The 230,686-nt window shown below is 70.1% G+C and carries 191 protein-coding genes, 5 tRNA genes, 4 pseudogenes and 1 riboswitch (1 of these 201 cut by a window edge); of the genes and pseudogenes, 74 read left to right on the forward strand and 126 right to left on the reverse strand.

Annotated features, from left to right (window positions below; translation table 11 throughout):
• Nucleotides 1–280 precede the first annotated feature (280 nt).
• From IE97_RS0104145 to thyX, 3 genes are all read right to left on the reverse strand, one after another.
• The gene (locus tag IE97_RS0104145; protein ID WP_030231179.1) at nucleotides 281–1,966 is read right to left on the reverse strand and encodes a ribonuclease J; all 1,686 of its coding nucleotides are present in this window, start codon (nucleotides 1,964–1,966) and stop codon (nucleotides 281–283) included.
• 156 nt (nucleotides 1,967–2,122) lie between these two features.
• A complete protein-coding gene (gene dapA, locus IE97_RS0104150) occupies nucleotides 2,123–3,022 on the reverse strand; it encodes a 4-hydroxy-tetrahydrodipicolinate synthase (protein ID WP_030231180.1) in 900 nt (299 codons plus the stop codon).
• 210 nt (nucleotides 3,023–3,232) lie between these two features.
• A complete protein-coding gene (gene thyX, locus IE97_RS0104155) occupies nucleotides 3,233–3,973 on the reverse strand; it encodes an FAD-dependent thymidylate synthase (protein WP_030231181.1) in 741 nt (246 codons plus the stop codon).
• A gap of 177 nt (nucleotides 3,974–4,150) precedes the next feature.
• Between thyX and IE97_RS0104160 the strand changes: the two genes are divergently transcribed.
• Nucleotides 4,151–4,390 carry a hypothetical protein gene (locus tag IE97_RS0104160; RefSeq protein WP_030231182.1) on the forward strand — a complete coding sequence of 80 codons (240 nt, stop codon included), beginning with the start codon at nucleotides 4,151–4,153 and terminating at the stop codon, nucleotides 4,388–4,390.
• Between the two features lie 112 nt (nucleotides 4,391–4,502).
• Nucleotides 4,503–5,057 carry a hypothetical protein gene (locus IE97_RS0104165; RefSeq protein ID WP_030231186.1) on the forward strand — a complete coding sequence of 185 codons (555 nt, stop codon included), beginning with the start codon at nucleotides 4,503–4,505 and terminating at the stop codon, nucleotides 5,055–5,057.
• Nucleotides 5,058–5,125: 68 nt separating this feature from the next.
• Here IE97_RS0104165 and IE97_RS0104170 read toward each other — a convergent pair whose 3' ends face one another.
• The 6 genes from IE97_RS0104170 to eccD form a co-directional block, all read right to left on the reverse strand.
• On the reverse strand, nucleotides 5,126–5,581 hold the full coding sequence (locus IE97_RS0104170) for a hypothetical protein (protein WP_030231188.1): 456 nt from the start codon (nucleotides 5,579–5,581) through the stop codon (nucleotides 5,126–5,128).
• 13 nt (nucleotides 5,582–5,594) lie between these two features.
• On the reverse strand, nucleotides 5,595–6,347 hold the full coding sequence (gene dapB / locus IE97_RS0104175; protein ID WP_030231189.1) for a 4-hydroxy-tetrahydrodipicolinate reductase: 753 nt from the start codon (nucleotides 6,345–6,347) through the stop codon (nucleotides 5,595–5,597).
• Between the two features lie 28 nt (nucleotides 6,348–6,375).
• Nucleotides 6,376–7,755 carry a M16 family metallopeptidase gene (locus IE97_RS0104180; protein WP_030231190.1) on the reverse strand — a complete coding sequence of 460 codons (1,380 nt, stop codon included), beginning with the start codon at nucleotides 7,753–7,755 and terminating at the stop codon, nucleotides 6,376–6,378.
• Nucleotides 7,752–9,971: a polyribonucleotide nucleotidyltransferase gene (locus IE97_RS0104185; RefSeq protein ID WP_030231191.1), complete on the reverse strand. Its 2,220-nt coding sequence runs from the start codon at nucleotides 9,969–9,971 to the stop codon at nucleotides 7,752–7,754. The genes IE97_RS0104180 and IE97_RS0104185 overlap by 4 nt, the downstream gene beginning before the upstream one ends.
• Before the next feature lie 294 nt (nucleotides 9,972–10,265).
• Nucleotides 10,266–10,553, reverse strand: a complete 288-nt coding sequence (gene rpsO, locus IE97_RS0104190) for a 30S ribosomal protein S15 (protein ID WP_010042739.1) — start codon at nucleotides 10,551–10,553, stop codon at nucleotides 10,266–10,268.
• A gap of 208 nt (nucleotides 10,554–10,761) precedes the next feature.
• Nucleotides 10,762–12,219 carry a type VII secretion integral membrane protein EccD gene (gene eccD, locus IE97_RS0104195; protein WP_030231197.1) on the reverse strand — a complete coding sequence of 486 codons (1,458 nt, stop codon included), beginning with the start codon at nucleotides 12,217–12,219 and terminating at the stop codon, nucleotides 10,762–10,764.
• 270 nt (nucleotides 12,220–12,489) lie between these two features.
• On the opposite strand from eccD, the gene IE97_RS0104200 reads away from it, so the two are divergent.
• The 8 genes from IE97_RS0104200 to IE97_RS0104235 all read left to right on the forward strand — a co-directional run bounded on the left by IE97_RS0104200 (nucleotide 12,490) and on the right by IE97_RS0104235 (nucleotide 27,577).
• The gene (locus IE97_RS0104200) at nucleotides 12,490–16,434 is read left to right on the forward strand and encodes a type VII secretion protein EccC (protein WP_030231201.1); all 3,945 of its coding nucleotides are present in this window, start codon (nucleotides 12,490–12,492) and stop codon (nucleotides 16,432–16,434) included.
• Between the two features lie 174 nt (nucleotides 16,435–16,608).
• Complete coding sequence (locus IE97_RS38200) at nucleotides 16,609–16,995, forward strand: hypothetical protein (RefSeq protein WP_158708230.1); 387 nt, start codon at nucleotides 16,609–16,611, stop codon at nucleotides 16,993–16,995.
• Nucleotides 16,996–17,077: 82 nt separating this feature from the next.
• The gene (locus IE97_RS0104210; protein ID WP_030231209.1) at nucleotides 17,078–17,395 is read left to right on the forward strand and encodes a DUF397 domain-containing protein; all 318 of its coding nucleotides are present in this window, start codon (nucleotides 17,078–17,080) and stop codon (nucleotides 17,393–17,395) included.
• A gap of 261 nt (nucleotides 17,396–17,656) precedes the next feature.
• Nucleotides 17,657–22,753 carry a toxin glutamine deamidase domain-containing protein gene (locus IE97_RS39190; RefSeq protein ID WP_158708231.1) on the forward strand — a complete coding sequence of 1,699 codons (5,097 nt, stop codon included), beginning with the start codon at nucleotides 17,657–17,659 and terminating at the stop codon, nucleotides 22,751–22,753.
• Between the two features lie 71 nt (nucleotides 22,754–22,824).
• Entirely contained in the window at nucleotides 22,825–23,826 is a 1,002-nt protein-coding gene (locus IE97_RS0104220; RefSeq protein ID WP_234324026.1) for a hypothetical protein, read from the forward strand.
• Between the two features lie 34 nt (nucleotides 23,827–23,860).
• Nucleotides 23,861–25,804 (forward strand): hypothetical protein, encoded by a 1,944-nt coding sequence (locus tag IE97_RS0104225; RefSeq protein WP_030231224.1) that lies wholly within the window; start codon nucleotides 23,861–23,863, stop codon nucleotides 25,802–25,804.
• 70 nt (nucleotides 25,805–25,874) lie between these two features.
• Nucleotides 25,875–27,203, forward strand: coding sequence for an SUKH-4 family immunity protein (locus IE97_RS0104230; protein WP_030231228.1), 1,329 nt, complete (start codon nucleotides 25,875–25,877; stop codon nucleotides 27,201–27,203).
• Between the two features lie 59 nt (nucleotides 27,204–27,262).
• Entirely contained in the window at nucleotides 27,263–27,577 is a 315-nt protein-coding gene (locus IE97_RS0104235; protein WP_030231231.1) for a hypothetical protein, read from the forward strand.
• Nucleotides 27,578–27,611: 34 nt separating this feature from the next.
• Here the strand turns inward: IE97_RS0104235 and IE97_RS0104240 are convergent, their stop codons facing one another.
• Nucleotides 27,612–28,040, reverse strand: a complete 429-nt coding sequence (locus IE97_RS0104240; protein WP_030231235.1) for a hypothetical protein — start codon at nucleotides 28,038–28,040, stop codon at nucleotides 27,612–27,614.
• Between the two features lie 836 nt (nucleotides 28,041–28,876).
• Here IE97_RS0104240 and IE97_RS43560 point away from each other — a divergent pair.
• On the forward strand, nucleotides 28,877–30,820 hold the full coding sequence (locus IE97_RS43560; protein WP_030231237.1) for a hypothetical protein: 1,944 nt from the start codon (nucleotides 28,877–28,879) through the stop codon (nucleotides 30,818–30,820).
• On the opposite strand, the pseudogene IE97_RS43565 reads toward IE97_RS43560, so the two are convergent.
• Nucleotides 30,765–30,896, reverse strand: a pseudogene (locus IE97_RS43565) (DUF6228 family protein); the annotation flags it as partial. The gene IE97_RS43560 and the pseudogene IE97_RS43565 overlap by 56 nt on opposite strands.
• A gap of 405 nt (nucleotides 30,897–31,301) precedes the next feature.
• On the opposite strand from IE97_RS43565, the gene IE97_RS0104255 reads away from it, so the two are divergent.
• The 4 genes from IE97_RS0104255 to IE97_RS42775 all read left to right on the forward strand — a co-directional run bounded on the left by IE97_RS0104255 (nucleotide 31,302) and on the right by IE97_RS42775 (nucleotide 36,802).
• Nucleotides 31,302–33,320 carry an SUKH-4 family immunity protein gene (locus IE97_RS0104255; RefSeq protein WP_158708232.1) on the forward strand — a complete coding sequence of 673 codons (2,019 nt, stop codon included), beginning with the start codon at nucleotides 31,302–31,304 and terminating at the stop codon, nucleotides 33,318–33,320.
• A gap of 249 nt (nucleotides 33,321–33,569) precedes the next feature.
• The gene (locus IE97_RS0104260; RefSeq protein ID WP_030231241.1) at nucleotides 33,570–33,764 is read left to right on the forward strand and encodes a hypothetical protein; all 195 of its coding nucleotides are present in this window, start codon (nucleotides 33,570–33,572) and stop codon (nucleotides 33,762–33,764) included.
• A gap of 58 nt (nucleotides 33,765–33,822) precedes the next feature.
• Nucleotides 33,823–35,880 (forward strand): SUKH-4 family immunity protein, encoded by a 2,058-nt coding sequence (locus IE97_RS39810; protein WP_158708233.1) that lies wholly within the window; start codon nucleotides 33,823–33,825, stop codon nucleotides 35,878–35,880.
• A 472-nt stretch (nucleotides 35,881–36,352) separates the two neighbouring features.
• Entirely contained in the window at nucleotides 36,353–36,802 is a 450-nt protein-coding gene (locus IE97_RS42775; RefSeq protein ID WP_234310596.1) for a hypothetical protein, read from the forward strand.
• Nucleotides 36,803–36,896: 94 nt separating this feature from the next.
• Here IE97_RS42775 and IE97_RS0104285 read toward each other — a convergent pair whose 3' ends face one another.
• Complete coding sequence (locus tag IE97_RS0104285; RefSeq protein WP_234324024.1) at nucleotides 36,897–37,298, reverse strand: hypothetical protein; 402 nt, start codon at nucleotides 37,296–37,298, stop codon at nucleotides 36,897–36,899.
• A gap of 379 nt (nucleotides 37,299–37,677) precedes the next feature.
• Between IE97_RS0104285 and IE97_RS0104290 the strand changes: the two genes are divergently transcribed.
• Together IE97_RS0104290 and IE97_RS0104295 are read left to right on the forward strand one after the other, a co-directional pair.
• The gene (locus tag IE97_RS0104290; protein ID WP_030231253.1) at nucleotides 37,678–38,328 is read left to right on the forward strand and encodes a hypothetical protein; all 651 of its coding nucleotides are present in this window, start codon (nucleotides 37,678–37,680) and stop codon (nucleotides 38,326–38,328) included.
• Between the two features lie 449 nt (nucleotides 38,329–38,777).
• Nucleotides 38,778–39,128, forward strand: coding sequence for an LppU/SCO3897 family protein (locus tag IE97_RS0104295; protein WP_199920626.1), 351 nt, complete (start codon nucleotides 38,778–38,780; stop codon nucleotides 39,126–39,128).
• 321 nt (nucleotides 39,129–39,449) lie between these two features.
• Here IE97_RS0104295 and IE97_RS0104300 read toward each other — a convergent pair whose 3' ends face one another.
• Nucleotides 39,450–40,112, reverse strand: coding sequence for a hypothetical protein (locus IE97_RS0104300; protein WP_158708234.1), 663 nt, complete (start codon nucleotides 40,110–40,112; stop codon nucleotides 39,450–39,452).
• 604 nt (nucleotides 40,113–40,716) lie between these two features.
• Between IE97_RS0104300 and IE97_RS0104305 the strand changes: the two genes are divergently transcribed.
• The 6 genes and pseudogenes from IE97_RS0104305 to IE97_RS39820 all read left to right on the forward strand — a co-directional run.
• Nucleotides 40,717–40,944, forward strand: coding sequence for a hypothetical protein (locus tag IE97_RS0104305; RefSeq protein WP_234310599.1), 228 nt, complete (start codon nucleotides 40,717–40,719; stop codon nucleotides 40,942–40,944).
• Entirely contained in the window at nucleotides 40,941–42,311 is a 1,371-nt protein-coding gene (locus tag IE97_RS0104310; protein ID WP_030231262.1) for a putative T7SS-secreted protein, read from the forward strand. Before IE97_RS0104305 ends, IE97_RS0104310 begins: the two co-directional genes overlap by 4 nt.
• A gap of 2 nt (nucleotides 42,312–42,313) precedes the next feature.
• Complete coding sequence (locus tag IE97_RS0104315; protein WP_030231265.1) at nucleotides 42,314–43,420, forward strand: hypothetical protein; 1,107 nt, start codon at nucleotides 42,314–42,316, stop codon at nucleotides 43,418–43,420.
• Entirely contained in the window at nucleotides 43,417–44,094 is a 678-nt protein-coding gene (locus tag IE97_RS0104320) for a hypothetical protein (protein WP_030231269.1), read from the forward strand. Before IE97_RS0104315 ends, IE97_RS0104320 begins: the two co-directional genes overlap by 4 nt.
• 375 nt (nucleotides 44,095–44,469) lie before the next feature.
• Nucleotides 44,470–45,132 (forward strand): hypothetical protein, encoded by a 663-nt coding sequence (locus IE97_RS0104325; RefSeq protein WP_030231273.1) that lies wholly within the window; start codon nucleotides 44,470–44,472, stop codon nucleotides 45,130–45,132.
• Nucleotides 45,129–45,672: pseudogene (locus tag IE97_RS39820) on the forward strand (IS5 family transposase); the annotation flags it as partial. The gene IE97_RS0104325 and the pseudogene IE97_RS39820, both read left to right, overlap by 4 nt.
• A gap of 165 nt (nucleotides 45,673–45,837) precedes the next feature.
• Here the strand turns inward: IE97_RS39820 and IE97_RS0104335 are convergent.
• Nucleotides 45,838–47,088 carry a multidrug effflux MFS transporter gene (locus tag IE97_RS0104335; RefSeq protein WP_078603079.1) on the reverse strand — a complete coding sequence of 417 codons (1,251 nt, stop codon included), beginning with the start codon at nucleotides 47,086–47,088 and terminating at the stop codon, nucleotides 45,838–45,840.
• 35 nt (nucleotides 47,089–47,123) lie between these two features.
• Here IE97_RS0104335 and IE97_RS0104340 point away from each other — a divergent pair, with 35 nt between their 5' ends.
• Entirely contained in the window at nucleotides 47,124–47,594 is a 471-nt protein-coding gene (locus tag IE97_RS0104340) for a MarR family winged helix-turn-helix transcriptional regulator (RefSeq protein WP_030231285.1), read from the forward strand.
• 590 nt (nucleotides 47,595–48,184) lie between these two features.
• On the opposite strand, the gene IE97_RS0104350 is transcribed toward IE97_RS0104340, so the two are convergent.
• The 12 genes from IE97_RS0104350 to eccB all read right to left on the reverse strand — a co-directional run bounded on the left by IE97_RS0104350 (nucleotide 48,185) and on the right by eccB (nucleotide 63,054).
• Complete coding sequence (locus IE97_RS0104350; RefSeq protein WP_158708235.1) at nucleotides 48,185–48,508, reverse strand: hypothetical protein; 324 nt, start codon at nucleotides 48,506–48,508, stop codon at nucleotides 48,185–48,187.
• A gap of 444 nt (nucleotides 48,509–48,952) precedes the next feature.
• Complete coding sequence (locus tag IE97_RS0104355; RefSeq protein ID WP_158708236.1) at nucleotides 48,953–49,360, reverse strand: hypothetical protein; 408 nt, start codon at nucleotides 49,358–49,360, stop codon at nucleotides 48,953–48,955.
• 244 nt (nucleotides 49,361–49,604) lie between these two features.
• Nucleotides 49,605–50,801, reverse strand: coding sequence for a hypothetical protein (locus IE97_RS0104360; RefSeq protein WP_158708237.1), 1,197 nt, complete (start codon nucleotides 50,799–50,801; stop codon nucleotides 49,605–49,607).
• Between the two features lie 2,875 nt (nucleotides 50,802–53,676).
• Nucleotides 53,677–54,864 carry a WXG100 family type VII secretion target gene (locus tag IE97_RS39825; protein WP_158708238.1) on the reverse strand — a complete coding sequence of 396 codons (1,188 nt, stop codon included), beginning with the start codon at nucleotides 54,862–54,864 and terminating at the stop codon, nucleotides 53,677–53,679.
• On the reverse strand, nucleotides 54,864–55,199 hold the full coding sequence (locus IE97_RS0104370) for a hypothetical protein (RefSeq protein ID WP_030231307.1): 336 nt from the start codon (nucleotides 55,197–55,199) through the stop codon (nucleotides 54,864–54,866). The genes IE97_RS39825 and IE97_RS0104370 overlap by 1 nt, the downstream gene beginning before the upstream one ends.
• Before the next feature lie 53 nt (nucleotides 55,200–55,252).
• Nucleotides 55,253–56,608 (reverse strand): type VII secretion-associated serine protease mycosin, encoded by a 1,356-nt coding sequence (mycP, locus tag IE97_RS39830; RefSeq protein ID WP_234331785.1) that lies wholly within the window; start codon nucleotides 56,606–56,608, stop codon nucleotides 55,253–55,255.
• A gap of 87 nt (nucleotides 56,609–56,695) precedes the next feature.
• On the reverse strand, nucleotides 56,696–58,252 hold the full coding sequence (locus tag IE97_RS41925; RefSeq protein ID WP_158708239.1) for a hypothetical protein: 1,557 nt from the start codon (nucleotides 58,250–58,252) through the stop codon (nucleotides 56,696–56,698).
• A 36-nt stretch (nucleotides 58,253–58,288) separates the two neighbouring features.
• The gene (locus tag IE97_RS0104395) at nucleotides 58,289–58,657 is read right to left on the reverse strand and encodes a hypothetical protein (protein ID WP_051704849.1); all 369 of its coding nucleotides are present in this window, start codon (nucleotides 58,655–58,657) and stop codon (nucleotides 58,289–58,291) included.
• 73 nt (nucleotides 58,658–58,730) lie between these two features.
• The gene (gene mycP, locus IE97_RS0104400) at nucleotides 58,731–60,035 is read right to left on the reverse strand and encodes a type VII secretion-associated serine protease mycosin (protein WP_234331786.1); all 1,305 of its coding nucleotides are present in this window, start codon (nucleotides 60,033–60,035) and stop codon (nucleotides 58,731–58,733) included.
• A 342-nt stretch (nucleotides 60,036–60,377) separates the two neighbouring features.
• The gene (locus tag IE97_RS0104405; protein ID WP_030231327.1) at nucleotides 60,378–60,668 is read right to left on the reverse strand and encodes a WXG100 family type VII secretion target; all 291 of its coding nucleotides are present in this window, start codon (nucleotides 60,666–60,668) and stop codon (nucleotides 60,378–60,380) included.
• 167 nt (nucleotides 60,669–60,835) lie between these two features.
• Nucleotides 60,836–61,147 (reverse strand): WXG100 family type VII secretion target, encoded by a 312-nt coding sequence (locus IE97_RS0104410; protein WP_030231331.1) that lies wholly within the window; start codon nucleotides 61,145–61,147, stop codon nucleotides 60,836–60,838.
• Between the two features lie 311 nt (nucleotides 61,148–61,458).
• Complete coding sequence (gene eccB / locus IE97_RS0104415; RefSeq protein ID WP_030231333.1) at nucleotides 61,459–63,054, reverse strand: type VII secretion protein EccB; 1,596 nt, start codon at nucleotides 63,052–63,054, stop codon at nucleotides 61,459–61,461.
• 457 nt (nucleotides 63,055–63,511) lie between these two features.
• Here eccB and eccE point away from each other — a divergent pair, with 457 nt between their 5' ends.
• The 8 genes from eccE to IE97_RS0104455 all read left to right on the forward strand — a co-directional run bounded on the left by eccE (nucleotide 63,512) and on the right by IE97_RS0104455 (nucleotide 75,282).
• Nucleotides 63,512–64,831: a type VII secretion protein EccE gene (gene eccE, locus IE97_RS0104420; RefSeq protein WP_030231336.1), complete on the forward strand. Its 1,320-nt coding sequence runs from the start codon at nucleotides 63,512–63,514 to the stop codon at nucleotides 64,829–64,831.
• Nucleotides 64,831–65,673, forward strand: coding sequence for a hypothetical protein (locus IE97_RS0104425; RefSeq protein WP_030231338.1), 843 nt, complete (start codon nucleotides 64,831–64,833; stop codon nucleotides 65,671–65,673). The genes eccE and IE97_RS0104425 overlap by 1 nt, the downstream gene beginning before the upstream one ends.
• Before the next feature lie 215 nt (nucleotides 65,674–65,888).
• Nucleotides 65,889–69,017 carry an SCO5717 family growth-regulating ATPase gene (locus IE97_RS43410; RefSeq protein WP_078603082.1) on the forward strand — a complete coding sequence of 1,043 codons (3,129 nt, stop codon included), beginning with the start codon at nucleotides 65,889–65,891 and terminating at the stop codon, nucleotides 69,015–69,017.
• A 352-nt stretch (nucleotides 69,018–69,369) separates the two neighbouring features.
• Nucleotides 69,370–71,223 carry an ABC transporter substrate-binding protein gene (locus tag IE97_RS0104435; RefSeq protein WP_030231343.1) on the forward strand — a complete coding sequence of 618 codons (1,854 nt, stop codon included), beginning with the start codon at nucleotides 69,370–69,372 and terminating at the stop codon, nucleotides 71,221–71,223.
• An 18-nt stretch (nucleotides 71,224–71,241) separates the two neighbouring features.
• Nucleotides 71,242–72,291, forward strand: a complete 1,050-nt coding sequence (locus IE97_RS0104440; RefSeq protein ID WP_030231346.1) for an ABC transporter permease — start codon at nucleotides 71,242–71,244, stop codon at nucleotides 72,289–72,291.
• Entirely contained in the window at nucleotides 72,288–73,202 is a 915-nt protein-coding gene (locus tag IE97_RS0104445) for an ABC transporter permease (protein WP_030231348.1), read from the forward strand. Before IE97_RS0104440 ends, IE97_RS0104445 begins: the two co-directional genes overlap by 4 nt.
• Nucleotides 73,148–74,218 carry an ABC transporter ATP-binding protein gene (locus IE97_RS0104450; RefSeq protein WP_420706052.1) on the forward strand — a complete coding sequence of 357 codons (1,071 nt, stop codon included), beginning with the start codon at nucleotides 73,148–73,150 and terminating at the stop codon, nucleotides 74,216–74,218. Before IE97_RS0104445 ends, IE97_RS0104450 begins: the two co-directional genes overlap by 55 nt.
• A complete protein-coding gene (locus IE97_RS0104455; RefSeq protein ID WP_051704850.1) occupies nucleotides 74,215–75,282 on the forward strand; it encodes an ABC transporter ATP-binding protein in 1,068 nt (355 codons plus the stop codon). The genes IE97_RS0104450 and IE97_RS0104455 overlap by 4 nt, the downstream gene beginning before the upstream one ends.
• Nucleotides 75,283–75,285: 3 nt before the next feature.
• Here the strand turns inward: IE97_RS0104455 and IE97_RS0104460 are convergent, their stop codons facing one another.
• The 9 genes from IE97_RS0104460 to rimP all read right to left on the reverse strand — a co-directional run bounded on the left by IE97_RS0104460 (nucleotide 75,286) and on the right by rimP (nucleotide 87,580).
• Entirely contained in the window at nucleotides 75,286–76,239 is a 954-nt protein-coding gene (locus IE97_RS0104460; protein WP_030231355.1) for a bifunctional riboflavin kinase/FAD synthetase, read from the reverse strand.
• A 168-nt stretch (nucleotides 76,240–76,407) separates the two neighbouring features.
• Complete coding sequence (locus IE97_RS0104465) at nucleotides 76,408–80,331, reverse strand: trypsin-like peptidase domain-containing protein (protein WP_030231357.1); 3,924 nt, start codon at nucleotides 80,329–80,331, stop codon at nucleotides 76,408–76,410.
• A gap of 259 nt (nucleotides 80,332–80,590) precedes the next feature.
• Complete coding sequence (gene truB / locus IE97_RS0104470) at nucleotides 80,591–81,496, reverse strand: tRNA pseudouridine(55) synthase TruB (RefSeq protein WP_030231361.1); 906 nt, start codon at nucleotides 81,494–81,496, stop codon at nucleotides 80,591–80,593.
• Nucleotides 81,493–81,945, reverse strand: coding sequence for a 30S ribosome-binding factor RbfA (gene rbfA, locus IE97_RS0104475; protein WP_030231363.1), 453 nt, complete (start codon nucleotides 81,943–81,945; stop codon nucleotides 81,493–81,495). The genes truB and rbfA overlap by 4 nt, the downstream gene beginning before the upstream one ends.
• 44 nt (nucleotides 81,946–81,989) lie before the next feature.
• Nucleotides 81,990–82,283, reverse strand: coding sequence for a DUF503 domain-containing protein (locus IE97_RS0104480; RefSeq protein WP_030231365.1), 294 nt, complete (start codon nucleotides 82,281–82,283; stop codon nucleotides 81,990–81,992).
• A 186-nt stretch (nucleotides 82,284–82,469) separates the two neighbouring features.
• Entirely contained in the window at nucleotides 82,470–85,514 is a 3,045-nt protein-coding gene (gene infB / locus IE97_RS39835) for a translation initiation factor IF-2 (protein ID WP_078603083.1), read from the reverse strand.
• Nucleotides 85,515–85,658: 144 nt separating this feature from the next.
• Nucleotides 85,659–85,955, reverse strand: coding sequence for a YlxR family protein (locus IE97_RS39840; RefSeq protein WP_078603095.1), 297 nt, complete (start codon nucleotides 85,953–85,955; stop codon nucleotides 85,659–85,661).
• A 102-nt stretch (nucleotides 85,956–86,057) separates the two neighbouring features.
• Nucleotides 86,058–87,068 carry a transcription termination factor NusA gene (gene nusA / locus IE97_RS0104495; RefSeq protein ID WP_030231371.1) on the reverse strand — a complete coding sequence of 337 codons (1,011 nt, stop codon included), beginning with the start codon at nucleotides 87,066–87,068 and terminating at the stop codon, nucleotides 86,058–86,060.
• 2 nt (nucleotides 87,069–87,070) lie between these two features.
• Nucleotides 87,071–87,580: a ribosome maturation factor RimP gene (gene rimP / locus IE97_RS0104500; protein ID WP_030231373.1), complete on the reverse strand. Its 510-nt coding sequence runs from the start codon at nucleotides 87,578–87,580 to the stop codon at nucleotides 87,071–87,073.
• A 210-nt stretch (nucleotides 87,581–87,790) separates the two neighbouring features.
• Here rimP and IE97_RS0104505 point away from each other — a divergent pair, with 210 nt between their 5' ends.
• From IE97_RS0104505 to IE97_RS0104515, 3 genes are read left to right on the forward strand one after another with little or no spacing between them, the layout of a single operon-like run.
• The gene (locus IE97_RS0104505) at nucleotides 87,791–88,360 is read left to right on the forward strand and encodes a hypothetical protein (RefSeq protein ID WP_030231376.1); all 570 of its coding nucleotides are present in this window, start codon (nucleotides 87,791–87,793) and stop codon (nucleotides 88,358–88,360) included.
• A complete protein-coding gene (locus IE97_RS0104510; protein WP_030231380.1) occupies nucleotides 88,357–88,821 on the forward strand; it encodes a ferritin-like domain-containing protein in 465 nt (154 codons plus the stop codon). The genes IE97_RS0104505 and IE97_RS0104510 overlap by 4 nt, the downstream gene beginning before the upstream one ends.
• A gap of 51 nt (nucleotides 88,822–88,872) precedes the next feature.
• Complete coding sequence (locus IE97_RS0104515) at nucleotides 88,873–89,772, forward strand: aminoglycoside phosphotransferase family protein (protein ID WP_030231382.1); 900 nt, start codon at nucleotides 88,873–88,875, stop codon at nucleotides 89,770–89,772.
• A 265-nt stretch (nucleotides 89,773–90,037) separates the two neighbouring features.
• Here the strand turns inward: IE97_RS0104515 and IE97_RS0104520 are convergent, their stop codons facing one another.
• The 7 genes from IE97_RS0104520 to IE97_RS0104550 all read right to left on the reverse strand — a co-directional run bounded on the left by IE97_RS0104520 (nucleotide 90,038) and on the right by IE97_RS0104550 (nucleotide 99,428).
• Complete coding sequence (locus IE97_RS0104520; protein ID WP_030231384.1) at nucleotides 90,038–91,738, reverse strand: proline--tRNA ligase; 1,701 nt, start codon at nucleotides 91,736–91,738, stop codon at nucleotides 90,038–90,040.
• A 73-nt stretch (nucleotides 91,739–91,811) separates the two neighbouring features.
• Nucleotides 91,812–92,342, reverse strand: coding sequence for a GNAT family N-acetyltransferase (locus tag IE97_RS0104525; RefSeq protein ID WP_030231386.1), 531 nt, complete (start codon nucleotides 92,340–92,342; stop codon nucleotides 91,812–91,814).
• A 90-nt stretch (nucleotides 92,343–92,432) separates the two neighbouring features.
• Complete coding sequence (locus IE97_RS0104530; RefSeq protein WP_030231391.1) at nucleotides 92,433–93,281, reverse strand: GNAT family N-acetyltransferase; 849 nt, start codon at nucleotides 93,279–93,281, stop codon at nucleotides 92,433–92,435.
• 177 nt (nucleotides 93,282–93,458) lie between these two features.
• Nucleotides 93,459–94,616, reverse strand: coding sequence for a flavodoxin-dependent (E)-4-hydroxy-3-methylbut-2-enyl-diphosphate synthase (gene ispG, locus IE97_RS0104535; protein WP_030231394.1), 1,158 nt, complete (start codon nucleotides 94,614–94,616; stop codon nucleotides 93,459–93,461).
• 204 nt (nucleotides 94,617–94,820) lie between these two features.
• Nucleotides 94,821–96,113 (reverse strand): M50 family metallopeptidase, encoded by a 1,293-nt coding sequence (locus tag IE97_RS0104540; protein ID WP_106975296.1) that lies wholly within the window; start codon nucleotides 96,111–96,113, stop codon nucleotides 94,821–94,823.
• Nucleotides 96,114–96,121: 8 nt separating this feature from the next.
• A complete protein-coding gene (dxr, locus tag IE97_RS0104545) occupies nucleotides 96,122–97,378 on the reverse strand; it encodes a 1-deoxy-D-xylulose-5-phosphate reductoisomerase (RefSeq protein WP_030231400.1) in 1,257 nt (418 codons plus the stop codon).
• Nucleotides 97,379–97,490: 112 nt separating this feature from the next.
• Nucleotides 97,491–99,428, reverse strand: coding sequence for an acyl-CoA dehydrogenase family protein (locus IE97_RS0104550; protein ID WP_030231405.1), 1,938 nt, complete (start codon nucleotides 99,426–99,428; stop codon nucleotides 97,491–97,493).
• Between the two features lie 288 nt (nucleotides 99,429–99,716).
• Here IE97_RS0104550 and IE97_RS0104555 point away from each other — a divergent pair, with 288 nt between their 5' ends.
• Nucleotides 99,717–100,730 (forward strand): LacI family DNA-binding transcriptional regulator, encoded by a 1,014-nt coding sequence (locus tag IE97_RS0104555; protein ID WP_030231408.1) that lies wholly within the window; start codon nucleotides 99,717–99,719, stop codon nucleotides 100,728–100,730.
• Nucleotides 100,731–100,826: 96 nt separating this feature from the next.
• On the forward strand, nucleotides 100,827–102,869 hold the full coding sequence (locus IE97_RS0104560) for a TIM-barrel domain-containing protein (RefSeq protein ID WP_030231412.1): 2,043 nt from the start codon (nucleotides 100,827–100,829) through the stop codon (nucleotides 102,867–102,869).
• Between the two features lie 66 nt (nucleotides 102,870–102,935).
• Here IE97_RS0104560 and IE97_RS0104565 read toward each other — a convergent pair whose 3' ends face one another.
• From IE97_RS0104565 to IE97_RS0104595, 7 genes are all read right to left on the reverse strand, one after another.
• Entirely contained in the window at nucleotides 102,936–103,649 is a 714-nt protein-coding gene (locus IE97_RS0104565) for a glycoside hydrolase family 12 protein (protein ID WP_030231422.1), read from the reverse strand.
• 33 nt (nucleotides 103,650–103,682) lie between these two features.
• Nucleotides 103,683–105,872, reverse strand: coding sequence for a glycosyl hydrolase family 95 catalytic domain-containing protein (locus tag IE97_RS0104570; protein ID WP_030231426.1), 2,190 nt, complete (start codon nucleotides 105,870–105,872; stop codon nucleotides 103,683–103,685).
• On the reverse strand, nucleotides 105,869–107,836 hold the full coding sequence (locus IE97_RS0104575; RefSeq protein WP_030231428.1) for a beta-galactosidase: 1,968 nt from the start codon (nucleotides 107,834–107,836) through the stop codon (nucleotides 105,869–105,871). The genes IE97_RS0104570 and IE97_RS0104575 overlap by 4 nt, the downstream gene beginning before the upstream one ends.
• Nucleotides 107,836–110,040 (reverse strand): sialidase family protein, encoded by a 2,205-nt coding sequence (locus tag IE97_RS0104580; RefSeq protein WP_030231430.1) that lies wholly within the window; start codon nucleotides 110,038–110,040, stop codon nucleotides 107,836–107,838. The genes IE97_RS0104575 and IE97_RS0104580 overlap by 1 nt, the downstream gene beginning before the upstream one ends.
• 120 nt (nucleotides 110,041–110,160) lie before the next feature.
• Nucleotides 110,161–111,096, reverse strand: coding sequence for a carbohydrate ABC transporter permease (locus IE97_RS0104585; RefSeq protein WP_030231432.1), 936 nt, complete (start codon nucleotides 111,094–111,096; stop codon nucleotides 110,161–110,163).
• Entirely contained in the window at nucleotides 111,093–112,127 is a 1,035-nt protein-coding gene (locus tag IE97_RS0104590; protein WP_030231435.1) for an ABC transporter permease, read from the reverse strand. Before IE97_RS0104590 ends, IE97_RS0104585 begins: the two co-directional genes overlap by 4 nt.
• A gap of 27 nt (nucleotides 112,128–112,154) precedes the next feature.
• A complete protein-coding gene (locus IE97_RS0104595; protein WP_030231439.1) occupies nucleotides 112,155–113,840 on the reverse strand; it encodes an extracellular solute-binding protein in 1,686 nt (561 codons plus the stop codon).
• Nucleotides 113,841–114,167: 327 nt separating this feature from the next.
• On the opposite strand from IE97_RS0104595, the gene IE97_RS0104600 reads away from it, so the two are divergent.
• Nucleotides 114,168–117,005, forward strand: a complete 2,838-nt coding sequence (locus IE97_RS0104600) for a glycoside hydrolase family 3 C-terminal domain-containing protein (protein ID WP_030231443.1) — start codon at nucleotides 114,168–114,170, stop codon at nucleotides 117,003–117,005.
• Nucleotides 117,006–117,102: 97 nt separating this feature from the next.
• Here the strand turns inward: IE97_RS0104600 and IE97_RS0104605 are convergent, their stop codons facing one another.
• From IE97_RS0104605 to IE97_RS0104615, 3 genes are all read right to left on the reverse strand, one after another.
• Nucleotides 117,103–118,548 carry an aldehyde dehydrogenase family protein gene (locus IE97_RS0104605; protein ID WP_030231445.1) on the reverse strand — a complete coding sequence of 482 codons (1,446 nt, stop codon included), beginning with the start codon at nucleotides 118,546–118,548 and terminating at the stop codon, nucleotides 117,103–117,105.
• A gap of 122 nt (nucleotides 118,549–118,670) precedes the next feature.
• Nucleotides 118,671–120,344, reverse strand: coding sequence for a PucR family transcriptional regulator (locus IE97_RS0104610; RefSeq protein WP_030231446.1), 1,674 nt, complete (start codon nucleotides 120,342–120,344; stop codon nucleotides 118,671–118,673).
• 142 nt (nucleotides 120,345–120,486) lie between these two features.
• Nucleotides 120,487–122,616: a hypothetical protein gene (locus IE97_RS0104615; RefSeq protein ID WP_030231447.1), complete on the reverse strand. Its 2,130-nt coding sequence runs from the start codon at nucleotides 122,614–122,616 to the stop codon at nucleotides 120,487–120,489.
• Nucleotides 122,617–122,869: 253 nt separating this feature from the next.
• Here IE97_RS0104615 and gabT point away from each other — a divergent pair, with 253 nt between their 5' ends.
• The 3 genes and pseudogenes from gabT to IE97_RS0104625 all read left to right on the forward strand — a co-directional run bounded on the left by gabT (nucleotide 122,870) and on the right by IE97_RS0104625 (nucleotide 125,308).
• Complete coding sequence (gene gabT / locus IE97_RS0104620) at nucleotides 122,870–124,204, forward strand: 4-aminobutyrate--2-oxoglutarate transaminase (RefSeq protein WP_030231448.1); 1,335 nt, start codon at nucleotides 122,870–122,872, stop codon at nucleotides 124,202–124,204.
• 110 nt (nucleotides 124,205–124,314) lie between these two features.
• A pseudogene (locus IE97_RS43715) lies at nucleotides 124,315–124,531 on the forward strand (phosphoesterase); the annotation flags it as partial.
• 84 nt (nucleotides 124,532–124,615) lie between these two features.
• Nucleotides 124,616–125,308: a phosphatase PAP2 family protein gene (locus IE97_RS0104625; RefSeq protein ID WP_030231449.1), complete on the forward strand. Its 693-nt coding sequence runs from the start codon at nucleotides 124,616–124,618 to the stop codon at nucleotides 125,306–125,308.
• A gap of 4 nt (nucleotides 125,309–125,312) precedes the next feature.
• On the opposite strand, the gene IE97_RS0104630 is transcribed toward IE97_RS0104625, so the two are convergent.
• From IE97_RS0104630 to IE97_RS0104660, 7 genes are all read right to left on the reverse strand, one after another.
• A complete protein-coding gene (locus tag IE97_RS0104630; RefSeq protein WP_030231453.1) occupies nucleotides 125,313–125,768 on the reverse strand; it encodes a hypothetical protein in 456 nt (151 codons plus the stop codon).
• Between the two features lie 123 nt (nucleotides 125,769–125,891).
• The gene (locus IE97_RS0104635) at nucleotides 125,892–127,310 is read right to left on the reverse strand and encodes an NAD(P)/FAD-dependent oxidoreductase (RefSeq protein ID WP_030231456.1); all 1,419 of its coding nucleotides are present in this window, start codon (nucleotides 127,308–127,310) and stop codon (nucleotides 125,892–125,894) included.
• A 19-nt stretch (nucleotides 127,311–127,329) separates the two neighbouring features.
• A complete protein-coding gene (locus IE97_RS0104640) occupies nucleotides 127,330–128,130 on the reverse strand; it encodes an ABC transporter permease (RefSeq protein WP_030231459.1) in 801 nt (266 codons plus the stop codon).
• Entirely contained in the window at nucleotides 128,131–129,060 is a 930-nt protein-coding gene (locus tag IE97_RS0104645) for an ABC transporter permease (protein ID WP_030231462.1), read from the reverse strand.
• On the reverse strand, nucleotides 129,060–130,232 hold the full coding sequence (locus tag IE97_RS0104650; RefSeq protein WP_030231467.1) for an ABC transporter ATP-binding protein: 1,173 nt from the start codon (nucleotides 130,230–130,232) through the stop codon (nucleotides 129,060–129,062). Before IE97_RS0104650 ends, IE97_RS0104645 begins: the two co-directional genes overlap by 1 nt.
• The gene (locus IE97_RS0104655; RefSeq protein ID WP_030231470.1) at nucleotides 130,229–131,476 is read right to left on the reverse strand and encodes a polyamine ABC transporter substrate-binding protein; all 1,248 of its coding nucleotides are present in this window, start codon (nucleotides 131,474–131,476) and stop codon (nucleotides 130,229–130,231) included. Before IE97_RS0104655 ends, IE97_RS0104650 begins: the two co-directional genes overlap by 4 nt.
• A gap of 55 nt (nucleotides 131,477–131,531) precedes the next feature.
• Nucleotides 131,532–133,067 carry a gamma-aminobutyraldehyde dehydrogenase gene (locus tag IE97_RS0104660; protein WP_030231475.1) on the reverse strand — a complete coding sequence of 512 codons (1,536 nt, stop codon included), beginning with the start codon at nucleotides 133,065–133,067 and terminating at the stop codon, nucleotides 131,532–131,534.
• A gap of 201 nt (nucleotides 133,068–133,268) precedes the next feature.
• Between IE97_RS0104660 and IE97_RS0104665 the strand changes: the two genes are divergently transcribed.
• On the forward strand, nucleotides 133,269–133,838 hold the full coding sequence (locus tag IE97_RS0104665; RefSeq protein ID WP_037843989.1) for an NADAR family protein: 570 nt from the start codon (nucleotides 133,269–133,271) through the stop codon (nucleotides 133,836–133,838).
• Between the two features lie 81 nt (nucleotides 133,839–133,919).
• Here IE97_RS0104665 and IE97_RS0104670 read toward each other — a convergent pair whose 3' ends face one another.
• Nucleotides 133,920–134,531: a DUF4190 domain-containing protein gene (locus tag IE97_RS0104670; RefSeq protein ID WP_030231482.1), complete on the reverse strand. Its 612-nt coding sequence runs from the start codon at nucleotides 134,529–134,531 to the stop codon at nucleotides 133,920–133,922.
• Nucleotides 134,532–134,688: 157 nt separating this feature from the next.
• On the opposite strand from IE97_RS0104670, the gene IE97_RS0104675 reads away from it, so the two are divergent.
• Both IE97_RS0104675 and IE97_RS0104680 read left to right on the forward strand, forming a co-directional pair.
• Nucleotides 134,689–135,807, forward strand: coding sequence for an adenosine deaminase (locus tag IE97_RS0104675; RefSeq protein WP_106975297.1), 1,119 nt, complete (start codon nucleotides 134,689–134,691; stop codon nucleotides 135,805–135,807).
• A 5-nt stretch (nucleotides 135,808–135,812) separates the two neighbouring features.
• A complete protein-coding gene (locus tag IE97_RS0104680) occupies nucleotides 135,813–136,529 on the forward strand; it encodes a glycerophosphodiester phosphodiesterase (RefSeq protein ID WP_420706054.1) in 717 nt (238 codons plus the stop codon).
• Nucleotides 136,530–136,626: 97 nt separating this feature from the next.
• Here the strand turns inward: IE97_RS0104680 and IE97_RS0104685 are convergent, their stop codons facing one another.
• A complete protein-coding gene (locus IE97_RS0104685; RefSeq protein WP_030231496.1) occupies nucleotides 136,627–138,066 on the reverse strand; it encodes a gamma-aminobutyraldehyde dehydrogenase in 1,440 nt (479 codons plus the stop codon).
• Between the two features lie 164 nt (nucleotides 138,067–138,230).
• On the opposite strand from IE97_RS0104685, the gene IE97_RS0104690 reads away from it, so the two are divergent.
• From IE97_RS0104690 to IE97_RS0104720, 7 genes are all read left to right on the forward strand, one after another.
• A complete protein-coding gene (locus IE97_RS0104690) occupies nucleotides 138,231–138,746 on the forward strand; it encodes an Lrp/AsnC family transcriptional regulator (RefSeq protein ID WP_030231500.1) in 516 nt (171 codons plus the stop codon).
• A gap of 13 nt (nucleotides 138,747–138,759) precedes the next feature.
• Nucleotides 138,760–140,127: an aspartate aminotransferase family protein gene (locus IE97_RS0104695; RefSeq protein WP_030231514.1), complete on the forward strand. Its 1,368-nt coding sequence runs from the start codon at nucleotides 138,760–138,762 to the stop codon at nucleotides 140,125–140,127.
• 224 nt (nucleotides 140,128–140,351) lie between these two features.
• Nucleotides 140,352–141,101: an ABC transporter ATP-binding protein gene (locus tag IE97_RS0104700; protein ID WP_030231519.1), complete on the forward strand. Its 750-nt coding sequence runs from the start codon at nucleotides 140,352–140,354 to the stop codon at nucleotides 141,099–141,101.
• Nucleotides 141,083–142,657: a hypothetical protein gene (locus IE97_RS0104705; protein WP_030231522.1), complete on the forward strand. Its 1,575-nt coding sequence runs from the start codon at nucleotides 141,083–141,085 to the stop codon at nucleotides 142,655–142,657. The genes IE97_RS0104700 and IE97_RS0104705 overlap by 19 nt, the downstream gene beginning before the upstream one ends.
• A gap of 98 nt (nucleotides 142,658–142,755) precedes the next feature.
• Nucleotides 142,756–143,163, forward strand: coding sequence for a VOC family protein (locus IE97_RS0104710; protein ID WP_030231525.1), 408 nt, complete (start codon nucleotides 142,756–142,758; stop codon nucleotides 143,161–143,163).
• Nucleotides 143,164–143,188: 25 nt separating this feature from the next.
• A complete protein-coding gene (locus IE97_RS0104715; protein WP_030231530.1) occupies nucleotides 143,189–144,310 on the forward strand; it encodes an LOG family protein in 1,122 nt (373 codons plus the stop codon).
• A 145-nt stretch (nucleotides 144,311–144,455) separates the two neighbouring features.
• Nucleotides 144,456–145,193 (forward strand): LAETG motif-containing sortase-dependent surface protein, encoded by a 738-nt coding sequence (locus IE97_RS0104720; RefSeq protein WP_030231533.1) that lies wholly within the window; start codon nucleotides 144,456–144,458, stop codon nucleotides 145,191–145,193.
• A 71-nt stretch (nucleotides 145,194–145,264) separates the two neighbouring features.
• Here the strand turns inward: IE97_RS0104720 and IE97_RS0104725 are convergent, their stop codons facing one another.
• The 4 genes from IE97_RS0104725 to rlmN form a co-directional block, all read right to left on the reverse strand.
• Nucleotides 145,265–146,284, reverse strand: coding sequence for an ABC transporter ATP-binding protein (locus tag IE97_RS0104725; RefSeq protein WP_030231537.1), 1,020 nt, complete (start codon nucleotides 146,282–146,284; stop codon nucleotides 145,265–145,267).
• The gene (locus IE97_RS0104730; RefSeq protein WP_030231541.1) at nucleotides 146,285–147,949 is read right to left on the reverse strand and encodes an ABC transporter permease; all 1,665 of its coding nucleotides are present in this window, start codon (nucleotides 147,947–147,949) and stop codon (nucleotides 146,285–146,287) included. It lies immediately after the preceding gene.
• Nucleotides 147,925–149,046: a thiamine ABC transporter substrate-binding protein gene (locus tag IE97_RS0104735; RefSeq protein ID WP_030231545.1), complete on the reverse strand. Its 1,122-nt coding sequence runs from the start codon at nucleotides 149,044–149,046 to the stop codon at nucleotides 147,925–147,927. The genes IE97_RS0104730 and IE97_RS0104735 overlap by 25 nt, the downstream gene beginning before the upstream one ends.
• Nucleotides 149,047–149,122: 76 nt before the next feature.
• Nucleotides 149,123–149,229, reverse strand: a riboswitch (TPP riboswitch).
• 24 nt (nucleotides 149,230–149,253) lie between these two features.
• The gene (gene rlmN / locus IE97_RS0104740) at nucleotides 149,254–150,360 is read right to left on the reverse strand and encodes a 23S rRNA (adenine(2503)-C(2))-methyltransferase RlmN (RefSeq protein ID WP_030231548.1); all 1,107 of its coding nucleotides are present in this window, start codon (nucleotides 150,358–150,360) and stop codon (nucleotides 149,254–149,256) included.
• A gap of 365 nt (nucleotides 150,361–150,725) precedes the next feature.
• Here rlmN and IE97_RS0104745 point away from each other — a divergent pair, with 365 nt between their 5' ends.
• The 3 genes from IE97_RS0104745 to IE97_RS0104755 all read left to right on the forward strand — a co-directional run bounded on the left by IE97_RS0104745 (nucleotide 150,726) and on the right by IE97_RS0104755 (nucleotide 152,809).
• Nucleotides 150,726–152,093: a S8 family serine peptidase gene (locus IE97_RS0104745; protein ID WP_030231550.1), complete on the forward strand. Its 1,368-nt coding sequence runs from the start codon at nucleotides 150,726–150,728 to the stop codon at nucleotides 152,091–152,093.
• A gap of 25 nt (nucleotides 152,094–152,118) precedes the next feature.
• Nucleotides 152,119–152,385, forward strand: a complete 267-nt coding sequence (locus tag IE97_RS0104750; RefSeq protein ID WP_030231554.1) for a hypothetical protein — start codon at nucleotides 152,119–152,121, stop codon at nucleotides 152,383–152,385.
• A 70-nt stretch (nucleotides 152,386–152,455) separates the two neighbouring features.
• The gene (locus IE97_RS0104755; protein WP_030231557.1) at nucleotides 152,456–152,809 is read left to right on the forward strand and encodes a DUF6233 domain-containing protein; all 354 of its coding nucleotides are present in this window, start codon (nucleotides 152,456–152,458) and stop codon (nucleotides 152,807–152,809) included.
• A gap of 21 nt (nucleotides 152,810–152,830) precedes the next feature.
• On the opposite strand, the gene IE97_RS0104760 is transcribed toward IE97_RS0104755, so the two are convergent.
• The 6 genes from IE97_RS0104760 to rpsB form a co-directional block, all read right to left on the reverse strand.
• Entirely contained in the window at nucleotides 152,831–153,280 is a 450-nt protein-coding gene (locus IE97_RS0104760) for an SRPBCC family protein (protein ID WP_030231560.1), read from the reverse strand.
• Between the two features lie 117 nt (nucleotides 153,281–153,397).
• Nucleotides 153,398–154,525, reverse strand: coding sequence for a phosphatidate cytidylyltransferase (locus IE97_RS0104765; RefSeq protein WP_078603085.1), 1,128 nt, complete (start codon nucleotides 154,523–154,525; stop codon nucleotides 153,398–153,400).
• On the reverse strand, nucleotides 154,525–155,082 hold the full coding sequence (frr, locus tag IE97_RS0104770; protein ID WP_030231567.1) for a ribosome recycling factor: 558 nt from the start codon (nucleotides 155,080–155,082) through the stop codon (nucleotides 154,525–154,527). The genes IE97_RS0104765 and frr overlap by 1 nt, the downstream gene beginning before the upstream one ends.
• Before the next feature lie 161 nt (nucleotides 155,083–155,243).
• Nucleotides 155,244–156,002 (reverse strand): UMP kinase, encoded by a 759-nt coding sequence (gene pyrH / locus IE97_RS0104775; protein WP_010044452.1) that lies wholly within the window; start codon nucleotides 156,000–156,002, stop codon nucleotides 155,244–155,246.
• A gap of 184 nt (nucleotides 156,003–156,186) precedes the next feature.
• The gene (tsf, locus tag IE97_RS0104780; RefSeq protein ID WP_030231576.1) at nucleotides 156,187–157,023 is read right to left on the reverse strand and encodes a translation elongation factor Ts; all 837 of its coding nucleotides are present in this window, start codon (nucleotides 157,021–157,023) and stop codon (nucleotides 156,187–156,189) included.
• Nucleotides 157,024–157,199: 176 nt separating this feature from the next.
• Nucleotides 157,200–158,090 carry a 30S ribosomal protein S2 gene (rpsB, locus tag IE97_RS0104785; RefSeq protein WP_030231579.1) on the reverse strand — a complete coding sequence of 297 codons (891 nt, stop codon included), beginning with the start codon at nucleotides 158,088–158,090 and terminating at the stop codon, nucleotides 157,200–157,202.
• A gap of 273 nt (nucleotides 158,091–158,363) precedes the next feature.
• Between rpsB and IE97_RS0104790 the strand changes: the two genes are divergently transcribed.
• The gene (locus tag IE97_RS0104790) at nucleotides 158,364–158,942 is read left to right on the forward strand and encodes a M23 family metallopeptidase (RefSeq protein WP_030231583.1); all 579 of its coding nucleotides are present in this window, start codon (nucleotides 158,364–158,366) and stop codon (nucleotides 158,940–158,942) included.
• A 93-nt stretch (nucleotides 158,943–159,035) separates the two neighbouring features.
• Here IE97_RS0104790 and IE97_RS0104795 read toward each other — a convergent pair whose 3' ends face one another.
• The 18 genes from IE97_RS0104795 to proS form a co-directional block, all read right to left on the reverse strand.
• A complete protein-coding gene (locus tag IE97_RS0104795) occupies nucleotides 159,036–159,593 on the reverse strand; it encodes a TetR/AcrR family transcriptional regulator (protein WP_030231587.1) in 558 nt (185 codons plus the stop codon).
• A gap of 94 nt (nucleotides 159,594–159,687) precedes the next feature.
• Complete coding sequence (whiG, locus tag IE97_RS0104800; protein WP_030231592.1) at nucleotides 159,688–160,530, reverse strand: RNA polymerase sigma factor WhiG; 843 nt, start codon at nucleotides 160,528–160,530, stop codon at nucleotides 159,688–159,690.
• Between the two features lie 272 nt (nucleotides 160,531–160,802).
• Complete coding sequence (gene dprA, locus IE97_RS0104805; RefSeq protein ID WP_030231598.1) at nucleotides 160,803–161,963, reverse strand: DNA-processing protein DprA; 1,161 nt, start codon at nucleotides 161,961–161,963, stop codon at nucleotides 160,803–160,805.
• Nucleotides 161,960–163,588, reverse strand: coding sequence for a YifB family Mg chelatase-like AAA ATPase (locus IE97_RS0104810; protein ID WP_030231602.1), 1,629 nt, complete (start codon nucleotides 163,586–163,588; stop codon nucleotides 161,960–161,962). The genes dprA and IE97_RS0104810 overlap by 4 nt, the downstream gene beginning before the upstream one ends.
• Nucleotides 163,588–163,989 carry a YraN family protein gene (locus IE97_RS0104815; protein ID WP_030231605.1) on the reverse strand — a complete coding sequence of 134 codons (402 nt, stop codon included), beginning with the start codon at nucleotides 163,987–163,989 and terminating at the stop codon, nucleotides 163,588–163,590. Before IE97_RS0104815 ends, IE97_RS0104810 begins: the two co-directional genes overlap by 1 nt.
• Before the next feature lie 77 nt (nucleotides 163,990–164,066).
• Nucleotides 164,067–164,375, reverse strand: a complete 309-nt coding sequence (locus IE97_RS0104820) for a DUF2469 domain-containing protein (protein WP_003993268.1) — start codon at nucleotides 164,373–164,375, stop codon at nucleotides 164,067–164,069.
• A 56-nt stretch (nucleotides 164,376–164,431) separates the two neighbouring features.
• The gene (locus IE97_RS0104825; protein WP_030231610.1) at nucleotides 164,432–164,956 is read right to left on the reverse strand and encodes an NUDIX hydrolase; all 525 of its coding nucleotides are present in this window, start codon (nucleotides 164,954–164,956) and stop codon (nucleotides 164,432–164,434) included.
• Entirely contained in the window at nucleotides 164,946–165,725 is a 780-nt protein-coding gene (gene lepB, locus IE97_RS0104830) for a signal peptidase I (protein WP_030231614.1), read from the reverse strand. The genes IE97_RS0104825 and lepB (IE97_RS0104830) overlap by 11 nt, the downstream gene beginning before the upstream one ends.
• 51 nt (nucleotides 165,726–165,776) lie before the next feature.
• Nucleotides 165,777–166,739: a signal peptidase I gene (gene lepB, locus IE97_RS0104835; protein WP_037834653.1), complete on the reverse strand. Its 963-nt coding sequence runs from the start codon at nucleotides 166,737–166,739 to the stop codon at nucleotides 165,777–165,779.
• Entirely contained in the window at nucleotides 166,627–167,718 is a 1,092-nt protein-coding gene (lepB, locus tag IE97_RS0104840) for a signal peptidase I (protein ID WP_030231621.1), read from the reverse strand. The genes lepB (IE97_RS0104835) and lepB (IE97_RS0104840) overlap by 113 nt, the downstream gene beginning before the upstream one ends.
• A complete protein-coding gene (lepB, locus tag IE97_RS0104845; protein WP_030231626.1) occupies nucleotides 167,711–168,430 on the reverse strand; it encodes a signal peptidase I in 720 nt (239 codons plus the stop codon). Before lepB (IE97_RS0104845) ends, lepB (IE97_RS0104840) begins: the two co-directional genes overlap by 8 nt.
• Nucleotides 168,431–168,475: 45 nt before the next feature.
• Nucleotides 168,476–168,826: a 50S ribosomal protein L19 gene (rplS, locus tag IE97_RS0104850; protein ID WP_030231630.1), complete on the reverse strand. Its 351-nt coding sequence runs from the start codon at nucleotides 168,824–168,826 to the stop codon at nucleotides 168,476–168,478.
• Nucleotides 168,827–168,962: 136 nt separating this feature from the next.
• Nucleotides 168,963–169,796 (reverse strand): tRNA (guanosine(37)-N1)-methyltransferase TrmD, encoded by an 834-nt coding sequence (trmD, locus tag IE97_RS0104855; protein WP_030231634.1) that lies wholly within the window; start codon nucleotides 169,794–169,796, stop codon nucleotides 168,963–168,965.
• Nucleotides 169,796–170,338, reverse strand: coding sequence for a ribosome maturation factor RimM (gene rimM / locus IE97_RS0104860; protein WP_030231638.1), 543 nt, complete (start codon nucleotides 170,336–170,338; stop codon nucleotides 169,796–169,798). Before rimM ends, trmD begins: the two co-directional genes overlap by 1 nt.
• A 105-nt stretch (nucleotides 170,339–170,443) precedes the next feature.
• Complete coding sequence (locus IE97_RS0104865; protein ID WP_003973401.1) at nucleotides 170,444–170,683, reverse strand: RNA-binding protein; 240 nt, start codon at nucleotides 170,681–170,683, stop codon at nucleotides 170,444–170,446.
• A 2-nt stretch (nucleotides 170,684–170,685) separates the two neighbouring features.
• Complete coding sequence (rpsP, locus tag IE97_RS0104870; RefSeq protein ID WP_030231645.1) at nucleotides 170,686–171,114, reverse strand: 30S ribosomal protein S16; 429 nt, start codon at nucleotides 171,112–171,114, stop codon at nucleotides 170,686–170,688.
• Nucleotides 171,115–171,477: 363 nt separating this feature from the next.
• Nucleotides 171,478–172,086, reverse strand: coding sequence for a hypothetical protein (locus tag IE97_RS0104875; RefSeq protein WP_030231647.1), 609 nt, complete (start codon nucleotides 172,084–172,086; stop codon nucleotides 171,478–171,480).
• A 250-nt stretch (nucleotides 172,087–172,336) separates the two neighbouring features.
• Complete coding sequence (proS, locus tag IE97_RS0104880) at nucleotides 172,337–173,752, reverse strand: proline--tRNA ligase (protein WP_030231651.1); 1,416 nt, start codon at nucleotides 173,750–173,752, stop codon at nucleotides 172,337–172,339.
• A gap of 199 nt (nucleotides 173,753–173,951) precedes the next feature.
• On the opposite strand from proS, the gene IE97_RS0104885 reads away from it, so the two are divergent.
• Nucleotides 173,952–174,806 (forward strand): methyltransferase domain-containing protein, encoded by an 855-nt coding sequence (locus IE97_RS0104885; protein ID WP_030896660.1) that lies wholly within the window; start codon nucleotides 173,952–173,954, stop codon nucleotides 174,804–174,806.
• An 89-nt stretch (nucleotides 174,807–174,895) separates the two neighbouring features.
• Here IE97_RS0104885 and ffh read toward each other — a convergent pair whose 3' ends face one another.
• The 5 genes from ffh to IE97_RS0104910 all read right to left on the reverse strand — a co-directional run bounded on the left by ffh (nucleotide 174,896) and on the right by IE97_RS0104910 (nucleotide 182,567).
• Nucleotides 174,896–176,446 carry a signal recognition particle protein gene (gene ffh, locus IE97_RS0104890; RefSeq protein WP_030231655.1) on the reverse strand — a complete coding sequence of 517 codons (1,551 nt, stop codon included), beginning with the start codon at nucleotides 176,444–176,446 and terminating at the stop codon, nucleotides 174,896–174,898.
• 83 nt (nucleotides 176,447–176,529) lie between these two features.
• The gene (locus tag IE97_RS0104895; protein WP_030231658.1) at nucleotides 176,530–179,031 is read right to left on the reverse strand and encodes a [protein-PII] uridylyltransferase; all 2,502 of its coding nucleotides are present in this window, start codon (nucleotides 179,029–179,031) and stop codon (nucleotides 176,530–176,532) included.
• Nucleotides 179,032–179,054: 23 nt separating this feature from the next.
• Entirely contained in the window at nucleotides 179,055–179,393 is a 339-nt protein-coding gene (locus IE97_RS0104900; protein WP_030231663.1) for a P-II family nitrogen regulator, read from the reverse strand.
• On the reverse strand, nucleotides 179,390–180,733 hold the full coding sequence (locus IE97_RS0104905) for an ammonium transporter (protein ID WP_030231667.1): 1,344 nt from the start codon (nucleotides 180,731–180,733) through the stop codon (nucleotides 179,390–179,392). The genes IE97_RS0104900 and IE97_RS0104905 overlap by 4 nt, the downstream gene beginning before the upstream one ends.
• A 334-nt stretch (nucleotides 180,734–181,067) precedes the next feature.
• On the reverse strand, nucleotides 181,068–182,567 hold the full coding sequence (locus IE97_RS0104910; RefSeq protein WP_030231672.1) for a hypothetical protein: 1,500 nt from the start codon (nucleotides 182,565–182,567) through the stop codon (nucleotides 181,068–181,070).
• Between the two features lie 445 nt (nucleotides 182,568–183,012).
• Between IE97_RS0104910 and IE97_RS0104915 the strand changes: the two genes are divergently transcribed.
• The gene (locus IE97_RS0104915; protein ID WP_030231675.1) at nucleotides 183,013–183,678 is read left to right on the forward strand and encodes a bifunctional DNA primase/polymerase; all 666 of its coding nucleotides are present in this window, start codon (nucleotides 183,013–183,015) and stop codon (nucleotides 183,676–183,678) included.
• Between the two features lie 106 nt (nucleotides 183,679–183,784).
• On the opposite strand, the gene ftsY is transcribed toward IE97_RS0104915, so the two are convergent.
• A complete protein-coding gene (ftsY, locus tag IE97_RS0104920; protein ID WP_030231679.1) occupies nucleotides 183,785–184,984 on the reverse strand; it encodes a signal recognition particle-docking protein FtsY in 1,200 nt (399 codons plus the stop codon).
• A gap of 221 nt (nucleotides 184,985–185,205) precedes the next feature.
• On the opposite strand from ftsY, the gene IE97_RS0104925 reads away from it, so the two are divergent.
• Both IE97_RS0104925 and IE97_RS0104930 read left to right on the forward strand, forming a co-directional pair.
• Entirely contained in the window at nucleotides 185,206–186,177 is a 972-nt protein-coding gene (locus tag IE97_RS0104925) for an LLM class flavin-dependent oxidoreductase (RefSeq protein ID WP_030231682.1), read from the forward strand.
• A 52-nt stretch (nucleotides 186,178–186,229) separates the two neighbouring features.
• Nucleotides 186,230–186,610 (forward strand): hypothetical protein, encoded by a 381-nt coding sequence (locus IE97_RS0104930; RefSeq protein ID WP_030231685.1) that lies wholly within the window; start codon nucleotides 186,230–186,232, stop codon nucleotides 186,608–186,610.
• A gap of 112 nt (nucleotides 186,611–186,722) precedes the next feature.
• Here IE97_RS0104930 and IE97_RS0104935 read toward each other — a convergent pair whose 3' ends face one another.
• The 4 genes from IE97_RS0104935 to IE97_RS0104950 form a co-directional block, all read right to left on the reverse strand.
• On the reverse strand, nucleotides 186,723–188,141 hold the full coding sequence (locus IE97_RS0104935) for a sugar porter family MFS transporter (protein ID WP_030231688.1): 1,419 nt from the start codon (nucleotides 188,139–188,141) through the stop codon (nucleotides 186,723–186,725).
• 221 nt (nucleotides 188,142–188,362) lie between these two features.
• The gene (gene smc / locus IE97_RS0104940) at nucleotides 188,363–191,950 is read right to left on the reverse strand and encodes a chromosome segregation protein SMC (protein WP_030231691.1); all 3,588 of its coding nucleotides are present in this window, start codon (nucleotides 191,948–191,950) and stop codon (nucleotides 188,363–188,365) included.
• A 208-nt stretch (nucleotides 191,951–192,158) separates the two neighbouring features.
• Nucleotides 192,159–192,362, reverse strand: a complete 204-nt coding sequence (locus tag IE97_RS0104945; RefSeq protein ID WP_003993245.1) for a hypothetical protein — start codon at nucleotides 192,360–192,362, stop codon at nucleotides 192,159–192,161.
• A 375-nt stretch (nucleotides 192,363–192,737) separates the two neighbouring features.
• Nucleotides 192,738–193,019 carry an acylphosphatase gene (locus IE97_RS0104950; RefSeq protein ID WP_030231694.1) on the reverse strand — a complete coding sequence of 94 codons (282 nt, stop codon included), beginning with the start codon at nucleotides 193,017–193,019 and terminating at the stop codon, nucleotides 192,738–192,740.
• Between the two features lie 161 nt (nucleotides 193,020–193,180).
• Between IE97_RS0104950 and IE97_RS0104955 the strand changes: the two genes are divergently transcribed.
• Together IE97_RS0104955 and IE97_RS0104960 are read left to right on the forward strand one after the other, a co-directional pair.
• Entirely contained in the window at nucleotides 193,181–194,356 is a 1,176-nt protein-coding gene (locus IE97_RS0104955) for a CAP domain-containing protein (RefSeq protein ID WP_030231698.1), read from the forward strand.
• Nucleotides 194,357–194,426: 70 nt separating this feature from the next.
• On the forward strand, nucleotides 194,427–194,825 hold the full coding sequence (locus tag IE97_RS0104960) for a winged helix-turn-helix transcriptional regulator (RefSeq protein ID WP_030231702.1): 399 nt from the start codon (nucleotides 194,427–194,429) through the stop codon (nucleotides 194,823–194,825).
• On the opposite strand, the gene mutM is transcribed toward IE97_RS0104960, so the two are convergent.
• From mutM to IE97_RS0105005, 9 genes are all read right to left on the reverse strand, one after another.
• Entirely contained in the window at nucleotides 194,815–195,675 is an 861-nt protein-coding gene (gene mutM, locus IE97_RS0104965) for a bifunctional DNA-formamidopyrimidine glycosylase/DNA-(apurinic or apyrimidinic site) lyase (RefSeq protein ID WP_030231706.1), read from the reverse strand. The two genes, IE97_RS0104960 and mutM, sit on opposite strands and share 11 nt — an antisense overlap.
• Nucleotides 195,676–195,800: 125 nt before the next feature.
• On the reverse strand, nucleotides 195,801–196,613 hold the full coding sequence (gene rnc, locus IE97_RS0104970) for a ribonuclease III (RefSeq protein WP_030231709.1): 813 nt from the start codon (nucleotides 196,611–196,613) through the stop codon (nucleotides 195,801–195,803).
• Between the two features lie 19 nt (nucleotides 196,614–196,632).
• Nucleotides 196,633–196,806 (reverse strand): 50S ribosomal protein L32, encoded by a 174-nt coding sequence (gene rpmF, locus IE97_RS0104975; protein ID WP_003951102.1) that lies wholly within the window; start codon nucleotides 196,804–196,806, stop codon nucleotides 196,633–196,635.
• 2 nt (nucleotides 196,807–196,808) lie between these two features.
• Entirely contained in the window at nucleotides 196,809–197,453 is a 645-nt protein-coding gene (locus tag IE97_RS0104980) for a YceD family protein (RefSeq protein ID WP_030231712.1), read from the reverse strand.
• A gap of 128 nt (nucleotides 197,454–197,581) precedes the next feature.
• Entirely contained in the window at nucleotides 197,582–198,700 is a 1,119-nt protein-coding gene (locus IE97_RS0104985; RefSeq protein WP_030231716.1) for an ATP synthase F0 subunit B, read from the reverse strand.
• Nucleotides 198,701–198,821: 121 nt separating this feature from the next.
• Entirely contained in the window at nucleotides 198,822–199,301 is a 480-nt protein-coding gene (gene coaD / locus IE97_RS0104990; protein WP_030231719.1) for a pantetheine-phosphate adenylyltransferase, read from the reverse strand.
• Nucleotides 199,302–199,327: 26 nt separating this feature from the next.
• Nucleotides 199,328–199,915, reverse strand: a complete 588-nt coding sequence (gene rsmD, locus IE97_RS0104995) for a 16S rRNA (guanine(966)-N(2))-methyltransferase RsmD (RefSeq protein ID WP_030231723.1) — start codon at nucleotides 199,913–199,915, stop codon at nucleotides 199,328–199,330.
• 106 nt (nucleotides 199,916–200,021) lie between these two features.
• Nucleotides 200,022–202,250, reverse strand: coding sequence for an ATP-dependent DNA helicase RecG (gene recG / locus IE97_RS0105000; protein WP_030231727.1), 2,229 nt, complete (start codon nucleotides 202,248–202,250; stop codon nucleotides 200,022–200,024).
• Between the two features lie 283 nt (nucleotides 202,251–202,533).
• On the reverse strand, nucleotides 202,534–204,528 hold the full coding sequence (locus IE97_RS0105005; protein WP_030231731.1) for a DAK2 domain-containing protein: 1,995 nt from the start codon (nucleotides 204,526–204,528) through the stop codon (nucleotides 202,534–202,536).
• 262 nt (nucleotides 204,529–204,790) lie between these two features.
• On the opposite strand from IE97_RS0105005, the gene rpmB reads away from it, so the two are divergent.
• Nucleotides 204,791–204,976, forward strand: a complete 186-nt coding sequence (rpmB, locus tag IE97_RS0105010) for a 50S ribosomal protein L28 (protein WP_003993230.1) — start codon at nucleotides 204,791–204,793, stop codon at nucleotides 204,974–204,976.
• An 83-nt stretch (nucleotides 204,977–205,059) separates the two neighbouring features.
• Here rpmB and thiD read toward each other — a convergent pair whose 3' ends face one another.
• Together thiD and IE97_RS0105020 are read right to left on the reverse strand one after the other, a co-directional pair.
• Complete coding sequence (gene thiD / locus IE97_RS0105015) at nucleotides 205,060–205,851, reverse strand: bifunctional hydroxymethylpyrimidine kinase/phosphomethylpyrimidine kinase (protein WP_030231734.1); 792 nt, start codon at nucleotides 205,849–205,851, stop codon at nucleotides 205,060–205,062.
• Nucleotides 205,848–206,813 carry a thiamine-phosphate kinase gene (locus tag IE97_RS0105020; protein WP_030231740.1) on the reverse strand — a complete coding sequence of 322 codons (966 nt, stop codon included), beginning with the start codon at nucleotides 206,811–206,813 and terminating at the stop codon, nucleotides 205,848–205,850. Before IE97_RS0105020 ends, thiD begins: the two co-directional genes overlap by 4 nt.
• 206 nt (nucleotides 206,814–207,019) lie before the next feature.
• On the opposite strand from IE97_RS0105020, the gene IE97_RS0105025 reads away from it, so the two are divergent.
• Both IE97_RS0105025 and IE97_RS0105030 read left to right on the forward strand, forming a co-directional pair.
• Nucleotides 207,020–207,253: an Lrp/AsnC family transcriptional regulator gene (locus IE97_RS0105025; RefSeq protein WP_020138723.1), complete on the forward strand. Its 234-nt coding sequence runs from the start codon at nucleotides 207,020–207,022 to the stop codon at nucleotides 207,251–207,253.
• A gap of 20 nt (nucleotides 207,254–207,273) precedes the next feature.
• Nucleotides 207,274–207,792 (forward strand): DUF3515 domain-containing protein, encoded by a 519-nt coding sequence (locus IE97_RS0105030; protein WP_030231749.1) that lies wholly within the window; start codon nucleotides 207,274–207,276, stop codon nucleotides 207,790–207,792.
• Between the two features lie 16 nt (nucleotides 207,793–207,808).
• Here the strand turns inward: IE97_RS0105030 and IE97_RS0105035 are convergent, their stop codons facing one another.
• The 3 genes from IE97_RS0105035 to IE97_RS0105045 are packed head-to-tail and all read right to left on the reverse strand — an operon-like array spanning nucleotide 207,809 to nucleotide 210,818.
• Entirely contained in the window at nucleotides 207,809–208,966 is a 1,158-nt protein-coding gene (locus tag IE97_RS0105035) for a D-alanine--D-alanine ligase family protein (protein ID WP_030231751.1), read from the reverse strand.
• A 59-nt stretch (nucleotides 208,967–209,025) separates the two neighbouring features.
• Nucleotides 209,026–210,036 carry an NAD(P)H-dependent glycerol-3-phosphate dehydrogenase gene (locus IE97_RS0105040; RefSeq protein WP_030231755.1) on the reverse strand — a complete coding sequence of 337 codons (1,011 nt, stop codon included), beginning with the start codon at nucleotides 210,034–210,036 and terminating at the stop codon, nucleotides 209,026–209,028.
• Entirely contained in the window at nucleotides 210,033–210,818 is a 786-nt protein-coding gene (locus IE97_RS0105045) for a lysophospholipid acyltransferase family protein (protein WP_030231756.1), read from the reverse strand. The genes IE97_RS0105040 and IE97_RS0105045 overlap by 4 nt, the downstream gene beginning before the upstream one ends.
• Nucleotides 210,819–210,977: 159 nt before the next feature.
• On the opposite strand from IE97_RS0105045, the gene cofC reads away from it, so the two are divergent.
• Together cofC and IE97_RS0105055 are read left to right on the forward strand one after the other, a co-directional pair.
• Nucleotides 210,978–211,616: a 2-phospho-L-lactate guanylyltransferase gene (cofC, locus tag IE97_RS0105050; RefSeq protein ID WP_030231758.1), complete on the forward strand. Its 639-nt coding sequence runs from the start codon at nucleotides 210,978–210,980 to the stop codon at nucleotides 211,614–211,616.
• Nucleotides 211,617–211,625: 9 nt separating this feature from the next.
• Nucleotides 211,626–211,829: a hypothetical protein gene (locus IE97_RS0105055; RefSeq protein ID WP_030231765.1), complete on the forward strand. Its 204-nt coding sequence runs from the start codon at nucleotides 211,626–211,628 to the stop codon at nucleotides 211,827–211,829.
• A gap of 71 nt (nucleotides 211,830–211,900) precedes the next feature.
• Here the strand turns inward: IE97_RS0105055 and IE97_RS0105060 are convergent, their stop codons facing one another.
• From IE97_RS0105060 to leuC, 4 genes are all read right to left on the reverse strand, one after another.
• Complete coding sequence (locus IE97_RS0105060) at nucleotides 211,901–212,542, reverse strand: HU family DNA-binding protein (protein ID WP_030231767.1); 642 nt, start codon at nucleotides 212,540–212,542, stop codon at nucleotides 211,901–211,903.
• A 142-nt stretch (nucleotides 212,543–212,684) separates the two neighbouring features.
• The gene (locus IE97_RS0105065) at nucleotides 212,685–212,909 is read right to left on the reverse strand and encodes a hypothetical protein (protein ID WP_030231772.1); all 225 of its coding nucleotides are present in this window, start codon (nucleotides 212,907–212,909) and stop codon (nucleotides 212,685–212,687) included.
• A 276-nt stretch (nucleotides 212,910–213,185) separates the two neighbouring features.
• On the reverse strand, nucleotides 213,186–213,779 hold the full coding sequence (leuD, locus tag IE97_RS0105070; RefSeq protein WP_030231775.1) for a 3-isopropylmalate dehydratase small subunit: 594 nt from the start codon (nucleotides 213,777–213,779) through the stop codon (nucleotides 213,186–213,188).
• 5 nt (nucleotides 213,780–213,784) lie between these two features.
• Nucleotides 213,785–215,215 (reverse strand): 3-isopropylmalate dehydratase large subunit, encoded by a 1,431-nt coding sequence (gene leuC / locus IE97_RS0105075; protein WP_030231780.1) that lies wholly within the window; start codon nucleotides 215,213–215,215, stop codon nucleotides 213,785–213,787.
• A 197-nt stretch (nucleotides 215,216–215,412) separates the two neighbouring features.
• Between leuC and ndgR the strand changes: the two genes are divergently transcribed.
• Nucleotides 215,413–216,129 (forward strand): IclR family transcriptional regulator NdgR, encoded by a 717-nt coding sequence (gene ndgR, locus IE97_RS0105080; protein ID WP_030231787.1) that lies wholly within the window; start codon nucleotides 215,413–215,415, stop codon nucleotides 216,127–216,129.
• A gap of 187 nt (nucleotides 216,130–216,316) precedes the next feature.
• Here ndgR and IE97_RS0105085 read toward each other — a convergent pair.
• The 9 genes from IE97_RS0105085 to IE97_RS41935 form a co-directional block, all read right to left on the reverse strand.
• A tRNA-Glu gene (locus IE97_RS0105085) sits at nucleotides 216,317–216,389 on the reverse strand.
• Between the two features lie 28 nt (nucleotides 216,390–216,417).
• Nucleotides 216,418–216,489 (reverse strand) — tRNA-Gln (locus IE97_RS0105090).
• 20 nt (nucleotides 216,490–216,509) lie between these two features.
• A tRNA-Glu gene (locus IE97_RS0105095) sits at nucleotides 216,510–216,582 on the reverse strand.
• A gap of 40 nt (nucleotides 216,583–216,622) precedes the next feature.
• Nucleotides 216,623–216,695 (reverse strand) — tRNA-Glu (locus IE97_RS0105100).
• Between the two features lie 20 nt (nucleotides 216,696–216,715).
• A tRNA-Gln gene (locus IE97_RS0105105) sits at nucleotides 216,716–216,787 on the reverse strand.
• 90 nt (nucleotides 216,788–216,877) lie between these two features.
• Complete coding sequence (locus IE97_RS0105110) at nucleotides 216,878–217,609, reverse strand: HAD family hydrolase (protein WP_030231791.1); 732 nt, start codon at nucleotides 217,607–217,609, stop codon at nucleotides 216,878–216,880.
• Between the two features lie 145 nt (nucleotides 217,610–217,754).
• The gene (gene gltX / locus IE97_RS0105115; RefSeq protein WP_030231794.1) at nucleotides 217,755–219,239 is read right to left on the reverse strand and encodes a glutamate--tRNA ligase; all 1,485 of its coding nucleotides are present in this window, start codon (nucleotides 219,237–219,239) and stop codon (nucleotides 217,755–217,757) included.
• A complete protein-coding gene (locus IE97_RS0105120; RefSeq protein WP_030231795.1) occupies nucleotides 219,232–220,008 on the reverse strand; it encodes a fumarylacetoacetate hydrolase family protein in 777 nt (258 codons plus the stop codon). Before IE97_RS0105120 ends, gltX begins: the two co-directional genes overlap by 8 nt.
• Nucleotides 220,009–220,180: 172 nt before the next feature.
• Nucleotides 220,181–220,372 carry a hypothetical protein gene (locus IE97_RS41935; RefSeq protein ID WP_158708241.1) on the reverse strand — a complete coding sequence of 64 codons (192 nt, stop codon included), beginning with the start codon at nucleotides 220,370–220,372 and terminating at the stop codon, nucleotides 220,181–220,183.
• A 598-nt stretch (nucleotides 220,373–220,970) separates the two neighbouring features.
• Here IE97_RS41935 and IE97_RS0105130 point away from each other — a divergent pair.
• The 7 genes and pseudogenes from IE97_RS0105130 to IE97_RS0105160 all read left to right on the forward strand — a co-directional run.
• Nucleotides 220,971–224,759 carry a nitrate- and nitrite sensing domain-containing protein gene (locus tag IE97_RS0105130; protein ID WP_030231797.1) on the forward strand — a complete coding sequence of 1,263 codons (3,789 nt, stop codon included), beginning with the start codon at nucleotides 220,971–220,973 and terminating at the stop codon, nucleotides 224,757–224,759.
• Between the two features lie 9 nt (nucleotides 224,760–224,768).
• Nucleotides 224,769–225,182, forward strand: coding sequence for a roadblock/LC7 domain-containing protein (locus tag IE97_RS0105135; protein ID WP_030231800.1), 414 nt, complete (start codon nucleotides 224,769–224,771; stop codon nucleotides 225,180–225,182).
• Nucleotides 225,183–225,293: 111 nt separating this feature from the next.
• Nucleotides 225,294–225,689 carry a DUF742 domain-containing protein gene (locus IE97_RS0105140; protein WP_030231801.1) on the forward strand — a complete coding sequence of 132 codons (396 nt, stop codon included), beginning with the start codon at nucleotides 225,294–225,296 and terminating at the stop codon, nucleotides 225,687–225,689.
• Nucleotides 225,670–226,172 (forward strand): annotated as a pseudogene (locus IE97_RS38205) (GTP-binding protein). The gene IE97_RS0105140 and the pseudogene IE97_RS38205 overlap by 20 nt, the downstream one beginning before the upstream one ends.
• 378 nt (nucleotides 226,173–226,550) lie before the next feature.
• Nucleotides 226,551–229,856: a nitrate- and nitrite sensing domain-containing protein gene (locus IE97_RS0105150; RefSeq protein WP_030231802.1), complete on the forward strand. Its 3,306-nt coding sequence runs from the start codon at nucleotides 226,551–226,553 to the stop codon at nucleotides 229,854–229,856.
• Nucleotides 229,857–229,866: 10 nt separating this feature from the next.
• A complete protein-coding gene (locus tag IE97_RS0105155) occupies nucleotides 229,867–230,280 on the forward strand; it encodes a roadblock/LC7 domain-containing protein (RefSeq protein WP_004983065.1) in 414 nt (137 codons plus the stop codon).
• Between the two features lie 94 nt (nucleotides 230,281–230,374).
• Nucleotides 230,375–230,686: the 5' portion of a DUF742 domain-containing protein gene (locus IE97_RS0105160; protein ID WP_030231803.1), read on the forward strand. Its footprint extends 264 nt past the window's final position; 312 of the gene's 576 nt are visible here — the first part of the coding sequence; the start codon lies at nucleotides 230,375–230,377; its stop codon lies beyond the right edge, outside the window.

Below are 230,686 nucleotides of genomic sequence, written 5' to 3' on the forward strand. Positions count from 1 at the left end.
GCTTCCCTTCGGTCTTGCGTTTCCGACTCTATCAGATCTTTCCGATCCGATTTCCTCGGTGCTTTCCAGGTTCCCGCTTCCGCGTTTCCCTTTCCGGCGGTTCCGACTTTATCAGAGGATTCTGAGTCGGATTTCCCCGCCCGGCCGGGCATGGTCCCCGATGCCTGAGTTGGCCCGGGTGCCCCGTCGGGAGGAGTTGTAAACCTACTGGAGCGGGGCGCCCCGATGCAAATCGAGGCGCCCCGCTCCTAGTTGGCCCTTGCTTCGGCCCGACGGGCCGTCAGACCTCCACGACGACAGGCAGGATCATCGGGCGGCGTCGGTACGTGTCCGAGACCCACTTGCCCAGCGTGCGGCGAACGAGCTGCTGCATCTGGTGGGGTTCGACCACACCGTCCTGGGCGGAGCGCTCGAGAACCTCCGTGATCCTGGGGGTCACGTCGCCGAAGGCGGAGTCCTCGATGCCCGAGCCGCGGGCCTGGATGTGCGGGCCGCCGGTGATCTTCCCGGTGGACGAGTCGATGACGACGAAGACGGAGATGATGCCTTCGTCGCCGAGGATCTTGCGGTCCTTAAGGGCCGGCTCGCCCACGTCGCCGACCGAGAGTCCGTCGACGTAGACGTAGCCCGCCTTGACCTTGCCGGAGATCTTCGCCTTGCCCTCGACGAGGTCGACGACGACGCCGTCCTCGGCGATGACGATGCGGTCGTGCGGGACGCCGGTCAGGGCGCCCAGTTCGGCGTTGGCGCGAAGGTGGCGCCATTCGCCGTGCACCGGCATCAGGTTCTTCGGTCGGCAGATGTTGTAGAAGTACAGCAGCTCGCCCGCGGAGGCGTGGCCCGAGACGTGGACCTTGGCGTTGCCCTTGTGGACCACGTTGGCGCCCCAGCGGGTGAGGCCGTTGATCACTCGGTAGACCGCGTTCTCGTTGCCGGGGATCAGGGATGACGCCAGGATCACGGTGTCGCCCTGGACGATACGGATCTGGTGGTCCCTGTTGGCCATCCTGGAGAGCGCCGCCATGGGTTCGCCCTGGGAGCCCGTGCAGACGAGGACGACCTCACTGTCCGGGAGGTCGTCGAGCGTCTTGACGTCGACGACCAGGCCCGGGGGAACCTTCAGGTAGCCCAGGTCTCGCGCGATGCCCATGTTGCGCACCATGGAGCGGCCGACGAAGGCGACCCGGCGGCCGTACTCGTGCGCCGCGTCCAGAATCTGCTGGATGCGGTGGACGTGGCTGGCGAAGCTCGCGACGATGATGCGCTTGCGGGCGCCGGCGAAGACCTGGCGCAGGACGTTGCTGATCTCCCGCTCTGGCGGGACGAACCCCGGCACCTCGGCGTTCGTCGAGTCCGAGAGGAGGAGGTCGATGCCCTCCTCGCTCAGGCGGGCGAAGGCGTGGAGGTCCGTGAGGCGGCTGTCCAGCGGGAGCTGGTCCATCTTGAAGTCGCCGGTGTGGACCGCCATGCCCGCGGGGGTGCGGATGGCGACGGCCAGCGCGTCGGGGATGGAGTGGTTGACCGCGACGAACTCGCAGTCGAAGGGGCCGATGCGCTCGCGGTTCCCCTCCGCCACCTCGAGGGTGTACGGGCGGATGCGGTGCTCCTGGAGCTTGGCCTCGATGAGGGCGAGGGTCAGCTTGGAGCCGATCAGCGGGATGTCCGGCTTCTCGCGCAGGAGGAAGGGGACACCACCGATGTGGTCCTCGTGGCCGTGCGTGAGCACGATGCCCTCGATGTCGTCGAGACGGTCCCTGATGGACGAGAAGTCCGGCAGGATCAGATCGATTCCCGGCTGCTCCTCCTCGGGGAAAAGCACACCGCAGTCGACGATCAGCAGGCGGCCGCCGTACTCGAAGACCGTCATGTTCCGGCCGATCTCGCCGAGACCGCCGAGCGGGGTGACCCGCAGGCCGCCTTCGGGGAGCGGCGGGGGCGAGCCGAGTTCGGGATGCGGATGACTCAAAAGACTCTCCTCAACCACGCACGCCACGTACCGGTGGGGCACGTGGCGCTCGTGACGTTCGTGCAGAAGCAGTTGTCGTGTGGGGTCGGTGCGGGCACCGGTGGCCCGCTTATTCAGTTGTGAAGCACATGCGCGGGGGCCGCGCGAAGTCTGATGTCAGAGCTGTACCCCGCCGGCGGCAAGATCGATCTTGAGTTGCTCGATCTCCTCGGGCGCGCACTCGACCATGGGGGCGCGCAGGGGTCCGGCGGGCAGGCCCTTGAGGGCGAGCGCCGCCTTGGTCGTCATCACGCCCTGGGTGCGGAACATGCCCGTGTAGACCGGGAGCAGCTTCTGGTGAATCTCGGTGGCCTTCTGGACATCGCCCGAGGTGTACGCCTCGACCAGGGCGCGCAGCTCGGGGGTGACGACGTGGCCGACGACCGAGACGAAGCCGACCGCGCCCACGGAGAGCAGGGGCAGGTTCAGCATGTCGTCGCCGGAGTACCAGGCGAGGCCGGAGGTGGCGATGGCCCAGCTCGCGCGGCCGAGGTCGCCCTTGGCGTCCTTGTTGGCGACGATCCGGGGGTGCTCGGCGAGGCGGACGAGCGTCTCGGTGTTGATCGGGACGCCGCTGCGGCCGGGAATGTCGTAGAGCATGACCGGCAGCTCGGTGGCGTCGGCGATGGCAGTGAAGTGCCGGTACAGGCCCTCCTGCGGGGGCTTGTTGTAGTACGGCGTGACGACGAGCAGGCCGTGAGCGCCGGTGCGCTCCGCGGCGCGCGCGAGTTCGATGCTGTGGTGGGTGTCGTTGGTGCCGACCCCGGCCACGACGTGGGCGCGGTCGCCGACGGCCTCCAGGACCGCCCGCACGAGATCCGCTTTCTCCGCATTGCTGGTGGTCGGGGACTCGCCGGTGGTGCCGTTGATGATCAGGCCGTCGTTGCCTGCGTCCACCAGGTGGGTGGCGAGCCGCTGCGCGCCGTCGAGGTCGAGTGCGCCGTCCGCCTTGAAGGGCGTGACCATGGCGGTGAGGACCCGCCCGAAGGGGGTCTGCGGAGTCGAGGTCGGAGCCATGGGTTACACGCTACTCGTTGCTCAGGACCGGGTCTGCCCTAGGGGGAGGCGACAAGTCATGACAAAGGTGGAGCCCGGCACTGCCTGCTCGGGGGTTCAAGCAGTGCCGGACCCGTTTGATCAGGCTAGATGAACTTCTCGAAATGCCGCAATACGGACACTTCGCACGGCTGAACCGTACATCAGTACCTGATCGGGGACCGGGCCGCGCTAGGGCGCCACGCGTCCGTTGGCGTTGAAGGCGGCGTAGGTGAGCGGCATGAGCCGGGCCCACTCGGCCTCCATCTTCTCGCCGACCATCTCGATCTCGCGCTGTGGGAAGGACGGCACCTTGGCCAGCTCGTGCTGGGTGCGCAGGCCGAGGAAGTGCATCAGCGAGCGAGCGTTGCAGGTGGCGTACATCGAGGAGTACAGGCCGACGGGGAGCACGGAGCGGGCGACCTCGCGGGCGACGCCGGCGGCGAGCATCTCCTGGTAGGCCTCGTAGGCCTGGCGGTAGGAGTCCTCCATCACACGGCCGACGAGCTCCTGCTGGGCCTGGGTGCCCTCCACGAAGACGTACTTGCCGGGGCGGCCCTCCTGGACGAGCTTGCGGGACTCGTCGGGGACGTAGAAGACCGGCTGGAGCTCGCGGTAGCGGCCGCTCTCCTCGTTGTAGGACCAGCCGACGCGGTGCCGCATGAACTCGCGGAAGACGAAGATCGGGGCGCTGATGAGGAAGGTCATCGAGTTGTGCTCGAAGGGGCTGCCGTGCCGGTCCCGCATCAGGTAGTTGATCAGGCCCTTGGAGCGCTCGGGGTCCTTGTTCAGCTCGTCCAGGGACTGCTCGCCGAGGGTCGAGACGCGGGCGGCGAAGAGGACGTCCGCGTCGGACGCGGTGTGCTTGACCAGCTCGACGGTGACGTCGCTGCGGTAGCTGGGCTTGGGGTCGTCGGCGGGGGTGTCGGTCACGGTTGGCAGGGCCTTCCCATCTCGTCGTGTGGCGACGCCACTCTACGGGCCGAGGAAAACCGCGCGATCGGTGGCGTGCCGCAATGAAGTCGGTGAAACAGGGCACCTCTGAGGGAGTTCGTTCGTCTCTACGGATGACAGTGATCCGTTTCCACCCCAGAAGGAGAAGCACCCCTGATGTTCGGTCGGCGTGAACCCGTACCGTTTGCCTTCGTCGCCGAGGCCGACAGGTTCCGCAGCAATGTCACTCCCCCACCGCGTGAGCGGCTGTCCGTCGGCCAGATGGCCGGACGATGGCTGATGGGTCTGAGCATCGTGGCGGGGCTCGTGGGGTCCCTGGTGATCGGGACGCCCGCGCTGTCGACCGATCGCCAGGACTCGCAGCCGCAGCAGTCCCAGGCGTCGCAGAAGCACTGAGCCGCCGCCGGTCGGCGCTGACTCCATCCGGCCCCCCGCCAGTGGTGACCGGGGACACAGATCGGTAGCCTCACCGGGCACAGCCCACGCATGGATCGAGTGAGGACCCGCCGTGCCCCTGCCCTTCCTGACGGCCGACCGCGTATTCGAGGCGGCGGACGACGTTCCGCTGCCGTACGACGACCGTGACCGCTGGCGGCGGCCGTACCGGCCCGGGCCGTGGCGCGTCGCCGCGGCGGCGCTGGCGCTGCTGCTCGCCTCGTTCGTGCTGTTCGCGGCGGTCATCATCGCGGCGACGGCCGAACTGACCTCGGCCGGGGTCGTCTTCGGGCTCGCGTTGCTCGTCATCGCCGGGGCGCTGCGGTTGCTGCGCGTCGGCGTGTGGGTGAGTCCGCGCGGGCTGCGGCACGTGGGCTTCCTCACGACACGTACGGCGTCCTGGGACCAGGTCTCCTCCGTGCGCACGGTGCAGCAGCCGGTGCGCTGGCTGGGGCTCCCGCGGACCGTGCAGGGGCAGGCGCTGCTGCTGGTGCGGCAAGGGCAGTCGGCGGACGGTGCGCTGCCGCTGATGACCACGCACAACGCGGACTTCGTGGGCCGGGTGGAAGCCTTCGACCGGGCGGCCGACAAGGTGGAGGCGTGGGCCGAGGAGAACCGGGCGCACTGACGTCCTGATCTCATGACGGCGGGGCCGGACCGTGCGCGGTCCGGCCCCGCCGGTATGTGCGATGCGGTTCAGGCGGCTTCGGGCTGCTTGCCGTCGTGCAGGGCGATCGCGCGTTGCATGGCCTTGCGGGCGCGCGGGGTGTCACGGGCGTCGTGGTAGGCGACGGCGAGGCGGAACCAGGTGCGCCAGTCGTCGGGGGCGGCCTCCGTCTCGGCCTTGCGCCGGGCGAAGACCTCGTCGGCCGAGTCCCGGTCGATGCGCCCGCTGGGGGTGCGCTTCAACTCGTCGACGGGCAGGCCGCCCTCGGCGTCGAGTTCGGCGGCGAGGGCGTTGGCCCTGCGGACGAACTGGGTGTTCTTCCACAGGAACCACAGGCCGATGACCGGCAGGATCAGCACCGCGACACCGAAGGTGACGGTGAGGGGTGTGCCGGTCTCGATGAGCAGCACGCCACGGCTGCCGACCAGGACGAAGTAGACGACCAGGACGGCGGCCGTGAGGGCGTACGTGAGCTTCGCGCGCATGACGGTCAGCGGCTCAGTTCAGGTCCAGGAAGTGTTCCAGGCCGAAGGTCAGGCCCGGAACACTTCCCACGCGGCGGGCGCCGAGCAGGATGCCCGGCATGAAGCTGCTGTGGTGGAGCGAGTCGTGGCGGACCGTCAGGGTCTCGCCCTCGGCGCCGAGCAGGACCTCCTGATGGGCGAGCAGGCCGCGCAGCCGGACCGCGTGGACCGGGACGCCGTCGACGTCGGCGCCGCGGGCGCCGTCCAGGGCGGTCGTCGTGGCGTCGGGGGCCGGGGCGGTGCCGGCGGTGCGGCGGGCCTCGGCGATGAGCTGGGCGGTGCGCGTGGCGGTGCCGGAGGGAGCGTCCACCTTGTTCGGGTGGTGCAGCTCGACGACCTCGACCGACTCGAAGTACGGGGCGGCGATCTGCGCGAACTTCATGGTGAGGACGGCCCCGATGGAGAAGTTGGGCGCGATGAGCACGCCGGTCTCCGGGGACTTCTCCAGCCAGCCCTTCAGCTGCGCGAGGCGCTCGTCGGTCCAGCCGGTGGTGCCCACGACCGCGTGAATGCCGTGGCTCACGCAGTAGTCGAGGTTGGCCATGACCGAGTCGGGCGTGGTCAGCTCCACCGCGACCTGGGCGCCGGTCTCGGTCAGCGTCTCCAGCTTGTCGCCCCGGCCGAGGGCGGCGACCAGTTCCATGTCCTCGGCGGCCTCGACGGCCCGGACGGCTTCCGAGCCGATCCGGCCCTTGGCGCCGAGGATCGCCACGCGCAGCTTGCTCATCTCTTGTGCTTCCTTCACCAGGGGATTGTCAGGCGACGGCGTCGTGCAGGCGGGTCGCCTGTTTGTCCTTCAGCGGGCCGATGACCGACAGGGAGGGCCGACGTCCCAGGATCTCGCGGGCGACCGAGCGGATGTCGTCCGGGGTGACCGACGCTATGCGGGAGAGCATGTCGTCGACGGACATCTGCTCGCCCCAGCACAGCTCGCTCTTGCCGATCCGGTTCATCAGCGCGCCGGTGTCCTCCAGGCCGAGGACCGTGGAGCCCTGGAGCTGGCCGACGGCACGCCCTATCTCGTCGTCGGAGAGGCCGTGCTCGGCGACGTGGTCGAGCTCGTCGCGGCAGATCTTCAGCACGTCGTGCACCTGCGAGGGCCTGCATCCCGCGTACACGCCGAACAGGCCGCAGTCGGCGAAGCCGGAGGTGTACGAGTAGACGCTGTAGGCCAGGCCGCGCTTCTCCCGGACCTCCTGGAAGAGGCGGGAGGACATGCCGCCGCCGAGGGCGGTGTTCAGCACGCCGAGGGCCCAGCGGCGCTCGTCCGTGCGGGACAGGCCCGGCATGCCGAGCACGACGTGCGCCTGCTCGGTCTTGCGGTCGACCAGCTCGACGCGGCCGGCCGTGCGCAGGGCACGCTTGCCGCTGCGTGGGCCGACGGGGTCCGCGGCGAGGTCCCGGAAGGCGCCGGCCTTCTCGAAGGCGGCCCGGACCTGCCGCACGACCTTGGCGTGGTCGATGTTGCCGGCGCAGGCGACGACCAGGTGGGTCGGGTCGTAGTGCTTCTTGTAGAAGCGGCGGATGCGGTCGGCGGTGAGGGCGTTGACCGTGTCGACCGTGCCCAGCACCGGGCGGCCGAGGGGGTTGTCGCCGAACATGGTGTGCGCGAACAGGTCGTGCACGCAGTCGCCCGGGTCGTCCTCGGTCATGGCGATCTCTTCGAGGATGGCGCCGCGCTCGACGTCGACGTCCTCCTCGAGGATGAGCGAGCCGGTCAGCATGTCGCAGACGACGTCGATCGCCAGGGGCAGGTCGGTGTCGAGCACGCGTGCGTAGTAGCACGTGTACTCCTTCGCCGTGAACGCGTTCATCTCACCGCCGACCGCGTCGATGGCGGCGGAGATGTCCAGGGCTGACCTGCGGTTCGTGCCCTTGAAGAGCAGGTGCTCCAGATAGTGCGTGGCGCCGTTCAGGGCCGGGGTCTCGTCGCGGGAGCCGACGTGCGCCCAGATGCCGAACGTCGCGGAGCGGACCGAGGGCAGGGTTTCGGTGACGATACGCAGGCCGCCCGGGAGGGTGGTCTTGCGGACCGTGCCGATGCCGTTCTGGCCCTTGATCAGGGTTTGGGTACGGGCGACGGCCCGCCCCTCCGTGGAGGTGCGGGCCGTCGCCTTGAAGCTGCGCGACGTCACTTGTCGGCGTCGTCCTTCTGCGTCTCGTCAGCGTCCTCGCCCTCGATCACCGGGATGAGGGAGAGCTTACCGCGGGAGTCGATCTCGGCGATCTCGACCTGGACCTTGGCGCCCACACCGAGCACGTCCTCGACGTTCTCCACGCGCTTGCCGCCGGCCAGCTTGCGGATCTGCGAGATGTGCAGCAGACCGTCCTTGCCGGGCAGCAGGGAGACGAACGCACCGAAGGTGGTCGTCTTCACGACCGTACCGAGGTAGCGCTCGCCGACCTCGGGCATCGTCGGGTTGGCGATGCCGTTGATCGTGGTGCGGGCGGCCTCGGCGGAGGGGCCGTCGGCGGCACCGATGTAGATCGTGCCGTCGTCCTCGATGGTGATCTCGGCGCCGGTGTCCTCCTGGATCTGGTTGATCATCTTGCCCTTGGGGCCGATGACCTCGCCGATCTTGTCGACCGGGATCTTCACGGTGATGATCCGCGGCGCGTTCGGGGACATCTCGTCCGGCGTGTCGATCGCTTCCATCATCACGTCGAGGATGTGGAGGCGGGCGTCACGGGCCTGCTTGAGGGCAGCGGCCAGGACGGAGGCCGGGATGCCGTCCAGCTTGGTGTCGAGCTGGAGGGCGGTCACGAACTCCTTGGTGCCGGCGACCTTGAAGTCCATGTCGCCGAAGGCGTCCTCCGCACCGAGGATGTCGGTGAGGGTGACGTAGTGCGTCTCGCCCTCGATCTCCTGGGAGATCAGGCCCATGGCGATACCGGCGACCGGGGCCTTCAGCGGCACACCGGCGTTCAGCAGCGACATGGTGGAGGCGCAGACCGAGCCCATGGACGTCGAGCCGTTGGAGCTCAGCGCCTCGGAGACCTGGCGGATCGCGTAGGGGAACTCCTCGCGCGTCGGCAGGACCGGGATCAGGGCGCGCTCGGCGAGGGCGCCGTGGCCGATCTCGCGGCGCTTCGGGGAACCGACGCGGCCGGTCTCGCCGGTGGAGTACGGCGGGAAGTTGTAGTTGTGCATGTAGCGCTTGCGGGTCACCGGGGAGAGGGTGTCCAGCTGCTGCTCCATGCGGAGCATGTTGAGGGTGGTGACACCCAGGATCTGGGTCTCGCCACGCTCGAACACGGCGGAGCCGTGGACCCGCGGGATGGCCTCGACCTCGGCGGCGAGCGTACGGATGTCCGTGACACCGCGGCCGTCGATGCGCTTCTTCTCCTTGATCACGCGCTCGCGGACCAGGGTCTTGGTCAGCGAGCGGTAAGCGGCGGAGATCTCCTTCTCGCGGCCCTCGAACTCCGGCAGGAGCTTCTCGGCGGCGAGCTGCTTGACGCGGTCCAGCTCGGACTCGCGCTCCTGCTTGCCGGCGATGGTGAGCGCCTGGGCGAGCTCGGGCTTGACGGCGGCGGTGAGCGCCTCCAGGACGTCGTCCTGGTAGTCCAGGAAGATCGGGAACTCGCCGGTCGGCTTGGCGGCCTTGGCGGCGAGGTCCGACTGGGCCTTGCAGAGCACCTTGATGAAGGGCTTCGCGGCCTCGAGACCGGCGGCGACGACCTCCTCGGTCGGCGCCTCGGCGCCGCCCTCGACCAGCTTGATGGTCTTCTCGGTGGCCTCGGCCTCGACCATCATGATCGCGACGTCGCCGTCCTCCAGGACACGGCCCGCGACGACCATGTCGAAGACGGCGTCCTCGAGCTCGGTGTGCGTCGGGAAGGCCACCCACTGGCCGCGGATCAGCGCGACGCGGACGCCGCCGATCGGGCCGGAGAAGGGCAGGCCGGCCAGCTGCGTGGACGCGGAGGCCGCGTTGATCGCGACGACGTCGTACAGGTGGTCGGGGTTGAGAGCCATGATCGTGGCGACCACCTGGATCTCGTTGCGCAGGCCCTTCTTGAAGGACGGACGCAGCGGGCGGTCGATCAGGCGGCAGGTGAGGATGGCGTCCTCGGAGGGACGGCCCTCACGGCGGAAGAAGCTGCCGGGGATCTTGCCGGCGGCGTACATCCGCTCCTCGACGTCCACCGTGAGCGGGAAGAAGTCGAGCTGGTCCTTGGGGTTCTTGGAGGCGGTGGTGGCCGACAGCACCATGGTGTCGTCGTCCAGGTACGCCACGGCGGAACCGGCGGCCTGCTTGGCCAGGCGGCCGGTCTCGAAGCGGATGGTGCGGGTGCCGAAGGCGCCGTTGTCGATGACGGCCTCGGCGTAGTGGGTCTCGTTCTCCACTAGCGATATCTCCTCGTCTTCGTCCCGTCGCTGCCCGTGTGGCAGGGGGACGGTTGTGGAGAAGCGCTCCGGGCTGTGCGGGCCGGTCTTCGATCGAAGCACCCGGGGCTCGCATTCCCCCGGGGGCCACTACCGAGGACCGGCGGCGGCTGGGTGCGCCTCTCCTCTTCTTGTCGTGCTGTGTCGTCCGTATTGCGTTGTGCTACCCACACTACAAAGCCGTGGTGACACTCCGCACGTACAGCAAAGGGAGCGGTCCCGTTTTCCTCCGGGAACCGCTCCCCTCACGGCGTCTTACTTGGCGCCCGCCGCACCGCGGCGGATGCCGAGGCGGTCGACCAGCGCACGGAAGCGCTGGATGTCCTTCTTCGCCAGGTACTGGAGAAGGCGGCGACGCTGACCCACCAGGATCAGCAGGCCACGGCGGGAGTGGTGGTCGTGCTTGTGGGTCTTGAGGTGCTCGGTCAGGTCGGAGATCCGACGGGACAGCAGAGCGACCTGGACCTCGGGGGAGCCGGTGTCACCCTCCTTGGTACCGAACTCGGACATGATCTGCTTCTTCGTAGCGGCGTCGAGCGACACGCGTACTCCTCATTGGTCTGTGGATGCCACCGAGTGCCCCCGGTCTGCTTCTCGGGGGAGCTTCCGTGACTCGGAAGGCGGGGATCCGCTGGGCGCGGCCTCCAGGGCGCTGGGCTCCGGAGGTGCGTACACAAACGGCCGTCACTCAGGGTACCAGCCCGCACATGGCGTGATGTCCGCCCGGTACCGGCGTCCTGCGGCCGGGACGTCAGACGCCGCCGCGGACCTTCGCGTAGACGTCGAGGACGGCCAGGCAGATCGGCACGAGCGACAGCAGCACCATCGAGTCCGCGAGGTCCAGCATGCGGCCCCAGAAGGGGGAGAGCCCCTTCTGCGGCACGATCAGGGCGATCGCGATCAGCAGCAGCACACCGGCTGCGACCGAGGCGCCGAGCCACAGGGTGCGTACGTCGACCGGTCCGGAATTGCCCTGCAGCAGCTCCATGACGATGTCGGCGGGCGGCGAGATCGCGAGGCCGAGGATCAGCAGGCCCAGAGTGACGACACCGGCGACGAACAGGCACGTGACCTGGGCGGTGTAGCGGAACAGGCGGGCCCGCAGCATCGCGGCGAGGCCGGTGACCAGGGCCAGCAGCTGGGCCCAGCCGTTGTCGCTGAAACCGAGCACCGCGCCACCGGCGCCGATGATGACGACGGCGCAGCCGCCCACCAGGCCGAGCAGCAGCTCGTGGCCCCGGCTGGTCTGGGCGACGATGCGCTGGACGTCGACGGCCTCCATGTCGCCCTCGCGGCCCTCGCGGCGGGCGCGGGCCAGGTCCTCGGGGTTGCGGAAGCCGATCGGGAGCTTGGCGAAGCGGGCCGACCAGCCGGGCAGGAAGCCGACGACCGCCAGGGCGACGACCGCGGTGCCGGCCGCGATCTCGCGCGGCTCCGCCTCGGTGAGTACCCCGCAGAACACGGCGAGGGTGCCGATCGCGGCGGCCAGCGCGGCGGCCACGAAGGGGGCGTCGCCCTGCGGCAGCAGCATGATCAGGACGACGGAGAACAGCAGTACGGCGACGCAGCCGACGAGGAACTGGAGCTTCCCCGGCCCTTCACCCGCGTCCTGGGGAATGACGCCCGAGCCGGCGATGAGTGCGTGCGGCAGCGCCGAGATGCCGAGCGCTACGGCGGAGTGGCGGTCGTCGTACACCCGGGCCCGTACGCCGGAGAGTGCCGTCAGGGCGACTGCGGTCACTCCGGCGAGGATGCCCTGGAGGCCGTTCATGTCGTGCCGGACCGGATCCGCGAACCAGAAGACGAAGCCGAGCATGACCAGCAGCAGCGCACCAGCGACGAGACCGGCCACCCGCATCAGGTTGTCGTTCCAGCTGCGGATGTCCTGCTTGACCGCGGCGGCGATCGCGTCCACCACGTCGTCGTGAACGGCGGGCGGCAGGGAGTCGGCGAAGGTTCGCAGCAGCAGTACGTCGCCGTCCCTGACCCGGTGCTCGAGCAACGAACGGCTCGCGTCGAGCACTTGGCCCTCACGGCTCACGAGGTGGTAGCCGGCGGGGCTGGTGTCCGACTGGACCAGGCCCGAGAGTCTGATGATCTCAGGAAAGAGGTCCTGAATCGGCAGATCCTCCGGCAGCGCCACATCGACACGGCTGTCCGGCGCTGCGATGGTGATTCGGCAGAAACCTGTCGAAGTCCCCGTGCTCACCTGGTGTTTCCCCCTGCTAGACAAGGCTGCTTCACGCCGCTCGTACGACGCGAAGCGCCACCTTATCCGTTGCCCTGCAAGGCGCAGGGCCTGCCTCCCTCAATCCTCCCCGTACCCCCTCCGCATCTCCATCGTCCTGGCTCTCCTGGGCACTGGGCGCATCAGTAGGATCGACGCCTACGCGGACGACGCCTACGCGGACGGGAACACGTCGCGGTACACGGGGGCGTCGGTGCCAGGACGTATCAATCGCGAAGGATGAGTGCATCGGTGAGCGTCGTCATCATCAAACGGCCACCGCGGATAGTGCCCCCGGTCGTCCCGGACGGCGAGGTCAAACTCGAGACGCCGCCCGAGATCCCGCGCGAGGGCGACGAGAGCATGCTGATGAACCTGCTGCCCATGATGGGCATGCTGGGTTCCGTGGGCTTCTTCTTCATGCCCAACCTGCCCTCCTACATGAGAGTCGTCGGCGGGCTGATGCTGGCCTCGACCCTCGCCATGGCCATCGCCCAGTTCGCCAAGTCCCGGCAGGGCGGCGGGGCCGGGATGGCCCAGGACCGGCGTGACTACTTCCGCTATCTCGAGCAGGTCCGCAAGGACGTGCACAAGACTGCTGAACTGCAGCGGCAGAGCCAGCTCTTCCAGCATCCCGACCCGGAGCAGCTGTGGGCGGTGGCGGCCGACAGCAAGCGGCTGTGGGAGCGGCGCCCGACCGACGCGGACTTCGCGTCCGTACGGATCGGCCGTGGCGTCCAGCAGCTGAACACTCCGCTCGTCGCGCCGGAGACGGCTCCCAAGGACGAGCTGGAGCCGCTGACCGCGGCGGCCATGAAGGCGTTCCTCGACGCACACGGCAGCCTGTCCGACCTGCCCGTCGCCGTCTCGTTGCGCGCCTTCTACCACGTGACGGTGTGCGGAGACACCGACACGGTCTACGGCAACGCCCGTGCGTCGCTGTCCCAGCTGGCGACGCTGCACTCGCCCGAGGATCTGATGATCGCCGTGGTGGCGCACCCCTCGGCGACGGCGGACTGGGACTGGATCAAGTGGCTGCCGCACAGCCAGCACCCGAAGGCCAAGGACGGAGCGGGGTCGACCCGGCTCCTGTTCGACGACCTCGGTGAGCTGGAGGAGGCGCTGGCCGACCAGTTGGACGACAGGCCCCGCTGGAACCGCGAGGCCAACCCCGTCTACGACCAGCCGCACCTGATCGTGGTGCTCGACGGCGGCACGGTGCCGCCGGACTCCGAACTCGCCAGTTCCGAAGGGCTCCAGGGCGTCACCTTCCTCGAGATCGCCCCCGGCGAACTGGAGGAGGAGCTGCGCGCCGGCCTGACGATCTACGTGAAGCAGGACCGGATGCGGCTGTTCGTCGGCCACGAGTCCGCGTACTCCGGCAAGCCGGACGTACTGAACGTGGCACAGGCCGAGTCGCTGGCGCGGCAGCTCGCCCCCTTCCGGGTCGGCTCCGCGGAGGAGGGCGAACCCCTCCTGTCCAACCTGGACTTCACGGACCTCATGGGCATCGGCGACGCGGGGACCGTGGACGTCTCGCGCACCTGGCGGCCGCGCACGCTGCACGAGCGCCTGCGGGTGCCGATCGGTGTCGGCGAGAACGGCGAGCCGGTCATGCTGGACCTCAAGGAGGCCTCGCAGGAGGGCATGGGCCCGCACGGCCTGTGCGTCGGCGCCACCGGTTCCGGCAAGTCCGAGGTACTGCGTACGCTGGTGCTCGGCCTCGCGGTGACGCACTCCTCGGAGACGCTGAACTTCATCCTCGCGGACTTCAAGGGCGGTGCGACCTTCGCCGGCATGGCGGACATGCCGCACACCGCGGCCGTGATCACCAACCTCGCGGACGACCTCACCCTCGTCGACCGCATGCGTGACTCCATCATGGGTGAGACGCAGCGCCGTCAGGAACTGCTGCGCTCGGCCGGCAACTACGCCAACCTGCACGACTACGAGAAGGCCCGGGCGGCGGGCGCCGCGCTGGAGCCGATGGCCTCGCTGGTGATCGTGCTCGACGAGTTCTCCGAACTCCTCACCGCCAAGCCCGACTTCATCGACATGTTCATCCAGATCGGCCGCATCGGCCGTTCGCTGGGTATCCACCTGCTGCTGGCCTCGCAGCGCCTGGAGGAGGGCAAGCTGCGCGGCCTGGACACCTACCTGTCGTACCGGATCGGTCTGCGGACCTTCTCCGCGGCCGAGTCCCGTACGGCGATCGGTGTCCCGGACGCCTACCACCTGCCGTCGATCCCCGGCTCCGGCTATCTGCGGTACGACACCGACACCATGGTCCGTTTCAAGGCGGCGTACGTGTCGGGGCCGTACCACGGCGAGGGCCCGTCCCGGGTGCACCGTTCGACCCAGCTGCGGCCCGCGCTGTTCACGGCGGAGCAGGTGGCGCTGCCCCCGCAGCCGGTGGTCGAGGAGCCGGAGCCCGACAACAGGGTGGACGACGCGCTCGCCGACACCGTCCTGGACGTCCTCGTCGGCCGGATGGTCAACCAGGGCCCGCCCGCCCACCAGGTGTGGCTGCCCCCGCTCGAGGAGGCACCGTCGCTGGAGCAGCTCCTCCCGCAGCTCGCCGTCACCCAGGACCGCGGTCTCACCGCGCCCGACTACACGGCCCTCGGCCGGCTCAACGTGCCGGTCGGCCTGGTGGACAAGCCGTTCGAGCAGCGGCGTGACGTGCTGTACCGGGACTTCTCGGGCGGTGCGGGCCACGGTCTGTTCGTCGGTGGCCCGCAGTCCGGCAAGTCGACTCTGCTCCGCTCGCTCGTCTCGTCGTTCGCGCTCACCCACACGCCCAGTGAAGTGCAGTTCTACTGCCTGGACTTCGGTGGTGGCAGTCTGATCGCGATGGAGGAGCTCGCACACGTCGGCGGGGTCGCCAACCGTCTCGACGCCGAGAAGGTGCGTCGCACGGTCAGCGAGGTGGAGGGCATCCTCAACACGCGCGAGGAGTACTTCCGCGCCAACAACGTCGACTCGATCCAGACCTACCGGCAGCGCAGGGCCGCAGGGCACCTGCCCGACCAGCCCTGGGGCGACGTCTTCCTCGTCATCGACGGCTGGGCCACCTTCAAGACCGACTACGAGATGCTCGAGCCCACCGTCACCGAGATCGCGACGCGCGGCCTCGGCTTCGGTGTGCACGTGATCCTGACCGCGAGCCGCTACACCGAAGTGCGCCCCGCGCTGAAGGACATGCTGCAGAACCGCGTCGAGCTGCGGCTCGGTGACCCGACCGAGTCGGAGATCGACCGCAAGGTCGCGCAGAACGTGCCGGCCACCATGCCGGGCCGCGGTCTGACCCCGGACAAGCTCCACTTCATGGCCGCACTGCCCAGGGTCGACGGCTCCTCGGAGACGGAGGACCTGTCCGAGGCGACCTCGATCCTCATCCGCGGCATCAACGACAACTGGCAGGGCAACCACGCCCCCGCGGTGCGCCTGCTGCCCACGATGCTGCCGGTGGACCGGCTGCCCAAGGGCTTCGAGCACCCGGACCGCGGTGTCGCCTTCGGCATCGACGAGTCCTCGCTCTCGCCGGTCTTCGTCGACTTCGAGACCGACCCGCTGTTCATCGTGTTCGGTGAGAGCGAGTCCGGTAAGTCCGCGCTGCTCAGGCTGCTGGTCAAGCAGATCACCGAGCGGTACACGCCGGACCAGGCGAAGATCGTCATGGGTGACTACCGTCGCGCCCACCTTGAGGGCGTGCCCGACTCGCACCTCTCGCGGTACTGCGCGTCGGCGCCCGCTCTGACGGAGACGCTGGAGGGCCTGGCCGGTTCGATGAGCCGCCGTATGCCGGGCCCGGACGTCACGCCGGAGCAGCTGCGCAACCGCAGCTGGTACAGCAGCCCGGACGCGTTCGTCATCGTCGACGACTACGACCTGGTGGCGACGGGCGTGAACCCGCTGGCGCCGCTCCTGGAGTACCTGCCGTTCGCTCGTGACATCGGCCTGCGCATCATCATCGCGCGCGCCTCGGGCGGTGCGAGCCGGTCGCTGTACGAGCCGGTCATGCAGCGGATGCGCGAGCTCGGCGCCCAGGGTGTCGTGCTCTCCGGCGACCGTTCCGAGGGCGCGCTGCTGGGCAACATCACGGCGACGCAACTTCCGCCGGGGCGTGGGTACTTCCACACGCGTCGGCGTGGTGGGCAGCTGGTTCAGACGGGGTGGCTGCCGAGCCGGTTCTGAGGTCGGTTGGTTTGGAAGGGGCGGTACCCGGGTGGGTGCCGTCCCTTCTTGCTTGTTTTCGGAGGAGCCGGACCTCGTATGGCCGTGCGGGCTAGGTCTCGTTCGGGTGACGCCGCTAAGGTGGAGCCGCGACTGAAACGGCGAGCTACGGGGGCAGTTGTGTCGTCGGACTACATGGACTCCGATCCTCAGGTCCTCAAGACCGAGGGCTTTCACATGTTCAACGTCGGGGTGGACTTCGCCAAGGCCGTGACCGCACTGCAGACCGGACTGACTGCCCTGGAGAAGGGTGACACCCCGCCGTGGGGTGACGACGACATCGGCGAGAAGTTCGGAGTCGTCTACGAGGGCCTGCGCGACGGCATGTACGAGTCGATGGCGAGCCTGGCGGAGCGCTTGGCCGGGATGGGTGTCGCCTTCACGAAGATGGGCGTGAAGCACGAGCTGAACGAGGCCGAGCAGGAAGCCGTCTGGCAGCGGACGATGTCCGAGTACGACGGTCAGGTGCAGGTGCCGTCCCGATCCGTGCAGGCCACGCTGCGGCCCCGCCAGGACCTCTGATCCGTAACGGACGCATGGGGCCGACTGACGCAATAGGGTGAGACCCACACCACGTTCGCACGTCAGGAAGAGGCCCAGCCGCATGACCGAGGCACGCAACAGCGAGGTCGCAACTCAAGCCGAGGACATCAAGGCGCGCAAGGAGCGGGAGCGGGACGAGCTCTACGCCCTCGACATCTCGGGCGTCGAGTGGCACTGCGCGCCGGGTACCGAGGAGCACGAGGAGCGGGTCGAGATCGCGTACCTGCCCGAGGGTGCGGTGGCCATGCGGTCCTCTCTGGATCCCGACACCGTGCTGCGGTACACCGAGGCGGAGTGGCGGGCGTTCGTGCTGGGGGCGCGGGACGGGGAGTTCGATCTGGAGCCGGCTCCGGAGGGCGGGGGCGTGGCGGGCGAGTAGGTCCGCTCCTCGTCGCACTCGGGGGTTTCGGCCGCCGTCCGCCAGAAGCGGGCGGCGGTCGCTGTTCTCGTGGCGGACGGTCAGAAAAGTGCTCGGATCAACAGTCCTGCCCTGCAACGAATTTGTGACAGCAACCCTCTGAAGTTGTCTTCCGGTGAGTCCGTAAGCTGTGGGCAGGGCTGTACATCTGTGTGGTTTCCCTTGACGGGTGAGGGAGTTGTACGGCCGCAACGGGTGACGGGGGTGCCTTCCGCTGTGGCGATGATGTTGCCGGACGAGCTCGAGTGGGTTCTCGAGATGCTGGGCTACAAGTGGCCGACGGCGAACGAGGACAAGCTCAGAGACTGCGCCGTCATGTGGCGGCAGTTCGGCGAGAAGGTCACCGAGCTCCACACCAAGGCCAACAACAGCGCCCGCACGGTGACGGCACACAACGCCGGCGAATCGATCGACAAGTTCACCAAGACGTACGAGAAGTTCGACGGCGGGGGCGGCCAGGACGGATACCTCCGCAATGCCGCCGAGGCCGCCTTCCTCATCGCGAACGTCCTGGAGTCCTGCGCATACCTCGTCGAGTTCGCCAAGTGGGCGGTGATCGCCCAGCTCATCGCCCTGGCCATCCAGATCGCCGCCGCCGCTGCCGCCGCACCCGTCACCTTCGGCCTGTCCTCGGCAGCGGGCCTCGGCGCCACCCAGGTCGCCCGCATGATCGTCCGGCGCATTCTCGACGAACTCAAACAAGCCATGATCGAGGCGCTCATCGAGACGATGAAGGAGCCCGCGATCTCCGCGGTCGAGGCGATGATCAGCGACCTCGTCCGGCAGACCGTGAACGTCGGCTTCGGCGCCCAGGAGGGCTACGACGTCGGCGCCACCATGAAGGCCGGCGGCGAAGCAGGCCTCGACGCCCTCAGGCAGAGCCCGCAGACCTTCGCCGAAGGCGTCCGCGACAGCCTGGGGCACAAAGCCGGCAGCCGGACTCGGGACGCGATCGACGGCCGTGTCGACGGGTATGACGGGCCGTCGGGGTTGTCGGGGAGCGACAATGACAGCGGAGGCGGCGGTGGCAAGGACAGCGGCAGCGTCTCCGGGGCGGAGAGTTCCAGCTCCTCCTCCGACTCCTCGTCCTCCGGCCCCTCGTCCACCGACTCCTCGTCCTCCGGCTCCAGTTCTTCGGGCTCCGATTCCTCCACCTCGACACGCAATGGCAGTGGACCTGGTGCGGGCATAGGCGGCGGGATATCCGCCGACACCGGCGACAACGGCATCGGCGCCCCGGATGTGGGTGCAGGTCCCAACTCCGACTCCGACCCCGGGTCCAATTCCGGGGGCCCGTCATCCTCGGACAGTCCGTACTCGAGGCCGGTCCCCTCTGCCGGGCCGTCCCTGTCGGACTTCGACGACCCGGCGCCAGGCGGAACCTCGCCTGGTCGTGCGGACTCCGACGGCTCGTCCGGCACTCCGAGCACGCCCGGGCCCTCGCACTCCGGCGGCGGCTCCCCGGTGTCCGGCCTGTCGTCCCCGACAGCGCAGTCCGCGCCCCCGTCCGCGTCGTCCGGCGGTACGGCGTCCTCACCCGGGGGCGGCTCGATCGGCACCCAGATCGACGGGCTGGCGGCGAGTACGCCCACGCAGTCCAACGCGGCGCCGACACCGACGGCGGCCGACTCGTCGCCCGCCGGCACCGGCGGCCGTTCGGACGGCGGCTCGGCCATGCCGACGTCACCCACGGCACCTTCGACCGGGGGCGCGACTCCGGGCACGCACCACGGCCCGAGCGGCTCCGGCGGAACCTCCTCCACGACGAGCCCGACGCCCGGTTCCGGCCCGGCGAGGAACCCTTCCGCCGGCACACCCGGCACGCAGTCGGCCACCGCTGCCACGAGCCCGACCAGCCCGAACACCTCCAACGCCGGTCCGGCGAGGAATCCATCCGCCGCACCGCCGGGCACCACCGCGTCCGCCGCGGGAACGGGACCTGCCTCGACACCGAGTCCCACCACGTCTTCGGCGACGCCCCGGACAGCACCGTCGTCGACGCCTTCGCAGACGCCGGATCCCCGAATACCCGGTTCCGACGGCCGGACCCCCGGTACGGCGGGCAGTCGCGTCCCGAACCAGAACACTCCAGACACGACGCCGGGCGACCACATACCGCCTCGCAACACCCCCGGCACGGCACCGGGCGACCGGGCCCCATCCCGGGACACCCCAGGTACGACACCAGGGGATCGCACGCCCAACCGGGACAACGCCGGCACTACGCCCGGCGACCGCACCGCGCCGCGTAACAACGCGGACCCGGCCGGCGCCCGTACGCCCGGCCAGAACCCGAACCAGCCCACCGCGAACCAGAACCCGGCCCAGTCGTCGCCCTCCAGGACGCCGTCCGCGTCCACCAACACCCCGACGACCACGCCGTCGAGCTCCCCCAACAACGGCCCTGACCGAGCCTCGACGCCGAGCAACAGCACCCAGGGCCCGTCGATACAGCCCGGCCGCGCTCACACGCCCGGCACGCCGCCCACCCCCGGCACTTCGAACCAGCCGAGCCCCGGCACCGGCTCCACCCCGCCGCGACCTCACCAGCCCGCCGGCCACACGCCCAACACCCCGCCAAACCCGAACCCGACCCCGAGCCCCCACAGCCCGCAGCAGCCGGCCGCACAGCCCCACAAGCCGGAGAACACACCGCCCGACCGGGATCGGCAGCACCAGCAACAGCAAGTGACGGCCGTCCCGATCCACACGGTCGTCACGACCCCGGCTTCCTCGCAGTCCCCGTCACACGCGGACCCTGCCACGCCCCAGCAGCCGGGTTCACCCCAGGCCACCCCCAACGACTCCAACAACCAGAAACACCCGCAGCAGGACAGCCTGGACGACATCCGCGCCGACCTGGACCAAGCCCCCGGCGGCCTGTCCCAGCCCGACCCCGCCGATCAGCAAGCCCTGGTCGACACCGTCCCGCACAACGAGGACGGCACCCCGGAGCGCTTCCCCGACCCCTTCGGCCCCTGGACACAACTCCAGAACGACGGCGGCAACACGGTCCCCGGACGCAGCAACAACTGCGCCGACTGCTCCCGCTCCTTCCTGGAGACCTGGTACGGCAACCCCCAGGTCTCAGCCCCCCGAACCGTCGACCTCGACGAGAACGGCAAGCACAACCCGTTCACCCCCGAGAACAACGCGAACGACAACCAGATCCGCTGGACCGGCGCCGCCCACACCTACGCCGGCCCCGGCGGCGACCCCAGCACGGCCAACAGCATCGCCTCCACCCTCCAGCAGGCCGGCCCCGGCTCAGCGGCCATCGTCCAGGTCGACTGGCCCGGCGGAGGCGGCCACGCCTTCAACGTCGTCAACCACAACGGCAAGATCGTCTGGATCGACACCCAGAGCGGGGAGGTCAGCGACCAGCCCCTCCACATCGACAAGGCCACACACGTCTGGCACATCCCGCTGGACGCCGACCGCAACCCCATCGACACCAGCCAGTCCGACGACAAGGACTCCGAGGACTCCGACAGCAAGAGCGACGAGTCGCAGGACCAGAACGGCGTCGCGGTCCACCAGGAGGACTCCGAGAACGGGCCGGCCGACCAGGCGGATCCCTCGGGCGAGAAACGAGCACACACTCCCGACGCCGCATCGGAGTCGGCCTCCAGCCCCGCAGACGGTGACAGGGAGCACAAGAGCGGAAGCGACCGGCTCACACCATCGGGCCGAGACGACACCTCGCCCGCCGGAAACGACACTCGCACCAACGAGACTGCTGCGCCCGGTTCGGACAGCACCACCGCCGCAACGCCCGAGTCGCACGCGCCCTCGCAGAGCGACCGCTCGGACGAGCCGCGCGGGCAGGACCGGTCCAGCGCGAAACCGAGCGCGGACGAACGGACGGATGCCAAGGGCGACACCCGGGCGCGCTCCGACCGGCAAGCGGAGACGACTCGCGACAACGTGCCCCGAGGCCCCCGGAACCCCGCCGGACAAGACGCTGTCCAGCACGGCGCCCCCTCGGACCCGGCCGGCGACAAGGGCAACACCAAGGATCCCGACGACCGCCCTTACACCGATCCTCACGACCGAGGTACCAGCGACACCTCGGCCGAAAGCCGCCGTGTCACCGAAGGCGGGCCGGACAGCGATGTCTCACGCACCCATGAAACACCGGAGAGCGACAAGGCCAAGGAGTACGGCATCGAGCCCGACGAACTGCAGCAAGGGCTGCGTCGGGGGCAGAACGTCCACAGGGTCGAACTCGACCGGGTCCACACCCAGCTCGACCGCTGGGCGGAATCGGGCGCCCTCGCCGACGTCATGCGGGCGACGACCGGCAACGGTCCGCAGGCCCATCCTGACGGGTCGCGCAGCTTTACCCGGGACCAACTCATCAACAGTCTTCCCGGCTTCGGTGGCCTTTCACGTGGCGAGCAGCACGCCGTTGTGGCGTCCCTTGCCCGGCTCAGCCTTTCCTTCCACCAGGAACACGCGGTGGGCCGCAGCCCGGAACGGATCCCATATCCGTACAGGAACGACGGCGAAAGCGCCCCGGACAAGGACACTCCGGACCGGGGCGCAAAGCTGTCCAAGGAATCGCTCGGAGTGCGGCTGCATCGCATGGCGATGAACGCACTGTTCAAGAAGGCGGAATTCAAGGCACTCGAGCCTGACAAGCTCAAGGAAGTCAAACGTCACGGACCTGATTTCAGTGGAAAGAACTATGCAGTCCTCGAGGTGAAGGGCCCTCCGCCGAAGAACGACGTTCATTACATCGTGGACTCCTCTGTCCCAGCGAACAAGGAGCTGAAAGGCGTACAACCGCGTCACTCGGAAAGGCACCTGCTCGACTGGCTCAAGCGTATGGATCCGGACGGATCGACGTACACACCTCTCGGTCTGTATACCGAACGAGAACCATGTGGAGAGGGCCAGGGCCACGCGAAATGCTCCGATACCCTCCAGGATGAACGACTGAAGGGGATACCGATCCACTACAGCACCACTTATCGTGACGACCCTGTGGGCGTGGCCACACGCGGAGAAATGTCAGACGACAAGAGGGACGCGCTCAAGCAGATGAAGGGCAGGTCCGACCAGGAGTGCAGAGAGATCGCCGAAGAAATATGGCGAGAGCACTACAAGGACGACCAAGCGGGCCTCGATAAGGCATTGAAGAAGCTGGAGGACAAGAGCGGCGACGCCCTGCGTAAGGCCATACGAGGCGAGTTTGACGCTCAGCGTAAGGCGACCACGACACACAAGGAGGCGGCCATCAAGGCGGAATTTGATCGGCACATCAACGCCTTGCAAGGAACTTGGAAGAAGCTCCGTGCCGACATTCAGGGCTGATCGAGCACCTGGAGTTTCCGTTCATCGGCGCCCTCACTCACTCTCCACACACCACAACTAGGCTGTGCACCATGCCAGACAACATCGACGCTCTTGTACGTGACCTCTCCGACGATGATCGGAGCGTGTGGCAGGCCGCCGAGGACCGTCTGGTCGCCCTCGGCGCACAGGTGGTCGACCATCTGCTGCCCCATATCGCAGAGGGCGGGGGGTCACGGCTGAAACGAAGTGCCGAGGCCGTCCTGCAGAGGCTGGGCGACGAGGCACTGCCACGCCTGCGGGAGATTCGACGACAGGGCCCCGGGCGTCTGCGCAGCAATGCCCTGAAAGCCCTGGTCGACCTGGAGGGCGCCGAGAACCTGGACGAGGGTGACCGGCGTGCCTTGGAACGCCTCGTGCGGATCAAGCTCATCGACGAACGCCCGGTGAGGCTGCCGTCGGAGGCCGGCCGCTGGCTGGCCTTCCCGGCCGACCGGCTCGACGACGCCGTAACCGCTCTCGGTCTGCACGACCTTCGACCGGCCACCGCCGTCATGGGCGTGGCCGCTGCCACCAAGGCCACCGACTCCCTCGAGTTCCCGGACTCGCTGGGGAAGACTCGGACCGCCTACCGGGTGTTCATCACACCGGCGTTCGAGACCTGGCTCGAAGAATTGCCGATCCAGAACTGGCGCCTGGTGTGGGGAAATTCGTTCATCGACCAGCTCGACGGCTTCACGCTGGCCGACAAACTCAGCGAGCGATGCGGTGAGGCGCACTTCTACGTCGTCGACCCCTACAACTCCGCTGAGAACTGGTACGTCGCCCGCGAGGGCCACGGGGTGCGGAGCTTCGGCAGTTACGACCACCCGCGGTTCCAGGGAGAACCCCTGCCGTTCGAGGTGGAGTACCGAGAAGACGCCGACGAGGACGAGGAATACGCCGAGGGCGTTCCGTACGCTCGCACGGCAGCCGACCTCATCTCCGTCGAACCGGGCCGCATGCCCGCCTCCGGTACCGACGGCCATGGTTGGCTCGCCACCACCCACCCCGACATACCGAACTCCCGCTTCAAGGGCGCCCTGCCCATCTGAGGCCCACGCTCCCGCCAGCGGAGGACGGCAATCCATGACCGATTCAACCGACAGCTACGCGCCACACCCCCACATAGGCGGCCGCACCAACGCCTTGCGTGCGCTCACGGCCTGGCGCATGGCATGCCCGGGGGCGCCTCGTGTGATCGCGCTGACCGGAAACTCCGGCAGTGGGCGCTCACGGTTGCTCACCGGGTTTCTGATGCTCTGCGACGCCGAGTCCCGCAAGGAACTGGAGCTCGACCGGCTCGACCCGTCCTGCGTGCCTCCGGAGTTGCCCGCCCCCGCCGCGGCGAATGCGCGTGGACTGACAGCCCAGCAATTCCTCTGGTCCCTTGCCGATCACTACGAGCTGGCCGTGGCCCGCAGTGAGGACGTTTACACGGAGCTGGCGGCCCTCGGCGAGCCCGTGTCACTCGTAGTGCTGGATGCGGATGAGGCAGGTCCGGTCCGGCACACGGACGAGCCATCCGAACTCGTGCGTCATGTACTCAGGCCCCTCGCCGCCCTCGACTCGGTCCGCCTGGTGGCGGAACTGCCGCGGCATCTCGTCTCCGAACTGGCCGAGGGCCTTCCAGCGGGCGTGGTGCAGATCATCGATCTCGACGAGCCGCAGTGGGCCGACCCCGAAGGGCTGGTACGGCACGCCGAAGCGGCACTGAGACCTTCGTTCGCCGGAGTGAACTTGCCGTTCACCGTGGACCCGGAGATCCGGCACGCCCTCGCCGCGGCCATCGGGCGCCGTGCGGGCACCAGCCCGCTCGTCGTGCAGTTGGCCGTCCAGAGCATCCTCATCGCCCCCGAAGGTGTCGACGATCCGACAGACGATGGCCGGTTGCCGACCTCTGTCGGCGACGCACTCGATCTGCACGCCGGACGGCTCGGCGCCGACCCGCAGACGCTGCGGCTGATGCTGGCTCCGCTCGCCCTTGCCGAGGCAGACGGTATGCCCGCCCGTCTGTGGGCTCGACTGGTGAGCGCGGTCGCCGGAAAGGACATGAGCCAGGCCCTCGCGGAGGGCATGCCGCTCGTCGCCCCCTTCGTACAGCCCGTGGAGCGGAAAGCGGACGGAGGCGGAAGCGGAGCCGAGAACAGCGGACAGACCCTGCTACGCCTCCTGCATCCCGCCATTGGCGACACGATCCGGGCCGACCTGCCGAACGTCCGAGCCGCTCAGACGCAGATCGCCATGGCACTGCTGGAGGCCGTGCCGGAGCAGGACTGGAGCAAGGCCGAGCCGTACGTACGCGACCACATCGCCGGCCACACGCTGGCGGCGGGCCTGTTGCCGCAACTCCTCACGGATCCAGGGCTGTTCGTCCATGCCGATCCGGTGCCGCTGCGCGCCGCCATCGAGGCGGTACCGGTGGAAGAGCTGGGCGCTCCCGCCCGTACGTATCTGCGGACTGCCCCCTTGCTGACCCGTAACGAGGTCTCCGAGCCGTGGCGTGCCGCTCTCCTGGAGACGGCGTTCGTCGAGGACGGGCTGCCCGAGTATGCCCGCGCCCTGCACCGACTCGGCTTCGAGCTGCCCTGGCAGACCTTGTGGAGTCTGCCCGTCTCCGGCATCAGTGAGGTGACGGTCGGCAGCCTGCCCGATACCGAGAGCTCTGGGGTCCCCGTGGCGGTGCTCGTCGTACCACCGGGCACTCCCGGCGCGAGTCCCACGGAAGAAGGTGGAAAATCAGCGGTGCTCATTCACAGCCTGCTGTCATCGGATGATGTTCCGCACGCGGACCCCGGGGAGATCCTGCGCCCGTCCGAGGAGGAGCGTGGCGCCGCTCCGCTGGGGTTGAGCCGCGGCACTGATTACCTCCGCATCTGGGACCGCGCGAGCGAGGAGGTTGTGGCCGCGTTGATCTCCGACGTCCCGTTCATCTCCGCCGACCTGTCCCCCGACGGCATCCTGGTCGTCGCGACCGAACGCGGGGCGAAGGCCCTCCGCATGCGCGCAGCGGAGGCGGCGATAGCCTCGTAGGCACGCAGGGCAGGCCCGCCCCGTCACCCCTCTTCACCCCTCGACCGACCATTTCCGAAGGAGCCTCCCCGTGACCAGCCAGGAGCAGGCACTCGCCATCGCCGACCGTTGGCTCAACCCGGAAGGATCGGCGGAGCCGCGGCGCGAGGTGCGGATGCAGGAGTTCGACCTGGGCTGGGTCGTGTGGGCCGCGCCCGCGGAGCCCGAGCGTGATCCGGTGACCGGGGAGCGACGGCCGCCCGCCGAGATCGGCAACGCGTGCGGGGTCGTGGACCGCCGTACCGGCGAGCTGACGGTCTGGCCCTCGGTGTCGGTCGACGAGGCCGTCCAGATGTACCGGCAGAAGCACGGCGCCGACGCACAGGGCGCAGGCTCCGCCGGAGGAGCCCGTCCGGTCACCGGCCCCGGAAACACCGCGGTCTTCACGTACATCGACCCGGCGAACGGCGAGGAGACCACCCTCTTCCGCACCTCCGGCCCCGGCCTGCCCCCCGCCGAGTACCAGGCGTGGGCCGAGCTCCGGCGGATGAACGTACCCGCCGACAACGTCGTGGCCATCCACACCGACCTGCGTCCCAGCCTGCTCCCCGGCGGTTACACGGCCGAACTCCTCAACTCCTTTCGCAACGCCCAGCTCTCCTGCTCACAGACCTACGGAGCCCGTCCCGAGGCCCGCGCGGAGGGCGTCGCGGCGCTGGTCGAGCAGGTCGAGACAATGCACCGCATCGCGGGGCAGCAGCCGCCGCCCCGCCCGCACCGGGTCCCGGTTCCCGCCCAGGTGACGCCTGCGGAGCCGATGCGGGACGTGGCCCTCGGCCGCCATCTCGTCGAGGTCTTCGGCCAGGACGGCGTACGCCGCTACGACGCCGACGACATCGCCGACAGCTCGCTGCCGGAGGCCACCAAGGCAACGCTCACGTGGGCGGGGCTCCCCGCCGACCTCCCCCTCTTCTTCACCGCCGACCGGCCTGACGCCCCTCCGGTCGGCGGCCTGTTCACCGACGTCGCCACGAATCTGCGCGAGCGGCGCAGCCCGGCCGGCGAGGAGAAGATCGGCGCCCTGTCGTATCTGGTGCGCATCGGTTTCGACGGGGTCGCGGTCGTGGCGGTGCAGTGCCGCCCGGGTCCCGGGCAGCCGGACGGCTTGGGCGCGGTCTGGGCGGTGGATCCGGTCACTGCCGAGGCGCGCTACGTCAATGTCTCGGCCGCCGCCTTCGCCCGTTCCCTGGCCCTGATCGCGGCGGTACGGCAGCGGATGCAGGGCTTGGACCCGGTCGCCGCGGGCGGAGAAGTGGCGGCCCTGCAGGAACAGTTGGTGGCCATCGACGCGTCGGCGCTTGGCAACGCAGACACCTGGTGGTCGCTGATCGTCGAGCAGATGTGGCACGGGCTGTTCTGACCGGAGCTGGAAGACCCCGATCGAGAGATCCTCATACCCGACAACAAGGAGAGCACCTCGTGACCCCGGGCAACCCGCTCGACCGCACACCACCGACCAGTCCTGACCAGGCCCTCGCCATCGTGCGCAGCCGGTATGCGGAGCCCAAGCTGCCGGACGGCACCCCTGCCGAGCTGCGCGTCGAGGAGTTCGACATCGGCTACCTGGTCTACGCGGTCTTCCCGCCCAGCGTCGACGCATCCGGCCGACCGCAGCCCGCCCCACCCGGCGGCAGCAAGATCGTCGTCTCGAAGGAGACCGGCGAGACCGTCACCGTCCCCAACTACCCTAGTGAGACGGCCATCGCGCTGTACCGCAAGCAGCGCCAGCCGTAGACTCTACGTCGAGCGCGTGATCAGTTGTCCGTGATCAGTACAGCGAGAACCCGCCGCTGTGGCGCCCCTGGTTCTTCTTCCCGGACGGCGAGGACTCGTCCTTGGAGGTGCTGGGGCCGGACTGCCCTGAGGGGGCGTCTCCGCTCGCCGGCGCCTCTCCGTGCCTGATCTGGTCGCGCTCCTCCTCGGAAAGCGACTCCCACTGGCCGCGCAGGGAGGCAAGGCCCCCGCCCAGGGCACGGGCAACCGCGGGGTCATCCATGGCATCGCGGAGGGCGAGGCGGCCGGAGAGCATCCTCTTGGCCGCCTCCTGCAGGTCCTTGCTGACGCCGTCGGTCTCGGACAGCTTGCGCAGGGCGGAGTTCAGGGAACGTATCTGCTCCGGTTCCAGTGCCTCGTCCAGCACGCCACGCTCCGGCGAAGCGCCGTGCGGATTCGGTGAGTTCTCGGGCTGCCTGGTCATGTCTCTTCTCCTAGCCTCTCGACACCGGAGTATCTCCCGTCACCCATGGGTGTCATGCTGGGCCCCACTGGCTGAAGAGAAGAAGGACCGCATCGTCGTGGCTCGGACGCAAGGGACAGGAAGCGGCACCGGAGCCGACGGTTCTCCCGCCGGGCTCGTCGACAGCACCTTCGGGCGATTCCCCGCGGCGTACGCCCCCTCGTGCGCGCCGAATCCGCTCAGCGTGAGCCCGGGAGCAGAAAGACCAGGCCACTGAGACAATCCTGCACGAGATGGAGAAGCGCGCACTCGGGAACGAGAAGAGCGCCAAGACCTACGACGAGCTGGAAGCCGCCAGGCAGAGCGGCGACTGGCAGGCGATCTCAGAAAGGCTCTGAACGCGAACCCGTCGCACGCCAAGTACACGATCACATCGCCAGCCACGCCCGGGAAGCCGGACCGCTCCCCCGACTCCTCACCGATCCCGCCCTGTTCGTCCGCGCCGACCCGGTTCCGCTGCGCACCACCGTCGAGGCCGTACCCGCTGAGAAACTGGGCCCACCGGCCCGTACGTACTCGCGCACCCCCCTGCTGCCCCGCACCCAGGCGCCCGTCCCCCTGCGCGCGGCCCTGCTGGAGACCGCGTTCGTCGAGGACGGCCTGCCCGAGTACGCCGAGGCCATCCTTCTCGGGCAGGAGAAGAGCGGTCTCACCGACCGCAGATCAGCAACAAGGTGGAGAAGATACGCACCATGAACGAACTGCACATGCAGGCCGAATGGTGACCACCTCTCAGCCATCGGATCCGTTTGGGCGAAACCTATGCTGCGTGTCGATCCGCCTCAGTAGGGAGCCCCATGTCCGAGTCTTCCCCAGGCCCCGAACGCTTCGCTCCGGCTCAGGCAGTCGCACAGGTACGTGACTGGTGGGGCGAGGGCGTCCCCGAGAAGAAGCGCTTGGATATCGTCAGTCTCACCGGCACCACGGGGGTCCTTGAGGAGGCCCACCGGCACATCACCCAAAGTGTGCTGCTCGATGCCACGGAAGCCGATGCGGAGGACGTGTTCCGAGACGCTCTCACGCTCATCGGGGTGCCCGAGGACAAGGCCCAGCACTGGGCCTGGCGCCAGGCCGCCCGCCGGCAAGGGGATGGCAAGCTGGTCCTGATCACGCATGCAGGCCGGGCCGGGCTCACCCGCAGGTCCGCCCAGCCGGCTCTCGTTCGCGACCATGCCGCGGAGACTCTCGCCCTCGCCGGACCGAGCGTTGTACTCGACACGCCGCCAACGGTTCTTGAGGCGTCGCCGTACAGCAGGCTCTCGCTCTGGCTGGACGACACATCGTCCGACAGCCCACAGCACGCACTCGCGGCCGCTGTCGCGACTGCCTCGCAGTTCCCTCAGTTGCGTGCGCTGGCCCTGTCCGAGCCGCGACGTGTGCCCTGGGAAGCGTGGAGCGAGTTGGCCCGGGCCGCCGGAGCCGCGGATTTCGACGAGATGGCCCTGCAAGAGCTTGCCGAGCATTTCTCCGAACTTGTCACGGTGACCGAGGCGGAGGTCTCGTTCGCCGACGAGGCAGTGGCCGAGGCACTGCGTCGTGAAACTCCGGCGGAGTTGAGTGAGCAGGTCAACAGGCACATGGTGCGGTGGCTGCGAGAGCTCGCTCCCCGGCTGCGGCACCCGGACGGCTGGGCCGCCTCCGGGCCGTTGGGTCGTTACGCCGCACGGGGTATGACCATGCACGCGGTGCAAGCGGGCGAGTTCGACGAGTTGCTGCGGGACGGCGGCGTACTGGCCAACGTCCCGCAGAAGGCCCTCTTGGACGCGGCTGACTGCGCGCATGGCGGTTCGGTGCCCGGTTCGAATGCAGCTGCTGACGCGGTGTACTTGTGGATGTACGGTGTGGCGCCGAGTGATCAGGGTGAGTGGGCGGCATGGCTGCACCTGATGGCCACGGCGCGTAACGACGGCGGGCTGTGCACCGGCATGGAACGATCCGGCGTACGTCTTCCTTGGAAGGCCCGTTGGACCCACTGGCGCCCCCCGGGCGGATACGACCCGAGTTACCTCGAACCCGGTCCGGTGGACGCTCTGTTCGAGGTGCGATGGCGCGATCGCCCGGCGGTGGCCGCGAAGGCCGGTGATGGCGGGGTACGTGTGTGGGACGCCGAAACCTCTGAGCTTGTGGCGGGCCCTTGGTTCGACGAGGACTTCCCCGACGACGCCGGGGATGCGCTGACTTGGCCGCCGGAGACAGGCTGGGCCGGGCCAACCGGTCGCAGCGAACTGTTGGACCACGACGACAGCGAGGAGGGGCCCGATGACGAACTCCTGCCTGTTGCACTGCGTCTTGGCAACCTGGCGGTGTTCGCCGGCCCGGGTGGCGTGCTTGCAGTGGAAGGCGTCGATACGAAGGCGGAACGCGTCCTCAGGCCACTGCGTGGGGCGCCGCTCCTCGGCTCACTGACTGCCGCAGGACCCACGCTGCCCAAGAATGCGCCCGTGGCGACCGCAGCCGACCTGGCGAAGCTTTTCCCCAGGGCTTCCGTTCTACGCAGCCGACCGGAAGTCCTACCGGCCGGATTGGCCAATGAAACCGCCCGCCGGACACTAACAGACATCGGACTTCCCGTCATGGACGAAAAGGGAATCAGGCTGGAACCCGACTACCGAAAATTCCTGTGGGAACTTCCCTGGCCCAAGGACGTTGAGCCACCGGCGGAGAACGGCCCACCACCCTCGTCTGCTACGTGCACCGTGGTCGTCGCGAAGTGCCATCCTCGGAGGGCGCCCGGTCGTTGATGCCCCAAGTGAGTTGGACGTGGCTACCGGGGCGGTGCTCCGCTGAGATGGTGAGGTCGTAGCAGAGGGAGTGCCAGGTATGTACTCCTTCCCTGCCCCGGAAGTCTTCGGCAAGCGAGGTGAGGAAGGTGCCGAGGCCGCAACTACACGATCACCGCCCTGTACACCGAGCGCGAGCCGTGTGGCGACAAGAAGGGCGGACTCGGGAGTTCCAACTGCTCAAGCCCTCTGGAAAGCGATCGCGCCGCAGCTAACGCAGCCCTTTGATCCGTCTCTGTGGAAACACACCGAAAGTCAGCAGATTCAACGATGAGCCGTCAGACACCCCCCTTCGCCTGTTGCACCCGAGCAAGCCCTGGCCAAGCTCCTGGAGTGGTCGGACAGCGGGTCCCAGCGAGTGGCCGAGTTGACCGGACCTCCTGGGTCCGGACGGACAGAGACACTGCTGCGACTGAGTCAGGCCCGCAGCGAAGCGGTGCTCGTGGATGCCACCGGACTGACCTGTGAGGACCTCATCGATCGGGTCATGACGGCTGCTGGGCTCACCGGTCTGCCGGAGAAGCGGGCGGACTGGGGGTTCGAACTTGAAGACTCGCCGCTGGGTGGCGGGTTGGTCATCATCGTCAACGCTCACCGTGCGGGCCGCACTCGGCGCTCCACGGAACCGGAGCGCATGGTGCACCGGTTCGCCGATGAACTGGCCGTTGGCGGCGGTCTCAAAGTCGCTATCGAACGGGGCTTGCCAGATGCCCGACTCGCACACGATCACTTGGTCGTGGCACTGCAGCCGGGCAGTTCCGAAAAGGCTGTGGGGCACCACCTGCCCGAGGGCACGGATATCGAAGCGTTGCGTGCGCTCGCACTGGCCGAGGTCCGTCGTGCTCCCTTGCCTGTGTGGACCGTCCTCGCCCAGGCGCTGGGGTCCCGTGCGGGACGTTCCCCGGATGTCGTCACAGCGCTGGAGGCTTCTGGCGAGCTGCTGGAGGTGGACGGCGACGGCTGGGTCCGCTTCCGCGACGAGCGGCATGCCGAGGCGCTGCGTCGAACCACCGATGCCGAGATTGCACGAGCCGTGAATGTGGAGCTGGTCGCATGGCTGCGCGATCAGCCCGCGGCAGGGGCGACCGGCCAGTACCTGACGCACGGACTGGCGATGCATGCCGTGCAGGCCGGCGAGTTCGATTCCGTTCAGCGCTCCGGCCGGCTCGTTGCCCATATCGATCAAGTGGCGCTGATTGACGCGGCGCATGCCGACGACTCGTATGTCGTGAACGGTGCCTCCCCGGCCGGGGACGCGGTCAACTTGTGGATGTGCGGCGTCGATTCCCTGTCCCAGGGTGAATGGGCATCGTGGCTCCATCTGATGAGTACCGTGCGTGGCGATACGGAGACCGCCGGCCACATCGCCTCGTCCGGGCAGCAGCTGCCGTGGCAGGTGCGCTGGGCCCATTGGCGGCCGCCGGGTGCCCTGAGCCCGGCATACGTTCGACCCGGTCCACTGGGAGACCCGGTCATCGCCCCTGAGGACTACCTCCCTGGCCGATACGCCGTTTCCGCTCCGGGGGAATGGGACGAGCGGTACCGAGTCTGGGACGCCGAAACCGGTGAGGAGCTGGCCGGCCCCTGGCCGGAGGCGATGCCGGCAGTGGGACGGCGCGAGCCGCTCTGGCCCACCGACACGGAACGCAACGTCACACCCGAGTGGGACGATCTGACCGTGTTCGACACTCTGGAACCCCCCTTCGTGTCGGGGCAGGTGCAGATCGGCGACCTCCTGCTCGTGACGGGGCTCGGCGGTATTTTCGCGGTCGAGTTCCACCGGTGCGCCGTGAATCTGCGCATCAGCAAGGTGCACGGGGAGCCGCTCTTCGACGACTCCGGTTCCCTCCCCGCACTGCACCGGAGGACAGCACGGCGCATGGGCTCCTACGACCCTGACCTCTTCGAACCTGGCGTCGTACGTCGCCTGCCCACCGGCCTGCTGCCCGAGGGGGTGACGGACGCCGAGGCACGCCGCGTTCTCACGGACGTCGGACTGCCCGCCTTCGAGGGCGCCGCAATCCGGCTCGAGGCTCTGGACGAAGTGGGCCTGCCCCGCCTCGCGCCGGAGGACCTGTCGGCAGACGCCGCCCCAGGCGCGTACTACAAGATCGGTACGTGGGGTGCCGGCGACCTGGTTGTGCACGGCGGAACGGGGCAGGTCGTCCTGTTCGGTGGCGCCGACCGGAGCAGCGCAGAAGACGACTTCGACGCCTACTTCGACGACGAGCCCGACGACGGCACAGAGCGGGAAAACAGAGCCGTGTTGATCGCCGGCAGCCTGGCTTCGTTCGTCGACCTGCTCCAGCACTACCTTGTAGCGCGGTGCATGCTGGCCGCGGCGGGAAGCCGCACCGAACGCGTCGCGATCCGAGACGAACTGGAGGACACTCTGCCCGATCTCGACGACGCAGACATAGACGTCACTTTCTGGACTGCAGCACTGCACACCACTGACTGAGACCGCCCTCAGACGACTTGCACAGAATGCGTTGCCCTCAAGCCTCTCGGGACCGCTGGCTGACCGAATCAGGTCTGAGTTCCCGTTCCGAGACTGAGACGCCATCCGCTCACCGTTATAGAGCGAGACCCTGGCGACTCTCGCGCCCGCACCAAGAAGGCGCGAGAGAATCGCCCTGAGGAGCAGCAGGAAAACCCCAGACAAAGCGATCTTCGCGTCTCCGACGGAAGCGGTTACCGTAAGGGCGACATGCGGAATGAAGCCGCGGCCAGGGTAGCCGAGTACGACAGTCCAGCGGAGCGGCGGGAAGCCATCAAGCAAGCCAAAGCCGAGGACATCGCCATGCGTCAACAGGTGAAGGCGATGACCGACGAGCAGATGGTGAGATATCGTGGCGAGTGGTTGCGGGCCTGGATGAAGGCGGCCGGCTCGGGCGCCGAGTGAACCGCTGAACTCATCGCATTTTGGCTACTAGGACACGAACCCTGAAGCGAGTCACCGAGTGGGATTGACACCTGAGCGGGCACTCGAGCAGGCCGAAGCCTGGCTGGCAGAGCCCCATCGCGTGTACCGAACCCTCGCCATCCGGGGCGTACCGGGAACCGGGAAGACTGCCCTGCTCCGCCAACTGGCAGACAGAATCCCTGGCGCCGTCCATCTCGATTGCCAAGGCAAGACCGCGGATGATATCGCACATCATCTCCTCCACGCCTGGGGAGTCGCCGACCCTCCGACTTCTCTCGTTGCGGGCGCCCAGCGCATACAAAGTGGCGGTGTCGCGCTGCTCGGCAACGTCCAATGGGCCGACGAATTCGTGACTTCGAGCGAAGCAGTTCGGATCAGCCAGCGCATGATCCGTACGCTCAAGCAGTTTTCGCGGCCAACCCTGCAGTTCGTGGTCGAGCGTTCCGCTGACAAACCCTGGGTGCCGGCACCCGCACGAAATGACATTGTTCTGACATCACCGGCCGACGGCGAGGCGCGGTCCCAGGAATGGCTGGACATCCTCACCCGGAACCCTGCTGTCCAGGCTCTGGCGGCAGCAGAACTCCGTACGATCCCTCTCCCTGTCTGGGTGGAGCTCTGTCGAGGCCTGGGCATTCCTATCTCGCCGGAGGAACTCGCCGAACTCGCGGAATCCCTTCCGGATCACCTGCTTGTCGCCGAAGTCCCGGGCGGAGGCTGGGAGTTCGGATTTCACGCCGAGTCGGATCGGCATCGGATCAGACTGCTCCGCCCCACCGATCACGGAAGCCTGCTCTCCGCACTCCTCGAGCCTCTGAAGGCACTGGGAGCGACAGCCTGGGAGAGCGTCGGCCCCACCGGTGCCTATGCGGCGCGAGCGGCCGCGCTCCATGCCGCCCATTCGGGCCTCCTGGAGACCCTGCTGACTGATGGCCAGGTCCTCGCGAATCTCGATGCCAAGGGGCTACTGCAGGGCATAGCCGCGACCTGGCCCCGCGGGATTCCGCAGGGTGGCATCGCCATCGACGCCCACTATCTTGAGCAACTCGGACTTGCGGCCGCACCGCATGCGGAATGGGTGGCTTGGTTGCATCATTCGGCACTCAACCGGGGGGATGCATCGCTGGCCCGGTCGATCGCCACCGAGTCCGGTGTCGAACTCCCGTGGAAAACCGTCTGGACCAGGTGCCGCCCGTTCGGCACCTTCGGACGATCGGACGAGTCCGAGGACGTTCTGGCGGACCAGCCGTCAGAGGACGCCCTTGGATCCCGAGACGTTCCGGAGCTCGAGGACAGCCTTTCCTGGCGTCTCCGTCGACTCGGACCACCGGTGCGCCACATCTTCGACAGGCCCCCTGGTGCATCTCGTCCCTTCAGGTCCAAGAGCAGGACGAATGGGGAGTGGCTGATCTCAGGTCCCACCGGTCCATTCCTCGTGGACGTGGCGATGCCCCCGGGGGAACAACGTCATCTGGAAGCGCTACCGGAACCGTTCGCCGGCCCCATCACCGAGGCGGCACTCTGGCGCTGTCCTGCTCAAGCCGTGGCACAGAACGCTCCCACTCGCTCATGGCTGGAGGGCTCGTTCGGGCTGGGTACGTGCCGCGTCCTATCAGAAGACGAACTGCCAACAGGTCTGATCGATTCGGACAGTAGGCAGTTCCTGACCAACGTCGGTTGGCCACACTTGACCGACCAGCTGCCCTTCGTACACACGGCCGACCTGGCGCAGACGGGGCTGGTGGAAGCAGCATGGCCGGATGACGTGGAACCTCCAGAAAGCGGGGGCCCCTTCTACTTCGTGGCCGAGTGGACCGGCGGTAGGGTGCTGCTTGATGGTGGTACCGGCGCTCTTGTCCAGGATTACAGCACGGGATACAGCTCGTTGGTCTTGTCCACGAGCCTTCGCCAGTTCTGCATACTTCTCCGCCTGTATCACGAGTTCCTGACAGGTCCTTTCCACACGCCCGCTGAACGCCGAGATGTCCGCCGCAGCCTGTGGCAGTGGGCGGAAGACATCGATGCTGCGACCGAGGACGCAGATCACTGGGAGCATGTCTTCGACGGGGATCTGGACTCTTGGGGCACTGAATAGGACGGGAAGTTGCAGCTGCTCGCCGCCCCGGAGCACCCCGATACGGGCCGGAAGGATGGGAGTGGTGCGGTCGGCGCCTTTCGCGAGACGCCTCCCGGTCCACGGGGCTCCCCAGCACGCTTCACCCCGCCCGCTCCGGCGCCGACGGCTCTCCTCCCGAACTCACTGATAGCTTGCTGCTCTTGCCATTTCACTCCGTGGGATATCGATGAGTCAGCCACCGTTCCAGCCGCCTCCACCCCCGTCGCAGCCGCCGCAGCCACCCCAACAACCGCCGCAGAGCGCCTACAACCCGTACAGCCAGCCCACCACACCGCAGCAACAGCCGCCGACCTTCGGACCAGCGCCCGTCCCCGGGCAGCCGCCGATGCAGGGCGGACCTGCGCAGAACCCTGGCCAGCCTCCCGTGTATGGCGCACCGGCCTACCCGGCGCCGGCCTTCGGGCAACAGCCTTCGCCCAGCGGTAGCCCAGTGGGCGCGGTACTCCTCGGGTTCTTCGTCTCGGTCATCGTCTCGCTGTTCTACAGCGGCCTGATCCTGCTGACGTGGAAGGATCAGACGGTTGCCGTGGCCAACACCCTCTACCTGGGTCACGCGCTGATCAACGGGGCCATCGTCGGGGCCTTGGTCGGCGCGGTGGGGCACCGCAACGGTGGCGCCTGGGCGTGCGGGGCCGTCGTGGCCGCGCTCGGGGCCCTGTTCGGTTATACCAACGGAAGCATGCTCATCTTCGCCGTGGAAGAATCACCCGTAGCTCTGATGCACCTGCTGGAGTACGAGCCGTTCTTCGCGTTCAAGGGCTGGTGGAACGACGAGGCCAATGGCGGGATGGACTGGTTCTCCCCGCTCGGACTCGTGCTCGCCGCAGCCGCCGCTTGGGGCATTGCCCGCCTCATCGGCGACAAGCGCCGCCCGGCCTGACGCCGCATCAGACGTCGGCCCGGCGGTCAATATCCTGGCGTCGGGTCGATGTCTGAACCCTGAATCTCCCTGGATGGCACGGTTCAGACCTGCCTCAGCGGAACGCCGGACTGTCGCCGATTCCCGCGAGCGCCCCCGCGATACAGGTCACCATCATCGCCCAACGCGTATGGCCCATCCGAGCGAGCACGAAACCCCAGCCACCGAGGGCCACACCCACGCCATACGTGGCGACCCAGACGCCGAGCGCATCGTCCTGCCCGAGGCGCACGCCCATCATGACCAGGCACACGACGGCGACCAGGCCGGCCAATGCCGCGTACATCGCTCTCGTCCGTCGCATCTCGCGCCGCCGCTGCTCCGCGAGTTCCGGTCTGCCCTGGCCCTGCAACTTCGTCCGCAGCTCGTCCGTGCTGGTCTCGAAGAACAGGGGACGCCCGCCCGGCCCTTCCGGCTCGACCGGCCCGTTCACCGCGTCACCGCCATGCGTAGTCATGTGAGCGGAGCTTAGCGGTCGTCGCCGCACCGCACGGGAGTCGGACAACGCGCAAACAAGCCAGTCCTGTTACGCGGCCTCGAGCGACGCCAGTACGAACGTCAACGGCAGCGCGACGGCTGCGAGGCCAAGCCCGGCCGCCGCCATCCCCGGACGGATTTCCTTGCTGCCCCGGACCCCGAGACAGGCGGCGAACAGACCGGCACCGACGCGAGGCCGGCGACCCGGGCACGCGAGAGGAAGAGTTCGAGATCATTGACCCGGTGCGCGTCGTGGGGACCTGGAGCGGTCGGCGGGCGGGCAAAGTGTGAACGCCTGCACGCGCAGGGCCGAAGGCGGCCCCGGCCGCACGTAGGTGAATTCGCTAAGCTCACGCACCATGCTGCCTTCGCACACGCCCTCCCCCGCACCGGACGCCACGGTCATGCGGACCGGCCGCCGCGGCGCCATGGTGGGACTGCCCTGTTCCGTCCTCCTCGTCGCGATGGGCGCCGTCGGAATCTACGGGGCTGTCGTGATTGCAACCGGGAACCAGAAGGCCGAATCCACCCCCGCGGGGTTTGCCGGCCTCGTCTTCATGCTGGCGCTGGGCGTGGTCGGTGTCTTGCTCTTCATCGCCAACTGGGCGAACCGCAAGACCAGGATCCTTTTCGACCACACCGGCCTGTGGATCGACTCCGGAAAGCTCCGGAACGTCATACCGTGGCAGACCCTCGCGGGAGTCGGCCTCTACTGGAGCAAGTACGGCCGTCAGAGGGTCTACTCCCTGGAGCTGTTCCCCACCGGCCCCATCGACCGGGACGACCCGGTCCTGTGGCCCCAGGTCCGCGACGAGGAACCACTGCACCCGAACCTGCCCCGTCTGCGCTACCGCGTTCCCCTTCCCGCCGGGTGCCGGCAGCAGGTGGTCGCGGCGGTCCAGCTCTACGTCCCGCACATCTGGCTCGGCGAGTCGGAGCGGGCGGAGGGGCACATCGGCCGACCCGACGTGAAGGGACACAAGGAGCGGACTCGGGGCCGTAGGCAGTGACGCGCCGTAGCGGTCGGCCCCGGAAAGAGACATTCCCGTCCGCCGGTGCCTCTTCGTCTCGCAGGGTCGTCCAGCGCGTCGCGCAGCGCAAGACGGCCGGACAGCATCCTCTTGGCCGCCTCCCGCACGTCCTGCCGTGTCCGGGGCGCACTTCGTTCTGGTCGGCTACCCCTCTGACCCAGCGCCCGGTGGCGGTCCCGTCGAAGCAGGCGGGTAGCCTGCACCGGTCAACTTCGTGTTGATCTTGTTCCACTCACACTCAACTACGGGGACTGCCGGGCATGTCGACGCCTCCGCCGCAATACCAGAACCAACCGCCGTACGGGCCGCCGCAGCAACCGTACGGTTACCCGCACCAGCCTCAGCCGCAGGCAGCGCACGGCTACCCGCAGCAGCCGCAGCCTCCACGCGAACCACAACGGCGACAGCCTGCCGGACTGTTGCGGGCTGTGAAGTCCGGCGTCGTCGTCCTGGCGGTGTTCGGCGCCGTGGGCTACTGGGTCTGGGACTACAACACCAGCCCGACCGGGGGCAAGGCGAAGGCTGAGGCTGCGGCGTCCGCAGCGGCAGACGAGGCCAAGAAGCACGAACCGGAGATCGGCGACTGCGTCAAGGTCAAGGATCCCGACGGCGAACCGGTGCCTACGGTCGTCGACTGTGACTCCGCCGAGGCGGAGTACAAGTTGGACGAGTGGATGCCTGGCAAATACCAGGAGTGCGGATCCGAGTACGACTACGGGATTCAGTTCCGCAACAGCGGCCACAGGGCCAGCTACACCATGTGCTTCACCAAGGTCTGACCAGCACCGACGGGGTTCGCGGCAGTGGAGGGCGTCCGGTGTCCGCCCAAGCTGGACGGGTTGATCGTCCTGACCGGCCTTGGCGCTCTCCCGGAATACCGCAGCCGCCCTCCTGCTGCGTCCGGCCTGTACGCGACCTCGCCGATGCCTTGTCACGGCAGCGGAGCTCAGGAACCGGGGGCACGTCGGCGCCGTCGCGCGCCCAGCCGATCGCGCTATGAGCTCTCGAGGTACGCCAGGGCAAGCGTGCGCCAACGGCAGTGCGAGCAGGGCGAGTCCGCCCGACGTGGCGGACATGCCCATATGGAGGTGCGACGTCACTCACCCTCGGTACGGAAGAGGGTCGAGATGGCTCAACCGGGCCGGGAACGCGTCCGACATCCGGCTCCAACCGTCACCCGAGAAGTGGACGGTGCACCATGAACCGTCGACGAAGCCGATCTCGTGGTCGCCGCCCACCACATCGCTGCGATCCCGGATCCAGGTCACGTTGCGAATGTCCGTGGCCCACCCCGCTTCGACCGGGCCAGGGTTGCCGGCGAGGGAACGCACGCGTGACACGTAGACGATTTGCAGGCGGCGGTCGGTCACCTGCATCACCCTGATCGCCTGGTTCGCCGGGTTCTTCGTCCGAGGCACCAGGCCGCGGGCCAGCTGGCCGGCCATGCTGTCCCAGCCGCCGTGAAACGGCTTGCCCGGCTTCTTCTTGTCCCGCTCCATGAACGCCTCGATCAGCCACTCGATCGGGTTCCACGAGGAGGCCGTAAGCACTCGCACGAGCCAGCCGATCGGGATCCACAGCCAGCCACCGAGCGTGCGGCGCTCTGATCGCAGAACGCGCGGGCGGCGAAAATAGCCGGGGGACGGTGCCCGTTCGGCCAAACCGACGCAGTGTTCAGCGCGCAGCACCTCACCTGTCGGTACCAACACCCTCGCCCGCTCGACCGTAGCGCGGAGGGTGTCAGCCTGCTTCTTCTTGCTCACCCGAAAGCGTCCTCACTGTCTTGCTCAGGTGTGGTCGAGGGTCTGCACGGCTGGTTGATCTCCGCCGGGAACGAGAACGACGTGGCGTAACGCAGAGCCCCCGCAGGGATGATCATCGCCGTGAATGTAACTCATGGGGTGAGTGCCACGGACTTCGGGCCCTTGCCCAGTGGGGGACGCTGATCCACCACAACCATCCGGCATGTGGCCGGAGTTGCGGCTTGAGGTGTCCACACGTCGATCGCGTTCGGTGTCAGCACCGACGGACACTGCGAGATCCCCGTACCTCGACGTCACCGCGGCCGAGGACAGCGACGACGACGGCGACGGCGACGGCGACGGCAACGCGAGGCGAAGTTCCCAAAAGCCGCAGAGGGTGCGGCGGTCAGCGGCACCCCGGCAGGCAGTGCGGACGTGCCATGAAGGTTCTGCGAACGAGAAGACCCCGGACCGGTCACCCGACTCCTGCTGCATATCGTGTTGCGGCAGCCAACGAACGCGCCGGGTGAGACAGGGGGATGCCAGCGCCATGGGGGCAGGCTTCAAGGTAGACATATCCGAGCTGGACACATTGGTCCGGGAACTTCACCGGAGCCAGGATGAGATGCGTGCGGCGCTGAACGCGCTGCGCGACACCGGCCCGAAGACCACCGGCAGCAAGGAACTCGACAACGCCTGCGACGAGTTCCACGACAGCTGGGACGACGCGATCACGAAGATCGCCGAGGGCACGCAGGCCATCGAGGACGGTCTGAAGAAGACCCGCGACACCTACCGGGACGTCGAGACGGCCCTGCGTGACGGCTTCGCCGGGAAGGGCGGCACGCGGTGAGCAGCGACTCGTACCCCGCGCTCGGCTTCGACCCGGCACCGGGCAATCCCGGCAACGTGGATTCACTGGCAGCCCGCACAAAGAAGGCGGCAACCGCACTCGACAACGCGCAGAACAGCATCAAGCGCCTCACAGGGAACGTCACTTGGGCTGGGGACGCCGCCTCCGCCTTCTCGAAGAAGGTCGGGGAGCTGCCCCGCTATCTGAAGGACAGCCAGGAGGCGATGAGCACAGCGTCGTCGGAGCTGTCGAAGTGGCGCGCGGCGCTGGCCGACTACCAGAGCACAGCCCGTACCTACGAAGCTCAGGCCAAGCAGGCCAAGGGCCATGTCGCCTCCGCGGACAAGGCCAAGGACGCCGCGACGAACCGCTACAACCAGGCGGCATCGGATCCCGCGTTCCGCCTCAGCCGCCAGTACTTCACCGGTCCCGCCCTGCAGGACGCTCAGGCGAAGATCGACGCCGCGAGTGCCCGGCTGCAGCAGGCCGACGGCGACCTGTCAGCAGCCTCAGCGCGGCTGAACCAGGCCGAGCGCGAACTCGAGGAGATCATCAAGCGCGCCGAGCATCTTCTGGAAGAGCACCAGGCCCAGGCCCGGGGGGTCGCGGGTCACCTGCGCAAGGCGACCGAGAACGCGCCCGATCCGGGATTCTGGGAGCGCCTGGGCGACCAGTTCCAGAAGCTCGGGCACGCCATCCAGGAATGGTGCGCCCGGCACAAGGACCTGCTGAAGACGATCGGCGACTGGCTGAGCAACATCTCCGCCGTCCTCGGCATTCTGGCGCTGCTGACTCTGTGGTGCCCGCCTCTGTCCGGGGCGCTCGCCCTGGCCGGCGCCGGGCTCTCGGCAGGGGCACTGCTCGCGCACGGCGCGGCCAAGCTCGGCGGGGCCGACATCGGTCTGACGGACCTCGCCGGTGACGCCCTCGGTGCCCTACCGGGCGTGGGGTTCGCCAAGACCGCCATCACGGGGACGACGAAGGTGGTGACGACGGTCGGGCGCACCGCCGACGAAGCGATGTATGCCGCGCGCATCGCCGACGCGGGCTTCGACTCGGTCAAGGGGCCTGCCACCAAACTCTTCAGCGGCGAGCGGATCGGCGACGTCATCGCGGCGGACGGCCACCGCTTCAAGCTCGCCTGGGAGCACACAGTGGCCAAGAACCTGGGATCGAGCATCGGCGAAAGGGGACTCCTCGAAGTCGTCGAGCGTGTCCCCGGCCTGCGGGACATCGACTCCTTCCGGTCCGCACTGCGCTACGACGGGACACTCGATCCGACCTCCTGGTGGTCGAAGGGACCGCTGCTCGCCGCCTCCGTGCCGGGAACCGTGACCGGCGTCCACGACAGCCTGACGGGAGAATGACCATGGCTGCCACCTCTCCCCTCGAGACGTCCGCCGCACCCGTTCTCCCTCACCGTTCAAGGATCGCGCTCCTGCTGTGGTTCGCCACCCAGTGGTTGCTCATTCCCCTGGGGTTCCTCTGCCAGGTCCTCATGTTGCTCACCGGGCAGTCCCACGTTTCCGAGGTGCTCGACCCGTTCAGAGCCTTCCTGTCGCCGTACAAACTCGTGCTCCGGCTGTCTCGGAGCAGGGCCTGGCACGAGAGGTATCTGGACCGCGAGTTCGCCCGTGTAGCGCGGGATATCGAGCAGCAGCGGTTCAGTCTGCGGACCAGGTTCCACCACGAGCTCGTCCCGCTGCCGGAACCGCCGGCCGGGCCCGGAAGGGAATCCGAGTCGAGCACGGACACCCGGACGGGAGTCGGCCTGAAGCCCAAGGGGCTGGGTGTCCGGCTGAAGCCCCGGCACTACCGCGGCGTTCCCCTCGACACCTTGCAACGTCTCGCCCACGCACACCACTTGGAGGTCGGCGCCGACACCGCACAACGCCTTTCCTTCGGAATCAGCCTGTTCCCCCGCGCCGGGGCACTTCGTATGACGCACACCGCGGCTGACGCGTCCCAGTGGGGCGCATCCGGCGAGCACCCGGTGCTGCCGGTACTTCCCCGGTCTGCGCTCTTCCTCTGGTTCGTGGTGCAGTGGGTCGTCATTCCCCTCGAAGTCGTGGGCCGGTGCCTGCTCCTGGCGTTCAAGCTGGTGGCAGACGCGGACGGCGGCAACGCCGACGGGATCGACCCCCGCCGCGCCATAGCGCGGTCGACCTCGCCGAGCAGCCTGGCGTTCCAGATGTCGCGCGACACGGCGAAGCGGCGCACGCACCTGGACAGGAAGGTCGCTGCGCTGGCCGAGCAGCTCCGCACCCAGCGGTTCTCTCTCGCCACCACGGTGTTCCACGCGCCCAGGTGGAAGGTGCGCAATGACAGCAGGGGGCTCACCCTGCGCCCCCGTGACTACCGGGGTCTGCCGGAGAACACGATCGAGGAGATCGTCTCCTCGCACGGCCTTCGTGTCTCGGGCGACGGAGCGTCGCTGCGCATCTGGGAAGGACAGCTGTGGACGGAACTCGTATGACCGCCGGTGCCGAACCAGAACTGCACCTCGACATCCCCGGAGGGTTCCACTCCCTGGGTCTCGATCTCGAACCCGAGGCGCAGCTTGAGCAGTTGTGGTCCACAGCGAAGCAGATCTGGCCCACCGGAAGTGACTTCCAGCGTGAGGTCGCCTTCCACTCCTACCGTGAGATGGCCGACCACGCTCTCGCCGAGAACTCCTTCTACGCCGGCTTCTGCCTCGACGAAACTCCCGACGGCCGCCTCACCACGGCCTCACTGCTGGCCCGCCTCGACCCGCTGGACGAACCTGACGCGGAGCTCTCGGCGCGCGGGCTCTTCGAGGCGTTGTCCGCCAACGACAACAACACCGTCGAAGAGATACGTGTCCCAGCAGGGCCAGGCGTCCTTGTCCTGTGTGGCATCGAGTGGCATGCCGATCCCGCAGATGACACGGCCCCCTCTCTGCCACTCGCCAGGGCGGACGTGTACCTCCCCCTCCCCCGTGTGCAACGACTCCTCGTCCTGAGCCTCACCACACCCTCGCTCCCCGACCTGCCCTTCTACGTCTCGCTGTTGTCGAAGACCGCCCACGACCTGACGTTTTCCAGCGAAGCAGCGCCCAGTCGGCATGCTGACAGCGGCGACGAGCGGAGGAGTTCTGTCACCGATCTCGTCAGGGCCGACTTCGGATAGCAAGCCGGATCGGGCGGCCCAGCAGCACTCGTGGGTCTGCTGAGCTGGATCGCCCAAGCCGCGGAGCCGTCGCCCTGACCAAGGATTGATCACAAACGCAGAAAGCCCTGCTGAACTGCGACGTTACGACTTGCCAAGTGGTCCGGTCTCTCCGTGCCTTCGGCCACACCTCGGCCCTTCACGCCTCGATCGCTCGCTCGCCCCACTCCAACCCCGCCGCACGGGACCCTGACCCCAACCCATTCCTGGCTCATGCACAAAGAACATGAGCTCGTCCCCCTACGGGAACCACGGCGCACTACGCATGTGTGAGACGCCGACCCAGCAGACGTCCGGCAGGCCGGTGTTGCAGGAACCCGCATAGACTCTCGGGTCATGTCGACGTTCACCCCCCATGGTCCCGCCCCCACGGCCACCGTCATTCACTACGGCCGGAGAAGCGCCCGGCAAGGGTTCACGCTCGGTGGGATCTTCATGGCGATGGGTGCATTCTTCGTCGTCTTGGCAGTGGTCATCACCGCCGGTCTGAACGGCAACAAGCCCCAACCGGTGGGCCTCGTTGCACTGGGCTTCGCGACCATCGGCTACTCGGGCTTCAAGATCTTCCGCTCGGCCCTGTCGTTCCATCACCTGGCCGTGAGCGTGGACGACACGGGGCTGTGGCTGCGGACCCGCACTCAGCAGAGCGTCATCCGCTGGGACGCCCTCGCCGGCGTTGCAGTCCACTGGAGCGAAACCGGCAACCGAGGTGAAAGGCGCTACTCGATCGAGTTGTGCCCCAACGGCCCGATCGACCGCGATGACCCAGTGCTGTGGGTCTTGGTCCGCGACGAGCAGCCCCTCCGACCTGGCCTCCCGCGTCTGCGCTATCGCTTCGTCATGAACGGCACAGCCGCGAGCTACCGGGAGCCCTTGGTCAAGGCGATCCGACAGTACGTCCCGCACCTTTGGCTCGGCGAGACGCAACGCGAGCCAGGCCACTGCGGCGTTCCCGACTACGAGGGACACCGGGAGCGGACCGCCGGCAGGGTGCTCTGAGGGGACGCCGCCAACGCTTCCGGTCCGTGGGCCGTGCCCCGCTCCTGCCGCCCGCTACCGAGCGGCGCCATCGCTACCCCGGGCGGTTGCGCATTCCCGACCGAGTGGCACTCGCTGGTGTGATGTATGTGCTGGCGACCGGGGTCGCATGGCGTGACGTCCCCGCGGAGACGGTGGGATGCTCCGGGGTGACGGCCGGGCGCCGGCTGCGGGACTGGACCGAGGCGGGTGTATGGCCGCGCCTGCACGCGGCCCTGCTGACCGAGCTGCGCCCTGCCGGCCTGCTGGACCTGGATGACTGCTCCGTAGACGGGTCGCACGTCCGGGCACTCAAAGGGGGGACCACATCAGCCCCTCACCCGTCGACCGCGCCCGCCCCGGCTCCAAGCACCACCTGATCGTCGACCGCCACGGAACCCCGCTTGCCGTCACGCTCACGGCGGCAACCGGCACGACATCACCCAGCTCCTGCCGCTGCTGGACGCCGTCCCGCCGATTCGGGGACTGCGGGGCCGACCCCGCCGCAGGCCCCGGCGCCTGTCTCATATGCCTGCGCCGCCTACGTGCCTCATCCTGAAATGATCAGTTGGCTGTCCGTGCTGATTCCGGCGGCACCGGAACTCACGAATGTCGAGATCAGCACGCGCTCGCTGGTCCCGAACGCACCGACATCTGGCCCCGGAACTCCGGAAATGAGCATGTGTTTCACGTACGGCGGAAATTGAGAACGGCCAGCGCGGCTGCGGCGCAGATGGCCATGGTGGTGCCCATGGCGACTGCGGTGACCTGGCCGGGCAGGCTCATGGCGGAGGCGGCGAGGCCGCCGACGAGGAATTGCAGTAGTCCTTGCAGGGAGGAGGCGGCTCCGGCGGCGGAGCCGTGGCCGCTCAGTGCCAGGGATGTGGCGTTGGCCAGCACGATGCCGAGCATGGACACCACCAGGAAAAGGCAGGTCAGCAGCAGCGGTAGCGGGAGGCCTAGCACGGCGCAGGTCAGGACGCCGGCGGAGCCGAGGGTTGCCACGGTCAGACTGACGCGCAGCAGGGTGTGCTCGTCGGCGGCGCGGCCGACGAGCCAGCCGCTGACCTGCCCGAGCAGCACGATGCCCAGACCGTTGAGGCCGAAGACGAGGCTGAACCGTTGGGCCGTGAGCCCGTAGGCGTCTTGCAGGACGAACGACGATCCGGAGATGTAAGCGAACACGGCGGCGAACATCAGTGCCGCGGCGAGCACGTACCGCAGGTAATGGAGGTCGGTGACCAGCGTCCGGAAGGTCCGCAGCGTCGCGCGCAGGTGGGCCGGTGCCCGCTTGGCGTCCGGAAGCGACTCGGGCAGCGCGAAGACGACCGCAAGCAGCAGGACGGCGCCGACGGCGGCGAGCACCAGGAACACCGCGCGCCAGGTGGTGAGCGCCAGCAGTTGGCCGCCGATGACGGGCGCCACGACCGGGGCGACGCCGTTGACGACCATGAGGGTGGAGAAGAACCGGGTCATGGCGGTGCCGGAGAACAGGTCCCGCACGATGGCCCGCGCCAGGACCGTGCCCGCGGCCGCACCCAGCGACTGCAGTATCCGGCCGGCGATCAGGTAGCCGACGGTGGGCGCCAGCGCGCACCACAGCGACCCCGCCAGGTACAGCGCCATACCGGCAAGCAGCGGGCGGCGCCGGCCCCATGCGTCCGACAGTGGACCGACGATTACTTGGAAGAGGGCCAGGCCGACGACGAACGCCGTGAGGGTCATCTGAACCAGCGGCGCGCTGGTGTGCAGCTGGTGAGCCATGCTCGGCATGGCGGGTAGGTACATGTCGATCGTGAGTGCACCGAAGGCGCTCAGCGAGCCGAGCAGCAGGGCCAGCCGCGCCCGGCGCCCCAGGTTCACCGGCTTCGGGACGTCGGTGCTCTCCGCCGTGGCGACCGTCTGCCGATCTTGCGCATCACCATGAGTTATGGACATATAATTATGGTGGCATAACTCAGTAGAGTGGTGCCATGCCCCGCGACACAAAAGACGCCGTCGGCACGGACGCCGGTGGCCCGCTCGCCGACCTCGCCGACCTGATCCTCAACGTCGGCCGACTGGTGCGTGCCCGGACTCCGGAAGGCCCGCAGGTGGTGACGCTGACCGAAACCGAGCGGCAGGTGATGCGGGTCGTCGACCTGTACCCCGGGGCCGCGCCGAGCGAGATCGCCCGCCGCACCCGGCTGCAGCGCACCAACGTCAGCACGGCGCTGCGCAGCCTCGAGGGCAAGGGGATGGTTTCCCGCGCCGCCACCAACGGCCGCGGCATCGCCGTGCGCCCGACGGAGCGCGCGGCGGCCAACCTCCGGGTGCTGCGCGCCGCCTGGGCACAGGAGCTCGCCGCTATCCTGGGCGACGACCTCGACACGGTCCGGCAATGCACCCACCTGCTCAGCCACCTGGAACAGCGGCTCACCGCCGACGACCAAGGCGGTCCATGACCACACGAGACCCACTGGGTCGTCGAGCATCAGTTATGGACGTCGGAGACAGCTTCGCGGGCTGCCCGAACACGAGCGGGAGAAGTTCAGGGGTTGCGCCACGGGCCGCGCCGCGGGACCGGGACCATCCGCATGAGTGGCGACTCGTGGCCCTCTGCGGTGTGCAGCGTGAGCGTCATGCTCTTCGGGCGGCCCTTGGTCGCCTCGGCGCCGTCCACCTTGGTGGTTCGTGGGCAGAACGTGGCCCTATAAGCACTGGCTGGTCGTTCCGTTCCGAGCCCCCGCGGGCCCGCAGCTCTACGGGAAACCGCCACAGGAGCGCCACTGGATCGTCACTGCGAGCCGTATGTACCCATGCCTTGTGGGACTCGCCGCACTGGGTTCCGCGCCCACCGGCTACTCGGGCCTCAAGGTTTTCCGCTCGACCCTCTGGCCCCATCACCTCGTCGCGAGCGTCGACAGACACGGGTCCGTGGCTGCGAACCCGCACTCAGCAGAACGTCATCCGCTGGGACGCCCTCGCCAGAGTGTCCGTCCACTGGAGCGAAACCGGCGACCGGGGGTCAGGCGCTACTCGATCGAGTTGTGCCTCAGCTGGCCGATCGGCCGTGATGCCCCTGGGGTCCAGAGATGCCCACCTGTGCGGCGAACGGCTTCGCGTGCGTCGGGACCAATGCCACCAAGGCGATCCACGATTCGTCTACGAACACCAACTCGAATCGGCCTCGCTGGAACACACCCTTCGGATTCGCACGGACTTCCAGCACTCCCGATCGCGGGGCCTCCCAATGGAGTTCGTACGCTCGACCGCTGTTCCACAGCTTCGCGCGGTCGGCGAGGGCGAGCACCCGGCGGTCGGTGAACGCGACCACGAGCGTCGTAGCGGACAAACGTGCCGCCGTGTAGTGCGCCACCAGAAATTGCCCTGCCTGGCTCTCCCACCCCCCATGCATGCCCTTGCCAAGAGCCGCCTGTGTGAGGCCATGCTCCGCTGACTGGTGAACTCCTTCCATCGTCCGTTCAAAGCGTGTGACGGGCTTCGGTTCGCTAGGCCGCAGGAACCTCTGAACTGGCCCGGGGAGGCGGGACTTGATCCAGCGCTCCGGCTCTGACTCTTGAGGAGGCTGCCGTAGCCATAGCGGTCGCTCCGGCACCCCGGGAGCCAGTTCGCACTCGCAGACCGCAAGCAGCCGCTCGGCAGGCTGGAGGTGGGGCTGGACGTAATCACGGCAGTCTTCGTTCACCCTGCCTTTCCTTCTGATCACATGAGTCGTCAGCCGAAGGCATGGCCACGGCATCTAGGTTCTGCCGGCCGCCCATCACTGTCGGTTGCACCGACGATGCCAAGCACCGGCCATCTACGGCCGCTGGACAGTCCCCAACACATGACCGCCGGACATGGCGATGACGCCCCCGCGGTCCAGGTCGCCCGCGAACCAGGTAGCTTTCTCCAACCGTCCCGGCTTCGGCCGGCGTAGGCGCCAGGTCCGGGCAGCCATGGTCGCCGACCTGGGCTCCTCGGCTGTATGGGCAGCAAGCTGCACCCGTATTCCGGCTCCGTTGTTCACAGGGACGCCTTGATCACGAGCCACGACGCAGTACTGCCAGGGGCAGGACCGGAGCACAGCTTCGACGGTCCGCAGCCAGCGCAGCTTCTTGGCCGGCCCGGCCAGCAAGAAGGCAGTGGGGATCAGGAGGAACGAAGCCATCCCCTCAACAAGCTGCGCGTCGGTCTCGACGGTGCGCGCCGCGATCAGCAAGGCCATCCAGACCCCCGCTCGGACCGCGAGGTTGATGAGTGCCCTTCGGCGAGCACGCTCACATGTAAGCCGGGTCCCCGGGTCGTCAAACGCACGCTTGCCCATGGGGACGGGGGCATCCGTCTTCAAGTGCCCTACTCCTGGATGTCAGTTACGCGTGTGAGGGTGAACTCAAGCAACCGGTCCCTCGGGGCTCGGTGCCTGGCGATGGGGGGGGCGTCCGTGGATCACGCACCCCGCTGGTCAGCGATCAGGCTCCGGTCATCTTCCCAGGGCTCACGTCAAAGTCGGACGCAAGGCCCTCCAAATGCCGCTTCACTTGACGTCCTGCCCGCTTGCTCCCCATCAGAACTGCCAGCACGGACGCCACCGCGAGAGCAACCGTCGCTACAGTACCGACCCCAAAGGTGATCACGGCCAGGGTCACGATGCCGAGTATGAGCCCCTGCAGGACGGTGGCATTGGCGCTTGCCTCTAGAGGGGATACGGGGTGAAGGGCTCGGGTCTCGCCCGCTGCTGGGAGTTCCCAATCCGTCGAGACAAGCGCGGCGTGTGGCAGGTCGACTGAAGCGTCCGAAGACTCAAGCCATCCGGCGACATAACGCCCTCCGTCCAGAATCAGAACGGCGTAACCGACTGAACTCGCGTAAGGGAGCTGCCGAGTAGGCCGACGCCAATAGACGTGCCCCCGGACGCCCATGAGCGGTTCCCGCAGGGGCACAGGGTCGACGATGTCGTCCAGATACAGATACATCTCGCCGAACTCTGCATTCGTTATGCGAATACAAGGCTTCAGGTATTTTGTCGCAGACGTAGACGCCGGGCGCTCGTCAAGGGCCACACCCACCCCTGTGACACAGATGGACAGTGCGTGGAGTGATCCTTGTTGTCGCGAACGGTGAAGGCCAGCCACAGGATCCGAGCGCCAGCGACCAAAGAGGTTCATGAACCAGCAGAAGACAAGACACCCCAGAGCCGAGAAGACGGTCCACAAGTCTGCCCGGCCGCCGATCTTCTCCTCAAGCGACTGCCGATCCCCGATAAAAAAACCCAAGTGGGGTGACGACGGTGCAAAGAGAACCCAGACCTTCTCTCCTGCTCGCGGCTTGTTGCTTGACTTCATCTCCGCTTCAAGGATCTCGGGCCTTTGATCGAACGGCACAGATACCTGCACCGTGGAACTGTAATGCCCAGTGCGCTGACTGCGTACATACTCCGTGGACAAGACCTTGTCGATCGCGGTTGTGCGCATCGCGGAACCGGCGTCAACGATCTCCCACGCTGCGTGCGCTGGAGAGAGTACCGCGTAAGCCACCAGAAACGCGGCCACCACCCAGGACCAGGACGCGAATCCGACCCAGCCGTTGCGTTGCTCCACCCACCAGTGTTTGCCGCCCACGTCCAGGTCATTGGCGGAGCGCCGGCGGAGGAGGAGGGATCCGCCCATCGCAGCAACTGCAGCCGCCGCTAGACAGGCGAAGAGGTCCCACCTGGGTGGGCGAGTGGAGGGCTGAATCAGGACGGCGGCGACCGCAGCAGCAATGCTGAGTCCCAACAGAGCCAAGCAACGGGCCATGGTGCTGGACCTCGTCATCACCGAAATCTTCCTCAAAAATGGGCAGACGACTTTCCGTAGGCCAGTCTCGATGCTTACTCGATGGTTCGCGGAGCGTTGCGGTTGCGGTCTTCCTCCGAGAACCAGGTCTCTAACTCCTCGACCAAGTAGTCGGGACGGTTGCCCCTGGCCGTTTCTCATTCTCGGACCGCCGGCCACCGCGGCCGATCACGCCGCCAGCTCCACCTGTTATAGCGCCGCGTTGTGTTCCCCTGCGGCTACCGTGCAGGCCCGCGCCGCAGCAAGCGGGCTCCCTTCTACCACTCAGGCCTTCCCGGCCACCGGCTCCCTTACCCACCGCCCTCCTGGTGCCACAACCCTCATTACCGCAAATGCGCCACGAGAACGGCAGTACCTGGATGGTCACGCTGGGAAGCCCAAAGCCTCCAACGGAGGGCTGCGCCATGGTGCTGGGACTCGGCGACGGCCAGCGGACGCTTACTCAAATCGACAACAGGCGATTGGGACGACGAAATCACCTGCCTCGCCAAGTCATGCCGGTCACCGGCCGATAGGGTGCGCCACACGCATACCGATTCAGCCCGGATGACGGGGTTGCTGGGGGTAGGCGTTCGAGTGCGGCGGGAACTGTGCGGGGGAATCGGTATCACCCTGGTTGGGGGGTGACGGGTACGGCTGCTGGATGTTTGGATAGCTCGGCTGCTGAGGCGGGTAACCCAGGTGCTGGGGGTAAGCGCCCATTCCAGGGACGGTCTGGTCCCTACCAAAGTTGCGGCGACTGCGCAGCGCAGCGAAGACGGCGACGGCGCCAATCACGGCTCCTATGCCGATGACGCCAACCACAAGGACGACGAGGCCCATTGAGAAAACTCCCTTCACATTCTTGTCTGGTGGGTCTCAGGAGCCCCGGTTTCCCGCACTGGCACCACCCTCATATGGGCGGTGATCACACATGCTGGGGTCGGGGTGGTCTCCCCTGCTGTTTCCTTCTTCGGACCGCCGACCGTTACGGCCCCTGTGCCCGCGCCGCCTCGGCCAGCTCCGGTACCGCCCAAGCCGCCCATCACCTGTTCGGCTTCCACCGCTCGGACTTGCCGAACTGCCACCAGCAAGACCACCGCTACCGCCCGCGGGGCTGGCCGCTCCGCCAGGGGTGCAGATACGGCCATCGCTGCCTATGCCTCCGCCCGTACCCGTGACGGGACCAGTCCCCGTCCAGCCTGGAGAGATGCTGTCCACCTTCATCCCGGCCGTCGGGAGCTGCGAGCTCCTCCCCGTAATTCCACAATCATGAGGCGACGCAGGGGTTGGCTTAGTGCTGGTAGCGAGGCCCGCGCTCCAGGGTTTGGCGCGCTGCTTCTGTAACTCAGCCCCGTACTGCCAGACGCAAAAGCGTGCTGGCAGGGTCAGTTCGCGCCAGCAGATGGACCGACAGGCTCATCCTGAACCAGGAGTTCAGCCAGTTGTCGCGTGCGGCGGCTTGCGGTCACCATCCAGGCAACGGGGAGTGCCAGGACGGCAACTGAAGCCAGCAGCACAGCCCCCGTATTGCCCACACCCAGCGTCATTAGCATCAACGCCAGCAGCGCAACATGCAAGGCCACAAATCCAACGCCGTGCACTGCAGGGTCCCAAACCGGCAGTGTCCTAATTGCGCGCAGTTCACGTCCTCCGGGGAGTTCCTTCGACGCAGACACCGGCGCACCATCCGGAATTACAGAGCCAGGCGCAGCGTCAACCCATCCACGAACGTATCGGTTGCCCTGAAGAACAAGCACGGCTTGGCGCCTAGCAGGGGCTTGAGACCCACTTCGAGGTTGCGGAGCCCAATAAAGTTGAGCCTCCCCAGAGGCGTTTTCGGCGACAGAAACGGGATCAACAGCTCGGTCCATAAAGAGCCGCAACCGAACGCCGCCGGGTCCGTTGAGAAGCAGGCACGGATTCGGTCGGCCCGATTCCTGCCCATCCTGTGACTTCCGACCTCGGGCTGCCCCGCCTCCGACCACTGAGACTCCGAGGGATCGGACACGGCCGGCCTTCAGCGCAGGGAGTGAACTCCCGACCGTGCCGCATACCCACGCAAGGAGGGTCCACCAGGTTGTCCAGCCCGCTACCAAGAGAATCAGAGGCAGGCTGGCAGGTCCACCAGTCTTCTCCTCCAAGGCTCCCCGGTCGGTGTCAAGAATGGCTCCCAAAGATCCCGACGAAGGTGCGTACAGAGCCCAGACCTCATCACCAGCACGCATCGGCTCATCGGAGAATACCTTGCCTGAGACATCCCGACTGCCACTAGCGAACGGAATCGACACCTCGACCTCTGAGGAGTAAGTAGTGTTCCCCGTCCGCTGATTCCTGGAGTGCTCGGATGAGAGAACTCCGTGAACCTTGACCTCCGTGATGGTGTGGCCGGCCTCGGTGATCCGCCATGCGTCGGCAGAGTAAGAAAACGTTGCGTAAACCACAAGGAACACAGGCACTATGATGAGGAACAGACCAAACCCCATCCATGCGCTACGTTGCGCCGGCCACCAATACCGGCCTCCAGAAACAACGCCTGCTTCAGAGGGCCTGCTTCGGAGGAGAGTGATGAATCCACCGGTTGCACCTACAAGAGCGACCAGAATGCAAACGAGCAAGTCCCATCGGGGCGTTACCTCAGCAGGCGCTGCAAAAGCACGTACAACGACTGCGGCAATACCCAGAGCGACCAGCGCAAGGCAAACCCTCATGGTACGGAACATATGACTCACCCGAAGTCGTCCTTGATACTGCGCTGTCCCGCCGAGGGCTGCGATCGGGTCTCTGCCTTCGGTGAATCCTTCGGTTCGCCCCCATCGCTCTCGCCCCCTTTCATGGCTTCTTCAATGCGGCTGGTTGCCGCACCAGCCCCAGTGGCCCCCAGCCCTGCGGGAATTCCCTCAAAAGCTACGTCGGGACCGGTCCGTTGGGGGATGTCCGGAAAGTCATCCGGTTTTTGAACGCCATCACTTTGATGGGATGCATGATATCCCACACCACCCGCGACACCACCCCCCACGGTGCCACCGATTGCGTTTGCGAGGGCGTTGTAGCCCATCTCTTTCAAGCCATTACCGGTGGTCGGGAGGTCTCCGGTACCCATGCGAACTCCGTCTACGACGAGTCCACCTGTCACATTCCCGGTGGCGCCACCAACGGCGCCGGATACCATGGCATCCGCCACACCGTCGCCGAATCGCCCGGCGATTTTGCCCGCGACGAACAGGCCGGGCCCGGTTCCGGCTAGAGCGCCGAGGGAGGACTGCCAAGCCGCCTCTCCAAGTTCGCCAGGAGTAATACCACCCTCATCGACTGCTGCGCTACCAATCGAGCCAGCAAAATTGCCGATTGCGTTAATTCCGACGCTCGTCAGGAACTTATGAGTCTGTGCTAGCGTCCGGAGTGTGCGGAACGCAGTACCGATCCGGCTCAGAATCCCCCCGAGGCGTCCAGCAATGCTCACGGCCCGCGCCGCCAGACGAGCAGCGTTTGCCGCCGCTGCAGCACCGCCGAATCCGAATGTAACGAAGGAGAGGGCCACACCGACGCCGATTGAAATGCCTATCTCGGCATAGATCGCGTGGATCTCTTCGTTGCACTCCTCGATGGCATCGGCAGCCTCATCGAGCCCCTTGGCGATCTCGTTGTATTGCTCAGTAGCTTGCTCGACTGCTTTCCGAAACTCAATCCAGTGCTTCCTGAACGCATCAGCAGCAGGACCACGCCAGGTGTCCCCGACTGTCGCCTCGACATTCTTGTCCAACGCCTGGAGGATGCCCTCGGGTCCCGCGACGTCCGACGCGAGCTTCCGCCATGCTTTGGCAGCCTGCCTCAGCTCTTCTGGTCGACCACCAGGGCTGATGACTTCGAATCCGGCTTCGACAATCTCTTCTGCTGTCGACTCATTTCCGCTCATCACTTGCCCCCGTCGGCGCTCTTACCGAAGAGCGCCGCAACTTCCTCATCACCTATCTCTGTATTGTCATTGACCTGCTTCAGTGCATCCGCGATCTCGTCCAGGTGTCTGTGCACGAGCGCCATGGCGCGGAGCGCTTCTGCCGAGTACTCGAGATAGGCAGTGGTGACCTCTTCTGACTCAGTGAGGACCCCGAAGCCATCTGTGATGGCTTCTTCACCCGTTTCATTCTCGAACGACTTAAGGAAGGCGCGAAGATCATACGCCTGCAGCTCGAACTTGCGGGCCAGGTTCCTGCCCGCGTTGTCTGCGTAGTACGTCGTATCGTCGGCCACTCTCTATCCCTTGATTGTCGCTTCGGTGCCTTGGGCCCAGCGCGATGGCGTCCTCATCGGTCTTGCGAGGGCGGCTGTTGTGCGTAGGGGTTCGGCTGCTGCTGCGGGTACTGGGCTGGAGGAGTGGGGTAGCCCTGGTTGGATGCCGTGCTTGGGTACTGCTGATATCCCGTCGGGGACTGCGGCGGGTAGCCCGCACCTGCAGGGGGGGTTCCGCCGCCTGAACCGGGGCCACCGTTACCGCCGTTGCGGCGGCTTCGGATTACCGCAATGGCGATGCCGATGACGACTACAGCGGCTGCGATGCCGGCGATGAGGAGGAAGTTGCCCGAGGAGGACTTCTTCTTTTTCTTGGCTGCCTGACTCTTACTGTCGTTTTCGTCGGAAGCTGCACCGGAATCCGTGGACGTGGACGGCGAGGACTTGGCGAGCGGGCCCTGCTTGGGGCCTTTGGGAATGTCCATCGTCAATGCCGCGTACGGACGGATGATGCCGTAGCCGTACTCCTCGTCAGGTGTCTTCTTTACGTCGTGGTCGAGCAGCGTGGCTGACTTGATCAGGCGGTTGATGACCTGGCCTGCAGTAAGGTCGGGGTATTTGGCACGGACAAGTGCTGCTGTGGCGGAGACGTAGGCGGTTGCGTCTGAGGTGCCATCGGCTTCTCCGTAGCCATTTGATTGGCTCGTGTCCGCTCGGACAATATTCGCACCAGGAGCAGTCAGCGTCACTCCTTCACCGAAATTAGACTTGGCCCAAATCCTCAGTGATTCATCAACAGCGCCTACTGCTACTACACCGGGAAGCTTCGCTGGATATTCAAGCCCTGCGGCTCCATCATTTCCCGTCGAGGCTACGACGACAACGTCGTGTTGCTGCGCATACTGGATTGCATTAGCACCCTCAGAACCTGGCTGGGCAAGAGAATCAGCAAATGACATATTGATGACATCGGCACCCTGATCAACTGCGTATCGGACACCTTCTGCCCACTGCTTGTCATTGTACTCGTCGTTATCTGCAGCCTTGATCGGGAGGATCTTGGCCCTCGGTGCCAAGCCGATCACACCTGAAGCATTGTTTGGACCGTGTCCGTGACCAGCGATGAGACTTGCCATACCGGTGCCATGCCCGTCCGTGTCATTCTGGGCATCACCACCGCCGGTGACATCTTTGCCCTTCAATACCTGCCCAGTGAGATCCGGCTGGTTGCCGTCCACTCCGCTATCAACAACGGCAACTGTCGTGCCTTGGCCCTGGGACTCTGACCAGACCTTCTTGAAGTCCATAACGTCAATGACCCACTGCTTGTCACGAATGTAATCCGCAGAGGCAGTCGGGGCTGAAGTGAGGAGCAAGGCTCCTGTCAACGCCACGACACCTGTCGTGAGCCAGACTTGCTTGAAACCCAATTCCCTGCTCCTCACTCAGCGAAGGCTGGGAGCACCAGCCTTCATACATGGGCAGACGACACCTTTCCGCCCGGCCCGCCTGCGTACTTACTCGATGGTCCGCGGTACGTTCCGGTTTCGGTCCTCTTCCGAGATCCAGGTCTCTTCGTCCTCGACAAGGTAGTCGGGACGGTCTCCCCTGCTGTTCTCATCCTCGGACCGGCGGCCCCCGCGGCCGCCCATACCGCCAGCTCCGCCTGCGATACCGCCACGCTGCGTTCCTCCACGACTGCCGTGGAGTCCTGCGCCACCGCCAGCGCCCTGGCCGGTGACTCCCTTGGCCGCTCCGACTACGCCGCCGCGGGACTTGGCGAGAGCTCCACGCCCACTAGCTCCGGCACCGCCTCGGCCTGCCCCACCGGCTCCGGCGGCACCCATGCCACCCACACCGGCTCGACCCCCAGCACCGCGGCCTGCTGCCGCGCCGCCAGCCAAACCACCTCGAACGCCCGTTGCACCGACACCTCCGCGTGCGGCTGCGCTGCCCCCGAGACCGGGCACTCCGCCACCTACGACGCCTGCGCTCTGCGCTCCGCCGGTGCCGAGGCCGCCACCACCGCCGCTTACGCCGGCGGAGCCCGCGCCCGGGCTAGCCCCTGTCAGACCTGGGGAGATGCTGTCCACCTTCGTCCTGGTGGTCGGAAGCTGGGAACCTCCCGTGATACCCGCATCGCGGGGCCCCGCGGGAGCCGACTTGATGCTGCTAGTGGAACCTGCGCTCCAAGGCTTGTTGCCCGCCCTAGCTGCACCCGGACTTCCCGCCGAAGCACTCGGCATTGTGATCGGGGGAGGCATTGTCACATCGTTACTCGGAGGCGTAATGCCCGTTACGTCGTCTCGACCCCCGCCACTCTTGAGGTTCTGCCCATAGACCCTGTAGTTGGCGGCCAGCTGCTCCATCACTGCCATGGCCTGCAGGCGACGCTCCATCCCCAGCGACAGGTTCTTCTCATTCGCCTCGGCGACAGTGCCAGCGCTGACGCCTGCAGCCAGATCCTTGTGCGCCTGAGAGTCATCGCGATCAGAGTTGTCATTCATCTTGTCGCCCGCGCTCTCTAGCTTGGACGGTTCGTGAATGTCGGCCATCTTGGTCTTAGCGGCGTCGAGGTCCTTGCTGATCGCAAAGAGTTGCTCCGCTGTGAAGTTGGCGTGTGCAGCCCCGTTTCGGATCTGGACCGCGATGTTGTCCGCCCTACGCTTAAAGGCTTGGGCCGCTTCGCCTTCCCAGTGCTCGAGCACGGCGTCGACTGCGCTCTGCAACATACCCGCGACACTGTCCTTCGCGGAAACCTCGTCCACACCCCCGGTCGCGCCGTCGCCGTCGCCACCTGACAGGATGTTATGGACCATTTTCCAGTTGGATCCAACCTCCGCAATTTTTCCGGGATTGGAATCCATGATCATCTTGCGCAATCCGTTGACCGAGTACTCGACAAACGGCGTCTTTCCGTTCTCGGTCGCGCGGTTGAAGGCCACGTTATTACGCGCGACCTTGTCGGACTCAATGAGGCGGTCGTGATTGTTCTGCTGCTCTGCCGCCCTGGCCTTGTTCTGGTTGTCCTCTTGAATCTTGCTGGACGCCATTTCCTCGGCAGCGCCGGCCATGGTCCACTCTCCTCGTCAGTGTTTTCCGGGACTCAACTAGTTCGTCTGCGCCAGCTTGCCCTTGGTAGACCCGCCCGAGCCGCCCCCGACGCCCCTCTTGATCTCATGCTCCTCGTCGTTGTACCTGTCCCGGACCTTTGAGGTTTTTGTGCTGAAGTCGTCAATCAACCCGTGGAGCGTCTTGATGATGCCCTCGATCTTTGTCTTCATTTCGGTTTGAGCCGCATGGAGGTTCTTGGCCTCGTGGAACACAACTTCTCCAGAAGTCTGGCCGAAGGCATGCTCCGGAATGGTCGTGTCGTACTTCGACGTAGTTCCGGCCTTGTCCATGTCGTCAAGCAACCGCCAGAGCTTCCGGATCACCTCGTCCAGCGCGCTGAGATCAACCCGCATCCCGTTGCTCATACCCCGTTGTCCTCTCCCCTGTTGTCCAAGTCGTCAGCACCTCGCGGTGCCCAAGTCTTCGCTCTGTCCTGCATCAACCGGAAGACCGTCCGGACTCCCGAGCCCGCCGACTACGCCAGTCCCGCAAAGCAACCCCGCTCCCCGCAACCACCAGAGCCAGCGCAAGCCCCGTGCCCAGCACGTACATGGCCACCCGCTGCTCCCGCTCCGACTCGCTCTCGCCCATCGTCACGGCCATCGGGACGACGCCGCCCGAGCCGGCCGCGGCCGGCGGGTCCGGCTTCGGTGAGGTGCCCGGCTCGGAGTCGTCCGACAACGCGGCGACCGGGTCCACGACGCCCCATCCGATGTACGGGTTGGGGCCTCGCCCGGGTCGCTGCGCCGTTTCCTCGATGCGTGTGGCGATCTGGGCCGCGTTCCAGTCCGGGTGCTTGTCCTTCAGCAATGCCGCGACCCCGGCCACGTAGGGCGCCGCGAAGCTCGTGCCGTCGGCGGTGCACTGGCCCTTGTCGGGGACCGTGGAGACCATGCCGACGCCCGGTGCCGCGACGTCCACGAAGTCGCCGGACTGGGAGAAGACGGCGCGTTCGTCGTTGCGGTCGGAGGCCGCCACCGCCAGGACGCCGTCGTAGGCGGCGGGGTACGTCTCGTCGGTGCTGCCGTCCGCGCCGTCGTTGCCGGCGGCAGCGATGATGAGCGCGCCCTGGCCCACGGCTTCCGCGACGGCTCTCCGCAGCGGTCCGTTGTCCTTCTTGTTGGCGGTGTCCGACGAGATGTTGATGACGTCGGCGCCCTTGGCGACCGCGTCCCGGATCGCGGCGGACATCGTGCCCGAGTCGCCCTGCTTCTCCTGGCCGCCCGTGTAGCGGTAGGAGAGGATCTTGGCCTTCGGCGCGATGCCCACGAAGCCCGTGCCCTTGAGTGGGCGGGCCGCGATGATGCCGGCGACCCTGGTGCCGTGGCCTTCGATGTCCTTGGTGGCGGGGCCGTCGACGTAGGTGTCGCCACCGGCCACGGCGGAAGTCAGCTGAGGGTTGCTTTTGTCGACCCCGGTGTCGATCACCGCGACCGTGACGTCTTCGCCCTTCGCCTGCTCCCACAGCTGGTCCAGGAGGATCCGCTGCAGCGACCAGGGTGTGGACTTGATGACGTCACCGCCGAAGACGCACTCCGTGCTGTCCGACAGGCCGAAGTCCGTGCGGTCGGAGCCGCGGCCGGGAGTAGGAGCGTTCGCGGCGTCCGCGAGGTGGGCAGGTGCCGCCCCGACCGCCGGTGTCGCCGATGTCGCCCCAGATGTGGTCGTCGCTGTCGGTGCTTTCGACGCCGCCGCCTGGGCCAGCGGCAGGAACGGTGCCGATGCCAGGCAGATCCCGGTCACCGCGAGCGCGCCAAACGCCCGCTGCAGTCCGCGGGTTCCACTCGTGCGGCTGTCGCGGCTACGCGAACGGGCTGTCCGGCCCTCCACGTTCAGGCCCCTCATGTCCAGGCCCCCCAGGGCTTCCTTGCTGCCTTGCTTCCTGCGCAGCTGGGTCTTGTCTGTGGCACGGATGCGGTGAGGTCCGTGCATGTGTCCGGGATTTGCTGTGTACGGCTCCGTGGGAGCTGTCCGTGATCCCGTAGAAAGCGTGTGCGACCCCGAAGCAGAGGTCGGCCCAGCGGACGCCATGGCGTCCGCTGGGCCGATTCTCTTCATGTCATGTCCCTCGGGTCGCCGACGGGCTCAGCCCCAGGTCTGGGCGTTGCTCTTCTCAGTGGCCTGGTAGTTCTCGGCGGCGCTCTGCAGCGCCGTGGAGATCTTCAGCAGGGTGGAGTGCAGGTCGGCGGCGGTCTGGTCCCACTCGCGCTGCTTGCGCTGGTAGCCCTCCTGCGCCTCACCTTCCCAGGTGTTGGCGACGCGCTTGACCGCGGCCTCGAGGTCGTCCAGCTGCTGCTTGATGCGGCCGGCGGTCGTCTTCACGTCCGTGGACGCGTTGGTGATCGTTGCGTAATTGACGAGGATCGACATCGTCATCCCTTTCAGGAAGAAATCGAAGGAAGTCGGTGGAGATCAGGAAGAGTTGGAGTGCTTCGGCGGTGCCGTCGGCCTCGGCGGCCCGATGGGTCGACGGCCCGATGAGTCAGGCCGATGAGGCGATGACCCGGCCGCCGCTGGAGCACTTCCGCTCAAGAACGGCTCGATCAGCCGAAGTCGGACATGATCTTGCTGATCTCGGCGTTCTGCTGCTCCTCGGACGCGGAGTAGTTGCTCCGCGTGGAGTCCACGGCTTCCTTGATGTCATTGAGGATGTCGCTCATCCTCTTGGCGTCCGCGTTCCACCGCTCCTGCAGCTGGTGGTAGGACGTGGCCGCCTGGCCCTTCCAGCCACCCGCGATCTGGTCGATCACTCCGTTGAGACGGCGGATCTCGCTCTGCAGCTGACCGTTGACGGTGTTGATGTCACCGGAGAGCTTGGTGAGTTCGTCCTCTGTTACCCGGAACTGGCCGGCCATGATGAACCTTCCCCCATGTCGTCGTTGGTCCGGGAAACCTGTGCGGGCGCCCGGAAAAGCTTCGCACGCTTGAGCGTTGCAAACACTCTAGCGTCAGCCTGTCACTCAACCAGAGGCGCGGCCAAGCAGTTACACGGCTCACACACACTTGGGCAATCATCTTGTGACCCGCGTAGCGAGTTACCCACCGTTACCCCCGGCCGCTGCCCAAGTGTGCTTGCCTGTCTACCTGTTGGGCGCGCAGGGGCCGGTGACCGGTGGGCAGCCGGAGCCGGCCGGGGAGGGCCGGCGCAGGGCGGCGCCGGCCTCACTCACTGGCTCTGCGGCTGCGACGCGCTACCGGTGTCCAGCATCGGGCCCTTGGAGATGAACGCCGCCCAGGTCTGCGGCACGATGGCCGGCTTGGAGACGTCCTCGTAGCCCAGCCGCGTGCGCGCCTTGTCCGTCTCGGTCGGACCGCCTTGCGACGAGGACGAGGACGAAGAGGCTTCGCCGGCGCTCGGCCCCGCCGCGCTGTCGTTGTTCGACGGGAGCGAGTACCGCAGTCCCGTGTCCGTCAGCAGGTACCACGCACCGCCGCCCGCCGCCTTGCCGGTGACCTCCTGGAAGAGGAGGCCGGAGCCGGACGAGACGTAGGCGCTCTGCGTGTCGGTGATGACCTTCTTGGGGTAGCCCGTACCCGCCCAGGTGGCGAGCTGCGGCTTGTTGCCCTCGCCGATGGTGCCCTTGTAGACGCTGCACGAGGTGGTGAGGGCCTCGCCCGTCGCCGTGGCCGCGGGGTTGGCCTGCTTGGGAACGGCCTGCGGCCAGCCGCGGTCCGCGTAGAAGAAGTCCGCGTCGCCGTCGTTGGCGGCGATGATCTCCTGGGGGTTGACCTCGATGTCGGCGATCTCGTCGGTTCCGTACGCCTTGTCCGCGTCGGGCGACTGCTTGAGCAGGTTGGCGACGAACGGCGTGATGGCGGCGACCTCGTTCTTGAGGACGACGAAGTACTGATCGCCCTGCGCGTCCTTCGCCTTGAGCACGCGGCCCACCGTGCTCGCCTCGGGCGGGAGGCCCTGGACCGACGTGGGCTCGCCGATGGACGGGACGGTCGGAAAGGTGATGACGCCGCCTTCGTTGAAGGTGCGCAGCCACTCCCGGCTCACCGGCTGCGCTTGGGCCCTGCTGCCGACGACGGCGGCGCGCAGCTGCGCCATGGTGACCTGGTCGAGGCCCTCCTGGTCCCCGAGTAGGAAGAGGTTGCCCTTGCCGTCGACCAGGAACTCGCGTCCGGTCTCACGCTCGACGACATACAGGGCTTCGCGGTGGTTGACCTTTCCCGAGTTGGCCAGCGATGTGGCGTCCTCGGAGTCGAAGACGAAGACGGCGCGGTCGATGGTGCCCTTCGCTCCCGGAGCGGGGCGCTCGCAGACCGCCCAGGTCTTCGCCTTCGCCGCGTCCTCCTTGGAGGGCAGCCGGTCGGGGGCGTAGGGGATGCCGATCGTCGCGCCGTGCCGTATGCCGCTCTTGTCGATCTCCTTGCCGGGGACCTCGAGGACGCTGCCCTTGCCCTTGTCGAGCAGCAGCTTGGCGGAGGCGTAGTTGAGGACCGGGTGGAGCACCTTCTCCACCTTGTTGTCCTTCGGGTCCGGGTCCAGGACCACGTACCGCGTGGTCGAGTCGCTGTCCACGATGATGTGCTCACCCGGAGTGTCCCAGCCCTTGGGAGCCGTCGGCTTGATGACGCCCCACGCGATGAAGCCGATCACCAGGACGACGCCCACGCCGAGGCTGGGCATCACCGTACGGACGGGACGCGGTGCGCCTTCCTCCGAGCCGCCCGGTGACGGCGCCAGGAACGCCGCGACGGTGCGCTTGCGAGCGAACGTGTAGGCGGCGAGCTCATCCCGACGCTGCTTTGCCATGGTCCCCGTGTCTCCCGATGTGTACTGCTCGATCGCGTTCGTACCGCTCGATCGCCCAGTGCTGATCGTTGGCGTGTGCGGTGCTGGATCGTGCGCTGAAGCTCAACAGCTCAACACCGCTCCCTGAGCGCGGCTTCGTCGTGCTCGAAGGTCACGTCGGCCACGCAGGCCCCTACTATGCCTTGCGCCGCCGGGCGACGATTCATCAGGTGCGCGGCTGACCCCGCATCTTCACAGAGCTTCACCACAGCGCTCCACCACGCGGGGCGAGTCCGTGACAGTCTGGCCACCTGGGGTTTCGGTGTCCCCTGTGTCGCCTCAAGTTCCGCAGCGGGTACCGTGAGCCACTCGCATGGATGTCGTGGGCCGTCGGGCCCCTGGCCCGTCGCCGGAGTCCCGGACAGAGGACTCCGCCCCACGAGCGGGCCGATACTTCGCGAAAGGGATGTCCCGGGGGATGACCAGCGCTACGAGCACTCGGCGCGGACGCCGCGCACCGCAGCAACAGGGAGGGCCGAGCGGCAGACGTACGTCGAACGCCCCGGCCGCCCCCGCCGCGTCGCCGCGCACGCTGCCCCGTCCCGGCGGTCTGGGCCCGGTGCGGTTGCAGCAACTCATCCTGGTGGAGCTCTCGGCGGCGGTCATGCTCGCCGCCTGGGCCGTCGATGTGTCCTGGCTACTGGTTCCCGCCGGGGTCGTGGCGGCGCTGCTGCTGCTGCTCGCGGTGCTGCGCCGGGGTCGGCGTCCGCTGCCCGAGTGGTACGAGACGACACGCGCCCTCAGGCAGCGGCGGCGTGACGCCAAGGCGCCCGTCCCGCCGGGGACCGACGCGATGCTCGCCCCGGTCGTGGAGTGCGATCCGGCGCTGCGGACGTACTCCTTCGTCTCCCGTGACAACCGCTCGATCGGCATGATCGGCGACGGGACCTTCCTGACCGCCGTTCTCTTCGTGCAGCCGGGCGACCAGCCGCTGCGTCCGGGGGCCGCCGGACGGCAGTTGCCGCTGGGGTTGGTCCACGACGCCCTGGAGGTCGACGGGATCCGGCTGGCCTCCGTGCAGGTCGTGCAGCACACGCAGCCGGCGCCCGCGCCGCACCTGCCGCAGCAGTCGCTCGCCGCGCGTTCGTACGGCCCCCTCCAGGCGCAGTCCGGCTCTCCCGCGCTGCGGCTCACCTGGGTCGCCCTCAAGCTCGACCCGGAGCTGTGCCCGGAGGCGGTACAGGCGCGCGGGGACGGTGTTCCGGGCACGCAGCGGGCCCTGTTGCGCGTGGCCGACCAGCTGGTGAGCCGGTTGGCCGGTGCCGGTTTCAAGGCGACGATCCTGGACGAGACCGAGCTGGTGCAGGCGCTGGCGACGTCCAGCTGCCTGAACCCGCGCGCCAACGCGCAGCACGCTCAGGAGGGGCGGGCGCCGCAGCGCCGTACCGTCGAGTCGGTGCGGACCTGGCGGGTCGACGACCGCTACCACACGACGTACTGGGTCTCCCGCTGGCCGCAGTTGGGGAGCGGCGGTGCGACGCTGCCCGAGCTGGTCACGCGGTTCACCTCGCTGCCGGTGTTCGCCACCACGTTCAGCATGACCCTGAGCAAGGCCGGCAACCGGGGTGTCTCTCTCACCGGGCACATCCGCGTCACCGCCCGCGGTGACAGCGAACTCGGTGAGATCGGACGGGAGTTGGAGCGGACCGCGAGTGCCGGGAAGGTCGGTCTCGTCCGTCTCGACCGGGAGCAGGTTCCCGGAGCTCTCGCCACTCTGCCGCTCGGAGGTACGTACTGATGTCCCACCCCGCCCCGACGATGCCCCCGGGACAGCAGGGCCGCGCCCCCGGACGAGCGCCCGCGCACGTGGCCTCGCCCACGGACACCGGCATGATCCCGATCATCCGGCAGCCGGAGACACCGCAGGAGCAACGGCGCATCTTCAGCCCGGGTTTCGGGCTGCGCGGGCCGCGTCGCAACCGCCATGTCGTGACCGCCGACGAACTCGCGGCGGTGAGCATGCCGCTCGGCGACGACGGCGTGATCATCGGCACCGACCCGGAATCGCAGCCGGCCGTGCTCGGACTGTCCCGTCCGACCGCCTTCGACGTCGTGCTCGTGGGCGGTCTGTGGATGGCCCAGGTGCTGGCGCTGCGGGCCGCCGCGACGGGTGCGCGCGTGGGCGTGGAGACCGGCCGTCCCCAGGCCTGGCAGCAGTTGGCCCAGGCGGCGGGCGGCGGCCAGCAGTGCGTGACGGTCTATCCGGTGGGGCGGGTGCCCGCGCAGGGGCCCTCCGTCTCGAGTCCGGTGGTGCTGTTCCGGGACTGCGGCATCCGGCCGCCTCGCGGCCGGGTGACGTCCGTGCCGTGGCAGGCCGTGGTGACGGTGCTGCCCTTCGTCAGCGAGCACGCGCCGCGCTGGCTGGCCCAGGCCCACCTGGTCGGGATCCAGCGCGTCTCGCCGCAGGAGATCGAGGTCGTTCGGGACACCCTGGGTGTTCCGGACGAGCATCTCCAGCATCTGCCGACCCTCCACGACGGCGTGGCCCTGTGGTGCACCCGCAAGCATCACAAGTTCGTGATGACCGAACCCACCGAAGCGGAGACGGGCCTGCTCGGCACGGCTCGCCGAATGGACTGACGCGTCGTCGTCTCCGGGGCGGGGCGGGAGCAGGCCGCGCCGCGACCATGGGGCTGTTCCGTCCCCGCGCACGGGGGCTTTTCCGTCCCGCCATACGAGTGATTAGGCTTCTGGTGGCGCGGTGACGATCGCAGTCGCGTGGGACTCGCCACTCGGTCCGCCCGGGGGCGCGACGACGACCAGCTCAGCAGCAGTGGCTGACCAGGAGGCAAGCAGTGAACAGGGATCGGTCCGAGTACAACGGCGGGAGCCCTTCCTCGGACGGGGACGATCACGAGGTGGATCTCACCGGCGAGTTCGAAATCGTCTACACGCCTCCCGCCTGGTACGCCCAAAGCACGGGGAGCGGCTCCACAGCCGGCGGCCAGCAGAGCGCCGGGCCACCGCCGCCGCCGGCCGGCCCTCCCGTAGGGACCTCCGGCGGGCCTCCGGGTGGTCCCGCCGCACAGCGCCCCGCTTCGCCCCCTTCCGTACCGGCACAGCCGCCCGCACAGGCGGCACAGCCCGCACAGGGCGTACCGCAGCCGCCCGCACAGCCCCCACAGCCCCCACAGCCCTCGCCGCCCGCTCAGGCCCAGGGCTCGCCCGGCGCGCCCCAGCAGGGCTCGGCCACGGGTGGCTACGGATTTCCGCAGCAGCCCGCGCCGGACGCCGCCCCGGCGCCCGGCGGGTACGGCTACCCCCAGCAGCCGGGAGCCGCTGCGCCCCCGTCGAGCCAGGACACGTCGGGTGGTCAGCCGGCGCCCCAGCAGCACACGCCTGCCCAGCCGCCCGCCGCCCCGGGCTTCCCCGTGCTGCGCCCGGTCGGCGAGGACACCCAGGGCGGTACGTCCCAGACCGCCACCCCGGCGGCGGGCGTCCCGGCCGCGGAGGCCCCCGAACAGCGAGACCCTGAACAGCACGCCCCTGAACAGCACGCCCCCGTACGGCCGATGCCGGAGCAGCCGGAGGCCGAGGTCAACCATGCCGCCGCCGACGCCGAAGCGGCGCGGCTGTTCGGCGGTGACGACGACGTGGAGCCGGAGGCCGGACGGAGCGACGAGGCGGAGTCGGGTGACTCCGACGAACCCGTGTCCGGTACGGAGGGCGACGAGACGCCGGACGTCCCCGACGCGGACTCCCCCGCACAGACCGACACCGAGGCCGCGCCGGCGACGGCGGAAGCGGAGCCGGAGGCAGGGACGGAGCCGGCGCCCGCCGCTCCTGGGCCCGCGCCCGCGGCTCCTGAGCCCGCGGCTCAGGGGCAGCAGCCACAGGCGCAGCCCACCGGGGAGGCTCCCGCACCGCACCAGCCCGACCAGCAACTCCCCCCGCTGCCGCAGGGGTTCGTGCCCGCGCACCCGGGGCAGGGAGTACCGCCGCAGGGAGGACAGCCGGACCAGCAGGCCGCGGCCGGGCAGGCCGGCGGATACGGCTACCCTCAGCCTCCCTCCCCGCCGCAGCCCGGGCAGCCCGGGCACCAGGCCCCTCCGCAGGGCTCGTTCGGCCCGGCCCAGCAGCCTGGCCACCCGCCGCAGCAGCCTGGCTACCCGGCTCAGCCGCCCGGCTACCCGGCTCAGCAGCCCGCACAGCCGCCGCAGCAAGGCGGGCAGCCCGCACCGGTCGACCCGCGACAGGCTCCTCAGGCCCCCCAGCCCGCACAGCCGCATGCCGGACACCCTCAAGCCGCTGGTTACGGCTACCCGCAGCAGGCTCCCCAGCCAGGACAGCCGGGGCAGCCCGGACAGCCGCCGCAACCCCAGGCCGCCGGTTACGGCTACCCGCAGCAGGCCCCCCAGCCGGGACAGCCCGGACAGCCGGGGCAGCCCGGACAGCCGCCGCAGCCCCAGGCCGCCGGTTACGGCTACCCGCAGCAGGCCCCCCAGCCAGGACAGCCCGGCCAGCCCGGCCAGCCCGGCCAGCCCGGTGACGACTATCCGCCCCAGCAGGCGCCCCACCCCGCGCAGGCCGGTTACGGATATCCGCCCCAGCAGGCGGGCTACGGCTACCCGCAGCCCGCCCAGCCGCAGCAGCCCGCACCCAACCAGCAACAGCCGGCTCAGCCCCAGCCCCAGCCCCAGCAGTCCGCCACCCCGCCCGCCGCCTACGGCAACCAGGGCTGGACCGCCCCGCCCGGCCCGCAGCCCGGCGGGCCCGGTGCCCCCCAGCAGCAGGCCGCGCCCGGCACCCCGCTGGGTTACAACGCAGCCGTGGAGCTCACGTCCGACCGGCTGCTGCGCAACCAGCCCAAGGCCCGCAAGAACACCTCCGGCCCGTCCCGCTTCAAGTTCGGCGCCAAGAAGGAGGAGGCGGAACGGCAGCGGAAGCTGGGTCTGATCCGTACGCCGGTGATGTCGTGCTACCGGATCGCGGTCATCAGCCTCAAGGGCGGCGTCGGCAAGACCACGACGACCATGGCGCTCGGCGCCACGCTGGCCAGCGAGCGGCAGGACAAGATCCTGGCGATCGACGCCAACCCGGACGCCGGGACACTCGGCCGGCGGGTCCGGCGCGAGACGGGTGCCACCATCCGTGACCTGGTTCAGGCGATCCCGCAGCTGAACAGCTACATGGACATCCGCCGCTTCACCTCGCAGGCGCCCTCCGGGCTGGAGATCATCGCCAACGACGTGGACCCGGCGGTCTCCACCACCTTCAACGACCAGGACTACCGCAGCGCGCTCGAGGTGCTGGGCCGGCAGTACCCGATCATCCTGACGGACTCGGGTACGGGTCTGCTCTACAGCGCGATGCGCGGCGTCCTGGACCTCGCCGACCAGCTGATCATCATCTCCACCCCCTCGGTGGACGGTGCCAGCAGCGCCTCGACGACGCTCGACTGGCTGTCGGCGAACGGGTTCGCCGATCTCGTCCAGCGGTCGGTCACCGTGATCTCCGGTGTCCGCGAGACGGGCAAGATGATCAAGGTGGAGGACATCGTCGCGCACTTCGAGACCCGCTGCCGCGGCGTCGTCGTGGTGCCCTTCGACGAGCACCTCGCGGCGGGCGCCGAGGTGGACCTCGACATGATGCGTCCCAAGACCCGCGAGGCCTACTTCGATCTCGCCGCCCTCATCGCCGAGGACATCGCCCGCACGCAGCAGGGTTTCGGCAACCCGAACGTGCAGTTCCAGCACCCCCAGCAGGGATACGCCCACCCTCAGCAGGCCCACCCTCAGCAGCCGCACCCTCAGCAGCCGTATCCACAGCAGCCGTACGGCCAGCCCGGTGATGCCCCCCAGCCGGGTCAGGGATGGCAGCAGCCTCCGCAGCAGCCCGGGCCGGGTCAGGGATGGCAGCAGTCGGCGCCGCCGGCCCAGGATCCGCAGCAGGGGGTCGTACCGCCCGGCTGGACACAGCAGTAGCGGCGTGAGCCGGCCGGAGCCGGTGGCCGGCCCTCGCACCATCACCCGATCGGCCCCTTTCGAGGGGCCGATCCGGTTTTTCAGGCCCGTGCGGTTCCCCCTCGGCCCGTGCCGTTCCCCTTGGCGCGGGCCACGGCGCGTTCCGGGGTGAAATCCGTTGCCAGGCCCTGGCCAGGAGCGCGTCAGTGGTCTCTACCAATGGGCGCGAAAAGCTCACCAATTCGTTATTTCCGCAGGCCACAAGGGGTGAACGCGCCGTTGACGGTGGGAACGGCCGCTGATACACACTCAGCAACCACTGACAGCTGATCAACCCGTCCTTCCCGTCCGAGCGATGACGCGAGGTCCGACCATGGGCACGAACGATCAGACACGCAGCCTCCCGCGCGGCCTCAGGCTCGTCGCCGTGGCCGGGGCGGCCGCGCTCACTCTCACCGCCGGTCTCGCGACCCCGCTCGACCCGGCGCCCCGGCAGGCCCGGGCGGCCGACGACGGCAAGAAGGTGCTGACTGTCGCGGTGGCGCAGAGCGTGGACTCGCTCAGTCCGTTCCTGGCGGTCCGGCTGCTCAGCACGAGCATCCACCGGCTCATGTACGAGTACCTGACGAACTACGACCCCAAGGACAACCACGCCATCCCGGGCCTGGCCACCAAGTGGGAGCCGTCACCGGACAAGCTGACCTGGACGTACACGATCCGCTCGAACTCGAAGTGGTCGGACGGCAGGCAGGCCACCGCCGAGGACGCGGCGTGGACGTTCAACAAGATGATGACCGACGACGGCGCCGCGACGGCGAACGGCAGTTACGTCGGGAACTTCAGGAGCGTGACCGCCCCGAGCCCCACCAAGCTGGTCATCGAGCTGAAGAAGCCACAGGCCACCATGACCGCGCTCGACGTGCCGATCGTGCCGAAGCACGTCTGGGAGAAGGTCACGGACTTCTCCGAGTTCAACAACGACAAGAGCTTCCCGGTGGTCGGCAACGGGCCGTTCACGCTGACCGGGTACAAGGCCGACAGCTACGTGCGGCTCAAGGCCAACAAGGGCTTCTGGCGCGGGTCGCCGAAGTTCGACGAGCTGGTCTTCCGCTACTACAAGGACCAGGACGCGGCCGTGTCGGCGCTGCGCAAGGGCGAGGTGTCCTTCGTCGCCGGGTCGCCCTCCCTGACGCCCGCTCAGGCGGCGTCGCTGGAGGGCGCGGACGACATCGCGGTCAACGACGCCCCCGGCCGCCGTTTCTACGCCCTGGCCACGAACCCGGGCGCGAAGGCGAAGAACGGCGAGAAGTTCGGTGACGGCCACCCCTCCCTGCTGGACCGGCGGGTGCGGAACGCGCTGTTCATGGCCGTCGACCGCGAGGCCATCATCGACAAGGTGTTCCAGGGCCACGCCGTCGAGGGCGAGGGCTACATCCCGCCGCGCTTCCAGAACTACTTCTGGAAGCCGTCCGCGAGCCAGAAGCTGGCGTACGACCCGGCGAAGGCGGCACAGCTGCTCGACCAGGCGGGGTACCGGAAGAACGGTGCCGGCAAGCGCGTCGGCAAGGACGGCAAGCCCATCACCTACCGCGTCCTGTGTCACGCCACCGACCCGAACGACAAGGCCGTCGGCAAGTACCTGCAGGAGTGGTGGGGCGAGCTCGGCATCGGCGTCCGGCTCAACTGCCTGGACAACGTGACCGACCCCTGGCTGGCCGGCGAGTACGACCTGGCGTTCGACGGCTGGTCGGTCAACCCGGACCCGGACTTCGTCCTGTCCATCCACACCTGCGGGGCGCTCCCGGCGACCCCGGAGGACACGGGCGCGACGGACAACTTCATCTGCGACCGGAAGTACGACGAGCTCTACGCCCGGCAGCTCGCCGAGTACGACCCCGCCAAACGGGCGGACATCGTCAAGCAGATGGAGTCGCGGCTGTACGACCTCGGGTACATGAACGTCATGGCGTATCCCAACGCGGTCGAGGCCTACCGGACGGACCAGATCAAGTCGATCACGACCATGCCGGCGAAGGCGGGGAACATCTACGGTCAGGACGGCTACTGGAGCTGGTGGTCGGCGGTCCCGGCGGATTCGAGCGGCTCGTCGGACAACGCGTCCTCCACCGGGGTCGTGGTCGCGATCGTCGCGGGTGTGGTGATCCTCGGCGGGCTCGGGGCCTTCGCGGCGATGCGGCGGCGGGCCACCGCCGAGGACCGCGAGTAGACGGGCGATCGGGGACTGATGACCGCTGACGCGACTCCCGCGCTGGTCGAGGACAAGCAGCGGACGGCGGCCGGGCCGCGGGTGCACAAGGGCTCCGCGTACCCGCGGTACCTGGCCGGCAAGGTGGCGGGCGCGGCCGTGTCGCTGCTGGCCGTGCTCGTCACCAGCTTCTTCCTGTTCCGGCTGATTCCCGGCGACCCGGTGAAGACCATGACCGGCGGCCGTCAGGTGTCGGCCGAGCAGCTGGCCGCCTACCGCGAGGAGTTCGGGCTCGATCTGCCGCTGTGGCGGCAGTTCACGGACTACTGCGGCAAGGCGCTCACCGGCGACTTCGGTACGTCGTACCAGTTCCGCGCCCCCGTCGTCGACAAGATCACGGAAGCGGTGCCGAACACCCTGCTGCTCACCGGGACCGCCTTCGTCCTCTACACGGCGCTGGGCATCTTCCTCGGCACGCGCTCGGCGTGGCGGCGCGGCAAGCTCGGTGACCGGTTCAACACCGGCCTCGCGCTGACGCTGTACTCCGTCCCGTCGTTCTGGCTCGGACTGCTGCTGATCATCGTGCTGTCGGTGGGTGTCGGCCCGCTGCCCGGGATGTTCCCCACCGGCGGCATGGAGTCGGGCGGCGAGGAGGGCTTCGGGTACGTCCTGGATGTGGCTCACCATCTGGTGCTGCCGGTGGTGACGCTGGTGGCCGTGGAGTACGGGCAGACGCTGCTGGTCACCCGGTCGGCGCTGCTGGACGAGATGGGCAGCGACTATCTGACGACCGCGCGGGCCAAGGGGCTGCGCGACGATCTCGTCCGCCGCCGGCACGCCGTGCCGAACGCGCTGCTGCCGACCGTGACGCTGATCTTCATCAACCTCGGCCGGACGGTGGCGGGCGTGATCCTGGTGGAGACGGTGTTCTCCTGGCCGGGCCTCGGCGGGCTGTTCTACCAGGCGCTGAGCGTGCCCGACCTGCCGCTCGTGCAGGGGCTGTTCTTCGTGTTCGCCGCCGCGGTGATCGTGATGAACACTCTCGCCGACCTGGTCTATCCGCTGCTGGACCCCCGGGTGGCCCGATGACGACGACAACCGGCCCGTCCCTGAGCCCGCGCGCCCTCGCCCGGCAGCGGCGGCGGGCGTCCGTCGCGCGCTTCTGGCGGCAGTACCGCGCCGAGCGGGCGGGGCTGTACGGCCTGACCGTGCTCGCGTTGTGCACGCTGCTGGCGTTGTGCGCGCCGCTGTTCGTCGGCTCCGACGTGAGCAGTGTGACGCACGCGCCGGGGCGTCCGATGCAGAGCCCGAGTGCCGACTTCCCGCTCGGCACCGACCAGTTCGGCCGGGACCTGCTGGGCCTGGTGGTCTGGGGCTCGCGGGTGTCACTGCTGGTCGGGCTGCTCGCCGCCGTGCTGTCGGTCGCGATCGGCACGCTGATCGGCGTGACGGCCGGCCACTTCAAGGGCTGGTACGCGACGGTGATGATGCGGATCACCGACTGGTTCCTGGTCATGCCGACGCTGGTCCTGGCGATCGCCCTGGCCACGGTGATGTCCCGCTCGCTGACCACGACCGTCGTCGCGATCGGCGTCACCACCTGGCCGACCACGGCCCGGCTGGTGCGCGCGCAGACGCTGGCGGTGGAGACCCGCCCGTACATCGAGCGGGCGAAGGCGCTCGGGGGCGGCCACTGGCACATCATGTCCCGGCATGTGCTGCCCAATGTGATGCCGCTGGTGCTGGCCCAGACGACCCTGATCATCTCCAGCGCCATCCTCGCCGAGGCGACGCTCGCCTTCCTCGGCCTCGGTGACCCGACGACCGTGTCGTGGGGCGGGCTGCTCCAGGACGCGCGGGAGGCGGGCGCGGTCAGTGCCGGGGACTGGTGGTACCTGGTGCCGCCGGGCATCGCCATCGCCGTGGTGGCGCTGGCGTTCACGCTGTGCGGGCGGGCCGTGGAGTCCGTCCTCAACCCCAGGCTGGGGGTGTCGCGGTGAGTCTGCTGGAGGTCAGGGGCCTGACGGTGACGTACGCGGGCGGGTCGGCCGCCGTGCGCGGGGTGGACCTGCGGGTGGACGCGGGCCGGAAGCTGGGCCTGGCCGGTGAGTCCGGCTGCGGCAAGTCCACGCTGGCACTGGCCCTGCTGCGGCTGCTGCCGGCGGGCACCCGGATCACCGGGGAGGTCCTGCTCGACGGCGAGGACGTGCTGACCATGAAGTGGGGCCGGGTGCGGGCGGTCCGCTGGGCCGGCGCCTCCGTCGTCTTCCAGGGCGCGATGCACTCCCTCAACGCCGTGCACCGTGTCGGCGACCAGATCGCCGAACCGATCCTGCTGCACCGGAAGGCGACCCCGGCCGGGGCGAGGAAGAAGACCGGGGAGCTGCTGGAGCAGGTCGGTCTCCCGGCGGCCCGCGCGAACGCCTTTCCGCATGAGCTGTCCGGCGGGCAACGCCAGCGCGTCATGATCGCCATGGCCCTGGCCTGCGACCCGCGGCTGATCATCGCCGACGAGCCGACCACCGCGCTCGACGTGATGATCCAGGCCCAGATCCTCCGGCTCATCGAGCAGCTGGTCACGGACCAGGACCTCGGCCTCATCATGATCAGCCACGACCTGGCGGTCCTCGCCGACACCTGCGACCGGCTCGCGGTGATGTACGCGGGCCGGGTGGTCGAGGAGGGCCCGGCGGCGCTGGTGTACGAGGACGCCCGGCACCCGTACGCCAGGGCGCTGTCGGCCGCGTTCCCGCGCATCGGCGACCCGGCGTCCCGGTTCGCTCCGCGGGGACTCGCGGGCGACCCGCCCGACCCGGCGGCGCTGCCGTCCGGCTGCGCCTTCCATCCGAGGTGTCCCGCGGCGCTGGAGTCGTGCCCTGAGAACGATCCGGTGCTGCGGGCGGCAGGGCCGGAACGGCGGGCGGCGTGTGTGCTGGTCGGCCCGCCCGCGGGCGGGGCGGGCGAGGCCCGGGAGGAACTGGAGGCCCTGGAGGAAGCGAGGCCGCCCACGCCATGACCACGTCCCCCACACCCCCCGACGCCGTCACGACAACGCCTCTGCTGAGCGCCCAGGGCCTCTACGTCACGTTCCCCGGCCGGCACGGCGGACCCCGGGCCCGCGCGGTGGACGGGGTCGACCTCGACATCCGGCCCGGTGAGATCGTCGCGCTGGTCGGCGAGTCCGGCTGCGGGAAGACGACCCTGGCCCGCTCGCTGCTGGGCCTGGTCGAGCCGACCGCCGGCCGGGTCACCTTCGACGGCCGCCCGCTGGAGTACTCCGGCCGGTCCCTGAAGGCGTACCGCAAGCGCGTCCAGTTGGTCCTCCAGGACCCGAGCGGCTCCCTCAACCCCCGTCACACGGTGTATGACGCGGTCGCCGAGGGCCTGCGTATCCACGGCCACGGCGGCGACGAGCGCGCGGCCGTCGCCGAGGCCCTCTCCCGGGCCGGGCTACGGCCGCCGGAGCGCTTCTTCCTGCGCTACCCGCACGAGCTGTCGGGTGGGCAGCGTCAGCGTGTCGTCATCGCCGGCGCGCTGGTCCTGGAACCCGAACTCCTCGTCGCCGACGAGCCGGTGGCCTCCCTGGACGCGTCCGTCCGCGGTGAGATCCTCGCCCTGCTCCTGCGCCTGCGCACCGATCTGGGCCTGTCCGCCCTGGTCGTCACGCACGACCTGGGGCTGGCGTGGAACATCGCCGACCGGGTCGCCGTGATGTATCTGGGCCGGATCGTGGAGACGGGTCCGGTGGAGCAGGTGCTGACGGCACCGCGGCATCCCTATACCCAGGCGCTTCTGTCAGTGCTCCCGGAGGCTCCCGGGGCCCCGGTGGTCCTCACGGGCGAGCCCCCGGATCCGTCCCGTGTCCCGTCCGGCTGCCGTTTCCACGCGCGCTGCCAGATCCTGGCGAGCGGTGAGGCGGCGGCAGCGGGCGTGGCGGACGCGTGCAGAGGCCAGGACTTGGAGGTACTGAGCGGGGGCGGGGAGTCCCAGGTGGCATGCCATTGGGCAGTTTCGCCCGTGTCCCAGGGGCGCGGGGAACTGCGCGAAAAGCCACACCCCACCCGCGGACGGCACACATGAACCCTAGGCAGCCCCGTCAGCCGCCACCAGCTCCCTGCACTTCTGGACGTCCTGCCCCATCTGCTCCAGCAGCGCGTCGAGCGTGTCGAACTTGGCCTGCCCCCGCACGAACGCCAAGAAGTCGACCGCGACGTGCAACCCGTACAGATCCAGCCCGACCCGGTCGATGGCGTAGGCCTCCACCGTGCGCTCGGTCCCCTCGAACTGCGGATTCGTGCCGACGGAGATCGCCGCCGGCATCGCCTCGCCCTGGGCGTGCAGCCAGCCGGCGTACACACCGTCGGCCGGGATGGCCGTGTGCGGCAACGTCTCGACGTTGGCCGTCGGAAAGCCCAGTTCGCGACCTCGCTGCGCACCGCGCACGACCACGCCCTCGACCCGGTGCGGACGGCCCAGGATCTCCGCCGCGCCCTCGACGTCGCCCTCGGCGACCAGCCGCCGGGTCAGCGTCGAGGAGAACGGCTCCCCGCCGCCCGCCTCACCCCTCACGTACAGGTCGACGACCTCGACCTCGAAGTCGTAGGTCTTGCCCTGCGCGGTCAGGAATTCCACGTTGCCGGCGGCCTTGTGCCCGAAGCGGAAGTTGGGGCCCTCGACGACGGCCTTGGCGTGCAGCTTGTCGACGAGCACCTTGACGACGAAGTCGGCCGGGGAAAGCTTCGAGAACTCGCTCGTGAAGGGGAGGATGAGCACCGCGTCCACGCCCAGGTCGGCCATGAGTTCGGCGCGGCGGTGGTGCGGGGCGAGCAGTGGCGGGTGGCTGCCGGGGCGGACGACCTCGCTGGGGTGCGGGTCGAAGGTGACGACCACGGCGGGCACGCCCAGCTCCCGTGCGCGGTTCACGGCATGCCGGATGATCAGCTGGTGTCCGCGGTGCACTCCGTCGTAGGAGCCGATGGTGACGACGCTGCGCCCCCAGTCCTGGGGGATGTCCTCCAAGCCACGCCAGCGCTGCACTGTGCCTGCTCCTTGTCGAAAGCTCGTCGAACCCGTGTCCGTGGTTGTCCGTGGTTGCCTCGTGCGCAGGTCTAAGGGTGCCATGCCGGGTGCCCCCGGTCGGCATCGGCATGGGGCCTGTGACAGGGGGCACGGCCTCTGGCCCCGTCCGGCCTGCGCGGGAGCCGGTCAGGCGGGGACATGTACGCCCGCCAGGTTCTCGAGCACCCGGTGGGATCCGGGCCCGATCAGCGCCGCCCACTGCTCGGGCGCGTCCGCGAGCCAGGTCGCCACGCGGGCGGCGAAGCCGGGTACGTGCCGGCTGAGGTCGGCCAGGGCGCGGTCGAGGCGGCCGGCGCCCTCCGGGGTGCGGACGAGGAGCAGGCCGACGCGGTGGACGAGCTCGCGCGGGTCGTCGCCGCCGTTCCGGGCGACGGCGTGCAGCAGCGTGTCCAGGACGTCGGTGTCCTGCTCGCGGGCGAGGAGCACGTCGCGCAGTTCGCGGCGCAGCGGACGGGACGCGGGGGTGCCGGGCGGGGCGAGGACGGTGGCGAGGGCGCAGCGCAGCCGTACCGGGCCGCCTTCCAGCAGGCCGGTGACCAGCGGCAGCAGCACGGGCCGGGCGTCAGGGCCCCGGTCGAGCCGCTGGTCCACATGGGCGGCCGTCTGCCCGGCGAGTTCCGGCCGCCGCTCGGCCGCCTGCCGCAGCAGCGCGGCGACGCGCGGGGCCAGGCCGGGCGGGGTGGCGTCGGCGAGTGCCCGCAGCGCCTCCCCGCCGTCCGGCCGTTCCAGCCGCGCCGCGAAGGCCTCGAGGACCGGCTCGGGGTGGGTCAGGAGGGCACCGGCCAGCGCGTCCGGAGGGAGCTGCGGGTCGCCCGCCGCGAAGTGCTCAAGCGCCCGCGGGAGGTAGAGGACCCGTGTGTGCGGGTCCTGGACGAGGAGGGCGAGCGCGCCGCCGTGCCGGGCGCGGTCGGCGGGGGCGGCGAGCAGGGTGAGGGCCGCGTAACGCAGCAGGGCGCGGTCGCCGCCGGTGCGCACATGGGGTGCGGCCCGGAGGCCGTGGGTCACCGCTGCGGACCGCCGCGCCAGCTCTTCGTCGCGCGCCCACCGGTCGACGGCCCTGCACACGGCCGACGGCTCCTCCTCGGCCAGCACGGCCAGCAGTTCGTCGGCCCGCCGGTGCGCGCGGTCGACGAGTGTGTCCGTCAGTTCGTCCAGGGCCCGGTGGCGATGCGTGTGCAGCAACGCCTGCGCCGCCGTGGCCACGGTCGCGTGCGGGGTGGCGGGCAGCGGCTGCTCGTCGTCGAACCAGCGCACGAGCAGCGGTTGCACGACGGCGGGATCGGTGACGAGCAGCCGCGCGACGGCGTCCAGGAACCGGGGACCGGCCTCGCACGGCGGGCCGTCGGCGTGGACCAGCCGTCGCAGCAAGGTGAAGCGGGTGTCCTCCGGCAGCCGCAGGCCGGTCCAGAAGGCGGGTCCGACCTCCTCGGGCACGGGCCGCTCCTGCCGCCGCCAGCACACGATCCGGTCGGCGAGCAGCCGCAGCACCCCGGTGTACGGCGTGGCGTCGGGTACGGCCTCCAGGGTCCTGGCGAGCAGCCGGGCGGCCCACCAGGACCGGGTGTCGGCGTCCAGGGCGTGCACCAGGTCGGCCAGGCGGGAGGCCAGTTGGCCGGCGCCGTGCTGGCGGGCGAGGAAGAGCAGGGCCTGCACGACCGGTCCGATGCGGTGGTGCGGCACGGGGTCGGACAGCTGCTCCTGGCCGCCGTGGACGAGGGCGTGCAGGGCCTCGTCGAGGTCGAGGTGCATACCCTGGAGCCAGTCGGCGAGTTCCTCGTGGGCGAAGCGGTAGCCGGGCCCGGCGGGCACCAGCAGCCCCTCGGCGAGGACGGCCGACGCCCAGCCGGTGCCGCCGCCGAGCCGCACCGGGGCGGGTCCACACGGGAAGACCGTCTCGAACGTCTCCGGGTCCAGCTCCCCCGGCCCGGGACCGAGCGTGCGCCGGGCGGCCTCGTGCACCTGCCCGGCCACCTTGGCGGCCAGCCGGCGCACGGCGGTACCGCAGAGGCCGTTCCCGGCGGCCAGCCGCTGGGCGATGCGCAGGGACATCAGATCCAGGTAGGCCGCGAAGACGTCGTTCCGGTCGACGGTCACCGCGGGGACGACTGGGGCGTCAGGGTTTGGGGGAAGGACGGCCGGTCCCGGGGCGGCCGGGCCTGGAAGAGGGGCCGCGAACACTGGGACGAGGGGGTTGCTGAGAGGCACGGCGAGTCCTGCCACAACGGTGTCATCGACGGGCGCGGCGAGCTCCCGGACGACGGGGCGCCTGGAGGTGGCGGGGATCCCCGGGGCGTCGGCGCCAGGGAGAGGGACTGCGACCCCTGGGACGACGGAGCCTCTCAAGGTGGCGGGACTCCCCGGGGCGTCGGCGCCGGGGAGAGGGACTGCGCCCCCTGGGCTGACGGAGCCTCTCGAGGTGGCGGCGAAGCTGGGGGAATCGCTGCCTCCGGAGGTGACGGAGAACCCCGGAGCGTCGCTGCCTCCGAAGGTGATGAAAGATCCCGGGGCGTCGAAGCCATCGAGAACGGCGGCGGCTTCCCCGCCCTCGTAGGCACGGGGACCGTCGGTGAAGGCGGCCCGGATCTCGGCGAGCAGTCGGAGGGTGAGAGGGTGCCGGGCGTCCGTCCCGGCGAGGGCACCCTCCGGGAGGCCGTGCCGTAACCGGGCCTCCCTGGCCTCGTCCTCGGTGAGGTCGCCGAGCCGGACGCACGCCGGATGTCCGGAAGCTCCGGCGGGCCGGTGCAGCACCTCCGCAGGGAGTCCGGCGTCCTCCCAGTACTCCGCCCGGCACGCCATGACGAGCCGCACTCCCGTCTCCCGCAGCCACCGCACGGTCCCGCCCGCCCAGTCGGGCATCCGGCCGGCCAGCGCCGGCGGCATCTCCTCCGGGCCGTCGAGGAGGAGCAGCAGGGGACGGCCGAGGTCAGCGGCGAGGTGGGCGAGCCGCTCGGGTGTGGTGTCGCCCAGGCCGGCCGGGTGGAGAGAGGCGCGCGAGTCGGCCACGACAGGTGTGGCCCGGGTCAGCGCCCGGCGGGCGGCGTCCGCGATCGACACGTCGTCGTCCCGCAGGTCGGAGCCGCGCAGCCACAGCGTGGGATGCCCGCTCCGGCCCCGGCGCGCGGCGAGCGCCGCGAGTTCCGTCGTACGGCCGCTGCCGGGCGCCCCGACCAGGCCGAGGACAACCGCGGACCCAGCCGTGAACGCGTCGAACTCGGCCCTCACGGCCACCCGTTCGACCGGTTCCGGCAGACCGGTGCGGTCGGGCGGCCCGGCCTGCAGCACCGAGGGGCGGGTCAGCTCCAGCACCCCGGCCAGGTTGAGGTCGGCACCGTACGCGGGGACCGTCGCCGCGTTCTCGGCGAGCAGCTCGGCGAGCGGGCCGGCCGCCCCGGGCGTTCCTGGTCGAAGCGGTACGGCGAAGCCGACGTCGCGGTGCTCGGAGCTGAGCGCGGTGCCGAGGACACCGACGACGGCGCCGGTCTCCGGGTCGAGCACCGGGCCGCCGGCCGCTCCGCCACCGCGCCGCAGGGCGTCCCGCCCTGCCGTGCCGACCGCCAGCTCCAGTGCGCCGTCGAGACGGTGGCGGTGGTCCGTGGCCGTGTAGGTCACCGTGGTCGAGCCCAGAACGCGGGCCTCGCGCCAGCCGTCGGCGGCGATCCGGACGTAGGCGCCGGTCGCCTGGCCGTCCCGCACGGTGACGGGCAGCGGCGGCACGCCGAGCCCCTCGGCGCGCACGAGGGCCAGGCCGAGCGCGGGCAGCGGGGTGACGGCCTCGGCGGCCACCACCCGGCGACGGCCTCCGGCTCCGTGCAGCACGAGCCGGGGCAGGCCGTCGACGGCCTCGTGGCTGGTGACGAGGGTGCCGCGGTGGTCGGCCAGGAAGCCGGTGCCGCGGGGGCGGCCGGCGAGGTCGTGGATGCGGACGAGCACCTCGCCGGGGACCCGGTCGCCGGTACCCGCTGCCACCGTTGACCGGTCCGCTGTTCCGGGGCGGTCCTGGGAGCCTCCCGCGCTGCTGTCCCTCTCCCCTGACCGGTTCCGCGACATCATCGTCGAGCCTCCCGCCGTACACCTGTGCCCTCGGGTGCGACGGTAGGGGCGCGATGATCAGCGGGACAGATCGCTTTGCGAAAGCGCCCCCTTCCGCTCCCCCGGTTCACTCCGAGCGCCCGCACGGATGGGTGAACGAAACGGTACGGCTGGATAGACCTAGGGGTGGGGGAACCGAGGGGGACCGTGGAGCGGCGACGGTGGAGGTACTCCGTCGTCGCCGCTCCACGGGCGGACATCCGGTCCCCCGGCACGCCCGTCAGCCGAAGACGGCCAGGCTCTTGGCCTTGCCCCGCTGTGCCTCGACGAGGGCGAGGAGGCGGCCTTCCGGGCCGAAGACGGCGACCGGGCCCGAGCCCGCGTACTCGTCGGGCATGTCCAGTCGTACGCCGTTGGTGAGCAGCTTGGCCCGCCGGGCGTCGACGTCCCAGCGCGGGAAGGCGGCCGCCGCGGCCTCGGCGATCGGCATCACGGTCAGCTCCTGCTGGAGCTGGTCGAGAGTGCGGGCCGCGTCCAGCTTGTACGGGCCGACGCGGGTACGGCGCAGGGCGGTGAGGTGACCGCCGACGCCCAGGTCGGCGCCCAGGTCACGGGCCAGGGCCCGGATGTACGTGCCCGAGGAGCAGACGACCGAGACCACCAGGTCGAGCACGGCCGTGCCGTCCTCGGCGACGGCGTCCCTGACGTCGTACACGCCGAAGGAGGACACCGTGACCGGCCGGGCCGGAATCTCGAACTCCTCGCCCTCCCTGGCGCGCTTGTAGGACCGCACGCCGTTGATCTTGATGGCGCTGACCTTGGACGGCACTTGCATGATGTCGCCGGTCAGCTTGGCGATGCCGGCGTCGATGGCGTCGCGGGTGACCTTGGAGGCGTCCGTGGAGGAGGTGATCTCCCCCTCGGCGTCGTCCGTGAGGGTGTTCTGCCCGAGCCGGATGGTGCCCAGGTACTCCTTCTCGGTCAGCGCGAGGTGGCCGAGGAGCTTGGTGGCCTTCTCGAGGCCGAGGACGAGGACGCCCGTCGCCATCGGGTCGAGGGTTCCGGCGTGCCCGACGCGTCGTGTTCTGGCGATGCCGCGCATCTTGGCGACGACGTCGTGCGAAGTGAAGCCCGACGGCTTGTCGACGATGACGAGGCCGTCGGGCGTGGTGTGCTTCTGGGTCATTCGGCGGTGTCGTCCGTCTCGTCGTCCTCGTCCGGCTTCCGGTACGGGTCGGCGTCGCCGGCGTACTTCGCGCCCGCGGATGCCTCGCGCACCTTGGCGTCGGACTGGCGCGCCTTGTCGAGGAGGTCCTCGATGTTGCGGGCCGTGTCGGGGAGGGCGTCCATGACGAAGGTCAGGGTCGGCGTGAACTTCACACCGGCGGCACGGCCGACCTCGGAGCGCAGGATGCCCTTGGCGCTCTCCAGGCCCGCGGCGGCGGCCTCCCGCTCCTCGTCGTCCCCGTAGACGGTGTAGAAGACGGTCGCCTCCCTGAGGTCACCCGTGACCCGGGTGTCCGTGATGGTGACGTGCGAGCCGAGCCGCGGGTCCTTGATCCCGCGCTGCAGCTTCTGGGCCACCACCTCTCGGATGAGGTCCGCCAGCCTCTTAGCCCGCGCGTTGTCGGCCACTGGTCCGTCTCCCGTTCTTTCCTGTCTGGGTCGTTCTCGGTTCGTCAGTCGTCTTCGCCGTGGAAGCGCCGCCTGACGGACAGCAACTCCACCTCGGGGCGGCCGGCGACGAGCCGTTCGCACCGGTCGAGCACGTCGCTCAGGTGCCCCGCGTCGCCGGACACCAACGCGAGGCCGATGCGTGCCCTGCGATGGAGGTCCATGTGGTCCACCTCGGCCGCGCTCACCGCGTATTTGCGCTGGAGCTCGGCGACGATCGGGCGGACGACGGAGCGCTTCTCCTTCAGCGACCGTACGTCGCCGAGGAGAAGGTCGAAGGACAGCGTCCCCACGTACATGTGTGTATCCGGATGACCCGCCGGTACGGGATCGATGGCCCTGCGGTGTGGTCGGCAGGAACATCAGGAACGGTACCGCGAACCTGCCGGTGGCTCGACGGGGTTTTCGCCCGCACCGGCCGGCAGGCCAACGGCCAGCCGGCCGACGGGGCGGTGCCCCGTCGGCCGGTCAGGAACCCGTGGGTGTCACACCCGCGGCTTCTCGCGCATCTCGTACGTCGCGATGACGTCGTCGACCTTGATGTCGTTGAAGTTGCCGAGGTTGATACCGCCCTCGAACCCTTCGCGGATCTCGGTGACGTCGTCCTTGAAGCGACGCAGGCCCTCGATGTTGAGGTTCTCCGCGACGACCTTGCCGTCGCGCAGCAGGCGGGCCTTGGTGTTCCGCCTGACCTCGCCGGAGCGGATGAGAACACCCGCGATGTTGCCCAGCTTGGACGACTTGAAGACCTCGCGGATCTCCGCCGTACCGAGCTCGACCTCCTCGAACTCCGGCTTGAGCATGCCCTTGAGGGCCGCCTCGATCTCCTCGATCGCCTGGTAGATGACCGAGTAGTAGCGGACGTCCACGCCCTCGCGCTCCGCCATCTGCTGCGCACGTCCGGCGGCGCGGACGTTGAAGCCGATGACGATGGCGTCGGAGCCCATGGCCAGGTCGATGTCGGACTCCGTGACCGCACCGACGCCGCGGTGCAGGACGCGGATGTCGACCTCTTCGCCGACGTCCAGCTGGAGCAGCGAGGACTCGAGGGCCTCGACGGAACCGGAAGCGTCACCCTTGATGATCAGGTTCAGCTGCTGGACCTCGCCGGCCTTCAGCACCTTGTCCAGGTCCTCCAGCGACACGCGGCGCGTGCGCTTGGCGAAGGCCGCGTTGCGCTCGCGCGCCGCACGCTTCTCCGCGATCTGACGGGCCGTACGGTCCTCGTCGACGACGAGGAAGTTGTCGCCCGCACCCGGGACGTTGGTGAGGCCCAGGACCTGCACCGGCGTCGACGGGCCGGCCTCGGCCACGCTGTTGCCGTTGTCGTCGTGCATCGCCCGGACCCGGCCGTACGCGTCGCCGACCACCATGGTGTCGCCGACCCGCAGCGTGCCGCGCTGGACGAGGACCGTCGACACGGCACCACGGCCGCGGTCGAGACGGGACTCGATCGCGATGCCCTGCGCGTCCTGGTTCGGGTTGGCCCGCAGGTCGAGCGAGGCGTCGGCCGTGAGGACCACGGCCTCCAGCAGGGAGTCGATGTGCAGACCCTGCTTGGCGGAGATGTCGACGAACATCGTGTCGCCGCCGTACTCCTCGGCCACCAGCCCGTACTCGGTGAGCTGACCGCGCACCTTGGTCGGGTCGGCGCCCTCGACGTCGATCTTGTTGACCGCGACGACGATCGGGACCTCGGCCGCCTTGGCGTGGTTGAGCGCCTCGACCGTCTGCGGCATGACGCCGTCGTTGGCCGCGACGACCAGGATCGCGATGTCGGTCGACCTCGCACCACGGGCACGCATGGCGGTGAACGCCTCGTGACCCGGGGTGTCGATGAAGGTGATCTTGCGCTCTTCGTCGTTGACCTCGGTCGCGACCTGGTAGGCACCGATGTGCTGGGTGATGCCGCCGGCCTCGCCCGCGATGACGTTCGTCTTGCGGATGGCGTCGAGGAGCCGGGTCTTACCGTGGTCGACGTGACCCATGACGGTGACGACCGGCGGGCGGACCATGAGGTCCTCCTCGTCGCCCTCGTCCTCGCCGAACTCGATGTCGAAGGACTCGAGGAGCTCGCGGTCCTCCTCCTCGGGGCTGACGATCTGAACCGTGTAGTTCATCTCGTCGGCGAGGAGCTGCAGCGTCTCGTCCGAGACGGACTGCGTGGCCGTGACCATCTCACCGAGGTTCATCATGACCGCGACGAGCGACGCCGGGTTGGCGTTGATCTTCTCCGCGAAGTCGGTGAGCGAGGCACCGCGCGACAGGCGAACGGTCTCGCCGTTGCCGCGAGGCAGCATCACACCGCCGACCGACGGGGCCTGCATGGCCTCGTACTCCTGACGGCGCTGCCGCTTCGACTTGCGGCCACGACGCGCCGGACCGCCGGGACGGCCGAACGCACCCTGCGTGCCACCACGGCCACCGGGACCGCCGGGACGGCCGCCGAAGCCGGGACGGCCACCGCCGCCACCGAAGCCGCCGCCGCCACCGGGACGACCGGCGAAACCGCCGCCGCCACCCGGACGACCGCCACCGCCGCCGCCACCGGGACGACCGGCGAAGCCGCCGCCACCGCCGGGACGACCGGCACCACCGGGACGGCCCGCACCGCCCGGACCACGACCCCCACCGGGGCCGGGACGCGGGCCGGCAGCGGGACGCTGCGGCATCATGCCGGGGTTCGGACGGGGACCGGCGGGACCGCCGCCGGGACGCGGGCCACCGCCCTGCGGACGCGGCATCGAACCCGGGGTCGGGCGGTTACCGCCCGGAGCCTGGGGACGCGGGCCGCCGCCCTGGGCGCCGGGCGCCTGGGGACGGGGGCCGCCGCCGGGACCGCCGGGGCCGGGACGGCCACCCTGCGGACGGGGCGCCTGCGGGCGCGCCATACCGGTGGAGCCACCCGAGGTGAAGGGGTTGTTACCCGGACGCGGACCGGCCGGACGACCACCCTGACGCGGCGCCGGGGCGCCGGGACGCGGACCCTGGCCGCCGGGGCGCTGGCCCTGGCCGCCGCGGTCCTGGCCCGGACCGCCGGAGGGGCGGCCGCCGGGCTTGGGGGCACCGGGACGCGCGCCGGGCTTCGGCGCGGCCGGGGACGGCGTCGAGGGCGGCGCCTGGAACTCGGGCGCGGCCGGGGCCGGACGCGGCGCGGGCTTGGGACCCGGCGTCGGACGCGGACCGGGAGCCGGCGCGGGAGCCGACGGGCCCGACGGGGCCGACGGCTGCTGGGCCGCGGGCTTGGGGGTGGGGGCGGCCGGCGGCTTCGGGGCAGCCGGACGCGCCGCCTGCGCCGGAGAGGGCGCGGCGGGACGGGGGGCTGCCTTCTTGGGGGCCGCGGGCTTCGCGGCGGACCTGCCGTTGCCGCCGCCCTGCTGGAAGGCGTCAGTCAGCTTGCGTACTACGGGCGCTTCGATGGTCGAAGACGCCGAACGGACGAATTCACCGAGCTCCTGGAGCTTGGCCATGACGACCTTGCTCTCGACACCGAACTCCTTGGCGAGTTCGTAGACCCGGACCTTAGCCACTTCGCTCCTTTGAGGTCCGGGTGAAGCCGGACCGTCGCTAGTTCATGGGCGTACTCATCGCGTACTCATCGAGTGCTCATCGCAATCTCGACCTGCTTTCGACTCGCGAGGTACCTAGCCACACGGGGTTCCGTGCGGCACGTCTTACGGTGTTGCCTGCTCGGCAACTGTTGTCTGCTCGACGTATCGACGCAACGCCTTTGTGTCGAGCGCTCCTGGGGCGCGCAGTGCCCTGGTGAACGCCCGGCGGCGTACCGCCTGGTCGAGACAGACCGCGGCGGGGTGGATGTACGCACCCCGGCCGGGCAGCGTACCGCGTGGATCAGGGACACATGTGTCCTCGATCGCCACGATCCGCAACAGATCGGCCTTGGCCGCTCGCTCCCGACACCCCACACAGGTACGTTCAGGGCATGCGCGGGCGTGCGTCCGGCCAGACACAGCTAAGTCTACCTCCCCGTACACGCCTCACCCCTTTGGGGCAGGATTCGAACAGTTGCCGTGCACAAACCTGTCGTGATCTGAACGGCCTGCGGCTTGGATCTATTCCCCGGCCTGTTCTCGGGCCTGGTCCCCGGCCGGTTCCGTGTCCGGGCGGATGTCGATGCGCCAGCCGGTCAGCCGGGCGGCGAGCCGGGCGTTCTGCCCCTCCTTGCCGATGGCCAGGGACAGCTGGTAGTCGGGCACGGTCACCCGGGCCGACCGGGTCGCCATGTCCACGATCTCGACCTTCGAGACACGAGCCGGGGACAGTGCGTTCGCCACCATCTCGGCCGGGTCCTCCGACCAGTCGACGATGTCGATCTTCTCACCGTTGAGCTCGCCCATCACATTGCGCACCCGGCCGCCCATGGGGCCGATGCAGGCACCCTTGGCGTTCAGACCGGACCGGGTGGAACGGACGGCGATCTTCGTGCGGTGACCGGCCTCGCGGGCGATCGCGGAGATCTCCACGGACCCGTCGGCGATCTCCGGCACCTCCAGGGCGAAGAGCTTCTTCACCAGGTTGGGATGCGTACGGGACAGCGTCACGGAGGGGCCGCGGACGCCCTTGGCCACCCGGACGACGTACGACCGCAGCCGCATGCCGTGCGGGTAGGTCTCGCCCGGCACCTGCTCCTGCACGGGGAGGATGGCCTCGAGCTTGCCGATGTCCACGAGCACGTTCTTCGGGTCGCGGCCCTGCTGGACGACTCCGGTGACGATGTCGCCCTCGCGGCCGGCGTACTCGCCGAGTGTGGCGTCGTCCTCGGCGTCGCGCAGGCGCTGCAGGATGACCTGCTTGGCCGTGGTGGCGGCGATACGGCCGAAGCCGGACGGGGTGTCGTCGAACTCGCGGGGCTCCTGGCCCTCCTCGAGGTCGTCGGGTTCCTCCTTCGCCCACACGGTCACATGGCCGGTCTCCCGGTTGAGCTCCACGCGCGCGTGGCGGCGGCTTCCCTCGGTGCGGTGGTAGGCGATGAGGAGGGCCGACTCGATCGCCTCGACCAGCAGGTCGAAGGAGATCTCCTTCTCCCGAACCAAGCCCCGCAGGGCACTCATGTCGATGTCCACGGCTACGCCTCCTCTTCCTTCTTGTTGTCCTTGTTGTCCTTGCGGCCGAACTCGACCTGGACGCGCGCCCGGACTATGTCGTCGAAGGCGATTCTGCGCGCCGTGGGCTTGCGGCCCTTCACCCCGGGCACCTCGGTGTCGACACCCTCCTCGTCGACCTTCAGGATCCTGGCGACCAGCTCACCGTCCTCGGCCAGCTGGAACTTCACCAGCCGGTCCGTGGCGCGGACGTAGTGCCGGTGTTCCGTGAGGGGGCGCTCCGCGCCAGGGGTTCCGACCTCGAGGGTGTACTCCCCCTCGCCCATCGCGTCGGTCTCGTCGAGCTTCGCCGAGAGCGCGCGGCTCACATCGGCGATCTGGTCCAGGTCCGCGCCCGTGTCCGAGTCGACGACGACGCGCAGCACACGCTTGCGCCCGACGGAGTCCACCGCGATCTCTTCGAGATCCAGGCCCTGGGAGTTGACGAGCGGCTCCAGCAGCTCTCGCAGCCTCTCGCTCTGGGTGGTGCTCATCCGGGTGACTCCTCGGCCGCGTGTGCTGTTGTGGGATGGGTCGCGTGTCTGGTCAAAGGGTATCCGGTCGCAGGGAGTGTTGCCGTCCACCCGGTGACGAACGGTGCCGCTGAGTGGTCCGGGGCCGGGGCCCGGGTACCGTGATCACGGGCGTGCAGCCCCGACTGAGAGTCGCTTCCTTCTCGTACGAGCCCCCTGAGGACGTCTGACGTGCCGTTCCCCTCATCGCCGCGCGCCCGCTCGGGGCCGCCCAGAAGGAGCCTGCTCGCCGTCGGCTCGACGGCCCTCGCCCTGGCGGGCTGCACCGCCGGCGCCGAGGACTCCGGTGACCGGCGCGACGGCCGGTCCACCGCCGAGCACCGGGCCCGCGCGCGTGCGGCGCGGGACAGCGAGCGGCTGGTGGAGCGGTACGACGCGGTGATCGCCGCGCGTCCGGCGCTGACGGAGCGGCTGTGGCCGTTGCGGGAGGAAACCGCACGGCACGTGCGCGCCTTAGGAGGAGGCGGCCGGAAGGCGTCTGCTTCTCCGACACCTTCTCCGACACATCCTCCGTCCTCCTCTTCCTCTGCTGCTTCCTCTGCCGCCCCCTCTTCCGCGGCTGTCACCGTGCCGGGGAACGACAAGGACGCGCTCGCCGCGCTGGCGGCGGCCGAGCGGGAGCTGGCGGACCGCCGGGCGAAGGCACTGCTCGACGTGCCGGGCGAGCTGGCGCGGCTGCTGGCCTCGGTGTCGGCGGCCGGGGCGGCGCACGTGTATCTGCTGACGGAAGGTGGCGCGTGAGCGGGGCGAGGGACGGGGAGCTGCGGGCCCTTCAGGCGGCGCTGGCGGCCGAGCACGCGGCGGTGTACGGGTACGGCGTCGTCGGTGGGCGGATCGGCGCCGGGCAGCGCGGCCAGGCTCGGATGGCGTACGACGCGCACCGGGCGCGCCGGGACGCGCTGGTGCGTGAGGTGAAGGACCTGGGGGGCAGGCCCGTGGCCGCGGCCGCCGGGTACGCGCTTCCGTTCCCGGTGCCGGACGCGGCGGCGGCCGTGCGGCTCGCCGCCGAGCTGGAGGACCGGGTGGCCGGGGTGTACTCGGACCTGGTGCGCGCGGCGGGCGGCGCGCGGCGGGCCCTGGCCGCCGAGGCGCTGCGGGAGGCGGCAGTGCGGGCGGTGCGCTGGCGCGGTGAGAGCGTAGCCTTCCCTGGGCTCACCGAGCGGGCGAGCACGGCTCCGCCCTCGGCGGCGCCCACGGCGTGACGCGCAGGGGCGGGCACGCACCGCGGACAGCATGAAGGGAACGACTCGCGCATGGTTTTCGAACCGCCGAAGCGTCTGGTCAGGGCGCTCGGTGAGACGGCACCGGACGGTGACGCCTGGCTGGAGAAGCTGCCCGAGGCGGCACAGCAGGCCGTCGCGCTGCGCGAGTTGACCGTGGAGCGGGTGCAGGTGCCCGGCGGGCGCAGCAGCCTGGTGGCGCTGGTCCGCAGGGCCGACGGGGCGCCCGCCGTGCTCAAGCTGGCGCCGGGCCGGGCCCGCCCGGAGGCGGAGCGGGCCGCGCTCGCGCACTGGGCCGGGCGGGGTGCCGTGCTGCTGCTCGAACCCTTCGTCACCGAGGGTGTGCTGCTGCTGGAGCGGCTGCATCCGGATGTGTCGGTGCGGTCGCTGCCGGAGGCGAAGGCGCTGCTGGAGGCCGCCGGGACGCTGCGGCGGCTGTGGGTGCAGCCGCCCGCCGACTTCGCCTTCGAGACGGTGGCCGAGCGGACCGGGCGGCAGGCCGAGGCAATGCGGGCGAGCGCCCAGGCCGATCCCGAGGTGGCGCCGCTGGTCGATCTGGCGCTCGGGGCGCGTGCGGAGCTGCTGGCCGCGCCGCCCGACCACCTGCTGCTGCACGGCACGTTCCGGCAGAGCAAGGTGCTCGCCGGGGAGCGGATGCCGTGGCTGGCCGTGGGTCCCGACCCGGTGGTCGGTGAGTGCGCGTTCGATCTGGCCCGGCTGGTCCGCGACCGGGTGGAGGATCTGATCGCCCAGCCGTCCGGTGCGGGCACGACCCGGCGCCGGGTGAAACGGCTCGCGGAGTCGCTCGACGTCGACCAGGAGCGGCTGCGGGGATGGACGCTGTTCCGGGCCGTGGAGTCGGGTGTGCGGGCACGGCGGGTGGGGCGGCAGCGGGACGCGGAGAACCTGCTGGAGTTCGCGAGCTGGCTGTGAGCGCTCCGACCGGCCCCGCGTTCACACGCGCACCGGAACGGGCCGGGCGCCCACGCGACCGTAGTCGCCGCCCCGGCTGCGCGCCCATGGTCGCCGCCCTAGCTGCGGGCAGTCGTGCCGCTGGGGCGGCACGGGTGGGCGCAGCGGCACCCCGCCACGCCGGGCTGCGGGCCCACCCGCCCCCAGCACCGACGCCGGATACCTGACAGTCAGGAGCGGGGCGGGCAGGCCCCACGGTCCAGGTCCCGGCCCCGACCCCGCAGGATCACGCCGTGAGGCGGGCCACCGCCTCCTCGACCGTGAGCTCCTCGCGCTCACCGGTGCGGCGGTCCTTCAGTTCCACCACGCCGTCGGCCGCGCGCCGGCCGGCCACCAGGATCTGCGGGACGCCGATCAGCTCGGAGTCCGTGAACTTGACGCCCGGGGAGACGCCGGCACGGTCGTCGACCAGGACGCGGACACCGGCCGCGGCGAGCTTCCCGGAGATGTCGAGGGCCAGTTCGGTCTGGAGGGCCTTGCCGGCGGCGACCACGTGGACGTCGGCCGGGGCGACCTCCTTGGGCCAGCACAGGCCCTTGTCGTCGGCGCTCTGCTCGGCGAGGGCCGCGACCGCGCGGGAGACGCCGATGCCGTAGGAGCCCATGGTGACGCGGACCGGCTTGCCGTTCTGGCCGAGGACGTCGAGCTTGAGGGCGTCGGCGTACTTGCGGCCGAGCTGGAAGATGTGGCCGATCTCGATGGCGCGGTCGAGGACGAGGCCGGTGCCGCACGTGGGGCAGGGGTCGCCCTCCTGCACGACCACGACGTCGACGTACTGGTCGACCTCGAAGTCGCGGCCCGCGACGACGTTCTTGGTGTGCGTGTCGGCCTTGTTGGCGCCGGTGATCCAGGCCGTGCCCGGGGCGACCCGGGGGTCGGCGATGTAGGTGACCTTGTCGAGGCCCTGCGGTCCGACGTAGCCGCGGACCAGGTCGGTGCGGGCCGCGAAGTCCGTCTCCGTGACCAGTTCGACTGCGGCCGGGGCGAAGTACGCCTCGACCTTGTCCATGTCCACCTCGCGGTCGCCGGGAACGCCGACGGCGACGATCTCACCGTCGACCTTGACGAGCAGGTTCTTCAGCGTGGCGGAGGCCGGGACGCCGAGGGAGGCGGCGAGGGTCTCGATGGTGGGGGTGTCGGGGGTCGGGATGTCCTCGGCGGCCGGCACGTCCGAGGCGTCGACGGGCTTCAGCTCGTACGTGATCGCCTCGGTGTTGGCCGCGAAGTCGCAGTTCGGGCAGTCGGCGAAGGTGTCCTCACCGGCTTCGGCCGGGGCGAGGAACTCCTCGGACTTGGAGCCGCCCATCGCGCCGGCGGTGGCGGCACAGATGCGGTAGTCGAGGCCGAGGCGCGCGAAGATCCGCTGGTAGGCCTCGCGGTGCAGGGCGTAGGAGCGGGCGAGGCCCTCGTCCTCGGTGTCGAAGGAGTAGGAGTCCTTCATCAGGAACTCGCGGCCGCGCAGGATGCCGGCGCGGGGCCGGGCCTCGTCGCGGTACTTGTTCTGGATCTGGTAGAGGATCACCGGCAGGTCCTTGTAGGACGACGCCTGGTCCTTCACCAGCAGGGTGAAGATCTCCTCGTGGGTGGGACCGAGGAGGTAGTCGCCGCCCTTGCGGTCCTGGAGGCGGAACAGCTCGGGGCCGTACTCGTCCCAGCGTCCGGTGGCGTCGTAGGGCTCGCGCGGCAGGATCGCGGGGAGCAGCACCTCCTGGGCGCCGATGGCGTCCATCTCCTCGCGGACGACGCGCTCCACGTTGGCAAGGACCCGCTTGCCGAGCGGCAGCCAGCTCCAGACGCCGGCGGCGGTACGGCGCACGTACCCGGCGCGGACGAGGAGCTTGTGGCTGAGGACCTCGGCGTCGGCCGGGTCGTCGCGCAGCGTCTTCGCCATCAACTGGGACATGCGCTGGACCGGTACGTTCGCCATGGCTCTTCTGCTCCTGCTGCCGAGTAGGTGATGGCAGGAGGTTATCCGGGGGGTGCGCGGCGGTGGAAATCGGTTAGCGGCGGAGCAGGGGGAGCGGGGCTCCCATCACCGCGTACGGCTTCGGGGCGCTCGGGAAGAGGACCTGGCGGGCCAGGTCCTGGTAGCCGAGGGAACGGTAGAGGGCGCGCGCGGGGCTCTCGGTGTCGATCGCGGAGAGGATCGAGCGGGGTTCGGTGGCGCCGTCGGTGATCGTGGTGATCAAGGAGCGGCCGATGCCGCGGTTCTGGTAGCCGGGGTGGACGTGCAGTTCCGTGATCACGAAGGAATCGTCGAGCCAGTGGTCGTTGTGGTTCGCTCTGAGGTAGGGCTGCACGACGGTGGACCACCAGTGGGTGCGGTCGTTGGGCATGCCGTAGACGAAGCCGACCAGGTTGCCGCCGGCGGTCGCGCCGAGGGCACGGGCGCCGGGGTAGGTCATGTGCCGCAGGACGATCTGGCGGCGCACGGCGACTTCGTCGGGGCCGAGGCCGAAGGCGACGGCTTGGACGGCCAGGGCCTCGTCCACGTGGGCGGAGAGGTCGAGTGGGCCGATCACGAGGTCCATGGCCGGGAGCCTACAGGGGAGTTCGCGGTCGTTGCCGGGCTCGGGTCGCATGGGGCTGCCGGCTCCGTTCCCCGCATGCCTCGGGCGTTTTCAGAACAGGACGCTCATGAAGGCGCCCACTTCCTGGAATCCCACCCTCTGGTACGCCCTGCGGGCCGCCGTGTTGAAGTCGTTGACGTAGAGGCTGACGACCGGGGCGACGTCAGCCAGGGCGTAGCGCAGGACCGCTGCCATGCCGGGGGCGGCCAGGCCGGTGCCCCGGTACTCGGGGGCCACCCATACGCCCTGGATCTGGCAGGCGCGGTCCGTCGCGGCGCCGATCTCGGCCTTGAAGACGACCTTGCCGTCCGCGTCGAAGCGGGCGAAGGCGCGTCCGGAGCCGACGAGTTCGGCGACGCGGGCCTGGTAGAGGAGGCCGCCGTCGCCGGCGAGCGGGGAGACGCCGACCTCCTCGGTGAACATCGCCACACACGCCGGCATGATCTTCTCCATCTCGTCTTTGCGGACTCGACGGACGTAGGGATCCGGGGCTGTGCCGTCCGGCAGGCGGTCGGTGACCATGAGGGGCTGGTGGCGGCGGACCTCACGGGCCGGACCCCATGAGGGTTCCAGCAGCCGCCACAGGTCGGACGTGGGTCCGGCGGGGCCGACTATGGAGGAACAGCGGCGGCCGGCCCGGCGGGCGCGGTCGGCGAAGGCGCGGACGGCCCGCGGGCCGGCGCAGATCGGGACCAGGTTGGCGCCCGCGTAGCACAGGGACGTCAGCATGCCGTCCTCGTACCAGCCCCACATCTCTCCGCCGAGCCGCCACGGGTCGAGACCGGCGATCTGTACCCGTGACGCCACGAAGGCGTTCGCGACCGGCTCACGGTCGAGTACGGCGAGCGCGGCGTCCAGGTCGCTCGGTTCGAGGACCCGGGAGGTGGTCTGCGTCAACACGTGCGGGGCCTCACACACTGGGGTCGGCTGATCCCCGCACTATAGCTGCGCTGCTTGGGCGGGGCGCCTTGGAGCTCGGGGCTTCTGGCCGGCGGGCGACTGCGGGTTGTCTGTGGCTGGTCGCGCAGTTCCCCGCGCCCCCAAGAAGGGGCGCGGGGCCAACCGGCGTCGACAGAGTCAGCCCGCGACCGCTACCGAAGGCTCGCCCGAGGTGATGCCGTCCTTCTCCATCTGCTCGGCCAGCTTCATGGCCTCTTCGATGAGAGTTTCCACGATCTTGGACTCGGGGACGGTCTTGATGACCTCGCCCTTGACGAAGATCTGGCCCTTGCCGTTGCCGGAGGCGACGCCGAGGTCGGCCTCGCGGGCCTCGCCGGGGCCGTTGACGACGCAGCCCATGACGGCGACGCGGAGCGGGACGTCCATACCGGTGAGGCCGGCCGTGACCTCTTCGGCCAGCTTGTAGACGTCGACCTGGGCGCGGCCGCAGGAGGGGCAGGAGACGATCTCGAGGCCGCGCTGGCGCAGGTTCAGCGACTCCAGGATCTGGATGCCGACCTTGACCTCCTCGGCCGGGGGCGCGCTGAGCGACACCCTGATCGTGTCGCCGATGCCCTGGCTGAGCAGCGCGCCGAAGGCGACCGCCGACTTGATGGTGCCCTGGAAGGCCGGGCCCGCCTCCGTCACGCCGAGGTGCAGCGGGTAGTCGCACTGCGCGGCGAGCTGCTTGTACGCCTCGATCATGATGACCGGGTCGTTGTGCTTGACGGAGATCTTGATGTCCCGGAAGTCGTGCTCCTCGAAGAGGGACGCCTCCCACAGGGCCGACTCGACCAGGGCCTCGGGGGTCGCCTTGCCGTACTTCTGCAGGAGGCGCTTGTCGAGGGAGCCGGCGTTGACGCCGATGCGGATCGGGGTGCCGTGGTCGCGGGCCGCCTTGGCGATCTCCTTGACCTTGTCGTCGAACTGCTTGATGTTGCCGGGGTTGACGCGGACCGCCGCGCAGCCGGCCTCGATCGCGGCGAAGACGTACTTGGGCTGGAAGTGGATGTCGGCGATGACCGGGATCTGCGACTTGCGGGCGATGGTGGCGAGGGCGTCGGCGTCGTCCTGGGTGGGGCAGGCGACGCGGACGATCTGGCAGCCGGAGGCGGTGAGTTCGGCGATCTGCTGGAGGGTCGCGCCGATGTCGGACGTCCGCGTGGTCGTCATCGACTGCACCGAGACGGGGGCGTCTCCGCCGACCGCCACGGGTCCGACCTGGATCTGCCGGCTCTTCCGGCGCTCGGCGAGCTTGGTCGGAACGGACGGCATGCCGAGAGAAATCGCAGTCATCTGCTGTGCAACCCCAAGTCGTGGATCAAGGTCCGGTCCCGTGAGCAGCGGGCTCCGAGCTTCGAGATTACGGCACATGCTGTGGCCCGGGCACATCCCACCCGCGTTGCCACTCAATGGGAGGCGGCCCGGCACTCCCCCACTCCCGGCTTCGCTCGAGCGTGGGGACCCCCATCGTGCCGGGCCGCCGTGAACTGCGCGTGACTAGGAGATTCGCACCGGGTTCACCACGTCCGCGATCAGGACCAGGATCGTGAAGCAGATGAAGATCCCGGCGACGACGTAGGCGACCGGCATGAGCTTCGCCACGTCGAAGGGGCCGGGGTCCGGCCGGCGCAGCACCTTGGCGATGTTGCGGCGCAGCGACTCCCACAGGGCGCCCGCGATGTGGCCGCCGTCGAGCGGCAGCAGCGGGAGCATGTTGAAGAGGAACAGGGAGAGGTTGAAGCCGGCGACCAGCATGAGGGCCATGGCCAGCTGCTGGGTGGGCGGGATGTCGAGGGTGAAGATCTCGCCGCCGACGCGGGCCGCGCCGACCACGCCCATCGGGGAGTCGGCCTCGCGCTCGGCGCCGTCGAAGGCGGCGTTCCACAGGGCCGGGATCTTGCCGGGCAGGGCGGCGAGGGAGTCGACGGCCTCCCCGATCCGGTCGCCCATCCAGGTCACGGAGTCGCCGAAGTCCTGCTTGACCACGCCGGTGGCGGCGCTGAAGCCGAGGAAGCCGGCCTGGACGTACTGCCCCTCGACGATCTGTCCGCTGGAGTCCTTCTTGGCGACCTGGTTGGTGGCGATCTTCGCCTGCAGGGTGACGTCCTGGCCCTTGCGCTCGACGACGATCGGCACCTCCTTGCCGGGGGCGGCGCGGATGAGGTCGGACAGCTTGTTCCAGTCCTCGGTCTTCACTCCGTTGAAGGAGACGATCTTGTCGCCCGCCTTGAGACCGGCCGCCGCGGCGGGGCTGGCCGGGTCGCCCTTCTCACACTTGTCGCGGTTCTCGCTCTGTGCGATGACGCACTGGGAGACCGAGCTGACCGTGTTGGTCTGCTGGGTGATGCCGAAGCCCATCAGGACGGTGAGGAACAGCGCCACCGCCAGGACCAGGTTCATGGCGGGGCCGGCGAACATCACGATCACGCGCTTCCAGGGGGCGCGCGTGTAGAACAGCCGGTTCTCGTCGCCCGGCCTGAGCTCCTCGTAGGCGGCGCTGCGGGCGTCCTCGATCATGCCGCGCCACGGTGAGGTGGAGCGGGCCTCCAGGCGGCCGTCGGGGCCGGGCGGGAACATGCCGATCATGCGGATGTAGCCGCCGAACGGGATGGCCTTGATGCCGTACTCGGTCTCGCCCTTGTGCCGTGACCAGAGCGTCGGGCCGAAGCCGACCATGTACTGCGGCACGCGGATCCCGAACAGCTTGGCGAACGACAGATGCCCCAGCTCGTGCCACGCGATCGAGAAGAGCAGGCCGATCACGAAGAGACCTATGCCGAGGATGAACATCAGGGTCGTCATGCACGGGCCTCCGCCGTCTGTGCCGCCAGTTCCCGGGCCCGGGTCCGCGCCCAGGTCTCCGCTTCGAGGACGTCCGACACGGTGAGTGAGGTTCCCGTACGCGGGGTGCCGTGCTCCTCGACGACCCGGGTGACGGTGTCCATGATCCCGTTGAAGGGCAGTGCGCCCTGGCGGAACGCCTCCACGCACTCCTCGTTGGCCGCATTGAACACCGCCGGGGCGGTGCCCGCGAGCTCGCCGACGTGCCGGGCGAGGTTCACCGAGGGGAAGGCCTCGTTGTCGAGCGGGAAGAACTCCCAGGTCGAGGCCTTGCTCCAGTCGAAGGTGGGCGCCGCGTCGGGGACGCGCTCGGGCCAGCCGATGCCGATGGCGATGGGCCCGCGCATGTCGGGCGGGGTCGCCTGGGCCAGTGTCGATCCATCCGTGAACTCAACCATCGAGTGGACATACGACTGGGGATGCACGACGACCTCAATGCGGTCGAAGGGAATGTCGTAGAGGAGGTGCGCCTCGATGACCTCCAGGCCCTTGTTGACGAGGGTCGCGGAGTTGATCGTGATGACCGGGCCCATGGCCCAGGTGGGGTGCGCGAGGGCGTCCTCGACGGTCACGCTCGCCAGATCGGCCTTCGTACGGCCGCGGAAGGGGCCCCCGGAGGCGGTGACGACCAGCTTGCGGACGTCGGCGCGGGTGCCGGCGGCCAGGGCCTGGAAGAGGGCGGCGTGCTCGGAGTCGACCGGGATGATCTGCCCCGGCTTGGCGAGGGCCTTGACCAGCGGGCCGCCCACGATGAGCGACTCCTTGTTGGCGAGCGCGAGGGTGCGGCCCGCCTCCAGGGCGGCGAGGGTGGGGGCGAGGCCGATGGAGCCCGTGATGCCGTTCAGGACGGTGTGGCAGTCGGAGGCGGCCAGCTGGGTGGCGGCGTCCGGGCCGGCGAGGATCTCGGGGAGCGGCTCGCCGGTGCCGTACTGCGCGGTGAGCGCCTCGCGCAGGGCCGGTACGACGTCCTCGCGGGCCACGGCGACGGTGCGCGCCCGCAGCCGGTACGCCTGCTCGGCGAGGAGGGCGACCCGGCCGCCGTTGGCCGAGAGGCCGGTGACCCGGAACCGGCCGGGGTTGCGCAGCACGAGGTCGATGGCCTGCGTGCCGATGGACCCGGTGGAGCCGAGGATCACCACGTCCTTCGGGCCGTCGCCCGCCACCGGGTCGTAGACGAGGTGCGGGTCGGCGAGGGGGGCTGGACTGTCGCTCATTCCTCCATTGTTGCCGCAAGCATCGTGTGTGAGGACAGCGCGTCCCCTTCGGAGGACAGCGCGTCCCCTTCGCGGGGGGCGCGAGCCGCAGCGACCCGCGCCCCGTGAGGGTTCACCGGATCGGCCGGTGCACGTTCTCCCGCTGGGACGGTCCCGGTGTCGCGTCCGCGATCCACGGCCCGTCGGTCGACGGGTCGATGATGCCCTGCTCCAGCCACTCGTACGTGCCGGAGAGGACGCCCTTGACGACCTTCCGGTCGAGGTCGTCGGTGTTGGTCCACAGACGGTTGAAGAGTTCCTCGATCCGGATCCGGGACTGGCGGCAGAAGACATCGGCGAGCTGGTAGGCCTCGCGGCCGTGGTCGCCCTGGCTGCGCAGGAGTTCGGCGCGGACGCAGGCCGCGCTCATGGCGAACAGCTCGGCGCCGATGTCGACGATCCGGCCCAGGAAGCCCTGCTTGGACTCCATCCGGCCCTGCCAGCGGGACATGCCGTAGAAGGTGGAACGGGCCAGTTTGCGGGCGGTGCGCTCGACGTAGCGCAGGTGCCCGGAGAGGTCCACGCCGTGCTTGAACTCGCCGTAGGAGGTGGGGAGCCGGCCCGGTCCCGCGACCAGCCTGGGGAGCCACTTGGCGTAGAAGACGCCCGCGTTCGCGCCCGCCTTCGCCTTGTCTCCGAGGGACTTCTCGGGGTCGATGAGGTCACCGGCGACCGAGAGGTGGGCGTCGACGGCCTCGCGGGCGATCAGCAGGTGCATGATCTCGGTCGAGCCCTCGAAGATGCGATTGATGCGCAGGTCCCGCAGGAGTTGCTCGGCGGGGACGCCGCGCTCGCCGCGGGCCCTGAGGGACTCGGCCGTCTCGAAGCCGCGGCCGCCGCGGATCTGGACGAGCTCGTCGGCCATCGTCCAGGCCATCTCGGAGGCGTACAGCTTGGCGAGGGCACCTTCGATGCGGATGTCGTTGCGGTCCTCGTCGGCCATCTGGGAGGCCAGGTCCGTCACGGCCTCCAGGGCGAAGGTGGTGGCCGCGATGAAGGAGATCTTGGAGCCGACCGCCTCGTGGTGCGCGACCGGCTTGCCCCACTGCTCACGGGCCGCCGACCACTCCCGGGCGATCTTCAGGCACCACTTGCCGGCCGCCACGCAGGAGGCGGGCAGCGACAGCCGCCCCGTGTTCAGCGTGGTCAGGGCGATCTTCAGGCCCTGGCCCTCCTCGCCGACGCGGTTGGCGGCGGGCACGCGGACCTGGTGGAAGCGGGTGACGCCGTTCTCGATGCCCCGCAGGCCCATGAAGGCGTTGCGGTTCTCGACGGTGACGCCGGGCGAGTTGGTCTCCACGACGAAGGCGGTGATGCCGCCGCGGTGGCCCTCGCTCTTCGGCACCCGGGCCATCACGACCAGCAGGTCGGCGACGACGCCGTTGGTGGTCCACAGCTTCACGCCGTCGAGGACGTAGTCGTCGCCGTCCGGCACCGCGGTGGTGGCGAGGCGGGCCGGGTCGGAGCCGACGTCGGGCTCGGTCAGCAGGAAGGCGCTGATGTCCGTGCGGGCGCAGCGCGGCAGGAAGCGCTCCCGCTGCTCATCGGTGCCGAACAGCTTCAGCGGCTGGGGTACGCCGATCGACTGGTGCGCGGACAGCAGCACGCCGATCGCGGGGCTGGCGGAGCCGACCAGCGCGAGCGCCTTGTTGTAGTACACCTGCGTGAGGCCGAGACCGCCGTACTTGGTGGCGATCTTCATGCCGAAGGCGCCGAGTTCCTTCAGCCCGTCGATCACCTCGTCGGGGATCCGGGCCTCGCGCTCGATGAGGGCCCCGTCGACCTTCGTCTCGACGAAGTCGCGGAGCTTGGCGAGGAACTCCTCGCCGCGCTGGGCCGCCTCGTCGGCCGGCAGGGGGTGAGGATGGATGAGGTCGAGCCGGAAGCGGCCGAGGAACAGCTCCTTGGCGAAGCTGGGCTTGCGCCAGTGCTGTTCCCGGGCGGCCTCCGCCACCTCGCGGGCCTCCCGCTCGGTGACGGCGGGACGGGAAGAGGGAGTGGAAGCGGACATGAGGGGCACCTCGCCGCAACTAGGGATGTTGAGGACCGTACGTTACCGACCAGTGCTACTGGATCGTTGGTACCCGAATACGGACGCTCCCACCAGTCTTCGCGCGTCCGTTCAGCCGAAGGGGCGGGGCGCGGTCCGGGAGACCGGACCGCGCCCCCGAAATAGGTATCGAAGCGCTTCGACAGCCTATGGACACCCACTCGCGCTGGGGCTACTGTCGAACCACCCTCACTCGCCCACATCAACATGGCGCATCGTCGAAGCGCTTCACAAAGCTTGGAGAGCTGGATGGTCACCCTCGCCGAGGTCGCCCAGCACGCCGGAGTCTCGGCGAGCACGGTGAGCTATGTCCTCAGCGGCAAGCGGTCCATCTCCGCAAACACCCGGCAGCGGGTCGAGGAGAGCATCCGCGAGCTCGGGTACCACCCGAACGCCGGGGCCCGCGCCCTGGCCAGCAGCAGGTCGAACATCATCGCGCTGATGATCCCACTGCGCACGGACATGTACGTGCCGGTGATGATGGAGATCGCCATCGCGGTGGCGACCTCCGCCCGCACGCACGGGTACGACGTGCTGCTGCTCACCGGTGAGGAGGGGCCCGACGCGGTGCGCCGCGTCGCGGGCAGCGGGCTCGCCGACGGGATGATCCTGATGGACGTCGAACTCGACGACGAGCGGCTGCCGCTGCTGCGCGCGACGGACCAGCCGTCCGTACTGATCGGGCTGCCCGCCGACACCGCCGGCCTGACCTGCGTCGATCTGGACTTCAGGGCGACGGGCGTGCTGTGCGTGGAGCACCTGGCGGAGCAGGGGCACCAGGACATCGCCCTCATCGGTGAGGCCCCGGCGGTCTACGAACGGCACACCGGCTTCGCCGAGCGCACCCTGGACGGGCTCCGGTCCCGCTCGCGGGAGCTGGGCGTGCGGCTGCTGCACCGGCCGTGCGAGGGCGGGTACGACGCGATGGCCGTGACCCTCGCCCGGATCCTCGACGAACGCCCGGCCACCTCGGGAATCATCGTGCAGAACGAGTCGGCGGTCGAGCCGCTGCTCGCGCTCCTGCGGCAGCAGGGCCGGGCCGTGCCCGAGGACGTCTCGGTGGTCGCGATCTGCCCCGACCAGGTCGCGACGCAGGCTTCGGTGCGGCTGACGTCGGTCGCCATCCCCGCGCAGGAGATGGGCCGGCACGCCGTGGAACACCTGGTCGCCAAGCTGGAGGGGCGTGGCAGCGACGAGGTCGTGCTGATCGCGCCCGAGCTGACGGTCCGGGCGAGCACGGGGCCGGCGCCGAGCCGGCCGTAAACCCCTCCTCTCCTCATCAGGCCCTTTTTCCAGCACCGCCCTCCCCTCAAGGGCACCCCCATGTCCGCACTCCTTAAGGAACACAGGAGAGCCCGCGTGAACCAGCCTGCTGAAACCCAGCCCCAGGTGAGCCTGGCGCAGTCTTCCCCCACCGTCGGCACGTTCCGCGAGCGGGACGGCGCGCTGGAGTGGAGCGGTCGCCAGGAGACCGTACGGATCGAGCCGTGGGGTCCGGACGCGGTCCGGGTGCGGGCCCGGCTCGGTGGCCCGGTGCTCGACGGGCTCCCGGGCGCGCTCCTCGAGGAGGCTCCCGCCACGCCGTCCACCGTGAAGACCGAGGACGGGCGCGGCCGGCTGACCGTCGGCGCGCTCACCGTCGAGGTGAACGCCGAGGGCCTGGTCCGCTTCCTGCGGACGGAGGACTCGGCCGAACTGCTCGCCGAGGACCGCGCCCACTTCTGGTGGCCCGGCTCCCGCCTCTACACGGCCGTCGGCAACGGCCACCACCGCCTGGAGCAGCGCTTCGCCGCGTACGACGACGAGAAGCTGTACGGCCTGGGCCAGCACCAGCACGGGCGTCTCGACCAGAAGGGCCTGGTGCTGGACCTGGTCCAGCGCAACGCCGAGGTCGGCATCCCGGTGCTGACCTCCAGCCGCGGCTACACCCTGCTGTGGAACAACCCCGCGATCGGCCGCGTGGAGCTGGCGCACAACGGCACCCGGTGGGTCGCCGACTCGGCCCGGCAGATCGACTACTGGATCACGGCGGGTGACCCGGCCGCCGCCCAGCGCCGCTACAGCGCGGTGACCGGCCGCACCCCGATGCTGCCGGAGTGGGCGGCGGGCTTCTGGCAGTGCAAGCTGCGCTACCGCACCCAGGACGAACTGATGGAGGTCGCCCGGGAGTACAAGCGGCGGGGCCTGCCCATCTCGGCGATCGTGTGCGACTTCTTCCACTGGACGCACCTCGGGGAGTGGAAGTTCGACCCGGAGGAGTGGCCGGACCCGGCGGCGATGGTGCGCGAGCTGGCGGAACTCGGCATCAAGCTGGTGGTCAGCGTCTGGCCGTCCGTGTCGCCGCTGAGCGAGAACCATCCGGTCATGGAACAGCGCGGGTACTTCATCGGCACCCAGTACGGGCCGATGGCGCACGCCGACTGGCCGGACAAGGGGGTCGCGTCCACGGTCCAGGTGGCCTTCTACGACGCGACCAACCCGGACGCCCGCGCGTTCGTGTGGTCGAAGGTGAAGGAGAACTACCTCGACCCGTACGGCATCACCGCGTTCTGGCTGGACGCCTGCGAGCCGGAGCTGAAGCCGGGCTTCCAGGAGAACCTGCGGTACTGGGCGGGCCCGGGTCTGGAGGTCGGCAACATCTACCCGGCCGAGAACGCCCGCACCTTCTACGAGGGCCTGGTCGCCACCGGTGAGGAGGAGGTGGTCAGCCTCAACCGCTCGGCGTGGGCGGGCAGTCAGCGCTACGGGGCCGCCCTGTGGTCCGGCGACATCGGCACGGACTTCCCGACCCTGCGCCGGCAGATCGCGGCCGGGCTCAACACCGCCCTGTCGGGCATCCCGTGGTGGAACACCGACATCGGCGGCTTCCACGGCGGCGACCCGGACGACCCGGCGTACCGGGAGGTGATGGTCCGCTGGTTCCAGTTCGGCGCGCTGTCCCCGCTGATGCGTCTGCACGGCTTCCGCGATCCCGGGATGCCGCTGGGCCCGGAGATGACCGGCGGCCCGAACGAGGTGTGGTCCTACGGCGAGGAGGCCGCGGCCGTCCTGGAGAAGTACCTGCGGCTGCGCGAGCGGCTCAAGCCGTACGTGCTGGACGTCATGCACGCGGCCCACGAGGAGGGCCTGCCGGTGATGCGGCCGCTGTTCCTGGAGTTCCCGGACGACCAGGCCACCTGGTCGGTCGACGACTCCTACCTGTTCGGTCCGGACCTGCTGGTCGCCCCGGTGCTGACCGCCGGCGCCACCGCGCGCACGGCGTACCTGCCGGCGGGGGCCTCCTGGACGGACGCCTGGACGGGTGAGACGTACGAGGGCGGCCGGGCCGTGACGGTCGACGCCCCGCTGGACCGGATCCCGCTGTTCCTGCGGGACGGGGCGCGGCTGCCTGTAGCGGAGTAGCCGCGCGACGGGGCGGCCGGAGCGAACGGGCTCCGGCCGCCCCCGCGCGACTCGCCTGCTTCCAGGTCAGCCGCCGCTGACCGTCAGGTTGTTGGTGGTGAAGTTCAGGCCGCCGGAGGACGAGGTGATCTCGTAGCCGAACTGCACGTCACCGATGGTCTCGTTGCCCATCCACCTCTTCGTGTCCTTGATCCACTTCAGGATCGGCAGGATGTTGACGCTGCCGGAGCTGGAGTCGGACGTCCGCAGGAACGAAAAGACCTCGTTGGCCCCGTTGCTGCCCTTGTAGACGTTCCAGGTGTGGCCGCCGAGGGTGACGCTGCCCTGGGAGGTGCCGAGCGGTCCGACAGCGCCGTTGTGGTTGACCCAGAGCATGATCTCGTAGTCGTAGTCGGTGTCCCAGATGTCGTACGACGTGTTGTACGCGCCGGACGACGGGACCGTGACGTTGTAGTTGCTGGTCAGCGAGGAGAGGGAGGTGATCGTCTTGTTGATCACCTTCTTGGAGTTCGGGTAGGACTTGATGCCGCCGGTGTTGGGGTGGTCGGCCCAGACGCCCCAGTTGGTGCCGGAGTTGGCCCAGACGCACTGGCTGCCGGCACCGGAGCCCCAGATGTTGTTGTAGAGCGTGTAGCCGTTCAGGCTGGCGTTGCCCCACTGGTCGCAGGAGTTCCAGACGGCGGCGGAGGCGGGGGCGGAGGCGAGCCCGACGGTGGCGCCGAGTGCCAGGGCGGGGGCGAGCAGAACCTTGGTGATCCTGCTCAGGGTGCGTGATGCCATGGTGTCCCTTCCATGGGTGGGGGGATGGGCGGGCTACCACGTCCTCAGGGTGAGGACGTGGTCTTCTCCGGCGACGAGGTGGAGGGATTCCGAGCCGGAGGAAGTCCGCAGGTCGACGCGGTGGGTGCGGTCCGGCCGGATGACGGCGGTGGCGCCTTCCGGGGACCAGGTGAGGTCGATCCCGGCCCCGAACCGGGTCCGTACACCGCGCAGTGCGCCGCTGGGGTACGCCGCCGGCAGCGCGGGCAGCAGCACCAGCCGGTCGGGGGTGGACTGCACGAGCGTCTCGATCAGCACGGCGGGCAGGGTGTGCGCGGCGTCGGCGTTGTAGACGTCGCGCTTCGGGTAGTGGGCGCTCATCAGGGAGGCGTGGAAGAAGTCGCCGTCGAGGACCTGGCCGAGGGTGTGGGCGACGCGGTCGGCGTCCCTGAGCCGGGCCGCGACGAGGGCGTGGTGCAGATGGCCGTGCGCGGAGTCGTTCTCGGCGCCGCGCAGTTCGAGGGCGCGGTGGGCTGCGGCCGCCAGGCCGGGGGTGTCGTACGGGGTGATCTCGTCGAGCGGCCAGACGCCGTAGAGGTGGCTGAGGTGGCGGTGGTCGTAGGAGTCCTCGAGGCCCGGCCAGGCCCATTCGGCGAGGGCGCCGTCCTCGTTGACGCGGTGCGGCGGGAGCCGGTCGGCGAGGGCGTTCCAGCGGTCGGCGTCGGGGCCGGGGTGGTAGGCGGCGGCCGTGCGCAGGGCGTGGCGGGCCGCGGAGAGGTCCATGGCGGCGTTGAGGGTGCCCCAGCTCGCGTTCGCGGGCCGGTTCTCGGGTGAGTAGGAGGGGACGACGACGAGCTGCCCGTTCTCGTCGGTCCTGGTGAGGAAGTCCTCGTAGAACAGGGCGACTTCGGCGAGGGCGGCGGCGGTGCGGGGGTCGCGGGTGCCGTGGGTCTCGTCGTGGTCGACGAGCGGTTTGAGCAGCCAGTCGGCGCCGGCGGTCCACAGGTGCAGCGGGTACTCGCGGCTGTAGTGGTACGCGTGGCCCGACTCGCCGTCGGTGTGGGCGGGGGCGACCACGCCCCGGGCGCCGAAGACCGCGCGGGCGTTGTCGCGCCAGTCGGGGAGCTGGCGGTGGACGAGACGGGCGTGGGCCTCGGTGACCTCGGGGAGGGCGGCGGCAGCGGCCGAGGCGGTCTGGAGGTTGAGGTTGGCGTCGTTGGTGAAGGCGCCCGACCAGGCGGTGTTCCAGTCGCCGGTCCACAGTCCGGTCAGGCGGGGCGGGAAGAGGCCGCCGGCGGACAGCAGGTGGTAGCGGCCGGCCGCGAACAGCCGCTCCAGCAGGGCCGCGCTCCGGGGCCGTCGCAGCAGCTCCGTGCCCGGCAGGGCGCGTTCGGCGGGGTCGGCGGCCAGATCGAGGGTGACGCGCTGGTAGGCCGTGCGGTGGAGGGCGACGTGCCGGCCGAGGAGCTCGTCGAACCCGTGCGGCAGGTCGCTCAGCGCACGCCCCTCCTGGACGACGTCGAGTTCGCCGGTGTGCCGGTGGACCCGGGTGAGGAGCAGCACGGAGCGGGCTCCGGCCGCGTGCAGCCCCGGGGGCACGAGGGTCGTCGTGCCGCCCGTGACGACGACCAGGGTGACGCCGGTGCAGGCCCGGTCGCTGTCCGGGTAGCGGGCGCGCAGGCTCAGCAGGGCACCCTCGGGGGTGAGGACGGCTCCGTGGCCGACGCCCAGTCCGGCGGGGGCGCCGGGCAGCCGGTGGTCCAGGTCGATGACGAGGGTGAGGGCGGGACCGGTGACCTGCTGGACGATCACGTCGTCGGCGCGGGAGACGAAGACCCGGCTCTCCCATCCGGCGCAGGACGCCCGCACGACACCGGTGGTGAAGTCGACGTCACGCCGGTAGTCGTGACAGTCGCCCTGTGACCGTCGCAGCCGCACCTGGAACGCGGGGTGGAAGGGCTGCACCCACTGCAGCGGCCGGCCGTCCGTGAAGCCTTCGGCGGCGGTCGTGTCGCCGGCCAGGAGGCGGTCCTGGAGGGCGGGGAGGCCGGCGGCGAGCTGTGGGGGCCGGTCGTCCCTGCCGTTGGGGCGTACCAGGGTGTGATGGGTGACGATGACCCGCTCGATGTCCGGATCCCCGAACACCAGGGCGCCGTGGTGGCCGTTGCCGCTCAGGAAACCGTCCTCCCAGCGGAGGGCCGGGTGCGGCTCCCACGTGCCGTGGACGGGTGCCGAGCCGGTCACGGGCGCAGCACCGCCGTCCCGTAGCGGCCGAGAGTGATCCGGTCCGTGACGGTGTCCCCCGTGAGCAGGTCGTGGTGGGTACCGGGCACGTCGACGGCGACCGGCTCGCGGCCGTGGTTGAGCACGAACAGCAGCTCGCCCCGGCGTACGGCCTCGACCTGTTCGGGGAGGCCGTCGAGGACCGGCCGGACGCCCGCGCCGCCGGCGATCCGGGCCAGCAGGTCGCGCAGCGCCCCGGGTTCCGGGAGCGTGGAGACGTACCAGGCCCGGCCCTTGCGCAGGATCGCGGGCAGTCCGTCGAGTTCGCCGCCCTGGTACGCGACGGTCTCCTCGGCGGTGCCGTCGGGCTCCAGTTCCTCGGACCACAGCGTGCCGTGCAGGCCCTCGCAGGCGACGGTCTCCCCCGCGTCGAGCGGCCACCACTCGTGCAGGGTGCGGATGCCGAACAGCTCGCGCAGCCGGGCGTCCATGCCGCCGGGCCGCACCCGGTCGTCCTCGTCGGCGACGCCGGTCTGGAAGCCGCAGACGAGGGTGCCGCCCTGCCGTACATGGCCGAGGAGGTTGTCGACGGCCGCGTCGGTGAGCGCGTACAGCTGCGGCACGACGACCACCCGGTACGACGTCAGGTCGTGCTCCGGGTGGGCGAAGTCGGTGGTGAGGTGCGCCTGCCACAGGGCCCGGTGCCAGGCGCGCAGCACGTCCGGGTAGTCCACCCGGCTGGAGAGGCGGCCGTCCTGGGCGCCGGCCCACCAGGAGTGCCAGTCGTGCAGGACGGCGATGTCCGCGGTGATGGGCCGGCCGGTCACCTCCGGGGCGATCCGTGCCAGCTCCGCACCGAGGCGCTTGACCTCCTGGAAGGTGCGGCCCTCCTCCCCCGCGTGGCTGACCATGCCGGAGTGGAACTTCTCCGCGCCCTGCCGGGACTGCCGCCACTGGAAGTAGCAGACGGCGTCGGCGCCCCGGGCCACGGCCTGGAGGGACCAGAGCCGGTTGAGGCCGCGCGGCTTGGGGTGGTTCACGCCCCGCCAGTTGACCGGCCCGGCCGCCTGTTCCATGAGCATCCACGGCCCGCGGGCCTGGGAGCGGGTCATGTCCTGGACGAGGGCGCCGCTCTGGGCGCCGAGCGGGTCACGCGGGTCCGGGTAGAGGTCGACGGAGACGACGTCCTCCTCCCCCGCCCAGCGCCAGGCGTCCTGCCCGAACCACAGCGGCATGAAGTTGCTGGTGACCGGGAGGTGCGGGGTGTGCCGCCGGACGATGTCCCGTTCGGCGGCGTAGCACTCCAGGAGCATGTCGGAGGTGAAGCGCCGGAAGTCCAGCATCTGAGCGGGGTTGCGCATGTAGTGGGGCAGGCGGGGCGGCAGGATGCCGTCCCAGGTGTCATAGCCCTGGCTCCAGAAGGCGGTGCCCCAGGCCTCGTTGAGGGCGTCGAGCGTGCCGTACTTCTCCCGCAGCCAGCGGCGGAAGGCGGCCGCGGCCTCGTCGCCGTGGTCGAGGGTGCAGTACTCGTTGTTGATGTGCCACATGGTGAGGGACGGGTGGCCGCCGTAGCGGGCCGCCAGGTCCTCGGTGATGGCGGCTGCGTAGCGCCGGTAGGTGGCGCTGGAGTGGGAGAAGTGCTGGCGTCCGCCCCACCACTCGGTGCGGCCGTCCTCGGTGACGGGCAGGGTGTCGGGGTGCAGCCGCCCCATCCAGGGCGGGGGCGAGGACGTGGGCGTGGCCAGCACGACGCCGATGCCGTTGTCGTGCATCAGGTCCGTCAGCGTGTCCAGCCAGCCGAACTCGCGTGCCCCGGGCTCCGGTTCCAGCTTCGACCAGGAGAAGACCCCGAGGGTGACGGAGTTGACGCCGGCGTCCTTCATCAGCCGGACGTCCTCGTGCCAGGTCGCCTCCGGCCACTGCTCCGGGTTGTAGTCGCCACCGAAGAGGAGGCGGCCTCTGGTCGCATCACTCAGGTCGGGCATCAGACGGGCTCCCCGTACTGCACGCCGCGTCCGTTGGTGCCGAGGTAGACCCGGCCGTACACACGCGGATCGCCGCTGATGCACGCGCCGATCCAGCCCCACTGGTGCCGGTCGTCGTTGATCCGTGTCCAGGTCTTCGCCTCGTCGTCGGAGCGGTACACGGCGGTGATGCTCTCGGTGGAGCCGACCATGTAGACCGCCGGGTAGGAGGCGCCCTCGGCGGCCTTGCCGAAGCCGAGGGTGTAGGAGGCCCAGCAGCTCGCGACCTTGCTGAAGGTGGCACCGCCGTCCGTCGACCGGTACAGCCCGTTCGACTTCAGGCTGAGCCACAGGTCGCCGGAGCGCCCGGGCGCCACGGCCAGCTGGAACTCGCTGTCGCCCGAGCTGAGGCCGGTAGCCCGCGCGGTGAAGGTCAGGCCGCCGTCGGTGCTGGTGTGCAGGGTGCCGGTCGTGGTGTCGAAGGCGTAGAAGCGGGCCGGGTCCACGGGGTCCGCCACCGGGGTGGCCCCCTGCGGGAAGGAGGCGACCTCGGACCAGGTGGCGCCGTTGTCCGCGGAGCGGTAGCCCGGGTCGCCCGTTCCGAAGGACCACAGCAGCACGCTGCCGTCGGCGTTGGCGGCGATCGGCCCCGGCGCGGACTTGGCCACCTCCGGCTGGGCCTTGAAGGGCGCCCAGGTCTTGCCCCCGTCGTTCGACCAGGCGCCGTTGCCGTGGTCACCCCAGCCGGCCCGGACGACGTAGGACGGCCTGGCCGCGGCCAGCGCGAGCCCCGTCGCCGTGCCGAACACCGGGTTCGACGCCATGCCGCGCGACGGGGAGGCGGTGAGCCGCTCGTGGTACATGACCCCGATGTCCCCGGAGCCGCTGATCAGGTGCGCCTCCCCGGTCGGAGGCGAGATCAACCGGCGTACGGAGGCCTCCTCCAGACCGCGGATTTCCGGCGCCCAGTGCCTGAGGTCGCGGGTGCCGTACAGGGTCGCGCCGGTGCCGTAGACGATGTGTTCGGAGTCGTACGGGTCGAGGCCGACGGCCTGGATCCACCAGCCGAACTTGGGCTTGTCGGCGCCCCACTTGAGGTAGTGCGTCTCGGAGACGTCGAAGACGGCCTTGTCCTTCAGGGACGTCCAGGTGCGGCCGCCGTCGGTGGAGCGGTACACGGTGTCGACGTCGGCCCAGCGGTTGTTGGTCGAGACGACGAGCGTGCCGGGGCGGCGGGCGTCGACGGCGACACCGCCGTAGCCGAAGGTGTCGGCGGAACCGTCGGCCGTCGTGCCCCCCGGCTTCACCGGGGTGACCTCGGTCCACTTCCCGCCTACGGTGCGCATTTTGTGCACGCTGCCGTCGGACTGGCCGTTGGGTCCTGGAGCGTTGGCGTACGTCACGTACAGCTCGCGGGTGTGCCGGTCGTAGGCGGCCCGGATCGGTACCTTGGCGGCGGCACCGGCGGGCTGCCCGGGGACGGCCTCCCAGGTCGTGCCGTCCGAGGTCCTGTAGAGGTTCGCGGAGGTGCCGTCGGAGTCGCCCCAGCCGGCGTAGACCGTACGGCCGGCCGCGACCAGGAGGGTGACGCCCTGGCCGGTGGCGCCGGGCGCGGCCGGGAAGCTCACGGCCTTCCAAGTGGCACCCCGGTCGGATGACTTGAGCAGTCCGTCGTGCCGGGTGCCGAGCCACAGCGTGTCGCTGTCCCGGGGGTCGACGAGCAGCCGCTCGCCGCAGCCACGTCCGTCCTCGTTGGCCCCGAGCTTCACGCCGAGGTCGGTGCGTTTCCAGGTGGCTCCCCGGTCCTCGGACCGCAGCACGGCCCCGTTGCCGGCCCAGGACTGCGTGTACGTCCCGAGGGCGAGGTACAGCCGGTTCGGATGCGCCGGGTCGACGGCCATGGCCTCCACGCCGAGCAGGTTCCAGTCGTCCCAGCCGATGTGGTCGGTGAGCGGGACCCACCGGTCGGTCCGGTCGTCCCAGCGGTAGGCGCCGCCGATGTCGGTCCGGGCGTAGGCGAGTCCGCGGACGGAGGGGTGGAAGAGGACGCCGGTGATGAATCCGGTGCCGCCCTGGACGGCGTTGCGCCAGCGGTAGGCCTGGCCGGCGGAGGCAGCCGCTCCGGCGGCGTGTGCCCGCCCGGGCTGGACGGGGACGGCGGTGAGCGCGGCGGCGGCCGCGGTCCCGGCCAGGACGGTTCTTCTGCTGGGGCGGGACGCGTGCATGACATACCTCGTCTTTGCGAAGGGGGGAGGGGGAAAGAACCTGGGGCGCGGGGAAGTGCGCGATCAGCCACGGCGAGGCCGCACAGGGGAGACGACGGACAGCCCTTTCGGTGCGAGCCGTCAGCCCTTCACCGCGCCCGTCAGCATGCCCTTCTTGAAGTGCCGCTGGACGAAGGGCGACAGCACGGCGACCGGCAACAAGGCCATCACCATGACCGCCATCTGCACCGCCAGCCCCGACAACTGACCGGTCTTGATGGCCTGGCCCAGACCGACCGGCGCTTCCTGCTTCTGCACGAGCTGGATCATGACGTTCTGCAACGGCATCATGTCCTGGTCGTTCAGGTAGATCGACGCGTTGAACCAGGCACTCCAGTACCCGACGGCGTAGAACAGCGTGATCACCGCGAGGACGGCCCGCGACAGCGGCATGACGATCTGCCAGAGGATGCGGAAGTCCCCGGCGCCGTCGATGCGCGCACTGTCGATGAGTTCCTGCGAGATCCCCATGAAGAAGCCGCGCAGCACCAGGATGTTGAAGACGCTCACCGCGCTCGGCAGGATCAGCGCGAGGTAGCTGTCCATCAGGCCGAGGGACTGCACGAGCAGATAGGTGGGGATGAGGCCGGCACTGAAGAACATGGTCGCCAGCAGCGTCATCAGGATCCAGCGGTGGCCGAGGGACCCGCTGCGGGAGAGGCCGTAGGCGCACAGGACGGACACCGCCATGGAGAACAGTGTGCCGACCAGGGTGACGAGGACGCTGATGATCGCGGCGCGGGTGACCTGGCCGCCGCTGAGCAGTTCCTGGTACGCGATGAAGGTGATGCCCTTGGGCACCAGCACCAGGCCGCCCGCCTCGTCGATGGTCTTCCGCGAGGAGAGGCTGGTGACGACCACGATCCACAGCGGGAAGAGGATCGCCAGGCAGGCGAGGGACAGGGCGATGGCCTTGCCCGCGAGGCCCGCCCTGGAGGGCTCCTCCTCCCACGCCGGGCGGGGCGGAGCGGCCCACGGGCGCGGCGTGTTCGCCGGTTTCTCGATGACGGCGGTCACTTCTTGTACACCCCCTGCTCGCCCATGAGATGGGCCACCTTGTTCGCGGCGAGGACCAGGCCGATGCTGACCACGCCCTTGATGAGACCGGCGGCGGCCGCGTAGCTGAAGTCCTGGTTGCGCACGCCGTTCCACCACACGAAGGTGTCGAGGACCTCTCCCGCACCCGGTCCGACGGCGTCGCGTTGCAGCAGGATCTGCTCGAACCCGACGGTCAGGGCGTCGCCGACGCGCAGCACGAGGAGGAGGGCGATCACCGGGCGCAGGGCGGGCAGCGTGACGTGCCACATGCGCCGCCAGCGTCCGGCGCCGTCCATCGCGGCGGCCTCGTACAGGTCCGGGCTGACCGACGCCAGGGCGGCGAGGAAGACGATGATCCCCCACCCGGCGTCCTTCCACACGCTCTCCGCGGTGAGCAGGAAGGGGAAGGTGTCCGGGTTGGTCATGATGTCGATGCCGTCGTACCCGTTCTGCCGCAGCAGCTGAGAGAGCATCCCCGCGCCGCCGAACATCTGCTGGAAAACGGCGATGACCAGCACCCACGAGAAGAAGTGCGGCAGGTAGAGCACCGCCTGCGCGACGGCCCGCACGCGGGGCCGGACCACGCTGTTGATGAGCAGCGCGAGCAGGATCGGGATCGGGAAGAACAGCATGAGCTGGACGAGAAACAGCACCAGCGTGTTCTCGACGGCGTTCCAGAAGGCCGAGTCCTCGAAGATCCGCTGGAAGTTCTCCAGGCCCACGAAGGGGCTGTTCAGGATGGAGATGATGCCGTTGTCGCTGACGTAGGGATCGTAGTCCTGGAAGGCGACGACGTTGCCGAGGATGGGCAGGTAGTTGAAGACCAGCACCAGCAGGACGGTCGGCAGGGTCATGAGGACCAGGACGCGATCGCGTCGGAACCTGTGCCGGAGGCTCAGCTTGCCCGCAGGTGGCTTCTCCCGGGAACCGGTGGCGTCACCGGACGCCGCCGCGCTCTTCTCGGGCGGTGCGGCCTCGGCGCTGCTCCGAGGCACCGTGCTGTGCGACACGGCTGTTCTCCTTGCCTCAGAGCCTGGTCAGCTCGCCGCCGAGCCGTTCTCGTCGAGAAGCTTCTTGTACCAGTCGCGCAGCTTGTCGCCGCCCTTGTTCTTCCAGTCGGAGACGAACTGCTGCATGTCGCTGATCTTCTTCCGGCCGCGGACGATGTCGTCCTCGAGCTGCTCGGCGTCGTTGGAGAGGTTGGTGTACCGGGCGGGCTCGGTGATCTGCATGCCCCAGAAGGTGGACTTCTTGGCGAAGGCGCCCATGCGCTGCTGCCACTCGACCTGGCCCTTGGCGACCTCGGGGAAGTCGGGGTGCGCGAGGGTCGCGGCGGGGCTCGCGACCATGATGTAGGCGTTCATCACCTCGATGTTGCCCTTGTCGGTCTTGACGGGGACGCCGTCCTTGACGGTGTAGTGGGTGCCTTCGATGCCGTAGTTGGTCATCATGTACTCCTTGGTGCCGTACGGCGCCGCGGTGACGTTGGCGACGGCCAGCACGTCGCGGATGACCGACTCGGAGGCCTTCTTGTTGACGAAGGCGAAGATGCCGGCGGGCTGTTCGGCCCACAGGGTGGGGTTGCCGCCGTCGTGGCCCCAGACGTCCATGCCCCAGATCTTGAATTCCGGGTTCTGAGTGGCCTGTTCAGCGGTGCGGCCCCACCACTGGGAGATGTTGTTGGGGTAGATCAGGAACTCGCCCGCCGCGAACTTGGGGCCCGGATCCGGGGCGTTCTTGCCCATCTTGGAGTCGGGGTGGACGACCCCGGCGGCGAAGAGCTTGCGGGACCACTCCAGCGCCTCGAGGAACTCCTCGGTCTCGATGCGGTTGACGAGCTTGCCGTCGACGAGGTTCCAGCCGAGCGGCTTCTCCGTACCCGAGAGCACACCGAAGGCCTGGAAGGCGGTCCACTTCATGTCCAGGCAGGCCCACCGCCTGGCCCTGGCGTTGGTGATCTCCTTGGCCAGGGTCATGAACTCGTCGCAGGACTTCGGGACTTCGTAGCCCTCCTTCTCGAAGATGTCCTGCCGGTACAGGGGCACCATGGAGGGGGCGGACGGCGCCGGCATGGGCAGGCCGCGCAGCTTGCCGCCGAAGATGGCGCGCTGCCAGGCGTCGGTCGGGATCGCCGCGAGGTTCGGGTACTCCTTGACCTTGTCCCCGGACAGGTAGGGGCCGAGGTCGGCGAACTTGCTGATGATGGCGCTGGGTATCTTGCCGCCCATGTTCCACCCGGGGACGACCACCACGTCCGGTACGTCGCTGGAGGCGAGGACCGCGCCGAGCTTCTGGTCGTAGGTGTTGCCGTCCTGGTTCTGCCAGACGACGTCGACGCCTATCAGGTCGTTCATCGCCGTGTAGTAGGCGTTGTTCTGCTTCGGCGGCGAGCCCCAGAACGGCGACATGATGGTGACCTTGCCGCCCTTGCCGAGCTTCTTCGAGACCGAGGTCTTCAGGGTGGAGAGGTCCAGCTTGCTGGTGAATCCGATGGCCGAACCGTTCTTGGACGGGATGTCCGGCTTCACCACGTTGCCGGCCACATAGGCGGGCAGGATCTTCTTGGCGTCCTTGCCCGACGTGGTCCCCTCCCGCGACCCGCCGTCCGACCCGCCGCAGGCGGAGAGCAGCGGCACCCCACCGGCCACCGCTGCGGTGGCGACCGCGGTGGAGGCGAGGAACGATCTCCGGCTCGGTCCGGAGGAGGCGGCGTTCGGCGTCATTGCGTCAACCCTTCATGGCACACCAGGACACCCGGCGGAGAGCCGTCGGCTGCGGTGTCTCGAGTGGAACTGGCTGAGCCGAAGCGAGCCTTCGACCCACGTACCGGGGGTTGAGCAGTCGAAGCGCTTCGATGTTGCTGTGAGGTTAAGTGAACGCCCCAGGGTGCACAAGAGTCGTCCCCGAACTTCCTTCTGGGCACGAGAAGGGACTTTCGTCGTGCACCGCTTGAAGTGACAGCGCCGGTCCCTTGACACCCGACCCGTCGCCGAACCAGCATCGAAGCGCTTCGAAAGCGCCTCGCCGATCCATCGCAAGGGGATCCCCACGTGACCGCACACACGCCACCCACCGAACCGTTCCGCGATCCGCGGCTGCCGTTCGCGCAACGCGTCGACGACTTGCTGGGGCGGCTCACCCTCGACGAGAAGATCTCCTTCCTGCACCAGTACGCTCCCGCCGTCGAACGGCTCGGCATCGCCGCCTTCCGCACCGGCCAGGAGGCGCTGCACGGCGTGGCGTGGATGGGCCGGGCGACGGTCTTCCCGCAGGCGGTCGGTCTGGGCGCGACCTGGAACCCGGAGCTGGTGCGGCGCGTCGGTGACGCCGTCTCCAAGGAGATCCGCGCGATGCGCGCCCGGGACGACCGCGTCGGCCTCAACGTCTGGGCGCCGACGGTCAACCTGCTGCGCCACCCCCTGTGGGGCCGCAACGAGGAGGGTTACTCCGAGGACCCGAAGCTCACCTCGGCGATCGCCACCGCCTACACGTACGGCCTGCGGGGCGACCACCCGGCCTACTGGCGCACCGCGCCCGTGCTGAAGCACTGGCTGGCCCACAACAACGAGACCGACCGGTCGACGACGTCGAGCTCGGTGCGTCCGCGCGTGCTGCACGAGTACGACCTGCGGGCCTTCCGCGAGACCGTCGAGGCGGGCGCGGTGGCCGGGGTGATGCCGGCGTACAACCTGGTCAACGGCCGCCCCAACCACGTCTCGCCGTACCTGCGCGAGCACCTGCGGGCCTGGACCGACGAGGAGCTGCTGGTCTGCTCGGACGCGGGCGCGCCGAGCAACCTGGTCGACTCCGAGCACTACTTCGACACCCATGAGGAGGCCACCGCGGCCGCGCTGCTGGCGGGCGTCGACAGCTTCACCGACCACGGCACGGACTCCTCGCGGATCACCGGGCGTCTGCGCGGCGCCCTGGAGCGGGGGCTGCTGAAGGAGGCCGACCTCGACACGGCCGTACGACGTCAGCTGTCGGTCCGCTTCCGGCTCGGCGAGTTCGACCCGGAGTACGACCCGCACGGCGCCACCGGCGAGTTCGACACCCCGGCGCACCGGGACCTGGCGCGGGAGACGGCCGAGCAGGCGGTGGTGCTGCTGAAGAACGACGGGGTGCTGCCGCTCGCCCCGGACACCCGGGTCGCGGTGGTGGGGCCGCTCGCCGACGAGTGCAAGCTCGACTGGTACAGCGGCACGCTCATCCACCGCTCGACACCGCTGGAGGGCCTGTACGAGCGGTTCGGCACGGAGCGGGTGGAGTTCGCGGAGGGCGTGGACCGGGTCCGGCTGAAGACCTCCGTGGGCGTCTTCCTGCACGTGCCCGCGGCCGAGGACGCCGCCGAGCGGGTGCGCGGCGCCGAGGGCGCGCTCGACCCGGCGCTGCTCACGGGCCGCACCGACCTGCCGCCGCTGACCACCGACGCGGCCGGCACCGAGCTGGCGCTGGTCGACTGGGGCGAGGGCGTGCTGACCCTGCGCGCGCCCGACGGCCGCTACCTGTCGGTCGCCGACGACGGCCGCGTCCGCGCCGCCGCCGACCAGCCGGGCGGCTGGATCGTCCAGGAGACCTTCCGTCTGGAACCGCACGGGAACGGGCACCTCCTGAAGCACCTGGGAACCGGTCGCCACGTGTGTGTCTCCGCCGACGGCGTGAAGGTTGCCGACGAGGACCCCGAGGTGTTCGAGCTGGTCGTCGCCGAGCGCGGCGAGGAGGCGGTGGGGCGGGCCGCCGCCGCGGCCGACGTGGTCGTGGTGGTCGCGGGCAACGACCCGCACATCAACGGCCGCGAGACCGAGGACCGTACGACCCTGCGCCTGCCGGAGCACCAGGAGCGGCTGCTCAGGGCCGCCCGGGCGGCGAATCCGGCCACGGTGCTGGCGCTGGTCTCCGCCTACCCGTACGCGTTCGACCCGACCGGCCTCCCGGCCGTGCTGTGGACCGCGCACGGCGGCCAGGCGGCCGGCACCGCCCTGGCCCGCGTGCTGGCCGGCGACGTCTCCCCCGCCGGCCGCCTCCCGCAGACCTGGTACGCCGACGACGCCGACCTGCCCGGCCTTCTCGACTACGACGTGATCGGCGGCCGCCAGACGTACCTCTACTTCGAGGGCACGCCCCTGTTCCCCTTCGGGCACGGCCTGTCGTACGCGTCGTTCTCGTACGGCGAGCTGACGGCCCGGGCCGAGGGCGGCACGCTGCACGTCTCCTTCTCCGTCACCAACACCGGCGACGTCACCGCAGACGAGGTCGCCCAGCTCTACACCCGGGCCGTCGACCCGTCCGTGCCCCGTCCGCGCCGCGAGCTGCTGGATCACCGCCGCGTCACCCTCGCCCCGGGCGCGAGCGCCGCCCTGAGCTTCGAGGTCCCGGTGAGCGCCTTCGCGTTCTGGGACGTGGTCCAGGACCGGTGGCGGGTCCAGCCGGGCGGGTACGAGTTGCTGGCCGGCGCCTCCTGCGAGGACATCCGGCTGCGCACGACCGTCACGCTCGACGGCGAGCCCGCCATGGCCCGTCCGGTGGTCGCGGGCGGCCTGACCCCGGCCTGCTTCGACGAGCAGAGCGGCATCGAGATCGTCGACCGCACGAAGGTGTCGGGCGACGCGGTGACACCGGCGGACGGGACCCGGGGCGAACTGGTCTACCGCCGCTGCGACTTCGGGCACGGCATCACCGATGTGACGGTGGAGGTGGCCGGTGAGGGATCGGTCGAGCTGTCCCTCGACGGCGGCCCGGTCCTCGCGGTGCTGTCGCCCGCCGCGCCTACGGCAGGCACGTACGACTACGTCTCCGTGGGCGCGTCCTTGGTCGCGGCCGGCGAGCACGATCTGTACCTGAGACTGCGCGGCCCGCTGCGGCTCGCGCACGTCGGCTTCTCCGGTTGAGGGTCCGGAGCAGGCCGGCGCACAGAAGAGGCCCGGCACCGGAAGGCATCGGTGCCGGGCCTCTTCATGAAGGCTACCTGAAAATGGTTCCCATGTACTAGAGGGTGATGCCCGTGAGGACGAGCACGCGCTCGTAGGTGTAGTCCTCCATCGCGAACCGCACGCCCTCGCGGCCCACGCCGGACTGCTTGACGCCGCCGTAGGGCATCTGGTCGGCGCGGTAGGACGGCACGTCGCCGATGACCACACCGCCGACCTCGAGCGCCCGGTGGGCCCGGAAGGCGGTCTGCAGGTCGTGGGTGAACACGCCCGCCTGGAGGCCGTACTTGGAGTCGTTGACGGCTGCGAAGGCCTCGGCCTCGCCGTCCACCTTCTGCACGGTGAGGACGGGCCCGAAGACCTCCTCGCAGGAGATCGTCACGTCGGCCGGTACGCCGGCCAGGACGGTCGGCGCGTAGGAGGCACCGTCGCGCTTGCCGCCGGTGAGCAGCTGGGCGCCGGCGTCGACCGCCTCCTGGACCCAGGTCTCGACGCGCCGGGCGGCGTCCTCGCTGACCAGCGGGCCGACGTCGGTGGCGTCGTCGCTCGGGTCGCCGGTGACCTGGGCCTCGACGGCGGCGACGACGCGCGGCAGCAGGCGGTCGTACACGGAGGCGTCGGCGATGACCCGCTGGACGGAGATGCAGGACTGGCCGCCCTGGTAGTTGGAGAAGGTGGCGATGCGGTTCGCCGCCCAGTCCAGGTCCTGGTCGCTCGCCCAGTCCGCGAGGACGACGGCCGCGCCGTTGCCGCCCAGCTCCAGGGTGCAGTGCTTGCGCGGCACCGAGTCCATGATCGCGTAGCCGACCTTCTCGGAGCCGGTGAAGGAGATGACGGGCAGGCGCTCGTCCCGCACGAGGGCGGGCATCCTGTCGTTGGCGACCGGCAGGATGCTCCAGGAGCCCGCGGGCAGTTCGGTCTCGGCGAGCAGGTCACCGATGATCAGGCCGGACAGCGGGGTCGCCGGGGCCGGCTTCAGGATGATCGGGGCGCCGGCGGCGATGGCCGGGGCGACCTTGTGGGCGCAGAGGTTCAGCGGGAAGTTGAAGGGCGCGATGCCGAGGACGACGCCCTTCGGGAAGCGGCGGGTGAGGGCGAGCCGGCCCTGACCGCCGAGGTCGGTGTCGAGGCGCTGCGCCTCGCCCCCGTTGAACCGCCGGGCCTCCTCGGCCGCGAACCGGAACACGGACACCGCCCGGCCGACCTCGCCGCGCGCCCACTTCAGGGGCTTTCCGTTCTCGGCGGAGATCAGCCGCGCGATCTCCTCGGTGCGCTCGACGAGGCGCTTGCTGACGTGGTCGAGGGCGGCGGCCCGGACGTGTGCCGGCGTCGCGGCGAACTCGTCCCGCACGGCGTACGCGGCGGCCACGGCCTCCTCGACCTGCGCGTCCGTCGGCACGCTCACCTGACCGACGAGCCGCCCGTCCCACGGGGAGGTGACGTCGAAGGTGTCCTCGCCGGTGGCCTGGCGGCCGGCGAGCCAGAAGGCGTGGGTGGAGGTCATGTTCGTTCCGGCCCTTCGGCGTTGGGGGTGATCGTGTGCTACGTGGTCAACGGTAGGCGCGGGATGGCCGAAGGTCGTTTGTCCGGGGCGTAGCAACAGAGGGCGGGGACACTACATTTTGGCTACTCGGAGCTGGTCGCCTTGAGGGCCAGCCAGAGTTCCATCCGCGCGTCGGCGTCGTCCAGGGACCGGCCGAGGATCTCCTCGACGCGCCGCATGCGGTAGCGGAGCGTGTGGCGGTGCACGCCGAGGTCGGCCGCGGCCGCGTCCCACTGGCCGTGCCGGGACAGCCAGGCACGCAGGGAGGCGACGAGGTCGCCGCGGCCCGTGGCGTCGTGCTCGTACAGGGGCCGCAGCATGCCGTCGGCGAACGCCCGCACCGCGTCGTCCGCCAGCAGCGGCAGCACCGACCCGGCCGCCATCTGCTCGTGCTCCACGAGGACGCGCCCACGCCGCCGCGCCACCGACAGCGCCTGCTGGGCCTGCTTGTAGGCGGAGGACGCGGCGATGGGACCGGCCGGTGCCGACAGGCCCACGACCAGCCCGCTCTCCTCACCGCCCGGCCTCTTCTCGCGTATGCCCGCCCGGGCGGTCTCCAGGGCGGCCGCGTACTCCTCGCAGGCCGCCGCGGCGGCACCGCCGTCGGAGGCCAGCACCACCAGCCGCTCCCCCTCGGGCACGACCAGGAGGGCCTCACCGGTGCGGGCCGCGGCGGACTCCATGACGTCGGCGAGCGCCGCGAGGGGGTCCCCGCCGGTGTCGGCCGCGGCCAGCGCGGCGGCCGACGGCCGGTCGGCGGCCGGAGCGCCCGACCGGACCTCGGTAGGGGTCAGCGCGGCCGACGCCGACACCGGCACCCGCTCCGCCACCAGCATCCGGAAAGGCGCGTCCAGCAGCCCGCCGTACAGGTCCCCGGCGACCGCACGCGCGTGGTCCGGCTCCCCGGCCAGCAGCATGCGGAGCACCGCCGTGCCGACCCGCTGCTCGGCGGCCTGGAGGGACCGGGAGCGTTCCGTGGTCAGGGTCAGCAGCGCGATGGCCGAGTGCACGGCGTAGCGCTCGGCGGTGCCCGGGGCGGCGGCCGTGCCCACGGCCAGGGCCGCCCGGGGGCGCCTGCCGGTGCCGACGGTGTGCAACTCCACCCGGTCCTCGTTCTCCGGGCCGCTGACCACCGAGGAGGCGGGCGCGGGCCGCTCCCGCAGCCGCTGCACGTCGTCGGTGAGCCGCGCGGCCCGCCGTCCCGCCCATTCCGGTGCCGCGGCGACGACGGCGCCCGAGGCGTCGTACAGCGCCGCCCATCCGTCGATCTGTGAGGCCAGCGCGGCCAGCAGTCCCTCCGGTCCGCCCGTCTGCGCCTGCCTGGTCAGCTCGCGCTGGGCGGCGAACCCCGCCGTGACGGCCCGGTACTGGTCGGCGGCGATCGCGGCGGACACGGCCTTGCTTATGGCCAGGAAGGGAGTGCGGCGCGGCACCTCCAGCAGCGGCAGGCCCTCCTCCTCGGCCGCGTCGACGAGCGCCTTCGGGATCTCCTCGTAGTTGAGGCCCACGGCGAAGCCGAGCCCGACCACACCCGCTCCGACCAGCCGGCGGACGTAGCGGCGCATGGCCTCCGGGTCCTCGGCGTCCAGTTTGAGGGCGGTGACCAGCAGCAGTTCCCCGCCCTCCATGTAGGGGACGGGGTCGGCGAGCTCGCTGACGTGCGCCCAGCGGACCGGGACGTCGAGGCGGTCTTCGCCCGCCCGCACGGTCAGTTTCAGCGCGGAGTGATGGACGAGCGAGGCGAGCGTCGGGGGCATGAGGCCTTCATGTCTGCGTCAGGGCTGGGATGCCGTGTGAAGCTGTGTGATCTTTGTGCTCATTTGGCCGCCACGTATGAACGACCTGTGACGATTCTGCCTCACCGTACGGTCCCCGCGTACCCGCACCGGCCGGAAGCCGTCAGCTCCGCAGATCCACCAGCAGGGGCGGCGCGTGCTCGCCCTTCACATCGGTCAGCGACAGCACCGCGTGCCCGGCCGGCACCCCGTGCGCCAGCTCGGACGCGGACCAGCGCTCCCGCTCGACCTGCCGTACGGTCACCGCCCGCGCGGTCGCGTCCTTTCCGGTGATCACACGGCGCAGCATGTGCACGGCCTTGCCCGCGGGCGTCTCCGCGATGATCTGCCGGTCCGTGACGTCGCGGGCCTCGGTCCACTCCTTGCCCCACACCTCGGCGAAGTCCTGCCCGTCCCACGGGGTGAGCCCCGACAGGGCCATCCGGCAGCCGGTGGCGCCGAGCAGCGGACCGCGCAGCGGCCGGGCGACGTCGTCCAGCGTCCGCAGGGTGAGCACGACACCGGCGTTGCCGGACCGCAGCCGCTGGATGCCGCGGACCGCCTCGGGCGTCACCACACCGGTCGCGTCGTCGATCACCAGACAGGCGAACAGGGACCGGTCCTCACGCACCGCGACACTCGCCGTGAACTGGGCGAGCACCAGCCGCGCCAGCATCCGGGAGGCGTCGGCGTGCCCGCGCTCGGGCAGGTCGATCCGCACCCGCACGGGGTGGTCGAGGGCCTTGAGAGTGAAGGGCCGGCCGGCCCCGGAGGTGTCGAAGAAGGAGGCGAAGGCCGGCCGGTCCAGCAGCGCCACGCGGTCGGCGAGCACCCCGCCGACGTCGCCGGGCTGGCCCATCTGCCGCTCGCGGGCGTCGAGTTCACGCAGCAGCGACTCCTGCCCGGCGTCGTGCAGCCCCTGCCGCAGGGCGGCGAACGGCTGCGGCGCCCCGTCCAGCAGCTGCCGCAGCTCCGGTACGGACGGAAAACGCCCGTGCACGGCCCGGAACGGCCCGAGCAGCTGGGCCAGAACGGTCGTCGAACGCCTGCTGTCGCTTCCCGGGTGCGGATCGGCGAGATCCCCGACGAGCGCCTCGGCGAGCACGGCCGCGGCCTCGTCCGGGTCGGTGGTCCCGCCGTACAGATCGAGGTCGTACTCGGACTCCTGGTTCCCGATCCGCACGACGACGTCGTACGCGTCGGCCGGCCCGATCCCCGCCCCGGCGCCCCCGACGACGACCACGGCGGCGCGTCCGGCCAGGGCGTGCAGGCAGAGGGATTCGGCGATGGGCCGGACGACGGTGCCGGTCTTGCCGGAGCCGGCGGGGCCGACGGCCACGAGCGAGGTGCCGAGCAGGTCGGGGCCGAGGGCGAGCCCCGCGCCGCGGTAGGCGTACGGGTTGCGGGCGTCGTCCACGGTGGTCCCGAGCCGTACCTGCCCGGTGAGCAGGTCGTGCCGGGCCAGCCGGGCCGGCAGGTCGCGCTCCCCCGAGGGGTGGAGGCAGGCGGCGGCACCGTCCTTGAGCACGGCACCGCTGAAGGTGGCGAGGCTGTGCCGTCCGGTGCGCACGCCCTGCCAGGCGCGCAGGATCCGGGCGTGGTCGACGTCCCGCATCAGCCCGGCGTGCGCCTCGACGGCGAGCCGCTCGGCGGCGTCGACGGCTCCCGCCGCCCGCAGCTCGTTCCACTGGGCCGGGTCGTCCTGGGGGTCCGGCTGCGCGGCCTGGGGCTCCGCCCGGCGGAAGCGGGGAGTGACGAAACGGCGCCACACCTCTCCCCAGCGGCCGAGCCTGGCCACCCCGACCATGATCCCCAGGGCGACGAGCAGCTCGTACCCCCGGTACACCATGAACGTGCCGGTCTCGCCGAGATCGCTGTCGCCGCCGCGCCAGGCGTCGGGGACGATCAGGTCGAACGGCACCCACCACCAGTTGCCGAGGTACCCGTTCTGCAGCAGCGACCAGATCAGCCATCCCACCAGGAAGGCGATCAGCGCACCGCTCAGCAGTTGCCGGGTGGGGATCTCGTCGGGCTCCTCCGCGGGCCGCGGCCGGTGCCCGAACCGCCACACGCCGGGCGCGGCGTCGGGGCGCGGCGCGCGCAGCCAGGTGAGGAAGGCCGACCCGTCCGGCGGTGGCGCCACCGGCGCCCGGGGAGGCACGGGAGGCATCGCGGGCACCTCCGGAGGTCCCGCCGGACGCGGCACGGGATGCGCGTGCGTACCCCTGGCCTCCTGCGTCCCGTCGCTGTCCATCGCCCTTGCCCCCTGACCAGCCGCTCCGTCCACCATCAGCGAGCCAATCTAACGCCCTCTCCTGGGGAGTTCACCGCTTACACGGCCGGGTCGTGGGCAGCAGCCCCACGAGACCGCCATGTCCACCCCGGACAAGCCGCGCGGCCGACAACGCCCACATGGAGCATGCCCGCCCCCCTTCCCCCGCCCTAGCCTGCGAGAAAAGAAGCCAGGCGTTCGTTCGTCACCATCCGCACCACCCCAGGAGCCCCGCATGACCGCACTTCCGCAGGAGCGTCGCGTCGTCACCGCCATTCCCGGTCCGAAGTCGCAGGAACTGCAGGCCCGCCGTACCGCCGCCGTCGCCCAGGGTGTGGGGTCCGTGCTGCCGGTGTTCACGGCGCGTGCCGGTGGCGGGATCATCGAGGACGTCGACGGGAACCGGCTCATCGACTTCGGGTCGGGCATCGCCGTGACCTCCGTCGGTGCCTCCGCCGAGGCCGTCGTCCGGCGGGCGTCGGCGCAGCTGGCCGACTTCACCCACACCTGTTTCATGGTCACGCCGTACGAGGGGTACGTCGAGGTCGCCGAGGCGCTCGCCGAGCTGACCCCGGGTGACCACGCCAAGAAGAGCGCGCTGTTCAACTCGGGTGCCGAGGCCGTCGAGAACGCGGTGAAGATCGCGCGGGCGTACACCAAGCGGCAGGCCGTCGTGGTGTTCGACCACGGCTACCACGGGCGCACCAACCTGACGATGGCGCTGACCGCGAAGAACATGCCGTACAAGCACGGCTTCGGTCCGTTCGCGCCCGAGGTGTACCGCGTGCCGGTGGCGTACGGCTACCGCTGGCCGACCGGCGCCGAGAACGCGGGTCCGGAGGCCGCCGCGCAGGCCATCGACCAGATCAGCAAGCAGGTCGGCGCGGAGAACGTCGCCGCGGTCATCATCGAGCCGGTGCTCGGCGAGGGCGGTTTCATCGAGCCGGCCAAGGGCTTCCTGCCGGCCATCCGCCAGTTCGCCGCCGACCACGGCATCGTCTTCGTCGCCGACGAGATCCAGTCCGGCTTCTGCCGTACGGGGCAGTGGTTCGCGTGTGAGGACGAGGGGATCGTCCCCGATCTGATCACGACCGCCAAGGGCATCGCCGGTGGTCTGCCGCTCGCCGCCGTCACCGGGCGGGCCGAGATCATGGACGCGGCGCACGCCGGCGGTCTGGGCGGCACCTACGGCGGCAACCCGGTCGCCTGCGCCGGCGCGCTGGGGTCGATCGAGACGATGAAGGAGCTCGACCTCAACGGCAAGGCCAAGAACATCGAGGCCGTCATGAAGGCGCGCCTGACCGCTATGCAGGACAAGTTCGACATCATCGGCGACGTCCGCGGGCGCGGCGCGATGATCGCCATCGAGCTGGTCAAGGACCGCACGACGAAGGAGCCGAACCCGGAGGCGACCGCCGCGCTCGCCAAGGCCTGCCACGCCGAGGGCCTGCTGGTCCTGACCTGTGGCACCTACGGCAACGTGCTCCGCTTCCTGCCTCCGCTGGTGATCGGCGAGGACCTGCTGAACGAGGGCCTCGACATCATCGAGGAGGCATTCGCGCGCATTTGACGCCGCTGCCGCGCGCGAGCGGCAGAGCGTGTGAAGAAGGTGTGCGAGGTGGATGACAGGGGGCCCTGCGGCCTGTCCTCGGCGCATCCCCTGTCGTAGGTTCTACCCAGATGAGAGATACACCCCGCCCACAGGGGACTGTGGGTGACACCAGGCCGGGGCCTCCCCAGCTTCGACCTGGTCGTGCCCTCGCGCACACCGGAGCCTGAAGGGCTCTGGATCTCCTCACCGATCGGACGGTCGCCCGCCCCAAACCCCCCGGGGCGCGCGACGTTCCGGTCCTTTCGGCCGCCTCGGAACCTCCCCCCTGTTCCGGGGCGGCCGGCCTCCTTCTTCCTTCTCTTCGGGCGACCGCGCGGGACCGGCCGTCGCGCACCAGGGGATCTCCGCGCCCGTGCCAAGCTGTGTCCCATGCCGAACTCCGGGAACCAGGATCTCGCCGACTCCACCGAGCAGGACGGAAGAGCGTCGGCGTCCCCCACGTACCCGCGCCCCCTGGCCCTCCTGGTCGGCCTCCCGGCCCTCCTCTTCGCCCTGATCACCTGGCAGGTGGTCGTGGACGGTCCGCTCGTGGCGGCCGACGAGCGCCTCAGCCGCGTCCTGATCGAGCCCGATCGCTTCTCGGAACTCCTCGCCGACCTCGGCAACGTCCAGGTCGCCGTCCCGGTCCTCGCCGTCGCCCTCGGACACGTCGCGCTGCGGACCCGGCGTACGGCCCGCTGGTGGCTGCCCGTCGCCGCCGCGATCCTCCTCATCGCCCTGGTTCCGGCGCTGGTCATCCCGCTGAAGGACCTCACGGACCGCCCGGGAACTCCGGCCGTCCCGCCGGGCACCGGCTACTACCCCTCGGGCCACACCGCCACGGCCGCCGTCGCCTACGGCTGCGCGACCCTGCTCCTGCTCCCCCTCCTCCGCACGGCACTGGCCCGCCGCGCCCTCGTCGCCGGCTGCACCGCCCTGGTGCTCGGCACGAGCTTCGGCCTGGTCCGCCGCGGCTACCACTGGCCGCTGGACGTGGTGGCCAGCTGGTGTCTGTGTGCGGTGCTGCTCTCCGCCCTGTGGCTGTTCCTCGTACGGACGACGGCCACCGCGCCACCGAGGTAGCCGCCTAACGGTCGTTCTCCGTGGCCAGCCCTGCCGCCGCCTCGTGCATCGCCAGTTCCAGCAGGGCCGGGTCCGTCAGTGTGTCCGAACCGTCCGGGGGGACGAGCCAGCGGACGCCGCCGGGTGAGGAACGGCCGGGATACGGAACGACGATCCAGGTGCCGGGGCCCGCCGTGCGGATGCCCGTGCCGAGCCAGCGGGCCGCGGTGCCCGGCGGCACGAAGAACCCCATGCGCGCGTCGCCGAAGTCGACGAGCACGGGGCCCGGCCGGCCGAGGAAGCGGGTCAGCACGTCGAGCGTGGCGTAGCCGAGTTCGCTGGGCAGGATGAGCACGTCCCAGGCGCTGCCGGCCGGCAGCAGCGTGACCCCGAGCGGGTCGCGTTCCCACTCCCGGCGGCAGGCCTCGGGATCGGGTGCGACGGATGCGAGCCACTCGATCGCCGTCTTCGCCCCTGTCATGAGGAGGACCCCCTTCTTCTCTCTCGTCGACGCGGGCGCGTCACGAGGGAGAAGCAGGTCTCCCGGCGGCATTACGCGAGTTCGGACACCTCGTTGGAGTGAACCGGCTCACCCCCTGCTGGTTCAGCTGTCGAAGCCCAGCCCCAGCCGGTCCATCGTGCGCAGCCACAGGTTGCGGCGTCCGGCCCGGGCGTCCGCTCGGGCCAGGGACCACTTGGTCAGCGCGATGCCGGTCCAGGCGAAGGGCTCGGGCGGGAAGGGCAGGGGCTTCTTGCGGACCATCTCCAGTTCCGTCCGCTCCGTGCGCTCACCGGACAGCAGGTCCAGCATCACGTCGGCGCCGAATCGGGTGGCGCCGACCCCGAGCCCGGTGTACCCGGCCGCGTAGGCCACCTTGCCCTGGTGGGCGGTGCCGAAGAACGCCGAGAAGCGGGAGCAGGTGTCGATGGCGCCGCCCCAGGCGTGCGAGAAGCGGATGCCCTCCAGCTGCGGGAAGCAGGTGAAGAAGTGCCCGGCGAGCTTGGCGTAGGTCTCGGGCCGGTCGTCGTACTCGGCGCGGACGCGGCCGCCGTAGGGGTAGATGGCGTCGTAGCCGCCCCAGAGGACGCGATGGTCGGCGGACAGGCGGAAGTAGTGGAACTGGTTGGCGCTGTCGCCGAGGCCCTGGCGGTTCTTCCAGCCGATCGACTCCAGTTGCGCGGCGTTGAGCGGCTCGGTCATCAGGGCGTAGTCGTAGACCGGCACGGTGTAGGGGCGGACCCGTCTGACCAGGTTCGGGAAGATGTTCGTGCCGAGGGCGACCTGGCGGGCGCGGATCCGGCCGTAGGGGGTGCGTACGGCCATGCCCGCGCCGTACGGCTTCAGGGTCAGGGCGGGGGTGTGCTCGTAGACGCGGACGCCCAGTCGCACACATGCCCGCTTCAGGCCCCAGGCGAGCTTGGCGGGGTGCAGCATGGCGACGCCCCTGCGGTCCCACAGGCCGGCCTGGAAGGTGGGTGAGTTCACTTGCTCCCGTACCTGCTCGGCGTCCAGGTACTCGACGTCCTCGGCCAGGCCCCGGCGGGACATCTCCTCGTGCCAGTCGCGCAGTTCCCATGCCTGGTACGGCTCGGTGGCGACGTCGATCTCGCCGGTGCGTTCGAAGTCGCAGTCGATGGAGTGCCGGGCGACGGCGGCCTCGATCTCGTCGAGGTTGCGGACGCCCAGCCGCTGGAGCGTGTGGATCTCGTCCGGCCAGCGGGCGAGGCCGTTGGGCAGGCCGTGGGTGAGGGAGGCGGCGCAGAAGCCGCCGTTGCGGCCGGAGGCGGCCCAGCCCGCCTCGCGGCCCTCCACCAGCACCACGTCCCGCCCCGGATCGCGCTCCTTGGCGATCAGCGCCGTCCACAGTCCGCTGTAGCCGCCGCCGACGACCAGCAGGTCGCAGGTCTCGGAGGTGGTGAGGGCGGGTTCGGGACGGGGCCGGCCGGGGTCGTCCAGCCAGTACGGGACCGGCTGGGCGTCGGAGAGCGAACGGATCCACTGGTTCATGGCGCTCGGGGCCATGATTTCAACTCCCTACGGGTTATGCCTGCCGTCTGTTGCGGCGGTTGCCGACCGCCATGGAAACCAGGACGAGCAGTACGGCGACGACGAACATGATCGTGCCGATGACATTGATCTGAACGGGCGTTCCGCGCTGCGCCGAGCCCCAGACGAACATGGGGAAGGTGACGGTCGAGCCGGCGTTGAAGTTGGTGATGATGAAGTCGTCGAAGGAGAGGGCGAAGGCGAGCAGCGCGCCCGCCGCGATGCCGGGGGCCACGATCGGCAGGGTGACCCGGACGAAGGTCTGGAACGGGCCCGCGTACAGGTCCCGCGCCGCCTCCTCCAGTCTGGGGTCCATCGACATCACGCGCGCCTTGACGGCCGTGACCACGAAACTCAGGCAGAACATGATGTGCGCGATGAGGATCGTCCAGAAGCCCAGCTGGGCGCCCATGTTGAGGAACAGGGTGAGCAGCGAGGCGGCCATGACGACCTCCGGCATCGCCATCGGCAGGAAGATCAGCGAGTTGACGGCGCCGCGGGCGCGGAAGCGGTAGCGGACCAGCGCGAAGGCGATGAGCGTGCCGAGGAGGGTGGCGCCGAGGGTCGCCCAGACGGCGATCTGGAGGCTGACGGCCAGCGAGCCGCACAGGTCGGAGACGCCGCACGGGTCCTTCCAGGCGTCCAGGGAGAACCGCTGCCACTCGTAGTTGAAGCGCCCCTTCGGTTTGTTGAAGGAGAACACCGTGACGACGACGTTCGGCAGGAGCAGATAGCCGAGGGTCAGCAGTCCCGCGAGGACGACGAGATTTCTTTTCAGCCAGTTGACGAAGGGCATTTAGACCAGATCCTCCGTCCCGGACCTGCGGATGTAGAGGGTGACCATGAGGAGAATGGCCGCCATGAGGATGAAGGAGAGTGCCGCTGCCGTCGGGTAGTCGAGCACTCTGAGGAACTGCGTCTGGATGACGTTTCCGACCATGCGGGTGTCCGTGGAGCCGAGCAGGTCGGCGTTGACGTAGTCGCCGGCCGCCGGGATGAAGGTCAGCAGCGTGCCGGAGACGACACCCGGCATCGACAGCGGGAAGGTGACCTTGCGGAACGTCGTCCAGGGCCGGGCGTACAGGTCCCCCGCCGCCTCGTGGAGCCGGCCGTCGATGCGCTCCAGTGAGGTGTAGAGCGGCAGGATCATGAACGGCAGGAAGTTGTAGGTCAGGCCGCAGATGACCGCAAGCGGGGTGGCCAGCACGCGGTCACCGGCGGTCAGGCCCAGCCAGCTGGTCACGTCCAGGACGTGCAGCGTGTTGAGGGCGCCGACGACCGGGCCGCCGTCCGCGAGGATCGTCTTCCAGGCCAGGGTGCGGATCAGGAAGCTGGTGAAGAACGGCGCGATCACCAGGATCATGATCAGGTTCCGCCATCGGCCCGCGCGGAAGGCGATGAGGTACGCCAGCGGGTAGCCGAGCAGCAGGCACAGGATCGTGGCGGTGCCCGCGTAGAGCACCGACCGGACGAACTGCGGCCAGTAGGCGGACAGCGCGTCCCAGTAGGTGGCGAAGTGCCAGGTGACCTTGTAGCCCTCCTCCAGGGAGCCCGTCTGCACGGACGTGGAGGCCTGGTAGATCATCGGCAGCGCGAAGAAGACGAGCAGCCAGAGGATGCCCGGGAGCAGCAGCCAGTACGGCGTCCAGCGGCCCCTGCGTTTCGGGGGCTTCGGCTCGGGCGCTTCCGGCGCGAGCGGCGGTGGCGCCTCGGTGAGGGTCGTCATCAGGCCGCCTCTTCCACTCCGGCGGAGCCCTCTGTCCCATCAAACACGGACTGGGCGGCGTCGAGCCCGAAGGTGTGGGCCGGGTTCCAGTGCAGGACGACCTCGGCGCCGGGCACCAGGCGGGGGTCGCGGTCGATGTTCTGGGCGTAGACCTCGAAGTCGGAGCAGACCGGGCTGTCGACGACGTACTGCGTGGAGACGCCGATGAAGCTGGAGTCGGCGATCTTCCCGGTGATGCGGTTGCGGCCCGCCGGTATCTCGCCGGCGTCGTCCGCGTGGGTGAGGGAGATCTTCTCCGGGCGGACGCCGACCAGCACCCTGCCGCCGGTGCCGGCGGGGGCCGAACACCGCGACTCGGGCAGGACGAGCTTGCCGCCGCCCGCCTTCAGCACGATCTCGTCGCCGCTCCTCGAGTCGACCTCGGCCTCGATGAAGTTGGAGGTGCCGAGGAAGTTGGCGACGAAGGTGGTGCGCGGGTTCTCGTACAGGCCGGCCGGTGAGCCGAGCTGCTCGACGCGGCCCGCGTTCATCACGGCGACCGTGTCGGCCATGGTCATGGCCTCCTCCTGGTCGTGCGTGACGTGGATGAAGGTGATGCCGACCTCGGTCTGGATGCGCTTGAGCTCCAGCTGCATCTGGCGGCGCAGCTTGAGGTCGAGGGCGCCGAGCGGCTCGTCGAGGAGGAGCACCTTGGGGTGGTTGATCAGCGCCCGGGCCACGGCGACGCGCTGCTGCTGGCCGCCGGAGAGCTGGTGCGGCTTCTTGCGGGCCTGCTCACCGAGCTGGACCAGCTCCAGCATCTCCTCGACCTGCTTCTTCACCGACTTCAGTCCGCGCCTGCGCAGGCCGAAGGCGACGTTCTCGAAGATGTCGAGGTGCGGGAAGAGCGCGTAGGACTGGAAGACCGTGTTCACCGGCCGCTTGTAGGGCGGCAGCGCGGTCACGTCCTGGTCGCCGAGGTGGACCGTGCCCCGGGTGGGCTCCTCCAGCCCGGCGATCATGCGCAGGGTGGTGGTCTTGCCGCAGCCGGAGGCGCCGAGCAGGGCGAAGAAGGAGCCCTGCGGCACGGTCAGGTCGAGCGGGTGGACGGCGGTGAAGGCGCCGTAGGTCTTGGCTATGCCCGTGAGGCGGACGTCGCCGGACGGGTCTGTCTTGATCGTCATGGTGGTCACGCCCCGGTCAGCTTCGCGAACTTCTCTTCGAACTCGGTCTCTTCCTTCGAGCTCAGCGAGCGGAAGGCGTGCGACTTGGCGGCCATGGCCTTGTCGGGGATGATCAGCGGGTTGTTGGCCGCGTCTTCGTCGATCTTCTCCAGCTCGGCCTTCACGCCGTCCACCGGACACACGTAGTTGATGTACGCGGCGAGTTCGGCGGCGGGCTTCGGCTCGTAGTAGAAGTCGATGAGCCGCTCGGCGTTCGTCTTGTGCCGGGCCTTGTTGGGGATCAGCAGGTTGTCGGTCGAGGTCATGTAGCCGCTGTCCGGGATGAGGAAGTCGATGTCGGGGCTGTCCGCCTTGAGCTGGACGACGTCACCGGCCCAGGCGACACAGGCCGCGAAGTCGCCGCTGGTCAGGTCGGAGGTGTAGTCGTTGCCGGTGAAGCGGCGGATCTGGCCTTTGTCGACGGCCTTCTGGAGGCGCGCGATGGCCGCGTCGTAGTCGTCGGCGGTGAAGTCCGCCGGGTCCTTGCCCATGTCGAGCAGCGTCATGCCGACGCTGTCGCGCATCTCCGACAGGAAGCCGACGCGTCCCTTGAGCTTGGGGTTGTCGAGCAGGTCGGACACGGACTTCACCTCGACGCCGTCGAGGGCCTTCTTGTTGTACGCGATGACGGTGGAGATGCCCTGCCAGACGTACGAGTAGGCGCGGCCCGGGTCCCAGTCGGGGCTGCGGAACTGGGCCGACAGGTTGGCGTAGGCGTGCGGCAGGTTGCTCGGGTCGAGTTTCTGCACCCAGCCCAGGCGGATGAGCCGGCCGGCCAGCCAGTCGGTGAGGACGATCAGGTCGCGGCCGGTGTCCTGGCCCGCGGCGAGCTGCGGCTTGATCTTGCCGAAGAACTCGTTGTTGTCGTTGATGTCCTCGGTGTACTTGACCTTGATGCCGGTGCGTTTCGTGAACTGCTCCAGCGTCGGATGGTGCTTGCCGCTGTCGTCGACGTCCATGTACTCGGTCCAGTTGGAGAAGTTCACCGTCTTCTCCTTGGCCGAGCGGTCCTCGGCCGGGACGCCGCCCTGCGACTGTCCGGCCGCCGGGATGCCGCAGGCGCTCAGCGTCCCGAGTCCGCCGGCGGCGAGCGCCCCGCCCGCGGAGGCGCGCAGCAGGGACCGCCGCGTGAGGGCGGCCCTGCCGTTCTTGAAACTGCGCCGCATGGCGGCCACTTGGGCCGGGGAGAGGCGTTCGGGCTCGTACTGCTCCATGCGCGTGGTGCCCTTTCGGAGGGTGGGCGGCCGCTGGTCGGGCGGCCTGGTCCGGCTATCGGTCCCCGAAGACGGTGCGGTGCCAGTCCTTCGCGGCCACCGCGGTGTTGTCGAACATGACGTGCTTGATCTGGGTGTACTCCTCGAACGAGTACGCGGACATGTCCTTGCCGTAGCCGGAGGCCTGGTAGCCGCCGTGCGGCATCTCGCTGATGATCGGGATGTGGTCGTTGACCCACACACAGCCCGCCTTGATCTCCCGGGTGGCCCGGTTCGCCCGGTAGACGTCCCGGCTCCAGGCGGAGGCGGCGAGGCCGTACGGGGTGTCGTTGGCGAGCGCGAGGCCCTCGTCGTCGGTGTCGAAGGGCAGCACGACCAGGACCGGCCCGAAGATCTCCGACTGGACGACCTCGCTGTCCTGCGCCGCGTCGGCGATGAGCGTGGGCCGGTAGTAGGCGCCCTTGGCGAGTTCGCCTCCCGGTGCCTCGCCGCCGGTCACCACGCGCGCGTAGGAACGCGCCCGGTCGACGAAACCGGCGACCCGGTCGCGCTGCGCGTGCGAGATCAGCGGCCCGAGGTCGGTGCCCGCCGCGAAGGGGTCGCCGAGCCGGACGGTCTCCATGAGTGCGGCGGTCCGTGCGACGAATTCCTCGTACAACGGCCGCTGCACGTACGCGCGCGTGGCGGCCGTGCAGTCCTGCCCGGTGTTGATGAGCGCGCCGGCGACCGCGCCGTGGACGGCGGCCTCGAGGTCTGCGTCGTCGAAGACCACGAAGGGCGCCTTGCCGCCGAGCTCCAGGTGGAGCCGCTTGACGGTGGCGGTGGCGATCTCCGCGACGCGCCTGCCGACGGCGGTGGAGCCGGTGAAGGAGGTCATGGCCACGTCCGGGTGGCCGACGAGGTGCTCCCCGGCCTCCCTGCCCGTGCCGGTGACGATGTTGATGACACCGTCCGGGATCCCGGCGTCCGTGGCCGCCCGGGCGAAGAGCAGCGAGGTCAGCGGGGTGAGCTCGGCGGGCTTGAGGACGATGGTGTTGCCCGCCGCGATCGCCGGGAGGATCTTCCATGCGGCCATCTGGAGGGGGTAGTTCCAGGGCGCGATCGACCCGACGACGCCGATGGGCTCGCGCCGGATGTACGAGGTGTGGTCACCGGAGTACTCACCGGCGGACTGCCCCTGGAGATGCCGTGCGGCACCGGCGAAGAAGGCGATGTTGTCGATGGTGCCCGGCACGTCGAACTCACGGGACAGCTTCAGCGGCTTTCCGCACTGGAGCGACTCGGCGCGGGCGAAGTCCTCGGCCCGGTCGGCCAGGACCGCGGCGAACCGGTGCAGGGCGTCGGAACGCTCGCCGGGGGTGGTCGCCGCCCAGCCCGGGAAGGCCTCGCGGGCGGCGGCGACGGCGCGGTCGACGTCGGCCGTGCCCGCCAGCTCGTAGGTGAGGACCTCCTCGCCCGATGCCGGGTCGACGACCGCGTGCGTACGGCCGGAGGTGCCCCTGGTCGGATGGCCCGCGATGAACTGCGCGCCCTCCGCGAAGCGCTCCTGGGCCGGGAATCGGTCCGGGGTGGCGTTGCCCGGGTTGTGCATGTCGCTCTCCTCCGTGTCCCCGCGACGGGGCCCGGCGTGGCTGAGGCTCGATTTGAGTGCCGATCCTGACAGAGGGATGCCACTCCAACAAGGGATTCCGTTGTTGATTTTTGGTTACGCGACGGAATCTGTCGACCAGGTGTCGACTTCGCCGCGAAAAGGCAGGACGGTGTGTCAGTGGTGCGTGCCAGACTCGCGTGCATGGAGAAGATCACGGGGGCGGTCGGGTCCCGGGACGCTCTGATCAGGGCGGACCGGGCCGGCGCGAAGATCGATTATCTGCACTTCTGGGGGCACCGGCCGAGGCCGGACGGCCGGCTCGGGGCGAGCTGTCTGAGCCAGTGGTGGCCGGCGCCGTTCTCGGTGGACGGCGTGGAGTACGCGACGGCCGAGCACTGGATGATGGCCGGCAAGGCCAGGCTGTTCGAGGACGCGGCGGCGGAGCGTGCCGTCCTGGCCGCGACGCATCCCACCCAGGCCAAGCGGGCCGGGCGGCTGGTGCGCGGTTTCGACGAGGCGATATGGGAGCGGGAGCGGTTCCGGATCGTCGTGGAGGGCAGCCTCCACAAGTTCGCCGCGCATCCGGAGCTGCGGGAGTTCCTGCTGAACACGGGTGACCGGGTCCTGGTCGAGGCGAGCCCCCTGGACCGGGTGTGGGGCATCGGGCTGGCCGCTGACGACGAGGCGGCGTCGGATCCGGAGCGGTGGCGGGGGCAGAACCTGCTGGGGTTCGCGCTGATGGCGGCGCGGGAGCGGCTGCGCGCGACATGAGCGCGGGGCCGGTCGCCGGACCGGCCCCGCACCACGGGTTGCGTTCAGGAAGCCCAAGTCCGCTGCGTCGGGCCGGCTGTTTCAGTGGTGGGACGGAGCGACGGCGACGGGGCCCCGGGCGCCGTAGTACGAGTCGTCGTCCGACTGGTCGTTGTTGATCGCGGCCGTGATGCCGACGGCGATCAGGACGATCACCGCGACTCCGAGGAGTATCCCGATGACGCCCATGATCAGACCGGCCTGGGCCTGACCGTGGTTGGTGGCCACGCCGGCCTCGGCGCGCTTACGGCCCTTTATGCCGAAGATGACGGCGAGGATGCCGGTGACCAGGGAGATCACGCCGTACAGGCAGAACAGGGTGCAGGAGACGATGCCGAGCACCATGGCGGCGGTGCCCATGCCGTTCTGGGGGGCCGGGGGCATGCCGGGCCAGCCGTAGCCGCCTTGCGGGTAGCCGGGGTAACCGTAGCCGCCGGTCACTCCGGGGCCGGTGGGGGCGACAGGCGGAGGCGGGACGGCTCCGGGGCCGGTGGGCGGGGTGAAGCCCACGCTCGGCATCGACGTGACCGTGGCCTGGTCGTGGACGGAGGGGGGACCTTGAGTGGGGGGCTGGTGCTTCTCCAGTGACGGCTTGTTCTCCGGGGGTGCCCACGGGTCATGGCCCCCGCCGTCCGGATGTGTCGCGTCCGTCATGGTGTATCCCCCCTGGGTCGATCGTGCCGCCATGCTACGGGGCGGTTCGGTGCGTACCACAGGGCGGGTGCGCAGGGGGTGCCTGCGCCGTTCCTCGCACCCCTGGAAAAGGGCGTTGTACCACGGCATACGATGCATCGGAGTCATCGATCAGCCGATCACCCGCGCCCCGCCCGCCCTGTGCGGGCAGGGGCGCCGTTCCGGGGAGGAACCCTTGACCGAGCACCTCGTCGACCCCCACGCCTCACGCGGCCTGAAGGCCTTCGTCGCCGGACTGCCCAAGGCCGAACTCCATGTGCACCACGTGGGATCCGCCTCCCCCCGGATCGTGTCCGAGCTCGCCGCCCGGCACCCCGACTCCAAAGTCCCGACCGATCCCGCCGCCCTGGTCGACTACTTCACCTTCACCGACTTCGCCCACTTCATCGAGGTGTACCTGTCGGTCGTGGACCTGATCCGCACCCCGGAGGACGTCCGGCTGCTCACCTTCGAGGTGGCCCGTGACCTGGCCCGGCAGCAGGTGCGGTACGCCGAGCTGACCATCACGCCGTTCTCGTCCACCCGCCGCGGTATCGACGAGCGCGCCTTCATGGACGCGATCGAGGACGCCCGCAAGGCGGCCGAGGCCGAGTTCGGGACCGTGCTGCGCTGGTGCTTCGACATCCCCGGCGAGGCGGGTCTGCAGTCCGCGGAGGAGACCATCCGGCTCGCCACCGATGACCGGCTGCGCCCGGAGGGCCTCGTCTCCTTCGGTCTCGGCGGGCCCGAAGTCGGCGTCCCCCGGCCCCAGTTCAAGCCGTACTTCGACCAGGCGATCGCGGCCGGTCTGCACTCCGTGCCGCACGCCGGCGAGACCACCGGCCCGGAGACCGTTTGGGACGCCCTCACCCATCTGCGGGCCGAACGCGTGGGGCACGGCACCAGCTCCGCGAAAGACCCGAAACTCCTCGCCCACCTCGCCGAGCACCGGATACCGCTGGAGGTGTGCCCGACCTCCAACATCGCCACGCGCGCGGTGGCCACACTCGACGAGCACCCGATAAGGGAGTTCGTGGAGGCCGGGGTCATCGTCACGATCAACTCCGACGACCCGCCCATGTTCGGCACCGACCTCGACAACGAGTACGCGGTCGCCGCCCGGCTGCTCGACCTCGACGAGCGAGGGCTGGCCGAGCTGGCGAAGAACGCCGTCGAGGTGTCCTTCCTCGATCCGGCCGGCAAGGCCAGGATCACGGGGGAGATCGACACGTACACCGCGGCGTGGCTCGACCGGTGAGCCCCGTGCCGATCGCCGTGGCGCACCGGGGCGACCCCTACCGCGTCCGCGAGAACACCGTCGCCTCGCTGCGATCCGCGCTCGACCGGGGGGCGGACGCGGTGGAGATCGACGTACGCCTCACCCGGGACGGCGTGCCGGTGCTGCTGCACGACGAGACGCTGAAGCGGCTCTGGGAGCATGAGCGGCCGGTGCTCGCGCTGTCCTGGGAGGAGGTGCGCGGACTGACCGGCGGTGGGGTGCCGACCCTGGCGGAGGCGCTGGCCGCGACCGACGGCCACCGGGTGATGATCGACCTGCCCGGCTCGCCCGGCGTGCCGGCCGTGCGCCGGGTCATGGGGGCCGTACGGGAGTCGGGGGCGGCGGACCGGGTCTACTACTGCGCGGGCGCCGACGCCATGCTCAACGTGCGCGCGGCGGACCCGGCCGCCGAGATCGCCCTCACCTGGACGACCCTGGCCCCGCCCCGGCCCGTCCTGCTGGAGGCGATCCGCCCGCGCTGGCTCAACTACCGCTTCACCCTGGTGGACCGGCCCCTCGCCGAGCGCGTCCACGGCGACGGCTACCTGCTGTCCGTCTGGACCCCCGACACCCGCCGCTCCATGCGACGGCTCCTCCACGCGGGGGTCGACTCGATCACGACCAACCGCATCGGCGTGCTGTCCGCCGCACGCGCGAGCGCCGCGGCACCGTCGCCGGGTCGGCCGGGGCCGAACGCCTGACGTTCTGCGGTGCCCCGGCTGAGCGCGAGCAGCGGCTGGGCGTGCCGCGGCCCCGGACGGAACCGACCGTCCGGGGCCGCGGCACGTGCTGGTCCGCCTACGCGTCCAGCGACGTCATCACGTGCTTGATCCGCGTGTAGTCGTCGAAGCCGTACGCCGACAGGTCCTTGCCGTAGCCGGACTTCTTGAAGCCGCCGTGCGGCATCTCGGCGACCAGCGGGATGTGCGTGTTGATCCACACACAGCCGAAGTCGAGCTTCTTGGACATCCGCATCGCGCGGCCGTGGTCCTTGGTCCACACCGACGAGGCGAGGGCGTACTCGACACCGTTGGCCCACTCGACCGCCTGGTCCTCGTCACGGAAGGACTGGACGGTGATGACCGGGCCGAAGACCTCCTTCTGGATGATCTCGTCGTCCTGCTTCAGGCCCGAGACGACGGTCGGCGCGTAGAAGTAGCCCTTGTCGCCGACCCGCTTGCCGCCGGCCTCCACGCGCGCGTGCGCCGGCAGCCGCTCGATGAACCCCTCGACCTGCTTGAGCTGGTTGGGGTTGTTGAGCGGACCGAACAGCACGTCCTCGTCGTCCGGCTGACCGGTCTTCGTGTCGGCGGCGGCCTTCGCCAGCGCGGAGACGAACTCGTCGTGGATGGACTCGTGGACGAGCACGCGCGTGGCGGCGGTGCAGTCCTGGCCGGCGTTGAAGTAGCCCGCGACGGAGATGTCCTCCACGGCCTTGGCGATGTCGGTGTCCTCGAAGACCACGACCGGGGCCTTGCCGCCCAGCTCCAGGTGGACCCGCTTGACGTCCTTGGAGGCGGACTCGGCGACCTGCATGCCGGCGCGCACCGAGCCGGTGATGGAGGCCATCGCCGGGACCGGGTGCTCGACCATCATGCGGCCGGTCTCGCGGTCACCGCAGATGACGTTGAAGACGCCCTTGGGGACGATCGAGCCGATGATCTCGGCGATGAGGACCGTCGAGGCCGGGGTGGTGTCGGACGGCTTCAGGACGACGGTGTTGCCCGCCGCGAGCGCCGGGGCGAACTTCCACACGGCCATCATCATCGGGTAGTTCCACGGCGCGACCTGCGCGCAGACGCCGACCGGCTCACGGCGCACGATGGAGGTCAGGCCCTCCATGTACTCACCGGCCGAGCGGCCCTCGAGCATCCGCGCCGCGCCCGCGAAGAAGCGGATCTGGTCGACCATCGGCGGGATCTCCTCGGAGCGGGTCAGCCCGACGGGCTTGCCCGTGTTCTCCACCTCGGCCGCGATCAGTTCCTCGGCGCGCTCCTCGAAGGCGTCCGCGATCTTCAGCAGGGCCTTCTGGCGTTCGGCGGGCGTGGTGTCCCGCCAGCCGGGAAAGGCCTCGGCGGCCGCCGCCATCGCGGCGTCCACGTCCGCCTGCCCGGACAGCGGAGCGGTCGCGTACGCCTCGCCCGTCGCGGGATTGACCACCTCGGTGGTCCGTCCGTCGGCGGCGTCCCGGAACTCACCGCCGATGTAGTTGCGCAGACGACGCAGCTCGGTGCTCACTGCCGGCCCTCCAGTTCGGATGTCCAGTACTTGAGACACCCACCCTAGTCGGCCGTCCCACGTTTTCAACACCCCCGCCGCCTTCGATCGTGCGGAATCCGCAGTTGCAGGGGATGCAAACAACGGATTTCATCGATCGCACCTTGCGGAAGTGTCGATCCCTCGTGCACAGTGACTCCGTGGCCAGTCGAAGCGCAGACCAGAAGGACTCCCGCGAGTCGAGGAACGGCGGTCCCCAGCTGGACGCCGTCTCCCTCGCCATCATCGAGCAGCTCCAGGAGGACGGCCGCCGGCCCTACGCCGCCATCGGCAAGGCCGTCGGCCTCTCCGAGGCGGCCGTGCGCCAGCGCGTCCAGAAGCTGCTCGACCAGGGCATGATGCAGATCGTCGCCGTCACGGACCCGCTCACCGTGGGATTCCGCAGACAGGCGATGGTCGGCGTCAACGTCGAGGGCGACGTGGAGTCGGTCGCGGACGCGCTGTCGGCCATGTCCGAATGCGAGTACGTGGTGATGACCGCGGGCTCCTTCGACCTGATGGTGGAGATCGTCTGCGAGGACGACGACCACCTGCTGGAGGTCATCAACAAACGCATCCGGGCCGTCCCCGGCGTGCGCTCCACCGAGAGCTTCGTCTACCTCAAGCTCAAGAAGCAGACCTACATGTGGGGAACCCGATAACCGTGAGGACCCGATAGCCGTGAGCAAGGACCTCTCCCAGTCCGCGTACGACCACCTGTGGATGCACTTCACGCGCATGTCGTCGTACGAGAAGAGCCCCGTCCCCACCATCGTCCGGGGCGAGGGCACGTACATCTACGACGACCGCGGCAAGCGCTACCTCGACGGTCTCGCCGGTCTGTTCGTCGTGCAGGCCGGGCACGGCCGGGTCGAGCTCGCCGAGACCGCCTTCAAGCAGGCGCAGGAGCTGGCGTTCTTCCCGGTGTGGTCCTACGCCCACCCCAAGGCCGTCGAGCTGGCCGAGCGCCTCGCCCATCACGCCCCGGGCGACCTCAACAAGGTCTTCTTCACCACCGGCGGCGGCGAGGCCGTCGAGACCGCCTGGAAGCTCGCCAAGCAGTACTTCAAGCTGGTCGGCAAGCCCACCAAGCACAAGGTGATCTCCCGCGCGGTCGCCTACCACGGCACCCCCCAGGGCGCCCTGTCCATCACCGGCCTGCCGGGCCTGAAGGCCCCGTTCGAGCCGCTGGTGCCGGGCGCGCACAAGGTCCCCAACACCAACATCTACCGCGCGCCGCTCTTCGGCGACGACCCGGAGGCCTTCGGCCGCTGGGCCGCCGACCAGATCGAGCAGCAGATCCTCTTCGAGGGCCCGGACACGGTCGCCGCGGTCTTCCTGGAGCCGGTGCAGAACGCGGGCGGCTGCTTCCCGCCCCCGCCCGGCTATTTCCAGCGGGTCCGCGAGATCTGCGACCGGTACGACGTGCTGCTCGTCTCGGACGAGGTCATCTGCGCCTTCGGCCGGCTGGGCACGATCTTCGCCTGTGACAAGTTCGGCTACGTCCCAGACATGATCACCTGCGCCAAGGGCATGACCTCGGGCTACTCCCCGATCGGCGCGTGCGTCGTCTCCGACCGCCTCGCCGAGCCCTTCTACAAGGGCGACAACACCTTCCTGCACGGCTACACCTTCGGCGGCCACCCGGTATCCGCGGCCGTGGGCCTCGCCAACCTCGACCTGTTCGAGCGCGAGAACCTCAACCAGCACGTCCTGGACAACGAGGGCGCGTTCCGCTCCACCCTGGAGAAGCTGCACGACCTGCCGATCGTCGGCGACGTCCGCGGCAACGGCTTCTTCTACGGCATCGAGCTGGTCAAGGACAAGGCCACCAAGGAGTCCTTCGACGCGGACGAGACCGAGCGGATCCTGTACGGCTTCCTCTCCAAGAAGCTCTACGAGAACGGCCTGTACTGCCGGGCCGACGACCGCGGCGACCCGGTCGTCCAGCTCGCCCCGCCGCTGATCTCGGACCAGTCGACGTTCGACGAGATCGAGCAGATCCTGCGGGCCACCCTCTCGGAGGCGTGGACGAAGCTCTGATCGTCGTTCTGGATGATCAATACCGGCCCCGGTGCCGCCCGTTCGAGTGAGAAACGGCGGCCCGGGGCCGCGTGCTGTCCGGCGCCGCGCGGTCGATCTGCCTAGCGTGCGCACACGCCCCACACCGCACGCGTGACCAGGACCGTGACCCCCAGTCGGCGCCCTCGTTCCGCCATACGGGGGACACAGCACAGCACTTTCCGAACTGAACCGAGGTGTACGCCATGGACGCCCCGCCGGACAACGACGTGCTCTGGGCTCGCGCCCTGCACTTCCAGTACGAGGACGGATCCCCCGCGCTCAGCGGTGTCTCGCTCGGCGTCCGGGAGAGCGAGATCCTCGCCGTCAGCGGCCCGCGCGGCAGCGGCAAGACGACCCTGTTGCGCTGCCTGTCCGGCCTGGTGCCCGTCCGGCGCGGCGAGGTCTGGTTCAACAGCGTGCCCGTGCACACCATGGGCCCCCTCACCCGGGAGCGGCTGCGCCGCGACCGCTTCGGCTGGATCGACCCGGCCCCCACGCTGGTCCCGGAACTCAACGCCTGGGAGAACACCGCCCTGCCGCTGATGCTGCGCGGCACGAGCCGGCGCCGCGCCAAGACCGCGGCCCTGGAGTGGCTGGAGCGCCTGGACATCGGTGAGAGCGCCCGCAAGCGCCCGCACCAGCTGGTGCAGGCCGAGCGGCAGCGGGTCTGCATCGCCCGCGCCCTCGCCCCCGCCCCGTCGGTCCTGTTCGCCGACGAGCCCACGGCACCCCTGCACCGTGCCGACCGCGTCCATGTGCTGCGCACCCTCACCACGGCGGCCCGCTCGCACGGCATCACGGTCGTCCTGGCCACCCACGACCCGGAGACCGCGGCGCTCGCCGACCGCAGGGTCTTCCTGCTCGACGGGCGGCGGGTGCAGACGGTGCACCTGCCTGAGGTCGCCGAGACCGCCGAGCCGGAAGGCCGGGCCGCGTGCTCGCTCTCCGTCTGACCCGCGGCGCCCACCCCGCCGTGCAGCTGCGCCGCCTCCTGGTCGCGGCTGCCTCGGCGGGTACGGGCTTCCTGTTGCTCTGCGCCCTGGGCTACGCGCTCGGCCATCCCGGCTCTCCCGCCGCCGGCCTGACGCGCCTGGCCTGGTGCACGCCTCCCCTGGCCGCCACGGTGTACTTCGCGGTCGCCGTGGCCCGCACCGATCCCGGCACCAAGCCCCGCTCCGGCCTCTCCGCGATCGGCCTGGGCCCGCTGCGCCTCATGGCCGTCTCGGCGACGACGACCGCACTGTCCTGCACGCTGGGCTCGATGCTGGCCCTGCTGGTCTTCCTCCACCTGCGCGGCGACCTGACCGGCATGCCCTTCGACGGCGCCGGGGCCGACTTCCTCGCCGCGGGCCGGCCGCTGCCGCTGCCCGGGACCTTGACGCTGATCGCGCTCGTGCCCGCGGGAGCGTCGGTCGCGGTGGCCCTGACCCTTCGGCCGAGGGAGGCGGAGCCGGCCCCGCCCCGGGCGAGCCGGACGTACGGTCGTTTCGGCGCGTTCCGGCGCACGAGTGGGCCCGAGACGTTCGGGACGTACGGCCGTTTCGGCCGGCAGATCGTCCGGCCGGCGGACGGCCGCGCCGCCGAGCGGTCCGGGCCCGGCGGGCAGAACGGCACGACCCCACCGGCGCGAACGGGCGAGACCGCGCCGGCCGCGGTCACCGGCTCGGCCGTCCCGGGCGCCGGGACCGCGGTGAGCGTGGTCGAGGGCCCCGGCCAGCGGCCCGGCCGGCACCCGGAGGCTCAGGACGCCGTGAACGCCGCGAGCTCGGCGGGCACACCCGCCCCGCACCCGGCCGCGCCGGACGGGGCGAGCACCACGGACACCGTCGGGGTCCCCGCCCGGCACGCCGCGGCACCGGACACCGCCGACGACCCCGCCGCTTCGCACGCGGTCGTGCCGGACACCCCCACCGCCGCCCCCACCGGCCTCCCCTGGGGCATCACCCTCCTGGCGGCCGGTCTCGCCGTGGAGACCTACACGAGCCGCACCGCCCCCACGCCCCCCGACCTCACCTTCTCCGGCGCCTCACCCGGCGTCCTGGTGGGCTGGGCGCTGGCCGCCGTCGGTCTGGCCCTGGCCGGCCCGGGCCTGACCCACCTGTGCGGGCGGCTGCTCCAGACGGCCCGCCCCGGCGCCCTCCGGCTGCTGGCCGGCCGGATCCTCATGACGGAGGCGACCCGCATCGGCCGCCCCCTCGGCGTGGTCTGCGCGGTGCTGTCGGCCGCGATCGCCATGGCGCTGCTGCACGGCCCGGACGGACTGTCCCTCGGCCCGCTCACCAGCCTCGGCGTGGTCCTGGTGACCGGCTGCACCGTGGCGACACTCCTCACGGCCGCCGTCGAGGCCCGGCAGGCCCGCGCCGACACCACCGCCGCGCTGCTGCGGCTGGGCGCACCCGCGACGACGCTGCGCAGTGCCGCGGCCGCGCGCGCGGGCGCGCTGCTCGCCCTGTTCGGCCCGCTCACCCTGGCGGTCGCCGAACTGGCGGCCCTGCCACTGGCGCGCTGAGAAACTCGTACGAAAAAATCTCCGTACGGCGATGAGTTCCGCGCCGGCCCCGGGTCTATCCCCGCGTAACGACACGCACCCGTTGGGAGAGACCACGCATGTACCAGCAGATGATCTTCGTGAACCTGTGCGTCAGCGACGTCGACGCCTCCAAGAAGTTCTTCACGGAACTCGGCTACACGATCAACAAGCAGTTCAGCGACGACAGCACCGCCTCGGTCGTGATCAGCGACACCATCGTCGTGATGGTGCACACCAGGGACAAGTACCTGCAGTTCACGAAGAAGGAGATCGCGGACTCGCAGCGGACCAGCGAGGTGCTGATCGCGCTGAGCGCCGAGAGCCGCGAGAAGGTCGACGAACTGGTCGAGAAGGCGGTCGCGGCCGGCGGCTCCGTCTCCGGCGAGACCCAGGACCACGGTTTCATGTACGGCCGCGCCTTCGACGACCCGGACGGTCACACCTTCGAGGTCGTGTGGATGGACCCGTCGGCCGTCCAGGGATGAGGATGCGGGCCCCTAGCATGGGCGGGTGCAGACGATGCCCGCCCATGCGGCCCACCACGACGACCGTGAGATCGAGACACTCGAGGAGTTCGACGCGACCGTCTCGGCGCGCGGCACACTCGCCGGATACCGCGTCCAGTCCGTCGACCTGACGGACCGTACGCGCGAACTGCTCGCCACGGCCACGGCGGGCGCGGTCTTCCTCGGCTGCGCGATGCGCGAGGAGGCCGCCGCGAAGATACGCACGGAAGGGGCCCTGGTCTTCCCGCCGGTCCCCGATCTGCCGTTCGACCCGTACCGCGGCCTGGTCTACTCGCCGGACGATCTCTTCGCGTCGCTGCCGGACGGCTACGAGGCCACGCCCGACGCCCGCGCGTACGCCTGGTTCCAGCGGACGAAGGCGGACCGGGACATCTACGCGTCCACACTGCGCGCCATCCACGACGACTCCGTCTCGGACGCGCTCGACGAACTCCTCTCCGGTGCCCGGGTCGTGGGAGTGATGGGCGGCCACGCGATGGCCCGCGGCACGGAGGAGTACGCGGGTGCGGCGCGGCTCGGCCGGGAACTGGCCCGGGCCGGTTTCACCGTCGCGACCGGCGGCGGCCCGGGCGCGATGGAGGCCGCGAACCTGGGCGCGTACGCCGCCCCGTTCGGCGACGAGATGCTCGCCGAGTCACTCGAACTGCTCGCCAAGGCCCCGCGCTTCACTCCGTCGGTCACCCAATGGGCCACGGCCGCTTTCGAGGTACGGGGCCGCTGGCCGGACGGCGGGCGTTCCGTCGGCATCCCGACCTGGTTCTACGGTCACGAGCCGCCGAACGCCTTCGCCTCGCACATCGCCAAGTATTTCGCGAACGCCACCCGCGAGGACGGCCTGCTGGCCCGGTCCAACGCGGGTGTGGTGTTCCTGCCCGGCGCCGCCGGGACCGTCCAGGAGATCTTCGACAACGCGACGCCGAACTACTACGAGTCACGCGGCGAGCCCACGCCCATGGTCCTCGTGAACCGCGTGCACTGGACGGAGAGACTGCCCACCTGGCCGCTGCTCGAGTCGCTGGCCAGGGGCCGCTCGATGGAGACGCGGATCGCGCTGGTGGAGCGGATCGAGGAGGCGTCGGAGGCGTTGAAACGTCTCGGCGGTTAACAAGAAGGCAAAGCAAGTGCTTGCAGGCCGCATATACGTTGACACTACTTATGTGGCGCTTATAGACCTGTGAGCCTCCGGGTAGTGCTGATACCCCGTCAACACTGCCTGACCCCCCGCTTTTCACATCCTGTAAAGGACAAACGTGGCAGTTCTGTCCGTATCCCGCCGTGCGACCTCGCGCGTCGCGCATTCCGTGCGGATCCTCGGTGTCGCCTCCGCCTCGGCCGCCCTCGCGCTCGGTGCCGCGGGCACCGCGCTCGCCTCCGACATCAACGACTTCTCCGCCGAGGCGAAGTGTGACGGCGGCAAGGGCGTCATCACCGTCACCGACGTCGACCCCGCCGGTGTCCCGGCCACGGTCTCCGTGTACCTGCAGAACAACGGCGCCGACGCGAAGAGGGTCGGCGAGCAGGTGGTCAAGGGCTCGCGCGCGGGCACCACCGTCACCTTCGCGGAGAACTGGAAGCCGGACGCGGAGTACCGCATCCACATCAAGGCCACTGGGCACGTCGACGAGGACATCAAGCCGAACCTCATCACCCCGGCCACGGCCTGCAAGAAGGAGAAAGAGCCACCCGCGGCGACTCCCCCGGCTTCGACTCCGCCGGCTTCGACTTCCCCGGCCGCTCCGACCCCCTCGGCCTCCCCGTCGAAGCCGGCCGAGGAGATCGGCACGCCCGCTCCGGCGCCGTCGGAGAGCGAGAGCACCACGCCGGCGGGCAACGCGCCCGCGCCCACGGACAGTGACTCCAACCTCGCCGAGACCGGCGCCAACTCCAACACCGGCATCATCGCCGGCATCGCGGTGGTCCTGGTCGCCGTGGGTGGCGGTGCGGTGTTCCTCGGCATGCGCCGTCGCGGGACCAAGAGCGACAACTGACACCTTCGCACCGCGAGATGTGGCCCGTCCCTGATCCATTGGGGCGGGCCACATCCCGTAGGCGCTGGAGATCAGCCGAGCACCGCGATGTCGGCCGCGTCGAACTCCACCCCGACCTGTTCGCCGACCTCCGGCGCCGCCCGCAGCGCGCACGCCGCCTCGAGGCGGGGGGCGTCCTCCGGCTGGAGGTGGACGGAGACATGGGTGCCCTTGAAGGTACGGGCGGTCACCGTGCAGCGCAGGCCCGTGCCGGCGGGCACCAGACGCACACCCCCGGGCCGCACGAGAACGGTCCGGCTGCCCTGCGGGGCGCCCTCCGGCACCGGCACCTTGCCCCATGGCGTGTCCGCGGCCTCCACCCCGACCGTCGCCTCGACGACGTTCTCGAAACCGAGGAAGCGCGCCACGAACGCGTCGGCGGGCCGCTGCCACACCTCGAGGGGCGTACCGGACTGGGCGATCCGCCCGTCCCGCATCACCACCACCCGGTCGGCCAGCGCGAAGGCCTCCCCCTGGTCGTGCGTCACTGCGAGCACGGTGGTGCCCAACCGGCCGAACAGCTCCTTCAGTTCGACGACCAGCCGTTCCCTGAGCGACCGGTCGAGCTGGCCCAGCGGCTCGTCCAGCATCAGCAGCCGAGGACTCGGCGCGAGGGCCCGGGCCAGTGCCACCCGCTGCTGCTCCCCGCCGGACAGCGCGGCGACGGCCCGGCGGCCCGCGCCCGGCAGGCCGACGAGGTCCAGCAACTCCTGTACTCGCTCGGCACGTCGTGTCTTCGACGTCCCGTGCATCCGCAGCCCGAAGGCCACGTTTCCGCTCACGTCCCGCTGGGGGAACAGCTGATGGTCCTGGAACATCAGCCCCACACCGCGCCGGTGCGCCGGCACACCCGCCTGATCGCGCCCGTCCAGCAACACCCGTCCGGAGTCGAGGGGTTGCAGCCCGGCCACCGTCCGCAGCAGTGTCGACTTGCCGCTGCCACTGGGCCCGAGCACGCACACGATCTCGTGCTCGGCGACCTCCAGACCGACGGCGTCCAGCACGGCCCGCCCGCCGAAACGGACCGTCGCGCCCTCCAGGCTCAGCAGCATCTAGAACTCCCCGGTCCGGTCCGTCCGCAGCCGCTCCAGCACCAGCAGCGCCACCGCGCACACCACCATCAGAATCGTCGAAAGGGCCATCGCCTGGCCGTAGTTCAGATCGCCCGGCCGCCCCAGCAGCCGCGCCACGGCCACCGGCAGCGTCGGCTGGTCCGGCCGCGCGATGAACACCGTCGCCCCGAACTCCCCGAGCGACACCGCGAAGGCGAACCCGGCCGCGATCAGCAGCGCCCGCCTGACCATCGGCAGGTCCACCTCACGCCACACCCGCCAGGGTGAGGCCCCCAGGACCGCGGCCGCCTCCCGCAGCCGCAGGTCCACCGCCCGCAGCACGGGCAGCATGGTCCGGACCACGAACGGCACCCCGACCAGCGCCTGCGCGAGCGGCACCAGGATCCACGACGACCTCAGGTTCAGCGGCGGCTCGTCGAGGGCGATCAGGAACCCGAAGCCGACGGTCACCGCGGACACCCCGAGCGGCAGCATCAGCAGCGCGTCGAAGCCGCGCACGAACCGCCCGGCGTCCCGGCGGGTGAGCGCGGCAGCGGCGAGACCGCCGATCACCACGGCGATGAGGGTGGCGGCGACGGCGTAGGACAGGGAGTTGCCGATCGCCTCGATCGGCGGGACCAGGAACACTCCCCCGTCGTCGCTGGTCAGCGCCCGGTAGTAGCCCAAGCCGGGCGCGCCCAGGGACCGCTGGACCAGCACGGCGAGCGGCAGCACGAGCAACACGACGACGGTCACCAGCACCCCGCCCAGCAGCGCCCACTGCCCCGCGCCTCGCGGCCGGCGCGCGGTCACGGAGGCGTCCACCAGCCGCAGCGCGGTCTCCCGCCGCCGCACGGTCCAGGCGTGCAGGGCGAGGACCGCGCCCACCGCGACGAACTGGATCAGCGTGAGCACGGCCGCCGTGGAGAGGTCGAAGATCTCCGACGTCTGCCGGTAGATCTCCACCTCCAGCGTCGAGAAGGTGGGCCCGCCGAGGATCTGGACGACGCCGAAGGAGGTGAAGGTGAACAGGAAGACCATGAGCGCGGCGGCGGCCACGGCGGGCGCGAGCGCCGGGAGCGTGACCTGCCGCCAGGCCTTCAGGGGCGATGCCCCGAGCATCCGCGCGGCCTCTTCCTGCCGCGGGTCGAGCTGCGCCCACAACCCGCCGACGGTCCGTACGACGACCGCGTAGTTGAAGAAGACGTGCGCGAGCAGGATCGCCCACACGGTGGTGTCCAGCCGTACGCCCCACAGCTCGTCGAGCAGCCCGCCCCGCCCGACCAGTGCCAGGAACGCCGTACCGACGACGACCGTCGGCAGCACGAACGGCACGGTCACGACCGCCCGCAGGACCTGCTTGCCCGGGAAGTCCAGGCGGGCGAAGACGTAGGCGCCCGGAAGCGCGACGAGCAGGGTGAGCGCGGTCGAGACGAACGCCTGCCAGGTGGTGAACCACAGCACGTGCCGGACGTCGGACTGCGCGAGCACCTCGCCGATCCGCCCGAACTGCCAGGCCCCGTCGACCTTCAACCCGCGCGCGACGATCGCGGCGACGGGGTAGGCGAAGAAGACCGCGAAGAACGCGACGGGCACGGCGATGAGGCCGAACCGCGCCGCCGCGCCCTTCGTCCGGCCGGTCACTTCAGTACGAGCGAGGTCCACGACTTGACCCACTGGTCACGGTGGTCGGCGATCTTCGCCGGGTCCAGGGTCTCGGGACCCTTGACCTGCGGTCCGAACTTCGTGAACTCCGGCGGCACCGGGGTACCCTCGCGCACCGGGTACACGAACATGTTGAGCGGCATGTCCGCCTGGAACCGCTCGGAGACCAGGAAGTCGAGGAAGGCCTTGCCGCCCTCGCTGTTCTTCGCGTTGCTGAGCAGCCCGGCGTACTCGACCTGCCGGAAACAGGTGCCCTCGGCGACGCCGGTCGGTGCCGTACTCGGCTTCGGGTCGGCGTAGACGACCTCGACTGGCGGCGAGGAGGCGTACGACACGACGAGCGGCCGGTCGCCCTTGGCCTTCTTCCCGCCGGCCGAGCCGGAGAACTCCTCGTTGTACGCCTGCTCCCAGCCGTCGACGACCTTCACGCCGTTGGCCTTGAGCTTCTTCCAGTAGCCCTCCCAGCCTCCCCCACTCTCGGCTTCGCTCGAGCGGGAGGTGCCCCCATCGCCGTACTTCGCGGCGGTGCCGAGCAGGAAGCCGAGGCCGGGCGAGGAGGTGGAGGCGTTCTCGGTGACGAGGAGGTTCTTGTACTGCGGCTCGACCAGGTCGTCGAAGGTCCGCGGCGGTTCGAGCTTGTGGTCGGCGAAGTACTTCTTGTCGTAGTTGACGCAGATGTCACCGGTGTCGACGGGCGTGACGCGATGCTGGTCCTGGTCGACCCGGTACTCGGCCTTGATCCGCTCGGATCCCTTCGCCTCGTACGGCTGGAAGAGGCCGTTGTCGAGGGCACGGGACAGCAGGGTGTTGTCGACGCCGAAGAAGACGTCGCCCTGCGGGTTGTCCTTGGTGAGGATGGCCTTGTTCACGGCCTGCCCGGAATCGCCGTCCTTCAGGACCTTCACCTTGTAGCCGGACTGCTTCTCGAAGGCAGCGATGACGTCCTTCGACGCGGCCCACGAGTCGTGGCTGACGAGGGTCACGGTCTTGGAGTCGCCGGACCCCTGGTCGCCGCCGGACGACCCGCAGCCGGCCAGCGCGCCGACCAGGCCGAGCCCGACGACCACCGCCGTCAGCCGCTTCTTCTTGTTGCTCACTGGATTCCTCCTGGAGTGACCAGGAGAAGACGCGGCCCTGCCCGGGACTTCCGTGGTCCCGGGCAGGGCGCAACAGCTCGAGTGATGACCGATCTCCCTACCCAGAATGACCTGGGCCAGGTTCGGAGGGTCTGCGGCCGTGTGCCGCACTCTCAGCGCTGTGGCGCTCCCCTGTCGGAATATGCAGGTGTATGTACGACGGTCAGACTACCGTTCGGTGGCCGCGAGCTGACCACACGCCCCGTCGATCTCCTGTCCACGGGTGTCCCGGATCGTCACCGGCACACCATGGGCGGCGATCGCCTCCACGAACGCCTTCTCGTCCTCCGGCCGGGAGGCGGTCCACTTCGACCCGGGCGTCGGGTTGAGCGGAATCAGATTCACATGCACCGGCTTGCCCTTGAGCAGCCGGCCGAGCCGGTCACCCCGCCATGCCTGGTCGTTGATGTCCCGGATCAGCGCGTACTCGATGGACAGCCGCCGCCCCGACTTGGCGCTGTACTCGAAGCCGGCGTCCAGCACCTCCCGGACCTTCCACCGCGTGTTCACGGGCACGAGAGTGTCGCGCAGCTCGTCGTCGGGCGCGTGCAGCGAGATGGCGAGCCGGCACTTGAGCCCCTCGTCGGCGAAGCGGTGGATCGCCGGGACGAGCCCGACGGTGGACACCGTGATCCCGCGCTGCGAAAGCCCCACCCCGTCCGGCTCGGGGTCGGTGAGCCGCCGGATGGAGCCGAGGACGCGGTTGTAGTTCGCGAGCGGCTCGCCCATGCCCATGAACACGATGTTGCTGAGCCGCGCCGGGCCACCCGGCACCTCTCCGTCCCGCAGGGCCCGCATCCCGTCCACGATCTGATGGACGATCTCGGCCGTGGACAGATTCCGGTCCAGCCCCGCCTGCCCGGTGGCACAGAACGGGCAGTTCATCCCGCACCCGGCCTGCGAGCTGATGCACATGGTCACCCGGTCCGGGTAGCGCATCAGCACCGACTCGACGAGCGTCCCGTCGAACAGCCGCCACAGCGTCTTGCGCGTGGCGCCCTGGTCGGTCGACAGATGCCGCACGACGGTCATCAGCTCCGGCAGCAACGCCTCCTGGAGCCGGCCACGAGAACCGGCCGGGATGTCGGTCCACTGCTCCGGATCGTGCGCGTACCGCGCGAAGTAGTGCTGCGAGAGCTGCTTGGCGCGAAACGGCTTCTCCCCGACAGCGGCGACGGCCTCCTTGCGCTCGGCAGGAGTGAGATCGGCGAGATGCCGCGGCGGCTTCTTGGCTCCGCGGGGGGCGACGAAAGTGAGTTCTCCGGGTGCAGGCATAACCCTCCCAGTGTCGCAGATCAACTACGGGAGGCCGGGCCAGAGCGGAGTGGGGGCGGTCACCCGCGATCGCCACCTGTCATCGCCGGTCGGCCGCGCACGGCCCAGGGACGGGCCGCCCGTAGGCCATTCGGGGGTTTCAAGGTGCGGTGCCGCATGTGCGCGCTGAGTATGGGCAACGGCGCCTGATCCGCGTCCGCCCACCGCGCGCTCGGCCTCGGCCGATCCGCCGGTCAAGGGCAGGTCGCAGGGGGAGGCCACCCATCGCCTCTCAACGGCTCCCCACCCAGCCGCACCCCACACGAGCCGCCGTGGACGAAACGCCGCTCGCGTGCGCTGGATTCCGTCCCACATCGAGGAGAACCATGCGTGTCCTCATCCAGATGAAGCCCGAACGCGACGTCGTTGAGGCCGTCGCCAACCCGCAGCTCACCACGACCACACAGGATGTCGCCGGGTCGATGCCCGGCGTCGAGATGGACCAGTCGTTCACACCGGTGGCGCTGCCCAGGCCGGTGCCGTCCACGGCCGAGGGGGACCCGCTGTCCCTGACCCAGCCACTCCGCTTCTCCATGCGGCCGGAGGACGCCACCGTCCTGGTCCGTGGAGAGATCCACGACTACGACGCCGCCAGCCGACTCTCCATGCTGGCCCTCAGCCGCCCGCAGATCGTCGGCATCTCCGCCGACCCGGTCATCCAGACGTCGCCCACGTGTCCCGGGGACGGGCCGGTCGGGAACTGGCAGGACGTGAAGAACCTCCTCGCCGAGCTCGGCGCGGACGACCTGGACGGCAGCGGTATCGCGCTGGCGATCACCGACACCGGCATCAACACCCAGCACCTGAGCAACGAACTGGACCGTCCTGTCACGGTCGACGCGGCACGGAGCTGGAACCCGCCCGGAGTGACCGGCAAGCCGGGCCAGTTCCCGGTCGACCACGGCACCATGTGCGCCTTCGACGCCCTCATCGCCGCACCGAAGGCGACGCTGATCGACGTGCCGGTCCTGCTCTCGCAACAGCAAGGCCCGACGGTCATGAGCGGGCTGCTCTCGGACGCCGTGGCGGCCTACTCCCACCTGTGGAGCGTGCTGGAGACGATGCCCGACGACAAGCGGGCCCTGGTCGTCAGCAACAGCTGGGGTTCTTTCTCGCCCCGGTGGGACTTCCCGCCCAGCCACCCTGGGAACTACTCGGACAACCCCGGCCACCCCTTCAACCTGATGGTGACCGCGCTGGAGAGCGCGGGCGCCGACGTCCTGTTCGCGGCGGGCAACTGCGGCCTGGACTGCCCTGACGGCCGCTGCGAGTTCCCCGACCGGCCCATCGTCGGCGCCAACTCGCACCCGCGTGCGTTGTCCATCGGTGGTGTCGACACCCGGGGCAACCGGGTCGGCTACTCCTCGCAGGGCCCCGGTCGGCTCGATCCCAACAAGCCGGACCTCTGCGCGTACACCCACTTCGAGGGCTCACACGCCTTCGGGGCGGGCGAACCGGACTCCGGGACCTCGGCCGCCTGTCCGGTGGCCGCGGGCGTGGTCGCCGCCGTCCGCACGCAGTGGTCGGCCAACGTCATCAAGCCGGCCGACCTTCGCACGCTGCTGCAGCGGACGGCCGACGACCGCGGCGCCGCCGGCTTCGACCACGACTACGGGTTCGGCATCATCAACGTACCGGCGATCATGGATGCGCTGCGCCGCCGCAGCAAGAACGGGCACGGCATCCGCAGGTAGCCGCTTCGCACCGGAGGAGAGACCGATGGCTCCCGACAAGCCAACGAGCCTCATCACGGTCACGCTCCCGTCGGGAGCCACGCTCGAGGACGCCCTGCGCCGGCTCGGCATCGGCCGCGATGCGGTCGACACCGACTACGGACTCGTCGACCTGCACAACGGCACCTACGCCCTGCTCGTCACCGAGGCGGTCGCCGAGCGCGTGCACGGCATGCCCGGTGCCCAGGGGCCGTACGCGAACCCGAAGATCGAACCCTTCGGCCCGCCCCAGCCGCGCCCCGACGAAGACTGAACCGACAACCCTCCTACCGCTTCCAGGGCCGACGGCGCTCACACGCACAGCTGAACCTAAAATCGAATGCGTGAACGATTCCCCGCCGTCCCGTCTTGATCTGCTGCTCTTCGCCCGCCGCGTCGTGGTGCAGCAGGCGCGGGCCGCTCTGGCCCAGCTCGACCGGTGGATCGCCGACGAGCAGCGCCGGGAGGCGGAGGTCCGACGGGGCGAGGAGATGCGACCGCCCCCGCCCGAGTGGCTGATCGAGCGGGGGCTGGACAAGCGGAACCAGGTCGCAGTGCACACCGGCGACTGCTGGAAGGTGACCAAGGGCGGCAGATGCGTCGGCGTCTCCCGGACGCAGGCCCTCGACGCCCTGCGCCACCAGGTGCCGGCGTGCACCTACTGCCGCCCCGACACCGCGCTCAGCTTCCTGGAGTAGGCCACCGGAGCGGCCCCGGTCCTACACCCCCTCGTGCTCCAGCCGGTCCTTGAGCAGCTGTTCGTTGCGCGGAAGCTCCTTGCGCATCTGAGGGCGTACGACGAGCGGTACGAGCATCTTGCCGACGCCGTGGCCCTCGAAGTCGACCGCGATCGTGACGTGCGAGCGCCGCCCCTCGTCGAACGGCTCGACCTCACCGTGCACCCGCGCCCGGACGGGCCCGTCGACACCCTGCATGCCCCAGATGTGCGGCGGCTCGTACTCGGTGACCTCCATGGTCATCGGTATGACGCGGTTGCCGATGTGCCGGGTGACCCGTACCCGGGAGCCGATCCCGAAGGGCTCCTCGCCGAGCTTTTCGGCCGACACCGCGCTCAGCTGCCACTCCGGCATGCGCGGGGCGTCCGTGACGTAGTCGTAGACGTCCTCGGGACGCCGGTCGACGTCGATGGTCTGTCGGATGATGGACATGTCGACCCCCTTTGCGACGTACACCTGAATCGTCCCACTCGGCGCCCCTCGTCGCCTCCCCGGAACGACGACGAGCCCCCGCCCACGAGGACGGGAGCTCGCCAGGGTCGGATCCGCTCAGCCGGACCCCACGAAGAGCACCAGCAGCAGCCACACCACCGGAGCCGTCGGCAGCAGTGAGTCCAGTCGGTCCATGATGCCGCCGTGACCCGGCAGCAGCGTGCCCATGTCCTTGATGCCGAGGTCCCGCTTGATCATGGACTCGCCGAGGTCACCGAGCGTGGCGCTGACGGCGACCGCGAGGCCGAGTACGAGGCCCTGCCACCAGGCACCGCCGTCGATGAGGAACTCCAGGCACAACGCGCCCGCGACCATGGCGAAGGTGACCGCGCCGACCAGGCCCTCGCGGGTCTTGCCGGGGCTGATGCGCGGGGCGAGCTTCTTCCTGCCGAAGCGCCAGCCGACCGCGTAGGCCCCGGTGTCGCTGACGACCGTCAGCAGCAGGAAGGTGAGCACCCGCTGCGGGCCGTCGTCCGCCGTGAGCATCATCGCGACGAACGTCGCGAGGAACGGCACGTAGAACGCCGCGAAGAGACCCGCCGTGACGTCCCTGAGGTAGTTCTCGGGCGGTTCCGTCATACGCCACACGAGCACCGCCAGGCCCGTGAGCGCCATGGCGACCCAGGCGCCCTCGGCGCCCCGGACGTACCCGGCGACGACCATCGCGGCACCGCCGAGCGCGAGCGGCACGAGGGGCGCCCGGATGCCCTTGCGTTCGTCCAGCCGCTTGGTCAGCTCCCACAGGCCCACCACCACGGCCACCGCGACGACACCGACGAACACGGCCTTGACGATGAACAGCGACGCGACGATCACCGCGCCGAGCCCGACGCCGACCCCTATCGCGGCGCTGAGGTCACGGCCCGCGCTCTTCTTCTGCGGCTTGGGTGCCGGCTGTGCGGCGTCGGGCATGGGCTCCGGATTCGTCTCGTTCCGGACCGGGGGCCCGCTCGGCCGAGCCGCCCCCCGGTCGTCATCCTGGTTTGCGCCGAAGCCGGCTGCGTCGGGCACGATCGGCATGGGGCGAGTCTGAGGCGCTGTATGCGCATCGTATGCGGGGCCCGCCGGAGCGGCTCCCTGGACATACCCGTGTCCAGGGCTCTGGACAGGCCCGTGGCCATGCCTTTGGTCGGTGGGCCCCCAGTACCCGGCCTGTGGCGGCGCCCCCCAGGAAGAGTCGTTCATCAGACCTCGAGCAGCTCCGCTTCCTTGTGCTTCAGGAGCTCGTCCACCTGCGCGACGTACTTGGACGTCGTGTCGTCGAGCTCCTTCTCCGCACGGCGGCCCTCGTCCTCGCCGACCTCGCCGTCCTTGATCAGCTTGTCGATGGCTTCCTTCGCCTTGCGGCGCACGGAGCGGATCGAGATCTTCGCGTCCTCGCCCTTGCCCTTGGCGACCTTGATGTACTCGCGGCGGCGCTCCTCGGTCAGCTCGGGGAACACCACCCGGATGATGTTGCCGTCGTTGCTCGGGTTGACGCCCAGGTCGGAGTCGCGGATCGCCTGCTCGATGTTGCGCAGCGCGCTCTTGTCGAACGGGGTCACCACGGCCATGCGCGGCTCGGGCACCGAGAACGAGGCCAGCTGGTTGATCGGGGTCGGCGCGCCGTAGTAGTCGGCCACGATCTTGTTGAACATCGCCGGGTGCGCACGGCCGGTGCGGATCGCGGCGAAGTCCTCCTTGGCGACCACGACGGCCTTCTCCATCTTCTCCTCGGCCTCGAGGAGGGTCTCTTCGATCACCACTTGCTCCTGCGTGTGAGTAGGCCCGGCTGCGGTTCCATGTGGGGCGGCGGCCGGCTGCGTCGCGTCTTCTTCTGAACGGTTCCCGACCGGCGGGACATTGTCCATCCCCCGGCCCGGCTCCGTCCCGTCCGTCCCCCGGACGGGGTTGTTCTCGGGTCTCAGTCCCGGCTGCCGGGGTCCCCCACCAGCGTGCCGATCTTCTCACCCTTGACGGCGCGCCCGATGTTGCCCTCCGCCAGCAGTTCGAAGACCACGATCGGGAGCTTGTTGTCGCGGCACAGCGTCACGGCGGTGGCGTCGGCGACCTTCAGGTCCCGGGTGATGACCTCGCCGTAGCCGAGGTGGTCGAACTTCACCGCGTCCGGGTTGGTCTTCGGGTCGGAGTCGTAGACCCCGTCCACGCCGTTCTTGCCCATCAGCAGCGCCTCGGCGTCGATCTCCAGGGCGCGCTGCGCGGCGGTGGTGTCGGTGGAGAAGTACGGCATGCCCATACCGGCGCCGAAGATGACCACGCGGCCCTTCTCCAGGTGCCGTACGGCGCGCAGCGGGATGTACGGCTCGGCGACCTGGCCCATGGTGATGGCGGTCTGCACCCGGCAGTCCACCCCCACCTTCTCCAGGAAGTCCTGCAGGGCGAGGCAGTTCATGACGGTGCCGAGCATGCCCATGTAGTCGGAGCGGGCCCGGTCCATGCCGCGCTGCTGGAGTTCGGCACCGCGGAAGAAGTTGCCACCGCCGATGACGACCGCGATCTGCGCACCGTCGCGCACGACGGCCGCGATCTCGCGGGCGATCTTGTGCACCACGTCCGGGTCGACGCCCAGGCCCCCGCCGCCGGAGAAGGCCTCTCCGGACAGCTTCAGCAGAAACCGGCCGCGTACTTTGCCGTCGTCGCTCTTCTGGGCCTTGGTCGTCATGGGGGATCCCGCCTCTTTCACGTGTTGCACATACGAAGAAGGCCATTGCCGGTGGGGCGTGGTTCGCATCCCATACGGCAATGGCCTCCTCGTCAGATCTGCTGTCGTCCGCCACCCATGTGACGGCGTACACGGACGACTGCTGCCGACCCTATCGGGGTCGGGCGTCGATCGCGGTACGGACTCAGATGCCGACCTTGATGCGCGTGAAGCGCTTCAGGGTGACACCGGCCTCGTCCAGGACCTTCTGGACGGACTTCTTGTTGTCGAGCGCGTAGGGCTGGCCGAGCAGCGTGGCGTCCTTGAAGAAGCCGTTGAGGCGACCCTCGACGATCTTCGGCAGGGCGGCCTCGGGCTTGCCCTCGGCGCGGGTGGTCTCCTCGGCGACGCGGCGCTCGGACTCGACGACCTCGGCCGGCACGTCCTCCTTGGAGAGGTACTTCGGCGCGAAGGCGGCGATGTGCTGGGCGACGCCCTTGGCGATCTCCGCGTTCGGCTTGTCCAGCTCGACGAGGACACCGATCTGCGGGGGCAGGTCGGGCATCGTGCGGTGCATGTACGCCGTGACGTAGCCGTCGGCGAACTGCGCGAAGCGGTCCAGGACGATCTTCTCGCCCAGGTTGGCGTTGGCCTCGTCCACGAACGCCTGGACGGTCTTGCCGGCCTCGATCTCGGAGGCGAGCAGGGCCTCGAGGTCGGCCGGGGAGGTCTTGGCGACGTGCTCGGCGATGGTCTTGGCCACGCCCTGGAACTTGTCACCCTTGGCGACGAAGTCCGTCTCGCACTTCAGCTCGACCAGGACACCGGAGGAGTTGTCGTCGGCGATGATCGAGACGACGGCACCGTTCTCGGCGGAGCGGCCCTCGCGCTTGGCGACGCCCTTCTGGCCCTTGATGCGGAGCGCCTCGACGGCCTTCTCGACGTTGCCCTCGGCCTCGTCCAGCGCCTTCTTGCAGTCCATCATGCCGGCGCCCGTGAGCTCACGGAGCTTCTTGACGTCGGCGGCGGTGTAGTTCGCCATGAGTCTGTGAATCTCTCTCGAAGTCTGGAAGATCGAAGATCTGCGGATGCGCCCCCATGGAGCCTGAGGGCGCTGTCGTTCCGCTGACCTACGGGTGAACAGCGGGAGCGGACTTCACCGCGCCGGAAGGCGCTGGTGATGCCGTACCGCTCCCGCCGTCACCTCGGACTGACGGGTCAGGCCTGCTCGGCCTCGGCGGCCTTCTCGCCCTCGGCCGGCTTCTCGGCCTCGGCGGCCGGAGCAGCCTCGGCAGCCGGAGCGGCCTCGGCGGCGGGGGCGGCCTCGTCGGCCTTCTTCTCGCCCTCGAGCAGGTCGCGCTCCCACTCGGCCAGCGGCTCGCCCGCGGCCTTCTCGCCCTTGCCCTCGGTGGCGACACCGCTGCGGGCGATGAGGCCCTCGGCGACGGCGTCGGCGATGACGCGGGTGAGCAGGGTGACGGAGCGGATCGCGTCGTCGTTGCCCGGGATCTTGTAGTCGACCTCGTCGGGGTCGCAGTTGGTGTCGAGGATCGCGACGACCGGGATGTTCAGCTTCCGGGCCTCACCAACGGCGATGTGCTCCTTCTTGGTGTCCACGATCCAGACGGCGCTGGGCACCTTCTGCATCTCGCGGATACCGCCGAGGGTCTTCTCCAGCTTGGCCTTCTCGCGGGAGAGGACCAGGAGCTCCTTCTTGGTCAGACCGGAGGCCGCGACGTCCTCGAAGTCGATCTGCTCCAGCTCCTTGAGGCGCTGCAGACGCTTGTAGACGGTCGAGAAGTTGGTGAGCATGCCGCCCAGCCAGCGCTGGTTGACGTAGGGCATGCCGACGCGGGTGGCCTGCTCGGCGATGGCCTCCTGCGCCTGCTTCTTCGTGCCGACGAACATGACCGTGCCGCCGTGGGCGACGGTCTCCTTGACGAACTCGTAGGCGCGGTCGATGTACGACAGCGACTGGAGCAGGTCGATGATGTAGATGCCGTTGCGCTCCGTGAAGATGAAGCGCTTCATCTTCGGGTTCCAACGACGGGTCTGGTGACCGAAGTGGACGCCGCTCTCCAGCAGCTCCCGCATCGTGACGACGGCCATGGCCGTATCTCCTTGATTTTCTCGGTTGTGCCGCGGATGCCGGACGGCTTCCGCGCCTGACGCCCACTGCGCGCCGTGCCACGAGGGACCGAGGGGCGCTGATACGGCCCGTTTCCGGGCTGCGTATAGGGGCGTGCGAAGTCGACCCGGTGACCCGGGTCGCCACCAGAAGTGTACGGGACCCGCGGGGCCCCGGGTGACGCCGTTGTCCACAACCGGCGGGCGATCCACAGCGACAGGCTGTGACGAGCGCGACTCCGGGACGCTTTCCGCATGCGAGCGAACCGAGGTGTACGCGTGTGCACGCGCCTGATCCTGCTGCCGGTCTTCACCGCGACGGCCCTGCTGGCCCCGCCACCGCGCCTCTTCGCGGCGGATTCACCCGCCGGGGACGCCGCCGTGCCCGCGGTGGGACGCACCTGGCCTGTGGGCCTGCGCCCCGAGATCCCGCGCGGCTGGGAACCTCCGGCGACGGTCTACGGCCGGGGCCACCGGGGCGTGGACCTGACGGCGGCACCAGGGACACCGGTACGGGCGGTGGCGGCGGGGCGGGTGTCCTTCGCGGGGCGGGTGGCGGGCAAGGGGGTGGTCTCGGTGGAACTCGCGGGCACCGGCGACCCGCCCCTGCGCACGACCTACGAACCGGTGACCGTGTCGGTGGAGGAGGGCGACGAGGTGGAGCCGGGCGAGGTGATCGGCACGGTGGAGGCGAGCGGCTCGCACTGCACGGCTACGTGCCTGCATTGGGGGTTGCGACGTGGGGAGACGTACCTGAACCCACTGTCGCTCCTGCCCTCGTGGTTGTTGCACACGGGTCCCTCGCGGCTACTGCCGGTCCACGGGACTACCTAGCTGCGGGCAGTCGTACCGCTCGGGGCGGCGGGTGGGCGCAGCGGCACCCTGCACCGCCGGGCTGCGGCCCCCGGGCCTCAGCTCCCGCGCAGCTCAGCCCCGTACACCCCGCAGCGCCATGGACACCGCCGCGTCCGCGATAGCGCCCGGCTCTTCCGCAGCCCCCAGCTCGATCCTCCGCACAGCCGCGTCCACAATCCCCTGCACCAACATGGCCGCGAGCCGAGGCTGCTCGTGCCCCATCTCCCCCAGGGCATCGACGATCAGCGCGACGAGCCCTCCGTGCGCCGCCCGGATCTTCTCCCGGGCCCCCGCGTCCAGCTCACTCGCGGAGATCGCGACCACGGCCCGGTGCCGCCGGTCCCCGACCAGCTCCAGCTGCTGCCGCACATACGCCTCGACCTTGGCCTCGGCCGTCGTCGCCCGTTCCATCGCCGCCGACACTTCCGCCGCCCAGAGGGGAAAGTCGACTTCGCACAGCTCCTCGACCACGGCCGCCCGTGACCGGAAGTACTCGTAGACGGAGGACCGCGCGAGGCCCGTCCGTTCGGCGAGGGCCGGGAAGGTCAGCGCCTCCGTCCCGCCCTCGGACAACAAGGAACGAGCCGCGTCCAGCAGGGCGGCTCGCTGCATCGACCGGTGCTCGGCCACGGAGGCCGCTCGAATCCTTGGCACGTCAGCCACTCTACGGACGTGCCGGGCCCGACGGGAGGGACTCCGGCCGACCCGCCGCCATCCGGCCAGGTCAGCGGCCGAAGCTCGCGAGTTTCGCTCTCAGCTGGAGCACCGACTTGGTGTGGATCTGGCTGACCCTGCTCTCGGTCACGCCCAGCACGTTCCCGATCTCGGCCAGAGTCAGGCCCTCGTAGTAGTACAGCGTGACCACGGTCTTCTCCCGCTCGGGCAGCGTGTTGATCGCCCTCGCCAGGAGCCTCCGCAGCTCCCGGTCCTCGGCGACCTCCACAGGGTTGTCGGCGGCGGTGTCCTCCAGCGTGTCCATGACGCTCAGCCCGTCGCCGCCCTCGGCCCCGACGTGCAGCAGCTCCTCCAGGGCCACCACGTTGGCCAGCGACAACTGACTGAACACCGCGTGGAGTTCCTCCACCGCGATGCCCATCTCGGCGGCCACCTCGCCCTCCGTCGGCGTCCGCCGCAGCCGCGCCTCCAGCGTGGCGTACGCCCGCTCCACGTTGCGCGCCTTCTGCCGCACCGAGCGGGGGATCCAGTCCAGCGCCCGCAGCTCGTCGATCATTGCGCCCCGGATCCGGGTGATCGCGTACGTCTCGAACTTGATCTCGCGGTCGATGTCGAACTTCTCGATCGCGTCGATCAGCCCGAACACCCCGGACGAGACGAAGTCGGCCTGCTCGACGTTGGCGGGCAGGCCCACGCTGACCCGTCCCGCGACGTACTTCACGAGCGGCGAGTAGTGCAGGATCAGCTGCTCCCGCAGCCGCTCGTCCCCCGTCGCCTTGTACGACCGCCACAGCTCGTCGAGCGTCGAGGGAGCGGGCGGCCGCACGCTGCCACCGTCACCGGCGGCTGGGGGGATCGCCGCCCGGTCGGACCCGGAGGTGTGCTGGGGCATTCGTCGCCTTGTGCCGTTCTGCTGCGGAGTGGTGCTGCTGGAGTGGGCTGTCTGTCTGATGTCGAGTTGCCTGTCCGTGTCGGGACCCTCGTGAGCGTAGCGTGACTGTGGTGTCGCGGTGGGCGAAGAGCGGAGGTCGAAGGAGGCGCAGATGCGTTCCGCGAGGCCTCCCGCAGCGCTGCCACGGCTGCTCGGCCTGATCACCGGAGGACCCCAACTGGGCGAATTTCCAAGGCATGTCGGGGTTCCCCCGGACGGCCGAACAGGTCTGGTCACGGTGGCCCCGGACCGCCGCGGACCGACATCATCGCCTGGCGTGTCAACTTCCAGCCCTCGTCGTGTCGTTCGACGTAACCGAGTGCGCGGAGTTCGTACAGCCTCGCGATCGCGTCGTCCGGTGTGGTCTGCGCGTTCCGGGCCACCTCGTCCGGCCGGGCCGCCCGACGGGCCGGCAGTGCGGCGAGCACCTGCCGCGCGGCCGGTTCCAGCAGGTCCCGGGGCAGAACCGGGCCGCTCCGCTCAGGGGCCAGCTGTCCGATGTCCCCCACCAGCTCGATGACGTCCGCGACGTCGGTGACCAGGACCGCCTCCCCACGCAGCAGTGCGTGCACCCCGGCGGACAGCCCGCTGGTGGCCGGGCCCGGCACGCCCATCGTGTGCCGGCCGAGGCGTTGTGCCGCCCGCGCCGTGACCAGGGAGCCGCTGCGATGGGCGGCCTCGACGACCACGGTGCCACGGGTGAGGGCGGCGATCACCCGGTTCCGGAGGATGAAGCGGCTCGGTGTCGGGTGCTCCCCGGGCGGCAGCTCACCGATGACGAGCCCCTGGTCGGCGATCCTGGTGATCAGCTGGGTGTGTCCGCGCGGATAGGGCCGGTCGACGCCGCACGCGAGGACGGCGACAGTGGCGCCGCCCGCGCCGAGGGCACCGCGGTGGGCGGCGCCGTCGATCCCGTAGGCGCCACCGGACACCACGACCCAGCCCTGCTCGGCGAGGCCTGCCGCGAGGGTGGCCGCCATGTGCGCCCCGTACTCGGTACAGGCACGGGCCCCCACGACGGCGACGGACCTCAACGCCCACATCCGCAGACTGGCCGGCCCCCGCACCCACAGCCCGAGGGGCCGGGCATCCCCGAGATCATCGAGCTGCCCCGGCCACTCCACGCTCCCGGGGCAGACGAACCGCACCCCGGCGTGCCGCGCGGTGGCGAGATCCTCGCGCGGCCGAGCCGCCCCGGCCCTGGCGAGCAGCCCCTTCCACCGCTTGACGCTCACCCCCGGCAGAGGCAGCCCGCCGTCCCGCAACCGACGGGCCACCTCCCCGGCCCCCAGCTCGCGCACCCACCGCCCACCGGCTTCGTCGCCGGGCTCGATGACCCTGGTGAGGAAGACGCGTGTGAGCAGTTCGTCGTCCGGTTCTTCGACGATGCTCATGTCAGCGCTCCGATGGCCATGGGCACGCCCCTCGGCACACCGGTGCGCAGTTGGAGCGCGAGTGCGACGTCTGTCGCGTCGGGCCGGTCGTGACCGACGAGATCGGCGACGGTCCAGGCCACACGTAGGACACGATCGAGGCCGCGGGCGGTCAGAACACCCCGCTCCAGGCTCCGCTCGGCCTCGTCCATCGCACCGGACGCGGCGTACCAGCGGCTGCGCAGCTCGCGGCCGGGCACCTCGCTGTTGGTGTGCCACGGGGTGCCGGCGAGGCGCTCCGCAGACCGCTCCCGGGCCGCCCGCACCCGGTCCGCGACCGTCGCGGTGGTCTCACCCGGTGCCCCGCGGGTGGTCAGCTCGGTGCGGGTGACGCGGTCCACCTCGACACGCAGGTCGACCCGGTCCAGCAGCGGACCGGAGAGCCTGGCCTGGTAGCGGCGGATCGCCGAGGGCGGGCACTCGCACAGGTCGCCCTGCGGGGAGAACCGGCCGCACGGGCAGGGATTCGCCGCCAGCACCATGAGGAACTTGGCCGGGAAGCGCACCACTCCGGCACTGCGCGCGATCACGACGTGCCCCGCCTCCAGCGGCTGGCGCAGGGCGTCCAGGGCCCGGCTGCTGAATTCGGGCGTTTCATCTAAAAACAGCACTCCCCGGTGGGACAGTGACACCGCGCCGGGCCGTGCGATGCCCGGGCCGCCGCCGACGAGAGCCTGCATCGTGGCCGAGTGGTGCGGGGCGCAGTAGGGAGCCACGTCGATCAGAGGCTTGCCCGGGGGCAGCAGGCCCGCCACCGAGTGGACCGCGGTGACCTCCAGGGACTCCTGCCGGCCGAGTCGGGGCAGGATGGCGGGCAGCCGCTCGGCGAGCATCGTCTTGCCGGCGCCGGGAGGCCCTTCCAGGAACAGGTGGTGACCGCCGGCCGCGGCCACCTCCACCGCCGTGCGCGCGGAGATCTGCCCTACGACGTCCGCCAGGTCGTGGCCGTGGTCGTGCTGAGCGGCGCCGACGCTGTGCATACCCGTGGCCGCGCCCGTGCCCGGCACGCGCAGGCCGGCCAGGAGCGGGTCCGGGCGCCCCGGCCCGTCCTGCGGCTCCTCGTCCGGCACCGGCTCGTCGGCCAGGATGGCGATCAGCTGCCGCAGGCTCCGCACGCCCAGCACCGAGACCCCGGGCACCAGGGATGCCTCGGCGGCGGCGCATTCCGGCACCACCACCTGCTCATACCCCGCGTCCGCCGCCGCCAGCACCGCCGGCAGGACCCCCCGTACCGGCCGCACCCGCCCGTCCAGCCCCAGTTCGCCGATCATCACGATGTCGGCGAGGACCCGGGGGTCGATGCGTTCCGCCGCGCCGAGGACCGCCGCGGCGACGGCCAGGTCGAAGCCGCTGCCGCTCTTGGGTACGGAGGCCGGGCTCAGGCCGACCGTGAGTTTCTTCTGCGGCCAGGCCGCTCCCGAGTTGACGACGGCGGCACGCACCCGGTCCCGGCTCTCCGTGAGGCTCTTGTCCGGCAGCCCCACCAGCGTGAACGCCGCGACGCCCGGCTCGAGGTCGGCCTGGACCTCGACGACCACGCCCTCGACGCCCACGAGCGCCACCGAACAGGTACGGGCGAATCCCATCAGGCCACCCCCCGCACGTGTTCGACCACGGCCGCGCCGCGGCGCGGCAGCAGCACCCCGACCACGTCGATGCGGACCCCGCCGGGCGGTGCGCCCCCGTGGGTCTGGATCCACCGCTCGGCGAGACCCCGCAGCCGCTCCGCCTTCCGCGGGGTCACGGCCGCCATCGGATGCTCGAAGGGGCTTTCCCTGCGGGTCTTCACCTCACAGATGACCAGGACGTCCCCGTCCCTGGCCACGATGTCGATCTCGCCGGTACGGCCGGAGCGCCAGTTGCGCTCCAGGACCGTCATCCCGACCTCGGTCAGCCGCCTCGCGGCCAGACTCTCGCCGTACCTGCCCATCGCACTGCGGGCCCGATGTGCGTTCACGTCGGCACCACCTCCGGCGCCAACGGTCACGCACCCGCCCCGACGAAGTGGATCTTGGTGGACGGCTCAGCGGTTGTGGACAACTCCGTCACCCGCGCGGATGAACCTCACCCGCTCGGCAGCTCCAGATCACTCTTGTTGAGCTCCTCGATGTTCACGTCCTTGAACGTCAGGACCCGGACCTGCTTCACGAACCGCGCCGGCCGGTACATGTCCCACACCCAGGCATCCGCCATGGACACCTCGAAGAACACCTCACCCTGGACCGAGTGCACCTGCATCTCGTAGTCGTTGGTCAGGTAGAAGCGCCGCTCGGTCTCGATCACGTATTTGAACAGACCGACGACATCGCGGTACTCCCGGTAGAGCTTCAGCTCCATCTCGGTCTCGTACTTCTCGAGGTCCTCGGCGCTCATGGCATGTTCCCCTTCAGCCGTGCGATCCCACCATTGTGCGCCAGTCCTGTGAGCCCTCAGACGATTTCCGGGTCAAGGATCACGGGCCTGGCCGGGGGACCTTCGTCGAGCAGCGTGCGCAGCAGCCCGGCGAGTCTGGTCGGATACACCGTCTCATGCGCCCGGGCCAGTTCCGGACACGTCCACCAGCGCGCTCCGGCGACACTGCGCCGCTCCAGCTCGGTCAGCCCCGCGGGCTCGATCGCCGTACGGTCCGTCCGAGCCAGGTAGTACCACTCGTCCTGGTCCCAGCGGCGGCCCGCGAACGGGAACGAGCACATCCGCCGCCACAGCACCGGGCCGAACTCGACCTCGGTGATGCCCGTCTCCTCGGCGAGTTCCCGCAGGGCGGCCTCTTCACGGGTCTCGTCGCCCTCCACTCCGCCGCCGGGGGTGAACCACCAGTCGTCGGCCGGATCGTCCGGCTCGTGCCCGTGCAGCAGCAGGATGCGGTCCCGCGGGTCGAGCAGCACCACCCGGGCGACCTTGCGCAGCCCGCCCGCACAGCCGTCCTGGCCCGTCCTCTCGGCCTCAGCGGACACCTGCGGGCTCCGCGCTCGCCCGCCGGGCCCTGGCCGCGCCTGTTCGCTTGGCGATGGGGCCGTAGGCGCCCCCGCCGAGGACGAGCACGGCGCCGCCGATCACCAGAGCCGTGATCGTCCGCAGCGGTCCGGGCGAGGACAGGACGCCGAGCGCCTCGAAGCCGGTGGGGCGGGGCAGCGGGCCGTCCATCGGGTAGACGACGGCGTCCACCCGTGCGTCGACGGCGGAGCGCGCCACGGTGCCGCTGGCGGCGTCGGTCAGGTGGGCGGTGGAGTCCACGGAGCTCCCGCGCTCGTCTCCGAGCAGGAAGAGGCGGCCCTTGGGGACGGTCACGGTCGGGAAGCCGGTGATCTCGGCCGGCTCGCCCTTGGGCAGGTAGGGCTCGTCGATCTCCTTGCCGTTGACCTTCAGCTTGCCGTCCTGGCAGCAGGAGACCGTGTCACCGCCGACGGCGACCACGCGCTTGACCATCGGCGCATCGCCCCAGGTCGCGTCCTTGAAGACGACGACGTCGCCGCGGCGTACCTCGCCTCCGTCGACACGCTGCGCGAGGATCCGGTCGCCCGCCTCGATCGTCGGCGACATCGAACCGGTGGGCACGGTGTACGGCCGGTAGATCACCGCCGCCCAGGCGAAACCCCCGAGGAACAGCGCGAGGCCCAGTGCGACGGCCAGCCCGGACAACCGCTGTCCGGTCCGGCTGCCCACCGGCCCCGTGCCTGGGCCACCGCCGCGCGGGGCCGTGTGCGTCATGCTCTCGCCACCCATGGGTCCGCACCCTACCCGGGGGTACCGACCATGGTCAGCCCGCCGCCGGAGTCACGGCTTCCTGCGGCGCCACCACACCACCGGCAGCACACCGGCAAGCGCCAGCCCCTGCGGTGCCACGGGCAGGTCGGCGGCGGCCGGCCGGGCGTTCAGGCCCGACTGGTCGAAGGTGTCCGGCACCGGCAGGTTGTCCCAGCGGTTGATCGGCCAGGCGATGACGACGGCACGTCCGACGACCTCCTTCACCGGGACCATGCCGTGGTTCTTGTCCGACTGGTTGTAGCGGGAGTCCCGGGAGTTCTGCCGGTGGTCGCCCATCACCCAGATGTAGCCCTCGGGAACCTTCACCTTGAATTGACCGCCCTGTTCGTCCACGCTGCACGGCGTGTTGCCCTGGTAGACGTAGGACTTCTCGTCCAGCGCCTTGCCGTTCACCGTCAGCGGGCCGGTGGCCTTGCACTCGATCGTGTCGCCGCCGACGCCGACGACGCGCTTGATGAGGTCCTTCTCCTCGGAGGACGGCATCAGGCCGATCCAGCTCAGGAACGTCTGGAGCGCGTTCGGATCCGTGGTCGGCTCGCCCGCCAGCCAGTTGTCGGGATCGTGGAAGACGACGACCTCGCCCCGTTCGGGCTCGGAGCCGAACCAGGGGGTGAGCTTGTCGACGAGGACGCGGTCGCCCTGCTGGAGGGTGTTCTGCATCGAGTCGGACGGGATGGAGAACGCCTGTACCAGGAAGGTCTTGATCAGCAGCGCGAGCACCAGTGCGATACCGATCAGGATGGGCAGCTCCTTCCAGAAGGAGCGTGGCTTCTTCGGCGTCCGGGCCGTGCCGCCCGGCCCTTGGTCCCCGGCTGTGCTGTACTCGCCTGTCACCCTGTCATCCTCGGCTGCCCCGGAGTCATTCCCGGAGGTCACGGTGCTGTCCGCGGCCGGGACGGTGGATCCCGCGGGGTGTCCGCGGTGCTCCTCGCCGTCGTGTCCGGACCGTGCGCCAACCGCCACATCCCCCACGCCAACTCCTCACTCTGTGCCGCCGCCTGCCCCATACGCGGCGCAGGCCCACCACTCCCATAACGAGCGGGAGTTCCGCAGGGGTCGGGAGCTGGATCGTTCCGTTCGAATCGTCGGAAGCAACCCTATGCGACGGAGAGGCCGCGGCGGTCGACCCGGTGGTCCAGTCGGACACGGAGGCGTAGGTCTGCGGTTCGTCCAGCGTGTTCCAGTGGCCGAGGGGCCAGGCGATGACCATGGCGCGGCCCACCACCTCGTCCTCGGAAACGGTGCCGCCGTAGTCGGTGTCCTGGTGGGCCCGGGAGTCCGCGGAGTTGTTCCGGTGGTCGCCCATCACCCACAGCCGGCCCGGCGGGACCGTGGTCTCGAACGGCGTGTCGGACGGGGCGTTGCCGGGGTACAGGTAGTCCTCGTTCAGCGGGATGCCGTTGACGGTCACGCGCCCTTGCGCGTCGCAGCACTTGACGCGGTCGCCGCCGACGCCGACGACCCGCTTGATGAGGTCCTTCTCGTTGTCGGACGGCAGCAGACCGATGAAGGTGAGCCCTTCCTTGACCTGCTTGATGACGACCGGGTCCTCCTGCTGCGGTGTGGTCTGCTCGTCCTGGAGCCAGCCGCCGGGGTCCTTGAAGACGACGACGTCCCCGCGCTGCGGCTTGGAACCGAACCACGGGGTGAGCTTGTCGACCAGTACGCGGTCGCCGATCTGGATCGTCTGCTCCATGGAGCCGGACGGGATGACGAAGGCCTGGACGAGGAATGTCTTCAGCACGAGGGCGATGAGGACAGCGACGCCGACGAGGAGGGGTATCTCCTTGACGGCACCGCGCCTGCGGCGCCGCTTGACCTTGCGCTGGAGCTTGCGCCGCTCGGCGCGCGTCCGGCCGGCGGCCGGGGCGGAGGTGCGCCGGGCGCCGGTGGGCAGCAGATTCTCCGCAGGGCCGGCGGGGACGCCGCGCGGTTTGCCGCGGTTACCCATGGGCGCCCGCCCTTCCGGCGGCGGGCACGCGCGCGTAGGCGTCGGGGCGGTGCAGGCGTGCGGCGTGGCCGGGGGGCCAGACGATGCCGTCGGCGCGGCCGATCACGTCGCCGACCGGGATCATTCCGCCGCCGGGTGAGCCGAGGTGGTCGCGGGAGTCGCTGGACCGGCTGCGGTGGTCGCCGAGGACGAACAGGGCGCCGTCGGGGACGACGACGTCGAAGGGCACCGTGGACGGGCTGTCGCCGGGGTACAGGAAGCCCGACTCGTCGACCGGCCGGCCGTTCACCTGGATCCTCCCCTCCTTGTCGCAGCAGACCACATGGTCTTCCCCCACGCCGACAACGCGTTTGATGTAGTCCGCGTGCCCGAAGTACCCGGTCCCGTCGAACACGACGATGTCTCCCCGCTGCGGCTGTGCACCGAAACGGTATGCCAACTTATTTACGAGAACCCGGTCCCCGATCCTCAAAGCCTGCTCCATGGATCCGCTGGGGATCTGGAACGGCCGCAGCACGAACGTGGAGAGCAGCAGCAGGAACAGCAGGCAGGCCAGCAGGGTCAGCGTGATCCGGCCGCCGGGAATCCACTCGGCGGCACACGACAACGCGAAACGCGACCGTTCCTCCGGCCCGTCGGCTTCCGAGGGGTCCTCGGAGCCGGAAGGGCGGGAGGAGCGGTCGCGCTCCGTCGGCTGTGCTTCGGTGTCCATCGGAGCCAGATGCTATCCGGCCCCGATGTGAACCCCGGAGAGCGCTCAGCTCTCGCGCTTCTCCTTGATCTTCGCGGCCTTGCCGCGCAGCTCGCGCAGGTAGTACAGCTTGGCGCGGCGGACGTCACCCTTGGTGACGAGCTCGATCTTCTCCACGATCGGGGTGTGCACCGGGAAGGTGCGCTCGACGCCGACGGAGAAGGAGACCTTGCGGACCGTGAAGGTCTCGCGCACGCCGGCGCCCTGGCGGCGGATCACGACGCCCTTGAACTGCTGCACACGGGAGCGGTTGCCCTCGATGACGCGGACGTGCACGTTGACGGTGTCGCCCGGGCGGAAGGCGGGGACGTCGCTGCGCAGCGACGCGGAGTCGACGGAGTCGAGCAGGTGAGACATTTCGTCTGCTTTCCTCGCTGATGCCACAGGTCATCAACGGAAACTAGGTGTTTCGGGATCAGGGCTGTGCGGGTCGGGGCGGGCGTCGTCTCCCCCTGTGGCAGGGGCGCACGCCGGACCGACGCACAACAGCTGGCTATTCTTCCACGCCGTCGGTCCTGCGCCAAAATCGGCCGTACGGCTCACCGGCCGGGTCGGGTGCCCAGCCCAGGATGGAGAGCATCTCGCGGTCCTTCTTGTCGAAGGCCTTGGGGTCGCACCGCTCGATGAGGTCGGGCCGGTGGGCGGTGGTGCGCTTGAGGGCCTCGTCCCGGCGCCAGCGGGCGATCTTGCCGTGGTGGCCGCTGAGCAGCACGTCGGGGATGTCCCGGCCGCGCCACTCGGGCGGCTTGGTGTAGACGGGCCCCTCCAGCAGGTTGGCCATCGCCCCGGGCGCGAAGGAGTCGTCCCGGTGGGACTCGGCGTTGCCCAGGACGCCGGGCAGCAGCCGCGCCACGGCCTCCGTGACGACCAGGACGGCCGCCTCGCCGCCGGCCAGGACGTAGTCGCCGATGGACACCTCGTACACCGGCATCCGGGTCGCGTACTCGTCGACGACGCGCCGGTCGATGCCCTCGTAGCGGGCCGGCGTGAAGATCAGCCAGGGGCGCTCGGAGAGGTGGACGGCGAGTTCCTGGGTGAAGGGGCGGCCGCTCGGGGTCGGCACGATCAGGGCAGGTTCGCGCGAGCCGGTCTCGTAGCCGTCGGCCAGGACGGAGTCGAGCGCGTCTCCCCAGGGCTCGGTCTTCATGACCATGCCCGGGCCGCCACCGTACGGGGTGTCGTCGACGGTGTGGTGCCGGTCGTACGTCCAGGCGCGCAGGTCGTGGACGTGGACATCGAGCTGTCCACGCGCGCGTGCCTTGCCGACGAGAGAGACGTTGAGCGGTTCCAGGTACTCGGGGAAGATCGTGACCACGTCGAGGCGCATTACGACTCTTCCCGGCTGGAGGCGATCTCGGCGCGGTCGTCGATCAGGCCCGGGGGCGGGGTGATGACGGCCTTCTGCTCCTCCAGGTCGATCTCGCTGACGATCTCCTCGACGAAGGGGATCAGCACCTCGCTGCCGTCGGGGCGCTCCACGATGAACAGGTCCTGGGTGGGCAGGTGCGAGATCTCCGTGATCCGGCCGACCTCCGTGCCGTCCGCGGTGACCACGTCGAGGTCGATGAGCTGGTGGTCGTAGTACTCGTCCTCGCCCTCCGGCAGCTCGTCCGGGTCGATCTCGGCGATCAGGAGGGTGTTGCGCAGGGCCTCGGCGCCGGTGCGGTCGCTGACGCCCTCGAAGCGCAGCAGGAGGCGGCCGCTGTGGACGCGGCCGGTCTCGATGGTGAGCGGTCCCGCGGAGGCGGGGTCGGTGGCGAGTACGGCGCCGGGGGCGAGCCTGAGCTCCGGCTCGTCGGTCCGTACCTCGACGGTGACCTCACCCTTGATGCCATGGGCACGGCCGATCCGTGCGACTACCAACTGCACGTGTGCATTCTCCTGTCGTGTGCCTACGGCATCACTTCGTATACGACTGCGGGCCGGGGACGGCCCAGTGGCCCTCCCCGGCCCGAGCCGGTTGCGCGATAAGCGTCAGCGGACGTGGTCCACGTCGACGAGGTCGACGCGGACGCCGCGACCGCCGATGGCGCCCACGACGGTACGCAGGGCGCGTGCGGTGCGGCCGTTGCGGCCGATCACCTTGCCGAGGTCGTCCGGGTGGACCCGGACCTCGAGCACCCGCCCGCGGCGCAGGTTGCGCGAGGCGACCTGCACATCGTCAGGGTTGTCGACGATGCCCTTCACGAGGTGCTCGAGAGCCTCCTCGAGCATGCTCAGGCCTCGGTCGAAGCAGACGCCGAGGAATCAGCGGCGGCCTCGTCCTTCTTCTCAGCCTTCTTCTTCTGGGTGATCGCCTCACCCTTGCCCTCGTCGTCACCGCCGAGAGCCTCGAACGACGGGCGCTCGGCCTTCTCGGCCTGCGTCAGGAGCGGGGCCGGAGCGGGCTCGCCCTTGAACTTCTGCCAGTCGCCGGTCTTCTTGAGGATGGCCATGACGGGCTCGGTCGGCTGCGCGCCGACACCCAGCCAGTACGCCACGCGCTCGGCGTCCACCTCGATGACCGACGGGTTGTAGGTCGGGTGGTACTTGCCGATCTCCTCGATCGCACGGCCGTCACGGCGGGTGCGGGAGTCGGCGACGACGATGCGGTAGTGAGGCGAACGGATCTTGCCCAGACGCTTCAGCTTGATCTTGACTGCCACGGGAGTGGGTTCTCCTGGATTTGACGTGGTTGGGCACGGCGAGAGAAGCCGCGTGGGGTTGCGGTACCCGAGTGCCCGATGGACGCGTCAGCCGGAGGAGAGAGGGGTCCTGTGCGGCTGTCGAGTACAGCTAGCCATTGTGCCATACCCTGCGGGCCGCTCCGGGCCAGGGGTGAGAGGGCTGTGCGGGCACGCCGACCCGGCACCCGGCGTGGAAGTACGTCGGGTGCGCGATCCGGCGGTGCGGGGTGCTGCCCGCGCCCGCCCGCGCCCGGCCCAGCGGCACGACCGTCCACGGACTGCGGATCCCCCGCACCCCGGCGTCCCTACGCACCGGCAGCCACGAGATGCCGGTTGTGGACGTCAGCCGGCCGCCGCTCCCGCTCCCACCACGTCCGGGATGCGGAACGGCTTGCCGCAGCCGCCGCAGACGATGGGGGCCTGGGCTAGGACCGACGGGACGACGCGGACGTTGCGGCCGCAGTCGCAGACCGCCTTGACCCGCACGCCGCCGCCCGAGGAGCCGTGGCGGGCGGCCGGGCCCCGGAAGGTGCGGGAGGTCTCGGAGGAGGTCGCGGCCGTATGGGCCTTCAGCGCGCGCTGGAGGCGTTCGGTCGTCGGGCGGTAACGGCGCTTCGCCTCGGGGGTGAGCGTGACCAGGGAGAAGCCGCTGCTGGGGTGCGGCTCCTCGGGGTGGTCCAAGCCCAGCTCCTCGGCGATCGCGAGGAATCTGCGGTTGTGGTAGCGGCCGGCGCGGGAGGTGTCGCGGACGCCGCGCGCGGCGGCGACGCCATGGACTGCCTCATGGAGCAGTCGCTCGAAGGAGAGCTCGTGACCGCACGCGGACGACGACTCCCCGATCAGGGACTCTGGCGCGGCAAGGTCGGGCAGCTCGGGGTGGTACCGCTGAATGTCGGCCCACGCCTGTGCCAGCTCTGCGGCGAGTACAGGTGGTGTCTGTGTCGTGCTCACGTAATGACAACGAGCCGGGGTGCCTCAGTGTTCCGATTCCGGGGCATCCCAAATAATTTGCACGTACCCGTCAGTTGCCTCTGATGCGCCCTGACGAGGGCGCCTGCGCTGATCTGCGGAGAAGCCTCACAGCTCACCACAAGGTGGTGCGTAGTTCCGCGTAAGCCCCGGCGCGTATGCGATGCACGCGCGCCGGGGTACCAGAGGTCCGCGGGTACGCAAGAGGCGTTTCGGCCGCCCGGAGCCCTACTCAGTAAGCGCGTGCGACGACCGCGACGTTACCGGGTGCGTCGTCGGCGTCCGGCACCGACCCGTCCTCGGCGACCAGACACCGTACGGTCACCGCGTGATCGGCCAGCTTGGCCTCGCCCTCCTCGCCGAGCGTGGCCCACGGGACGCGTGCCCAGCCGCCGGCGGTGGCCGCCTCGACGGCCTCCTCGAAGGTGGACACCTCGGCCGTACGGGCTTCGCGGCGCTCACGGGACTGCTTCAGCAGCAGCGCCTGGTCCTCCTCCAGCACCTTGGGCAGCAGCGCGACCAGTTCGTCCAGGGACACCGGCTCCTTGCCGCCCGGGATGCGGCGCGCCAGCATGGCGGTGCCGTTCTCCAGGTCGCGCGGGCCGACCTCGATCCGGACCGGTACGCCCTTGAGCTCCCAGTCGACGGCGCGGCGGCCGAACGGGGTGTCGGTGCGGTCGTCGACGTGGACGCGGACGCCCGCCGCCCTGAGCCGGTCGCCGAGCTCGCGGACCTTGGCCAGAACCGCCTCGTCGCCCTTGATCGCGAGCACCACGGCCTGGATCTGCGCCAGCCGCGGCGGGACGCGCAGTCCGTCGTCGTCGCCGTGCATCATCACCAGGGCGCCGATCATGCGGGTGGTGGAGCCCCAGGAGGTCTGCCAGACGAGTTCCTGCCGGCCGTCCTTGGACAGGTAGCGGGTGTTGAAGGCCTTCGCGAAGTTCTGGCCGAGTTCGTGGCTCGTCGCCATCTGGAGGGCTTTGCCGTCGCCCATCATGCCCTCGAGCGTGAGGGTGTTGATCGCGCCCGCGAACCGCTCCTTGACGGTCTTGCGGCCGGGGACGACGTCCATCGCGAGGACGTTGAGCATGAAGTCCTCGTAGACCGCGTGGTGAATGTGCGCGGCGAAATCACGGGCCTCCTCGTACGTGGCGTGCGCGGTGTGGCCCTCCTGCCAAAGGAACTCGGACGTGCGCAGGAAGAGACGCGGCCGCAGTTCCCAGCGCACGACGTTCGCCCACTGGTTGATGAGCAGCGGCAGGTCGCGGTAGCTCTGCACCCACTTCGAGAAGGAGGCGTTGACGATCATCTCGGAGGTGGGCCGGACCACGGCGGGCTCTTCGAGTTCCTTGCCGCCGCCGTGCGTGACGACGGCCAGCTCGGGCGCGAAGCCCTCGACGTGGTCGGCCTCCCTGGTCAGGTACGACTCGGGGATCAGTAGCGGGAAGTACGCGTTCTGGGTGCCCGTCTCCTTGATACGGGCGTCCATCTCCGCCTGCATCCGCTCCCACAGCCCGTAGCCGTACGGTCGGATGACCATGGTGCCCCGCACCGGACCGTTGTCGGCGAGCTCCGCCTTGGTGATCAAGTCCTGGTACCAGCGCGGGAAATCGTCCGCCCGGGAGGTGAGAACAGGTGCCTTCGTCATGGCGGGATGCTACGGGCCCACGTTGCCGGAATGTGAAATCTCGCCACCGGCACATGACATCTCGCAAGCCCTGGCGCATTCCACTGGACGACAGGTCGAGGGGGGAGTTTCCTGGCATACGGGGGTAGTGCGAGCGCACTGTCACGGGGGCCATGGAATCGGGCAAGAGGCAACTCTCCGCGGATTGGGGCGCTTACTTATGACACCTACGCTCGTGCGGCAGCACCTGCCTCACGCGGGGGCCGCACCCCGCGTGGACCTGCGTGCACGCGCGCGTGACTGGTCCGAGATACAGGAGCGGATGCTGGTACCGCTCTATGAGGCCGTCTACGAGCGACTGGACGTGGGTCCCGCCACCCGGCTGCTCGGTCTCGGCTGCGGTTCCGGACTCGCGCTGCTGATGGCCGCCGCCCGGGGAGCGGCGGTCACCGGTGTCGACGCTTCCCCCGAAAGAATGACCCTGGCACGGGAGCGGCTGCTGCCCGAGGCGGGCGGCGGGGACACCCGTGCGGACACCCGGCTGGTCGACGGCTCTCCCCGGGACACCGAGGAGCCGGGCGCTCCCGCCTACACCCTGGTGACCGCGTTCGAGCCGATCGGGTGCCTCGCCGGCGACTCGGAGGGGCTGGGTGGGCTGCTCGCGGAGGCGACGCCGCTGGCCGAGCGCGGAGCGGCCGTGGTGCTGGCCGGCTGGGGTCCGCCGGAGCGGTGCGCCACGACGTCGGTCCTGCGGGTGGCCACCAAGCTGACGGAGCCGCTGCGCAACACGGGCAGCTGGCGGCCGGCCCTCCGCGACGACCTGGAGAACGTCGCCCAGCGGGCGGGACTCAGGCCGGACGGCTCCGGGCGGGTGGCGTGCCCCTTCGGGTACGCCGACGTGGACAGTGCGGTACGCGGGCTGAAGTCGACCGGCCTCTTCGACGCGGCGATGACGGCGACGGACCAGGTCCAGGTGGACAAGGAACTGACCGAGGCCCTGCATCCGCACCAGCGTCAGGACGGCACGGTGTGGATGCCGAACGTGTTCCGCTACCTGATCGCCCGGACCCCGTGACATCCAGGCTCTGACCGGTCGGCGCACCACTGAGGGCGCCTCCCCTTTCACCAGGGGGAACGCCCTCGGGGTGGTACGGGAACGGGCCGTCAGCCCATGAACTTCTTGAACTCGTCGGGGAGTTCGAAGTCCTTGCCGCCCTGCTGCGGGAGCCCGAAGGCGCTGCCGCCCTCGGCGGCGGCCGCCCGGCGGGCCGCGGCCTCCTGCTCCTGCTGCTTGCGCTTCATCGGGTTGCCGGAGCGCTGCTTGCCCTTGGCCTGCTTCTGCTTCTTCTTCGTCCGGCCGGGACCGCCACCCATGCCGGGCATCCCCGGCATCCCGGGCATGCCGCCGCCCTGGGCCATGCGGGACATCATCTTGCGGGCCTCGAAGAACCGCTCGACCAGGTTCTTCACCGCGCTGACCTCGACGCCGGAGCCCTTGGCGATACGGGCGCGGCGCGAGCCGTTGATGATCGTCGGCTCCTGGCGCTCGGCCGGGGTCATCGACTTGATGATGGCCGCCGTACGGTCGACGTCCCGCTCGTCGAGGTTGTTGATCTGGTCCTTCATCTGGCCCATGCCCGGGAGCATGCCGAGCAGCTTGGAGATGGAGCCCATCTTCCTGACCTGCTCCATCTGGGCCAGGAAGTCGTCGAGGGTGAAGTCCTGGCCCTTCTTGGAGGCCAGCTTCTCCGCCATCTTCTGGGCTTCGGCCTGGTCGAAGGTCTTCTCCGCCTGCTCGATCAGGGTGAGCAGGTCACCCATGTCGAGGATGCGGGAGGCCATCCGGTCCGGGTGGAAGGCGTCGAAGTCGTCGAGCTTCTCGCCGTTCGAGGCGAACATGATCGGCTTGCCGGTGATCTGCCGGATCGACAGGGCGGCACCACCGCGGGCGTCACCGTCGAGCTTGGAGAGCACCACGCCGTCGAAGCCGACGCCGTCGCGGAAGGCCTCGGCGGTGTTGACGGCGTCCTGACCGATCATCGCGTCGACGACGAACAGGATCTCGTCGGGGCTGACCGCGTCGCGGATGTCCGCGGCCTGCTGCATCATCTCCTGGTCGATGCCGAGACGGCCGGCGGTGTCCACGATCACGATGTCGTGGACCTTGGACCGGGCGTGCTCGATGGAGTCCTTGGCGACCTTGACCGGGTCACCGACGCCGTTGCCCGGCTCCGGCGCGTAGACGGCGACGCCCGCGCGCTCGGCGACGACGCTGAGCTGGTTGACGGCGTTCGGGCGCTGGAGGTCACAGGCGACCAGCAGCGGCGAGTGGCCCTGCTCCTTCAGCCAGCGGCCGAGCTTGCCCGCGAGGGTGGTCTTACCGGCACCCTGCAGACCGGCCAGCATGATCACGGTGGGCGGCTGCTTGGCGAAGCGCAGGCGCCGGGTCTCGCCGCCGAGGATGGTGACCAGTTCCTCGTTGACGATCTTCAGGACCTGCTGGGCCGGGTTCAGCGCCTTGCTGACCTCGGCACCGAGGGCACGCTCCTTGACGTTCTTGATGAACGCGCGGACGACCGGCAGGGCGACGTCGGCTTCGAGAAGAGCGATCCGGATCTCGCGCGCCGTGGCGTCGATGTCCGCCTCGGAGAGCCGTCCCTTGCCGCGCAGGTTCTTGAAGGTCGCTGAGAGGCGATCGGAAAGAGTATCGAACACGGCGCTCGCGGTCCTCGGGGTCGGAGACAGACTGGGGAATCGCCCTCCAGGGTATCCCGGCGTGACAAGTCGCCGGGTCGGCATCACCCCCGCAGTGTCTCCTCCAGCTTCCGCGCCACCGACTCGGCCTCGTCCCCGGGCAGGGGGGCGCCCTTCGGGCCGGTCACGTAGAAGGCGTCCACGGCGTTGGCGCCGAGGGTCGAGACGTGGGCGCTGCGCACCTGCACGCTCGCGTCCTCCAGGGCGCGGCCGATGCGGAAGAGCAGCCCCGGGGCGTCCTGGGAGCGGACCTCGATGACGGTGGCCAGCCGGGAGGCGGCCGGGTGGACCGACACCCGGGGTGGCGGGGCCACCACGCCCCGGCGGCGCGGGTAGGCCGCGTCCCGCTCGGCGAGGCGGCCGGCGATGTCCAGGGAGCCGTCCAGGGCCCGTACGAGGTCCGCGCGCAGACGGGCGGCCTGCGGCAGTGAGCCGTACTCGGCGGCGACCCGCCAGTTCAGCAGCAGCACGGAGCCGTCGACACCGTCCGGCAGGCTCAGGGACCGCAGTTCGGCGGTCCGTACGGTCAGCCGGTGCATGGCGAGGACGCCGGCCACCGAGGGCAGCACGCCCGGCTGGTCGGGGACGGCGATCAGCAGTTCCACTCCGAGCGGCTCCGGGTCACCGGACGGCTCCTGCCCGGCGGGCGGCTCGGTCTGGGCCCGCAGGGAGAGCACCGGGCTGCCCGTCGCGACCGCCTCGATGGCGAGCCGCTCCTGCTCGGCGGTGGGCGCGGCCTCCTCCGGGTCGTCCGGGGCGTCCCCGGCGAGCACCGCCGAGACCCGCTGGACCAGGTCGGCGACGAGCGAGGCGCGCCAGGCCGACCAGGCGGCCGGGCCGGTGGCCAGGGCGTCGGCCTCGGTGAGCGCGTGGAGCAGCTCCAGGGTGCCCTGTGAGCCGACGGCCTCGGCGACCGAGCGCACGGTGGCCGGGTCCTCCAGGTCACGCCGGGTGGCCGTGTCGACGAGCAGCAGGTGGTGCCGTACGAGGGTGGCGAGGACCGTCACGTCGTGGCGGTCGAAGCCGATGCGGGCGGCCACGTCCTTGGCGATGATCTCGCCGGCCACCGAGTGGTCGCCGGGCCAGCCCTTGCCGATGTCGTGCAGCAGCGCGGCGACCAGCAGCAGGTCGGGGCGGCTGACCCGGCGGGTGAACTCGGAGGCGCGCACGGCGGTCTCGATGAGGTGCCGGTCGACGGTCCAGATGTGCACGGCGTTGCGCTGCGGACGGCAGCGCACCCGCTCCCAGTCGGGCAGCAGCCGGGTGATCAGACCTTCGGCTTCCAGCGCCTCCCAGACCTCGATGGTGGGGCGGCCGGAGCCGAGCAGGGTGACGAGTTGTTCGCGTGCCTCGGCAGGCCAGGGCGTGGGCACCGGGCGCACCGTGGCCGCCAGGCGCCGTACGGCGTGCAGGGAGAGCGGGAGCCCGGCCTGCGCAGCGGCCGCCGCGGCACGCAACGGCAGCACGGGGTCGCGCTCGGGGCGCGCGGCACGGGCGAGCACCACCTCACCGTCCTGCTCCACCACGCCCTCGGCCAGCGGGGAACGCTCCGCGGTCGGCTTCCCGCCGCCCAGCGCCCTCCCGTCGCCCACCACCGCCCTTCTGAGGAAGTCGCTTCGCTCCCCCACCAGTTTGCGCAGCCGGGGCCGCACGGCGCGCGATCGCAGTACGCGGCCCACCTCGCGCCAGGTGACGTCGCTGGCGTAGGAGACGACCCGCGCCGCCTCGTACACCTGCCGCAGCAGGGCGTCCGCGTCGAGCAGACCGAGCTCGGTGGCCACCTGGTCCTGCTCCTGGAGGGCGAGCCGGTCGGTCGCGCGTCCGGTGGTCAGGTGCAGGGCGTCCCGTACGTCGAGGAGCCGGCGCCTGGCGTCGGCGAGACCTTCGCGCGGGGCGTCGGCGAGCCAGGAGGCGGCGACGGCGCGCAGGGCGGTGGCGTCGCGCAGCCCGCCCCGGGCCTCCTTCAGGTCCGGCTCCAGCAGGTACTGCAGCTCGCCCTGCCGCTCGGCGCGTTCGGCGCACAGTTCCTGGAGTTCGGGGAGGCGTTTGGGCGCCTGGTTGCGCCAGTCGGCCAGCACGGTCGTACGCAGCCCCGAGGTGAGACCGAGGTCGCCGGCGATGTGCCGGGCGTCCAGCAGGCCGAGCTGGACCTTGAGGTCCTCGGCAGCGGTCTTGCGGGCCTCGGCGGGGGTGCGGACGGAGTGGTCGAGGGCCAGGCCCAGGTCCCACACGGGGTACCAGAGCCGGTCAGCGAGGGCGGCGACAGCCTTGGGATCGCTGCCGTCGTGCAGCAGGAGCAGGTCGAGGTCGCTGCGCGGGGACAGCTCGCCGCGTCCGTAGCCGCCGACGGCGACCAGGGAGACTCCGCGCAGTCCCTCGGCGCCCGAGGCGAACAGGCCGGTGAGCCAGTCGTCCGTCAGCTCGGCCAGGGCCGCACGGCGCGGCGGCCCGGACCGCGCCTCCTCGGTGAGGAGACGCAGCCGGGCCGCCGCGTAGCCGCTGGGTCCCGAGTCCTCTGCTTTCGTGTGCACGTCCGTACCCGTCACCCAGCGACTCCTGTTCCTCTGTGTCAGAGCGCGTCGGGACCGCGCTCGCCGGTCCGGACCCGGACGGCCGTCTCGACCGGGATGGACCAGACCTTGCCGTCACCGATCTTGCCGGTGCGGGCGGCCTTGACCACGACGTCGATGAGCTGTTCGGCGTCGTCGTCCTCGACCAGGACCTCGATGCGGATCTTGGGGACCAGGTCGACGGTGTACTCGGCGCCGCGGTAGACCTCGGTGTGGCCCCGCTGACGGCCGTAGCCGCTGGCCTCGGTGACCGTCAGTCCGTGTACTCCGAAGGCCTGCAGGGCCTCCTTGATCTCGTCGAGCCGGTGCGGCTTCACGACGGCGGTGATGAGCTTCATGCGTCCACCTTCTTGCTCGCGGCTGCGGCGACCGGGGCCGTGACGGCCGTCTTGGCGGCGCCGCCACCGGCGCCACTGAAGTCGTATGCGGTCTCGGCGTGCTCGGCCTGGTCGATGCCGGTGACTTCCTCGTCCTCGGAGACTCGCATACCGATGGTCTTGTGGAGGACGAAGGCGAGGATCGCGGAGACGATCAGCGAGTAGGCGAGCACACCGCCGACACCGGCGAGCTGCTTCCACAGCTGGTCGAACTTGTGGTCGCCGTAGAAGACGCCCGTGGCCTCGGACTGGCCCTTACCGCTGGCGAAGAAGCCGATCAGGACGGAGCCGACGATACCGCCGACGAGGTGGACACCGACGACGTCGAGCGAGTCGTCGTAGCCGAACTTGTACTTCAGGCCGACGGCCATGGCGCACAGGACACCGGCGATGGCGCCGACGGCGATCGCGCCCATCGGGGTGACCGAGCCACCGGCCGGGGTGATGGCGACCAGACCGGCGACCGCGCCGGAGGCGGCACCCAGTGTGGTGCACGCGCCGTGGCGGATCTTCTCGTAGGCGAGCCAGGCCAGCATGGCGGCGGCGGTGGCGATCTGCGTGTTGACGAACATCAGGGTGCCGACGCCGTCGTCGTTGCCGAGCCACGAACCGGCGTTGAAGCCGAACCAGCCGAACCACAGCAGACCGGCACCGAGCATGACCAGCGGGAGGCTGTGCGGACGCATCGGGTCCTTCTTGAAGCCGACGCGCTTGCCGATCACCAGGATGACACCGAGCGCGGCGGCACCCGCGTTGATGTGGACCGCCGTACCGCCGGCGAAGTCGATCACGCCCATGTCGAAGGCCCAGCCGCCCTCACCCCAGACCCAGTGGGCGACGGGGAAGTAGACGATCGTGGCCCACAGCGCGATGAACAGCGCCCAGGCGGAGAACTTCACACGGTCCGCGAGGGCACCGCTGATCAGGGCGGGCGTGATGATGGCGAACATCAGCTGGAAGACCATGAAGGCCAGGAGCGGGATGTTGTACGTGCCCCAGAGCTCGCCCTTGTCGACCCCGGTGAGGCCGACCCAGTCCGAGTTCCAGCCGATGAGGTGGCCGGAGTCGGTGCCGAACGCCATGGAGAAGCCGTACAGCACCCACAGGATGGTGACGATCCCGAGGCTGATGAAGCTCATCATCAGCATGTTCAGGGTGCTCTTGACGCGGACCATGCCTCCGTAGAAGAAGGCAAGACCCGGGGTCATGAGCATCACCAGGGCGGAACAGATGAGCATGAACCCTGTGTTTGCGGCAGACAGCTTGGGCGCCTCTGCGGCAAGGGTGATGGCTGGTGCCATCGGCGTCTCCTCGTCGTTGGTACGGCCCCGTGCGGGCGAAGCCTCGAGCGGATTGAGGGGTGGGCCGGTTATGCGCCACGAGATTGGCGCAGCGCCGTTTCGGTGGAAGCCCCTCGTTGTTTCGCCGCCGTGACGAAGGCGCGTTCTGTGTTACGCGTCGATGAACTGCCGGATAGCGGGTGCGCCGATCGTTATCGTGGCGCAACCTTCGCCCCCCACTGCCTCGAGGACGCACGGGCCGGCCGCGGTCGGCCTTCCGATGACCTGGCTGGGGGAGCCGAGTCGGGCTGTTCGGGAGGGCCGGCCGCGGCCGGTGTCTGGGGCGTACGCCTCCTCAGACCGCCTCGGCGGTCTCGGGCAGTTCCGCGGCGAGCCGCTCGGTGAGGTCGATGACCTCGCCCAGGTCGCCGAAGTCGCGTGCGGCCGTGTCGACCGTCTTTCGGATACGGGTGTTGACCCGCTCGGAGCGGACCTTCTTGGCCACCTGCATGGCCTGGGTGGCGAAGACGGTGCTCTGCTCGGGCTCGCGCTGGAGCAGGTGGACCGTGGCCATGCCGATGAGGTTCAGCGCGTAGGACCGCTGGTGCTCGGCGTCCTCGGCGAAGAGCTTCACGGCCCGGTTCATCAGCGGTTCGGCCAACGAGGCGTACGTGGGGCTGCGGCCGGCGACATAGGCCAGGTCGCGGTACGAGTGGGAGTTCTCGCCGTGCAGCTCGGCCTCGGAGAAGAAGCGGATCCAGTCGGGGTCCGGCTCGTCCCACTCGTCGGCCTCGGCGAAGGTGTCCTCCGCCATCCGGACCGCCCGCTTGCACTTGCCGGGCTGGCCCATGTTCGCGTAGGCGCGGGCCTCCATCGCATACAGCATCGACTGGGTGCGCGGGCCGGCGCAGTCCCGGCTGCCGTACTGCGCGAGGTGGATCAGCTCCAGGGCGTCGTCGGGCCGCCCGAGATGGATCATCTGGCGGCTCATGCTGGACAGCACGTAGGAACCGAGGGGCCGGTCACCGGCCTCCTTGGCGGCGTGCAGCGCGAGGACGAAGTACTTCTGGGCCGTCGGCTGGAGCCCGATGTCGTACGACATCCAGCCGGCCAGTTCGGCGAGTTCGGCGGCTACCTTGAACAGCCGCCGGGTGGTGGCCTCCGGCTGGGGTTCCTGGAGCAGGTCCGTCACCTCGTGCAGCTGACCGACGACCGCCTTGCGGCGCAGGCCGCCGCCGCACTGGGCGTCCCACTGCCGGAACATCACCGTCGTGGACTCCAGCAGATCCAGCTCCGGCTTGGAGAGCCGGCCACGGGCACGCCCGGAGGAACCGGCCGCGGGCCCGGGTTCCGGCCGCGGGGCCGGGGGCGAGGGCACGAGCCAGCGCTGCATGGGTTCGATGAGGGCCGGGCCCGCGGACAGGGCCAGCGAGCTCCCGAGGAAGCCGCGCCGCGCCAGCATCAGGTCGCTGCGCGAGAACTCGCTGAGGTGGGCCACCGTCTGCGGGCCCGTCCACGGCAGGTCGACGCCGGTCGCGGAGGGCGACTGGCGCGCGGTGCGCAGCCCCAGGTCCTCGACGGAGACGACGACGCCGAAGCGCTCCGAGAACAGCTCGGACAGGATTTTCGGGATCGGCTCGCGGGGGTTCTCACCGTCGAGCCAGCGGCGCACGCGCGAGGTGTCCGTGGAGATGTGGTTGGCGCCGAGCTGGCGCGCCCGGCGGTTGACCTGGCGGGCGAGCTCGCCCTTGGACCAGCCGCTGCGTACGAACCAGGAGGTGAGCAGCTCGTTCGGGCGCTTGTCAGCGTGCGTCGCGCTCACAGCGTTCGTCCCGCTTCCGCCGTTGCCGCTCACTGGAACGCCCCCATCCCTGAGACCACTTGCCGCCGAGTGCGCCAAGCCCTATCAGCATGCCGGTTCGCAGGGCCGTCCGTCCGGCCCTTGTAGCCCTTCGAACGGAATACCGACTTGCCTCCGGCATACCCACGAGTGCATGTGCCCCCAGGACTCGTGCACACAAAGTAATCCTACGATCACCCGTCCAGCCACGACTCACACGGAAACGCCACCATTCGCCACCCCTTCGAATGAACTCATGTACACCTCCACGCGATTCACTTGACACAGGACACCCAGGAGCAGGTGCAGCGATGCGAACCGGGGCGCGCGTCGCCGAGCGCACCACCCTGGGGACTTCCGGGCGCCGAGTGAACCGACCGCCGCCGGGAAGGCGAGAACAGAGAGTCACGCATCGCGTCCGCTGCGTAACCGCCGGTGCGTCGGACCCGTTGGAGGGGGCATGGGCTTCACGATCGGCATCAGCCGGGGCATGCGCGACATCCGGACCGGCTCGCGCCGCCGTGGCCGCACGTCGGACGGCACAGCCGTGGCCGAGTACACCGGCCTGTGGGGATGGGACGTGGTGCCGGGCGCCCGGGCCTCGGCGGGCGCCTGCTCCTGCGGCCGCCGTGACTGCACTGCGCCGGGCGCGCACCCGTTGGACTTCGCGCCGGTGGTCCACGCCGGGGCGACGCTCGACGAGGTGACCGAGGCCTGGGGCGAGTACCCGGGCGCCTCGGTGATGCTGCCGGTGGGCCGGGCGTTCGACGTCATCGACGTGGCCGAGCCCGCCGGACGCCGCGCGCTGGCCCGGCTGGAGCGCATGGGCCTGCCCGTCGGCCCGGTCGCGGCGACCCCGGACGGCCGCGCCCACTTCTTCGTCGCCCCCGGCGCCGCCGCCGACCTGCCCGGCCTGCTCTACCGCATGGGCTGGGACGACCCGGCCGCCCTCGACCTGCGGGGCCTCGGCCTCGGCACGTACATCACGGCCCCGCCCTCCGACCGCGGCGGCCGGGGCCCGGTGCGCTGGCTGCGCTCCCCCGCCCTGGACTCGGCGTCCAGGCCACCGGAGGCCCGTCTGGTGCTGGGCACGCTGGCGTATGTGGCGCACCGGTCACGGGCCTAGGGGGCAAGCGAAGGCCCGCTCCGGGTGCATCCCGGGGCGGGCCTTCGTGGCTGCGTGAGACCGCGTACGAATCTGCGGAGGTGGTCCACTCTGCGGAGTCCGGAGCTCACTCCCCGATAAGGGCGTCAACGAACGCCTCCGGCTCGAACGGCGCCAGGTCGTCCGCGCCCTCGCCGAGTCCGACCAGCTTGACCGGTACGCCCAGCTCGCGCTGGACCGCGACCACGATGCCGCCCTTCGCCGTACCGTCCAGCTTGGTGAGGACGATGCCGGTGATGTCGACGACCTCGGCGAAGACCCGGGCCTGGACCAGACCGTTCTGGCCGGTCGTGGCGTCGAGCACGAGCAGCACCTCGTCGACCGGGGCGTGCTTCTCCACGACGCGCTTGACCTTGCCGAGCTCGTCCATGAGGCCGGTCTTGGTGTGCAGGCGTCCGGCGGTGTCGATGAGCACGACGTTCGCGCCCATCTCCTTGCCCTCCTTCACCGCGTCGAAGGCGACGGAGGCCGGGTCGCCGCCCTCCGGTCCGCGCACGGTGTGGGCGCCGACGCGCTCGCCCCAGGTCTGGAGCTGGTCGGCGGCGGCGGCCCGGAAGGTGTCGGCGGCGCCGAGGACGACACTCTGGCCGTCGGCCACCAGGACGCGGGCGAGCTTGCCGGTGGTGGTGGTCTTGCCGGTGCCGTTGACGCCGACGACCATCACGATGCCGGGCTTGCGCTCCTCCGGCTCGGTCTTGACCGTGCGGTCCATGTCGCGGCCGACCAGGGTGACGAGTTCCTCGCGCAGCAGGGTGCGCAGTTCCTCGGGGGTGCGGGTGCCGAGCACCTTCACGCGCTCGCGCAGCCGCTCGACGAGTTCCTGGGTGGGCTGCACGCCGACGTCGGCGGTGAGCAGCGTGTCCTCGATCTCCTCCCAGGTGTCCTCGTCGAGGTGCTCACGGGACAGCAGGGTGAGCAGTCCCTGACCGAGGGCGTTCTGCGAGCGGGAGAGACGGGCCCGCAGCCGGACCAGGCGGCCCGCGGTGGGCTCCGGGATCTCGATCTCGGGCGCTTCGGCGGGCGGCTCCTCGACGGTGACGGGAGCCGAGCCGCCCGGGAGATCCACCTCCTCTATCGTGCGCCGCGGTTCCTCCCGCGGCGTTTCGGCCTCGTCGCCGACGTGCGGCTCGGCCGGTGGGGCGGTGATGTCGGGCGCCGCGGGCGGGGGCGGGGGCAGCTGCTTCTTGCGCCGGCTGCCGATGATGAGCCCGCTGAGCGCGCCGAGCACGACCACGGCGATGACTACGGCAAGGATGACAATTTCCATAACAAGCCCAGTATGGCGTGACCGCGCGCCTGGCCGTTTGTTGTCCACGCGGGGCCGCGAACGCCCCACCGGGCCGGGCCGGCCCGCGGTCCGACCGCGCGTCGACCGGAAGGCCCTCGGGGCGAAGTCACCACGCGTCCGTGTGAGCACCGCTCTGGTCACCTGACGACCCGTCAGCTATGGTCCCCGCACAGCCGCCGCCGGTGAAGGGAGACTCCCCGATGCCCGTCACGGTCGTACGCTTCAACCTCGTCGCTCCCGGGGCCGGTCCCGCCGAGCTCGGCGCCCGCTACCGGGCGGCCCTGGAGATGGCCGCGTACGCCGACGACCGGGGCGTCAGCACCGTGCAGACGGAGGAGCACCACGGGGCCGGAGACAACTGGCTGCCGTCGCCGTTCGCCTTCGCCGGGGCCGTCTTCGGCGCGACCCGGCGTGTGGCGGTCACCGTGTCGGCGATCATCGGCCCGCTGCACGATCCGCTCCGGCTCGCCGAGGAGATCGCCGTCCTGGACCTGCTGAGCGGCGGCCGGCTGGTGACGGTCGCGGGGATCGGGTACCGGCGCGAGGAGTACGACCTGTTCGGCGTGGACTTCGACCGGCGCGGGCGGCTCCAGGACGAGCTGCTCCGGACGCTGCTTCAGGCGTGGACGGGCGAGCCCTTCTCCTACCGGGGCCGCACGGTCCGGATCACCCCGCGCCCCTTCACCGAGCCGCGTCCGCTGCTCCTGGTCGGCGGCTCCTCGAAGGCAGCCGCCCGCAGGGCCGCCCTGCTCGGGCTGCCCTTCTTCCCCAGCGCGCACCTGCCGGAGCTGGAGGCCTACTACAAGGAGCGGCTCGCCGAGTACGGCACGGACGGCTGGGTCATGATGCCCCCCGCCGAGACGCCGCTGCTGCATGTGGCCGAGGATCCGGACCGGGCCTGGGCTCTGTACGGGCGCCACTTCCTGCACGAGGCGCGGACGTACGCCTCCTGGCAGTCCGGCGGGGTGCGGTCGGCGGTGAGGTCGGCCGCGACGACGGTGGAGGAGCTGCGGGCCGAGGGCGTGTACCGGATCCTCACGCCGGAGCGGTGCGTGGGGCTGGGGCTGGACTCCTACGTCCTGCATCCGCTGGCGGGCGGGATGCCGGTGGAGGAGGGGTGGCGGAGTCTGCGGCTGTTCTGCGAACGGGTGCTGCCGGGGCTGGGGAGCTGACGCTCGCGGATATCCGGTGGTCCGTCGTGGCCCGTGGTGCTCCACTGGCTCCATGAGCTTGGCGGTCGACGTGTTCCTGCGGGAGCCGGACGGGCAGTGGCGGATCCTCGACGTCCCCGAGGGGCGTGACGACTCGGCCGGGTTCGAGTCCTGGCGCGTGACGGTGTGGGGTTCGGAGCCGGTGCGCGCGCTGGGCGCCCGGTTCCTTCCCGTGCTGGCCGACGGTGACCTGGTCGAGGTCGAGGCCGAGGACGTCGCCGATTTCCTGGGTGAGGTGGCGCTGCTGCGCGAGCACCTCGACGCGATCGCCGAGGGCACCCGGGGAGAGCGCGAGTTCGACGAGCACCGGCGGGGGCTGGTGCGGCGGCTGCGGAACCTGGAGGTGGCCGCCCTGCACGCCCGTGTGATCGGCGGCGGTGTCATCGTCTGGTGACACGACGCACCGCCGCCCCGGCTCGGGCAGTGGCCGAACCGGGGCGGCGGCGGGTTACGGGGAGAGGGGCAGCGGGGACTTTGGCCCTTCCCCCCGAGTGCGTGGGACGGGCTCAGCCCATCTCCTCCAGGGCCTTGCCCTTCGTCTCCTTGACGAACTTCAGGACGAAGGGGATGGAGAGCGCGGCGAACACCGTGTAGATCACGTAGGTCACGGAGAGGTTCCAGTCGGCCAGCGACGGGAAGCTCGCGGTGATGGCCCAGTTGGCGATCCACTGCGCGGCGGCGGCCACGCCCAGCGCGGCGGCGCGGATCCGGTTGGGGAACATCTCGCCGAGCATGACCCAGACGACCACGCCCCAGGACAGGGCGAAGAAGAGGACGAAGACGTGCGCGGCGATCAGGGCGATCCAGCCCTGGGTGGCAGGCAGCGTGCCGTCGACGAGGGGGTGCGAGAACGCCCAGGCCTCCAGCGCCAGGCCGACCACCATGCCGACGGAGCCGATGATCGCGAGCGGCCTGCGCCCGATGCGGTCGACGAAGATCATCGCGATGACGGTGCCGACGATGTTGATGATCGACGTGGTGAAGGAGTAGAAGAACGAGTCCGTCGGGTCGACGCCGACCGACTGCCACAGCGTCGAGGAGTAGTAGAACGCGACGTTGATGCCGACGAACTGCTGGAAGACCGACAGGCCTATGCCGACCCAGACGATCGGCTTGAAGAAGAAGCTGCCGCCGAGCAGGTCCTTGAAGCTGGACTTGTGCTCGCTCTTCATGGCGCCCTCGATCTCGGCGACACGGGCGTCCAGGTCGATGTCCTTGCCCTCGACCTCGGTGAGGACCTCCCGGGCGCGCTCGTGCTTGCCGACGGAGATGAGGAAGCGCGGGGACTCGGGGATGGCGAAGGAGAGCAGCCCGTAGAGGACGGCGGGGACGACCATGACGCCGAGCATGATCTGCCAGGCCTCCAGGCCCATCAGCTTGCCGCGCTGGTCGCCGTCGGCGGCGTTCAGCACACCCCAGTTGACGAGCTGCGACACGGCGATGCCGATGACGATGGCAGCCTGCTGGAAGGAGCCGAGGCGGCCGCGGTAGGCGGGCGGGGCGACCTCGGCGATGTAGGCCGGGCCGATCACGGAGGCCATGCCGATGGCGAAGCCACCGACGACGCGCCAGAAGGCGAGGTCCCACAGCGCGAAGGGCAGCGCGGAGCCGACGGCGCTGATGATGAAGAGGACCGCGGCGATCTGCATGCACCGGATGCGGCCGATGCGGTCGGCTATGCGGCCGGCGGTCGCGGCGCCGATGGCGCAGCCGATGAGGGCGATGGCGATGACCTGGGCGAGGGCCGCGGAGCCGACGTCGTAGCGGTCACGGATGGCCTCGACGGCGCCGTTGATCACGGAACTGTCGTAGCCGAAGAGGAAACCGCCCATCGCGGCCGCCGCCGCGATGAAGATGACGTGCCCGAGATGATCGGGTTGAGCCGTCCTGGCTCCTGACTTGGGTGCCTGCGCTGTGCTGGTCACGTGTACTCCTCGGGCCACCGGCAACGCTGCCGGGGGGGATCAGCCCTTCGAGGTCCACCTGAAGGTACCTGAAGGTAAAAGGAACGTTGCCGAGACTATGCCTTCAAGTTTCGAAGTCAATAGGGCGGCTGCTGTGAATCTGAGGCAGGAGTGTGTCAGCGATGTGTTCAAGAAATGAAGTCACCCGGAGGTGCTGGTGAGGCCGGTGTAGCCCACACTCACTAGCGGAGGCGCTGGGAGATGACCTTCGACACACCGTCGCCCTGCATGGAGACGCCGTAGAGCGCGTCGGCGACCTCCATCGTGCGCTTCTGGTGCGTGATCACGATCAGCTGGGAGGCTTCCTGGAGCTCCTGCATGATCCGGATGAGCCGCTGGAGGTTGGTGTCGTCGAGGGCGGCCTCGACCTCGTCCATGACGTAGAACGGGCTGGGCCGTGCCTTGAAGATCGACACGAGCATCGCTACGGCCGTCAGCGACCGCTCCCCGCCGGAGAGCAGCGACAGCCGCTTGACCTTCTTGCCCGGCGGCCGGGCCTCGACGTCCACGCCCGTGGTGAGCATGTTGTCGGGGTCGGTCAGGATCAGCCGTCCCTCACCACCCGGGAACAGGCGTGAGAACACACCCTCGAACTCCCGGGCCGTGTCCCGGTAGGCCTCGGTGAACACCTGCTCGACGCGCTCGTCGACCTCCTTCACCACCTGCAGGAGGTCCGCCCGCGTCTTCTTGAGGTCCTCGAGCTGCTCGCTGAGGAACTGGTGGCGTTCCTCCAGCGCCGCGAACTCCTCGAGGGCGAGCGGGTTCACCTTGCCGAGCTGCTGGTAGGCGCGCTCGGCGGCCTTGAGGCGCTTCTCCTGCTCGGCCCGGACGAAGGTCTTCGGCCGGTTGCGCGGATGCTCCGGGTCCTCCGGCAGCTCCTCGCCCTCGGCGGGGGGCGAGGGAGGCACGAGCTGGTGCGGGCCGTACTCCGCCACCAGCCCGGCCGGTTCGACACCCAGCTCCTCCAGCGCCTTGGTCTCCAGCTGCTCGATCCGCAGCCGCTTCTCGGCGCCGAGTACCTCGCCACGGTGGACCGAATCCGTCAACTTGTCGAGCTCGGCCTTGAGATCGCGCCCCTCGGCGCGGGCGCGGGCGAGTTCCTGCTCACGGCGGGCCTTGGCGGCCTCGGCGGCGGTGCGCTCCTCGTCGGCGCGGGCCAGGGAGACCTCGACGTGCGCGAGCAGCTGCCGGGCGCCCGAGCCGACGGCCTCGGCGACGGCGGCCTCGTGCCGCAGCCGGGCCCGCCGCTGCTCGGCGCGCGCCCGTGCCTCGCGTTCCGCGCGGGCGGCCCGGTCCAGGGAGTCGGCCCGGCCGGCCAGGCCCTTGACCCGTTCCTCGTGCGTGCGGGCCTGGAGCCGGGCCTCCATCTCGGTCTGCCGGGCGTTGGCACCGTCGGCGGCGAGCCGGTCCCGTACGGAGGTGTCGGGCTCCTCCTCGATCGGCATCTCCTCGGCCACGGCGAGCCGCTCGGCGAGTTCCTCGACCTCCTGGAGTGCCTTGTCGAGGGCCTCCTGGGCACGGGCCGCCGCGGCCGTGGACCGCTCGGCCTCCCCTGCCGCGCCCCTGGCCTGCCCGGCGAGCCGGCCGAGATGCTGGGCGACGGACGACTTCTCCCGGTCGGCGGCCCTGCGCCGCTCCCCCAGCTCCTCGACCAGTGCGGCGCACTCCCGGCGGTGCTCTCCGGCCGCGTGCTGGGCCTCGGTCAGCTCCTCGCAACGGACGGCGAGCTCTTCCAGCTCGGCGGCGGCTTCGTCGACGGAGGCCTGGACCTCCAGGAGGCTGGGGGCGCCGGCGGAGCCGCCGTGGGCGAAGTGGGTGCCGAGGAGGTCGCCTTCGGCGGTGACGGCGGTGAGGTGGGGGTGGGCCTGGACGAGGTCTTCGGCGTCTTCGAGGGTGCTGACCACGACGATGTCGTGGAGGAGCCGTCGTACGGCGGGCATGAGGTCGGCGGGGCCGCGGACCAGGTCTGCGGCGAAGGTGTGAGGTGCGTCTGCGGGTCCCTGGGGGCTGGTCGCGCAGTTCCCCGCGCCCCTTGGGGACGTGTCCTCCGGCGGACCCGAGACGAGCAGGGTCGCCCGACCTCCGTCTTGCTTGCGCAGCAGGCGGATGGCGTCGGCAGCTGCCGACGGGGCCGTGACGGCCAGGGCGTCAGCGGCGACACCGAACGCCGCGGCCAAGGCGACCTCATGGCCGGGGGTCACCGTCAGGAGTTCCGCCGCCGGTCCCAGCAGGCCGGAGAGACGGTCCTTCGCCGCGAGCAGTATTCCGGTGCCGTCCTTGCGGCGGAGCCCGAGCGCCAGCGCCTCGTGGCGGGCCTGGGTCGCGGCGCGTTTGCGTTCCGCCGCCGTAACCGCCTCGCGGGCTGCGGTGAGGGCCGACTCGGCCTCGGCCAGCCGCTGTTTCGCCGCCTCGTGCTGTTCGGCGAGTTCGGCATCGCCGGCGTCGAGACCGTCGACCTCGGCCTTGAGGGCCTCGTACTCCTCCTGGGCGGCGGCCGCACGTTCCTGGGCCTCGTCGCGGGCGGCGGCCAGGCGCTCGATCTCGGCCTGGGCGGAGGCGGCCCGGGAGCGGGCGGCGTTGACCTGGCCGCTGAGCCGGGCCAGCCCCTCGCGGCGGTCGGCGATGGCCCGGGCTGCGTCTTTGAGACGCCGTTCCTCCTGAGCCAGTGCGCGCTCCAGCTCGGCGCGGTGGGCGACCGTGTCCTCCAGGGCCCGTTCGGCCGCCTCCAGGGCGGCCTCCAGCTCGGCCTCCTGTTCGCGGATGCGGGCGGCCTCGCGCTCCATGTCCTCGGGGTCGCGACCGCGCCGCTCCTCGGGGGGCGCGGAGGTGGCGCTCTTCACCCGGGCGTCGGCCAGCGAGATCGTGCCGCGTACCCGCTCGGCGAGCTGGGAGAGCTCGTACCAGGTCTGCTGTGCGCGCTGGAGGCGTGGCGTGAGCTGCCGTACCTGGTCCTCCAGGAGGGCCTCGCGCTGGAGCGCCTTGCGCAGCTCCTGCTCGGCGGCCTCCTTGCGCTCCTTCAGCGCGGCTTCGTCGGCGACCTCTGCCTTGAGGGCTTCCCGGAGCCGTACGAGGTCGTCGGCGAGGAGGCGGAGGCGGGCGTCGCGCAGGTCGGCCTGGATGACGGCGGCCCGTCGTGCCACCGCCGCCTGGCGGCCCAGCGGCTTCAGCTGGCGACGCAGTTCGTCCGTCAGGTCCTGCACGCGCGCGAGGTTGGCCTGCATCGCGTCCAGCTTGCGCAGCGCCTTCTCCTTGCGCTTGCGGTGCTTGAGGACGCCCGCGGCCTCCTCGATGAAGGCGCGGCGGCCCATGGGGTCGGCGTGCAGCACGGAGTCGAGCTGGCCCTGCCCGACGATGACGTGCATCTCACGGCCGATGCCGGAGTCGGAGAGGAGATCCTGGATGTCGAGGAGGCGGCACGTGTCGCCGTTGATCTGGTACTCGCTGCCGCCGTTGCGGAACATGATCCGCGTGATGGTGACCTCGGCGTACTCGATGGGCAGGGCCCCGTCGGAGTTGTCGATGGTCAGGGACACCTCGGCACGGCCCAGGGGCGGGCGGCCCGTGGTGCCGGCGAAGATGACGTCCTCCATCTTGCCGCCGCGCAGCGACTTGGCACCCTGCTCGCCCATGACCCAGCTGAGGGCGTCGACGACGTTGGACTTGCCCGAGCCGTTCGGTCCGACGACGCACGTGATCCCGGGTTCGAACCGGAGTGTGGTCGCCGAGGCGAACGACTTGAACCCGCGGAGGGTCAGGGCCTTGAGGTGCACGCCGCTGGACTCTACCGCCCGGGTTCGTCTCACTCCATGAACCCACGGTTTCGCCGCTGAACGCGCAGGGCAGACCAAACGTTAAAGACGGTGAAAGGATGCGGGGGAAGAAAGAAGGGACGCCGACGGCGTCCCTTGCACTTCTGACAACTGAGCGGTTGTGACGGGCGGCCCAACCACTGCTTGCCGATGTGGAGCGGTGCAGTGATCAGGTGAGCGCAGGCTCCGCCTGGTGTGCGTCAACGCTCTCCATGATCCTGTCGTGAGAAGCGGCAGCCGTCAGCGCCTCGTTCTCCGCCTGGATCCGTACGAGCTCGGATTCCAGGTCCTGGACGCGCTGCTGGAGCCGTCGCATCTCGGCGAGGAGTCGAGGGTCGGAGCCGCCGACGTAACCGAGAAGCGCCTTTGCCATGATGGATGGTCCTCCACAATGAGTGACCGACCGATGCGGTGTGGGTCGTGAGGGATTCGCACCCGCAGCTTGGCAGGGCCTGGAGTTGTGCTGCCGTTCAGCCATGCCAAACAGCTAAGGTGCGCGGGGCTTTCAGCGTCTCACCAAAAAGTTTGACGGTCAACACGATCACGCCCCGTATTGGGGGCAACCCGGGCGCAAGCGGCCAAGAACGGCGGCGCTGCGGCCTCTGCGGGGCCTTCAGGGCATGGCGATCATCCTTGCGTGTGCGGCCCGCCAAGGCAAGCGATTCCGGCAATCACCAGCGAGTTTCCGTCCGGGCCGGCCGTAGGGGCGGTCCGCGAGCGGCCACGAGGGTCGCCCGGCGGTGCCCGGTCAGCGGATGGCGAAGCCCTCGTAGCCGCCACGCGGTGTGTCCCAGATCTCGGTGACACCTTCCACGCGGCCGGGCGTGTCGTCGCTCTGGAGCCAGTCCAGGAGTCCTTCACAGCCCTCCCGCGCGCCCTCCGCGACCACCTGGACCCGCCCGTCGCCCAAATTGAGAGCAAAACCACTCAGGCCACCGATCTCCAGGGCCTTGGCCCGGGTGAACCAGCGGAAACCCACACCTTGGACCCGTCCCCGCACCCAGGCGACCAGTCGCACATCCTCGCTCATGACTGCAACCTAACCGCCCGGACTCCCTCCGGGCACTTCCTCCCCTTGCGCCATGCGGTACCGTCCCCACCCAACGAATCTCATATGAAACTCACACGATCGAGTGGGTTTGGTGTTGATCTCGGGGACGAGTCGACCGCCAGGACGAGGAAGGCCAGGACATGGGACGCCACCGACGCTCCGCCGCCGGCCGCGCCGCCACGGGCCGCGCCGGGGGGATCGCGCAGGCCGACGGCTACGCGGAAGGCCACGACCCGCGGCACTCCGCCGCGGGCGACGACGAGCCGACGATGGGCATCGCGCCCTACCTGAACCCTGAGGCGTACGCCGGCACCTACGCGAAGAGCGAGGCCTATCTGTTCGAGGAGGGCCTGGAGGGCTCAGGGGCGGGTGACGACCAGTACGCCGCGGTTCCCCGCCCCCGGACCGGCGACACGGCCGCCTTCGCCGGCGACGGCTTCGAGCCCGACGCCGGCGGTCGGCGCCACGGCTCGCACCGCCGCCGCAAGAAGACCGCCAGGCCGATGCGCAACGGACTCCTCGGCGTGTCCGCCGCGGTCGCCCTCGGCACGGTCGCGGTGGCCACCGGCGCGGTGCCCGGTCTCGACAACTACAAGCTCGGCGGCGACAACGGCGCCGACAAGGTTCAGGCGGCGGACACCCCGACGAACTCCCCGAGCGAGCTGGGCGGCACCTCGGGCGACCTGGACGGCCGGGGCTCCACGCCCACGAGCCGGGACGCCGAGCGCTCCCTGTCGCCCTCGCCGTCCGCCTCGAAGACGTCGGCCGCACCGACGAAGACGCCGGAGAAGCCGGCCAAGACGCAGGAGCAGGCGCCGGAGAAGGCGCCGGAGAAGAAGAAGCCGGCGGCCACACCCAGCGAGAAGCCGGAGAAGACGCCCTCCCGGACGGCCACCAAGGCACCGGAGAAGCCCAGCGCCCCCGCCGCCCTCTCCGAGGAGGCCGCCGCCGCGGCCCAGGTGCTCAGCCTGGTGAACGAGGAGCGGGCCAAGGTGGGCTGCAGCCCGGTCGCCGCGAACAGCGCCCTGACCGAGCTGGCCCAGAACTACAGCGAGGACATGGCCGCGCGGGGCTTCTTCGACCACACCGACCCGGACGGCCGCACGCCCTGGGACCGGGCCAAGAGCGCCGGCATATCCAACCTCGGCGGGGAGAACATAGCCCGGGGCCAGGCCGACGCCGCCGCCGTGATGGACGCGTGGATGAACAGCCCCGGCCACCGCGCCAACATCCTGAACTGCGACTTCAAGACGCTGGGTGTCGGTGTGAAGCTCGGGTCGGGCGGTCCGTGGTGGACCCAGAACTTCGGCTACTAGACCTCGCCGTGCGCTAACCAGCAGTTAGCGCAACCTGTTGGTTAGCGCTGTGCTGGCGTAGGCTGGGGCCATGACCACCACCCAGGAGCTCGCCGAGGGGCTGGACGACCTCCCGTACGACGTGTTCGCCAAGGCCTGCCCTTCGCGTGGCACGCTCGAGCACGTCACGGGCCGCTGGGGCGGGCTCATCCTGTGCGCGCTGTACGAGGGCTCCCTGCGCTTCAACGAGCTGCGCCGCCGCGTCGACGGGGTGAGCGAGAAGATGCTGTCCCAGACGCTGCACGCGCTGGAGCGCGACGGCCTGGTGCACCGTGAGGCCCAGCCGACGAACCCGCCCCGCGTGGACTACGAGCTGACGCCGCTGGGACACGGTGTGGCGGAGCGGCTGCACGCCCTGATCCACTTCGTGGAGGGCAGCATGGACGAGGTGCTGGCCGCGCGCGAGCGGTACGACTCCGCTAAGGCGTGATCCGTGGCGGGCGCTGGCACGCCGGGCAGTAGTAGCTGGACCGGTTCATCCAGGGCCGCCGGCGTATCGTCGTGCCGCAGCGGCGGCACGGCAGGCCCTCACGGCCGTACGCGTCGAGGGACCGGTCGAAGTAGCCCGACTCGCCGTTGACGTTCACGTACAGGCTGTCGAAGCTGGTGCCGCCCACCGCGAGGGCGGAGTTCATCACGTCCCGTACATGGCCCAGGAGCGACAGGGTGCGCGGGCGGGTGAAGGTCGCGGTCGGACGCTCGTAGTGGACGCGGGCGCGCCACAGGGCCTCGTCCGCGTAGATGTTGCCGACGCCGCTGATCAGGGACTGGTCGAGCAGGGCCCGCTTGATCGTGGACCGCTTGCGGCGCAGCGCCCGGTGGAAGGCCTCGTCGTCGAAGAACTCGTCGAGCGGGTCGCGGGCGATGTGCGCGATGACGTCGGGCAGGCCGTCGGGGGTGTTGTCGTGCAGCGACAGGCCGCCGAAGGTGCGCTGGTCGACGAAGCGGAGTTCGGTGTCCAGGGCGTCGGTGAAGCGGACGCGGACGCGCAGGTGCTTCTCGTCCGGAGCGGTGTGCGGCTGGACCAGGAGCTGGCCGCTCATGCCGAGGTGGGCCAGGATCGACTGGTCCGTGTCCTCGAGCGGCAGCCACAGGTACTTGCCGCGGCGACTCGGTACGCCGATGCGGTGGCCTTTCAGGCGGTGTGCGAAGTCGTCGGCCCCCGCGACGTGGCGTCGCACCGCGCGCGGGTGCAGCACCTCCGCCTCGGCGACGGTCCGGTGGGCGACCCACCGCTCAAGACCGCGCCGTACGACCTCGACCTCGGGCAACTCGGGCATGGGGTCCCCCGTCACGAACCTGTGGATGACCGGCCTGTGGATGGCCGAGCGCCCGCCCCGGGCAGGGGCGGGCGCTCGGGTGCGCTGTGCTGCGCGCCGGCCGGCTGGGTGCCGGGCGGCGGCTGTCAGCCGTCGACGCTGCTGTCGACGGCCGAGTGGGCGGCTTGAGCCGCTGCCGTCTGCGTCGCCTCGGCGGCCTTCGCCGCCTTGGCGCGCTCGTCCGCCGCGGCCCGGATGGACCGCCAGGCGGACTCGGCGGCCTGCTGTTCGGCCTCCTTCTTGCTGCGGCCGGTGCCGGTGCCGTACGAGACGCCTCCGACGCGGGCGGCAGCAGTGAAGGTCTTCTCGTGGTCGGGGCCGGTCTCCGTGACCAGGTACTCGGGCACGCCGAGCCCCTCGGTCGCGGTGAGCTCCTGGAGGCTGGTCTTCCAGTCCAGGCCGGCTCCGAGGTTGGAGGACTTCTCGATCAGGGGGTCGAACAGGCGGTGCACCAGCTCCGCCGCGGAGTCCAGGCCCTGGTCGAGGTAGACCGCGCCGATCACCGCTTCGAGGGTGTCGGCGAGGATGGACGCCTTGTCCCGGCCGCCCGTGCCCTCTTCACCGCGGCCGAGCCGGATGAAGGAGCCCAGGTCGAGCCCACGGCCCACCTCCGCGAGCGCACGCGAGTTCACCACCGCGGCCCGGAGCTTGGCCAGCTGGCCCTCGGGCAGGTCGGGGTGGGTTCGGTACAGCGTGTCCGTGACGACGAGGCCGAGCACGGAGTCCCCGAGGAACTCCAGTCGCTCGTTCGTCGGCAGACCGCCGTTCTCGTACGCGTACGAACGGTGGGTCAGTGCTCGCACCAGAAGGGCGGACTCGACCTTGTAGCCGAGCCGCCCTTCCAGAAGCGTGTGGGACGAGGCCTGGTTGTCCGCAGAGTTTTTCTTCGGCGTGGACACAGTGCCTCTCACCAGCCGCTCAGACCTCGAGGACCTGGCGCTTGTTGTAGGTGCCGCACGACGGGCACGCGATGTGCTGCTGCTTGGGCTCGTGGCAGCGCTCGCACGCAACCAGGGTGGGGACCGCAGCCTTCCACTGCGACCGGCGGTGGCGCGTGTTGCTGCGCGACATCTTCCGCTTCGGAACAGCCACGGCTACTTCTCCTGCTTCTCGTCGACGCCAGGTTCGGCGCCGCTCATCTCGTCCTTCTCGCCGTCCTTCATGGTGTCGGCGAGTCCCTGCAATGCCGCCCAACGGATGTCGACGGCGTCGTGGTGGTGGTCCGGGTCGTCCGCCAGTCGCGCGCCGCACTCGGCGCACAGACCAGGGCAGTCTTCCTGGCACACCGGCTGCATCGGCAGTGCGAGCACCACCGCATCACGCAGCACGGGCTCGAGGTCGAACAGGCCGTCCTCGAGGAAGAGCCTGTCCTCGTCGTCCTCGGCGTCGTCGCCCGGTTCCGCGATCACGCGGCCCCGGTCGTCGGCGTCAGGGTACGAGAACATCTCCTGGAAGTCCGCTTCGACGTCGAGCTGAAGCGGCTCCAGACACCTTACGCACTCCCCCTCGGCGCCGGCACGGGCGGTGCCCGTGACGAGCACCCCTTCCATGACCGACTCCAGGCGGAGTTCGAGCTCCACCGGGGCGCCTTCCGGCACTCCGATGACTCCCTTGATACCGAAGTCCTTGGGAGCGTCCACCGTGCGGGTCAGGCGCTGCAGCGCACCGGGCCGCCGACCCAGCTCGTGTGTGTCGAACACGAGGGGGTTGCGGTGGTCGAGGCGGGCGTTCAGGGCCATTCCTGCTTTCGATCTCGCGAGCTCAAGGGGGTCGCTGCCGTCGGTGTTCCGGGCAGCTTTGATCGCGGGTCTACGCGCGACCGAAGAGCCAGGATACTGGACCATTCGCTGTCGGCCCAATCCGGTCCTCAGCCGTTGCCCCGGCCCTGCTCGTAGGCGCGGAGCTGCTCGGCGCTGATCATGCTGGTGTCGAAGAGACTGGTCTCGTCGAGGGCGTATCCCTGATGGCCCTGGTGGTTCTGGTGGCCCTGGTGGGCCTGGTGGGCCTGGTGCTCCTGCTGGGCCTGGCTGGGGTCGTACGCGGCCTGCTGGGGTTCGTAGCCCTGGTAGGCATAGGGATCGGTCTGCTGGTAGCCGTACGGGTCCTGCTGTGCGGCGTAGGCCTGCTGCGGGAAGCCGCCGTAGGGGTCGGGCTGCTGCTGGACGGGGCTCTCTCCCGCCGTGGGGTAGCCGGCGGTGGGGGCGTACTCCGGCTGCGGCGGTGCGTAGTCCTGCTGCTGGGCGCTCTGCTCGGCCGGGGGCCGCTGTTCCGCGAGGGCGGCGAGGTCGGCGAGGTAGTCGGCGTCGCTGGAGTGCTGGACGGTGCTGGTGTCGTCGGCCAGGGCGCCGAGGTCGTCGGTGGCGATCCGGCCGTGCAGCTTCTGCCGACCGCGGCCGACGGCCTCCAAGGTCTTGGCGAGGACGGCCTCGAAGGAGCCCAGCTTGGCGTCGACGTACGCGTCGGCGGTGCGGCGCTGGGTCTCCGGGTCGTGGCTGCGCTCGGGGGCGTCCTCGTCCTCGTAGCCCTGCTCGTCGGTGCCGGGGCCGGTGCCGAGGAGCTTCTCGCGGCCGCGGCCGACGGAGCCGAGGGTCTTGGTGAGGACGACCTCGAAGTTGGCGAGCTTGGAGTCGACGTACTCGTCGGCCTCGGCACGGATCTCCTCGGCCTCCTGGCGGGCCTCGGCGAGGATCCGGTCGGCCTCGGCCCGGGAGCGGCGGGCGACCTCGGTGTCGGAGATCAGCGAGCCACGTTCGGCGTGCGCCTGGCCGATGATGCGCTCGGCCTCCTGGCGGGCCTGCTCGACCATCTGCTCGCGGTCGCCGATCAACTCCTGGGCCTGGGCCAGGGAGTCGGGCAGCGCCGCGCGCACCTCCTCCAGCATGGCGAGCAGTTCGGCGCGGTTGACCACGCACGAGGCCGACATGGGCATGGACCTGGCGCCGGAGACCGCGGCGACGATCTCGTCGAGCTTCTTCTGCACGTCCACCGTGTGCTCGCCACTCTCTACAGATGCGTTGGAGACGGACGGGACGACTGTACGGCCACGGCGTCACCGCGGGACACCGGGTGACGGATTGTCAGGCTTCGGTGGGACGGCCGGGGCTGGTTCAATCCCCCCGCAGGCGCTCGGTGAGGGCCTCCAGGACCTCCGCCGGCACCAGGTGGGACACGTCGCCGCCCCAGGTCGCGACCTCCTTGACCAGGGAGGACGACAGGAAGCTGTAGGTGGGGTTGGTGGGGATGAAGAGAGTCTCCACGCCCGAGAGGCCGTTGTTCATCTGGGCCATCTGAAGCTCGTAGTCGAAGTCGCTGACGGCGCGCAGGCCCTTGACGATGGCGGGGATGTCGCGCTGCTTGCAGAAGTCGACGAGGAGGCCGTGGAAGGCCTCCACGCGGACGTTGCCGTACTCGGCGGTGACCCGGCGGATCAGGTCGATCCGCTCCTCGATCTCGAACAGGCCCTTCTTGGCCTGGTTGATCATCACCGCGACGTAGACCTCGTCGTACAGCCTGGAGGCGCGGGAGATGATGTCGAGGTGTCCGTTGGTGATCGGGTCGAACGACCCGGGACAGACGGCGCGGCGCACTTGTGATCCCTCGCTCTCCGGTCCGGTCATCGTGCGTCTTCGCACGTAGAGGCGGCGCGACCGTACCAAAACGTTCCCTCGCCGTAGCGACGGGCCCGGAGGGCTTCGAAACCCTCGGGCCATCGGAATTCACCGCCTCTGGTGCTGCGCTCCACGGTGACGAGGGCTTCTGCGGCGAGCCAGCCCTCCGAGCGGAGTGTGAGCAGGATCTCGCGAAGATCGTCGTCCGTGACGGCGTACGGCGGGTCGAGGAAGACGAGGTCGTACGGGTCGCCGGGGGGTGGTGTGCGGATGATCTGTTCCGCTTTGCCGGATCTGACCTCGGCGCCGGGGAGTCCGAGGCTCTTCACGTTGTCGCGGACCGTACGGAGGGCTTTGGCGTCGGCCTCCACGAGGAGGGTGTGGCCTGCGCCTCGGGAGAGGGCCTCCAGGCCCACGGCTCCTGAGCCCGCGTAGAGGTCGAGGACGCGTTCGCCGTCCAGCGGGCCGCCGAGAAGGGACTGCCAGGTGGAGAAGAGGCCTTCGCGGGCACGGTCCGATGTGGGGCGGGTTCCTGTGCCTGGCGGGACGGCCAGGCGGCGTCCGCCGGCCGTGCCGGCGATCACGCGGGTCATCTGTGGTCCTTGGTTGTGGGCGGCTTCCTGTATCAGTGTGGCTGGTCGCGCCCGCGCGGCGGTAGCCGCACATGGATGACGACCCGCGCCCCTGAGCGGGCATCACTCAGCCCTTTTCCAGGTACTGCTCCCTTTCCTCGTCCAATAGGGCGTCCAGTGCAGTCCGCAGAGCGGGAAGGCGGGTCAGCTCCGGGTCGGCGGCCACTACCGCCGTCGCCTCCTCCCTGGCCTCCGCGATGATCTCCTCGTCCTCGATGACGGCGAGGACCTTCAGGGAGGTCCGGGCTCCGGACTGCGCCTGGCCCAGGACGTCGCCCTCGCGGCGCTGTTCCAGGTCGATGCGGGAGAGCTCGAAGCCGTCGAGGGTGGAGGCCACGGCGCTGAGGCGCTGGCGGGCCGCGCTCGCCTCGGGCATCTCGGTGACCAGGAGGCAGAGGCCGGGGGCCGAGCCTCGGCCGACGCGGCCGCGCAGCTGGTGGAGCTGGGAGACGCCGAAACGGTCGGCGTCCATGATCACCATGGCGGTGGCGTTGGGGACGTTGACGCCGACCTCGATGACCGTCGTGGCGACCAGGACGTCGGTCTCGCCGGCGGCGAAGCGGCGCATGACCGCGTCCTTGTCGTCGGGGTGCATTCTGCCGTGCAGGACTTCGACCCCGAGGCCGCTCAGCGGCCCCTTGGAGAGCTGGTCGGCCACGTCGAGGACCGCGAGCGGCGGGCGCTTCTCCGCGGCGTCCTCGGGGGACTCCGGGGACTTCTTCTTGCCGGCCTTCTTCGGGTCGTCCTCCTCGTCCCCGATGCGGGGGCAGACCACGTACGCCTGATGGCCGTTCGCCACCTCCTCGCGCACCCGCTCCCAGGCGCGAGCCAGGAAGTGGGGCTTGTCGGCGGCCGGGACGACATGGCTGGCGATCGGTGACCGGCCCGCCGGGAGCTGGTCCAGGACGGAGGTCTCCAGGTCGCCGAAGACGGTCATGGCGACCGTGCGCGGGATGGGCGTGGCCGTCATGACCAGGAGGTGCGGGGGTTGTTTGCCCTTGCCGCGCAGGGCGTCGCGCTGCTCGACGCCGAAGCGGTGCTGTTCGTCGACCACGACCAGGCCCAGGTCGTGGAACTGCACCTTGTCCTCGATCAGCGCGTGGGTGCCGATGACGATGCCGGCCTCGCCGGTGGTGAGGTCGAGCAGGGCCTGACGGCGGGCCGCCGCGCCCATGGAGCCGGTGAGCAGCACCACCTTGGTGGCCTGTTCTGCCCCGCCCAGCATGCCGCCCTCGGCCAGCTCGCCCATCATCTCGACGACCGACCGGTGGTGCTGCTGGGCGAGCACCTCGGTGGGCGCGAGCATGGCCGCCTGACCGCCCGCGTCGACCACGGCGAGCATGGCGCGCAGCGCCACCATCGTCTTTCCGCTACCGACCTCTCCCTGCAACAGCCGGTGCATCGGGTGCTCGGTCGCCAGGTCGTCGAAGATCTCCCGGGACACCCGCTGCTGGCCGTCGGTGAGGGTGAAGGGGAGGCGGGCGTCGAAGGCGGCGAGGAGGCCGTCCGGTGCGGGCTTGCGGGCGACGGCGGGGAGTTGTGCGTCCGCGCGGCGGCGGCGGGCGAGGGCGACCTGGAGGACGAAGGCCTCGTCCCATTTGAGGCGGGCGCGGGCGTCCTCGATGTCCGCCTTGGTGTGCGGGCGGTGGATCTTCAGGAGGGCCTCGGGCAGGGGGACCAGGCCGCGGCCGCGGCGCAGGGACTCCGGCAGCGGGTCGACGGCCTCCTGGGCCCTGGGCAGGACCGTCTGGAGCGCCTTGCCGATCTTCCAGGACTCCAGCTTGGCGGTGGCCGGATAGATCGGGATCAACGCCCCCGCCCATGTCTCGACGGATTCGTCGGGGTCACCTCGCAGCAACTCGTAGGCCGGGTGCGCGAGTTGGAGGCGGCGATTGAAGACGGATACCTTGCCCGCGAACATCGCGCGAGTGCCCGGCAGGAGCTCCTTGTGGGGCTTGTGAACGCCGTGGCCGAAGAAGACCAGTTGGAGCCGGCCGCTGCCGTCCGTGATCGTGACCTCCAGACGCTGGCCCTTGCCGCGCGGGGCCTTGGCGGAGGCGAAGGTGTGCAGCCGGGCGTCGGCGACCTGGGCGACCACCGTGACGTGCTCGTCCATGGGGAGGTCGGCGAGGTGGGTGAGCTGGCCGCGCTCCTCGTATCTGCGCGGGTAGTGGTGGAGGAGGTCGCCGACGGTGCGCAGGCCGAGATGCTCGGCCATCACCTTCGCGGTGGCGGGGCCGAGCACCGACTTCAGTGGTTGTTGCAGCGGTTCTTCCAGTGCGGGCACGAGATCCATTGCACACCACGCCACTGACAATGCCGTAGAGGCCGCGGCCCGCATCGCCGTAAAGATCCTGGAAACCCCTGGTCAGGCGGCTGTTTCGGGCTCCGGGGCGGCGCGCTCCCCGGCCCTTCTTCGCGACCACCGCCCACCGGGAGCGCCCGCCCCCGCGCCGTCGCGAGTCCCCCACCGGCGCCGTGATGACGGGCTCCCAGACCTCACAGGCATTCCAGCCGCCTCGAAAGCCGTGTCGGAGGGCTCCGGCTCATAGAGGAGCAACCGGACTGAGCGGCCTGCCCTACTCCACGCCGATGAGCAGCAGCGCCCCCTGCCGTCCGCCCCGGTACACGACCGTGTCGACGGCGAGATACCCCTCGCGGACCCGGTTCTCCAGGTGCTCGGCGACGGTGTCGGGCGCTTCGTCGCCGAGCACCAGGGTGACCATCTCGCCCCCGGCCGCGAGCATGCGGTCCAGGACGGTCTCGGCGGTGGCGGTGACGTCCGAGCCGATCACGGCCACGTCGCCGTCGATCAGGCCCAGGACGTCGCCGGCCTGGCAGATGCCGGCCATCGTCCAGGACTGGCGTTCGGCGACGGTGACCTCGGCGTAGCGGGTGGCACCGGCCGCCGAGGTCATCGACACGACGTCCTCGTCGAACCGGCGATCCGGCTCGTGCACCGCCAGTGCCGCGATGCCCTGCACCGCCGAGCGCGTCGGGATGAGGGCGACACGGATGCCCTCGGTTCGGGCCTGTTCGGCCGCCGCGGCCGCGGTGTGGCGCAGCTCGGCGTCGTTGGGCAGCAGCACGACCTCCCGCGCGTGGGCCCGCCGTACGGCCTGCACGAGCTCCCCGCTCGCGGGTGGCTCTCCGGGGCGTGCGAGCACGGTGGTCGCGCCCGCCTCGCCGTAGAGCCCGGCCAGGCCTTCCCCGGGCACGACGGCCACCACGGCACGCTGGGCGCGCTCACGGGGAGGCCGCTCGGCCCCGGTGGTGTGCACGTCGCCGGCGCCGAAGTGCGTGATGCGGATCCGGTGGGGCCGCCCGGCCTCGATACCGGCCTCGACGGCGGCGCCCGCGTCGTCGACATGGACATGGACGTTCCACAGCCCGTCGCCGCCGACCACGACGAGCGAGTCGCCGAGGGCGTCGAGCCGCTTCCGCAGCCGGGCCACGGCCGCGTCCTCGGCGTCCAGCAGATAGATCACCTCGAAAGCGGGGCCGCCGTGGCCGGGCGCCGCGGAGCTGTCGGCACACTCACCACCCGGGCGCTCGGCGGCCGGGGCGAAGCCCTGGGCGGGCTCCACGCGTGCGTGCGCGTCGTCGCCCGGCCCGGCGAGCGCGTCCGCCGCCGACCCGTCCGCTTGGCCGGGCACCGTGCGTGTGTGGGCCTCGAGCGACCCGGTGTGTGTCTCCGGGGCCGCCCCGCCCACGGGCCCCGGAACCTCGCGTGCGTGCACTGCGACCGCGGCCTCGGGGGCGACGCGCCCGGGTGCCCCCGCCGACCCCTCCGACGAAGCCCCGGGCCCCGGCACCCCCGCCGAGCTCGCCGCGGCTGCCGCCCCCGTGCTCGCCCTGGTCCCACTCGCCCCGAGCCCGCTCGCCGCCACGGCGACCCCCCGCGGCCTCTCCCCGGTGAACGTCTCCACCAGCGCCCCGAGCACGGCCACCAGCCCCCGCCCCCCGGCGTCGACCACCCCGGCGCGTGCCAGGACGGGCAGCTGCCCCGGGGTCCCGGCGAGGGCCGCCCGCGCGCCCTCGTAGGCCGCCCTGGCCACCGTCCCGCAGTCCCCCGCCGCACCGCAGACGGCGTCACCGGCGGCGTCGGCGGCGGCCGAGGCGACGGTGAGGACGGTGCCCTCGACGGGGTGGGCCACGGCCTGGCGTGCGGAGTCGGCCGCGTGCCGCAGGGCGAGCCGCAGCACCTGGCCGTCGGCCTGCGCGGTCTCCTCACCGGCCAGCACCTGTGCCATGCCGCGCAGCAGCTGGGCGAGGATCGTCCCGGAGTTCCCACGGGCCCCGATGAGCGCCCCGTGCGCCATCGCCCGGGCGGCGTCGGCGACCGTCGGTCCCTCAGGGCCGGAGCCGGCCGCGTGCCCCGCGAACACCGCCTCGACCGCCCCGACGGCGGACTCCACGGTCAGGTACAGGTTCGTCCCGGTGTCGCCGTCCGCCACGGGATAGACGTTGATCGCGTCGATCTCCTCACGCGCCCGCCCCAGAGTCTCGAGAGCGAGACCACACCAGGTGCGCACCGCGAGAGCATCGAAGAACGTCTGCGGCACCTGCGCCACTGCGCCTCCCTGAGCTGCTGGACGTGGCAGGCAGCGTAGACCCCCGGGACGGTCTCCACCGGAAGCGGGCCGTGAGGGGGCCCGGGCCGACCATGGTAGTTTCGTTGCACTGGGGCAGTCGTTGTATGATGCTCCGGTTGCTCGATCCCGATCGGGCCATTCCCCTGGCAGCGCCACTCAGATCATCGAATTCATCGAACTGATCCTGATCCCGGCATGCCGGGATCAACCGTAAGTGCATCTGAAGTCTTTGGAGTGACCCGTGGCTGCCAACTGCGACGTCTGCGGCAAGGGGCCGGGCTTCGGCAACAACATCTCGCACTCGCACCGCCGTACGTCCCGTCGCTGGAACCCGAACATCCAGCGTGTGCGTACCGTGGTGGGCGGGACGCCGAAGCGCGTGAACGCTTGCACCTCGTGCATCAAGGCCGGCAAGGTCTCGCGCTGACGCTCAGCTAGCGCGCGCCACTGCTGGTTCGCTGCGGAGCCGGTCCACCTCTGGTGGGCCGGCTCTTTGCCGTGCCCGCAGCTTCAGGAACCACCCCGGAACCGCCAGCCGTGATCCACCGGCCCGATCCCCCCACCGAGCGCGAACCCGGCCGCGACGGCACCGGTGACATACTCCTTCGCCGCCGCCACCGCCTCCGGCACCGACTGCCCCTTCGCGAGCTGTGAGGCGATCGCGGAGGCCAGCGTGCAGCCCGTACCGTGCGTGTGCCGGTTGTCGTGGCGAGGCGCCCGCAGCCAGTGGTCCTCGGAGCCGTCGGTGAGCAGATCGACGGCGTCCCCGGGCAGATGGCCGCCCTTGATCAGCACCCACCGCGGCCCGTATCCGAGCACGGCCGCCGCGGCCCGCCGCAGCCCCTCCTCCGACTCGACCCGCACCCCGGTCAGCTGGGCCACCTCGTCCAGGTTCGGGGTGGCGACCGTCGCCACCGGCAGCAGCTTCCCGCGGACGGACTCCAGCGCGGAGGCGGCGAGCAGGGAGTCGCCGTGCTTGGAGACGCCCACCGGGTCGACGACCGCGGGAGCGTCCGTGCCCGCGATCAACTCGGCCACGGTCTCCACGAGTTCGGCGGAGGCGAGCATCCCGGTCTTGACCGCCTGGACGCCGATGTCGTCGACGACACTGCGGTACTGGGCCCGCACCGCCTCCACCGGCAGTTCCCAAGCCCCCTGCACGCCGAGGGAGTTCTGCGCCGTCACCGCAGTGAGGACGCTCATGCCGTGCACGCCGAGCGCGAGCATCGTCTTCAGATCGGCCTGGATCCCGGCGCCGCCGCCGGAGTCGGAGCCGGCCACCGTGAGGACGTTGGGAATCATGACTCCATGTCTCCGAAGTGGTCCCAGCCGCCCTTCCTGGTCCACGGCGCCCCGTCGACGGTCACCTGGGGCAGTGCCGAGGGGTTGAGGACCTCGCCGATGACCTTCCAGCGGGCGGGCAGCTTCACGTCCGGCGGGAAGGTCGCGACGATCGCGTGGTCCTCTCCCCCGGTGAGCACCCACTGCATCGGGTCGACACCCACGGCCTGCCCGATGTCGTTCATCTGGGACGGGATGTCGATCGCCCCCGAACGGACGTCGATCCGCACCTTGCTGGCCTCGGCGATGTGCCCCAGGTCGGCGATCAGCCCGTCGCTCACGTCGCACATCGCAGTCGCCCCGAGCCCGGCCGCGGCCGGACCCGCGTGATACGGCGGCTCGGGCCGCCGGTGGGCCTCCACGAACGCGCGCGGCGAACGGAAGCCCCGGGACAACACCGCGTACCCGGCCGCCGACCAACCCAGCCAGCCGGTCACCGCGACGAGGTCGCCCGGCCGGGCGCCCGCCCGTGTCACCGGCTCCTGGTTGCGCAGGTCACCGAGCGCCGTGATCGACACCATGATCGAGTCGCCGCGCACGACGTCACCGCCGACTACGGCCGCGCCCGCAACCTGGCACTCGTCGCGCAGCCCGTCCATCAGCTCGCTCGGCCACGTCACCGGCAACTCGGCCGGGACGACCAGACCGAGCAGCAGCGCGGTCGGTACGGCACCCATGGCGGCGATGTCCGCGAGGTTCTGCGCTGCCGCCTTGCGTCCCACGTCGTAGGCCGTCGACCAGTCCCGGCGGAAGTGCCGGCCCTCCACCAGGATGTCCGTACTGGCCACGACCCTGCGGTCGGGCGCGGCCACCACGGCGGCGTCGTCGCCGGGGCCGACCCGGACCGCCGGGGTGGTGGTCAGACGGGAGGTGAGCTCCCTGATGAGCCCGAACTCACCGAGCTCACCAACAGTGCCCTTCATTGCCCTTTCTCCCCTTCTGTCCCTGTCCGTGCCCGGTCGCGAGGCCTCTCGGTCCTCGCTACGGTCGAGGTGACCGTCAAGTTCTGCCGGACCTGCGCCCCGGCGCGCAAGACCCGGCTTCCGCAGGTCTCCCCGCGGCGACCGGCGACGCGATACCGTGGCGTTCCTTTTCCCCACATGATCCTCGTGGCCGCCCTGGAGGTTCCGTGGTACAGGCGTACATCCTGATCCAGACGGAGGTCGGCAAGGCGTCGACCGTCGCCGAGACGATCAGCAAGATCCCTGGGATCATCCAGGCCGAGGACGTCACCGGACCGTACGACGTGATCGTCCGGGCGCAGGCCGACACCGTCGACGACCTCGGTCGCATGGTGGTCGCCAAGGTTCAGCAGGTGGACGGCATCACCCGCACCCTGACCTGCCCGGTCGTCCATCTCTAGCCCCCGTCTACCCTGAGCCGGTGAACACTTTCCGTCACCGGCACCGTTCTGTCGTCCGCACTGTCCTCCGCCTGCCCGCTGTCGCGCTGTTGATCACTGCCGCCGGCTGCTCCTCAGCAGACGACAGTGCGTCGGCGGCGGTTCCCAGCCCGGACGCGAAGGTCACGGAACTGTGCCGGAACCTGGACAAGGTACTGCCCGCGAAGGTGGACGGTGAGCGCCGTGCGGATCCCGCGCCCGAGTCGGCGCTGACGGCGGGCTGGGGCAGCCCGGCGATCATACTGCGCTGTGGTGTGCCGCAGCCGCCGAAGATGGTCGATCCGAAGGTGGCGGACGGGCATGATCCGGATGCGGTCGCCGGGGGCGTGAACGGGGTGGACTGGCTGATGGAGAAGCAGGGGGACGGGGCGTACCGGTTCACCACGGCCAACCGTGAGGCCTACGTGGAGGTCGGGGTGCCGGAGGGCGTGGACAGCTCCGGCGTGCTGATCGATCTGGCCGCCGCCGTGAAGAAGGCGATCCCCGAAGGGATCGCCTGATGAGCGGGGGCTGCTGTCAGCGCAGGCCCGTTGAACGGCGCAGGGCCGCCTGGACCAGCCGGTCGATCAGCTCCGGGTAGCTCACCCCGCTCGCCTGCCACATCTGCGGGTACATCGAGATGGGCGTGAAGCCGGGCATCGTGTTGATCTCGTTGATCACGAACTCGCCGTCCTCCGTGAGGAAGAAGTCGGCGCGGACCAGGCCCTCGCAGGACGCCGCCTCGAAGGCGTCGACCGCCAGGCGCCGCACCTCGTCCGTCTCCTCCGGCGTCAGCGGGGCCGGGACGATGCCGGGCGTGGAGTCGATGTACTTGGCCTCGAAGTCGTAGTACGCGTGCGCGTCCGGCGGCGGGATCTCGGCCGGGACCGAGGCACGCGGGCCCTCCTCGAACTCCAGGACGCCGCACTCGATCTCGCGGCCGCGCAGGGCCGCCTCGACGAGGATCTTGGGGTCGTGACGCTGAGCCTCGGCGATCGCCTCGTCCAGGCCGGAGAGGTCGTCGACCTTGGTGATGCCGATGGACGAACCGGCGCGCGCGGGCTTCACGAACAGCGGCCAGCCGTGCTCGCCGGCGAAGTCGACGATCCTCTTGCGGGCGGCCGGCTCGTCCTGCTCCCACTCGCGCGGGCGGACCACCACGTACGGGCCCACCTTCAACCCGAAGGAGGTGAACACCCGCTTCATGTACTCCTTGTCCTGGCCCACGGCCGAGGCGAGCACACCCGAACCCACGTAGGGGACACCGGAGAGCTCCAGCAGGCCCTGCAGGGTGCCGTCCTCGCCGTACGGGCCGTGCAGCACCGGGAAGACCACGTCGACCTCGCCGAGCGCCTTGGGCACCGATCCCGGCTCGCTGTAGACGACTTCGCGGTTGGCGGGGTCGACCGGGAGGATCACTCCGCCCTCGGCGGACTCGGCGAGGGCGTCGACGCTCGGCGGGCGCCGGTCGACGATCGCCATCCGCTCCGGTTCGTCCGCCGTGAGCGCCCAACGGCCGTCCTGGGTGATGCCGATCGGGAGAACGTCGTACTTCGTCCGGTCGATGGCCTTGAGGACGGCGCCGGCGGTGACCACGGAGATCCCGTGTTCGGAGCTGCGCCCGCCGAACACGACGGCCACACGCGGCTTGCGAGGCGGCTGCTCGGGGCTCTGGGGGAGGTTCTCGGTGCTCATATCGCGTTGAGAGTACCCGTTGGTAGGGCCCGGAGACAGCGCCCGCCGCCTCGCGTCGCTCAGCGTCGTTCGGGCTTCGCGCTGCGCGACATCAGCTCCTTGAGGGCGACCACCGGAGGCTTGCCGTCGTGCACGATGCCGACGACCGTCTCCGTGATGGGCATGTCGACGCCGTGCCGACGGGCCAGATCCAGCACCGACTCGCAGGACTTGACGCCCTCCGCGGTCTGCTTGGTGACCGCGATGGTCTCCTGGAGGGTCATGCCCTTGCCGAGGTTGGTGCCGAAGGTGTGGTTGCGGGACAGCGGCGAGGAGCAGGTGGCCACCAGGTCGCCCAGGCCCGCGAGTCCGGAGAAGGTCAGCGGGTCGGCGCCGAGCGCCATGCCGAGCCGGGTGGTCTCGGCGAGACCGCGCGTGATCAGGGATCCCTTGGCGTTGTCGCCGAGGCCCATGCCGTCCGCGATGCCGACGGCCAGCCCGATGACGTTCTTGACCGCGCCGCCGAGTTCGCAGCCGACGACGTCGGTGTTGGTGTAGGGGCGGAAGTACGGCGTGTGGCAGGCGGTCTGGAGCCGCTGGGCGACGGCCTCGTCGGTGCAGGCGACCACGGCGGCGGCCGGCATCCGCGCGGCGATCTCGCGGGCCAGGTTGGGCCCGGTGACGACGGCGATCCGGTCGGGTCCGACCTTGGCGACGTCGTCGATGACCTCGCTCATCCGCATCGCGGAGCCGAGTTCGACGCCCTTCATCAGTGACACCAGGACCGTGCCGGGCGCGAGCAGCGGCGCCCAGTCGGCGAGGTTGCCGCGCAGGGTCTGCGAGGGGACCGACAGGACCGTGAAGTCGGCGTCCGCGGCGGCTTGTGCGGGGTCCGTGGTGGCCCGCACGTTCTCCGGGAGCTCGACGCCCGGGAAGTAGTCGGGATTGGTCCGGGTGGAGTTGATCGCCTCCACCAGTTCCGGGCGGCGCCCCCACAGGGTGACCTCGCACCCGGCGTCGGCGAGCACCATGCCGAAGGCCGTGCCCCACGAACCGGCGCTCAGGACCGCCGCCTTGACCGGCTTGCTCACTTGCCCAGCCCCTCTTCCTGCACGGTCTGCCCGGATTTCTGATGTGTCTGCGCCTGGGTGCGGCGCCGCTGTTCGATCCGCTCCCGGCGCGGGTCGTAGGGCGTCTCGGGAGCCTTCTCGCCGCGGATCTCCTCCAGCTGGCGGGTGATGGCATCCATGATGACCTCGGTGGCCTCCTTCAGGAGCTCCGCGGTCATCTCCCGGTCGTAGAACCGCGTGAGGTCCACCGGCGGTCCGGCGAGCACCCGGTGCGTCTTGCGCGGCAGCAGCTGCGGCTTCTTCGAGTACGGCGGCAGCAGCTCGTTGCAGCCCCACTGGGCGACGGGGATGACCGGGCACTTGGTCTGCAGGGCGACGCGGGCGGCCCCGGTCTTGCCGGTCATGGGCCAGCCGTCCGGGTCGCGGGTGAGGGTGCCCTCGGGATAGAAGGCGACGCATTCACCGCGGTGCACGGCGTCGATCGCGGCCCGGAAGGCGCTCAGCGCGTCCGTGCTCTCGCGGTAGACGGGGATCTGCCCGGTACCCCGCATCGCGGCGCCGACGAACCCCTTCTTGAAAAGCCCGCTCTTCGCGAGGAATCGCGGGACGCGCCCGGTGTTGTACTGAAAGTGCGCGTAAGCGAAGGGGTCGATGTGCGAATTATGGTTCACCGCGGTGATAAATCCACCCTCGGCCGGAATGTGCTCGATTCCGCGCCAGTCCCGCCTGAGCAGAACCACCAGCGGCGGTTTGCAGATCACCGCGGCGAAGCGGTACCAGAAGCCGATTCTGCGGCGGGGCACGCGGACACCTTCCTCTAGGGCCTGGAGCGGGGGCCACCCGGGGGCCGCACAAGTGTCGCCCCGGGCCGCCGGTCTGTCGAGAACACCGTACGCCCCGGCACGCCGCCCACCCGAGGCCCCGGGTGACAATGGCCGCGACAAGAGAGGGACGGAACATCTGTGCAGTGGACCTTGGTCGTACCCCTGAAGCCCCTGGCCCAGGCCAAGAGCAGACTCGCGGACACCGCGGACGACGGGCTGCGGCCGGACCTGGCGCTCGCCTTCGCCCAGGACACGGTGGCGGCGGCGCTGGCCTGCCCGGCGGTGCGGGATGTGGCAGTCGTCACGGACGACGCCCGGGCGGGGCGTGAGCTGGCCGCACTGGGCGCCGCGATCATCCCGGACGAGCCGGGTGACGGCCTCAACGCCGCCCTCGCACACGCGACGAGGGTCGTACGGACCGCCCGTCCCGAAAGTCCGGTGGCCGCGCTGAACGCCGATCTGCCGGCGCTGCGCCCGCCGGAATTGTCGCGGGTGCTCGACGCGGCCGTGGAATTCCCGCGTGCTTTTCTCGCCGACGCGGCAGCAATCGGCACGACTCTGCTGGCTGCCGCTCCGGGCCGGGAATTGTGCCCGGCGTTCGGCACCGATTCCCGGTCCCGGCACCGTGCCTCCGGGGCCGTGGAACTGCCTCTCGCCGCCGTGGATTCGGTGCGCCAGGACGTGGACACCGGCGACGACCTGCGCAGCGCGCTGGCCCTGGGGGTCGGCCCTCATACGGCCGCTGCCGCCGCGCGGTTGCTGATACCCGGGCAGTAGGCTGCGGCCATGCAGGCGACCGCGTACACGTACGACCCCGAGAGCCGTAGCGGGCAGGTGCTCCTGGACGACGGCACCCCGGTGCCCTTCGACACGGCCGCGTTCGACGCGGGGGGCCTCAGACTGCTGCGCCCGGGTCAGCGGGTGCGGATCGAGGTGGAGGGCCCGAAGGACGCCCCCCGGATCACTCTGGTGACCCTGCAGACCCTCTGACCACTCCCTGAACACACCGCGGGCCGGACTCCGTACGGAGTCCGGCCCGGCGCGTGGGTACGCCAGCGCCCCTACTTCTTGCGGGCGGTGGTCTTCTTCGCGGTGGTCTTGCGCGCCGTCGACTTCTTGGCGGGCGCCTTCGTGGCGGTCGCCTTCTTCGCCGGGGCCTTCTTGGCCGTGGTCTTCTTCGCGGCGGCCGTCTTGGCGGTGCCCGTGGTCTTCTTCGCGGGCGCCTTCTTCGCCGTGGTCTTCTTCGCGGCCGCCGTCTTGGTGGCGGCCTTCTTCGCCGTCGTCTTCTTGGCGGTGGTCTTCTTCGCCGTCGTCTTCTTGGTGGTCGCCTTCTTCGCGGCGGCCTTCTTGACCGTCGCGCCGGCGCCGCCGGTCAGGCTGCCCTTCGGCGCCTTCTTGACGGAGACCTCACCGCCACGCGGCAGCTTCTTCGAGCCGCTGACCAGGTCCTTGAAGCCCTGGCCCGCGCGGAAGCGCGGAACGGAGGTCTTCTTGACCCGAACCCGCTCGCCCGTCTGCGGGTTACGGGCGTAACGCGCCGGACGGTCGACCTTCTCGAAGGAACCGAAGCCGGTGACGGAGACCCTCTCACCTGCGACGACCGCGCGGACGATGGCGTCCAGCACATGGTCGACAGCGTCGGCGGCCTGCTGGCGGCCACCCATCTTGTCGGCAATCGCTTCTACGAGCTGCGCCTTGTTCACGTCTTCCCCTTCGGAGACATCGCCAGAACGAAAGTGTTCAAGCTTTTTCGCACGTTAGGCAGATATATACCGCAAATCAAACACGAAACGGGCTTCTCACCCTTGTGCCGCAACGAACTCAGCGGTGCCGTCCGGTTCGGCGTTACTCGTCGGGGAGACGTCCCTCGTCGAGGTCCGCGGTGAACCGCTCCAGTCGCCTTGCCGCGTCGGCGAGATCGTGCTTGGCCGCGGCCGTAATGACCAGCAGCTTCCGGGTCAGCGCCATCCGTACGCCCTCCGGGACTTGCAGTGCGCGCACCCTGGAGTGCGCTTCCTTGAGTTGGTCCGCGACCGCCGCATAGAGCTCGAGTTGGCCGTCGTGTTCCATGCACAGATTGTGCCATCTGGGGCGAGTTGTCGCCTGCGCAGGGGACAACTGCCGCCGCCAACGGCCGTCCGGGCCCACCCGGGAGTCGTGGTTGTACATCTCGCGTACCCCGACAACCACCTGCTTAACGTGGGAAGTTGACAGTGCCCGCCGGCTGGGGCAGGGCCGTTCGGGTGCAGACAAAGCTGTACCCCCGATCGGGCCGATCGGGGGTACAGAGGGGGTGCTGCGGTGGCCGAAAGTCGCCTTGTCAGGCGTGGCGGGCCGTGCTCCGGATCAGAGCTGGAGCGTCCGCGGCTTGAAGGCGGGACGCTTCGCCTCGTACGCGGCGATGTCCTCCTCGTTCTGGAGGGTGATCGAGATGTCGTCGAGGCCGTTCAGCAGCCGCCAGCGGGAGTTCTCGTCCAGCTCGAAGGAGGCCGTGATGCCCTCGGCACGCACCTCGCGGGCCACCAGGTCGACGGTGATCTCGGCCTGCGGGTTCTTCTCGGTGAGTTCCCACAGCGCGTCCACGATCCTCTGCTCCAGAACGACGGTGAGCAGACCGTTCTTGAGCGAGTTGCCGCGGAAGATGTCGGCGAAGCGGGAGGAGATCACGGCCTTGAAACCGTAGTTCTGCAGCGCCCAGACGGCGTGCTCGCGGGAGGAGCCGGTGCCGAAGTCGGGGCCGGCGACCAGGACGGTCGCGCCCTGCCGCTCGGGCTGGTTGAGGACGAACGACGCGTCCTTGCGCCAGGCCTCAAACAGCCCGTCCTCGAACCCGTCCCGCGTGACCTTCTTGAGCCAGTGGGCGGGGATGATCTGGTCGGTGTCGACGTTGCTGCGGCGCAGCGGGACGGCCCGGCCGGTGTGGGTGGTGAAGGCTTCCATGGTTCTCAGACTCCAGCGGGCGCAGGGGTGTCGGCGGTGGACAGGTCGGCCGGGGAGGCCAGGTGGCCCAGGACGGCGGTAGCGGCCGCGACCTGCGGCGACACCAGGTGCGTACGGCCGCCCTTGCCCTGCCGGCCCTCGAAGTTGCGGTTGGAGGTGGACGCGGAGCGCTCACCCGGGGCCAGCTGGTCGGGGTTCATGCCCAGACACATCGAGCAGCCCGCGTGTCGCCACTCGGCGCCCGCCTCCTTGAAGACGACGTCCAGGCCCTCGGAGACGGCCTGCAGACCGACCCGCGCGGAACCCGGGACGACCAGCATCCGTACGCCGTCGGCGACTTTGCGGCCCTTCAGCAGCTCGGCGGCGGCGCGCAGGTCCTCGATACGGCCGTTGGTGCAGGAGCCTACGAAGACGGTGTCCACCTTGATGGAGCGCAGCGGCTGTCCGGCCTCCAACCCCATGTATTCCAGGGCCTTTTCGGCGGCGTGGCGCTCCGATGCGTCTTCGTACGAAGCGGGGTCGGGGACGGACGCCGAAAGCGGTGCGCCCTGGCCGGGGTTGGTGCCCCAGGTGACGAACGGCGACAGTTCGGCGGCGTCGATGACGACCTCGGCGTCGAACTCGGCGTCCTCGTCCGTCCTGAGCGTCTTCCAGTACTCGACGGCGGCGTCCCAGTCCGCGCCCTCGGGGGCGTGCGGGCGGCCCTTGAGGTACGCGAACGTGGTCTCGTCCGGGGCGATCATGCCCGCGCGGGCACCGGCCTCGATCGACATGTTGCAGATGGTCATGCGGGCCTCCATCGAGAGCTTCTCGATGGCCTCGCCGCGGTACTCCAGGACGTAGCCCTGGCCGCCGCCGGTGCCGATCTTCGCGATGATCGCGAGGATCAGGTCCTTGGCGGTGACGCCCTCGGGCAGTTCGCCGTTGACCGTGATCGCCATGGTCTTCGGGCGGGACATCGGCAGCGTCTGGGTGGCCAGCACATGCTCCACCTGGGAGGTGCCGATGCCGAACGCCAGCGCGCCGAAGGCGCCGTGCGTGGAGGTGTGGGAGTCGCCGCAGACGACGGTGGTGCCCGGCTGGGTCAGACCCAGCTGCGGGCCGACCACGTGCACGACGCCCTGCTCGACGTCGCCCAGCGGGTGCAGACGCACGCCGAAGTCGGCGGCGTTCTTGCGCAGCGTCTCCAGCTGGACCCGGGAGACCGGGTCGGCGATGGGCTTGTCGATGTCGAGGGTGGGGGTGTTGTGGTCCTCGGTGGCGATGGTGAGGTCGAGGCGGCGCACCTTGCGGCCGCTCTTGCGGAGGCCGTCGAAGGCCTGCGGGCTGGTCACCTCGTGCAGCAGGTGCAGATCGATGAAGAGAAGGTCGGGCTCGCCTTCCACGCGCCGGACGACATGGTCGTCCCAGACTTTCTCCGCGAGTGTCCTACCCATCGCTGTTCCCTCCGGCCGGCGACGATCCGCCGGCCCAACTAGAGATCTTGAGGAGGCGGGCCCCACGCCCCTGGATTCCGGGCATCCGCCGCCAGGCCCGTACGTCACGGGCCGTTGTGACTTCGTGTCTTCCAGAGTGGCGGGTTCCACGAGAATTTGAACTTGCGTTTCACAGAGTGAGACGCGAGTATCGTTTCATGGACAACAGTAGCGGCGTCGGCGTTCTGGACAAGGCGGCCCTCGTCCTGAGCGCTCTGGAGTCCGGTCCGGCCACCCTCGCGGGCCTGGTCGGCGCCACCGGACTGGCACGACCCACGGCCCACCGCCTGGCCGTGGCGCTGGAACACCACCGCATGGTGGCGCGCGACATGCAGGGCCGTTTCATTCTCGGCCCCCGCCTCGCGGAACTGGCCGCGGCAGCCGGTGAGGACCGTCTCCTCGCCACCGCCGGCCCCGTGCTCACCCACCTCCGTGACATCACGGGCGAGAGCGTGCAGCTCTATCGCCGCCAGGGCGACATGCGCATCTGCGTCGCCGCGGCGGAGCGCCTGTCCGGACTCCGGGACACGGTCCCGGTCGGTTCGACGCTCACGATGAAGGCCGGTTCCTCGGCACAGATCCTGCTGGCCTGGGAGGAGCCGGAGCGGCTGCACCGGGGCCTGCAGGGGGCGCGCTTCACGGCGACAGCGCTGTCGGGCGTAAGGCGCCGGGGCTGGGCCCAGTCGATCGGCGAGCGCGAGCCGGGGGTGGCGTCCGTCTCCGCACCGGTGCGGGGGCCGTCGAACCGTGTGGTGGCGGCGGTGTCGGTGTCCGGGCCGATCGAGCGCCTGACGCGGCACCCTGGCCGTATGCACGCGCAGGCCGTGATCGACGCGGCTGGGCGCCTCTCCGAGGCACTTCGACGCACCGGCTGAACCGACTTGATCGTCCTTGGGGAGAGCAGGCCTCAACGCCGCGGCAGGCTTTCCCCGACCAGGCGCCGCGAGAGGGACGGTTTCGTCGTCGCGCGCGGGCCGTCAGTGGCTGATCGCGCAGTTCCCCGCGCCCCTTCAGGGCATACGCAGAAGGCCCCTCACCGAGGTGAGGGGCCTTCGTCATGTGTACCCCCGACCGGATTCGAACCGGCGCTACCGCCTTGAGAGGGCGGCGTGCTAGGCCGCTACACAACGGGGGCGTGGACACTGCGTTTCCGCAGGTCCGAGCTGGTCTACCTGGACTCGAACCAAGACTAACTGAACCAGAATCAGTCGTGCTGCCAATTACACCATAGACCAATGTGGTTTAGACCAGTCAGTACCCCCGACCGGATTCGAACCGGCGCTACCGCCTTGAGAGGGCGGCGTGCTAGGCCGCTACACAACGGGGGCCCTAGCAGTCCCGAGATGATCGTCGATCACTCGGAACCAGTACCCCCGACCGGATTCGAACCGGCGCTACTGCCTTGAGAGGGCAGCGTGCTAGGCCGCTACACAACGGGGGCATGCAGATAAGCTCTGCGAGCTGGCCTACCTGGACTCGAACCAAGACTAACTGAACCAGAATCAGTCGTGCTGCCAATTACACCATAGGCCACTGGAACGCAAGCCCCGGCGGGGGATCTTGTTCTAGTAGTGCGCCTGGGGTTTTCTGCCTTCCGGCCCGCCCCTCGGCGCAGGAAGAACATTACCCGAAGGTGGACGGGGCTCCAAAACGACTATCCGCGCCGAGCAGAGACGGCAGTTCGGCGAGGGAGGCGATGCGGTGCGGCCCGGTGGGCGGGTCGATCGTGGCGTACGCGCCCCCGCGGTCGATCCAGACCGACAGCAGCCCCGCGTCCGCGGCACCCCGCCCGTCGATCTCCGGGTGGTCGCCGACGTACGCGACCTGGTGCGGAGCGAGGCGGAGAGCTGCGCAGACGGCGTGGAAGGCGCCGGCCTCCGGCTTGGAGACGCCGAGCTCGGCCGCGCAGAGGATGGCCTCGAAGCGGTCGTGGACGCCGAGAACGCGCAGTTTGCGGTCCTGGACGTGCAGGCTGGAGTTGGAGAGCACGGCGTGCCGGTGGCTGACGGCGAGGGTGTCCAGGACGGGCAGGACGTCCGGGAAGAGGGCCCAGACCGCCTCGTAGTGGGCGATGTACCGCTCGAACCACGCGTCGGTCTCGGCGTCGGTCAGCTCCTGGCCCAGGAACGCCCGTACACGGTCGCGCCGCTGGGCCTCGAAGGTGACCTCGCCGGCTGCGAAGCGGGCCCACTGCAGATCGGTGATCTCCCGCCAGCGGGTGATGGCCTGCTCGACGGTGCCGTAGTCGTCGAGCAGGCCCTCGGCCGTGAGGTGGGCGCGCATACCGAGACGGTCGGCGGTGGTGTAGTCGAAGAGGGTGTCGTCGACGTCCCAGACCACGGCTTGGATGCTCATGGTCCGACCGTACCCACCGGTGGCATGCAACGTCCTCTCCGGAGGCAGAAGTTGGCCGTGAGGGGAACTCCGGTTGACGGCTGGGGGACACGGCGAGGGCGGCGCCCGGACCGGACGCCGCCCTCGTGATCGGTGCTCTCTCGCGTTACGCGGCCAGCTTCGCCAGTGCCGCGTCGATCCGGGCCAGGGTCGTCTCCTTGCCCAGGACCTCCAGGGACTCGAAGAGCGGCAGACCGACCGTGCGGCCGGTGACGGCGACGCGGACGGGGGCCTGGGCCTTGCCGAGCTTGAGGCCGTGGGCCTCGCCGGCGGCCAGGACGGCCTCCTTGAGCGACTCGGCGGAGGTCCAGTCGGCCGCCTCCAGCTTCTCCCGGGCCGTACGCAGGAGGGCGTCCGAGCCCTCCTTCATGGCCTTCGCCCAGCTGGCCTCGTCCTCGACCGGCTCCGGCAGGAACAGGAAGTCGACGTTGTCGGTGATCTCCGACAGGACCTTGAGGCGGGTCTGCGCGTGCGGCGCGATGGCCTGCCACTTCGCCTCGTCGAAGGCCTCCGGGGCCCAGGGGGCGAACGGGGCCTGGAGCCACGGGCGGCAGCGCTCCGTGAAGTCCTTCACATCCAGCAGGCGGATGTGGTCGCCGTTGATGGCCTCGCACTTCTTGAGGTCGAAGCGGGCCGGGTTCGGGTTCACGTCGGAGATCTCGAACGCGGCGATCATCTCGTCGATACCGAAGACGTCCTGGTCGGCCGAGAGGGACCAGCCGAGCAGGGAGAGGTAGTTGAGCAGGCCCTCGGGGAGGAAGCCGCGCTCCCGGTAGAGGTTGAGGGACGACTGGGGGTCGCGCTTGGAGAGCTTCTTGTTGCCCTCGCCCATCACGTACGGCAGGTGGCCGAAGGACGGGATCTCCTTTGCGATGCCCAGCTCGATCAGCGCCTTGTACAGGGCGATCTGGCGGGGCGTGGAGGAGAGCAGGTCCTCGCCGCGCAGGACGTGGGTGATCTCCATCAGGGCGTCGTCGACCGGGTTGACCAGCGTGTACAGCGGGGCGCCGTTGGCGCGGACGATGCCGTAGTCCGGGACGTTCTCCGGGGTGAAGGTCAGCTCGCCGCGGACCAGGTCGGTGAAGGTGATCGTCTCGTCGGGCATGCGGAAGCGGACGATCGGCTCGCGGCCCTGGGCCTTGTACTCCTCGACCTGGGCGTCGGTCAGCTCGCGGCAGTGGCCGTCGTAGCCGGAGGGCTTGCCGGCGGCGCGGGCGGCCTCGCGGCGGGTGTCCAGCTCCTCCTGGGAGCAGTAGCAGCGGTAGGCGTGACCGGCGTCGAGGAGCTTGGCCGCGACGTCCTTGTAGAGGTCCATGCGCTGCGACTGGCGGTACGGCGCGTGCGGACCGCCGACCTCGGGGCCCTCGTCCCAGTCGAAGCCCAGCCAGCGCATCGAGTCGAGCAGCTGGGTGTACGACTCCTCGGAGTCGCGGGCCGCGTCGGTGTCCTCGATACGGAAGACCAGGGTGCCCTGGTGGTGCTTGGCGAACGCCCAGTTGAACAGGGCGGTGCGCACCAGGCCCACGTGGGGGTTTCCGGTGGGCGACGGACAGAAACGGACGCGTACGGGGGAGCCGGGTGCGCTAGCCACGCTTGACAACCTTGTTGGTGAGAGTGCCGATGCCTTCGATGGTGACGGCGACCTCGTCGCCGACGTTGAGGGGGCCGACCCCAGCCGGGGTGCCCGTGAGGATCACGTCGCCGGGGAGCAGCGTCATGGCCTCGGAGATGTTGACGATCAGGTCCTCGACGGAGTGGATCATCTCGCTGGTGCGGCCCAGCTGGCGCTGCTGGCCGTTGACCGTGAGCTGGATGGTCAGGTCGGAGGGGTCGAGGTCGGTCTCCACCCAGGGACCGAGCGGGCAGGAGGTGTCGAAGCCCTTGGCCCGGGCCCACTGCTTCTCGCGCTTCTGGACGTCGCGGGCGGTGATGTCGTTGGCGCAGGTGTAGCCGAAGATCACGTCCTTGACGCGTTCGCGCGGGACCTCGCGGCACATCCGGCCGATCACCACGGCCAGCTCGGCCTCGTGGTGCACCTCCTCGGAGAAGGAGGGGTACTGGATCTCGTCGCCGGGGCCGATCACCGAGGTGGACGGCTTGAAGAAGGCGAAGGGCTGCTCGGGGACCTCGTTGCCCAGTTCCTTCGCGTGGTCGGCGTAGTTGCGGCCGAAGGCCACCACCTTGTTGGGGAGCACCGGCGGCAGCAGCCTGACCTTGCCGACCGGCACCTTCGTGCCGGAGAGCTCGAAGTCCGCGAACGGGATGCCCTTGATGATGTCCAGGACGAGCTCGTCCTGCTTCTCGCCCTCGATCGCGCCGAAGGCGACGTTCCCGTCGATGGAGAATCTGGCGATGCGCACGGGATGCTTGGCCCCTTGACTGAAGCGGCTGGAGTCTGACGCTCCAGGCTAACGCGGGGAGGTGTCCGCACCGTGCGCATTACGGGGGGCGCCCACCGTCGCCGGGGACGCCCCTCGATCTTCGTGTCCCGCCGCCTGAGCATCCGGCGGCCGGCGCGCGTACTGACTGATGTCACTCCGCGGCTGCGGCGGCCGCGACAGGGATCTCCATGAGGACGGTGCGCTTGGGGTTGGCGGTCTGGGTGGGGAGTGCGACGGGGTGCTCCGGCTGCTCCGGCGTCTGCAGTTCGTCGGCGTCGTCCAAGTGCGCCAGCGTCGTGCGTCGCGGGTTGGCGATCTTGTGGAACATCGTCGTCGTCTTCACTGTTTACTTGACCCTGTTCTGTGACGGGCGCCGGAAGGGCACGTAGGGCCCGGACCGGCGCGGGTTGTCGGTTTTGCCAACTCTGTAAAGCGTCAGGCTAAACACGGGATTCCCGGCGTAATCGCGAGGAGAGCAAGATCGGCATGTGAGTTTTCTCACGAATCAGGGGGCGAATCGGTCAATCCGGACCCGCGCTTCAGGTCAGCGAAACGGACATTGACTGACTGAAGCCCTCATTCCGCTCCTGATCATGGCGACTGGGACACCCGTCACGGCCAGGCAACTCGCGGGCATACGCCCGGAATGAGCAACTCACTTTCTACGTCCGGTGACGCAACCCTCACGTGGTGTCACGTAGGTCACGGCCTGGTCTACGAGCCTTGTTGGAGATCCTGTGCTGTGCTGGAATGCCACGGACCGCCGCAGGATCTAGCCGGCGCACAGGGGGCGCACAGACGCGCCGAGTGGCGGCGAGAAGGGGGAGCCAGCGCCGGTCACTCACGACCACCACGGGGCGCATTCAGGGCGTCCCCAGTACGCCGACACCGTGCCCCGCCGTTCATCCGACGGGGTGCCTGGTCCAGAGGTTGCGACGCTAGTGCAGGGACGTTTCAAGAGGGATGGCAACGCTTCGGCGGAGCCGGAGCCGCACGGCGGGACTGGCCCCATGAATGGCGGCCCCTCGCCCCAGCACGCCCAGAACCCGGGCCCGGCCGGTGACGGCGGTGACCGCCCCGGGCGCCCCGGCGCGTCCGCACCTCCGGGGCCCGCGGGCCCGGCACCGGCTCTGAAGCCGGCGGCCGGCCCCTCCGGCCCGGGATCGCGAATAGCCCTGCGCAACTGGCGGATCTCCACCCGCCTGGTCTCGCTGCTCGCGCTGCCGGTGGTCGCGGCCACCTCGCTGGGCGCGCTGCGTATCAACTCGTCCATGGACGACATCCAGCAGCTCGACAACATGAAGCTGCTGACGGACATGACCAAGCAGGCCACCGAGCTGTCCGCCGCCCTCCAGGAGGAGCGCGACCAGTCGGCCGGCCCGCTCGCGCACGGCGGCAAGGCGACCGACTTCACGGTCAAGGGTCTCCGGGAGAAGACCGACCGGGCCAGGGACAACTTCATTGTCAGTTCCGAGGAGATCGACAGCGCCAGCAAGGACGGCAACCTCAAGGGCGTCCGTGAGTACCTCATCCAGATCGTCGGCGAGCTCGGCGACCTGGAGCAGATCCGCAAGAACGCGTACGACTCCGAGGGCAACTCCACGCAGACCGTCGAGGCGTACCACCGTCTGATCGAGAACCTGATCGACCTCTCCCAGGACATGGCGGAGGCGACCAGCAACCCGGACATGATCCAGCGCACCCGTGCGCTGGCGGCGTTCTCCTCCGCCAAGGAGTACTCCTCGATCCAGCGTGCGGCCCTCGCCGCGGCGCTGCCCTCGAGCAACACCACCACCGGCAAGCTCTCGCCGAACGACCGGCTCTACGCCCAGTCGGCCCTGGAGAGCCAGAACTCCGAGATCCGCAGCTTCAAGAGCATCTACGGCGAGGACGCCGCGGCCGAGCTGCTGAAGCCGATCGAGGGCGGCGGCAACTCCACGATCAAGGCGACCGACACCTATGCGAGCCGCGCCCTGATCTCGGCGAGCGGCCTCGCCCAGCAGGACAAGCGGTCCTACCGCGACTGGCTGGACGACAGCTCCACCAAGATCCAGCAGATGAAGAACATCGAGCACACGCTGCTCGAGGAGATGGAACAGAAGGCCCGCGAGCTGCGCAGCGCCACCGAACGCGACGCGATCATCTCCGGTGCGCTGATCCTCATCGTGCTCGGTGTGTCGCTGGTCGGCGCCTTCGTCGTGGCCCGCTCCATGATCCGCTCGCTGCGCCGCCTGGAGGAGACGGCCACCAAGGTCGCCTCCGACCGTCTGCCCGAGCTGGTCAAGCAGCTGTCCGAGTCCGACCCGCAGGACGTCGACACGTCCGTGGAGTCGGTCGGTGTGCACTCCCGGGACGAGATCGGCCGGGTGGCCGCGGCCTTCGACGACGTGCACCGCGAGGCGGTCCGCCTCGCCGCCGAGCAGGCCCTGCTGCGGGGCAACGTCAACGCGATGTTCACCAACCTCTCGCGCCGCTCCCAGGGCCTCATCCAGCGTCAGCTGTCGCTCATCTCCGAACTGGAGTCCCGCGAGGCCGACCCGGACCAGCTGTCGTCGCTGTTCAAGCTCGACCACCTCGCGACGCGTATGCGCCGTAACGGTGAGAACCTCCTCGTCCTCGCGGGTGAGGAGCCCGGCCGCCGGTGGACCCGCCCGGTTCCGCTGGTCGACGTGCTCCGTGCCGCCGCGTCCGAGGTGGAGCAGTACGAGCGCATCGAGCTGGCCTCGGTGCCGACCACCGAGGTCGCCGGCCGCGTGGTCAACGACCTCGTGCACCTGCTCGCCGAGCTGCTGGAGAACGCGACCTCGTTCTCCTCGCCGCAGACCAAGGTCAAGGTCACCGGTCACGCCCTGCCCGACGGCCGGGTGCTGATCGAGATCCACGACACCGGTATCGGTCTGTCGCCGGAGGACCTCGCGGCGATCAACGAGCGCCTCGCCTCTCCCCCGACGGTGGACGTCTCCGTGTCCCGCCGTATGGGTCTGTTCGTGGTCGGCCGCCTTTCGCAGCGGCACGGCATCCGCATCCAGCTCCGCCCGTCCGACTCCGGTGGTACGACCGCGCTGGTCATGCTGCCCGTCGACGTCGCCCAGGGCGGCAAGAAGCCCCAGCCCAAGCAGCCCGGCCAGCCGCCGCTCGGCGGTGGCGGTCCGGCCGCCGCGCAGGCCGCCGCCGGTGCGGCCGCGGCCCGGCGTGCGGCCGGTGCCGGCCAGGGCGGTGGCGCCCTCGCCGGCGGTCCGTCCGGTGGTGGCTTCGGCGGCGGTGCGTCCGGGGGCGGCCGGCTCGGTGCCGGTCAGGGTCCGCGGGCCGCGCTGCCCGGGCGGGACGGGGACGGTGGCCGTCCCGGTGCGCCGGGCGGAGCGCGTGGGCCGCAGGGCCCCGAGAGGTCCCCGTCGTTGTTCGACCAGGGAGCTCCCTCCGCTCCCCCGCAGGGCCGTCCGTCCCCGGCGGGCGCCGGTGGGGGCTTCGGGCAGGCGCCGGGTGCCCCGCAGGGCCTGCAGGCCGCCGGGACGCACGGACCGCAGGGCCAGGAGGCCTTCGGCGGTGGCCGGGGCACGCAGCGCCCGGGCGGCAACGCCGAGCAGGGTCAGGGCCGTCGGCCGCAGCTCCCGCCGCGTGGCGGTCCGCGGGCCGAGCTGCCCGGCGGTGACGCGCAGTCCCACGTGACGAACTGGAGCGACGAGAACGCCCAGCCGCCGGTGCCGCGCGCCTCCCTGGACGCCCCGCGCGGCCACGAGGAGCCGGACGCCGCCCGTACCTCTGCCATGCCGCGGATCAACGACCGGCAGGACCCGGGAGCGACCGCGGAGATGCCGGCCGTGCCGCGCGACGACCGGCAGGGCCCCGGCTCGTCGGCCGACTTCGGCAGCCCTCAGCACCAGGACACCTTCGCCCAGGGCGGGACCCAGGATTCGGGCCAGTTCGTGCGCCCCGACGTCTTCGGCGCTCCGGCCGGGCGCCCCGACCCGTCGTCCACGACGGGCCAGTTCCCGGCCTCGCAGTCCTACGACAGCGGCTCCACGGGCCAGTTCCAGGGTCCGCAGTCCTACGACAGCGGCTCCACGGGCCAGTACCCGGCATCCCGCCAGGACAACGGCTCCGGCCGGCCCACCCTCCCGGGTCCGGCCACGCCGGCCGACCCGACGGGCCGGGGACAGTACGAGCGGCCGCAGGTCAACGGCGGCCGGGCCGATGCCGACTTCGGCGCCCCGATTCCGCCCGCCCCGCAGGCGCGGCCGGCCCGGCAGGAGCCCGAGGCCCTGCCGCCGGCGTCCGGTCCGGGCGACGGGCGTACCCCGCTGTACGACACGCTGGAGACCAACTGGTTCCACGGCGGCCAGCAGGAGCAGCAGGAGCAGCAGCAGCCGCGGAACAACGGCTCTGCTCCGGCCCCGCAGCAGCCGCAGGCTCCCACCGGTCCGCAGCGGTCCGCCCCCGCCGGCTGGCGCAGCTCGCCGAACGACGACCTCGTCCGGCAGGCCGAGCGCGTCCGTCAGCCCGCCGCGGGCGGTGTCACCACCTCAGGCCTGCCTCGCCGGGTACCCCGGGCGAACCTCGTCCCGGGCACGGCTCAGCAGCAACCGCAGCAGAGCGGTCCGCAGATCTCGCGCGCCCCGGATGACGTGCGTGGTCGGCTGACCAATCTCCGGCGGGGTATCGCACAGGGTCGTCAGGCCGGGTCCACCCAGACCGGCAGCTTCCCTCGGCCCTCTCACCAGCAGGAGCGTTAGTTGAGTCCGATGAGCCAGGCGGCACAGAACCTCAACTGGTTGATCACCAACTTCGTGGACAACACCCCCGGGGTGTCCCACACCGTCGTCGTGTCCGCCGACGGCCTCCTCCTGGCGCTGTCGGAGGGCTTTCCGCGCGACCGCGCGGACCAGCTCGCGGCCGTCGCCTCCGGTCTGACGTCACTGACGGCAGGCGCCTCCCGGATCTTCGAGGGAGGTGACGTCGCGCAGACGGTCGTGGAGATGGAGCGGGGCTTCCTCTTCCTGATGTCCGTCTCGGACGGCTCGTCCCTCGCCGTTCTCGCTCACCCCGAGTGCGACATCGGCCTCGTCGGCTACGAGATGGCGCTCCTGGTCGACCGCGCGGGCGCGGTCCTCACCCCCGACCTGCGAGCGGAACTCCAAGGCAGTCTGCTCCACTGATCGGCCCCGGCACCACCTGTCTCACCACATCACCGTCCGGCTGCCACACACCCCACACAGGCCTCGTCTGACGGCTCGACTGACCGACTTGCTGTCCCGCCCGGAGGACCCATGACCCCGCCCCCCGCCTCTCATGATCCGTACGCGGAGCCGTACGAGGACGAGGGCGACCAGCCGCTGGTACGGCCGTACGCCATGACCGGTGGCCGGACACGTCCGCGCTACCAGTTGGCCATCGAGGCGCTGATCAGCACGACCGCGGACCCGGCCTCGCTCATGGCGCTGCTCCCGGAGCACCAGCGCATCTGCCACCTGTGCCGTGAGGTGAAGTCGGTCGCCGAGGTCTCGGCCCTGCTCAACATGCCGCTGGGGGTGGCCCGGATCCTGGTCGCGGACCTCGCCGAGGCCGGTCTCGTCGCGATCCACCAGCCGGGCGGCGACGATGCCACCGGCGCACCGGACGTGACACTGCTCGAAAGGGTGCTCAGTGGACTTCGCAAGCTCTGACGCGGGTCGTTCCACCACGTCCGCGAAGATCGTGGTGGCAGGTGGCTTCGGCGTGGGCAAGACCACGTTCGTCGGTGCCGTCTCGGAGATCAACCCGCTGCGTACGGAGGCCGTGATGACCTCCGCCAGCGCGGGCATCGACGACCTCACGCACACCGGGGACAAGACGACCACGACGGTCGCCATGGACTTCGGCCGTATCACCCTGGACCAGGACCTGATCCTGTACCTGTTCGGTACGCCGGGCCAGCGGTGGTGCTCGTGGACACCCGGCGCCTGGCCGACTGCTTCCCGGCCGTCGACTACTTCGAGAACAGCGGCCTGCCGTTCGTCATCGCGCTGAACGGCTTCGACGGGCAGCAGCCGTACACGCCGGACGGGCCGGACGCCCCGATCATCACGACGGACGCCCGGCACCGGGCGGATGCGAAGAGTGCGCTGATCACGCTGGTCGAGCACGCTCTGATGGCACGGCTGAGGTAGCACACCAATTCAGAAGCCGCATACGGAAGTTGTCGTAGATGCACTGGAGCCGGCTGTGTCCTTTGACACGGTCGGCCAAGGTGTTCATAACGTTTCGGCAGAGGAATCGGGTGGTACGGCCACGCGTCGCGCACATCCGGTCTCGCTGCGCGCACAATCGCCCCGCCTTTTGGCGGGGCTTGCTCTTTATGACCGTTTTACCTGGGGCTTACATCCCCTGGAATCCGCCCCCCGGACTGTTTGGAAGAGCGCAGGTCGTCGTGCTGGAATGCCTGAACTGCCCAATAGTCAATGACGTACTCGTCAGTCGATGGCGTGTTGGGCTCTGAGACACTGCGGCACAACGTTGGTGCCGACCGCCGAGAGGTTGTTGGTCGAGTGAGGCGAAGCAAGAACAGTCCCGAGCCGTCGGCCCGGGGCAACTTCACCCCGCCGCCGCGCACAGCGGCGCCCGCCCCCGTGCCCGGTTCGGAGCCGACGGCCGCGCCCGCCGAGAGCGGCGGCCGTCTCTCCCCGCGCAACTGGCGCGTGGCGACCAGGCTCAACGCGATCCTGCTCATACCCGTGCTGGTCGGCCTCGTCATGGGCGGCTTCCAGGTGAAGAGCTCGATCGACACCTGGCAGGAGGCCGAGGACGCGGAGAACACCGCGCGTCTCGTGCGGGCCTCCCTGCTGTACGCCAACGCCCTCTACAACGAGCGTGACGCCTCCGCGGCGCCCCTGCTGAAGGGCAGCGCCCAGACCGCCCAGGACAAGGCGACGGTCACCCAGGTCCGCAAGGCGACCGACAAGGCGGCCGACGCCTTCGACGCCGCGGCCCAGAACATGCCGGCCAAGCCCGGCCTCGAGCGCCGGCTGAAGCTCTTCCGCGAGGCGGAGCCCAAGCTGCAGACGCTGCGCCAGGCCGCCTACACCTCCAGGCTCAAGGGCGTGCAGACCGAGGAGGGCTACGTCGAGATAGCCCACCCGCTGACGGAGTTCGCCAACGAACTGGGCCTCGGCACCGGCAACATCACCAGCTACGGCCGGACCGTGTACGCCATCGAGCTCACCAAGGCGGCCCTGTCGCTGCAGCGCTCCATCGGCATGCACATCCTGATCAAGCCGGGCCCGGACGACGGCAACCTGGCCAGCCAGCGCATCGCCCTGTCCTCGTACGCCTACCTCGAGCGCATCGCCATCGGCGAGTACATCGGCGGTGGCACCGAGCAGGACGCGGCCAAGCTGAAGGCGGCCGAGGCCAAGATCAGGGCCGACGGTGCCGCGATGGCCCGGGAGGCCAAGGCCAAGAACCCGGACTACGTCGCCCCGCCGTCCAAGCCGGAGACGATGGTCTCGGCCGTCGCGACGCTGCAGAGCACGGACCCGAGCGCCCGCGCGGCACTCGCCGAGCAGGGCGTCACCGCCGAGAACTGGTGGGCCGTCAACACGCTCAAGTTCAACGCGTACGAGAAGATCGAGCAGGACCTGGCCGACAAGGCCGTGAGCGAAGCCTCCGACATCGCCGACGACGCCCAGCGCGACGCCTACATCACCGGTGCCGCCGTCGTGGTCGCCCTGCTCCTGGCCTTCATCCTGGCCGGTGCGGTCGCCCGCCAGATGAGCCGCTCGATGCGCCAGCTCCGCAACGCCGCCTTCGGCATCGCCGAGCAGCGCCTGCCGATGCTGGTCGACCAGCTCTCCCGCACCGACCCCGGCCGCGTCGACACCCGTGTCCAGGCCATCCCGATCTCCACCACGGACGAGATCGGCGAGGTCGCCCGGGCCTTCGACCAGGTGCACCGCGAGGCCGTCCGGCTCGCCGCCGAGCAGGCCCTGCTGCGGGGCAACATCAACGCGATCTTCACCAACCTGTCGCGCCGCAACCAGTCGCTGATCGAGGGCCAGCTGACCCTGATCACCGACCTGGAGAACAACGAGGCCGACCCGGACCAGCTGGAGAACCTCTTCAGGCTGGACCACCTGGCGACCCGTATGCGCCGCAACGGCGAGAACCTCCTGGTCCTCGCCGGCGAGGAGCCCGGCCGCCGCTGGGACCAGCCGGTGCCGCTGGTCGACGTGCTGCGCGCCGCCTCCTCCGAGGTGGAGCAGTACGAGCGCATCGAGCTGTCCGGCGTCCCCGAGGCCGAGATCCACGGCCGGGCCGTGACCGACCTCGTGCACCTGCTCGCCGAGCTGCTGGAGAACGCGACGACGTTCTCCTCCCCGCAGACCAAGGTCCGCGTCACCGCGACCCGTCTCCCCGACGGCCGCGTGATGATCGAGATCCACGACAAGGGCATCGGCCTGACCGCCGAGGACTTCGCGGACATCAACCACAAGCTGGCCAACCCGCCGACCGTGGACGCCGCGATCTCGCAGCGCATGGGTCTGTTCGTGGTCGGCCGGCTGTCCGACCGGCACGGCATCCGCGTCCAGCTGCGCCCCTCGGGCGAGCAGGCCGGTACCACCTCGCTGGTCATGCTGCCGGACGCGATCACCCACGGTGGTGGCGGCGAGCAGCACGTGGACCGCGACGAGTTCACCGTCTCGCAGATCATCCCCGAGCAGAACTTCGGCGGCGAGAACTTCGGCCAGCCCATGCGCACGGCGGCGGAACTCGGCTTCGACGACAGCCGCTACTCCGACGTCCCCGACGACATACGCGAGCTGGACCCCGTCGGCCGCTCCCTGATGCGTGAGGAGCGCCGGGCGGCCCTGGAGGCCCAGTCGCACGGCGAGCAGCCCGCCCTGCCCGGCCGGGACGCCCAGGAGCACCCGGAGGCGCCCGGCTACCCCGAGGAATACGGCCAGCAGCAGGGCTACGACGCCGGCCAGGCCTACGACACCGGCCGGACCGGCTACCCGGAGCAGCCCGCCACGTACGACCGCCAGGCGTACGGGGAGCAGCAGGCGCCGTACGAGGAGCAGCGGCAGACGGCGTACGAGGAGCCGCAGCGGCCCGCGTACGACGAGCAGTACTACGCGCCGAACGGCGGCCTGCCGCAGAACGACACCTTCTCGCCGGGCGGCGGCTACCCGGAGCCCTCCTATGCGGAGCAGGCCCAGGAGGAGCCCTCGGCGTCCGGAACGGGCGTGCCCGAGAGCTTCCCCGCGTTCGAGCAGCGGCGCCACCAGGACGACTGGCCTCAGCAGGACGGCTACCAGAACGGGTACCGGAGCCAGTACCCTTCTCAGGCCCAGGAAACGGAATCTGCGCAGGCCGCTGACGCGAGTGAGCAGGACCGCGTAGGCTTCGACCGTCCGGGACCGGCCCACTCCGCCGCACCCTCGCTGACCGACGCCGGGCTTCCCCGCCGCGGAGCCACCGCGAGCGGTGCGAACGGCACGGGCGGCGCGCGGAACGTGAGCCAGGAGCCGCCGGCCTCCGCACCGGAGAGCAACGGCGACAGCAGCTGGCGCTCGGCGAACGACGAGCGCTGGCAGCAGGCCTCGCAGCTCCGGAAGCCCAGGGCGGGCGGGGTCACCTCCTCCGGCCTGCCGAGGCGGGTACCCAAGGCCAACCTGATCGAGGGTTCCGCCGAGAGCACCCCCCAGGGGGGCCCACAGGTCTCCCGCGCCCCGGAGGACGTCCGGGGCAGGCTGAGCAACCTGCGCCGGGGTGTCCAACGCGGACGCAGCGCAGGCAGTGAAACGAACGGCCAGGGCTTCGGTCCTGACAGCACCTACAACCAGGAGCGTTAGTGTGAGCCCGATGAGCCAGGCGGCACAGAACCTGAACTGGTTGATCACCAACTTCGTGGACAACACCCCGGGGGTGTCCCACACGGTGGTGGTCTCCGCCGACGGACTCCTTCTGGCGATGTCCGAAGGCTTCCCCCGCGACCGCGCCGACCAGCTCGCGGCCGTCGCCTCCGGTCTGACGTCACTGACGGCAGGCGCCTCCCGGATCTTCGAGGGCGGGAGCGTCAATCAGACGGTTGTGGAGATGGAGCGGGGATTCCTCTTCATCATGTCCATCTCCGACGGCTCGTCGCTCGCGGTTCTCGCGCATCCGGAGGCGGACATCGGCCTCATCGGATACGAGATGGCGCTGCTGGTGGACCGAGCCGGTACGGTCCTTACCCCGGATCTTCGTGCGGAGCTCCAGGGGAGCCTGCTCAACTAATCGACGGACGGTGCGTTTTGGCGTCCCGTGGCCGTAAGGTTTCGGGACGCGGCTCCACAGCGATGGGTGCCAGGCACAGTCGGAGGAGGAGAAAGTGGCAACACCCCCAGGCGGTTCGTCGGGCAACTGGTCGTACGACCCTGCCCAGGGGCAGGGCGACGGTGGTCAGAACCCGAACCGTTACAACTTCCCCTCCGCACCGAGCCACCGGCAGCCGTACACGCCGCAGGGTCCCGGCCCGTCGCCGTACGACCAGCCGTCGGCCCCGCGTATCCAGCCCGTGCAGCCGCAACGCCGCACCCCCGAGCCGGCGCCCGCCGGGGCGTCCAACAACCCGTTGGTGCGTCCGTACGCCATGACCGGCGGCCGGACCCGCCCGCGTTACCAGCTCGCCATCGAGGCGCTG

Origin of the sequence: Streptomyces sp. NRRL S-455 (genome assembly GCF_000717875.1) — a bacterium.
Classification (GTDB): Bacteria; Actinomycetota; Actinomycetes; order Streptomycetales; family Streptomycetaceae; genus Streptomyces.

Coding starts and splice junctions, on each gene's coding strand:
- dapA (WP_030231180.1), bottom strand. CDS start 3,022: ATGGCTCCGACCTCGACTCCGCAGACCCCCTTCGGGCGGGTCCTCACC.
- IE97_RS0104160 (WP_030231182.1), top strand. CDS start 4,151: ATGTTCGGTCGGCGTGAACCCGTACCGTTTGCCTTCGTCGCCGAGGCC.
- IE97_RS0104170 (WP_030231188.1), bottom strand. CDS start 5,581: ATGCGCGCGAAGCTCACGTACGCCCTCACGGCCGCCGTCCTGGTCGTC.
- dapB (WP_030231189.1), bottom strand. CDS start 6,347: ATGAGCAAGCTGCGCGTGGCGATCCTCGGCGCCAAGGGCCGGATCGGC.
- IE97_RS38200 (WP_158708230.1), top strand. CDS start 16,609: ATGGACTCCGATCCTCAGGTCCTCAAGACCGAGGGCTTTCACATGTTC.
- IE97_RS0104210 (WP_030231209.1), top strand. CDS start 17,078: ATGACCGAGGCACGCAACAGCGAGGTCGCAACTCAAGCCGAGGACATC.
- IE97_RS39190 (WP_158708231.1), top strand. CDS start 17,657: ATGATGTTGCCGGACGAGCTCGAGTGGGTTCTCGAGATGCTGGGCTAC.
- IE97_RS0104220 (WP_234324026.1), top strand. CDS start 22,825: ATGCCAGACAACATCGACGCTCTTGTACGTGACCTCTCCGACGATGAT.
- IE97_RS0104225 (WP_030231224.1), top strand. CDS start 23,861: ATGACCGATTCAACCGACAGCTACGCGCCACACCCCCACATAGGCGGC.
- IE97_RS0104240 (WP_030231235.1), bottom strand. CDS start 28,040: ATGACCAGGCAGCCCGAGAACTCACCGAATCCGCACGGCGCTTCGCCG.
- IE97_RS43560 (WP_030231237.1), top strand. CDS start 28,877: ATGTCCGAGTCTTCCCCAGGCCCCGAACGCTTCGCTCCGGCTCAGGCA.
- IE97_RS0104260 (WP_030231241.1), top strand. CDS start 33,570: ATGCGGAATGAAGCCGCGGCCAGGGTAGCCGAGTACGACAGTCCAGCG.
- IE97_RS0104285 (WP_234324024.1), bottom strand. CDS start 37,298: ATGACTACGCATGGCGGTGACGCGGTGAACGGGCCGGTCGAGCCGGAA.
- IE97_RS0104290 (WP_030231253.1), top strand. CDS start 37,678: ATGCTGCCTTCGCACACGCCCTCCCCCGCACCGGACGCCACGGTCATG.
- IE97_RS0104305 (WP_234310599.1), top strand. CDS start 40,717: ATGCGTGCGGCGCTGAACGCGCTGCGCGACACCGGCCCGAAGACCACC.
- IE97_RS0104315 (WP_030231265.1), top strand. CDS start 42,314: ATGGCTGCCACCTCTCCCCTCGAGACGTCCGCCGCACCCGTTCTCCCT.
- IE97_RS0104320 (WP_030231269.1), top strand. CDS start 43,417: ATGACCGCCGGTGCCGAACCAGAACTGCACCTCGACATCCCCGGAGGG.
- IE97_RS0104325 (WP_030231273.1), top strand. CDS start 44,470: ATGTCGACGTTCACCCCCCATGGTCCCGCCCCCACGGCCACCGTCATT.
- IE97_RS0104335 (WP_078603079.1), bottom strand. CDS start 47,088: ATGTCCATAACTCATGGTGATGCGCAAGATCGGCAGACGGTCGCCACG.
- IE97_RS0104340 (WP_030231285.1), top strand. CDS start 47,124: ATGCCCCGCGACACAAAAGACGCCGTCGGCACGGACGCCGGTGGCCCG.
- IE97_RS0104355 (WP_158708236.1), bottom strand. CDS start 49,360: ATGGCCTTGCTGATCGCGGCGCGCACCGTCGAGACCGACGCGCAGCTT.
- IE97_RS0104360 (WP_158708237.1), bottom strand. CDS start 50,801: ATGGGCGGATCCCTCCTCCTCCGCCGGCGCTCCGCCAATGACCTGGAC.
- IE97_RS39825 (WP_158708238.1), bottom strand. CDS start 54,864: ATGAGCGGAAATGAGTCGACAGCAGAAGAGATTGTCGAAGCCGGATTC.
- IE97_RS41925 (WP_158708239.1), bottom strand. CDS start 58,252: ATGGCCGGCGCTGCCGAGGAAATGGCGTCCAGCAAGATTCAAGAGGAC.
- IE97_RS0104395 (WP_051704849.1), bottom strand. CDS start 58,657: ATGAGCAACGGGATGCGGGTTGATCTCAGCGCGCTGGACGAGGTGATC.
- IE97_RS0104405 (WP_030231327.1), bottom strand. CDS start 60,668: ATGACGATGTCGATCCTCGTCAATTACGCAACGATCACCAACGCGTCC.
- IE97_RS0104410 (WP_030231331.1), bottom strand. CDS start 61,147: ATGGCCGGCCAGTTCCGGGTAACAGAGGACGAACTCACCAAGCTCTCC.
- eccB (WP_030231333.1), bottom strand. CDS start 63,054: ATGGCAAAGCAGCGTCGGGATGAGCTCGCCGCCTACACGTTCGCTCGC.
- eccE (WP_030231336.1), top strand. CDS start 63,512: ATGACCAGCGCTACGAGCACTCGGCGCGGACGCCGCGCACCGCAGCAA.
- IE97_RS0104425 (WP_030231338.1), top strand. CDS start 64,831: ATGTCCCACCCCGCCCCGACGATGCCCCCGGGACAGCAGGGCCGCGCC.
- IE97_RS0104435 (WP_030231343.1), top strand. CDS start 69,370: ATGGGCACGAACGATCAGACACGCAGCCTCCCGCGCGGCCTCAGGCTC.
- IE97_RS0104440 (WP_030231346.1), top strand. CDS start 71,242: ATGACCGCTGACGCGACTCCCGCGCTGGTCGAGGACAAGCAGCGGACG.
- IE97_RS0104445 (WP_030231348.1), top strand. CDS start 72,288: ATGACGACGACAACCGGCCCGTCCCTGAGCCCGCGCGCCCTCGCCCGG.
- IE97_RS0104455 (WP_051704850.1), top strand. CDS start 74,215: ATGACCACGTCCCCCACACCCCCCGACGCCGTCACGACAACGCCTCTG.
- IE97_RS0104465 (WP_030231357.1), bottom strand. CDS start 80,331: ATGATGTCGCGGAACCGGTCAGGGGAGAGGGACAGCAGCGCGGGAGGC.
- truB (WP_030231361.1), bottom strand. CDS start 81,496: ATGACCCAGAAGCACACCACGCCCGACGGCCTCGTCATCGTCGACAAG.
- IE97_RS0104480 (WP_030231365.1), bottom strand. CDS start 82,283: ATGTACGTGGGGACGCTGTCCTTCGACCTTCTCCTCGGCGACGTACGG.
- rimP (WP_030231373.1), bottom strand. CDS start 87,580: ATGAGCACCACCCAGAGCGAGAGGCTGCGAGAGCTGCTGGAGCCGCTC.
- IE97_RS0104515 (WP_030231382.1), top strand. CDS start 88,873: ATGGTTTTCGAACCGCCGAAGCGTCTGGTCAGGGCGCTCGGTGAGACG.
- IE97_RS0104520 (WP_030231384.1), bottom strand. CDS start 91,738: ATGGCGAACGTACCGGTCCAGCGCATGTCCCAGTTGATGGCGAAGACG.
- IE97_RS0104525 (WP_030231386.1), bottom strand. CDS start 92,342: ATGGACCTCGTGATCGGCCCACTCGACCTCTCCGCCCACGTGGACGAG.
- ispG (WP_030231394.1), bottom strand. CDS start 94,616: ATGACTGCGATTTCTCTCGGCATGCCGTCCGTTCCGACCAAGCTCGCC.
- IE97_RS0104540 (WP_106975296.1), bottom strand. CDS start 96,113: ATGTTCATCCTCGGCATAGGTCTCTTCGTGATCGGCCTGCTCTTCTCG.
- dxr (WP_030231400.1), bottom strand. CDS start 97,378: ATGAGCGACAGTCCAGCCCCCCTCGCCGACCCGCACCTCGTCTACGAC.
- IE97_RS0104550 (WP_030231405.1), bottom strand. CDS start 99,428: ATGTCCGCTTCCACTCCCTCTTCCCGTCCCGCCGTCACCGAGCGGGAG.
- IE97_RS0104555 (WP_030231408.1), top strand. CDS start 99,717: ATGGTCACCCTCGCCGAGGTCGCCCAGCACGCCGGAGTCTCGGCGAGC.
- IE97_RS0104565 (WP_030231422.1), bottom strand. CDS start 103,649: ATGGCATCACGCACCCTGAGCAGGATCACCAAGGTTCTGCTCGCCCCC.
- IE97_RS0104575 (WP_030231428.1), bottom strand. CDS start 107,836: ATGCCCGACCTGAGTGATGCGACCAGAGGCCGCCTCCTCTTCGGTGGC.
- IE97_RS0104580 (WP_030231430.1), bottom strand. CDS start 110,040: ATGCACGCGTCCCGCCCCAGCAGAAGAACCGTCCTGGCCGGGACCGCG.
- IE97_RS0104595 (WP_030231439.1), bottom strand. CDS start 113,840: ATGACGCCGAACGCCGCCTCCTCCGGACCGAGCCGGAGATCGTTCCTC.
- IE97_RS0104605 (WP_030231445.1), bottom strand. CDS start 118,548: ATGACCTCCACCCACGCCTTCTGGCTCGCCGGCCGCCAGGCCACCGGC.
- IE97_RS0104610 (WP_030231446.1), bottom strand. CDS start 120,344: ATGCCCCCGACGCTCGCCTCGCTCGTCCATCACTCCGCGCTGAAACTG.
- IE97_RS0104615 (WP_030231447.1), bottom strand. CDS start 122,616: ATGGACAGCGACGGGACGCAGGAGGCCAGGGGTACGCACGCGCATCCC.
- gabT (WP_030231448.1), top strand. CDS start 122,870: ATGACCGCACTTCCGCAGGAGCGTCGCGTCGTCACCGCCATTCCCGGT.
- IE97_RS0104625 (WP_030231449.1), top strand. CDS start 124,616: ATGCCGAACTCCGGGAACCAGGATCTCGCCGACTCCACCGAGCAGGAC.
- IE97_RS0104630 (WP_030231453.1), bottom strand. CDS start 125,768: ATGACAGGGGCGAAGACGGCGATCGAGTGGCTCGCATCCGTCGCACCC.
- IE97_RS0104635 (WP_030231456.1), bottom strand. CDS start 127,310: ATGGCCCCGAGCGCCATGAACCAGTGGATCCGTTCGCTCTCCGACGCC.
- IE97_RS0104640 (WP_030231459.1), bottom strand. CDS start 128,130: ATGCCCTTCGTCAACTGGCTGAAAAGAAATCTCGTCGTCCTCGCGGGA.
- IE97_RS0104645 (WP_030231462.1), bottom strand. CDS start 129,060: ATGACGACCCTCACCGAGGCGCCACCGCCGCTCGCGCCGGAAGCGCCC.
- IE97_RS0104655 (WP_030231470.1), bottom strand. CDS start 131,476: ATGGAGCAGTACGAGCCCGAACGCCTCTCCCCGGCCCAAGTGGCCGCC.
- IE97_RS0104660 (WP_030231475.1), bottom strand. CDS start 133,067: ATGCACAACCCGGGCAACGCCACCCCGGACCGATTCCCGGCCCAGGAG.
- IE97_RS0104665 (WP_037843989.1), top strand. CDS start 133,269: ATGGAGAAGATCACGGGGGCGGTCGGGTCCCGGGACGCTCTGATCAGG.
- IE97_RS0104670 (WP_030231482.1), bottom strand. CDS start 134,531: ATGACGGACGCGACACATCCGGACGGCGGGGGCCATGACCCGTGGGCA.
- IE97_RS0104700 (WP_030231519.1), top strand. CDS start 140,352: ATGGACGCCCCGCCGGACAACGACGTGCTCTGGGCTCGCGCCCTGCAC.
- IE97_RS0104710 (WP_030231525.1), top strand. CDS start 142,756: ATGTACCAGCAGATGATCTTCGTGAACCTGTGCGTCAGCGACGTCGAC.
- IE97_RS0104725 (WP_030231537.1), bottom strand. CDS start 146,284: ATGCTGCTGAGCCTGGAGGGCGCGACGGTCCGTTTCGGCGGGCGGGCC.
- rlmN (WP_030231548.1), bottom strand. CDS start 150,360: ATGCCTGCACCCGGAGAACTCACTTTCGTCGCCCCCCGCGGAGCCAAG.
- IE97_RS0104745 (WP_030231550.1), top strand. CDS start 150,726: ATGCGTGTCCTCATCCAGATGAAGCCCGAACGCGACGTCGTTGAGGCC.
- IE97_RS0104750 (WP_030231554.1), top strand. CDS start 152,119: ATGGCTCCCGACAAGCCAACGAGCCTCATCACGGTCACGCTCCCGTCG.
- IE97_RS0104760 (WP_030231560.1), bottom strand. CDS start 153,280: ATGTCCATCATCCGACAGACCATCGACGTCGACCGGCGTCCCGAGGAC.
- IE97_RS0104765 (WP_078603085.1), bottom strand. CDS start 154,525: ATGAACGACTCTTCCTGGGGGGCGCCGCCACAGGCCGGGTACTGGGGG.
- pyrH (WP_010044452.1), bottom strand. CDS start 156,002: ATGACGACCAAGGCCCAGAAGAGCGACGACGGCAAAGTACGCGGCCGG.
- tsf (WP_030231576.1), bottom strand. CDS start 157,023: ATGGCGAACTACACCGCCGCCGACGTCAAGAAGCTCCGTGAGCTCACG.
- rpsB (WP_030231579.1), bottom strand. CDS start 158,090: ATGGCCGTCGTCACGATGCGGGAGCTGCTGGAGAGCGGCGTCCACTTC.
- IE97_RS0104790 (WP_030231583.1), top strand. CDS start 158,364: ATGCGAGCGAACCGAGGTGTACGCGTGTGCACGCGCCTGATCCTGCTG.
- whiG (WP_030231592.1), bottom strand. CDS start 160,530: ATGCCCCAGCACACCTCCGGGTCCGACCGGGCGGCGATCCCCCCAGCC.
- dprA (WP_030231598.1), bottom strand. CDS start 161,963: ATGAGCATCGTCGAAGAACCGGACGACGAACTGCTCACACGCGTCTTC.
- IE97_RS0104810 (WP_030231602.1), bottom strand. CDS start 163,588: ATGGGATTCGCCCGTACCTGTTCGGTGGCGCTCGTGGGCGTCGAGGGC.
- IE97_RS0104820 (WP_003993268.1), bottom strand. CDS start 164,375: ATGAGCGCCGAGGACCTCGAGAAGTACGAGACCGAGATGGAGCTGAAG.
- lepB (WP_030231614.1), bottom strand. CDS start 165,725: ATGGGTGGCGAGAGCATGACGCACACGGCCCCGCGCGGCGGTGGCCCA.
- lepB (WP_030231621.1), bottom strand. CDS start 167,718: ATGGGTAACCGCGGCAAACCGCGCGGCGTCCCCGCCGGCCCTGCGGAG.
- lepB (WP_030231626.1), bottom strand. CDS start 168,430: ATGGACACCGAAGCACAGCCGACGGAGCGCGACCGCTCCTCCCGCCCT.
- rplS (WP_030231630.1), bottom strand. CDS start 168,826: ATGTCTCACCTGCTCGACTCCGTCGACTCCGCGTCGCTGCGCAGCGAC.
- trmD (WP_030231634.1), bottom strand. CDS start 169,796: ATGCGCCTCGACGTGGTCACGATCTTCCCCGAGTACCTGGAACCGCTC.
- IE97_RS0104865 (WP_003973401.1), bottom strand. CDS start 170,683: ATGCTCGAGGAGGCTCTCGAGCACCTCGTGAAGGGCATCGTCGACAAC.
- proS (WP_030231651.1), bottom strand. CDS start 173,752: ATGACGAAGGCACCTGTTCTCACCTCCCGGGCGGACGATTTCCCGCGC.
- IE97_RS0104885 (WP_030896660.1), top strand. CDS start 173,952: ATGACACCTACGCTCGTGCGGCAGCACCTGCCTCACGCGGGGGCCGCA.
- IE97_RS0104900 (WP_030231663.1), bottom strand. CDS start 179,393: ATGAAGCTCATCACCGCCGTCGTGAAGCCGCACCGGCTCGACGAGATC.
- IE97_RS0104905 (WP_030231667.1), bottom strand. CDS start 180,733: ATGGCACCAGCCATCACCCTTGCCGCAGAGGCGCCCAAGCTGTCTGCC.
- IE97_RS0104915 (WP_030231675.1), top strand. CDS start 183,013: ATGGGCTTCACGATCGGCATCAGCCGGGGCATGCGCGACATCCGGACC.
- ftsY (WP_030231679.1), bottom strand. CDS start 184,984: ATGGAAATTGTCATCCTTGCCGTAGTCATCGCCGTGGTCGTGCTCGGC.
- IE97_RS0104925 (WP_030231682.1), top strand. CDS start 185,206: ATGCCCGTCACGGTCGTACGCTTCAACCTCGTCGCTCCCGGGGCCGGT.
- IE97_RS0104930 (WP_030231685.1), top strand. CDS start 186,230: ATGAGCTTGGCGGTCGACGTGTTCCTGCGGGAGCCGGACGGGCAGTGG.
- IE97_RS0104945 (WP_003993245.1), bottom strand. CDS start 192,362: ATGGCAAAGGCGCTTCTCGGTTACGTCGGCGGCTCCGACCCTCGACTC.
- IE97_RS0104950 (WP_030231694.1), bottom strand. CDS start 193,019: ATGAGCGAGGATGTGCGACTGGTCGCCTGGGTGCGGGGACGGGTCCAA.
- IE97_RS0104955 (WP_030231698.1), top strand. CDS start 193,181: ATGGGACGCCACCGACGCTCCGCCGCCGGCCGCGCCGCCACGGGCCGC.
- IE97_RS0104960 (WP_030231702.1), top strand. CDS start 194,427: ATGACCACCACCCAGGAGCTCGCCGAGGGGCTGGACGACCTCCCGTAC.
- mutM (WP_030231706.1), bottom strand. CDS start 195,675: ATGCCCGAGTTGCCCGAGGTCGAGGTCGTACGGCGCGGTCTTGAGCGG.
- IE97_RS0104980 (WP_030231712.1), bottom strand. CDS start 197,453: ATGGCCCTGAACGCCCGCCTCGACCACCGCAACCCCCTCGTGTTCGAC.
- rsmD (WP_030231723.1), bottom strand. CDS start 199,915: ATGACCCGCGTGATCGCCGGCACGGCCGGCGGACGCCGCCTGGCCGTC.
- recG (WP_030231727.1), bottom strand. CDS start 202,250: ATGGATCTCGTGCCCGCACTGGAAGAACCGCTGCAACAACCACTGAAG.
- thiD (WP_030231734.1), bottom strand. CDS start 205,851: ATGATTCCCAACGTCCTCACGGTGGCCGGCTCCGACTCCGGCGGCGGC.
- IE97_RS0105020 (WP_030231740.1), bottom strand. CDS start 206,813: ATGAAGGGCACTGTTGGTGAGCTCGGTGAGTTCGGGCTCATCAGGGAG.
- IE97_RS0105035 (WP_030231751.1), bottom strand. CDS start 208,966: ATGAGCACCGAGAACCTCCCCCAGAGCCCCGAGCAGCCGCCTCGCAAG.
- IE97_RS0105055 (WP_030231765.1), top strand. CDS start 211,626: ATGCAGGCGACCGCGTACACGTACGACCCCGAGAGCCGTAGCGGGCAG.
- IE97_RS0105065 (WP_030231772.1), bottom strand. CDS start 212,909: ATGGAACACGACGGCCAACTCGAGCTCTATGCGGCGGTCGCGGACCAA.
- leuD (WP_030231775.1), bottom strand. CDS start 213,779: ATGGAAGCCTTCACCACCCACACCGGCCGGGCCGTCCCGCTGCGCCGC.
- leuC (WP_030231780.1), bottom strand. CDS start 215,215: ATGGGTAGGACACTCGCGGAGAAAGTCTGGGACGACCATGTCGTCCGG.
- ndgR (WP_030231787.1), top strand. CDS start 215,413: ATGGACAACAGTAGCGGCGTCGGCGTTCTGGACAAGGCGGCCCTCGTC.
- IE97_RS0105110 (WP_030231791.1), bottom strand. CDS start 217,609: ATGAGCATCCAAGCCGTGGTCTGGGACGTCGACGACACCCTCTTCGAC.
- IE97_RS0105135 (WP_030231800.1), top strand. CDS start 224,769: ATGAGCCAGGCGGCACAGAACCTCAACTGGTTGATCACCAACTTCGTG.
- IE97_RS0105140 (WP_030231801.1), top strand. CDS start 225,294: ATGACCCCGCCCCCCGCCTCTCATGATCCGTACGCGGAGCCGTACGAG.
- IE97_RS0105155 (WP_004983065.1), top strand. CDS start 229,867: ATGAGCCAGGCGGCACAGAACCTGAACTGGTTGATCACCAACTTCGTG.